Genomic DNA, 228,849 nt, shown 5'->3' on the forward strand with positions numbered 1-228,849 from the left:
ACCGGTCTACGCGAGCCTCGTGCAGGGCGATAACGGCGAGCACAAGCTCATCTGGTCGCGCTGACCACCTCCCGGCGCCTCGCCCAACGCGGGGCGCCGGTCTCTCACCACCCCGATATTATGCGGAGCAGAAACCAGTCCAAACCCGCAGAAAACCACCATCCCGGATCACCCGCTCCGCATAATCCCGGACTCCACATAATCAACCTTATGCGGTGCACCGCATAACGTGGAACTCGGTGCGGCCTGGACCCGCCGCTCCAGCGAAGGGCGCACCTATCTGAGCCTGAAGCTGGATGATCCTTCCTTCGCCGCCCCGATCTTCGCCAACCTGTTCACCGACGAGGACGGCGAGGGCTACTCCCTGATCTGGACCCGGCCCCGCAGCCGGAACGGGGAGTAAGCGCCCCACCACCAACCCCGCCCGGTCTCCCCGGGCGGGGCCTTCCGGGTCTTTTTTCCACGTGCTCGTCCGGGTACTGGCGATCGTGCTGGTCGCCCCACGTGGAAGGCAGGAGGAACATGAGGCTTTCCCTCAGCCTTCCCATTGTACCATGCGCGAGGGCGAACCGCGTCAAGGACGCGTGGTCCCCCCAATTTTGCCCGACGCACCCGTGCCGGGCGCGCCAGACAAAATCGGCTCCCCCACGCGCCGGCGAGCCGGTCGCCTGCGGCGATCCCTGACCCGGTCCGCCCCGGCATGAGCCGTCCGTCCTGTCTTCGAGAAACGAAAGGAGCAGGACGATGACCACGCTACACGACCACATCCAGATGCTGCGCGCCGAACTGACCAGCTTTCACCTCAGCCGTCGCGAGCGCCGGCAGATCGAGCGAGAATTGAAAGAAGCGCTTGCCCGACGCGATGCCGAGCCCCCCGCCTGACGGGGGGCTTTTTTCTGGTCAGCCCGACGGTCTTCTCCGACAGGACTGGAGCCGCCTGAATGGTGCGTGGACGCCGATTCCTTTTTCCCATCGTCCGGAAAGAACGACATTGAATATTCACAATGCGACTATTATAGTCGTATTTCTGGTGTGCAGGCCTTGCGTGTCGGATGTGATCGCGGATGATCACTGGCCGACAGGTAAGGGCGGCACGGGCACTTCTGAACTGGACACAGGAAAGGCTCGCTGAAAAGGCCCTCGTAGCATTGACCGCGCTCAAGCGCCTTGAATCCGAACGCGGTCTGGGCGTTCATGAGGGCACGATCGATCAGGTCCGTCGTGCGCTGGAAGCGGCAGGCATTCTGTTCATCGAGTCCGGACAGGGACGCGGCGTCATGCTTCTTAACGAGACTTCCGATATCCTGGTGCGGCAGGGTAGAGGGCGTGGCCGGGTGGAATCCTCCTGATCCGCTCCGGTCATGTCATTCCTTCCCCCTTGGGCGTGCTGATTTCTGGCGGGGTCATGCGAACCGGGCCGGTCAGCAATCCCGATCTTTGTTATCGAAGCGATCTGGTCGCGGTATCATGAGGAACCGTCATGACGGAGCCGTCTTTCCTCGATCATCCCCCTCTCACCCAACGGGTGAACGCCTACGACGAAGCGCATCTCGGGCTCTATCTGCGCCTTCTGGTCGCGGACGAGGAAGGGGCGGACTGGCGCGAAGTCGTTGCCGTGCTGTTCGAAATTGATCCGGTTCGTGAACCGGTGCGCGCGAAGGCTGTTCATGACAGGCATCTGGCACGGGCGCGCTGGATGACCGCAGCCGGTTTCCAGCATCTGCTGCAACCGCGCCTGCAATAGCCGGGCTTCGCCCCGGCTCGCGCATCCGCCCTGCGCTTCTCTCCCTGATAAGAAATCAGGGTCTATGCACTCCCGTTCCCGATCTGGCTGATGGAAGCTCCCCCTTTTGCCGCATGGGGGACAGACAGGGAGGCCCGTATGCCCACATCCTTCTGGCGTTCACCGGAACTGCGCGACCATATCAGCCGTCTGGACCGCTCCGGTTTTGCCGTCGAATTTCTCCGCCGTAACACCACCTATCGCTGCGATTATGCCCGTCTGCAACGGCGGATCGGCCGTCGGGGCGTGGATTCCGCCGCCGAGTGCGCGGCGTTCGCCCGGCGCTGGGGGCTCTGCTTTTGTCCATGCGCCCGATGAACCCGCCCGTCAGGGGCGCATGGTCTGGCGGCCCGAGGTTTCACCGGCCACGCTGATTCTGACACCCGCGCCATCGGATTTCGCCATCGTGACCCCGATCAATCCGGCGGTGCTCGGAACCATTCTGGCCCGCCATGATGCGGAAGACGACACGTGGCTGGTGATCGGCGATGTGGCGGGCGATCTTTACCTTCGGCTTCTGAGCCCGCTGGCCATCGGTAGACCCGCCGTGCTCCTGCCGATGGATGACGCCGCCGAACTGCGTCTCGACGTGGCGCTGCGTTTCTTTCGCAGGCAGCGCGGCCAGCGCGTCGGCCTGCTTCCTCGCGCCCTCCAACTCACGCCGCTGCAGCGCACGCGGCAAATGCTGCTCCTGCTCGCCTTCGATATTCACGAAGCGGGCGGTACCACCCGCGATATCGCCATTGCGGTCAATCGTTCATGGCAGGCGGCTTTGCCGGCGGTGGAATGGCGCAACACGGCGGCGCGTCGCCATGCGGAGCGTCTGCTTCTTGACGCCCGGAACCGGGTCAGCGGCGGCTACCTGGATTTTTTACGCGGGCGATAACACAACCGATTTTCGCTCCTTCGCGCTGCGTTTTCTCATGTGTTCAACGCTGCCCTATGCCCGGCTGCACCCGGCATACGCTCCGACGCGTGGGGGTGGACACTGACCTCGAAAAATCTTCGTCCACCCCCAACGCCCGCTTTCTCCGCCACCGTCATCCCGATCCGCCGCACCATCCCCGCGGTGCTTCAAGACCAGATGGAGGCGTACCATGTTCGATAGACACGCGCCGTCACCGGCGCGCTACCTGCGCACACATCAAGCCGCGCAGATTCTTGGCCTTTCTCCCCGCACGCTGGAAAAATACCGCTGTCATGGCAGTGGTCCGACCTTCCGCAAGCTTGGTGGTCGTGTCGTCTACCTGATCGACGACCTCGACGCCTGGGCCACCGCCAGCGCCTGCCGGTCCACCTCTGATCCGAATTATGACGAGGCCCGTTCTGCCGGCCTTGATCGCCGGTGAGGGGAGGATGGACATGCAGGTCCGCCATACCCTCACGGCCAGCGAGCGCAGCAGGCTCCTGCCGTTCGTTGTCGCCAGCGGCGAGATCAGCCCGCGCGACCAGCGCGATCTGATGGAGCGACCGTTTTTCTCCCTGTCCAAGACGAAGCGCACGACGCCAATCCTCTACGCGGCAGGGGACACGCGCGTCGAAGTGTTCGGGATGCCCGAGCACGGCATGGCGACGATCTGGGACGCTGACGTGCTGATCTGGGCTGCCAGCCAGATTGTCGAGGCGGAAAATCTCGGTCTGACCACCTCGCGCTTTCTGCGCTTCACCCCTTACCAGTTGCTCACCGGTATCGGCCGACAGACCGGGGCGCGGGATTATGGGCTGCTCAGGGCGGCACTCGCCCGGCTCCAGTCCACCGTGGTCGCCACCACGATCCGCAACGGCCAGAACTGGCGACGGCAGCAGTTTTCCTGGATTACCGAGTGGGAAATCTGCGCCAGCCGGAACGGTCGCGCCGCTGGTGTCGAGATAGTCATTCCGGAATGGCTCTATCGTGGCGTGATCGACCGTTCGCTGGTGCTGGCCATCGACCCGGCCTATTTCCGGCTGACGGGCGGCATCGAGCGCTGGCTTTACCGCGTGGCCCGCAAACACGCGGGTCGCCAACCTACCGGCTGGACTTTCGAGATCGGGCATCTGCACCAGAAATCCGGCAGCCTGATGCGTCCCTCGGACTTTGCCATCCAGATCCGGCGTGCCGCCGTCAGCCAGCCCTTGCCAGGCTATCGCCTGAACATTGAACGTGCTGGCGCGCGCGAGTTACTGCGCATCCTGCCAACTGATTTATCCACACATCCTGTGGATAACTATGTGAATGGTATCGGGACTTCACACGCATCCACTATCGGGACATCACACGCAGGACTATCGGGACTTCACACGCACAAACCCCAGCTAAGTCTTTGGCCTGAAACGGCGATTCCGGCCCTTAACTTATCTAACTTAGAATCTAACTCTTATGTTGATGGGAAGCGCCGTTCTGCGGATAACCCCTCTTGCCCGTCCATTGCGCCCTTCAAGGGACCGGGAGACGGGCCATGACCCGGCACTCTCCCATCTCCCATCGGCATCCGGCGGCACTGACACATGTCGAACTGACCTGGATCGATAGGCGCATCGAACACTGGCTGCGCTTCGGGCATTGCAGTGACGAGCAGATACTCGATGACCGCCGCCGCATTTCCAGCTTTGCGCCAGGAAGTGTTTTCGCCTTCGTGCGCTGGGCGTCCAATGACCTCGGTATCACCGTCTCCCGGCTGGATATCGTGCGCGCGGTCAGGGCTGGCGAAGTGTTCCAGACTTTGCCGTTCGTGCGTCCTGGCGGCGAAATCCTCCTGCGTGTGGATAGCTGGCCAAGGGTCGAACATGTGCTTCGGGCGGTCGATGCCATTGAGGCGCTGGGTCTCGATCCGGCGGACGCGGCGCCCGAATACTGGCGGCATCTCCACCATCGCATCACGGCCGGACATGAGCCCCGTGCCTATACGCGCGCGCAGCATTCAGCATGGCTCAAGCGGCGGCAGGTGACGTCATGACCCGGCGTGGCTGGTTCTTTGCGACCTATTTCGCCGTGCTCGGTGTGGGCGCGTCAATGGTCGTTCATCCTGCGCCACGCCTGATCTGGAACGAGACGGCGAGCGTGCCCGTCGGGTTGTACCGATTGCACCCGGTTCCCGCGCCGCATGTCGGTGATCTGGTCGCTGTCCGTCTGCCCGAGCGCGAGGCGATGCTGCTGGCAACGCGCGGCTATCTCCCTCCCGGTGTGCCCCTGCTCAAACCTGTAGCGGCTATCGCAGGGCAGTCCGTGTGCCGTACCGGGCAGCGCGTAACCATCGACGGGCAATTCGCCGGCGACGCGCAATCTCTCGATCACCGGGGCCGTCCATTGCCCGTCTGGCAGGGTTGCCGTCACCTCGCTGCAGGCCAGGTCTTCGTCATGAACCCGGTCGAGCCACGTAGTCTCGACAGTCGGTATTTCGGTGCGCTGCCCCTCTCCACCGTCATCGGACGTGCAACCCCGGTCTGGCTTCCATCGTGGGGCGGACAGGCCATCGCGTCGTCCTCCCATCCATCCTCGAAAGGGCAATGAGATGCCACAGATCGGTCTTTTTACGCGCACGAAAACCGGTTTTGCCGGGCGCATCCGCACGCTGACCATCACGCAGGACATCGTTCTCGTCTCGGCCGATTTTTCTAATACCGACCATGCACCGGATTACCGTGTTCACCTGATTGACGACGATGGTCCTGAGGTCGGAGCCGGATGGAAACGCACCGGGGAGAAAGCGGGCGACTACGTGGCGGTGGCACTTGATGACCCCATCTTTGCGCAGCCGATCCGGGCCAATCTGTTCCGTGCCGGTGGGGAGCGTGCGGTTTGGGTGCTGAACTGGACGCGTCCGTCACGGCGTCTCGAACGCGGGGAATGAGACGATGCGACGCACGTTCCTTCTCGCTTTCGGTGTCATTGCGATCGGCGTATCGGATACCACCGATCAGTCATGGGCAGCGTCGGTTCCAGCGCCTGCGGACACCGAACCTTATGCCGCCGTGATCGCTGAAGCCGTGCAGCGCTTCGACATTCCCGCCACATGGATACGGGCCGTCATGAGCGCTGAGAGCGGTGGTGATACTGGCGCGATTTCATCGAAAGGCGCGCGCGGACTCATGCAGATCATGCCCGCGACATGGGCCGGCCTTCGTGCCCGTTACGGGCTGGGAAACGACCCGTTCGATGTGCATGACAACATCCTGGCGGGTGCCGCGTTCCTGCGCGAGATGCACGATCATTACGGCTCGCCGGGCTTTCTGGCGGCCTATAACGCCGGGCCGGGGCGCTATGAGGATTACCGCGATCGGCAACGTCCGCTGCCACCTGAAACGCGCGCCTATGTCGCCGGGTTGCTGCCCCTGATTGGTCAGGGCGGTGCTGAATCGTTGCTGTCGGATTCGCATCCCGACCCGCTGTTCTGGACCTGCGCGCCGATTTTTGCCGTGCAGTCGGACGATCCGGGGCAGGGCGTTCCGGTTGCGATGAAGCTGCCGTCGAAGGGTGTTCGAAGTGACATCATCGCGCATGGTCTCGCGCCTGTCAGGCCGCTTTCCGGTGGGTTGTTCGTCGTCTCTTCCGCATCACGAGCGATGCCATGAATGCGCGTCCAGGCATCATTTCCTCTACCGGTATGCGGTGGTTCGCGCAGGGCAATCGGGGCAGGGACCAGCATCGCGGATTGGGTGCTGGCAGGGTGGAACAGGCACTTTGGGGTGGGGTTAAGGAGAGGCGAGATAAAAGGGCGCACATTGCGCCTCGGTTGGGGTGTCGGTTTTCCTGCGTTTTTTCGTTCTTTCAGCAATGTTTCCTCTTCTTTGGCAATGTTTGCCGACCCCGTATTTCGTTGTTGCTCCTGGCTTTTTCGCACATTGGAGGCAGTGATGGCGCGCGAGAATGACTTCCGGCCCCGTCTGGGTCGCATCCGCTCGCCGCGCGCCCAGCGGCTCAAGCCCTTCGTCGCCCAGGCCCTTGCTTCGGCCCAGCGTGCCGGTGGCGGCGGGTTCCGCTCGGGCCGCAACGGCAGTGGTTCCCGTTCGTCCTTCGGGCGTGGCCGCATCGCGGCAGCCAGGGCCAATCGCCTGCTGACCAGCCGAGCCCGCCGCGTGACCGTCAAGGCCCGTGTCGTACGCCATAGCGGGCGCAAGGCGCCGCTCGCCGCCCATCTGCGTTACCTGCGCCGGGAAGGGGTCACGAAGGACGGTGAGAAGGCACGGCTCTTTGGTCCCGGCATCGACGATGCCGACCCGAAGGCGTTCGCCGAACGCTGCGAGGACGACCGTCACCATTTCCGTTTCATCGTCTCGCCCGAGGACGCGCCCGACATGGCCGACCTCAAGGGCTATGCCCGCGAACTGGTCGGGCAGATGGAAAAAGACTTCGGCACGAAACTGGACTGGGTGGGGGTGGATCACTGGAACACGCAGCACCCCCACGTCCATATCCTCGTGCGCGGTGTAGCCGAGGATGGCAGCGACCTTGTCATCTCGCGGGATTATATCAAAGACGGGTTGCGCGCCCGTGCCCAGGATCTGGTGACGCAGGAACTCGGGCAGCGCAATGACATCGAAATTCACCGCGCCCTCGAACGTCAGGTCGATGCCGAATACTGGACCCAGCTTGACCGGCAGCTTCAGCGCGATGCGGGGCGCGATGGCGTCATCGACACGGCGCCTTCGCCTGGTGAGCAGCCCGACCCGTTCGGGGCATTGAAGGTCGGACGCCTGCGTCGGCTGGAAGGGCTTGGTCTCGCCCATCAGGTTGGAGAGGGGCAATGGTTGCTGGATGAGACGGCCGAGGCGACGCTGCGTGAACTGGGCGAACGCGGCGACATCATCAAGCGCATTCACCGTTCCCTGGCCGAGCGCGGGATCGAGCGGAGCACGTCGAGTTATGTGCTGGCGGGCGAAAGCCTGGATGTTCCCGTCATCGGCAGGCTGGTTGATCGTGGTCTGGACGATGAACTGAAAGGCACGGCCTATGCGGTCATCGACGGCGTGGACGGGCGTACGCATCATATCCGCTTTCCCGATCTCGATGCGACCGGGGACAGTGTAATGGGTTCGGTGGTGGAACTGCGCGCCTTCGATGACCGGAAGGGGCAACGGCGTGTGGCGCTGGCTGTGCGGTCTGATCTGTCGATCGAGGATCAGGTGATGGCGCGAGGGGCCACCTGGCTCGACCGGCAGGCAGTGGCGCGCGACCCTGTTGCATTGGGGCAGGCGGGCTTTGGCGCCGAGGTCCGTGAGGCGATGGAGCGCCGGGCGGAGCAACTGATTGAGCAGGGTCTTGCCGAACGTCACACGCAGCGGGTGGTTCTGGCGCGCAACTTGATCGGGACGCTCAGGGACCGGGAGGTCCGGGAAGTTGGAGAGCGGCTGGCCGTCGAGACGGGACGGACATTCAGCCAGTCGGGTTCGGGGGAGTATGTCACCGGCACCTATCGTCAGCGCATGGTGCTGGCCTCGGGTCGCTATGCGATGATTGATGACGGGCTTCAGTTCCAGCTTGTGCCCTGGACGCCATCGCTGGAGAAGCAGCAGGGCAGGCACGTCTCCGGTGTCGCGCGCGACAATGGCGGGATTGACTGGAGCTTCACCCGGAACAGGGGGCTGGGTTTGTGAACCAGCGCTCCTGTCAGTCCGGCTGGGGTTCCCACGGGTTGAGCAGGGGGACACCGCATGGCAGGAAATCCGCGACGTTGCGGGTCACGACCGTCTTGCCATGAACCAGCGCGGTCGCGGCGATGAGGGCATCACGTTCCGAACGGGGATCGGGGACATGGAGCCGGGCGCAGCGCAGGGCTACGGATGTATCGACGGGAAAAATACGCCCTTCGAACGCAGGAAGGACATGCTGTTCCAGCCAGGTCCGCAGGATCGTGCCAGTGGCTCCGTCGCGGCGCTCCACGCGCAGGATGCCGTTTTCCAGTTCCATGACGGTGATGGCGGAGAGATACAGATCTTCTGCCTCCACGCTATCCGCCCATGCCGCGACATTCGGGTCGGCTTTCCCGGCACGGATTTTTCTCAGTTCTGAAACGACGTTCGTGTCCAGCAGGAACATCAGGAAAAATCGGCCGGGCGGAGTGTGATATTGGCGCGAGGCGGATCGAATGCGATGTCCGCAGCTTCCGGCATCGCCAGAGCGTCCGCGATCTTGCGCGGATGGTGTGTCAGACGGCGGTATTCCTCAATACTGAGCAGGACATGGGCCGTGCGTCCCCTGTCGGTGATGAACACCGGTCCCTCGGCCGCCGCCTTCTTGGCCCGGCTGGTGTCCTGGTTGAACTCGCGGCTTGAAAGTGTGGTGATGCTCATGTCCGGCCTCCAGACTGCAATGTAGGAACATTACTACATAATGAGAGGGAGTGCCAGAAAATCCATGTCTGGTCGGGGTTCGCATCATCGTTGGCCGCAGCACCCGTCCAGCCACAAGACCCGGTTATCATTCGACTCCCGCGACCTTCGCTCAATGTGATGACGGTCTGGGCCGCACCGGACAAGTATTTTTTCCCTGCCATGCGCCGGGATGCGACGACGCGGGAAAAGCCCTTGCGGAACGGAAAATGGCCGCCCGACCTGTTCCTGCGCAAGGAGGAATCGAAAATGCCGGGAACCAAAATTCAATGGGGACAGGTCGCGGTGGTCCTGTCCATTGTCGTCCTGTCCTGGTGGGCCGCGACCCAATGGACGGCCTGGGAACTGGGCTTCCAGCCTGAACTCGGTCGGCCCTGGTTCGTGCTGTTCCATCACTGGTCGGTCTACGCGCCGCCGCTGTTTTTCTGGTGGTGGTTCGAATTCGACGCCTATGCCCCGAACGTCTTTGCGCGCGGGGCGTGGATGGCCGGATCGGGTGGGGTGCTGGCTTTCGCCGCCGCCGTGACGCTGTCGGTCCATCGCGCCCGTGAAGCCAGGAAAATCGAAACCTACGGGTCGGCACGCTGGGCGGACCCGGACGAGATCGCGAAAGCCGGGCTGCTTGACCCGGATGGGGTGGTGCTTGGCCGGTATGGCAAGGCCTATCTGCGCCATGACGGACCGGAGCACGTCCTGACCTTTGCACCAACGCGCAGTGGCAAGGGTGTCGGTATGGTCATCCCGACGCTTCTGACCTGGCCTGGCTCAGCTATTGTCCACGACATTAAGGGCGAGAACTGGGAGTTGACGGCGGGATTTCGCGCCCGTTTCGGTCGCGTCGTGCTGTTTGACCCGACCAATGCGATCTCGTCCGCCTATAACCCGTTACTGGAAATCCGGCGTGGAGAGTGGGAAGTCCGCGATGCCCAGAATGTCGCCGATATCCTCGTGGACCCGGAAGGCAGTCTGGAGAAGCGCAATCACTGGGAGAAAACCTCACACTCCCTGCTTGTCGGCGCCATCCTGCATGTCCTCTATGCCGAGCCAGACAAAACCCTCGCCGGTGTCGCCAATTTCCTGTCGGACCCGAAGCGCCCGATCGCCACCACGCTGTCGGTCATGATGCGGACAAACCATCTGGGTGAGAAGTGGCCACATCCTGTTGTTGCATCGGCCGCGCGCGAGCTGCTGAACAAATCGCCCAATGAACGCTCGGGCGTGCTCTCCACTGCCATGTCCTTCCTTGGCCTGTACCGTGATCCGGTGGTGGCGGAAGTCACCCGGCGCTGCGAATGGCGCATTGCCGACATCGTTGGAGGGGACCGCCCAGTGACGCTTTACCTGACCGTGCCCCCCTCGGATATCAGCCGCACCAAGCCATTGATCAGGCTGGTGCTGAACCAGATTGGCCGTAGGCTGACGGAAGACTTGGAGGCTGCGGCACAGCGACGGCGCCTGCTACTGATGCTCGACGAATTTCCGGCCCTCGGGCGTCTGGATTTCTTTGAATCGGCGCTGGCTTTCATGGCGGGCTACCGGATCAAAAGCTTCCTGATCGCCCAGTCCCTCAACCAGATCGAACGGGCTTATGGGCCGAACAATTCGATCCTCGACAACTGCCATGTCCGGGTGAGCTTCGCCACCAACGATGAGCGGACGGCGAAACGTGTGTCTGACGCGCTTGGGACTGCCACCGAGATGAAGGCGATGAAGAACTACGCGGGGCACCGGCTTTCGCCCTGGCTGGGCCATCTGATGGTTTCGCGCTCGGAGACGGCACGCCCGCTGCTGACGGCGGGAGAAGTCATGCAGCTCCCGCCAGCGGACGAGATCGTCATGGTCTCCGGTCTCTATCCGATCCGCGCGAAGAAGGCCCGCTATTTCGAGGATGACCGCTTCCGCGAGCGCGTTCTTCCTCCGCCTGATCTTCCGCGCCCGAAAGATGGCCGTCCCGACGACTGGAGCACGCGACCGTTGCCGCCACGCCCACCGGCGCCGGATGCCGGGGCGGAGCCGACGGAGGACGAGGGGGATGAAGACCCGAAACAGTCTGCCCGCCGCCGTCAGCCAGAACTGGGTGAGGGAACGGTCGAGAAGAAGGAGCCGATGGAAAATGAATTCGCACCCGACCCGACTGACGAATTCGACGACATCGCGCCCCGTAACAACCGGATGAACGATCTCATGCGCGGTGTGGCCCGGCAGGCATCGCTCGACTGTGGCGACGAGCTGGAACTGTGAGGAAAGTATGGTGATGGCAAAAAAGAAAGCCCAGATCTCCGTCTATCTCGACCCTGATGTGATGAAGACCCTCTCCGCCTATGCCGCGCGACGTGCGCAGCCGATGTCCCTGATCGTGGAGGCTGCCGTCGCTTCCTTTCTGTCGCCCGACGGGGAGGAGCGCCGCGAGGCTGCAACATCGAAGCGCCTCGACCGGCAGGACCGGCGTCTTGCGCGGCTGGAGCGCGATATCGGCATCACGGTGGAGACCCTGGCGCTGTTCATCCGCTTCTGGCTCACCACGACCCCGCCCTTGCCTGAACCGGCTGCCAGGGCAGCACGGGCGCAGGCCGGGGCGCGTTACGATAATTTTGTCTCGGCCCTCGGTCGCAGGCTGGCCCAGGGACCGAGACTCCAGCAGGAAATTCCAGACGATGTTTCCGATCCTGCCTTACAGGATGAACCGGATTCGTAATTTCCGCACCCTGCAAGTATTTTTGCCCTACGTTTCCCCACCGCCCTACGACGCATGAATTCCTGTTGAACCGCGTGGTTTCCTGCCTTTCTTAATTGCCCCGTTGCTGTCCGCGCATCGTGTTCGGCTCATAGCGGGGAAAATCATGTCAGTTTCCAGCATCCATGAAAGGGCCACGGTACGCGGCATGTCCATGCTGCGCACGGCGATGGGACCGGCGATTGCCCGGCACCTCGCTGATCCTGCCATTGTCGAGGTGATGCTCAATCCCGATGGCAGGCTGTGGATCGACCGCCTGTCCGAGGGGCTGGGCGATACCGGCGACAGGGTTACGCCGGCCGATGCCGAGCGCATCGTACGCCTGGTCGCGCACCATGTCGGGGCGGAGGTGCATGAGGCAGCACCGCGCGTATCGGCGGAACTGCCAACCGGTGAGCGGTTCGAGGGATTGCTCCCGCCCGTCGTGACCGCCCCGAGTTTCGCCATCCGCAAGCCCGCCGTGGCCGTGTTCACCCTCGACGATTATGTCGCCGCCGGAATCATGACGGTGGGGCAGGCGGTATTTCTGCGCCGCGCGGTCGCGGAACGGAAAAACATCCTGGTCGCCGGCGGGACATCGACCGGCAAGACCACGCTGGTCAATGCGCTGCTGGCCGAGGTCGCGAAAACCGGTGATCGCGTCGTGCTGATCGAAGATACGCGGGAACTGCAATGCACAGCCCCCAATCTGATCGCCATGCGTACAAGGGATGGTGTCGTAACCCTGTCCGAACTGGTGCGGTCCGCCCTGCGCCTGCGGCCCGACCGTATCCCGATTGGTGAGGTGCGCGGCCCCGAGGCGCTGGACCTGCTGAAAGCATGGGGCACCGGCCATCCCGGCGGTATCGGTACACTACATGCCGGATCAGTGCTCGCGGCCCTGTATCGGCTGGAACAACTGATCCAGGAGGCGGTGGTCACAGTGCCACGCGCCATGATCGCGGAAACCATCGACGTCATCGCGGTCCTGTCCGGACGCGGCACGGCCCGCCACCTGTCCGAACTGGCAGAAATCGATGGCCTAGATCCCGTGACGGGTGCCTATCGCATCCGTCCGGTCAGCTTCTCGTCTCCCGAAACATCCTGCTCTGCCAATGGAGAGTCATTATGAGGCCGCCTTCACGTCTGCGCGCCGTCGTGTGCGCTGTCGCACGTCCTGACTGGCATGTGCGGGATCTCCGTGTATTCGGAACGTCCCTGTTGCTGTCGTTTGCTTTCGCGTCGTCGGCATGGGCGTCAGGATCCAGCATGCCGTGGGAAACCCCGCTCAACGAGATTCTGGAATCCGTGCAGGGACCGGTCGCCAAAATCATCTCGGTGATCATCATTACCGTGACCGGCCTGACGCTGGCCTTCGGGGAAACATCCGGCGGGTTCCGCCGCCTGATCCAGATTGTCTTTGGTCTATCCATTGCTTTTGCCGCGTCCAGCTTCTTCCTGTCGTTCTTTTCGTTCTCCGGTGGGGCGCTGATCTGATGGCCGTGGGATATGACGATGATGCCGTGCCGGGCTTCCATGTCCCGGTGCATCGCTCGCTGACCGATCCCATCCTGCTCGGTGGTGCGCCCCGCGCCGTTGCCATCGCCAACGGCACGCTGGCGGCAGCGATCGCCCTTGGTCTGCGGCTGTGGCTGATCGGGGCCGCATTCTGGATCGTCGGCCATGGGCTCGCGGTCTGGGGTGCGAAACGCGATCCGGTCTTCATCGAGGTGGGACGACGGCATCTCCGTTATCCCGCCTGGCTTCGTGCGTAGAGGGAGGACAGGGCCATGATGTCCCTTGGCGAATATCGCAACCGAAACTCCCTGCTGTCTGATTTCCTGCCCTGGGCCGCGCTGGTCGAAAAGGGCGTCGTCCTGAACAAGGACGGCAGTTTTCAGCGCACCGCAAAAATACGTGGTCCCGATCTGGACAGCGCTACGCCCGCCGAACTGGTCGGTGTGACCGGAAGATTGAACAATGCGCTCCGTCGCCTTGGCTCAGGCTGGGCGGTGTTCGTGGAAGCGCAGCGCGTCCCGGCGACACTCTATCCTGACGGTGACTTTCCCGACGCAGCCAGCCAGATGGTCGACCTGGAGCGCCGGGAGCAGTTCGAGGATGAGGGCGCGCATTTCGAGAGTCGGTATTTTCTGACCCTGGTCTGGCTGCCACCGGCGGAATCATCAGGTCGCGCCGAGCGTTTTCTCTATGAAGGCAGGGAACGCGATGGTCCCGATCCGCATGGCATGCTCCATACGTTCGTGGACCGCACGGATCGGATGCTGGCCTTGCTGGATGGCTTCATGCCCGAGGCGGCATGGCTGGATGACGGTGAGATGCTGACTTATCTGCACAGTACCATCTCCACCCGGAACCAGCGGGTCCGGGTGCCGGAAATTCCGATGCATCTGGATGCCCTGCTGGTGGACCAGCCGCTTTCGGGTGGTCTGGAGCCAAAGCTGGGCGATGCCTTCCTGAAAACCCTGACCATTACGGGTTTCCCGTCGCGGACTTTCCCCGGAATCCTGGACGACCTGAACCGGCTGGCCATGCCCTATCGCTGGTCCACCCGCGCCATCCTGCTGGACAAGACCGACGCCACCAAGGTGCTGACGAAAATCAGGCGCCAGTGGTTCGCAAAGCGCAAGAGTATCGCAGCCATTGTCCGCGAAGTGATGACCAATGAGGCGTCAGTTCTCGTGGATAACGATGCCGCCAACAAGGCAGCCGATGCCGATCTGGCGTTGCAGTCGCTGGGCGCGGATGATGTCGGGCAGGCTTACATCACGGCCACGGTGACGGTGTGGGATGGCAGCGCCAGCATAGCGGCGGAAAAACTTCGCCTCGTGGAAAAGATCATTCAGGGCCGTGACTTCACCTGCATGGCGGAAAGCCTGAACGCGGTGGAGGCGTGGCTGGGATCTCTGCCGGGGCATGTCTACGCCAATGTGCGGCAGCCCCCGGTCTCGACCCTGAATCTGGCGCACATGATTCCGCTTTCCGCCGTGTGGGCAGGGCCGGAGATGGATGGGCATTTCAAGGCCGCACCGCTGTTTTATGGCAAAACGGCAGGGGCCACGCCGTTCCGGTTTTCCCTGCATGTCGGCGATGTGGGTCATACGCTAATCGCGGGACCGACCGGGGCAGGTAAATCCGTGCTGCTGGCGCTCATGGCGCTCCAGTTCCGTCGCTATGCGGGATCGCAGATTTTTGCCTTCGATTTTGGCGGGTCGATGCGCGCGGCAACGCTGGCGATGGGAGGCGATTGGCGCGATCTCGGGGGTGGACTGACAGATGCCGATCTGTCTGGAGAAGAGGGCAGCGGCGTATTACTTCAGCCGCTGGCGCGGATCGATGATCCGGATGAGCGCAAATGGGCCAGTGAATGGCTCGGTCAGATCCTTGTCGGCGAGGGGGTGGCGCTGACCCCGGAGGTGAAGTCTCACCTCTGGTCGGCTCTGAATTCGCTGGCATCGTCGCCTGCCCGTGAGCGGACCCTGTCCGGCCTGGTCGCGCTTCTCCAGTCCAACGCCCTGAAGCAGGCGTTGGCGCCCTACTGCCTCGGTGGTCCCTACGGCCGCCTCCTGGATGCGGATGCCGAGCGTATCGGGGATGCCGATGTGGTGGTGTTCGAAACCGAAGGTCTGATCGGCTCGGGCGCGGCCTCCTCCGTTCTGTCGTACCTGTTCCACCGCATCGAAGGCCGTCTGGACGGCCGGCCGACCCTGCTGGTCATCGATGAGGGCTGGCTGGTTCTCGATGACGGGGATTTCTCCGGCCAGTTGCGAGAGTGGCTGAAAACCCTGCGCAAAAAGAACGCCAGCGTCATCTTCGCCACCCAGTCCCTGTCGGATATTGCCAATTCCCGCATTGCTCCGGCGGTGGTGGAAAGCTGCCCGACACGGATATTCCTGCCTAACGAGCGGGCGATCGAGCCGCAGATCATGGCGCTCTATCGGGATTTTGGCCTGAACGACCGACAGATCGCCATCATCGCGCGGGCCGCGTCGAAGCGGGACTATTACTGCCAGACGCAACGCGGCAATCGCCTGTTCGAACTGGGGCTCGGGCCTGTCGCACTCGCCTTATGCGCAGCATCAGGGAAGGACGATCACAAGCTGATCGATGCAGTGCTGGCGGAACACGGCCGGGACGGTTTTCTCCTCGCGTGGTTTGACGCGCGGGGCGTGTCATGGGCGGCGGATCTGTTGCGCGACGATCGCGGGGCGGAGGACGTGCCATGACGGAAAGACATTGCCAGCTTCGGACCGATTTTTTTGCGCGTGTGAGAGAAAAACATTTCCATCGCACTGCTCTTGTCGCCTCTGTTACGCTGGCATTCGGTGCAACGTTCGACCTTTCACGACCGGCCCGTGCCCAATGGGCGGTCTATGATGGGGCGAACCACGTCCAGAACGTGCTGATCGCGGCCCGCACGCTTCAGCAGATCGACAACCAGATCACATCTCTTGCCAATCAGGCGCAGATGCTGGTCAACCAGGGCCGTAATCTGGCGAGCCTGCCACTGTCGACATTGTCGACGCTGCAATCAACGATTTCCCAGACAACAGCCTTGCTCGCGCAGGCACAGAACATCGCTTATTCGGTGACCTCGGTCGAGCAGCAATACCAGCAGGCGTACACCTCAATCTCGTCCGGCATGTCAGACAGTGCCCTGTTCAGCCAGGCACAGACACGGTGGCAGAATTCCGTGGGCGGGTTCGAAGATGCCCTGAAGCTTCAGGCTCGGGTGGTAGGAAACATCCCCAGCGACAGTTCGGCCATGACCCAGCTTGTCTCTTCCAGCCAGACCTCCACGGGCGCGTTGCAGGCGGCGCAGGCAGGAAACCAGCTTCTGGCGCTACAGTCCCGTCAGTTATCCGACATTCAGGCCGAACTTGCTGCCAATGGCCGCGCCACAGCCCTGCAACAGGCGCGCGATGCTGCGACGGAAGCGGAAAGTGAAGCCCAGTATCAGCATTTTTCACAGCATGACGCCTATGTGCCCGGCACGGTGTCCATTTTCGGCAGCAGCGGGAACTGACCGCCATGGCGATGGGCAATGTGGGCGTTATCGACACTTTCCTGAATACCTTCACCACCACCATCGACAGCGGCTTCGGTCTGGTGAAGGGGAATGTGATCTCACTAGCAGGAACACTGTCCGTGCTGGATATGGCGCTGGCTGGCCTGTTCTGGGCCTGGGCTGCTGATGAGGACATCATCCAGCGTCTGGTGAAGAAGACGCTCTATATCGGATTCTTTTCCTTTCTGATCAGCAATTTCTCCAGTCTGTCGAAGACCGTCTTTGACAGTTTTGCGGCCCTTGGCCTGAGAGCCGGTGGCGGCAATCTGGCACTCGGAGACTTCCTGCGGCCCGGCCGACTGGCATCCACGGGTTTCGATGCAGCCCAGCCGCTTCTGGATTCAGTCCATAATCTCCTTGGTCCTGTCGCCTTCTTTACGAACTTCATTCAGATCTTTGTGCTCTGTCTGTCGTGGCTGATCGTGCTCGCGGCGTTCTTCATTCTGGCCGTGCAGCTTTTTGTTGCCCTGATCGAATTCAAGCTGACCACGCTGGCGGGTTTCATCCTGATCCCCTTCGCCCTGTTCAGCCGCACCGCCTTTCTGGCGGAAAAGGTGCTGGGCAATGTCGTCTCGTCGGGTGTGAAGATCATGGTGCTGGCGGTCATTTCCGCTATCGCGTCGGTTCTGTTCGCCCAGTTCTCAACCTCCTACGGCAGCGACGTTCCCACGATCGGGCAGTCCGTCTCGGTGGTGCTGGCCTCCCTTGCAATTGTCGGCCTGTCCATTTTTGGCGGCAGCATCGCCAATGGGCTGATTTCCGGCGCACCGCAGCTTGGCGCGGGAGCGGCAGTCGGTACCGGCATGGCGGTTGGCGCCATGGGTGCTGCTGCGGCGGCCGGTGTCGGGGCTGTTGCTTCCGGTGGTGCCGCAGCCCTCGGCGCCACGGCTGCCGCCGCGCGGGGAGGGGCCGCGATTGCCGGGGCTGCTACCTCCGCCTATTCGGCCGGAGCCGCAGGCGCGTCTGGCGGCGCGGGCAGCATGGCCGCCGGGATCGGAGGCATGGGCCGGGCCGTCGGTGGAAATGTCGCGAATGCCGTCAAAGGGGCGGCTTCGCGTGCCGGTTCATCCCTCAAGGAAAGCTATGCCGCCGGTGGACGCTGGGCCGCGCGCGGGATGGGGGAGGGAGGCGAAGGCGGAGCCGGGGATAACGGACCGGCACCTTCTGGAGGCGGTGGTCCTGCCGGAGAAGGGGATGGCCCCACGGGTGGCGGCCCTACCGGTGAGGGTCCGTCTGGTGGAGATGGTGGCGGTTCCGGCGAACCGCCCCGCTGGGCTCAGAAGATGAAGCGCCGCAATGCCGCCGCTCATGCTGCTGAGGCCGCCCATGTTATCCGCTCCGCCGATGGCGGGGGCGGATCTTCCTCCATCGATCTGTCGGAAAAGGAATGAGGACGATGTTCCGTCGCTCCACCACCCGCTACGGGACCACGCCCGAGCCTGTCACGCCCTATCAGAAAGCCGCGCAAGTCTGGGACGAGCGCATCGGCTCCGCCCGTGTACAGGCCCGTAACTGGCGGCTGATGGCGTTCGGCTCTCTGCTTCTGTCCGCAGGCCTTGGCGTAGGGCTGGTCTGGCAGTCCGCGCGCGGTACCATCACGCCGTGGGTCGTGCAGGTCGATCGGCTGGGGCAGGCGCAGGTCGTGGCCCCCGCGATAGCGGGCTATATGCCCGCCGATCCGCAGATCGCTTGGTATCTGGCGCAGTTCGTTCATGACGTGCGCGCTCTGTCGTCGGACCCTGTGGTGGTGCGGCAGAACTGGCTACGCGCCTATGATTTCACCACCACGTCGGGCGCTCAGGCGCTTAACGATTATGCCCGCCTCAATGATCCGTTCTCGCGCATCGGGCATGAGCAGGTCGAGGTGGACATCGCCTCGGTGATCCGGGCGTCTCCCGGCAGCTTCCGTGTCGCCTGGAGCGAGCGCCATTACCGCGACGGCGCGTTCACCGGCACCGAACGCTGGACCGCCATCGTGTCGGTCGTTCTGCACACGCCACGCGATGCCGACCATCTCAGGAAAAATCCGCTCGGAATCTACGTCTCCGCCATCAACTGGTCGAAGGAGCTTGGTCAATGACGCGCTTCATTTTCGCAGCCCTTCCTGTGGCGCTGCTCTCGCTTGCCGGTTGCGCGGGCAGTTACCATCCGCCCGTCATCCGGTACGATGACGCCGCGCGCGCGACGAGAATTCCCGATCCACCGAAGCCCGTGCAGGTGGTGGAGGTGCCACAGCCACTTCCTCTGCCGGGCCAGTTCAAGCCACTGCCGTCACGACGCACGGCCCATCCGGTCCCCGAGGTTACTGATCCGACCACGCGCGTGACCCAGGCTAATCTGGCGGCGCGCATCCAGCCGACGCGGGCCGGTTTCATCAATGCGGTGCAGGTCTATCCCTATTCTCCGGGTGCCCTCTATCAGGTCTATACCTCGCCAGGCGAGATCACGGACATCATGCTCCAGCAGGGTGAAAAACTGGTGGGCACCGGCCCAGTTGCTGCTGGGGATACGGTGCGCTGGGTCATCGGTGACACCGAAAGCGGAGAAGGGGCGACCAAACGCATCCATATCCTGGTGAAGCCGACCCGGCCGGATCTGACCACTAATCTGATCATCAATACTGACCGACGGACTTATCTGGCGGAATTGAGGTCAACACCCCCCACATACATGGCGTCGGTCTCGTGGAACTATCCCGAGGACGATCTGATTGCCCTGCACCGGCAGGACGACGCGGCCGATGACTCTGCCCCAGTGGACGCGGGGCTGAATCTCGATACCCTGAATTTCCGCTATGCCATCCAGCCGGTGAAAGGCGGCACGCCGCCCTGGTTACCCGGCCGGGCCTTTGATGACGGTCACAAGGTCTATATCGCTTTTCCATCCGGGATCGGGCAGGGGGAACTGCCGCCGCTCTTCGTGCTGGGGGCGGATGGCGGCCCGGAACTGGTCAATTACCGGGTGCGGCAGAACTGGATGATCGTGGATCGGCTGTTCGCCGCCGCTGAACTGCGGCTGGGCGATAAGCATTCCGAGCAGCGGGTGCGCATTGTCCGCATTGACGGCAGGAAGTCATGACCGGGCAGGCTCACACAGTGGGAGAAAATTCTGCGGCTCCGGCCACAGGGGGAAATTCCGCAGCATCACCGCCGCCACCTGATCTGCGTCTGCGGACGGAACGACCGCGTGTCGTGCGGCTTTCCCGCACCGTGGTCTGGTCGCTGGGCGGGGTTGGCATGATCGCGGTGGCCTTCGCGCTGGGCTATGCCCTTCAGGCAAGCCATCGGGTGTCATCCACGCCTGCCGCGCAGGACGCGGATGTGCGTCCCTCTGCCGACGGGCTGGCGGGACTGCCGTCCGACTATGTCGGCAAGGATGTGCCGAAGCTGGGACCAGCGCTGCCCGGTGATCTGGGGCATACCATCCTCCACGCACAGGAGCAGGGAAAGGCAGCCTCGGGTGGCGACGACCGCCGTGCCGCGCAGGAGGTCGAGGCCGCAATCGCCAGCAAATTGTTCGTGCAGACGGGAGAACGCGACCGGGGTACCGACCAGGCAACTCCGCCCACATCGGGTGCATCTGCGTCCCAGGCAAATCCATCTTCTTCGACCGACGCCCAATCAGGCAACCGTGCCTTTCTGGCAGGCCAGCCTGACCGCGCGACGACCAGCCCGGATCGCATCATGCCGTCAGCTTCGCCTTATATCCTTCAGGCGGGCACTGTCATCGCGGGGGCGCTGAACACGAAAATCAGCTCTGACCTTCCGGGTCAGATTACTGGCCATGTCACGCAGAACGTCTATGACAGCCCGACCGGTCGTTTCCTGCTGATCCCGCAGGGAAGCCTGCTGTTCGGGGCCTATAACAGCGGCATTTCTTTCGGGCAGCAGCGTACCCAGATCATCTGGACCCGGCTGATTTACCCGAACGGCGAGAGCCTGGTGCTGGAAAAACTGCCCGGTGGCGACGCCATCGGCCAGTCCGGCCTGTCCGATGAAGTGAACAACCACTGGGGCCAGCTTTTCAGGGCTGCCATCGTGACCACGCTCCTGAGCGTCGGATCAGAGGCCGGAACCAGTCAGAGCGAGAACAATCTGGCGCAGGCCATCCGTTCTGGGGCCAGCAATGGGTTTTCCATGGTTGGTAACCGGTTGGTTGATCGCAGCCTCAACATCCAGCCGACCCTAACCGACCGGCCGGGGCTGCCTTTCACCTTGATCCTTAACCGCGACCTTGTCCTGCAACCTCGCCACGCAAAGGAAACAGCACCATGACAACGCTGCGCATCACTGAAATTCCGGATGAAAAGCCGGTCCGCATGCCCGTGGACTTACCGGCGGACCTCCATCGTGATCTGGTGACTTACGCAGCACTGGTCAGCCAGAATGGTCAGCCCGTCGATCCAACCCGTCTCGTGCCGCACATGATCCGTGGATTCATTGCATCTGATCGAGCTTTCGCGAAGCTTAAGCGTGCGCGAGCTAAGCAGATAGTAAGCAGAGAAACTTAGTCTATTCGAGATTCTGCTTTCCCAAGAAAACAAGTATTTTATGTGCGACGGTCGACAAATTTCTATCGCGCCATCCAATGCCGTAATCAAGATGTGAAAAACCGTCGCCGTCGCGCACTTCTAGCACAGTTACCTGCTCAAGGATCGTACCTGGAAAAAATGCGAGCCAGCCAGCCGGCATGAGCGTAATACCATGTCCGTTAATGACGAGAGCGATCGTCCGCAGACTTATGATTTCTTCCCTACACACTGTTGGTAGAAAGCCAGCAATGCTTGCTTTGCGTTTTAACAGTGTAGACATGTCCTCTCCTGTATCATCGTTACCGAAGACAAAAGTTTCTTCCCGTAAATCGCTCCAACATGTCGTGACAGACGAAGCAAGAGGATGGTTTGTCGGTGTCACAGCGACAATTCGATCGCTCCACAGTGGTAAGGTAGCTGCGCAAGATTCGTTCAGCGGAAGGGCTATAATTACTAAATCAACGATACCGTCGAAAAGAGCCGAAATTACATCTCTCTTGGATACGTCACGATATATAAACGAAATACCGGGATAAAGAATTCTATACGGTTCGATGAAGGCCGACACCCGTCCTGGCGGTACATTACTTTGTATTCCTATTGATACGATACCGCTTTCACCCAAGGCGCATCTCCGAGTATATTCATAAAGAGCATTTGTGTCGTGCAACAGAGCCTCAGCTTGTCGGAGGAATGCTTCGCCGACTGGCGTAGGCGTTGTGCCAGATGATGTCCTGCGGAAAAGCTGAATTCCGACGCGCTCCTCAAGTAGCCGAAGTGAACGACTGACTGCGGACTGTTTGGAATTTAGAGCGCGTGCCGCGCCATGGATGCTTCCTTGAAGAGCAATTGCGCATACGCATTGCAGTTCCCGTAGATCAAGAGGAGGGTGTCTTACCATTCCATTTCTTTCCTCTCATACAAATTAAAATTCGACAGTTTGTAGTGTGAGTGTTGTAACTCACAATAATATAATTTATGTATACATGAAAAATATAATGTAATATTTATATATGTCTTATATACCACAATTAATACCTAGATATATTTATTCGCATCTATAGATATGCGCGCATGACTCTAGTTTGTAGGCAGAGATAAGATTGTCGGGTCCATTCTCCCAGCAACGGCAACAATTGCAATAACAGCAATAGAAAGTGCAATTTCGGCTATTGTTCCGCGTTGAAGATATTTAAGGCTAACCGTAATGTTTCTTTTCTGGCGTAGATTTTTCACGTATACATAGCGGTTGACGCAGGCGATACAGACCATACCGCTCGTTAATCCCAGCTTGAGAATGAGTAGTGTAGAATAGACAGTGACATGCTTCGGCCATCCCCCCAGGATATTCAGGCCGAGTCCAGAGCCGGTAAGCAGGACCAGAAGCACCGCGATATGCCCCGCAGCCGAGTACCGTGCTAACGCCACTTGCATGGAGCAATCCCACTTCTTTTTTCGTGTATCACTGACAAGCATGGCAACGGGGATGAGGCCCCCGCACCAGAAACTACCTGCAAGCAAATGCACGGCCTGGAAGAACATCGCGCCCACACCGATCATGCGCACGTGACCTGTCAAGGCTGTCGCCGTCAGAAGCACGCATGCGGGTATGACCGACAGGACCGCGCCGCATTTACGCCAAGTTAGAAGTAGAAGACAGACGCCAGCTACGGCCTGAATGATCCATGCCTGTCCAATGGTGGTGTCAACAAGCACGGCTTTGCTTAAAGTCGGCGAGAAGGCATCCTGCCATCCATCTCCGACCTCGGAGACTTCGGCTGGCAGTGTTGCAACGACGATTACCGTCGTAAAAACGCTCCCCCATGCCCAAAACTTTCCCAGGCGGGCAGAGAGTGCGTTTCCGAGTTTGCGCGGAGCCAGCCACCCTGCAAAAAGCAGGCTACCTGTAAGAAAGAGCGCCAGGCTGTCTCGTGCGGCGCGACATAGGATCAGGAAAGCATCCGGTGTCATCGGTTAGTAACTGTGAACCCGTAGACGCCATGAGTCTTGTGTCCATCGACGGCAAGGGCGTGCCAGGTTACGGAATATCGTCCAGGCACGAGGTCAATTTTGAGCGGGATCGTCAGAGTCTTGCCGTCATCCGACAGGGAAACGTTTCCTGTTTCTATAACATTACCCTTGGGGCCAGTGACAACGACGCCGGTGAGCTTGACAACTACTGCTTCAGTAAAGCCTAGCGTCAGGCTCTGCGGCGCCGTTCCCGTGCTATCCGCAGCGGGTATTTCGGCGTTCAGGTGGGCATGTGCATAGGCAGGGTCCGCCATCTGCAGAACGAAGTTCCCTGCGAGACACATAGAGGCAACGATTTTACGGATAGAAGTCATGTTTACTTTCCTTGCTTGGTGTGAATTACAGCAGAAAGACAAATATTTTCAGAGAAAAAAGTCTCTTATTGACCAACGAAAAGGATACCTTCGACGCAGCTATGCTGTTGAAAACAGAATAGTATTGAAAGCTTTCGTCATGCGTTGCTCAAGCTCATCAATGTCTTTTTTAGAAATAATGAGAGGTGGTGCTAAAATTATGCTATCGTGTGAGATTCTTATCAGGACGCCGTGTTCCATACATGCTTTCACAACTGACCGTTTGATGTCTCTCTTCTCATCATTTCGGAAATCAAGCTCCCTGTAGCTACGGAATCCGACTTCAATCGCGCTTAATAATCCGATTGTCCGTGTGGATCGGACCAGTTCGTGTGCCGCAAGTTTCGAAATCATCTTTATCCAATGTTCTGAAATATCCCGCACATGATCTACTATTCTTTCATCCTCATAGATTTTTAGCGTTTCAAGGGCGACGGCAGCGGCAACAGGATGTGCGTGATATGTGCCGCCATGATGAAACCCATGGTGCATAATCGAGCAGTCCACCAATGCGGAGTGAAAATCATCATTCATGACGACCGCCGAAATCGGTTGATAGGCCGCTGAAAGCCCCTTCGATGCGACGAGGCAGTCGGGCGTCTGGTTGACGGTCTGGCTTCCCCACATCTTTCCGGTTCGACCGAAGCCCGTCACGATTTCATCGAAATAAAGAGGAATATCGCGCATCGACAAGACGTTGCGTATTGCTTCAAAATATCCTTCCGGCGCTGGGTACATGCCGCCAGCAATCGAGACTGGCTCGCAGAGGAAGGCCGCGATATTTTCGGCACCCGTGTGATCTATCAGTTCTGCCAGTTCCAGCGCCAGGCGATGTGCATAATCTTCTTCTGTTTCTCCAGCCAACGCGTCACGTGGCCAGCGGGGTTGCGCAGCATACAGAATATCGTCACCCGTCAGATCGAATGAATTGATAATGCTTTCGATCCCGCCAAGTCTCGTGGCAAATATCGTCGATCCATGGTAGCTCCCCCGACGCGTGATTATTTTATGCCGTTTTGGATTTCGTTGTTTATTGATATACCAAGTCGTTTTAATGAGAGTTTCGATAGCTTCCGATCCGGTTGTGGCGAAAAGAACGTGAGCGTCCGGTATCGGCGCTGCCGCGCTGAGCGCGTCCGCAAGCGCGTGGACGACAGGGACCGTCCGGTTTAGCGCGGTGGGATAGACTGGCAGCTCTCGCATCTGGCGTGTGGCGGCTTCGATCAGGCGTTCATTATGAAAGCCGAGCGTAGCGCAAAACAGTGCCGACACCGCGTCGATATAGTCTTTACCCGAAGAATCGAAGACGAAGACACCAGATCCAGATACCATATCGACGCCTGATGACATGGCGGAGTTGCTAAGATGCGATAAGCCGTACACCAGTCGCGAAGTCATCATTGTGCGCCTTTACCAGAGGGAGAGGCTGAGGGCAGAGCCAAAGGGCAGGTCTTTCCCGGATCTGAGAACGCCGGGTTGGTGAGGAAGCTCTGATCCGTCAGGGAGTTCAGGAAGGCGATCACGTCCGCGATCTCCGCCTCGCTGATATCGAACGGCTCTATGAACTGGTCGCGCAACGGGTTCTCTCCGTGTGGCCCTGTCGCCGACCGACCTCCCTTCGAGTAATGTGCTGCCAGCACGTCGTGCAGCGTGGCGATGGAGCCATCATGCATATAGGGACCCGTCAGAGCGACGTTGCGCAGGCTTTCCGTGCGGAATTTCCCCTCGTCCTCGGCATTGCCTGTCACTGTCCGCAGCCCGTGATCACTGGCAGGATAGGCCCCCTTGCCGTCCTCGTTATACAAGCCGGTATTGTGAAAGCCTGTTTCTGGAAAGGGCATGTTAGCCGCGCGGATATTGTCGGTCAGATTCAGGCCATTATGGCAATGCGAACATTCGAGCTTCTCGCCGAAGAAGAGCGCCTCGCCTCGTTGCGCGGCCGGGGACAGCGCCGTCTTGTCGCCATGCAGCGAGTGGTCGTAGGGACTGTCGAAGGACAGCAGCGTGCGCTCGAAGGATGCAATCGCCTTCGTGACCGTGGAGAGTGTGATCGCGCCCTTCGCCTCGGGGAAGGCGACACGGAACAGGCGCGCATAGCAGGGATCATCCGAGAGCCGGGCGAACAGCGCCTTTTCCTGGCCGCCCATGCCCAGCTCGACCGGTTGGTCGCTGAACATCGGGATCAGCATCTGCTTTTCCAGAGTGGTGAGCTGTGGATTGGCCCAGGTGTAGCTCGGCAGATAGGCTACGTTCGCCAGTGGCATCGGCGTGCGTAGTCCCGGCTCGCCATGCGCGCCTACATGCGTCGGGACACCAGAGGCAAAGCCCAGTTTCTGGAGATGGCACGACGCGCAGGCGAGCGTCCCATTCTCCGATAGCCGTTTGTCATAAAACAGCCGCCGCCCCAGTGCGACCTTCTCTGCCCTCATCGGATTGTCGGACGGGACGACTGGCGCAGGCGCCCAGGAGGGGATGTCCCAATGCCACGTCGTGGGCCGGGTTGCGGCCGATAGAAGCAGCGCCCCCCCACCCAGAAGGGCCATCTGGAGAACTTTGCGAAATAACGTGCGCATCTTATCGACCCCGAAATACCGACTGAGCCGGCGGAGAGGTCTCTGATCCGAATGGCAGGCCGAACTCACGGAACACACCTGCGCAATCCTTGTCGTCCGGTCCAGACATGCAACCTGGCGCACTATTAATCTGGTTGGTGCTGACATTACTCAGAGCGAGCAGTCGACTTATGTCGAGCTTCACGGTCTGATGCGCCGGATCGAACTCCGGCAGCGTGACCGTGACGAGGTTCGGGGCCGTGCACGCGCCCTTCGGCGCCTCGACCGCGCTGGCGGACTCACAGCCGGTGCTCCCGATATGGACAGGGAAGCCGTGCGGTCGCGCTTTGTCGCCAGGCTTCGGAATCATCGTGATGTCGAGCGTGAAAAAACGATATCCTGACTGCCAGGTCCAGAACATGCTCGTCATGTTCAGTGGTGGCTGTGCAATCGTAGGATCGCCGTGATTGGCGGCCATAGGCAGCCCAACGGTGAAGCGCAGGCCGGTGAAATGGCCTTGCGGCCAAACAAAACTGATAGCCGAGTTCGGCGACGGAGTCGTATCGCTGCATGGAATATTGCGATCGATCAGGTCGATCAGCGCTATCCCGTCACGCTGCCAGAGGCCGGACGGCCCTGGCTTGACCAGCACCGCACGGCCGTCCTTCGTGAGCAGCGCCACATCGTGGATGTAGAAGCGTAGATCGTTGATGCGGACCGTATTGTCGCTTGTCCCCACCGGGCTTATGGTTCTAGCACAACTTACCGGCTGGTTTCCGAATGCCGCCTGGAAAGTAAGGCGCCCGAGCTTTGGTGCTGCGTGGGCTTCGTTTGAAGAAAAGGCCGGGAAAATAAATAGACCCATCCCAATGAATAACAAAAAAAAATTTATTCTATACACTGACGGCGCATAGGTCAAATTGCTCACAGTATGCGGCTCCATCCAGGGAATACAGAAATTTTGTTATCAAAAATAAGGAAATACGACGGAATATCATCTTCCGGGCTTAAATCCGCACCAATTTCAATTTCTTGAATTTCTCGTTGCAGATCTACCGCACGGCACTTCCAGCCGACAGTCCAGTTTTGTTTGATACCGCGGTAAATGGCGATGCCTAGTGCTTCTGTGCGATCAGATATGGCCCACCGAGCAGCTGCAGCTCCCGCCAATTCCGATAGAATGATTTCGGAATTAGAACTATTCAGCATCTCATTTTCTTGCAACCAAATGATAACCCAGAGGTGTAATGGCCAACCAAAACAAATTTTTCGCTCAGAACCCCACCTCATAAAGGGCCGAAAAATATTGAATCCGTCTTGATCACCAGAAAAATCCAGTAGGGATGGACATGGATCATAAAGAGCATGCCAATAACCGCGCCACGCAATATCTAATCGCACCAACGCGCGCCTGTTGTCAGAAAACAAAGAAAACTGATCTGGGCGCGACATAAAGTCTATGACATCGATATCACGCAAATATTTTCTATGATTGTTCATTGTATACACTCTGGTTTTTCGATTTCAAGCGAAGGCTGTTTAAATCTTCCACTATAAGGTCGTAATCAAAATTTCCGTCTCGTTCGTAAGTAATTGTAGTATTTTCACGAAAAAACAGATCAGCATAACGATCTATGAAGATCTCCGTTTCTGATGAAATCTGCTCCGAATGTGAATCAATTAAAATATTATTATCGCTTGGTGCTGGAGTGTATCCTGCAACATGATAGTGTAGCGTTTTCGATATTACATTCTTCCAGTCGTCTATGTCTGCGCCCGTATTCCTAGAGGCACAAACAGCATTGGATATATCAAACAACACATTACATTCAGTTTTCTTTGATATATGCTCGAAGAAAGTTGGAGCTTCATAAGAACCGTCGAGCAGTGAAGGATAATTCTCTAAATATAGAGTATGACCAAGCATATCCTGCCATCGCCGAATTTTATCAAAATATATTGACCCTATTGCATAATTTATTTCGGCGAGTTGATAAAAATTAGTTCCGTTATGCTCGAAAAGTGCGATATGATCGGAAATATAAAGTGGCTGAAACGCCTCAGACATTTGCGTTATTCTGCTTGATATATACTTTAATTCTTCCTCACCTCGCTCCAAAAAACGGGATTGCATAATATGGAATGCGACAGGGCAAGGAAATTTCTTTGCAATTTCTGTTGGATTGAGATGTAAAAAATTGTCGATCAGGAGTTCGACGTAATCTATATGTCCCTCGTCAATAAGGGACATAATAGATGAGTAAGATTGGCCGCCAGTGAAATTTATGCCAATAGAACCGTTACACATCGTATACCTCCTAGGGCGAGACTGGCGCGGAAAGGCGCCAGTCTCTGTATTGTTTTAAGCGTTATAACCGCAGACACCCGAACCACACTGCAGTCCGGCCCGGACAGGTACAGAAATTTGTTTGGTTTTAAGTATAGTTATAGTAATAGTCATTTCATACCTCCAGTAACCACAATAGACATTCTATGTGGCGTCTAATTATACATAAAAACAGGAAATAAATCAATGGAATTACGTGTAATAATTTGATTTATTTCAGAATAACCTCCTGGCGATTGTCAAAATCTATATGATAGATCAAAGCGAAAGCTGCGACCTACTTCAGGAAAATCAACGTTTGTGGAAGCCATTTTATACATACTGTATTCCTTGTCGAATAAGTTGGTAACAGCAAAATTAATTCGCCAAGGCTTGCGAGGAGGTGCCCAGGTTGCGAGTATGTCGTGCACCATATAGCCGGGACGCCGACGAATAATAGTTGCATCGTAGTTCTGAGCGTCTACGGCCATGAGGCTGTACATTAAAGTCAGTCCGATGTTCGGAAAACGGTAACGCATATCAGCGGCAACTTTATCTGGAGGCGAGTACAACCCAGCACCGGTCCGAGCGTTTGTGACTCTTATGTGGCTGAAGCTCAGATCAAACCCCCAGTTTCCTATGTCGTAATTACTATGTAGCTCAATACCGTAACGTGTGGCGTGTCCAACGTTCTGATATTGATAAATGGGTCTGTTTTTCCCATATTTTCCATTAAAACGCCCGATAGCAACTTCTTGAATGAGATTGGTTACGTCTTCGTAAAAACCTGTAGCGCGGACGCTCGCACGATCGTGCTCGCTAAACAGTGCGCTCTTTGTATAAGTAAATCCGCCTTCGTATGTTTTGGCAGATTCGGGTTTTAGATTTTTGTTAGAAACAAAATTTGCGAACCATTGATTGCCTGTCAAATCCATGTCGCTTTGCGCTGGGGTGGGAGCATTATAAGCTTTCCCCCAACTGAGATATATCATCCATTCGCGTGTTGGTTGCCACGATAATGTTATTTTTGGAAGAATAGCACCGTTTGAGCTATTTGAGAGACCTTTCCCGTGTTCAGGAAAGGTATTGTATCTATCGTAACGCAAGCTAGGGGAAAGAGTGACATGGTGGCGAAATTTTATTTCATCTTGCCCGTAAACCCCATATACCTGCTGTTGTGCGTTGGGTGTATTTGAACCAGATGTGGTGTACGTATAAAAATCGCGGTAGTAATTTACGCCTCCAGTAAATTTATGTCTTCCAAACAATCCGAAATTACGAAAGTATGATTTTTGTAAGTCGAAACCATAGGTCTCAAGGACAGTGGACCCGCCATTAGAGTCCATGCTGTTCGGCACCTGCTTTGAGGCCATTTTCGTTCTGTAAAGGGTCAGCCTTCCATCTTCCTCGCCTTGCTCGTTACGTGTTGTGAGGTGCAATGTTGACTCGTCCTGTCGGACATTTTGCTCTTGGCAGGTAGAACAGTGGTAAGTGGAAGGACCTTTTTGTGGCACTGAAGATCTATAGTTTTCATCAAGATAAAATTGCTGACCAAAATCTATTCTAATTCGGTCATTGATGTCATATCCAAGTTTAAGTAGTGCGCTGTGGCTTTGCCCGTCATTGGGTGAAAGTCTCTCGCCGCCCCCTAATCGTATCGAGTTGAAGGTTTGCCCAGAATAAGCAAGAAGCGCATCGAACTTGCCCCATTTTCCGTATATTTTTGCTGATCCCTTCCCATTTCCGTTGGCGCTTTGATAGCCGCCATCAATTTCTCCGCCCAAGCCTTGACCCGGTTTCAGAAGGGACTTTGCGTCAATAGTCTTAATTGACATAACTCCGCCGAGACCACCTGTTCCATAAAGAGTGGACGCTGATCCGGCGACAACTTCTACACTCTGGATAAAGGCGGGATCGATATAAAGCGGCGCTTCAATCCCTTGGGAATCCCAATTACGCCGTGCGCCATCGACCATCAAAATGATCTCGCGTCCCGCAAACCCACGGATTTGGGGAACCTGACCTTCCATACGCGCCGTGCCGACCATATCGACATCAGGCAAGCGATTGAGGGCATCTGAAATCGTGGAAGATTGCCTCATTTGGATGTCCTGACGTGTTATCAGGCTGACCGAGGCGGGAACGTCCTGGATCTGCTGTGGCGTTCGCGTGGCTGTGACAACGAGCCGCTCAGCTGCGTTGCTGGATATAGGGACGGCTGCTCCTGTTTTTACGTGAGCGCCGAGTTGTTTTGACGTGTTTCGTGATGACTGTTCCGGAGTTTTTTTAATCGCCGCCTGCCTGGTTGATGCGGCACTCTCACGCTCTTTTCCGGGCAGTTCATTGGCATGCGCCGCGAAGGACGGGATAAGAAAAATTGCGGCGGCAGAAAGTAAGTGCGCGCGGTGGAACGTGTGTGCGCAAACATGTGTCGAAGACATGGAAGCTGATCCTGAGCTGAGAATATCGTTCAGCCAGCAGGACGGTCATTGTCTTTTTCGTCATTAGTTTATGACGTCAGCGACGCACTATGCGTTAAGTGAACGCGTACGGTCGATGAATGACAGCTTAAACGGCCTGCGGGCGCTAGAAGACCGCAGACACAGGGGGGCCACAGGAGAAAGGAACACCAAGTGTGATGACAGGTGGAGCACGGGGGTTAACGATGTTGACGTGGCGTTGCCAACGAATAAACGCCAGTGCCAGCAAGATCACGAGAGCTGTGAACAGGAATACTGGCAGGTGCAGGAGGGGGCATAACGGACAGCTTCCATCGTGATGAGAAGGATGCCCGGACATGTGGTCGTGGTCGCCCTCATTGTCGGCTGACACAGCCTGCGTCACATTGTCCATTGTCATGCCAGGCATATCCGCACAGACGGAGTGCTTATGTGGCGTGTGATAAAGATGTGGAGCGATATCAATGCCTGTCAGGCGCAGGATGGTAGCACGAGGCATTTCTCCCGGCATTGCCTGACTCTGGATCAGGAGTTGCCCCAGAAAGCCCATGAGCGTGAACGCGACCAGAAACCAGCGGCTCAATGAAGAGCGGGGCGCAGGATGTATGGCATGGGCCATCTTTTGAAAACATATGCTCCTGTCACGGTAGACTTTTTATAAAATCCATTATGGTTGCGAGCCTGTCAACCCGATATTGCACACACATGGCAGGCATTCCTACCAGGATGCTTGAAGAGCCCATTTTGGCTTGGCGGCGGCTTTGTTTCGCAAATACGTGGAAGATCGCCGAAGTTCACATCCACGTTGCTACTTTTAACCGCTTCACAACGCTCGGAACCTCAATCACTTAGGCGGTCGTATAACAAAAAACATAAGAGCGTTCAGCACGACCAATCAGTGAATTGTGCAACAAAGCCGAATATATTTTTAGGTATTTTTAAAAATAGTTCTGTGAGGCAGGGCATAATTGACGTGTTCAGATGTTGCTCTCGCTGCCTCCTGAAACAAGTGCCGTAAAAATTTTCAAATCGATCCCTTTGACTGCACGCTGGATTGGTTCTTTCTTGAGGTGAGCATAACGTGCGGTCGATTTGAGATCGCGATGACCCAGCAGTTTCCCGATCATGACCAGATCCTCGCCGAGTTCCAGCGCATCGGATGCAAAGGAATGGCGGAGATCGTGAATGCGGACATCATGCAGCCCGGCTTCCTTTCGGATGCGCCGCCACGGCTTCTCCAGATCGGTCAGGTGACCACCGTCTTTCCGTCCCGTGATGACATAGGGATTGCCCTCAACCCGCGTGATGTCTCCAAGCAAGCCGATCGCACTCTCGCCCAACTGAACCGTGCGGGCACCATTTTTGCTGTCAGGTAATCTGATTATCCCTTCGTCCAGAAAAACATATTCCCATTTCAGACGTTGGATTTCCCGCAGGCGGCAACCGGTTAAAAGCAGGAGTTGGAACGCGTTGACGGCTTCCGGCATTGCGGAACGGCCGTCGTCGAGTGCTTTGCCAAGACGCTGATGTTCTTCTGTTGTGAGGTAGCGCTCGCGCTTCTGCTCCTTATAGCGTTTCACGCCCCTGCATGGATTGACGTTGTCTGTCCGCACACCCCAGAGGATTGCCAGAGAGAACATTTTCGACAGCACACCCAGAGTCCGGTTCGCCTGATACGGGATATGGCGATAGGCGTGGTGGAATGCGACCACATCCGAGTGGGTCAGGGTGGCCACCATCCGGCTGCCAATTTTTTTTATAATGAACAGGTCAATCGCGCGTTGATATTCGGCTTGTGTGGTTGATTTCAGATGCGTCTTTACATGCCGTTCAATGAAAGTCTTGCAGAACTGACTGATTGTGGGGGAGGTCCGCTCTTCGCCGCGTTCGGTGTTTGGGTCGTTGCCGTCTTTCACACGAGCGAGGATTTTAATCGCTTCATCGCGTGCTTTGTCTGCCGTCCAGGGACCATGATGGCCGATCGTATAACGTCGGAACCGGCCATTGGCTCGATAATGAACCACGTAGCTCATCCGACCCGAAGGCCAGACCCGCAGGGCGAAGCCGGCGACCTGATCGTCCCAGACGATGTAGTCCTTCTCAGCAGGCTGGAGGGTGGCGATTATGCGCTTTGATATCCGGGGCATGGCTGCCTCCACAGGATGCGTATAGGATGCAAATGGGATTGAAACGTCAGCGTGAGTAAGCGTAGACAGAAGAGCCAAAATGAACGACTTATTCAATTAAAATAATAGGATAGTAGTGGTTCTTCGGGATGCGTCGGGGAATTTCGTGGCAGGGCGTAGCTCTTGCCTACAAACTCATAACCTGAAGGCCGCAGGTTCAAATCCTGCCCCCGCAACCAAGCTTAATACACTGAATATGATACAAAAATGCCGCCCCCAGAGGCGGCTTTTTTGTGTTCAGGACAGGGTCTGGCCAACAGATGAAAAGGCGGTGCCATGCACCGCCTGATCCGGTCAGATCAACCCGTAACGGTCCAGAAGATCGTCGATTTCCGTCCCAACGGTCAGATGATGAACAAGGCCTGACCCGGGAATCTTCTTGCCATCCTGCAGTTCTGCTGCGGCCTGCAACAGCATCCGGATATCATAAACACTGCCAAATACTTCCGGCACGGCACGGTCAATGTCGAGCAGGGTATAGACGGCTTCCATTGCAGTGCGGACAGAGTATTCCGTTGTAAACACAGTATCGCGCGGTGTTTCGGCAAACTGACCGAGAAAGGCCAGGTTGACGCTGCCATCGGGAACCACCTTCGGACGATCGCCTGCCGAACGCGGCATGAACTGTGCTGTGATGAATGGCATCATGCATGGATGGGTAATGGCGCCCGTGGCCGCCATGTCATCGATCTGGTCTTCGGGCACGCCCATGTGGAATAGCCATTCGCGGGTTATTTCCTCGCCCGTGCAGTCCTGCATCGGCTTTTTCACGTAATTACCCGGTACATCACTGAACAGGCCGTACAGCCACGCCACCATCTGCCCTTCCGGCTGGTTTTTGAAATGGGGCTGGCGACTGACAACCCAGCTCATCAACCATGCGGAGTCCTGAATGGTGATGGGACCACCCGTTACGGTGCGGCCCGAAAACGGGTCACGTCCCGTAACCTTATGCACAAGCTCGGGAATTCGCGCATCCAGCGTCGTGACGGTGGCGGATTCCCATCGCGATTTCGTCGTGTCGCCACAGAATACATCCGGTCGCCCGAAGGCAGAATCCTGCGCTGCGATATTACGCCACAGCTGCCAGATATTCCCTTCGGAAATGGTGGTGTCCACCGGGGCAGGTGCATGGTGATTGCCCCAGCGGGAATTTTCAACCATGGACCCATTTGTGACAAAGACCAGGTCATTCGCAGGGATGTTGATGCCGCCCGGCTGTTCGTTTTCCAGCCAGTCGATATGGCTTGCGACTTTCTTCCCGCCGGTTGTATCCACCCGCACATTGGTCACCTGTATGCCATGGCGGAACATGACGCCCTGTTCAGCCAGCCATGTCGCCAGTGGCCTGCTTAACGATTCCTGCTGGTTGAATCGGGTGAACTTCAGGGTGTGCAGATCTTTCAGGCCAAGGATCTGATGCACGAAGCGGGCAAGATAGCGCTTCATCTCGATTGCGCTATGCCATGTTTCAAAGGCGAACATTGACCGCCAGAACAGCCAGAAATTTGATTTCATGAAATCGGCGGACAGCACGTCACGGATTGTCTTTCCGTCGAGTTTTTTTTCATCTGTCAGAATAAGGGAAATGATTTCCCGCCGTGCCTTGCCGGTCAGCTTCAGGCTGTCACGATCCGGCAGGGGCTGGCCACGTCCGCACATTGCCCGGACCGGGCTGCTGGACGGATCAATCCGGTTGAGGCGATAGAATTCATCCAGTACCGAAACATCCTGCACTTCCAGCGACGGAATGGAACGGTACAGGTCCCACAGGCATTGAAACTGTTCCTCCATTTCCCGTCCGCCCCGGATCAGCCAGCCGGTTTCGGCATTTCCTGCTCCATCCAGCGCGCCACCATCGGCACCGGATGCATCAAGGATCGTGATGTGGGACGGCGTCATGTGTGCATCGCGGATCAGGAAGGCTGCGGCTGCCATGCCGCCCAGACCGCTGCCAATAATCCAGGTGGAACGGCCCTCGATCCCGGGCGGCTTTTCAGGGCGCACGAAGGCTTCGAAGTTGCTGTGGGCATATCTCATGGATTTTCTTCTTTTTTGGGGGGCCGTGCATGGGCCCGCCCGGTTATGCCAGATTAAAAAGTCCGCTGAAGATAGCGGGCTTATTTGGCAGTACCGTCGTTGATATGTGTCAATTTCATGAGATCGACAGGGCAGGGATGCACAGAATGCCACATGCCCTTCGGTCAGGCATGAAGCCTGTTTCGGGCAATGGAATCTGGTCTGTCAGGACCGTCGCAGGTTCCGGTTATGGGGCCCGGCTCCGGGCACGACACGACCACCCGGCAGGAACCGTTTTATGCAAGGTCGAAGGCAGCCCGGTCCATCCGCGACTGTAGCACACGGTCTGGCTGCATGGCGGTACGATTGTTCCTGACGGTAGCGATCAGGTCGTAATCCTGACGATATATCTGCCGGATGCGTGCAATCTGGTCTGCACTGGGTGTTTCGTCATTCTGCCCTTCGCCTGCATTGGCATGACCAATGGGGGTCGGGGTATAATGGCGGATGAAATCCTGTATGCGGGCCATGTCGTCAAGCATGAACAGGCGATCAACCCCGATGTGCCCATGCGTATCGGTCAGATACCATGTCTGTGGCCGAAAAATATGGTCTATGCTGTAAGGCGAACGGGCATGGGTGATGTGGTCCAATGCGTCGTCAATGCCGCCAAATGCCATATATGTTGCGCGAAATCCATGCGCGACATGGCGTGAGGAACTTCCCCCTGCACGCGCATAACGATAGGCGGACATGAACCGCTGAACCGGGTCGCGCAGGATGGCAAAGGACGGGAAGTCCGTCAGGTCATGCATGCGGCGCTGGAAATACCGGATGGTTTCGTGGCCGACATTCATGCCGTACAGGGCATGCGTGATGGATGTTCCGGCATTCTTGGGAATATGGATGAACAGAACCCCACGTTCACGCACCCTATCGGCGCGTTTAAGGCGCTTGGGTCCGGGCGGATAGGGAATGTGGAGCGATGCCAGGCGTTCATGCACGTCACTGGACATTTTGACCCGCAATATCGGTTGCAACAGCGTTTGCATGGACGTGTCCGTTCCACATTTGGGTGACTGCGACCCTGCGGGCCCAAGTCGATCATTATTGCGACTGGATACGTACGGTGTATTAATAAACGAAACGAAATGAAACAGGACAGACATGCCGCCTGTATCCGCAGTGCGTGGGGTAGCCTGTATGTTCATGACAGGGCGCGTCAGAAACTGCCTGCACGGCCTGTATGGAAAACATCAGGAAATCATAAGACGTTTTTCAAAAAGCCTTAGGAAACACCGACTTTTTTGAAACAAGGTAGCGCCAGTAAACAGTCATTCTTTTTTCGTCACCTATGGTTCCAGATGGCTGGAATATCTGGAAACGCCCCGGTTTGGGGAGCATCGGTATCTGCATGCGCGCCGTATGGATGAATTTTACGTCTTTTCTGAGACATGAATACAAATAGTATAATAAACAATATAGATTATTTTCAAATGATATTCTGTATTTTATATTTCCTCTATTTCTGTCTGGATAATGTTATGAAAAAGGGCGCCGTGTCATTCTTCTGATCCGTTTCATCTGGCTTGTGTGCGGTGCGGATAGATGTCGAAATGAAGTTAAGAGAAAATATAAATATGATGCATAAAATTATTTAATTATTAAGGCATAAATCCCGTTTATTGTTTCGTGTCTTGAAGTAATTAAGCACGTATATACAGTCGTATTGTATTATTTATCAGCATCCGCGCAATAATCATGCCCGATGGCGGTCGGTGCATCATGTAGTCCTGCACAGCGACCCGTCCGCGATGGCGAATATCGAGGAAGTTCTGGTGTATGGCACGCAGGGGGAAGGTGCTCCCTGTAACCGTTCCTTGTTCCCGCCCTGAGCGGGTGACCTGTGTGCATGCACGGCACTGGGCGATGTCATGCATGTTACCTGCGTCAGGCGTGGGGATGCAGGGTCTGTTCCGGTTTCGCCACCACGGCGTGGGTGGCGCTGGTCAGTGGGTGCGGTACGACTTCACGGGGTTTTTTCGTCTGTCGGCGGACATAATATTCCGCCAGCCCCACCAGCGCGAAACCGATAAAGGCGAAGCACGATGACAGGACCGGCAGTCCGCCATAGGACCAGTGGGTATCCACGATATGACTGCCCGCCCACGCGCCGATTGCATTGCCGAAATTGAAGGAACTCTGGTTCATGACGGCAGCGATGTTGGGTGCCGACCCCGCACAGGCGACCACATAGGTCTGCAGCGGGGCCATGGGCGCATAGATGAATACCCCCCACAGGAACAGTAGCACCAGGCAGGCCCACGGATGCAGGCTGCCGGGCACAAGAAGGACCTGCACCATCGCCACGGCGGCCATAAGCCCGGCGCACGATGGCAGCATCTTCCAGTCCGCCAGTCGCCCGCCCAGCAGGTTGCCCAGGCATAGCCCTCCCCCGATCATGAGCAGGATGCCGTCAATCGCATGCGTACTGAACCCCGAACGGGTCTGCAGGAAAGGGGTGATATAGGTAAACAGGGTAAACATGCTGGAAGACGTGCACATCGACACCAGCATCATGGTCACGACCAGTGGGTGCAGCATGGCTTTGAACTGTGCCGATAGCGGAATGACGGGCCCACTGGCCCGGTCCTGCGGAATCCACAGCCACATGGTGGTCCATGCCAGCACGCCAACCGCACAGATCAGCCAGAACGCCATGCGCCAGGATGTCATCTGCGCCACGACAGTGCCCATCGGCACGCCAAGGATCATGGCCAGTGTCAGCCCGATATAGACAAGGGACAGCGCTTCCGCCCGCTTGGCGGGGGGCACGACCTGTGCCGCCATGATCGACGCCGCGCCATAGAACGTCCCGTGTGAAAACGATGTCAGCACACGTGCCAGCATGAGGCTGACGTAACCCGGCGCCATGGCGCTGCATGCATTGCCCGCGATGAAGATCGCCATTGTCAGCAGCAGCGTTGCGCGGCGTGACAGGCTGTTGGTCAGGATCGCCACAAGCGGGGAGGCAATGGTCACACCGATGGCATAGCCCGATACCAGCAGCCCCGCCTGTGCGATGGTGACATGCAGGCCGCTGGACAACTGTGGCAGCAGCCCCATGACAATGGTTTCCGTCGTGCCGAGGCCAAACGCCCCGATAGCAAGGGCAAGCAACGCAACAGGCAAGATACGCGTCCTCAGTTTACGGTAGCGGCCCATGCCGCCACGCCGGAAGAAGGGGCGGACGCGTTGTGAAATGAATGCGTCCCTTCCCATCCGTCACCGCACGTCATGGCGGCCTGTCTGCCCGGAGGGGAAAGGGCGGCTGTACCAGATTTCACCGGCCTTGACCGCAGGGAAATGCAGGTGATTTTGAAATATATTTTATGCAGGGACCTGATGTGTATGCAGAAATGCAAACTTAATACATATCTCTTATTTGGCGTTTTCTGTCCGTATCGCCGGATCCATATCGGGCGGGGTCAGGCATGTTGTCCCGCCGCAGGCTGACAAGGGGCGCCATCGGTTGTGGTGCCGGACAGCTTCGCCCGTCCCATGAACGGATCAGGACGCGTACGATCCGGCGCAGCGCGTCACGGTCGGCTATCAGGCGTCGGGCCTCGCTGTGTCGCACGGGGTCGTTCTGCCCGAACAAGGCGGTTTCATATCCCATCTGCCGCCCCATCTCGACATCGGGTAACGAGGACAGGGGGGCGTAGGATACGGACAGGCTGACCTGCTGGCTGGTCGTGCGGGCGGCAGTGGTTTCAAGGCCCATGGTCGGGGCGGTTGTCAGCGCACCGACCGTAAACTGGCCGCTACGGGTAAAACTGCCGGCAAGCTGCAGCGTCACATCGCCCGTTATGGTGCCCATTACGGGGTCTGCCGCCTGTTGTGCGCATTGCGCGGCCCGTACCGCCTGGTCAAGATGGCCGCCTTGCTGCGCGTTCCAGTCGGCGGCGTGTGAAACCGATACCACACCCGCCTGCGCCAGTGTGGACTGTATGCCTGCCATGGCGGCGGGGATGGTGGTCTGTCCGGCACGGCCATGCGCGCAGGCGGACAGGCATGCGGCGGCAGCCAGCATGGATGGAAGGGGTCGCATGGTTGTCCTGTCATCGGGAAAATAAAAGTTTCCGGGTGTCGCCTTTTTCAAAAAGCCGACGTTCAGGACGTGCCCGCCAGGTAGGCTTCGTTACTGGCGATAAGGGCGTCCCAGTCCTGTCCCGTTGGGGCCTGTATTCCGCCGGGTAGCAACTGCCGCCATGCCAGGCCATGCGCTTCCATTATGCGTGAGCGCAGCCACCGCCATGTCGCCTTCTGCATGCTGCCCCATGTCAGCAGCGTGACAAGGTCGGCATCCGCCGTGCCGGCATAATCCCACAACAGCAGACAGTGGCCACCCGCGCTGCCCGGTGTGGGGTCACCGTGGCTGGCGGGGGTGATGGTGTCCCATACGGGGGCAAGGCTGCCGTTGCCATCTTCCCACATATCCGACATGGCAAGCCGTACTCCGAGATAGGCAGCGGACAGTCCAGCCGTGATGTTGCGGATCCCGTTCAGATCTCCGCTTTCCACGCTTCCCCATAACGGGAACAGCGTCTGATCGGTCAGGCCGTAGCCGGACCGCAGGGCGGTGGTAAGGACATCGACTTCGGCGCCACCCTGATCCGTCAGGGGATTGCCCGGGATGTATCCGGTGGATGATGCGTAAAAGCGTACCGCATCGCCCGTCGTGACGGTAATCTGGTAGTCCCCCAGTGCTGCCGTGGCACGGATATGGTTGCCGATTCCCGCTGCCGTACAGTTGCCCAGCACGTCGTTGCCCAGCATGCGGGGCGCGGGATCAATCCGCGCACGGTTCAGACGGGGCGGGGCCCTGCGGGCCATGAAGGCACGCATGCCCGACAGTACTGGCTGTGGTCCCTGCAGTCGGGCAGGATGGCAGCCGAGTTTGCGCAGCGTCATTGCATGTATCCGAATCTGACTGGATGAGTTATCATGGGGGTTTCTTGAATGTAATTAATGGAAATATTTATATTATTTTGCACTTTAACTTAAAAAAAACAAATAAATGTTTCTGGGTGTGAAAATTATTATTTCGAACGTGCGCAGGTTGTTTCCTGTGTGTCGATGGGTTTTTATTATCAAATCCTGTGACGAATATATGTGCTGCGCATGCAGGCAGCAAAAGAAAACACGCCGCCCATCTGAACGGCTGGCAGGACTGCATGCAGGTCGTTAGGGGTGGGGGCGTGACCGCCTGTAAATAATTGTAAGGACAGGACGGGCGGGCAGGCCGTGCCTCTGGGTGGAAAAAGGGGAACAAAACCATGCAGATACGGCTGGAAATTAGGTTTCCTGCGCAGGGATATGCCCAACATTTCTGCTAAAAAAGAGGAAAATCCGCCAACTTGCCTGATTGACAGGAAAGCATGTTATTTTTAAGGCAATCTTATCGTTTTATGCCCAATACCTGAATTGTATTGCGTCGTATTTCAGAAAAAGGTTTTCTGGACCATGTCACTTGAGAGCATTGCCCTGCCCCGTACGGGCCCGCAGCCTGATGGCCACCGCACCAGTGAAGTGGCAGGGCATCACCGTACGCCGGTCCGTGGCATTCTGTTCGGCCTTCTGTTCAGCGTGCCATTATGGGCGCTGATCTTCTGCCTGTTCCGCTGACGTGGCTGTCCATACGGATACGGAAGTGCTCTGACCTCCGGTCATTCATTGGAACCGGCTGGAAAACCTGCACACCTCAAAAAAAATTTCTGGTGAAGCTTTTTTCAGAACGTTTTCGGACAACGTTGCCTTTTCAAAAAAAAGGCAACGCGTTGAAATATTTACATTTCAATCAATGGGATGCATCCGGCAGCCTGTAAGGGAAACCGGGCGGTAGGGTAAGCCTGCGCCGGAGCAGGAAACGGGATTTCCGTCATTATGTTTGTTTCGTATGTGCGAAACAGGCATGATGAAGGCCACGACATCTGCGTCAGATCCCACTTTAGACCTATGCCGTCCCCACTTCTGGAGCAACATACCCGCATGACAGTTGAGAACCACCGCAGCAACCGTCCTTTTCATTCCCTTCTGTCGCGTGTTGGAGGGGTCTGTATTGTTCTGTTGCCTGTCAGTGGTCTTGCGGGATGCGGTTATACGGATTCTCGCACCGCGCACCGCGCGCAGCTGGCCATGATCGGCATGAACAGCACGGATGTGCAGTCCTGCGTGGGGATTCCCGACAAGATCAAGAAAATAGACGACCATGTGCAGATTTTTGAATATTCGCGAACGCTGAATATTCCATCAACGAATGATTCAACATTCGTACCGCTGCAGACACTGGTCAACCTGACGGAAACAACCGTAGGCGGCGCGGGCAAGACCTGTATCGCGGATATCCGTATCGAGGACGACAAGGTCGTGGACCTGCATTATAGCGGCGATGATGATGAGATCATCGGGTCCGACGGGGTCTGTTCAATCGTGACACGCGGGTGTGTGCGTAAACCGGTCGAATCAATGCGCAAGGTCAAACGTGGTCCGCTGGGACCCATTTCCGCGTTCCATCCACCCAGAACGCCCGCCGTACCCGAAGCGCCCGGGTCGACCGCAATGCCTGTGACAACCGCCACGGTCAAAACGGTCTCGGCGGAGGGGAAATAACCTGTACCCCATCCCGCCACATGGTCATGGGGCAGGATGGGTCAGGCAGAAGGCTGTTTAGAAAACAATAAAAGTTTCCGGGTGTCGGCTTTTTTCAAAAAGACGCCGTATCAGGAAACATTCTGAAAAAAGCTTCACCAAAAACGTTTTACGATCGTGCGATGTTGTCCAGATGGTCTTCAGGACGTTTATTCGGCCGACTTGCGACCAAAGACGTAGCTGACCACGGATGCTGCCGCCAGAATCAGGAATCCGAACACCTTGCAGTAGGTCGGGATCCTGTTTTCATGCAGACGCACTTCACCCTTCAGGCCAGACAGGTGGTCCGAAATCTGCTTGTGCAGTTCGGATTTGTGCTGGTGCAGGGATTTTTCAAAATGCTTCGTGATTTCCTGAATGTCTTCAGGGCTGAGCTTACGAAGGTTTTCAGCGGTACTCATGGTCCGGTTTCTCCTGTTCGCATTCAGTGCAGGCTGCCCGTGCAATGGATCGGGCTCTTGTCCTGAATGTCGGTACAGGGCTGCGGGTTTTCAAGGGTTGATGATATATCCTGCCTATTCACAGAACGGGGCCAACCATGGCCAGTACGTTGTTCCATAATATGCGGTATCTGGGCCAGTTCATGACCATATCCAGCGTGATGGGGGTGGCGGTATTGATATAGGTCTGCTGGCGTGCGTGGATGTCCGCGGTGAAAGCGGGGTCTACGAACAGGATGTTGTTTTCGAAATTGAGGTCAAAGCTGCGCCGGTCCAGGTTGGCTGACCCTATCATGGTCATCTTTCCATCAACCGTCAGCGCCTTGGTATGCAGCAGGCCGTGCGGGTATTCATACAGCTTCACGCCCGCTTCCAGCAGTTCACGGTAATAGCTGCGGCTGGCACCTGCGACGATCCATGAATCATTGCGTGTCGGCACCGTCAGCGTCGTGTTAACGCCGCGCCGGGCTGCGGCGCACAGGGCGGCCTGTATGGGTTCATCCGGCACGTAATAGGGCGTTGTCACCGTCAGCTCCCGCGCCGCCGCGTTCATCAGCGATACGAACACCTCCGGCATCGCGGCATAGCGTACGGCCGCACTTGTCCCGATTACCTGCGCCACGAAGCCCCTGCCCGCCGGAATGTCCGCCGTGGTCAGCAGGCTGGTCAGATCCTCGCCGGTGTGACCGAACCAGTCGGTTGCGAACAGGTGCTGGTTCTGCAGCACCACGGGACCTTCAAAGCGTGTGACAAGATCGACCCATGGCGCAAAGCGCGGCTTGACCCGGAATGCCGCGTCGGCGCAGTTCTGGCTGCCGCAATAGGTCACGCGGCTGTCTATGACGATAATCTTGCGGTGGTTGCGCATGTCAAACCGCCCGCGAAAGGGGCGTTGCAGCAGGTTGCCGATGGGCAGGGCGCGTACAAGCCGCACGCCCGCTTCGTGCATGTCCCGCCAGTGGCGGCTGTGGATTAGGCGCCGCGATCCCAGGTCGTCCGCCATGACGCGGCATGTAACACCGCGTGCCGCCGCGCGTTTCAGGGCCTCGACCACTTTCATGCCGTTATTGTCGGACAGCCAGATATAGAAGCTGATATGCACGTGTTCCCGCGCGGCGTTGATATCAGCCACCATTGCGGTAATTGCCGCATCAGAATCCGGCATGAGTGCCGCGCTGTTGCCCCCCATGGGGGGATAGCCGCTGATCGACTGCCCGACGCGGAACAGCGGGGCAAGGCGCGGGTGCAGCCCGAAGTCACGTTCGGCATCAATCAGCGCATTGCCGGTCTTGCCGGGAACGGGCAGCCGTTTGATGGCCTCCCGGATACGCTCGAGGATACGCCCGTTCAGATGGGTTTCGCCCAGCAGCAGATAGGCAATCATGCCAAGGATGGGCAGGGAACCGATAATGGCCACCCATGCCACGCGTGACGCGGGCTGCCGGTGTGGCCGGAGCAGGACGCGGATGATGAACAGGATCTGGAACGTAATGGTGGTTGCCGCACTGACCCAACCCCATTGCATGACCTGTTCCCATCCTGTTTGGAAATGACGCGCGACAGCGGGTATCGTATCGCCTTGGTACGGTATGGACAACCGATGGCGGCCATGACTGGTGGTTGTATCTTCGTGCCGCAGGCGGGGCGGGATATGCGGAAGACTGTGTCGCGTGTCAGTTGCCGGAATGTCCTGAAAACCGGAAGGCTGCCTGAAAAGTCGGCTTATGAAACATCCTGTAAATCTACTGAAAGTCTTTGGTGAAGCTTTTTGAAGAAAGCTTCAGGGGCCACCGTCCGCCATGATCTTTTGTGCCGCCGCGATGGCGGTATGCAACTGCGCATGGATGTTGGCCGCCCCGATGACCGGGGTAATGCGATGGCGGTCCATGTCGGCGCGCAGGTAGGAACTGACACGACCGAATACCACAGTGACATGCCGTGCCCGCAGGGCCGTGAACAGGTCACGCAGGTCGCTTGCGGCGGAAAAGTCGATATCCGTGATGGGGCTGGCGTCAATCACCAGGCAGCGGACGGGGGTGGGCGCACTGTCAACCAGCACCTGCACGTCGTGCGCGAACCGGGTGGCGTTGGCATAGAACAGGTCGGCGCAGAAGCGATAGACAATCAGCCCCGGTGCAGTCTGCTGGCCTGCCTTCACGTCATAGGGTTCCAGCAGGCCCGACTGACCGTCACGGCGTAGGATCATGGTATGCGGTTCGTAGCTGTGGCGTACGTGGCGGAACAGCGACAGGGCGATGGCCAGGAATATGCCCTGTTCCACCCCGATCCCCACGACGGCGGCGGCCGTAACCAGCGCCAGCCCGAACTCGCCGGGGCTTTCACGCCGGATCGCCTGCATCGCCCGTGCATCGATCATGCCCAGTGCCACGGTAAAGACGATGGACGCCAGAACGCAGCGCGGCAGGTACTGCAGCGGCGCGGTCAGGAACACCAGCACCAGCATCGTAACGGTGGCGAATGTCAGCTGCGCAAGCTGGCTGCGCGCGCCCGCGCGTACCGCCATTGCCGTCTGGGTCGGGCTGCCATTGACGGTGAATGTCCCGCTCAGCCCCGCAACCGCGTTGGCGGCGCACAGGCCCAGAATGTCCGCATTGTCATCCACCGGGTCATGGAAGCGCAGGGCAAAGGCGCGTGATGTCGCCGCACTCTGCGCAATGATGACAAAAACGCACGATGTCGTGGCAGGCAGCAGCGCCAGCATGTCATTCCATGACACGTCGGGTATGGACAGGCGGGGCAGGCCACCCGCGATCGGGCCAATGGTCTCGATCCCGAACCGTGACAGGCCGATGCCCATGCTGGCCACGATCGTGCCCACCACGATCACCAGCGCCAGTGGTGCGCGCGGGGCCAGCCTGTCCCCGATCATGATCGCCGCCACGATGCAGGCGGACAGCAGCAGGGTGGGAACATTTACATGCGAAAGCCGTGTTATGGTCTGGAACAGCTGCAGCATCGGGTTATGCGCTGTGGTGGCAATGCCCAGCATGTCGCGCGTCATGGCCAGCGCGACCTGCACGCCCACCCCGGCCAGAAAGCCCACCAGCACGGTGCGGGACAGGAAATCCGCCAGGAACCCGAGGCGGAACAGGCGCGCGACCAGCAGGAAACCCGCGCTGAGCAGGGCGACCATGCTGACCAGCGCCATGTAATGCGGGCTGCCCGGCGCCGCCATGCGGCCCACCGCGCTGGAGAAAATGGCGGCGGTGGCGGAATCGGCTGCAACAACCAGATGTTTCGAGGCCCCGAAACAGGCGAACGCCACCAGTGGCAGCAGCACCGTGTACAGCCCCGTAACCGCCGGCATGGACGCAATGCGGGTATAGCCCAGCACCTGCGGAATATTCATGGATGCAAGCGACAGCCCGGCCATGACATCGCGCAGCCGGGCACGCCACCCGCTGCACGCATGTGACCCGCTGGCCGTTTTGCCTGATTCCGATCCGCCTGTTCCGGTCCGCATGACCCATACCGTCCATTACCCACACGGCCGGACTGGCATTGGGCCAGTCTTCATGACGGCATGTGGTCAGTAATGCTGGTCATATCCGGAAAGATTGCAGACCTTGCAAGGTCCATCGCCCTGTGACCTGCCATGCCGCCCTTTCTCTGGCCGGGGCATGTGTTACTGCAGATGTTCGGTTTCGGCATCCATATCGTGGACCAGTGCCTGCGCCAGCGCCTGATGGGTTTCGATCAGCCTGACATTATCCTTATCAAGCTGTGGCGTGTCCTTTGTCTTTCTGGGGGGCGCCTGAATCATGGTATTCGTCATTTCAAAGGCGGTCAGGCTCATGACGAAATCCTCTGCTGACATGCCATGCTGCTGCAGGATCGGCTGAAGCTGCGGCATGGCCTGCGTACGCCGGATGGTGGTGGTCAATGTCATGTTGGCGGTCTGGGTGGGGGGGATGATGCCAGCGCGCCTGATCTGCCGGACCAGGGGCAGCATGCGGGCGAAGAAGTCCTTGGGCAGTTTGTACTGCGCCACCTTGTGGATGTCCTGCTGGATCGCTTCATGCACGGCACGCTGGATTTCCGCGCGCTGTTCATCGGTGGGACCATGGTGTTCTTCCGCCTGCTGCGCATGGGCCGGGCGCAGGGGGCAGGCCAGGTCGATAAAACCAAGCGCACAGGCACTGGCCACAAGCATGCCCCGCAGGGGAAAGGGTGTCATCGGTCGCTCCATTTGCCCCGTCCGGGTCGGGAATCGCAGGAATCAGCATGGCTGACGGTACATTCATGCCGATTTTGCGGGACGGGCCCATTCAGTCAATATGGATGAAGAAGCGCGAAGGGAACCGTTCAGCCGGGCAATGGCGATTTTATGCCGCCGGCATGTCGTCTCTCCTGATCCATGAAAAGGCTTGTGCCGGGTAACGTCACCGAACCTGCCCCGCCGTGATAATGGAGCGTCGTGGATGGGCCAGCGTATCGAAAAGCGAAAGCGTATGGTTCCCTGGTGTCAGGGCACCTCGGGAACGTCCCGGCGCCATGCTCCGTGCGCCATACGGTGTTCAGTGAATCACCTGTTCCATAAAAAGGGAATCCTGCATGTCGATCAATGCGGGTGGTCCTGTTTCATACCCTGTCCGTGGCCTGTATGGATGCTGACAGGCAGCATGGTTTAAAGCCCCCTGAAAAGCCGGTTCCCGTTTCGCGACCGGAAGTAAGGGTCGGGGCGGCTTAACAACGAACCCCAGGCTGTGGCACGGTGGGCTACGAGGCGGTTGGCACGCCGTCATAACCGGTTTCACGAACACGGAGAGTATTCATGACCCAGGCGTCTGTTACGGAAACCACCACGATCCGGGGGCTGAAACACCCTGTCTCGCGCATTGCACTTGGCACATGGGCCATTGGCGGATGGATGTGGGGTGGCCCGGATGACCGCAACGCCATTGCCACCATACAGGAAGCCGTCGAACTGGGCATAACGCTGGTTGATACGGCCCCCGTCTATGGTTTTGGCCATTCGGAGGAAATCGTGGGACAGGCCCTTGCCGGGCGGCGGGACAAGGTGGCGATCGCGACCAAGGTCGGGCTGGACTGGACGGGCGACCACAAGCCGTTCCGCAATACCTCGCCTGCGCGTATCCGCAAGGAAATCGAGGATTCCCTGCGCCGCCTGCGCACGGATTACATCGACCTGTATCAGGTCCACTGGCCTGATTCCGCCGTGCCGATGGAGGAGACCGCCCGCACGCTGGAAGATCTGGTGAAGGAAGGCAAGGTACTGGCGCTTGGTGTCAGTAACTTCACCATTGCGGAAATGGATGCCTTCCGTGCGGTCGCTCCGCTGGCTGCGGTGCAGCCACCGTACAACCTGTTCGAGCGTGGGATGGAGCATGACATCCTGCCCTATGCGCGCCAGCATGACCTGACCATCCTTGCTTATGGTCCGCTCTGCCGTGGCCTGCTGTCGGGCAAGATGACGGCGCAGACCGAATTCGGTCCCGATGACCTGCGTAGCGCCGACCCGAAGTTCCAGTCTCCCCGCTTTGCCCAGTATCTGGAAGCCGTGCGCCAGTTGCAGGAATTCGCGCGTGAGAAACATGGCAAGTCGCTTCTGGCGCTGGCCATCCGCTGGGTGCTGGATCAGGGGCCAACCATTGCCCTGTGGGGCGCGCGTCGCCCGGACCAGATCGCAGCGGTCGCTGATGCAGTCGGCTGGCACCTGAGTGCTGATGACCTGCGAGAGATTGATACGATCCTCAGCACCTGCATCAAGGACCCGGTCGGGCCGGAATTCATGGCGCCTCCGGGCCGCTGACGGTTGGGCGGCCCCGTTCCATGGTCGGTCTGCATACGCTCCCTGCGGAGGTGAGTACGCCGGCACGCCGACCGGAACGGGTGGACCGCATCACCTGCCGGACCGCCTGTCATTCAGGGGTGGGTTTTTTCGCAAGGCTACACCCAGGCGGCAGGCCAACTGTCCAGATGGTGCGGGATGCGTCTGCATGTGTCCGCAATGATCTGCCCCATCGCGGATTCAGTTATAGGGCCAGAAGGCGGGCATGCTGGCCCGAACCGGGGTAAAGAACAGAAATTTTAGGGGATAATGGCGGACTCGAAAGGATTCGAACCTTCGACCTTCGCCTTCGGAGGGCGACGCTCTATCCAGCTGAGCTACGAGTCCACGTCCGTCTGCATACATCGGGATCAGGTCAAACGCCACCCCTGAAATCAGGAAAAATCATTGCGGCGCGATCCAGTCCATCCATCCGGGCAGGATGGGCAGGGGCCCCGCGCGTCCTTTCTGATCCGCCATCCATGCTGCCGCTGCCATATCCCCGCCCGAAGGCAGGAAACTGTCCGGAGTGATGATCCAGCTGGTCATGTCCGCCGTAACCCGGTTGGCATCCCGGCTGCGCAGCAGCAGGTGATAGCCACCGGGAATATAGTCATGCCGTGTGGCCTGTGGCATGCGCCGCCATGCCCGTGCCATGGCCGGGGCGGGAATGACCTGGTCATGGCCGCCAGAGATCACCAGCACGCGTCCGTGCATGTGCGCATCCGCCTGTGCCGCGCGGTGCATGAGGTCGGTCAGGCCGGACAGGGCCACCGTGCTGGTGTCACGCAGGGTCAGCGGGTCGTAATACAGGCGGGCCAGCGCCAGCATGTCATCGGCCGCCGTGACATGGACGGGCAGTTCATGGCCGCTCAGCCGCCATCGGGGAGCCAGCGCGGCAATCAGGTGGCTGGTCATGCGCGTGCCGGCATCAAGATCCCATACCGCCGGTGCCAGCAGGATATAGCCCGCCACGGGTGGCGTGTCGGTCTGTGACGCCAGCACGATGGCCAGCGCGCCGCCCATGCTTTCCCCCACGATATACAGCGGAACACCGGGATGTTCGCGCCCGATGGAGGTGGCAAGCGTGGACACGGTCCGCAGCAGGGCATCCGTTCCCACCCATCCACCACGCTGCGCTGTCTGCCCGAAACCGGGCAGGTCTGGCGCGATGACGGTCATGCCCGCCGCATTCAGCGCGGGGGCGGGGCGTTCCCATGCATCGCGGCTGTCATTGAATCCATGCAGCGCAAGGATGACGGCATGTTCCGCCCCCCGTGCGGGCCAGATGCGCAGCGGCACCGCGCCGACGCCCGCAATCGTGACCGTGCGGTCCGCCGGGATCAGGCGTGCAAGGTCCGGGTGTCGTGCGGGGATGGCGGGCGGTGCGGCTTCATGCGTGCTGCAGGCTGCCAGCATCACAAAAAGCGCTGGATAAAGCAGGCGTGACAGGTGAGTGTTTGAAAGCACGGCAATCCTGCGTATCATCATGGACAAGGTGCATGGTCCGTCCGTGGATGGACATGCAGACCAAAGCCGGACAACAACCCGAGGCCCGTCAAAATGCAAGCCCTGTCCCACGATCCCGTTCCGCACCCCCGTCTGGGTACGATTGAAACCATTGTCGTCGATTCGCGTACCCTGTCCTGTGACGGGGGCCTGGGCGCGCTGGGGCACCCGCGGGTTTTCCTGCGCATTGCCGACCACCAGACATTCTGCCCCTACTGTTCGCGGCTGTTCGTGCTCAGCCCCGACGCCCCGGCGGTCACCGGTCACTGACTGCATCCTGATACATGTCCAGCGACAAGCAGGTTCACCTGATCCTGGTGGATGGTTCGGGCTTCATTTTCCGCGCCTTCCACGCACTGCCTCCCATGACCAGCCCCGACGGCACGCCCGTCAATGCAGTCTATGGTTTTTCGAACATGCTGTCGCGCCTGCTGCGCGAACATGCGGGTACCCATCTGGCGGTCATATTCGATGCGGGACGCCATACCTTCCGCAATGACCTGTATGACGAATACAAGGCCCACCGCCCCGAACCGCCGGAGGACCTGCGCCCGCAGTTCAGCCTTGTGCGTGACGCGACAGCCGCCTTCGGCGTGCCGGCGCTGGAGGAAGCGGGCTGGGAAGCTGATGACCTGATCGCGGCCTATGCCCGCAAGGTGACCGATGCGGGTGGGCAGTGCACCATCTATTCATCCGACAAGGACCTCATGCAGCTCATCCGCCCCGGCGTGATGATGATGGACCCGATCAAGAACCGGCCCATCGGGGCAAAGGAGGTCGAGGCCAAGTTTGGCGTTACCCCGGACAAGGTGGCGCAGGTGCAGGCCCTGATTGGCGATCCGGTGGACAATGTGCCCGGCGTGCCCGGCATCGGTCCCAAGACCGCATCGGCGCTGATGGCGGAATACGGGTCGCTGGACGCCATACTGGCAGGTGCGGAGGGCATGAAGGCGTCCAAGCGGCGTGATAACCTGCTGGCCCATGCCGACATGGCCCGCCTGTCGCTGCAACTGGTGACATTGCGTGAAGACGCGCCGTGCCCCGAACCCCTGTCCGATCTTGCCTGCTGTGACGTGGACATGGCCCGTCTGGGTGCGTGGCTGTCGGATATGGGGTTTTCATCCCTGCTGCAGCGCATGGGGCTCAAGGCGAAGCCGCGCCCGCGCATCTCGGCGCATGATACGCCTGCCGCCCGGCCGGCAGGCGAACTGCCCCCGATCCCGCCCGAACCCTATGGCCCGTATGAAACGGTGACCGATCCCGAAGTGCTGCGGAAATGGGTGGAGCAGGCGCGCACCGGTGGCGTCTGCGCGGTGGATACGGAAACCGACGGCCTTGACCCGCTTACGGCGCCGCTGGTTGGCATATCACTCGCCCCGCAATGTGGCAGGGCGTGCTATATTCCGCTCAGCCACCAGGTTGACCTGATGGACAGCCTTGGCACGCCACAGATGCCCGTGAAAACGGCGCTGGACATCCTTGACCCGCTGTTTGCCGATCCGTCGGTGCTCAAGGTGTTCCAGAACGCCAAGTTCGACCTGCTGGTGCTGACACAGGCAGGCTGCGTCCAGCCCGCCCCGATTGATGACACCATGCTGATTTCCTACGCCCAGTCGGCGGGAAAGCATGGGCAGGGAATGGATGAACTCTCGCGTCTGACCCTTGACCATACGCCCATCCCCTATGACGAGGTGACGGGCACGGGGCGCAACCGGGTGGTGTTTTCCAAGGTGGATATCGCCCGCGCAACGCCCTATGCGGCGGAAGATGCGGATGTGACCCTGCGGCTGTGGCAGGTGCTCCGCCCGCAGCTGCGCACCAACCATGCACTGGCGCTATATGAGGAAATGGAACGCCCGCTGGTGCCGATCCTGGCGGATATGGAACGGGCGGGCATTGCGGTCGATGCGGATGACCTGCGCGCCATGTCCACCGAGTTCGCGCAGCGCATGGGCGTGATCGAGGCCGAGATCCACACGCTCGCCGGACGCGATTTCAATGTCGGCTCCCCCAAGCAGCTTGGCGAGATCCTGTTCGATGAAATGGGCCTGCCAGGTGGCAAGCGGACCAAGGCGGGCGCATGGGGTACGGATTCGTCGGTGCTGCAGGATCTGGCGGATCAGGGGCATGACCTGCCCGCGCGGATTCTGGCATGGCGGCAACTGGCCAAGCTGAAAAGCACCTATGCCGATGCACTGCTCAACCAGATCAATCCTGCGACGGGGCGGGTGCATACATCGTTCCAGATGGCGGTGACGACAACGGGCCGCCTGTCATCGAATGATCCCAACCTGCAGAACATCCCCATCCGCACGGAAGAAGGCGGCCGGATCCGCCGGGCCTTTGTTGCGGCACCGGGACATGTGCTGGTCTCGGCCGACTATTCCCAGATCGAACTGCGGCTTCTGGCGGACGTGGCGGACATCCCCGCATTGCGCGAGGCGTTTGAACTGGGGCAGGACATCCATGCCCGCACGGCGTCCGAAGTGTTCGGCATCCCGCTGGAAGGCATGGACCCGCTGACACGCAGGCGGGCCAAGGCCATCAATTTTGGCATCATCTACGGCATCAGCGCCTTCGGGCTGGGCCGTCAGCTTGGCATTCCGCCCGGTGAGGCACGGGGCTATATCGACGCCTATTTCGCCCGTTATCCCGGCATTCGTGATTACATGGAACGGGTGAAGGCCGAAGCGCGGGCGAAGGGGTATGTCACCACGCCATTCGGCCGTCGCTGCTGGGTGCCGGGCATTGCCGACAAAAGCGCCGTGCGCCGCAACTATGCCGAACGCCAGGCCATCAACGCTCCGTTGCAGGGGGGGGCGGCCGACATCATCAAACGCGCCATGGTGCGAATTCCTGCCGCCCTGTCGGATGCGGGGCTTGACGGACGCATGCTCCTTCAGGTCCATGACGAACTTGTGTTCGAGGTGCGCAAGGATGATGCCGATCGTCTGGCAGCCCTCGTCAGGCAGGTCATGGAATCCGCAGCCACCCTTTCGGTGCCGCTGGTCGTGGAAACCGGGACCGGAACGAATTGGGCGGATGCACACTGATGATGCGAAATGAACGGGACCGGTTCTTTGTTATTGTAGGGCTGGTTATACTCGCGGTTTCCTCGGTGGCCGGATATTTCGGCTACCGTTATTCCAGCAACGCCCCCGTGCCGCTGACCACGTACGGCAACCCCGTTGGCGGCTCGTTCCGTCTGATCAACGGGGCGGACGGATCGGTGATGGATACCGATTTCCGCGGACGGTGGATGATGATCTATTTTGGCGACACCCACTGCCCCGATACGGTCTGTGGCGCCACCGTCAAGGCGATGGCCGATGGGGTGGAGGCGCTGGGCCGTGACCGTGCGCATCTGGTGGTGCCCATTTTCATTTCCCTTGATCCCATGCGCGATACGACGGAAGTACTGCGCACCTATGCCCTGCGGTTCGGGACGCATGTCACGGTCATGACGGGATCGCCCAAGATGCTGGAAGCCGTGGCGAAGGAATACCACGCTCCCTACGTCCGCCATGATGGGGAAAATGGCGAATACAGCATGGAACCCGCCACCCAGATCGTGATCATGTCGCCCACCGGGCGGTATGCCGGCAGCCTGCCATCCACCGCCACGGCGGCGGAGGTGACGGCACGCATGACGGAACTCATGAACGCACCGGGCAAGCACTGAAACAGCAGGACCGCGCATGAAGGCACCATGGCAGGCATCCGGCGCGGCCCTGTTCCTTCTGCTGGGGGCGGGAGTGCATGGCCTGCCTGCCCGCGCGGCTGACGGTACACAAGGCAGTCCCCACCGGGGGGGCACATTGCGGCTGACGGCGGTCACGTCCGCCGGTACGCTGGACCCGCAGGTCAATTACACCAGCCAGTACATGCAGCTTGTGGCTGTCATGTATGACGGCCTGCTGACCTATCCCAAGCTGGAAGGCCCGGCCGGGGCACAGGTGGTGCCCGATCTGGCGCAGTCCATGCCCGAACGGCTGGATGATGGGCGCACATGGGTGTTTACCCTGCGCGACGGCATCCGTTTTTCCGATGGAACCCCACTCACCGTGGCGGATGTCGCGGCGTCGTTTCGGCGGCTGTTCCGCGTGGGTTCCCCAACGGCGGGGTCGTTTTACGGGGGCATCCGTGGGGCGGATGACTGCCTGCGCGATCCGGCGCACTGCACGCTGGATGGTGGCGTGGAGACGGACGTGGCCACGCGGCGCATCACCATTCACCTGATCGCGCCGGATTCCGAATTCCCACAAAAAATCGCGTTCGGGCATGCGGTGATCCTGCCCGCCAGTACGCCCGCGCATGACCTTGGCAACGTGGCGGCCCCCGGGACCGGGCCATACCGCATCGTGTCCTCCATCCCCGACCGGGGCATGCGGCTGGAACGCAATCCCTACTTTCATGAATGGAGCGACGCCGCCCAGCCCGACGGGTATGTCGATGCCATACAGTATGACTATGGCCTGTCGGAGGAGGATGCCGTCACGGCTGTGGAGCGGGGACAGTACGACTGGATGGCGGGACTGAAGCCACTGGACCGGCTGGGGGAAATTGGCGGGCGGTATACGGCGCAGGTCCATGTCTATCCGTTGTATGGGCTTATGTTCCTGCCCATGAACGTCAATATCCCGCCCTTTAGCGACATCCGCGCAAGAAAGGCGGTCAATTACGCGCTCGATCGCCGCGCCATGACCATCCTGTATGGCGGATCGGGTATTGCAGCCCCACTGTGCCGCATGGTGCCGCCCGGCCTGTTGCCCGGTGACGGGCAATGCGCATGGACCGAAGGGGCCGATCCCGACCATCCGGCCCCGCGCTGGACCCGTCCCGACATGACGCGTGCCCGCCAGCTTGTGCATGACAGCGGGACAGCGGGGCAGGACGTGACCCTGATCGTGCCAGCCACCGCCATGGGAACCAGTATGGGCACCTATCTGCGCGACATGTTGCAGGATATTGGCTACCACGCGCGGCTGCATCCACTTTCGGCAGCCATGGAAATGTCCTATGCGCAGAACAGCGCCAACCATGTCCAGATCAGCCTTATGGGGTGGTATGCGGATTATGTGTCGCCATCCAATTTTGTCGATACGCTGTTCGACTGCGACAATTTCCATCCCGGATCCGACAGTTCGATCAATGTGTCGGGCCTGTGTGATCCGGGTATGCAGGAACTGGTGGCGCGCATTCGCAACGAACACGACCCACAGGTGATGCAGGATCTGTGGCGCAGGGTGGATGACCGGATTACCCGCCTGGCCCCCGCGGCCCCCATGATCAGCATAAGCTATGTTGATCTGGTGTCGCCCCGTTTGGGGAATTATTTTTCCACACGGCTGTACCACATGACGTTTTCACGGGTGTGGGTGCAGTAAGGGCGTGTTGATAATGAACTGATAAAGGTTTTTGGGTATCGCCTTTTTTCAAAAAGGCGATGTTTCCTGAAACTACTACATGACGGCCCGATGTGTCCCTGGCGCAGGCGTTTCAGGCATCCCCCGGCAATGGCAGCAGGCATTAAAAAACCCCGCCGGAAGACCCGGCGGGGCGGATACGGGGAGGGGGCCCGGATCAGAGCATGGACTTCGCGCGGGCTTCAACCTTCGCGCAGGCCTGCTTGCGGATGTCGGCCGATGCGTCTTCCAGCGAGATCGGCGCCTTGCCGCCCACCTTCAGCAGACCGGTGGAACCGTCAGCATAGGACATGTTGCCCTTCTGGTTGGACGGCACGTCGTTGGTCTTCTTGTTCAGCGCCGCCAGGACCGGCCATGCTTCGGACGAGTTCAGGTAGTTGGACTGGATGCAGTAATTCAGGATACCGCCCAGATCGGCAGGCTTGGCTGAAGCCACGGCCGAATACACCGTGTCGGCCGACAGGGAACCGGGCTTGATCGCCTCGACCTGGTTTGCAACGCCGGCCCCGGTCGGCGGCGAGATTTCGGCGGCATGGGCCGCAAGCGGCGCGACTGCCAGAATTGTGGCAAATGCACCGGCAGACAGAACGCGACTGAACGACACCATATTGATTTTCCTTACATTGTTTGTCGGGCGGAACAGGGCTGACCGTCCCGCCATTTGTAAATCTGTGTGTCAGACATAACACGATGCGGCAGTCCGGTACCCGTGTGGCTGATATGTCTGGCATTCGGCTTTTCGATATATGGTCCCCTTGTCTGTTCAGGCCCGCGTTCCATAACCCCCTGTTGTCCGGTGGTATTTCGCTTTTCTGCGTGGCGGGTGCGGCGCGGGGTCGTGACGGATGCCGGTCGTCAAGAAGTCGTGATGATTCTTAAGACTGTTCCCCATTGCCCCCCAGACCCCCATCCATGCGCAATGGACATTGAGTCCGCCCCGACTTCGTGGGAATGCTTGGCTGACAGTCTTGGCCCTAACCCTGTGCACGGGATCAACATGCAGCATTTGCGCCTTCTTCTGAAAGATGTCTGGTATCTTACCCGCCCCTATTTCACGTCCGAGGACAGGAAATGGGCATGGGGCCTGCTGGTGGCGGTACTGGTGCTGACCTTTTCCATCGTGGGGCTGGACCTGCTGCAGTCATTTTCGCGCAATGCCTATTACACGGCGCTGCAGCAGCATGATGCCAGGACCTTCCTGCGCGGCCTGTTCTGGTATGTGCATAATGACCAGGGCCTTGTGCTGGGGTTCTTCATCGTAACCATTCCCATGGTGCTGTGCAGTATCTATGCCACCTACCTGCAGCAGATGCTGGGCCTGCGCTGGCGGCGGTGGCTGACCCAGCGCATGACGCGGCAGTGGATGGAAAACCAGACCTATTTCCGCATCGCCATCACCACGTCCGGGTTGGAGGCCGGGGCCGACAATCCCGATCAGCGCATACAGGAAGACCTGAACAGCTTTGTCACCGATACGCTGACGCAGTTCATCAACCTGCTGTCCAATATCGTGACGCTGCTCAGTTATGTCGGCCTGCTGTGGGCGCTGTCCGGCCCGCTGGAGGTACTGGGCATTTCCATACCCGGTTACTTCTTCTGGGCCGCGCTGATCTATTCCGTGCTGGCGACGTGGGTCACGCACCTTGCGGGGCGCAGGCTGGCGGGGCTGCAGTTTTTCCAGCAGCGCGCCGAAGCCGACTTCCGCTACAGTCTTGTCCATGTCCGCAACAATGCCGAAGGGATTGCCCTGTACCGGGGCGAGGGAGAAGAACAGGCCGGGCTGAACCGGTCGTTTTCGCAGGTATACGGCAATTTCCTTACCATCATGCGCCGGACCAAATGGCTGGGGCTGCTGACGACGGGGCTGGAGGTCGTGTCGGGCAACTTCGCGATGCTGATCGGTTCGATCCGCTATTTCGCGGGCAAGATGACGTTCGGCACGCTCATGCAGCTTGTCATGGCGTTTTCGCGCGTGCAGGGCGCGCTGGGGTGGCTGTCCACATCCTATGCCTCGCTGACGACATGGCATGCGGAGGTCGCGCGTCTGGCCACTTTCCAGCGTGTGATGGACCGCGCGCAGGCCATGCGTGACGAGGTCACGGTGGTGTCCGCCCCGTCCACCGCGAACCTGCAGGTCAGTGGACTGGATGTCTTCCGGCCCGACGGCGCGCCACTGCTGCGCAATGTCGATTTCACGCTGGAACATGGGCAGATGACGGTGGTGACCGGGCCGTCAGGCACCGGCAAATCCACGCTGTTCCGCGTGCTGGCGGGGATATGGCCGTTCGCCACCGGCACCATTACGCAGCCGGACGTGGCGATGATGTTCGTGCCCCAGCGGCCCTACGTGCCCACCGGCACGCTGCACCGGGCCGTGACCTATCCTGCCGGGGTGGAGGCCTACGCGGAAGCGGATGTGATCCATGCCCTGCAGCAGGTCGGACTGGGCGCCCTTGCGCCACGGATCGAAAGCGAGGAGGCATGGGGCCAGATCCTGTCCCCCGGTGAACTCCAGCGTCTGGCTTTCGCGCGTATCCTGCTGGCGCGGCCGGGCTGGGTGTTCCTTGATGAATCAACATCCAACCTTGATGCGGAATCGGAAGCGGCGCTGTACGCGCTGCTTCGTCAGGCGTGTCCGGACATGACGGTTGTCTCCATCACGCATCGGGAAACGGTGGTGGCGATGCACGTCAACCGCGTGGACCTGTCCCCCTTTGCTGTGCCGGCAGCACCCGCGGGCAGCGGCGGAACCGTCAGCGCGCTTTCTGCATCGCCGCAACCATAAGATCGGTATTGTGCCGCATCATGGTGATGTAGTCGGGTGCGGGACCACCGGGGGGGGACAGTGCTTCGGCATACAGTTCCCCGCCGGGACGCGCATCCGTCGCGCGTGCCACCTGCTGGACCATGCGGGGATCGGTTGCGTTTTCCAGGAAGTAGGTGGTCACACCCGTCTGGCGGATCTGCTGGATCAGGCTGGCGACATCCCCGGCCGAGGCTTCCGTCTCGGTTGACAGACCCTGCGGGGCCATGAACGTCAGGCCATAGGCGCGCCCGAAATAGCCAAAGGCGTCATGGCTGGTCAGAATACGCCGATGATCGGCCGGAATGGTGGCGATGCGTTCGCGGATGTCATGGTCCAGCGTACGCAGCTGCGTGACATAGGTGGCGGCGGACGCGCGGAAGCTGTCGGCATCCGCCGGGTCGATGGCGATCAGCGCATCACGGATGTTGTTGGTCCAGATGATGACGTTGGACACGCTGTTCCACACATGCGGGTCCGCTTCGGCCTGGTGCCTGCCCGGCGGGGTATAGAGGCTGATCCCGTTGGATACGATAACGGGCGTGCCATGGTACCCCGCCGCATGCGCAAGGCGGCTGAACCATGTTTCCAGTCCTTCGCCACTCATGAACACGATATCGGCCTGCCGCAGTTGACGGGCGTCGTCGGGGGACGGTTCGAATTCATGCGGGTCGCCATCGGGCGGCACCAGTGACGTGACATGCACATGCGTGCCGCCGACATGGGCCACGACATCGGCCAGAACGGTAAAACTGGCGACCGCCTGAACCGTATGGGACGCAGGCGCCGCATGGGCAGGCATGATGGACAGGACTCCGCAGAGGCCCAGCAGGCAGGACAGGCGGCGCATGGGCACGAACTCCATATAACTGTTAAAAAACAAAATGTTCCGGATGCCGTCTTTTTCAGAAAGGCGGCGTACATGACATGCGGGTGCTCGTATGACCGGCTGGCCATCCTGTGGATCGGCCACTGAACCTGTCCGCAGACAATCAGGAATGGGTCGCGCGCAGGCCTGCGGGCGACATGACAAGCGAGAGGACATACAGCACGCTGCACGTCAGGATGATCGATGGTCCCGCCGCCAGGCGGAAATGATAGGACACCAGCAGTCCGATCAGCCCCGCCACCATACCCGTCAGGGCGGACAGCGCCATCATGGGCAGTAGCCGGCGCGTCCACAGGCGTGCGGTCGCGGCGGGCACCATCATCATGCCTACCGACATAAGCGTGCCCAGCGCCTCGAACCCCGCCACAAGGTTGATGACGACCAGAAACAGGAACGCCATGTGGTACAGCCCGCCCTGTCCGCCGGTCATGCGCATGAAACCGGGATCGACACATTCCATGACCAGCGGCCGCCAGATAATGGACAGCAGGGCAATGGTGAGCGTCGTGATGCCGCCCATCAGGTACAGCGCCGGTGCGTCAATGCCCAGTATGGTACCGAACAGCACATGCAGCAGGTCGATATTCGACCCGCGCGCGGAGACGATCAGTACGCCCAGCGCCAGAGAAGTCAGGTAGAAACTGGCGAAACTGGCATCTTCGGCAAGCTGGGTGCGTCTGCTGACCAGACCGGCCAGCAGGGCCACGCCCAACCCCGCCACGATACCGCCCAGCCCCATGGCAGTCAGCGACAGGCCACCCGCCAGCAGGAACCCGATGGCGGCCCCCGGCAGGATCGCGTGGCTCATCGCGTCGCCAATCAGGCTCATCCGCCGCAACTGCAGCATGACGCCAACCGGCCCCGCCCCCATGCCAAGGGTCACGGACGCCACCAGCGCGCGGCGCATGAAGCCGAACGACGCAAAGGGGTCCCATAACGTGGACAGGATGCTCATGCCTGCATTCCCGTTTCCGGCCACGGATCCCGTGCCCCGCCATAGGCGCGCTGCAGGGTGACCGGTGTCAGGATGTCGGGCGTCCGGCCCCATGTCGCTCGCCCGGCGTGAAGCAGCACGACATCGGGAAAGCAGGTGCGGATCTGGTGAATGTCATGCAGCACGGCAATGATGGTGCGGCCCTGCGCATGCCATTCACAGACCAGCGCCAGCAGGTCCTGCGTCGTGGGCGTATCCAGCGCGGTAAAGGGTTCGTCCAGCACGATGACCTGCGCATCGGTCATGAGCAGCCGGGCAAAAAGCAGGCGTTGGAACTGGCCTGCGGACAGGGCCGAGATCATGCGCTCCGCCTGGCCTTCAAGGTTGACGCGCCGCAGGGCCGCCGCCGCGCGCAGGCGTACCGTCCGGTCCGCCCGGCCAAAGGCTCCGGTCTGTCGCCATGCCCCGCCCAGGACCATGTCGGTCACGCTTATGGGAAAGTTCCGGTCGATGATACGGGCCTGCGGCAGGTAGCCAAAGTCACGCGGGCCAAGGCCACCGCGCGTGATCGTTCCCTGCGCCAGTGGCAGTTCGCCCATTATGACACGCAGCAGCGTGGACTTGCCGGTACCGTTGGCGCCGGCAATGGCTGTCATGCTGCCGGGACTGAAGCTGCCGCTGACATGCTGCCAGACCGGCTGGCCGCCCATCGTGGCGGCGGCATCTTCCAGCCGGATCGCACCATGGGTCATGGCGCCGCCACGGCCCATGCGATCAGTGCCCACAATACCGCGCATGGCAGGGTCATGCACGCCAGGCGCTGCCACCATGCGCGCGCCATCCATGTCAGTGGCAGCGGGGAAGGGGGAACAGCGGGGGCGGGATGCTGCATGGCTGTCCGTCTGCCTTGGTCCGGGTGCAATGTGGAAACAGGGGGGGAAAGCGGCATGGGGACGACCAGAGTGTTATAATATAACATATTCTTATAGCATGGACTTGCCGACCGTCAAGGGAAGGCGGCATGGTGCCACCCCGACATCATGAACAGGCTGGTCCGGACAGGTGACGTTTCATACATGGCTGCTGTTTGCGGCCACCGCCTTTGTATTATCTGCAATGCCGGGACCGAACATGATGCACGTCATGTCCACCAGCATCCGGTATGGGGTGCCGCGCAGTGTCGGGGTCATGGCGGGGTGCATGCTGGCGATCGTGCTGGTGGTCAGTGCATCGCTGGCAGGCATGGCGGGGGTGCTGGCGGCCTCGCCACGTCTGTTTGCGGTATTGCGGGTGATCGGGGCCGCGTATCTGGTGTTCCTGGGCGTGCGGGTATGGCGCGCGCGGGACGGGGCGGGCGATGACGGGGTGGATATGGCCACGTTGCCGCCTGTCGCCATGCGGGACCTGTTCCGTGACGGGTTCCTGACCGGGATCAGCAATCCCAAGCTGCTGCTGTTCGCCGCGGCCTTCCTGCCGCAGTTTGTCAATCCTGCCGCCGCGCGCATGCCGCAATATATCATTCTGGTTGTGACCTTCGCGGCGGTGGAGGTGTTCTGGTACGGGATTTATGCCGGTGGTGGGCGCGTCCTGTCCGCATGGCTGCGCACGCCGGTGGTGCGGCGGGTTTTTTCCATCGTGACCGGGCTTGTGTTCATGGGGTTCGGGGCCATGCTGCTGCTGACGCGCATGTAGGAGGGGCAGTGGCCAGCAGGTAGCCCTCGCTACCCCGCGCACCCGCTTGTGATGCCGGGCGGGGGCGCGAAAGCCCGGCGGTGTGCCCATATTCCCTTCAACCATAAAGGGAAGGAACGCCAGCATGACCGAACCCACGATCAGGGACTGTCCCATCGGCCTTGATGCCACCGGCACACGGCGCGAGAAGGATTCGATGGGGGAAATCGATGTTCCCGCAAACCATTACTGGGGCGCGCAGACACAGCGCAGCCTTGTGCATTTTTCGATCGGGCGGGACCATATGCCCATCGAGGTCTGCCACGCCTACGGCATCGTCAAGAAAGCGGCGGCGCAGGTCAATGCGGCCGACGGGCGCATGCCGCAATGGAAGGCTGACGTCATAAGCCGCGTTGCGGATGAGGTGATCGCGGGCAGGCTGGATTCCGAATTCCCGCTTTTTGTCTGGCAGACCGGATCGGGCACCCAGACGAACATGAACGTGAACGAGGTCATCGCCAACCGCGCCATCCAGCTTCTGGGCGGGACCGTCGGGTCCAAGACCCCCGTACACCCCAATGATGATGTCAACATGGGGCAGTCGAGCAACGATTCCTTTCCCACCGCCATGCATGTCGCAACCCTGCTGGAAATCGACAGCCGCCTGCTGCCGCGCGTGCGTGAATTGATCGAAAGCCTGCGCACGAAGGCCGAGGAATGGATGCAGGTGGTCAAGATTGGCCGTACCCACCTGCAGGACGCTGTGCCACTGACGGTGGGGCAGGAATGGTCCGGCTGGGCGCAGCAGCTTGAAGATGCGCTGGAAGCGGTCGAGGCCGCGCGCCCCGGCCTGCTGCAGCTTGCGGCGGGCGGGACGGCGGTGGGCACCGGCCTGAACGCCCCGCCGGGCTTCAGCCGTGCCATTGCCGGACGCATTGCCGCGCTGACCGACAGGCCGTTTGTCACCGCGCCCAATAAATTCGCGGCCCTTGGCGGGCTGGACGCCATGGTACGGGCATCCGCCGGCCTGCGCGGGGTGGCGGTCACGCTGCTTAAGATCGCCAATGACATGCGCCTCCTCGGGTCCGGGCCGCGCTGTGGTCTGGGCGAACTGCGCCTGCCGGAAAATGAACCGGGGTCTTCCATCATGCCGGGCAAGGTCAATCCGACCCAGTGTGAGGCCATGGTCATGATCTGCACGCAGGTGCTGGGTAATGATGCCACCGTGGCCTTCGCAGGCAGCCAGGGGCAGCTTGACCTGAACGTGATGCGCCCGGTCATTGTGGCCAATGTGCTGCATGCCATCCGGATCCTTGCCGATGGCTGTCATAATTTCCGGGTCTTTTCGGTCGAGGGCACGAAGCTGAACCGCAAGCGCATTGATGCTTATGTAGCGGGTTCGGTCATGCTGGTCACAGCACTCAGCCCCGAAATCGGGTATGACCGGGCGTCCGCCATCGCCCATCAGGCCATGGAGCATGACATCAGCCTGCGGGAGGCCGCCCTTGCCTCGGGCTTTGTGGATGAAGTGACGTTTGACCGTCTTGTCCGCCCGCTGGACATGGTGGGCAAGGGCGTGGGTGGAGCCTGATGCCTGAAAGCAGATAAAAGTATTTAACGAAGCTTTTTTTCAAAAAGCTTCGTTAAACGCCGCCTTTTTAAAAAAAGGCGGCACCCGGAAACTTGAGATCTAAGAGGGCGCGGCCCCCTGCGTGTTCACCTGCAGGGTAAACAGCGCATCGCCCGCGCACATGAACAGCACATCCCGCTTTGGGCCGCCGAATGTCAGATTCGATACCCCGCGCGGCAGGCGCAGTCGCCCGATCATGTGGCCGTGGGGGTTGTACACCACAACACCACATAGCCCCAGCGGCCCGTTGGCCCCGCACCACAGGTTGCCGAAAATATCGGTGCGCATGCCGTCGGGAATCATCTGGTGGCCATTGAGCATCATGTCGGCGAAGGGGCGCAGGTTGCGCACGTCGCCGCCCACCACGTCACCTGCATGGATATGCTGGTCACCGCCATGACCGTCCTGTCCCGGTCCGGGGCCATCGGAAATGACATAGACGATCTTTCCATCAGGTGAGAACGCAATTCCGTTCGGGTCCGGCAACTGCTGCTGTGTCAGGACGGCGCGGACATCGCCGGTGGCCGGGTCCACGCGGAAGACATGGTCTTCCTGCCGCCTGTGTCCGCCAAACTGGGTCACGACTTCCCCATCCAGCGTCCAGCGTTCGATCCCGTTGCGGTTGGCGGGTGCACCGGGGGCGTCGGGGTGGCCTTCCACGATCGTGTCGCCATAACCGGGATCGGTAAACCAGACACTGCCATCGGGGTGGACCGCCACGTCATTGGGGGAGTTCAGAGGTGCGCCGCCGTAACTGTCGGCCAGTACGCGGCATGACCCGTCATGTTCCCACCGGACCACGCGGCGCATGCCGTGTTCGCAACTGACCAGACGGCCCTCATTATCAAAGGCATTGCCGTTGCTGTTGTAGGAATAGTCGCGGAAGACCGAAACCGCACCATTTTCCCACAGGTAGCGGTACTGCTGGGCACGGATCGTATCACTCAGCAGCAGGAAGCGTCCTTCGCTGTTCCATGCCGGGCCTTCCAGCCATCCGCCGCCACGCCATGCCAGTTTCAGGCCGGCATTGGCGTAGGCCAGATTACCGAAGCCGGGATCAAGTACCAGTATGTCCGGGTCCGGCAACGGCGTGACCGGTGCATCCGCCCCCCATTGCCGGGGCGGGGTGGAGATCACGCTTGCCGGTTGCGGCAGGTTGTCCGCAGCCATCGCGCGGGTGGACAGGCCACCTGCCCATAACCCGCCCGTAACCAGCCCCCCGGCCAGCAGGGCGCGCCGGGTGGGTGGGAACGGACGGGTGACTGGTGGCATGGAACGCGCCTTTCTGCTGTGGGACCAATCCTCCCGTTCAGGCCGGGGGGCAGGGCAGTCAGTTCAGTTTTCGATATTCTGCAGCACTTCAAACCCCTCGAACACCGGGGGGCCGGCCATGAGCGGCTTGCGGTTGCCCGCATGGGCGTGGGCGGCGCGGAACTGTTCCGACTGCGTCCAGCCGACAAAGGCTTCATACGATTCCCATACGGTGTGCGAGGCATAGAGGATGTAATCCTCATGCGTGGGGCCCTTGAGGAACTGAAAACTGACAAAGCCGGGCACGGTACGCAGGTGGACTTCACGCCCCAGCCAGCGTTCACGGAATTCCTGCTCGTTTTCTGGCGGGATACGGAAACGGTTCATGGCAATGTACATGGTGTGCTTCTCCTGTTCTGTCGTCCGGTGGCCCCTAGCGACCGCCGGATACCGTCATCACGCTGCCTGTCATATACGATGATGCGGGAGAAAGGAGAAAGGCCACCGCCTGCGCGATTTCGTCCACATGCCCCACCCGTCCCATGGGGACGACAGTTTCCGCCAGTTTCGCGGTTTCGGGCGGCACCATGTCGGTTGCGGTCAGGCCGGGGGCGACAGCGTTGACGCGTATGCCTTCCCGCGCGACTTCATTGGCCAGGCCACGGGTAAAGGTCTCGACCGCTGCCTTGCTTGCGGCATAGGGAACCAGCCCCGGCAGCCCACCCAGACGCGCCGCGACGGAGGACAGGTTCACGATTACGCCGCCCTTTCCGCCATGGCGGGTGGACATGCGCCGCACGGCCTCGCCCGATGCCAGCATGGTGGCGCGGATATTGATGTTGAACAGGGTATCCAGTGTTTCGGCGGTCTGTTCATCAACCCGCACCTTCGTGCCGGTAATGCCTGCATTGTTGACCAGCCCCGTCAGCGGCCCGAGATCGGCTGCCTGTTCAAACAGGGTGCGGATTTCTTCAGGCTTCGATATGTCGGCCCGGATCGCCAGTGCCCGCCCGCCGTGGGCCGTGATGGTGCGGGCCAGTTCTTCCGCCGGGGCGGCGTTGGCGGCGTAATTGATGGCGACGGCATGGCCTTCACGTGCCAGCAGGCTGCTTATGGCATGGCCGATGCCCCGGCTGCCCCCTGTTACGATCACGACGCCGGGTGATGGCGCGGGGGTGGAATTGACGCTGTTCATGAACCCGTCCTGCCTGCTGTGCTGATATCAGATGAGACGATCATAGGCCCGCGGGCGGGCATGCAAACAGGAAAACATGCCGACCCGCAGGCCATGGGCGTATATCAGCCATCCAGCCGCGACAGGTGCGGCAGCAGGTCGGACAGGCCCTTGATGGTGGCGTTGTGGGACAGTCCCGTCTCGGCAGAGAAGCGGTCGATGACCGGGGCGGGAATCAGCCGGGTCACCACATCTTCCCCAACCGGGATATTGGTCGGATGGTTTTCCCATTGCGTGACCTGCGCCTCCAGCCCCGCCCTGCGGGCGCGGTCATGCAGGTCGCGCCGTCCGGGGCTACCGGCATCACCCATATAGGCGATGACCGCGCTCATCAGGCCGGATGTATCGGTGCGCGCGCCTGTCAGCACATCCGCAACCTTGTCTGCTGTCTGTCCGATCTGGTCCGTTGCTGCTTTGGCCATGGGTTGGCTCCTTCAATAATCAGTGGGCAGGGATATGAAGCCAACGTAGGCAGGGGCGGATGTGTCCCATCACGGATTTATGAAGAAAAGGCGTGAATTCCCGCGGGAACTTTTTGCAGCCTGCATCTGCATCGTTCCATGATGGCAGCACTGCATGGATGTGTCTTGACTCAGGCGGCAAACTGCAATGCGCTGGATGATATAACAAAAATTGCCATGTCATTATCTGAAGGGAGACAGCCAGATGCAATGCATTCCCGCCGTGTGGCGTTATGGGGCGCACGGCCTGATCTGGACATTCCATTTTACCATGGCCGTCGTACTGGTCAGTGCCAGCGCGCATGCCGCAGGACGTGAGGACCAGGCCAGCGCCTGCAAGGGCGATGTCTTCCGGCTGTGCTTTCTTGACATTCCGAACGAAAAACTGATGACGGAATGCCTGGAAAGCAAGCTTGATCAGCTTTCCCCCAAATGCCGCGCCATGTTCGAAGATGACGAGGCACAGGACGCCGAACACAGGCAGGAAGATGCGGCAGTTGCCCGGGAAGTCGCGCCCACGCACTGACCACGCATTTGACGGGTCGGGTGATTGTGTCCACACAGGACCGTAATGATGACGCTCCCAGCCCACCGGAAAACCGTGACCCTTCCCGATCGTGCCCCGACCATCATGTGGTTTCGTGATGACCTGCGCCTTATGGATAATCCCGCCCTGTGTGATGCCGCCGCACGCGGGCCGGTCATATGCCTGTATATCCACGACCCGGCCTTTCCGCTGGGCGGTGCGGAAAAATGGTGGCTGCACGGGGCGCTGACGGCGCTGGACCATGACCTGGGCGCATGTGGTGGCCGGCTTTGGATCATGGCCGGGGACTCGCGGGAAAACCTGTCCTGGTTGGTTGGCCAGACCGGGGCGGAGGCTGTGGTGTGGAACCGGCGTTATGGCCCTCATGCCCGGCAGGTGGATGCGGACATAAAGGCGGCATTGAAGGCGCGCGGAATCGACGCATGCAGCCATCCCGGCAACATGCTGCATGAACCGTGGCAGGTCCGCACGAAGCAGGGCACACCTTTTCGCGTCTTCACGCCCTGGTGGCGTGCCGTGCAGGCCATGGGGGCGCCCCTGCCCCCGCTGCCTGCGCCCGTCCGGACCACCTTCGCGCCAGTCCCGCCCGCGGTTGCGGACCGGCTTGTGGCGGTTCCGGACCTTGCCCTTCTGCCTGTGCGGACTGACTGGGCAGGAGGATTGCGCGGGCAATGGCAACCGGGGGAGGCGGCGGCCCATGCCCGTCTGGATTCCTTTGTTGCGGAACAGGTTCATGGCTATGCCACGCGGCGTGAACTGCCCGCGCAACCTGCCACATCGGGACTGTCGCCCTATCTGCGCTTTGGTCATGTATCCGCCCGGCAGATCTGGCACGCGGTGGATGCGACAGGACAGGGAGATCAGGATACCGCCTGTTTCCTGAGTGAAGTGGGATGGCGGGATTTCGCGCAGTCCACCCTGTTTGACTTTCCCGATCTGGGCACGACCAATCTGCGCAGTGAATTCAACAGCATGCCATGGCGGCATGATCCGGCGGCGCTGCGGGCGTGGCAGGCAGGGAAAACCGGCTATCCCATTATTGACGCGGGCATGCGTGAGCTATGGCATACGGGCTGGATGCATAATCGCGTGCGGATGATTGTTGCGTCATTCCTGACCAAGCATCTGCTGACTGACTGGCGCGCAGGTGCTGCGTGGTTTGCCGATACGCTGGTGGATGCGGATGCCGCCAGCAATCCCTTCAACTGGCAATGGGTGGCCGGGTGCGGGCTGGATGCCGCCCCCTATTTTCGCATATTCAACCCGGTATCGCAGGGGGAGAAATTCGATCCCGCTGGGGAGTATGTACGGAAATGGGTGCCTGAAATCGCCCGTCTGCCCGATAAATACATCCATGCGCCATGGAAGGCCGGGTCTGTTGCCCCTGCCGGATATCCCCCGCCCATCGTGGATCTGGCAGGTGGGCGTGCGCGTGCCCTTGCGGCTTGGAAATCACTATAAGACTTTGAAATAAGTCGTATTTTCAGAAAAGTGGACAGATTTTACGTTGGGTGTTAAGAAGCTTGCCTAAAATGGGAAGTAAATTCTATTATTGTAAACATTATTTAAAATATAAATAAAGGAATTCAAACGCATTCTGGATGTTTTTTTCGGTCATTGGAATGCGGAATAAAGAATTTGTTTCTGTAAAAAAACGTAATTTCAGGTGCTTTTTTTAATCATGTTCCTCAGATGGAACATGTATATGTAACAGGGGACGACACTACATGGGCAGGCGGTCCGGTTCTGCAACAGCCATTTCGTACAGTGGAGGACGTCTCGCCTGTAGCGGCGGGCACTTCGATATGGATATGATCCGCCGCGCCGTTGCCCGCTCCCGCAGTGGCTGCAGGCATATATCCGTGATTTCCCTGCAGTCGATCCTGGCCTGTTCCGGTGCGTGGATCAGCCTGTGCCTGCATGAACTGCATGACTGGAACCAGGGAATTTTTGGTATTGATGGCGGGACGATCGCCATCACCCCGTCCCGGTCGGATGGTGCCACCATCCTGCCGGTTGAGGTACGACGGGGCGGTGGCAGCCTGATATTCAGTGCAGCGGAAAAAACGGATGGCCTGCTGCTGGTGCACCTGACACGCATGCATGACGTCCATGCCTGCGTGCAATTGGTGTTTCAGGGCTGTGCGCGCCAGTTTGCCTGTTACGATCCCATGACCGATATGACCCTTGTTGGCCTTATGCCAAAGCAGGAAAAGCCCGATGGCTGGGTGGCGGTGCGTCTGGAGGGGAATCCGTGGCATATCGATCATTCCGCCGCGACGGGGGAACCACGTCCGCCTGTCCCAATGCGGGAATGGCAGGCTGCCGGACAGGATGCGATTATCCTGCGCCTGCCTGCATAAGGACGAATTACGAACAAATCACGAAAAAGGGAAGACTCTGTATTTCAAAGGCTGGAGTCCGAAAAAGCCAACAGACTTATCCACAGGTTTTCAAGGCCAATTCAGGCTTGCGACTCTGGGTTCGTGTTGCGGGAAAGAGACAATAAATGGCTATTTTCCGCCATAAGAGCGATTCAGCCGCTTTCTTTTCTGGTGACTTTGTGCTGGTGCCTATCGGACTCGAGGCGAGTCTGGCAAAAAAAATCCACACCTGACCGGTCCGTTCATACGCCTGTGCATCAGGCGTCCATATCATGCTCCCCATGGGGTGGGGTCAGGGATATGCCGGGGCCGTGAGTGTCAAACTGGTCAAGGATTTCCACAGGGAATTTTTCGCTGCAGACCATGTCGAATCGGTTATGCAGCGATCTCCGGATCCAGACCTCGAACGGCGTGGAACAACGGCGTTCATATGGCTGTCCGGGTTCATGTGATTCTGACATGGAGTGTCTCCCTGCCTGCCCAAGGTGTCATGCGGGGGGAAACGGTCATGGTGCCATGACAGTTGCCATGCATTTCCTTCCCCCCACATGTTCATGCATGAACGGTCAGCCCGCCATGTGATCCAGCAGCGGGATGCCGGTGGCCTGTGACATATGCTGGCAATACGCCCGGACCGGCGCGGGCCAGTCGAGTCCCGCCACCAGCGTCAGGCTGCGCAGGTGGGCAAACAGGTGAATGTCATCGGTGGACAGGGTGCCGTTTACTGCCTGGGGGGATTTGATCAGACTGGCAAGCTGGTCAAGGGCCGTGTTCGTGCTGGTCCGTAATGTGTCACTTTCGGCCAGGCAGGTGCCGAACGGGCCGATCATCGCCTCCTTGTTCTCGATAAAATACAGGCGCGCGCCCGTCGTCGCGAATTCCGCAAATGGGGCGGCGGCGAAACGCGGCAGGATCAGGCGGATATAGGCCTGTTGTCCATCGCGCATCCACTGGCCTATTCCCGGTCGCGTCGGACCGGTCAGCACGGGGTGGCCATCCATGGCGTCGACATGGGCGATGATGTCCATGCTTTCGCCCATGAAGCGGCCGTCATGTTCCAGTATAGGCACCATTTTCTGCCCGATCATCCGCATTGGTGTCTGCACGTCGTCGTTGAGCAGCACTACCTCGGTAACGGGCAGGTTTTTGAGCCCGAAGATCATGCGTGCCTTCACGCAGAAAGGACAGTGATCGTAGATGTAAAGCTTCATGAACGTCGCAGGGCCGCAAGCTTGCGATCGGTCGAGTACTGGCTGAGCGCATAGACCGACCAGATCGCGGCCGGAATCCATCCGATGACGGTCACCTGCAGGATCAGGCAGATGATGCCGGCAAAGGGACGTCCAATCGTAAAGAACTGCAGCCACGGCAGCAGCAGGGCAAGGACAAGCCGCATGATATCTCTCCATGTTCAGGCCCGAAGGGGCACACAGGTAAACCTAGCGTGGATCATCGTCCGGCACAGCCTGGATATGTGTGTGAAGCACTACGACATACGCCGTAGGCGGGGACGGGTTGCCCTGGCAGCACCTCTGGATCAATCCGTTGATCAGGGAAGAATAAAGGGTTCTGGATATCGTCTTGTTTAACAAAGGTTTCGTTTTCTGAAGCTTTTTGGGAAAAACTTTCTTCTGAAATTATGGACGGATTTCTGTGACACGGGTCATGCGTGGCTGACTGTTTACATGGTCGGGTAATAGCGTACGGCTGCGGCGTATCGTCCTTTTTTCCTGCAGGGAATGGCAGGCCGCAATGATGCTGTATGCCCTTTCTTTTGATACGGGTGCACGATAGAAACAGCACGATGGAAAATGCGTCGGATACACAATCGGCACCCGGTGGGCGCCGGAATTTCCTGGGGCTTGTTACCACCGCCACGGCCGCCGCCGGTGCGGGCGCATGCCTGTGGCCCTTCCTGCAGAGTCTGGCCCCGCGTGACAGTGCGGCAGCGCATTTGCCGGTTGACGTGGATATATCCGCCCTGCCGCCGGGACAGCAGATTGTCGTGACATGGCAGGGCAAACCAGTTTTCATTACCCATCGCACGCCCGAAGCCCTTGCCGCCCTGCAGGACGCTGCCCTGACCGGACGACTGCGCGATGGGCAGTCCAATGACCAGCAGCAGCCGCCCTATGCCCGCAACTGGCATCGTTCGCTGGACCCGCGTTATGGCGTGGTGGTGGGGATCTGTACCCATCTGGGCTGTGTTCCCGCCTATCGCCCCCTGCCCGAAGGACAGGGCAATACCTGGCCCGGCGGGTATGCCTGTCCCTGCCATGGGTCGAAATTCGATCTGGCGGGACGTGTGTTCCGTGGGGCGCCGGCACCGTATAACCTGCCGGTGCCCCCTTACAGCATGCCGTCACCAACCGTGATCCGGCTGGGTGAAAACCCTGCGGGGCAGGATTTTGATTTTGGTGGCATCCTGCAATTATAAGAAGTTTCTGGTGAAGTACTTTTAAAAAGCTTCAGGGAACGCTGCTTTTTTTGACAAAAATGGCAGCGCCCGGAAAATTCTATCTGTTTTCCGTCAAGCTGGTATTTTCAAATACGTCCTACCTTACGGGTTTCAGATGCAGGTCCATGGTATAGATCGCCACCGGCAGATGCAGGCGTGAAACCCCGTCGGGCTGGAATGTCGCGGTCCGGTTGAGCTGCACGGCGGGTATCCACAGGACACCATGGCTGTCGATCCACATGGCGTCGGCCCAGACCAGCCGCCTGTCATGGATCAGCGTGCTCGCCTTTCCCTGTGGCGTAATGCGCAGGATACCTAGCCTATCCACATCCGACACATACAGGTTGCCATTGCCGTCAATGGCTGTCCCGCCTGTCGTGGGCGTGTCGTAAAACAGGGTAACGGCATGGGACAGGTCGGATGCCGACAGGGCCGGGTTTTCCAGTGCTGCCGTGGGGGCGACCCACATGGGACCGGAACTGGGCTGGAAATAGAGTTTCTGCCCATCGGGGGAAACCTCCAGCTGGTCGGCATGGATCCGCACCTGCTGGCCATGGGCCATCAGCATGTGGCCTTCGGCATACATCGGGCGGTCATCTGTCGTGGATCGGTCATGCGCCAGTACCCGGCGCTGCGTCCCGTTGGACAGGTTGACCACCACCAGTGCGGGATCGCCCGCATCGGTTACGAAAATTGTATCCTTATGGAAACGGATGTCGTCCATGTAGCTGTGTGGCGTGCTGGCGGCGCGGAGCGGGATGGCATGCACCACGCTGCCGGTGTCCATATCAAACGCCAGCAGGCGAGCCGGGGCCCCCTTGGCGGGATTGGGCGGACCGCCCACGTTCGCATCCCCTGAATCCACAACCCATAACAGCCCGTCCGGGCCAATGCGCAGGGCGTTGACACGCACGAAGGGCTGCAGGTCCCCCTTTGTACCGTCGGGGTGGTTCCAGCGTGCATCGGGGAAGGCATGGGGCTGGCCGCTGGCATCGATTTCGGCAACGGTGGGACCGCTGCCACCCCCGCCCCAATAGGGGAAGGAAACGAAGGTGCGCCCGTTATCAGCCACTGCCACGGCATTCAGGACGCGGTCGGATGTCCATTGTACATGCAGTTGTTCATGCGCCCGTGCCGGACCGTGCCAAGTGGCGGCCGGGATGGCTAGAAGAACTGTCAGGAACACGCCCCGCAGGCGCTGCCGTATGGTCTGCATGGCGCCAGCATATCATTACGCGGGGTGATCGGTCATCACGGCTATGTGTCGGGGTCCCACATGCCATGGGTGGCATGCGGGACAGGCAGTCACGCTGCCGGTGCGGGGGCGGCCATCTGGCCCAGGGCGGCGCGCAGCTTGTTTTCGTTTTCCGGGGAAAGCGAGGTCTGCAGCACGCGGGCATGGCCCTTGAATTCACGCAGGTCGGCCAGCACCTTTTCGGGCTGGGACTTGCGCACCAGAATGAACAGCGCGGAGGTGTTGGCGGGAATGGTGGCACCTAGCGACTTGATGAAATTGTCATCAATGCCGTAGTCGGACATCTTGCCCGCGATCGCGCCTGCACCCGCGCCCACGATACTGCCCGCGACAAAGCCCGCCAGCGGGTTCAGGCACAGCAGCCCCACCAGTGCGCCCCAGAAACCACCGGAGAACAGGCCATACGACGCACCGACCTTTTCCAGGTTGACGCTTTGCTGCAGGTGCAGCTTGCCATCGGCGGTGCGGACGACAACAACTGCATCCTCCAGATCCAGCAGGTATTCCTTTTCCAGTTTCTTGCATTCGGTCAGGGCAGCCGTGGCTTCATCCTGACTGTCAAAACCGATAACGATCAGATCGGACATGGGGTACTCCGTTTCATGTATCCGCCACCGGCCCGTGGTGGTGGATGGTCGCCTTGATATTACATGGATATGGCCTTCATGCCGTGGCGGTTTTTAGGCATGGATGCCCCCGGTGGGGTGCAGGTCTGCCCCGGTTGCGCTGGCTGCCCGCGCTACCCATTTCCATCATGCGTGTCATTCGGGCGCGGTGGTGAACCGTCCCCCTGTCAATGTGTTGTCTGACCTGCAGGGTGTCACGCACCCGGTTATTGCAAGGAGAGGGAAGCCGATGCCCCGTTTCATGAATGATGACGACCGCCCCGATAATGCAGGCGAAGGCAAGCACGGCACCGCGCGCAGGCTGGCGGAAGCGGGATTGCGGGCAGAACGCGCGGGGGATCAGGCGCGCGCTGATGAACTGTTTGACGAAGCCGAACGGACAGACCCGGAAGCGTTGGAAAACGTGCTGATGGAAAATCCAGTCCCCCGCCGCCGCATATCAGGACGCGGGTTTGGCGATGACGCGGCGGTCGCACGTATGAGCCGCACGGTGGAACCGGATGCTGATGCCCCGTCACGTGCCGGGATCACGGATGAAGGCAGCGGTGCAGACTCCGAACGCCGGTAAATTCTGGAATACATGTCAGGAAATGAAGGTTTCCGGATGCCGCCTTTTTTCAGGAAGACGGTATTGCCCGAAGCGTCTTGCAAAAAGCTTCACCAGAAACGTTCCTGTCACGTCGTATGGCGTCGTCCTACAGTGACGGCCCCCACATGCCCACGACGAATATGATGGCGCCCAGCGCCAGCATGGCGATGTGGAACATGACCTGTCCCGGCATGGAATCGGGGCTTATGTGCAGGCCATGAAAGAACTGGACCACCACCAGCGTCAGCCCGACAACGCACAGGCCGATGCGGACAGGGCTGACCGATGTGGGCCATATCGGGTTTCTACGGTTCATTGTTACGTGTCTCCGGGCTTTGACGCCAGCATGCCATAAAACCCGGCGGCGCAGAAGCAGCACCTGCTTCGCGCAGGATTTGCCAGTCCCTGCGCCCATGCTATGCGCATGATAGGGCCGTGGAATGCGGCCAACAGGTGAACTGACAGGAAACAGATGCATCTTGACCGTTGTGCCGTGGCTGGTGGCCTTGCCGCCTCTGTCATGATGACCCTGCTGACGACGGTATCGGTGGATGCCCGCGCGCATCCCCACCATCACGGCACAGGTGCCGTGCACCATCATGCAACGCAGGCGGAAGCCCCTGCCGGGCCGCCCCTGCCGGACGGGCAGGTTTTCCTCCCGCCTCCTCCCGGCCCGGATACGGCGCAGCGCGCGGCCGATGCCAGTATTTTCGCCGCGACCCGCGTAATGGAAGGTACGCCGCGCTGGAAACTGGCGCAGGCGGATAATCGTGATACGCCCGCCCATATGGTCGCGGCCTTTTCATGTGCGGCGGGGTTTACCCTGCCGCCAGACCGCCTGCCTGAACTGGTTGGTCTTGTGACACGGATCGAACAGCGCCTGACACCGGCCGTCCATGCGCAGAAAATGCTGTGGAACCGCCCGCGCCCCTTTACCGAGGCGGAACTGCCGACCTGTATTCCGCCTCGCGCCAACCTGAAACAGGATCCGTCCTATCCGTCGCTTCATGCCACGCTGGGCTGGGTTACGGGGCTGATCCTATCCGATATCCTGCCTGACCGGACGGCATGGATCATGCAGCGCGCCAGGGTGTTTGGCGAAAGCCGGGTGGTGTGTGGCGTGCAGTGGCAGAGTGATGTGATGGCGGCGTGGTTGAATGGCGGCGTGCTGTATTCCGCCATGGAACAGGATGAAGGCTTCCGTCAGGAAATGGACGCGGCGCGTGCGGAAGTCACGGCGCTGCACCCGACCATGGCGGCACCGCCCGCAGCCGAATGCGCGGTTGAGGCGGATGCTGCCGCCCATCCGCCACAATAAAGGATTACCTGAGAAGAGTTTCTGGGTGCCGCCTTTTTTTAAAGGCGGCGTTTTCCGAAGCTTTTTGCAACAAGCTTCACCAGAAGCACCTTTCGGTTTTCCTGCCCCACATCCAATGGGTCAGGACAGGAAACCGATGCGCCGGGTTCCGTCCCGTCCCGCCGTTTCCGCCTTCAGGCGTTCCAGCAGGTCATCTGGCGTCGGGTCTTCATCCAGCAGGCGCGCGCGACGCAGCACCAGTGCAAAGTCCGATGGTACCAGCGTGCGGACATGGCGCAGGCCTGCTGGCGCGTCCTTTTCGAAAAAACGCCGGAAGGCATGGGCCGCCTGCGTTTCCGTCAGGTAGTCAAAGCGGGCGCGGAACAGGAACCGCCGCATGCTGGCCGGGTCCAGCTTTTCCACAAGGTTGGTGGTGCAGGCGAAGGGCAGGGGATGGTGTTCCATCCATGTCAGCATTTCATTGACCTGGCTGATTTCCCACGAGCGTTCCGCCGACCGGCGGTCGCCCAGCAGGCTATCTGCTTCGTCAATGATCAGGAAGGCCCCGCTGTCGCATGCTTCGGCGAAGGCGGCCGCGATCTGCTGTTCGCTCTGCCCGACATACTTGTCCAGCAGGTCGGATGCGCGTTTCTGCAGTACCGGCATGTCCATCCGTTCCGCCAGATGCCGGGCATATGCACTCTTGCCCGAACCCGGCGGTCCCGACAGCAGCAGCGAGACCGCACGCGGCGCGCCGGGACGGGCCAGCCGCGTGGTCAGGGCCTGCAGGTCACAGTCCGCGTTGATCAGGGTTGAATCGTAATCCGTGACATCCGGCTGTGACGGCATGGGCATCTGCCCGCCCGCTGCCGCACGGGCAATGCCGGTTGCGATCATGCTGGCCATGGCGGAATCGCCGCCCGCCAGATGGGTGGACCGCAGCGCATTGCGGAAAATCGCCGGGGCCGCCGGAATGGCGCGGGCCAGGTCGGCTGCGTCCGTGGGTGCCAGGGCGACCTTTTCCTCGCGCGCCATGTCCTGCCACAGCCGCGTGCGCACGCCGATTCCGGGCTGTCGGACCTCAATGCACAGCGCCATGCGCCGCGCGATCGCGGGGCCAAGGGTATCAAGGTCATTGGCCGTCCAGATGACGGGGGTGCCGCCCTGTTCCAGTAGCCGGTGGAAGAAGACGCGACTGTAGGATTGCGGCGGGTCGAACAGGCTGGCGGTGAACAGGTCTTCCGCCTCGTCAAACAGCAGGATGGAGTCTGTATTGCGCAGCAGCCGCGTGCTGCACCGCAGGTCGGCCAGCCGTTCGTGGCGCGATGGCTCATCGCCCGCGCTGTCAGCCTCGCCTACGGGGTACAGGGTGGCATTGATGTGCCGCGCAAGGGTTGCCGCGAATTCGGTCTTGCCCGTGCCCGGCGGCCCGTACAACAGGATATTGATGCCCGTTGCATGCTGTTCGACCGCGGCCTTCAGCAGCTTCGCCGCGATGTCCGCCTGCTGGCCCAGATGAGCGAAGGCATCCCACGGCAGGGTCGCCTCACGCGGTTGGCCCAGCAGCAGGGAGCGGATATCGCCCACCACGCTGGCGCGGCGGTTCATAAGCGCCATGAGACGGGGCAGCAGGGTAATGTCGCCGTCCTCGTCCACGGTCATGAGGCCACTCATGCGCAACTGCCCCTCGGGGGCCAGCGCGGTGGCAATCGCATCTTCCTCCTGCCCCAGAAGAAGGTGCAGAAGGGGAATGTCCTCGCACAGGAACGGCCCGCGTGACCGGTTTTCACACAGGTCGTCCCATAGCTGTTCGAAATGCCCGTTCAGGCGATAGCACATCGCAAGGCCAAGCACCTCGCTGGCCACGCGGCCCAGCCCGGTGGCCTGGCTCAGTTCCTCCAGCCAGGTATCCACGTATCCCCGGTCGCCCGCGTGCTGGGCGCGTGCTTCCTCCAGCGCGTGGCCAAGGCGTTTCCATTCGGTGGTGGTGGGCGGGTTTTCCCCATCATGGCGGGGGGCAGCAGGCAGTTCCTTGTCATGCAGGCCAAGGTCGGGCTGGGCCTGCACCACGCAGCGGACCAGCGCGCCGGCGTCACGCGATCCACGATGGATCGAACCATGCAGCACGCACAGCATCTCCAGCAGGCGGCGTGTCTCGCCCCGCACGCGCGATGAGCGCGGCTGTACCGTCCTGCGGCGTGTTGCCGGTCGTCTGCTCTTGGCTAGCGCCATATATCGGGTCTCCTGCTGCTCCTGTCTGAATATAGGTAGTGCAGGGACGGATGTCGTGGGGGAAGGACGATGTTTTCTCTCCCCCCACGTCCATCAGCTGCCATCTGACAGGGCAAAGCCGGTTTCAACCTGATCCAGCAGGGCTTCAAGTTCCGCGTGGCGCAGGGGATCGGTGCCAGTGGTGATATGGCCGCGTGCGCGTTTTTTCAGGCTGCCCGCGATTCGGGGGCTGACGGTGCGGTCGGTCCCGTGGCGCAGCATGTCGGCAATGCTGATCCCGCGTTCATGTGCCGTCCGTACCACGGAAAACGCCATGTGGTTGACGATGTTCTCGAACTCGAAACGGCCAAAGCGCGAATGGCAGCGGCTCAGCTGGTCAAGGGCGGTGGCATAGCGTTCCACCGGGTTGGCCTGCGTGGCCGTACGGAAATGCTGGGTGTAATGGCGCGAGGCCTGGATGTGTTCTTCCCGCGCAAGATCCCATTCGCCAATAGCGGTGCATTCCGTCTCGATCAGGCAGTGCAGGGCGCGGGCATTCAGGCAGGATGCGACAAAATCCGTATGGGTGATGTCGTTCCATTCCAGCTTCTGGCCCGCACGCTGCATGGCGAAACGGAAGCCACGATGTCCATCAATGCCGTACACGATGGTGGTGTTGCCCCGGCACAGCGGGTCGGTCCCGGTTACCATGATATGCCCGCTATCGGCGCGGTGCATGTAATGCTGCCATGTCATGACATCCAGCAGCGTGTCGTCATCCACGAAGCGGTCGGTATGACGGCGCACGTATTTCATGAAACTGGTGGCCTGCAGGCCGGTCACCGCATGGGGCGAGAAATCGACCTGCCACCATACGCAGGCCCGCAGCAGGTGAAACGCAAGCGAATCGCGCAGGTCCGCCAGTGCCGCATGTTCGGTGGCCAGGCTGTCCACCTGCGCATCGCACAGGGCCTTTACGGTCCGGAAGCGGTTGGCAAGCATGTCCAGCTGCCGCGCCACGGGCTGCCATGGATCAAAGTAGCTGACCAGGCTTTCGGGACGGGAATGCTGCAGATGCCAGGCAGCCGGGGCGGTACGTGGTTCACGCATCGGACGGTCCTTGAAGTATCTGGGGCTGGAAGGATCGGTGGTTAACGGGCTGATCATGCCGGAGTTGCCGACATGACCCGGATCCATGCGCCACAGGATGATGGGGGCGGGTCGCACGGGGTACGGCATCGGCCCGGTTATCGGGACGGGGCGTTGGGAAGGTTATCGTTACATGCCGTATTCATGCATATTATAGGCATGTTATTTGATAATGGTAATTAATATCACATTAAATCCATGACAGATTTCCTGATCCAGTCATGAATATGTCTTTTTCAGTTTTGTTAATAACGCAGCATGCGGCGGGTCAGTTTTCGCGCCATGCGGTGAATATCCACGCCTGCGCGCCCGATGACCGACCGGCTGGTCTGCTTGGCGTCCACCAGTGTCACGGGTCCCGCGGCGGACAGGGTATGCAGCCCGTCGGTCGCAGGCCGCCATGCGGGTGGCGCGGTCAGGGGGGGCAGGGGGTGGGCTGCGAATTTACGTATCGTCAGGGTGGTGATGGCCAGCGGGGTGATCGCCCCGCCATAGGTCCGCGCGCAGTCCTGCGTTGGCAGGATGATCGTGCCGTCATCCATCACGACCGGTGTTCCGCCGGGCCGGGCGCTGTGTATGTCGCGCCGGACCGGATTGGCGGGGTGCGGGTGCCACGGCCCCGTCAGGCTGTCGGCCCATGCCACATGCAGGGTATCGACGCGGGGGCGTTCTTCTTCATGCCATGGGGTATGGAACAGCCACCACCGGCCGTCATAGAACAGGGGGGAGGCGTCGATCATCGGGCCGGGAAAGGTGCAGCCCTCCACTTCCTTCCAGCGATAGGGAAAATCGGTCGCGCGGTACAGGCGCTGCACGCCGCTTTTTCCTGATTCGGGCATCATGAGGAATGACCCGTCCCGGTCGCGCAGGATGACGGGATAGGACAGGTGCCATGGTTCCACCAGCACCGGTGAATGCGCGATGATGCGAAAGGTGCGGTCAAGGATGAAGACGTCAATGCGCCCGACCTTCACCCGGTAATCATAGGCTTCGGCAAACAGGTACAGCCTGTCCTCGTGCCAGATGCCAAAGGGGTCGGCAATGAAACGGAAGGGACCGGGATCGGGCAGCCATGTAACCGGCATGTCAGCCAGCGTGCCCGTGCGCAGCACGTCGGGCATGGACCGGTGAATAAGCCCCGTCTGCCATATATCGGTCCGGCCAAGTCCCATTTGCGCAGCCCCTGCCTGTATCGGATGGCGGATTTGCAAACACCGATGTGCTGCAATATGCCAGATGACATCGTACCAGATGAACAGGGCAGGGGAATAGCAAGCATGGGCAATGGGGAACAGCCCCGGCGCCGGACCATTCGTGATGTCCGGAAGGGAGACGTGCCGGGCGTATGGCTGACAGCCTATACCGCGCCCATGGCCAGCAGGCTTGACCCGCATGTGGATGTGATGCTGGTGGGGGATTCGCTGGGCATGGTGGTGTATGGCATGCCGGATACGCTTGGCGTCAGCATGGACATGATGATCGCCCACGGGGCAGCCGTCGTCCGTGCATCCCGCCGTGCGCTGGTGGTGGTGGACATGCCGTTCGGGTCGTACCAGCAGTCACCCGCGCAGGCGTTCGGCAATGCCGCGCGCATCATGGCGGAAACCGGCTGTGGCGCGGTCAAGTTGGAAGGCGGGACGGAAATGGCCGAGACCGTGCGGTTCCTGTCGCAGCGCGGCATTCCGGTCTGCGGGCATGTGGGGCTTATGCCACAGGCGGTCAATACGGCGGGTGGTTTCCGCACGCAGGGGCGTGACGCGCAGCAGGCGCGCAAGGTCCATGCGGATGCACGGGCCATTGCCGATGCCGGTGCCTTCGCCATCGTGCTGGAAGGGACCGTGGAACCCGTATCGCGCGACATCACGGCGGACGTGCCCGTTCCTGTCATCGGGATCGGGGCCTCGCCCGCATGTGACGGGCAGGTTCTGGTGGTTGACGACATGCTGGGGTTGTTCGGTGCGTTCACGCCACGTTTCGTTCGCCGCTATGCCGATGTGGGCAGCGTGATTGACGACGCTGCCGCACGCTATGCGGAAGATGTGCGCACCCGCCGCTTTCCGGGGCCGGAAGAATGCTTTGGCGTGCGCAGCAAGGTCCTGCCGGGATGAAAGCCCCCCGCGCGGCTGCCCCCTCCGTCTCCCGTATCGGACTGGCGGAGGTCATGGCATTTGGCGCGGGGGACATGGGGTTCAACATCATCTGGGGGCTGATGCTCAGCTACCTGGCGTATTTCTATACCGAAATCTCGCTGCTGCCGGTGCAGATGGTGGGATTCATGCTTATGGCCGCACGTGCGGCCAGCCTTGTGACCGACCCGGTGGTGGGGCTGTGGATCGACCGCAGGCCGGTGGGGCGGCAGGCCATACCCGTGCTGCGCGCAGGGATCGCGCCATTCATGGTGCTGGTGGCGCTGACCTTCATGCCGCTGCCGCATATGTGGCCGGTGGGCATGCGTGGCCTGTGCGCGGCCATGGGCTACATGGCGCTGTGCGTGGCGTATGGCGTGGTCAATACCGCCTATGGCGCCATGACCAGCCTGATTTCGCGGGACCATGACATGCGCCTGCGCCTTGCCACCAGCCGCATGGTGGGAGCGACACTGGGCAGCCTGCTGGTCAGCATCACGACCCTGCCCATGGTGGACTGGCTGGGTCATGGTAACCGGCAGGCGGGATTCGCCCTGTACATGGTCGTGGTGGCGTGCGTGGTGGGCGGACTGCTGTGGCTGCCGTCGCGGTTCTGCCATGAACGGGTTGCGACTGATGGGGGGAACCTGACGGTACGTGCGCGTGTTGCCGGGCTGCTGGTCAACCGGGGCTGGCGGCGGCTGACGGGGGCGATGCTGCTGACCATGCTGGGCAGCACCTTCCTGTTCGGCGCGCTGGTCTATGATGTGCGCTATGTCCTGCATGATAGTGACCATATGGCCGGCTGGCTGCTGGGTCTTGTCAGCCTGATGGTGCTGGCGGGGTGTGGCCTGTCACTGCCGCTGGCCGGGCGGTGGGGCACGGCCCCGGTCATGCGCGGTGGCACGCTGGCGGCGGGGGGCGTGCTGCTGGTGGCGTATATGCTGCCCGCGCGGGTGGAGGTGCTGGGCATCTCGCTTGCGCTGTTCGGGCTGTGCGTGGGGATCTGCAATCCGGTCTGCTTTACCCTGCTGGCGCACTGCATGGACGGCGGCGATGGGTTTTCGGGCACGCACACCGTGGGACTGGCATGGGCGCTGAATTCCACCGCATCGAAAATGGCGTTTGATGTTGGTGGCAGTCTGCTGGCGGGCGTACTTGCGGCGTCGGGACTGGTCAGTGGCGTGGGCGTGCAGTCAGTCCATGCGCAGGCAGGCATCCATGCCGGTTTCCTGCTGCTGCCCGCGTTGCTGTACCTGCTGGCGGGTGGGGTGGTGCTACGGTATTTCGCCCCTCAGAACCCTGTGGAGGCGGTAAACAGCACCGCAAGTCCGCCGCCTACGTAATATTGCGGGCCATCCACTTTGGTCAGGGTGGGGGTCGCGACACCGGACAGGTAATGCTGGTTGGTGATATTGTTGAAATTCATCCTGAATTCGGGATGGGAGAAGACGGCATGGTCATCCATGCGGTATCCGATGGCCAGATTACCGGTCGTATGGTCGGGCATACGTTCATCATTCATGAAGGTTGAGTACTGCCGTCCCGTGTAATGGATGGAGGCCATGCCGAATATGTGCCCGTCATCATAACTCAGCCCGGCAGAGGCCTGTAGTGTAGGGCTTTCCACCGCCGTTCTGCCACGTGTTGCCAGCATGCCGCCGGCGGAGGGGATGTCACTGTCGATGGTGGCATGCAGGTATTCCCCCGACAGGTAGGGCGCGAAATGGTGCCATGGTTTCAGCCCGATTTCCACGTCCACCCCGCGTGATGTCTGGCCGCCACCATTTATGGTGGAGTCCACCTGTCCGATCTGGGTCTGGATTTCGCGGTTGGTGAAATCATAGTTGAACAGCGTCAGGCTGCCGACAATCAGGTTGCCGCTGTAGCGATAGCCCAGTTCTTCAGACACGGAATATTCGTTCTTCAGCTGTGTGGCGACGCCCGTATCGGTCACGCCACCGAACAGGGCGGTTTCATCTGGCGTGCGGAAATTGGTCGTGGTGTTGAAAAAGACCATGTGGCGCGGACTGATGCGGTAGCGGATCGCAATGCGCGGCAGCGGGGTGGCGGAATTGCTGCCCGCCGTCGTCTGCACCCCGTCCGACGTGGTCGTGCCATGGCGGTCCAGCATGACTTCCCTGAAGCCCACATCCACCATCAGGCGGTGGCCCAGGAAATGCATCCGGTCGCCGGCATACAGCGCGTTGGTCTGGGAAATCATGTGGTAGCTGCCCGCATCCACCTGCTGACCATCGGGCTGCAGCAGGGTACGGCTGATCCGGTCCACCCATATGTCGGCGGCATATCCCTGCGCGTTGACTGCAGTGAAGGGCTGGTGCTCGCTGTCATCGGAATAGTCGTACCAGTATCCCACCACCAGGTCATGGTTGCCCAGCTGCCAGTCCAGTGCGGCATTAAAGCCGGAGCGGTAGCTGGTCTGGGTCCAGTTCGCGCGCACCACGGCATTTTCATCGCAGCCACCCGTGCCATCGCACAGGCCGCTCTCCCCCATGGTCGTGCCGCTGGGCGCGTTGCCGTAACTCCACTGTGCATAGGGCGTGACCTTCAGGTGCACGCTGTCCGCCAGCGTGAAGCGCGCGGGGGCTGCGATATAGGCGATGCGTTCGGGCTGTCGGTACAGCTGCCAGTAATCCGTGCCGCCTGCCGCATCATTGGGGTTATAGGTGGCGGCAAGGTTGTTGGCCGCCCCATGTGGTCCCTGTGCCTGCCAGTCCGCCTTGTCCACCGGCGGGTAATAGCTGGCGACCATCGTGTTCCATGTCCCGAGCACGGATACCCGGTTGCCCGCCCCCCATTCGCGCAGGAATTTGAAGTCGATGTGCTGGCGTTCATCATGTCCCGGCCCGCGCCAGTTATCGGTATACCCATGGGAATAGGACACGAAACCCCGGATGCCGGTATGCCCGATCTGCCCGGTATCCAGCCGCAGGAACTGCCGGTTCGTGTTGTATGACCCGTATGAGACATCGGCATATCCCCCCGCCCGCATGGAGGGATCGCGCAGGGACATGCTCATCAGTCCCCCCGCCGCGTTCAGGACGGGCGAATCCAGGTCGGCCGTCCCCTGGGCGAGTGACACGCTCTGGTAATTTTCCGTATCCGCGAACTGTCCGGGGTAACCGTTATAATAGGCGATGTCGTTCAGCGGCATCCCTTCGAGCACATAACCAAGCGAATCCCCGCCCAGCCCGCGCACGGTTATGTTGGTCTGGGGTGAAAACCCCAGCGCGTCGGAGGAGGAGACATTGGCCCCGGGCAGCAGGCTGACCATGTCGAAGGCCGTGGCACTTGGCGCCTGCTTGCGCATGAAATCGGTGCCGATGGTGCTGACGGATTTCGCCGCGTCCTCCGCCCGGATCAGGCCGCCGCCGGGCTGGGTGCCCACCACGTGCCGGCTGGTCACGGTCATGCGTTCCGTCGGGGCGGCAGGCGCGCGGGCAGCCGGGGCAGCCGTGCCGCGGGCGGCGGGCGTGGCGGATGGCGTATTGTCATTTCCCGCCGCCATGCCCGGCCCCATGCCCAGCATCGTGCCCAGCGCGATTGTCAGCATCCGCCGGTAGGAAACGGGGGCCGGATCGGATACAATGCGGGGACGGGGCACGCGTGGCATGGAGTGTTCCTGAAGAAATCTTTTTATTTCATTATTTTGTACCATTCTGGTGGGGTATGACATCGTCTTGAACAAGCCGGGACGGATATAATATATCTACGTGGCGTATCATAAGCCCTGATATCGGGCGCATCCCGTATAATTGTGCGGGCAGGGAGGAAGGGTCGCGGGTGGGACAGGAATCAGCACATATCGTCAGCAGTTACGAACAGGAACTGGAAGAACTGCGTTCCATGATGGCGCGGATGGGCGGGCTGGTTGAACAGCAGACATCGCAGGCGGTCGCCGCCATTGCCGATCGCGATGAAAACGCCGCCGGTGTCGCAGCCGACCTCGATCCCCAGGTTGATACGCTGGAACGTGATGTGGAGGCGATGGTCATCCGCATCCTCGCGCTGCGTTCCCCCGTGGCGGGGGACCTGCGTGAAGTGGTCTCGGCGCTCAAGATCACGGGGGACATGGAACGCATCGGTGACTGCGCCGCCTCCATCGCGCGACGCTCGCTGCGCACGGAACTGGTGTCCTCGCGCCTTTCGCTGAGTGGACTGCGCGGCATGGGACGCCTGGTGCAGGACAACCTGCGCCGCGCGATCGACGCCATGAGCCAGCGGAACGCCGACCTCGCCCGCGAAGTCTGGCAGTCCGATACTGCGGTGGACGAACTGTATAACGCCATGTTCCGTGAACTGGTCACCTATATGATGGAAGACCCGCGCAATATCGGCCCGTGCACGCACCTGCTGTTCATTGCCAAGAATCTTGAACGGATCGGTGACCACGCCACCAATATTGCCGAACGCGTCTATTATACCGCAACGGGTGAAATCCTGCCCGTCGTGCGTCCCCGTGGCGGGTTTTCAGGGCAGGGAGGCTAGCGTCCTTGCTTGAAGACCGCCCGCTGCGCATCCTTGTCGCAGAAGATGATGCCGCCCTGTCCGTCATGCTGTCCTACAACCTTGAAGCGGCGGGACATCTTGTCATGCCGGTGGATAACGGTCTGGACGCCCTGCGGGAAGTGACCGACTGGAAACCCGACCTTGTGCTGCTGGACTGGATGATGCCGGGGTTATCGGGGGTAGACCTGTGCCGCAGGCTGCGCATGGCCACGGCCACGCGTTACCTGCCGGTCATCATGCTGACCGCGCGGGGTGAGGAACAGGATTCCGTCCATGCGCTGGATACCGGGGCGGATGATTACCTGGTCAAGCCATGTGGCATGGATGTGCTGCATGCGCGCGTGCGGGCCGTCATGCGGCGCAGCGCGGGCCGTGCCGCGCTACCTGCCGCGCAGACGGACGATGTCCTGAGCTTTGCCGACATAGCGCTGGACCACGCCGGACGCAGGGTCAGCCGCGCGGGCACGCCCGTGGCGCTGGGGCCGACGGAATACCGTATCCTGCTGCATCTGCTGCGTAATCCGCGCCGGGTGTTTTCGCGTGCTGAAATACTGGCTGCCGCGTGGGATGACCGTATCCATGTGGAAGAGCGCACGGTGGATGTCCATATCCGCAGGCTGCGACTTGCGCTGAACGCCACGGGCGGGGCGGACCTGATCCGCACCGTGCGTTCCAGCGGTTACATGCTGGATGATGGCAAGGTGGGCTGATCGGCTGCCTCGATCAACCATTAATGACAGTTTCCGGGTGCCGCCTTTTTTCAAAAAAGGCGGCATTTCCTGAAGCTTTCTGAAAAAAGCTTCACCAGAAACTTTCTTCTTTTATATGCTGCCGCGTTCCAGTTTTGCATAACGCTTCAGTGCCCGTTCGCGCCGCAGGCGTGACAGGCGTTTCAGCCAAAAAACACCGTTGATCTGGTCGATTTCATGTTGCAGGCAGGTGGCCAGCAGGCCATCAGCGACATCTTCCGCTTTCGTGCCATCGGGCCGGTCGTAACGGACTTTCACACATGTGGGGCGGGTGACAGGCGCGTGGATGCCGGGCATGGACACGCTGCCTTCTTCCTGTGTCGAGGTTTCCGCTGACTGCCAGATGATGTCGGGATTGGCATAGACATGCGGGCCGTCCCCGCCTGGCAGGTCAATGACCACCAGCCGCTGCGCAATGCCCACATGGCATGCCGTGATGCCGATGCCCGGCGCAGCATGCATGGTTTCCAGCAGGTCGCGCGCCAGTTGCGCCGTTTCCGGCGCAGTCGCATCAACGTGGGCCGCCACCTGTTCCAGACAGGCATGGGGAAAGCGGACAATCGGCAGGATGGCCATTGCAATACGGTCAGTACAGGAAGGGACCGTTATCGTCGGCGTTCAGGTTGGTGTAATAGGGGATGTAGAAGTTCATGCCGAACGGGCTGTAGGTATGGTCCACGCCCGATACGGGACGCAGCGGCTTGACGTCATGGTCCGCCAGGCAGTCATACAGCGTCTCGCGCAGGTGTTCCGTTTCCTTGTCCGACTTCTGCGTGCCGTAGAACAGGTCATGCGCGTAGGGTTTGCAGGCCTGCGGCGTATGTTCGTAATATTCGGCGTACCGGTTCTGCCTGTTTTTTTCTATGTCCGCATCCGATATCCACTGGTGGCTGGCGGCACTCGTGCTCCAGATTTCCTTCCACCCCGTGCGCATGTGCGGCAGGCGGGCGACGGCGATACCGTCCTGACGGGTACCATCCTTGCGCACCAGGCTGCCATGGCAGGCCATGACCTGCATATGGTCGTTATAGACGGCGCTCTTGACCGTCCCGTCTTCAAACCGGACGGCGGGGGACGCGGCCGGCGTGCCCTGGTTGGCAATCCCCACGATCGTGGCAGCCACACCGGGCTGCTGGCAGTAGTTCACCATGGGGCGGGGGGTGTGCTGCGCGCAGGCGGCCATGGCAAGCGGGAGACATAAAGCAACAAGACGGCGCAACGGTTTTTTCCTTTTGCAATGCGGCACGGGACCCAGCCATGTGCCTGTCCATTCAGGCGTATAGAAGGGGCCCGTACCTCACAACAATGTAAATTTTCAATACCGCCCTGTGCTTTTGTCTTCTCTTGGCATCTGGCTGTCGGGATGGCGGGGGTTGCGAATGCAAACAGCAGTACGGGCGGGGAGTGAAGGGCGCGCCCTTCAGAATGTAATATTGCTGTGCAGTCCGAAAATCGCCTCATCGCCGGTACGACGGTAGGGATAGGACGGGTCGCTGCCGCCGCCTGCGGGATGCCAGACGTACTGGAGGTCCGGCTGCATCACCAGCCACGGCGTAACCTGCGCCTGATAGGTCAGTTCAAGGTGGTTTTCATTGCCCGGCACCAGGCTGTCGGTACCGGTCCGGGCCACGTTGCGGGTATACTGGCGCTCACCCGAACTGGCGCGGCCAATGCCCCAGCCCAGCCCGATCGTGTCGTTGTCACGTCCCCGGAACGGGGCCTTCAGGTTCAGGCCCGCGTCAATGGCGAAGCTGATCAGGTTACGGTCGCCGCCATTGCCCGTGGCGCGCACGAAAATACCCAGCGAACGCGTGGACTGGATGGAAGGCCGCCAGATCATCTGGTCAATGATGCCGTACACCATCCAGTTGTCCCGGTCCCAGCGCGGGATGCCGGTGGTGTCATTGGGGCCGCCAAGGGCCTGCCCCATGTTGTTGTAGCGGTAATCGGGAAATCTGGCGGTGTCGTAATATCCGCCCAGTTTATAGACGCCCGGCAGGCCGGGATTTTTTGTGACGTTGGACGTATCGGCGGGCTGCGGATTGAGTGCGTACTGCAGTTCGGTAATCAGCAGCGCGCCATTGCCCATGTTGAAGTTTGTGCCATTGGCGCCGTTATAGGTCTGGCTGGTGGGATCGCTGTTGCTGCCCAGTACTGCGCCCGTGGCCTGCTGGATGGGTAGCGAGTTATAGCGGTTGCCTGGCGGATTGTCGTCAGCAGCGGCGAACATGAAGGTGAACTTCTCGCCGGGTCGGTAACGGATCCGCACGGCGGGCGAGGAGAGTGGCCATGACGGGCCGCCGCCATACAGGTTGACTGACGGGGCCATGGGCCAGCCGAAATTGGCGTTCAGGTACAGCGATGCGTAATCGCTGATCAGGAATTCGGTATCAAGGGCCTGCTGGCCGATCTTGACGTCGAGTTTCCCCTTGAGGAACGACTGCTGGTACCACAGTTCGAACAGGCGGGTGGAACGGTCAGCCTCGAACCCGCTGATCGGGTTGAAATTGTTCAGGTGATCCTGCGAAATGGAACGTCCGCGCGTCTGCAGCGCGCTGACATTGAACAGGCCGCCCTTCAGCCCGAACAGTTTTTCGGTATCGATGGTCAGCGTGGGCATGGTCACGCCGTCATATGCAGGGCCGGTGCCCGATCCCTGTCCATCGCCATTGGTGCTTGGCGTGCCACCGGTACCGTTGCCCCAGACTTCATCGACTTCCTGAATGTCGAAGCTGATGCCGTGTTTGTACAGCCACGGGCGTGCACCCCACATGTTGCCCAGCAGGTTGCCGCTGGTATCCAGCGCGTTATCCGTGCCTGTGTCTGTCGTTACCGTCTGCTGCGCATCGGCCTGCGCGCGTTCTGAATCGCGCACCGTGGCCGGGTCGATCTGCTGGATCAGCGGGGTGGAATTACCTAGGCGGACGCGGTCCTGCGCAATCTGTGTCTGGACCTGTGCATGGGCATAGGAACCGAACGTGCCGATCAGGCCACAGGACAGAAGGCCGGATGAAAGGAAAAGGGTTCGCATCCGGCCATATTGTGCCGGGCCGGAAAAAAGGACTTTCATGAAAAGACATCCCGTCAGGATGGGTCCGGCCATATGGGGCCGGAAAAGGGCGACCCGCCGGGCAGGCCACTGCTGGTACGGGGGGACGGAATGCTAGCTGGTCGTGTTCATGTCTCATGCCCATCTCCGGTCAGCCCGCCCGACGATATCGTTAAAGGACAGCGGCAGGTCTCCTGGCTTACGGGTCGCTGCATTTCATCTCCCTTCCCGGCCGGAGCCAGTGGTTGCCGCAGGGCGGCAGCAGATGAAACACTCTCCGTTTACAGTTGCGGGTACAGCTGCCGACTCCACCCCCGGATATGATATCCCGCCGGGGTTTACAGCATTCCCTTTCCAACCCGTTTGCACGGGACCGCTGACTTATGGCCCGGACTATAGCGTTTACAGTCCATTAGGCAAGATCAGGCCGGAGGCTGTCGGTCCAGCAGGTCCGCCACCTCATCCATGGTGGGCGCGGCCTGCGCGGCACCCGGACGGGTCGTGGCCAGTGCACCGCATGCGGCGGCGAAGCGTACTGCTTCCCCAATGGCCGCCCCGCGGGCCAGTGCACTGGCAAGTCCCGCATTGAAACAGTCCCCCGCCGCCACCGTATCAATCGCCCTGACGCGGAAGGGGGACACGAACCCCTGCGCATCGGGCGCGGAATATACGACACCCCGGTGCCCCAGCTTGATGATGGCCGTGCGCGTGCCACGGGCATGCAGGATCTGTGCCGCCTGCAGGGCGGTCGTCTCATCCGTGGGTTCGATGCCTGTCAGGTCGCGGGTTTCGCGTTCGTTGGGGGTGATGATGTCCGCCAGTGGGTACAGTTCGGCGGGCAGGCCACGCGCGGGGACCGGGGCGGGGTCCAGCATGACGGGTATGCCCCGTTCCCGTGCCGTGCGGGCCATGGCCAGCACCAGCGCGTGACGCATTTCCATCTGCATCATCACCAGCGTTGCATGATCCAGGACGGGCGACAGAAGCGGGCAGGCCTCCGCCCCATGCGCCATGTTCGCTCCGCCATCCACAAGGATCTGGTTTTCCCCCGCATGGTTTATGGTGATGAAGGCCCGGCCGGTGTCGGCCGCGGGGTCTTCCATAAGGCAGTGCGTATCCACTCCGGCCTGTTGCAGCGTGGTGCGCGCCATGGTGGCCAGCATGTCCGTTCCGGTCCAGCCCGCCAGCGCCACGTCCTGTCCCAGCCGCGCTACCGCGATGGCCTGGTTGGCGCCCTTGCCCCCCAGCCCGGTGGTGGAGGCATGGACATGCAGCGTTTCGCCTGGCTGTGCGAAGCGTTCGACATGCGCGACAAAATCGATATTGGTGCTGCCGATGACGGCGATATGGGGGGACGATGCAGGCATGAAGGAAACCTTGGACGATGGGAAACACGGATAGGCCACCCTATCATCGCCCGTTACCGGCATACAGGCGGCCGGGACCGTTTTATTCGGGCACGACCCATTCCACTTCGGCCTGTGTTTCCCCATCACCCAGATAGCGGCACAGGGTGGTCAGGATGGCGCGCGCGGTCTGCTCGAACCGGAACGGCGGATTGGCGATCAGCAGTCCGCTGCCATTCAGCCGCGTCGGGTCCAGCGGTGGCCGCAGGGTCAGTTCAAGGGCGAGCAGGTTGCGCTGTCCCGCATCCTTCAGCGCGTTGTGGAAGGCATGTGTGGGCGCGCGATGCTTGATGGGATACCACGTGGCGATGATGCCATTACCAAATCGCTGGCGTGCTGTGATGATGGCTTTTGCAAGGGTATGGAACTCATCCGTCCGTTCAAAGGGCGGATCCATGAGTACAAGCCCCCGCTTTGCCTGCCGTGGGGGCAGCAGGGCGGTGACGGCCTCGTATCCGTTGCGACCATGTACGGAAACGGCGGGATTGTTGCGGAACAGGCGGCGCAGACTGCGCTGGTCCTCGGGGTGCAGTTCACAGCAGGTCAGTGTATCGCCCGGTCGCAGCATGTCCGCCACAATGGCGGGGGAGCCGGTATAGAACATCTGCCCGTCATGCGCCGCGATCGTGGCGCGCACGATATCCAGCCATTCCCCGATGCAGGCCGGTGCCTCAGGGTCGGACGGGACGTCCAGCAGGCGGCCGATCCCCCCATGCCATTCCCCCGTTGCCTGTGCCTCGCGGCCCGACAGGTCATACATGCCGATCCCGGCATGCGTGTCGAGGACCGAAAACGCGGACGGCTTGCGACGCAGCGCATCGATCAGGGCCACCAGCACGACATGTTTCATGACATCGGCAAAATTGCCGGCGTGATAGCTGTGTCTGTAATTCAAGGTCTGCCGCCCCACGGATTGCACGCCCCACGAACGGGGTCCGCAGGACTGTTACTGGATCGTGGCGGCTTTTTCCATGCCGGCATGCGCCCCGTCCCGTATGGACGACAGGGGCGGGGCGGCGAAAATTCTGGGTTATGGTACGTGTCAGGCGACCGGGACGGTTTCGGACCTGCGTTCCCTGATCCACGTGTCGAGGGACGCCGTCGTCATCGGACGCCCGAAATAATATCCCTGCACCACATCGCAATCGATATCCCGCAGCCCCGCGCATTGCGCGGCGTCTTCCACGCCTTCGGCAATGACGGTCATGCCCAGCGTGTGCCCGATGCGGATGATGGCGGTCACCACCTGCCGCACGTTGCCGGTGCTGCCAAAGCCGTTCATGAAGCTGCGGTCGATTTTCACCTCGCTTATGGGCAGGCTGGCCAGGTTGGACAGGCTGGAATACCCGGTGCCGAAATCATCCATCGACAGCCCGATGCCAAGGTTGCGGATGGCGGTCGCGGTGGTCACGGTCTGGTCGAAATTCTCGATCATGGCGGTTTCGGTCAGTTCCACGATCAGCCGTTCCGGCGGCACGCCGGTCTGGTGCAGGATGGTCGCCAGTTGCGATACCAGTTCGGGATCCTGGAACTGGATGGCGGACATGTTGACCGATACGGTGGGCACCGGGATGTCGCGTGCGATCCAGTCCGCCATCTGCTCACATGCGACCCGTAGCGACCACGCGCCAAGGGCACGGATCTGCCCCGTTTCCTCCGCCACGGGAATGAACCGTCCCGGTGACACCATGCCCAGTACCGGGTCATCCCAGCGTGACAGGGCTTCCACGCCATGCAGTTCGCCCGTGCGCAGGTTGACCTGTGGCTGGTACACCAGCGTCAGGCGGCTGTCAGCAATGGCTTCACGCAGTGCGGAGGCCAGGATGACATGGTCATCCGCCTGCCGGTTCATGGATGGGTGGAAGAAGCGGTAGCAGCATCGCCCCGCCTTCTTGGCCTGCGCCAGCGCGGTATAGGCCTGGCGCAGGCATTCCTCCGCATCCTGCCCCTCGTCGCTGAAGGTGCTTATGCCGATGCTGCCGGAAATGCTGACGGGAATGCCATCAACGGTGAACGGGTCCTCAAGGTTATGGATGATCCGTTCCGCCAGAAGGGTGACATCGGGTGCATTTTCTTCCGTCAGTACTACGAATTCATCGCCTTCCGTGCGCACCAGCACGTCGCGCCCCACCATTGCGTTGCGCAGGCGGGTGGCCAGTTCCAGCAGAAGCTGGTCGGCACGTCCCTGTCCCAGCGCCTGCACGATCTTGCGGAAGCGGTCGAGGTCGATGACCATGATGCTGAGCGGCGCTGCCGGTGGTCGGGCAGCCAGTTCCTGCAGGCGGCGGTTGAGCCACATGCGGTTGGGCAGGCAGGTCAGCCGGTCGGTATAGGACAGGCGGATGATTGAATCCCGGCTGCGCTGCTGTTCAATGGCCAGCATGGCCAGATGCACGCAGGCGCCGACAATGCGCCGGTGCCATGCCCCCGGCTGACCGGGTGCGCGGAAATACAGGGAAAAACTGCCTGCCACGTCCCCATTGCGCAGGATGACGGGAACCGCCCATTCCGCGGCAATCCCGTGCCGGGCCGCCACGGTGCGCAGGGCGGGCCAGCGGGTTTCCGTCGTGAAATCGGGCACCACCACTTCCTGCGCCGTGGCGATTGCGGTGCCACAGGCCCCGCCCGCCGTACTGGCTTCCAGCCCGTCGAACGCCTGCAGGACCGGCATGGGCAGGCCACCATGTCCGCCGGTGCGCAGCACGCCGCCCGTGCCCAGCATGACGACCGCCATGCAGTCAGGGGCGATCAGTTCGATGCGGCGGCACATGAAATCCAGCAGTTCGCGCAGGGACAGCTGATCGGTCAGCGCCTCCACCACGTCGCGCTGCAGTTCGCGTAACTGCCGGTCATGGGTAATGTCGTGCAGGATGACGATAATGTCCGCAAGCCGACCGTCATCCCCATAATGCGGTGTGACCGCGCAACGCAGCCACAGGTCCCGCCCCTGCTGCCCGCGGGTATGGATATCCAGTTCAAAGCCCGTGCGCCGCGCCAGATGCTGGCGGAACTGCCGCAGGGTCGTGATATCGCTGTCGCCCCCCGAAAGCAGGGTGCCAAAGGGCGCATCGTGCAGGGCCGCGGGCTCCATCCCCATAAGGTCGGTTATGGCGCGGTTGGCGTGCGTAATGCGGTATTGCGGGTCCAGCACCAGAATGCCCCGGTCCGTTGCCTGCACGATCAGGGCGCTGATTTCAGCATTCTCGCGCGCCTGTTCCTCTTCCGTCAGGTCAAGCAATGCAACCAGTTCATACAGGGCGCCGTCCCAGCTTATGCTGTCACGGTACAGGCGTACGGGCACGCCCAGCCCATCCCTGCGGCGCAGGGTGGTGGTGCCGTCATCTGCCGTGGTCCTGTCCTGCGATGGGGACGGGTCAAGCGGGGTCGTGACATCGACGGTCTGGTCGGGGAAAAGCCGGCCAAGCCGCGTTTCAGCCAGATCCGTGGGGGTGTAGCCGGTCAGGTCGCAGGCGCGCGGGTTACCATACACGACCCGACCCGATACATCCGCCATCATCACGGCCATGGGCAGTTTCTCCAGAAGGGGAGAGGAAATCTGTGTGATGTCCGGCATGATGGCGTCTTTCACAATATAAAGGGTAGTCGTCGCCCGACGGAACATAGTTGTCAGGGCATGTACGGTACCGCCTGTCAGGACGAATCTGTTAGTTTATCATTAATTATATTGCGGCAGCTTTGTGGCCTGTCCGGGTGTCATGACATGGAAATGCGACGTTTCGACTGTCAGGTCTGTTCTGCCTGGTCTCAGTATTCCGGTTTTTCGCCCTTGGCGGGAATGGAGGGCTGTGTGCCCGGTGTCAGGGCATAGGTCAGCAGCACGACGGTCTGTGTATCGCCGCTTTCCCCACGATGGATGTCATTGACGGATTCAGCGAACGCTTCGCCCTGATGAAAGGTTTCCGTCTTGCCGCTGTCCCGGTCGTGGATCGTCAGTTGTCCCTGCAGCACATAACCGGCATTGGGCACGGGGTGGGTATGCCATGGCAGGGCGGTGTGGGCGGGAATGGTCAGCCGGATCATCATCAGTTCCGGCTGGGTGGTGGGGTATTTTTCATATGCCATGCCATTCCATGAATGGGTGGCCTGCAGCAGAATGTCACGGTGCCCGGATGCGACCACCTGCGCATGGACGGAGGAGGCAGGGATGGAACCAAATGCAAGGCAGGCAGCCAGGACGGGGACAGATCTGTGCATTTTCTCTCTTTCCGGTCGGTCATCGTTATTACAGGCCATAGCGCCTGATGGACCGATGCGGTTCCATGCCGGGGACCATGGGGGACTGCCCTCACATGATCTTGAGACGGAAAGGGAATTCGTTTTTATAAAGTAACGGACCGTGCCGCCCTGCCTGCACCGGACCAGCCATGCGGATGACATGACAGACACGAATGGCACGCAGTGTCAGCCATCGTTGCCTTGGAGATGTGGGCCCCCAGGATTTTTGTCCCGACTAACATGCGGATTCTCCCCTTACCCGCTCCTTACGGATTTCATACCCGCTATTTGCTGGTGCTGCCTGACACAAACAGGGAACAATAGGGACAGGAAAAACACAAAAAACGCTGGAAAACCAGCGTTTTGACACAGCATGTGATTATTTGGGAAAGGTAGTTGGTGGAGGGAGTTGGATTCGAACCAACGTAGGCGTACACCAGCGGATTTACAGTCCGCCCCCTTTAGCCACTCGGGCATCCCTCCGGGTTGGCGGGTAATTACGGGGAATGACGGGGGGTGTCAATAGGCCGCATGAAAAACTTCGCCCATTTCCGGTTTGGGGGAATGACGCAGGACACGGTTGGGCTTAAAGAACGGACATGAACATGCGTACTCCCCGTCGTCGCGGCGCGTCAGCCGCCTCCCATTCGGCCCCGTCCACCCGTCCCGCATCCGACCGGGGCGGTCGGGGGGGACGTGGTGCTGCCTCGGCCCCGCGTGGCACATGCTGGCTGTACGGGCTGCACGCGGTGCAGGCCGCGCTGGAAAACCCGGCCCGCAAGCTGCGGCAGCTTCTGGTCACGGCCGAAGCGCAGGATACCCTTGCCGCCCGACTGGAAGGCGGGTTCCCCATTCAGGCGGTGCGCACCGAACGCGCACGGCTTGATACGCTGTGCGGGCCCGATGCGGTGCATCAGGGCATGGCGCTGCTGGCGGATGTGCTGACCCCGCCCGATCTGGATACCGTGTTGGAACGTCCGGGGCCGGTTCTGGTGCTTGATCAGGTAACGGACCCGCGCAATGTGGGGGCTATCCTGCGCTCGGCTGCGGCATTCGGCGCGGTGGCGGTCGTGATGCAGGATCGCAATGCCCCGGATGAGACGGGAACCCTGGCGCGTGCGGCATCCGGCGCGCTGGAAATCGTGCCACTGATCCGTGTGGTCAACCTGTCGCGCGTGCTGGATGCGCTCAAGACCCGTGGCCTGTGGGTGGTGGGGCTGGATGCAGGCGGCGGCATACTGGATGGCGCGTCCTTCAGCCAGCGTCGCGTGGCCCTGGTGCTGGGCGCGGAAGGGGCAGGCCTGCGCCGCCTGACGCGTGAGCATTGTGACGAGATCGCGGGCCTTGCCATGAGCAGCGATATGGAAAGCCTGAACGTGTCCAACGCGGCGGCCGTGGCATTATACGAAATGTACCGCCATCGCTGAGGGCTGTTTGAAAACAGCCTGTTAATCAATAAGTAAAAGTTTCTGGGTGCCGTCTTTATTCCAAAAGGGCGGTATTTGCCGAGGCTTTTTGAATGATTTCTAACGCGTTCTGCCAGCCGGACGGATCATGAAAAACTATTTATGTTATAACATGTAGATTTATCCCGTTATTCTTGTCATTCGGGGCAAATGACACGACCGCGTGATACAGATCGCCCGCGTGGCGACAGCCCGACGGCCCGCTGCCTGCGTGGTTAGCGTCATGGGCGGCTGGCTGCGCCGTTTCCGGTGGCTGTATGCCCCGCGGGCGGCGGATTTCGGGTTTGCGCTCCGCACCACCATCGCAGCCCTTCTGGCGCTTGTCATTGCCCTGTGGATGGAAATGGACGATCCGCAATGGGCGGCCATGACCACATGGATCGTGGCCCAGAATTCGCGCGGGCAGAGCATGTCCAAGGCGCGGTGGCGACTGCTGGGCACGGTCTGCGGCGCGGTGGCGGGCGTGACCCTGATTGCGGCCATGCCCCAGTCATCATGGCTGTTTTTTCCGGTGCTGGCGGTCTGGGTGGGAATATGCTGCGGGCTTGCGACCTTCCTGCGTAATTTCCATTCCTATGCGCTGGTGCTCATGGCGTTTACCAGCGGCCTGATTGCCCTGAACGCAGCTGATGATCCGCGCGATGTATTTGCCATCGCCATGTCCCGCTCCACCTACATCTTTCTGGGTATTCTGTGTGGAAGCGGGCTGGCGTCGGTTTTCGCGCCCAACCTGACCGATGTCGCGCATACGGAGATCACGCGCCGGGTCGCGGCAACCGTGGGGCAGGCGGCGCAGGCCCTGACGGGCATGATGGCGGGCCGTGACGCGGGGTTCCTGCGGTCGCGCACGCTGCTGGGGTCCGTGTTTTCCATTTCGGACCAGATCGAGTTCAGTGAAGTGGAAATGCAGCACCGCACCCATGCCGGTGACCATGCGCGCGCAGCCCTGGCGGCGGTGGCGGTGGTGATGTCGCGTGGATTGGGGCTGGCCGCGCGCATACGCGAGGCAGGCGCCGTGCCCCCCGCCTTTACCAATTCACTGGCCATGGCAAAGGCGCTGTTTGCCGACATGCAGGCACAGATGGACGGCCCCGACCCCGTCGCTGCCGTGCCCGGCCTGCGCGCGCGCATCCGCATGCTGGGCGCGGAATGCCGGCAGCAACTGGTCAATGACATCATTGCCGTCAGCGGGCCGGTGCCCATGGATGCCGCTGGGTCCCAGACGCATCTGGACGGGTATATCCTCAATGCCTCGCTTGGCGTGCTGCTGGTCCGGCTGGATGCGGCGCTGGCCCATCTGGCCGCGACACAGGTGGCCCCGGCGCATGACCATTTCCATTTTTCCACCCCGCCATGGCGGGACCGGACGGATGCCTGGCATAATGGTGTCCGCTCCGCAGGCGCCGTCCTTATGGGCGGGCTGGTGTGGGAAGTGACGGGCTGGCCCGATGGGGCGACCTTTGCCATGTTCGTCGTGGTGACATGCAGCCGGTTTGCCGCCAATGAAAACCCGGTGCAGGACAGCCTTGGCTTCCTGCGCGGGGCGGTCTGGGCGGTGGTGGTGGCGGCGTTCCTGACCTTTGTCGTGCTGCCGCGGCAGGCGGTGTGGGAAACGCTGGTTGCATCGCTGTTCGTGCCCATGATGGTGGGCGGCCTTGCGCTGCGTGACGCCCGCACGGTGGGGACGGCTGCGCCCTATAACAATTTCCTGCCGTTCATGGTCTATCCTGGAAACCAGTCGCGGCTGGATGAACTGACCTTTTTTAATACCAACAGCGCGGTCGTGCTGGGGATATGGTGCAGCGTGCTGGTGTTCCGGCTGGTGCTGCCATTTGATCAGGATGCGGAACGCTGGCGCATGCGCCGCCAGATGGTGGGCGACCTGCGGCGTATCGCGCGCGCCGCCACCATTCCTGATACCGGGGCATGGGTGAACACGCTGACCGCCCGGTTCGCGCGTCTGGTCCGGCATTCCACCACCATGTCCGATGCCCAGACCAATGCCTATCTGGATGGGGTGCTGGCGGCCATGACCGTTGGGCTGAACCTGATCCGGCTGCGGCGCATGCTGGACCGTGGCAGCCTGCCGCCTGATGCGCGGCAGGCCGTGGAACGGACGGTTGCGGGGTTCGCCGCATGGCGGGGCCAGCCGCCAGCCGCCCTGGCCCACAGGGCGGCAGACGCGCTGGCCTGCGTGCGGGCACGGGTGGCGGGGGAGGGGAACCTGTCGCGGCGCCTCGATCTGGGGTGGAGTGTCGCCTATCTGGAAATACTGGTGCGCGAGCTTGTGGCGCATGCCCGGTTTTTTGATATTACCCACCGTTTCCATGTCCCGCCCGATTCTCGATCCATCAGGCCGGGTATCCCTGCCGCAACCCCAAGGAACCAACCATGACCATCACACGCCTGCAACCTGAAGACCGGCTGACCGGTGCCGTCGTGCATGGAAATACGGTCTATCTGGCCGGACAGGTAGCCGATGACCCAGACCTTGATGCCGAAGGCCAGACGGCGGATATCCTGCGCCAGATCGATGCCCTGCTGGCGGAAGCGGGAACCAGCAGGGCACGCCTGCTGTCGGTGCAGATTTTCCTGAGCGACATGAACGACATGGCCGCGATGAACCGTGCGTGGGACGCCTGGCTGGACCCGGCCGCCAAACCCGCCCGCGCCACGGTTGAAGCCCGTCTGGCCGATCCGCGCTGGAAGGTCGAAATCACCGGAATCGCAGCCCTGCCCTGATCGACAGGCGGCCCCGAAGGCCGGTTTCCATGCAACCGTGAGGTGGGCGGGCTGTTCAGATTCGTGAATGCGGTCCCATGGAGCCGCCCATGACACGGAGCACCCCGCCATGCCAGATGACACCAGCCATTCATCATCCCGCCGCCAGATCCTAACAGGCGTTGCGGCAGCCGGTCTTGTTACCGCAGCCGCCGCTGGCCGGTCCCATGCCGCGGAAATGGCAGCCCCTACGCCTGCGTTGGTGGACCCGGAAGACGCCTATCCCCGGCCGCCATTTCCCCAGCAGTCCCAGCCATGGCCCGGCCTTGCGGGCAGGATGACGCCCCGGCCCGACCATGGGGAAACCAGCTATCGCGGGTCTGGCAGGCTGGCGGGGCGCAAGGCGCTGATTACGGGTGGGGATTCGGGCATTGGCCGGGCTGCCGCCATCGCCTATGCGCGTGAAGGGGCGGATGTGGCGATTGCCTACCTGCCACAGGAAGAACCGGATGCGCGTGAAGTCATTGCCCTGATCCGCGAAGCCGGACGCAAGGCCGTGGCCCTGCCCGGTGACCTGCGGGACCGCAAATACTGCGACAGCGTGGTGCAACGCGCGCATCAGGAACTGGGCGGACTGGATATCCTGGTCAGCAATGCCGGTCGCCAGCGCCACCAGGACAGTATCCTCGATATCAGCGACGAACAGTTTGATGAAACCTTCCGTACCAATATCTACGCGCTGTTTTATCTGAGCAAGGCGGCCATCCCGCTCATGCCACGCGGGGGCGCGATCATCGCCACGGCGTCGGTCAACGCGTTCAGCCCGTCCGAAATCCTGCTGGATTATTCCGCGACCAAGGGGGCGATCGTCGCCTTCGTCAAGTCACTGGCCAAGCAGATGGTCCACCGTGGCATCCGCGTCAATGCCGTTGCCCCCGGCCCGTTCTGGACTGCGCTGCAGGTCAGTGGTGGCCAGACGGAGGAAAACATCCACAATTTTGGTGGCGAGACCCCGATGGGCCGCGCGGGGCAGCCTGCGGAACTGGCACCCGTCTATGTCCTGCTGGCGTCGTCGGAGGCCAGTTACATTACCGGGCAGGTCTATGGTGCGGCCGGTGGAACGGGCGTGGGCTAGGATCGCGCAATGTCCTTGCGGTGCGGCTGTGGCAATGGCACATGGCATGGATGCGTATTGTCATGTCCTGCCTGCTGATGCTGCTGGGGGTCGCGGCGTGTTATTATGCCTTTGGCATGATTACGGATGCCGGGCGTTTCATATCCGATTCCCATCCCTGGTGACCACTGTCCTCCCGTCGCCTGACCGGAGCGTGCGGCTGGCCATTACGGAACATGGACCAGCCATGATTCGTGTGGCGTACCGTTATGGATCATGCACCCGATCGTGTATTTCCGACGTTGTACATGACTTCAACACTGACACATTTCCCGCAGGCCCGACCTGTGGTGGAGGTTGCCATGATCCGTTTTCCCGCCCTGACCGCCCTTGTCGCCGCCAGTATCGTGGTGGCCTCGCCCGCCCTTGCGGCCACCGTGCGGCTGGATGGTCACTTCACCCCTGAACATGGTACGACCAGTCAGCCCGATGGCACCGTTCAGGCCACGCTGAACACGCGTACGAATCTTGTGAAATATACCCTGACATGGACCGGGCTGAGCGGGCCGGTGGTGGCCGCCCATTTCCACGGCCCCGCGCCAGCAGGGGAGGAAGCGGGCGTACTGGTACCCATTCCCGGCCCCTACAAATCCGGCCAGCACGGGTCCGTCCTGCTGTCATCCGAACAGGCGGAGGCCCTTCAGAACGGTCAGGTCTATGTCAACCTGCACACCGCCGCCCAGCCCAATGGCGAGGCCCGCGCCCAGCTTGCGCCGGTCCGTCCCGGCGAAACGAAATAAACGGCAAGTCATTGGGATCGTGTCCATGATATAGTTTGCATGGCTGCTATTTGTGCTGCACAGTGCAGTGGATGACATGGAAATCATGTCGGTCATGTAAGGACGCGGGGTGACTGTGCCCGCCAGAAGTCATGGAGTCCGCTTTTGCGCCTAGTATCTCTGGCCGCTGTCGCGGCGGCTGTGTCCCTGTCCGGTATCGCCCCTGTCACCTGCGCCCATGCGGCGGATGCGCTGGGGCAGAATACGGCAACGATCGCCTTTACCCTGTCGGCGGCCGATCTGGGGGCGGGGATGTCGTGGGGGAAAGGTGTCCTGACGTTCGAGGGACATGACTACCCCTTCCGCATCCGCGGTGGTTCGGGGGCGGCCATCGGCTTTTCCAGAACCCGTGCCACTGGCACCGTCTATAACCTGTACCGCGTCGCGGATATCGAGGGGACATACTGGTCCGTTCAGGGCGAGGCGACGGTCGGCGCGGGCAAAGGGGGCGCCGTTATGGAAAATAACAACGGCATTCATATCAAGTTCTCGTCGCGCAGCACGGGCGCACGGCTGGCATTTTCGGTCGAACGCCTGACCATAAGCCTGACCCCGGAAGAAAAGGCCGGCCTTGCAACCGCGAGTGTCACCCCTGCTTCCCATGAATAGGCAGCCTGCCCCCTGATCGTGCATGGTAGGCTCCATTACCTGAACGGATGGAGCCACCAGCATGACAGAAGATACCCATACATTTGGTGATGGCCGACTTGCGGCCAGCGTGCGTGCCCATGGCGCGGAACTGTGCGCCCTGCGCGCGAACGGCCGCGACCTGTTATGGGCCGGGGGGGAGCCGTGGCGGCGCCAGTCCCCGGTGCTTTTTCCCATCGTGGGGCGTCTGGTGGATGACGCGGCATGGGTTGACGGGCAGGCCTACCGCATGACCCAGCACGGCTTTGCCCGTGACTGCACATTCCGCTGGCTGGAACGCGACGAGACCGGCTGCCGCCTTGAACTGTCCGATACGGAGGCGACGCGCAGGGTCTATCCTTTCGCTTTCAGCCTTGTCATTGACTACCGCATTGAACAGGGCAGGCTGCGGGTTGGCTACTGCGTGACCAATCCCGATGCGACGCGTGTCCTGCCCGCCTCACTGGGCGCGCATCCCGCCTTTGCCTGGCCGCTGTCGCCTGATGTGCCCAAGGACCGGCATATCATTGAATTCGACCAGCCCGAACCCGAAGACGTGCGCCGCCTGAAGGGCGGGCTGCTGCTGCCCGATTCCTTCCCCACACCGGTGCGCGGGCGCGTACTGCATCTGGATGAATCCCTGTTTGCGGCGGATGCGCTGATTCTGGACCGGCCGGCCAGCACGGGGCTGACCTATCGCATTCCGGACGGCCCGGGTCTGCGCCTGACATGGGAAGGTTTCCCGCAACTGGGAATCTGGATGAAGCCCGGTGGTGATTTCCTGTGTATTGAACCGTGGCATGGCATGGCCAGCCCGGTTGGATTCAAGGGCGATTTTTCCACGCGTCCGGGTGTATTCCACCTGCAGCCGGGGCAGGAATGGCGCGCTTCCTGGCAGGTGGGCTGCATCTGATCCATGTCCCTTCCGGCAGGTGTCTTTTCCATGCAACACCTGCCGGAATAAGCTTTGCGAAAAAAGCATGGATCGCCCCGGAAATCTGCGAAAATATCGTATTTCCAACCCCCCGGTTGCGTCGTAGCGTGCGCGCAGGAGCAGCATGCGGCAGTCTCGCCCGCTAGGCTCACGGGAAACGCCTTGATGCGTAGTTTTTCTCCTGTCCCCGCCGTGGGATTTTCCCCTTCTTCCAATCCCCTCCCGATCCGCACACTGCGCCAGCGCGTTGTGGGCTGGGTTGGTGCGGCCTACCGCAAACAGGGGATGATGCTGCTGGCGACGCTGCCCAGTATCGCCGTGCCGTCAGGCTGTCATGCGGGGATGGAGGGATCGCCCTCCCTGCTGGCGCTGCGGGGCTGGGACCGGTCCTGAACAGACCAGTCAGCCGCGGGCGGGCTGATCCTGTATCATGATGTATGGCGGCGCATTCCGGTGTGCCGCCATATTCATTGGACGCGACATAAGGGGGGCGTAAAATACATCTGACAGGCAGCCGGGAGAGCGGAAGGATATGGGTAGACAGATGCCACGACGCGCGGCATGGCTGGTGATTGCAGCGCTGGCGCAGATGGGAACAGCCCATGCAGCCACGACCGCGTTCAACAAGCTGCCTGATTACGAGAAATTCGGGATTACGATCACCAGCGCCTATCATGTGCGCCGGTGCGGGGTAACGGTTACGGTCGACCAGTCCCGTTTTGCCGACAGCGCCAGCGCGCTGGAAAATGAAGGCATACTTGATAACGTCACACCCGCCGTTATCAGCAGGCGCCCGGCCTACTATATTGGTCAGGCCATGCATGAAATCGTGCCGACCATCATCTACCACACCTTCCTGCGGTATACGGACGCGGTGAACTGTCACTTCGTATTTCATACGAAAGGGGGCGAGGACGAAGCACTGTATGGCGAGGTGGAGAATTCCTCCCCCGCTTTCCTGAGCTTTGTCGTGAACAGCCATACCCATACGCAGGTGGACTGGTACAAGGCCAGTTTTGATGAAATCCGGGAAGTCGCCTCGAAATTCGAGGAAGATCCGGCCTATGCCGCCCCCCTGACGTCGGAAGAGGGTGCGCCCGCGCAACCCTCGCCCGCAGATCCCGACGGTATCCAGGACGTGACAGACCGCCTGCAATGAACGAAAGAAGGGGCATGATGTCCGTGCCCGAATTCTCCCATGCCTTTCGGGAGCAGTTGCAAGACCTGTTCCGCTGGCGGCGTGACGTGCGCCATTTCAACCGTGATCCGGTGCCTGAACCCGTTCTGGACGATCTGCTGCGTACCGCGTGCCTTGCCCCATCGGTAGGGCTGAGCGAACCATGGCGTTTCGTGCGCGTGGACGACCCGGGGCGTCGGGCGGCGGTGCGGGAGGACTTTGCCCGCTGCAATGCCCGTGCGCTGGCTGACCATATGGGGGCGGATGCCCTGAATTATGCCCGGCTGAAGCTGGCGGGGCTGGATGACGCGCCGCATCATCTGGCGGTCCTGTCCCATCCCGACCCCACGCAGGGGCGTGGTCTGGGACGTGGGACGATGCCACAGACCACCACGTGGTCCACTGTCATGGCCATTCATACGTTCTGGCTGGCGGCCACGGCGGTGGGTGTCGGGGTGGGGTGGGTTTCCATTATCGATCCCGAACGGATCAAGACCGTGCTGGACGTGGATCCTGCGCTGGAACTGGTGGCCTATCTGTGCGTGGGATACCCGGCCCAGCCTGCCAGCACGCCGGAACTGGAACGTCGCGGCTGGGAACGTCGCGCGCCCGAACGGCGGGAGTGGATCCAGCGCTAGGACGCGGCATATGCATTGTGATGAAAATAGCAAAAGTTTTTGGTGAAGCTGTTCTCAGAAAGCTTCAGGAAACGTCGCCTTTTTGAAAAAAAGACCATCCAAAAACTTTTATTTTTATCAGTGACTTATTTTTGGAGGGTTCCTGTAACACTGTGCATTGTCATGCGGTGCCGCCCTGTACGGGTGTCGGTCATGACGCGGGATTGCGGTGCCGGACAGACGAATGCAGGGGGCCGATCCGGGGACATGACGGGACAGGAAAAAAAATGGGTGGCAGATATTCGCTAAAGCCGGTTTTGCTACTGCTCTGTTTCACCCATTGTGCCTGCCGGGTTTCGGGCCAGTCAGATTCAGGTGATGCGCTTTTGCCCGCATGCTGGCGTTCCGTGCCCGGCGGTCTGGTTCTGTCGGCGCCGGTGTGCGGCATGCAGGATTCATGCCCGTTACCTGGCGATGGAGGACTGAACGCTGCTGCATCATTTTGAATATCTGTTCCAGCATTACGGATATGGGGTGATTACCTTTATTGTGATGCTGGAAAGCATGGGGCTGCCGCTTCCGGCTGAAACACTGATTATTTCAGCATCCATCTACTGTGCCGCCACCCATAAGCTGGATATCCAGTGGGTGGCGCTTGCCGCGGTGACGGGGGCGGTCATCGGGGATAATATCGGCTACCTGATCGGGCGGAAAGTCGGCCTGCCGCTGTTGCAGAAATACGGATCACGCATCAAGCTGACGCCTGACAGGCTGCTGCTGGGGCGTTTCCTGTTCCGCCATCATGGCAGTGGTATCGTGTTTTTCGGGCGGTTCATCGCTCTTCTGCGCGTGTTCGTGGCCCTGCTGGCCGGTGCCAACCATATGCCATGGCCCCGCTTCATGCTGTTCAATGCGCTGGGCGGTCTGTGCTGGGCAGGTGGATATGCCACGGGTGCGTATTACCTGGGACGCAAGGTAACCCAGGTTTCCGGTCCCGCCAGTATCGCGATGGGGCTGGCGGTGGCGGTCGGGCTGGTGCTCAGTGCCGTTTTCCTGCGCCGCAATGAAGAACGCCTGACCCAGCAGGCCCTGCGTGAAGCCCGTGCGGATGCCGCGGCACAGGGGGCAGAAACGCCGTCCTGATCCCTTGGGTGCGCAACAGGGTACAGACAGGGTTTATTGCAAAGTGGGGCGGGTGGTGGTCTTGACTGGCGTCGGCAGTGGCATCCGGGGACCGGGCAGGCGTTCGCGCAGCATGGCATGTTCTTCTGGCGGCAGCAGGTCCGCCAGCGTCGTTGCGTCCAGCACACTCATGAACGCACCCAGCGCCGTGGACAGTACCCCGCGCAGGCGGCACATGTCTGACAGGATGCAGCAGCTGTTGTTTTCGGCATCGGTTGGTTCGCAATTGACAAGGCGCATGTCATCCTCGGTCTGACGTACGACATCACCGATCCGTATGTCCCCGGGCGCATGGGCCAGCAGCAGCCCACCACCCCGACCACGCCGTGCGTCAATCAGCCCGAGGCGCGACAGCCGGTGAATGACTTTGACCAGGTGATTTTCGGAAATGTCGTACGCGCTTGCGATTTCATGAATGGAGACACGTCTGTCCGCATGGATTCCCATGTATAGCAACGTGCGTAGGGCGTAATCAGTGTGCAGGGTCAGGCGCATGAGGCTATCTAACATGGGGGCAATCAGCAGAAACAGGCCCCTATAATTTGCATTTAACATGCAGTTTATCTATTGAAATACGCTCCAGCCCTTGTTTTGCGTCAGCAGAAGGCAAATAAAGGCGACGTAAACAGTCCTATAATATCACGCAAATGTGATTGTAATCGGGCGCAAGCGCCTTGCTCTCGCCCCAAAGTGCCGGGTGCGGGTCCGCTCAGGCGCCGGTTGTGCCTGCTGCGCCCCCAGGCGCCATGTCCGTGCCGTCTCAACGGCTGTGGGCAGTCCCGTTAGTGGGTGCCCGATTCTGTCATTGCGCCAGACGACGCGGCGGGTGGCTCCATCATCCGGTCCATCATGGCCAGCATCAGGCCCGACACGACAAACGCCAGATGGATGCCCACGCTCCATGCCAGTGTCCGGCTGGAAATCTCGTTCACCCGGATGAAATCCGCCAGGACATGGATCGCGGACATGGCCACGATCGAGGCCATGAGCTTGATCTTGATGTCCCCGAACGTGACATGGCCGATCCAGTCGGGAAAATCCCGGTGATTGCGCACATCAAGTTTGGAGACGAAGTTTTCATACCCCGCGAACATGACGATCAGCAGCAGGTTCGCCAGCAGCACCAGGTCGATCATGTCGAGGATGCCGACAAACACATCATCGAATTCCAGCGTGTAGCTATGCCTGACCAGCGTCCACACGGTCTGGAAGAACTTGACCAGTATCACCAGCAACCCGGCCGTCAGCCCGAGATATAATGGCGCGCACAACCACCTCGCCCGGAAAAACAGCCGCTCCAGACCGCTTTCCAGCCATGGTGTCCCCTCAGCCGGGACAGGAGACGACGCCTGCGGCGTGTGATCGTGCATGCGGCTTATATAATCTCATCCTACCCGAATGGGTAGGTCTATATTGCAGCGCTCATTTTTTTATCGGATTTTTTTCTTTCCCATTCCGTAATGATAACGATTATGTGTCTGCCCGTCCCGTTCCCCGGGGCGGGATTGCACAGTGTGACGGTATGGTCAGGTGGAATGCGCAGGCGACACATGGCGGGCGCCTTGGACGTGATGCGTGGCCGTCTTGCATGACCGGGGGACGCCGCGCTACTTCCCGCGTGTCTTCCACAGCTACAGGATGCTGATATTGGCCCATCCCAGCAAAAGTAATGCGAACCATCGGACGCGCGCCATTGTCGTGGCGCTGGCGCTGGGTGTTGTGGCGGGGCTGGTCCTGCATGCGGTGGGACCTGCGGCCAGCGAACCCGCCGCCCGGTTTGCCAGCCTGCTTACGGGCCTGTTCCTGCGGCTTGTGCGCATGATCATTGCCCCGCTTGTCTTTGCAACGCTGGTGTCAGGCATTGGCAGCCTGGGTGATGGGGCGCAGGTCCTGCGCATCGGGGGGCGCATCCTGCTGTGGTTTATCGTGGCGTCCTTCCTGTCGCTGGTGACGGGGCTGGTCGCGGCCAACCTGCTGCAGCCGGGGTCCGGGTTCACCACCCCGCTGTCGGTCGGGGATCTGGGGCTTGCGCATGGGCATTTCGACCCGGTCGAATTCGTGCTGCATGTAGTGCCCACCAGTATTTTTGACGCCATGGGCCGCAACGACATCCTGCAGATCGTGGTGTTTTCCATCCTGTTCGGTCTGGCCCTTCCGGCGGCGGGGAAAGGGGCGCAGCGCATGATCCTGCCCTGGACGGGGGAACTGGCGCGTATCATGCTGCGCATGACCGACATGGTCATGTACGCCGCCCCTGTTGCGGTATTCGGGTCCGTCATGGGCAGCGTGGCCCATAGCGGGGCAGGGATACTGGGCACGTTCGGTCTGTTCCTGTGCAAATTCTATGGCACGCTGGGTGTGCTGTGGGTCCTGCTGACGTCCATGACCTTCTGCGTGCTGGGACGGCGCGTATTCGCCCTTGCGCGGCTGCTGGTGCAGCCCATCCTGCTGGGCTTCGCCACGGCCAGCAGTGAATCGGTCTATCCGCTGCTTGTGGAACGGCTGGAGCAGTTTGGCGTGCCCGACCGTATCAGCGGGTTCGTGCTGCCGCTGGGCTACAGCTTCAACCTTGACGGGTCGGTGCTGTTCCAGTCCTTCGGTGCGCTGTTCATCGCGCAGGCCTATGGCATTCACATGCCAATGGGCCAGCAGATCGCCATGGTTCTGGTGATGATGCTGAGTAGCAAGGGCATTGCCGGCGTGCCCCGTGCAGCCCTGGTCACGCTGGCGGCCGTCATGCCGCAGTTCGGCCTGCCCGAAGCGGGGCTGGCGCTGATCCTGGGGATCGACCACTTCCTCGACATGGCGCGTACGGCAACCAACGTGCTGGGCAATGGTTATGCCGCCGCTGTCGCCGCACGGTGGGAAGGGGCACTGGAATCCCGCCCGCTGGCGGAAGGGGAATGAACAGGTAAAACTTTATGGGTGCCGCCTTTTTTGAAAAGGCGGCGTTTCCTGAAGCTTTCTGAAAAAAAGCTTCACCAAAAACTTCTCTGGTTTTCAGAATGTGGAACGGGACGGTCTTTCAGCCGTCCCGTCCGTGTTTTTACGCCTTGGCCAGTGCTGCGCCCAGCTTTTCATCCAGCACGTCCAGGAAGGGCTGGGTATCAAGCCATTTTGTGTCCTTGCCCACCAGCAGGGCGAGGTCCTTGGTCATCTGGCCGCCTTCGACGGTTTCAACGCACACGCGTTCCAGCGTCCGGGCAAAGTGGGTCACGTCGGGCGTGTCATCGAACTTGCCGCGATAGGCCAGGCCCCGCGTCCATGCAAAGATCGACGCGATGGGGTTGGTGCTGGTGGGCCGCCCCTTCTGGTGTTCGCGGAAGTGGCGGGTCACGGTGCCATGGGCGGCTTCGGCTTCCACCACGTCGCCCGTGGGGTTGAGCAGGACCGAGGTCATGAGGCCGAGGCTGCCGAAGCCCTGCGCCACGATGTCGCTTTCCACGTCGCCGTCGTAGTTCTTGCACGCCCAGACATACCCGCCTTTCCACTTCAGCGCGCAGGCCACCATGTCATCGATCAGGCGATGTTCGTAGGTCAGGCCCAGCTTTTCGAACTCGGCCCGGAATTCCCGTTCGTACACCTCCTGGAACACGTCCTTGAACATGCCGTCATAGGCCTTGAGAATGGTGTTCTTGGTGGACAGGTAGACCGGCAGCTTCCGGTCACGCCCGTAGGCCAGCGATGCGCGCGCGAAACCTTCGATCGAGGCCCGGGTGTTGTGCATGCCCAGCGCCACGCCGGGGCCCTTGAAGTCATGTACGTCGAGCACCTGCTCGGGGCCGCCATCGGCGGGGGTGTAGCGCAGGGTGACCTTGCCGGGGCCGGGAATACGGGTTTCGGCGGCACGGTAGATGTCGCCATAGGCATGGCGGCCGATCACGATGGGCTGCATCCAGTGCGGGACAAGGCGCGGCACGTTGGAGCAGATGATCGGTTCGCGGAAGATCGTGCCGTCAAGGATGTTGCGGATGGTGCCGTTGGGCGAACGCCACATCTTCTTCAGGCCAAATTCCTCTACCCGTGCCTCATCAGGGGTGATGGTGGCGCATTTTACGCCCACACCGTACCGGCGCACGGCCTCGGCGGCTTCCACCGTTACGCGGTCATCGGTCTCGTCACGGTGGCGGATGCCAAGGTCGTAATATTTCAGGTCGATATCCAGGTACGGCAGGATCAGCCGTTCGCGGATGAAATGCCAGATAATGCGGGTCATCTCGTCGCCGTCCATTTCGACAACGGGATTTTTGACCTTTATTTTTGCCATGGTACGTTTGTCTGCCTTTATGATTCAGTTTTTGTAATGACTGTTTTTTCTATGGTTTTTTCTGGCGCCCGTTCGCGCAGCGGGCCTCCCGGCGGTCGCATTATTAGGCGTGCCGACAGGGGATAAAAAGCATTGCCGCATGCGGGTTCATTCACAAACGTGCCATCTCCCTGCCGCATGGGCGTATGATGGGGCTACCCGCGCGCGGGGGCGTGTGACATGAAACGGTCATGATCGCCCGTCCTCCCCCGGATACGGCCTGCTGGCGCGCGCGCTGCCGGCGTCTCTGGCCCGATGTACTGTTTTGCCTTATGGCCGCCCTTGCGCTGCTGCCCGCCTGTACGGCGTTGCAGGGGGTGGTACGGTCGGTGGTGCTGTGGGCGGTGATCGCGCTGCTGGTCAACAGCAGGCGGGTACTGCTGGGGCTGCTGCTGCCTGTGGTCGTGCTGATGCCTGCCGCGCTGTATTACATCGGCATAGGTGGCGTGCCGCCCGGCTATCCGCTGTGGCTGATCCTGTTTTACTGCTCGTTTCCCGTTATGGTGGGGTACGTATGGCCTGTCCTGCCCTATCTGGTGGCATGGGCGCTGCTGTGGGTGGGGCTGACCGGGGTTTACCTGTCGCGGCCACGTGGCGCGGTGGTGAGCTGGCGGGTCCGTACGCGCCTGGCCTGCGTGGTAATGTTGCTGGGTTGGATCATTGTTCCCACCGTGCAGTTATGGCGGCACCTGCCCGCCACGCGGGGCGGGACCGAAAATCCGCTGGTGCCCATCCATTCCCGTTTTGACCGGGCATGGCCGTGGAGCATGGCGACCGGCTACGTCGCCGCCCGGCGTGAAACCCGGCGCGTGACCGATATGGCGCGACGGATCAGCCATGAACCGATCCATTTCGATCCCCCGCCGCCCGCTACGCCACAGGTGGTCGTGCTGGTGATCGGGGAAAGCGCGCGGCGCGACCATCACCATATCTATGGCTACGGCCCGTCCACCACGCCGGAAATGGAACAGGTGCCGGGGCTTGTGCGCTTTGATGACATGGTGACCCCCTTTGATTACACGGTTGGCGCGGTGCCGGTCATCCTGTCAGGATATGACCGGCTGCGACCCGGTGCGGCGCCAGGGCATGATCTGGTGTCGGTGTTCAATGCGGCGGGATTTGATACGTGGTGGATCAGCAACCATCCCCGCCTTGGCCCATATGACAGCGTGATTGGTGCCTATTCGGAACAGGCCCATCATATCGCTTACACCACTGTGCATGACGGGATCATGAGCAGTCCGGTGCTGGATGAACGCATGCTGCCGGTCGTGGATCATGCAATTGCGGATGCGCACGGACCCGTCTTTATCGTGTTGCACCTGTTTGGCAGCCATGAAAACGCGGCCGATCGGTATCCCCGCGGTTTTGCCAGTCTTGGCACGCCCTATGACAACAGCATTGCCTATACCGACCACATGCTGGCCCATGTGCGCGCTGCGTTGGAAGCCCATGGGGGGGAATCCGCCCTGTTTTATGTATCCGACCATGGGGTGCGGGTTACGGAATGCACGGGCGGGATTCCCGCACATGGGGATGTGCGCGCCGCGTATGAAATACCGTTCTATCTATGGACATCCGCCGCATGGCAGGCGGCCCATCCGCAGGCGGCACAGGCCGCGCGGGATAACGTGCATGTCCCGCTGACGCTTGCGGCCCTGCCGCCAAGCGTACTGGACGCGGCGGGGCTGTATTACGGTGCGGCGGATGCGGGTCTGTCGGTGCTGTCAGCCCATCCCGTCCGTGTGCCGCGCATCGTGCACGGGGACAGCGGCACCAACCAGAACGTCGATTATGACCACAGCCATGATGATGGCAGGTGCCATATCGCACGGGATTGAAGACACGCGTTCCGGGTGGCGCCGTTTTCAGAATGCTTCAGGGGAACGCCGCCTTTTCGGAAAAAAGGCGGCGCCCGAAAACTGTCATTCCTTTTTGGTAAGCATTCCGGGCTGGAAAAGCCCTTATTGCCCGTTGGGGTGCTTCTTCAGCCATGCGTCATAACGACGCTTGTCCAGACAGTAGGCAAGGTTTTTGTACAGCTGGATATGGCGGATATGCGTCACGTCCTCCTGGCAGGCGATCTTGTCGCTGTCCTGATATTCGTCCCACGCGGGCTGCAGGACCAGCGCGCGTTCCTTTTCCTGTGTGACGCAGGCATTGGTGACTTCATCGCCAAATTCCGTCGTGCAGTCATCGACGATCGGATAATTGGGGAATGCCAGCGCCGGGGCGGGCAGCTTCACTTCGGGCCGGATGTAAAGCGAGTTCAGTTCCCCTTCCGGCACTTCGGCCCGCGCCGTGGAAATGCCGCCTGCTGCCAATACGCCCAGCAGGGCACAGGTAATGAGCTTTTTCATGTCTGTATGCCTTTGTTCAAAACAGGATATGGCGGGCATGTGGCGAATGTGACCCTGCCGTCGTGCCATGCCAGGGAAAACGGATAAACCGGCGTGCGGGTTTAGGGTAGCGGTCCCATCCACTTTCGCCATGCAGGCCAGCCATGGATGATCCTGGCCAGTGCAGCATAACCGCCGCCTGCGGGGTGGGCGCCATCGCCACGGGCGATTTCGGCACACCATGACGGATGCGCCAGCAGCGGGTTCCAGACCGACAGGAAGGGAACGTCCAGCTGCGCGCATAATCCGGCCATGGCATGTGACAGGGCCCGCGTGCGGTCATCGGGGCTGGCGCGGCCGACCGGGGTGGGGCCGATAACCAGAACCGGCCATGTCTGCCGGGCCTGTTGCAGGATCTGCTGCGCCGTCGCGATGCTTTCATCGTGCGGCACGCGTGGCGGGCCATGCGCCGTGGCGGTGCAGTCATTGACGCCAAAGGACAGCACGATGCCGCCATCATGGCGTCCCGCAAGGCGGGGCAGGGTTTCGGCATGCCATCGGACGGCAATGTCACGGCTGGTCTGTCCCCGCACGCCCAGATTGTAGGGCGTGACGTCGTATCCTGCCTGCCGTTCCATGGCGCAGAGACGTCCTACCCATCCCTGACAGGTTTCATCGCCCGTTCCCGTTACGTAGCTGTCGCCGATAAAACAGATTCGCATTCCCCCATGATAGGCGCGTTGGCGAGGGAAAACCATGGCGGAACGGATTGGCGCTTCTGCACTTTCTTATTTTGTTCTCATGCTTTAGGGTTTGTGAACACGTTGCGAACATGGGGTGGGAACACAGGAATGCGGGCAGGGATCGTGCCATGGCTGGGATGCGGGCTGCTGCTGGCCCCGCCGCCTGCCATGGCGGGGCAGGCAGGTTATGGCGTGCCCGCCGCAACCGTGGGCTGCATGCAGGCGGCGACGTTGGAACGGGTGGACGGGCTGGCTGTCACTGCCGCGCATGAGCGCGTGCTGGCCCAACTGCATTGCAGGCGTGTGGACGGGACAGGAAGCTGGCAAATGCTGGGCCATCATGGCGATGCGGTGCTGCTGCGCCACCTGCCTGCCCGCAAAGGGGATGTGCCGCTTTATTTCCCTGCTGCTGCCGTGCGCCCTGCATCGGGTATGGCGGCGGTGCTGCCACCTGGCCTGTTGCGCCTTGTCCTTGCGGGGGTGGGGGCGGTGCTGGCGTGGCCGCTGCTGCGGTATGGCTGGCGGTTTTTCCGTCGGCACCGGGCATGGCGCGTATGCAGGGGGCTGGTGAACCGGCATGCCGATGCCCTGCGCATCCGGCGCAGGCAACTGGTGCAGGTCAACAGCTATGGCGTGGAACGTACGACCCGATGGCGGCGCGAACAGGCGGAATTCATCAAAACGGTCGTGCAACCCACGTTACGGGCACGCCGCCTGCAATGGGCATGGCCGGTCATTGCGGACCGCGTGCAGGCCCGGATCGAACATGTGGCCAGCCAGAAACTGTCGCGTGGGGAGGCCGTGCAGGCCGGCAGCGGTTACGCGCCGGACATGGACCCCATTGCATATGAACGTTATTGCGCCGAACGCCTGCGGGCCTGTGGCTGGGACGCGCATGCGACGCCGCCCGGCGGGGACCAGGGCGCGGATGTCATTGCCACGCGCGGCAGGACGCGTCTGGTCGTGCAGTGCAAGCTGTATCGTAATGCGGTGGGGAATGAGGCGGTGCAGCAGATTTCGGCAGCCCGGCTGCATTATCAGGCGGACGTGGCGGCCGTGGTGTCCAACGCGGATTACACGACATCCGCCCGGCAGTTGGCACAGTCGAACCACGTGGCCCTGCTGCATCATGATGAACTGCCTGCCTTTGCCGCCCAACTGGCGCGGGCACGAAAAAAGGCATGAGTCTTCATCATGTCATAACATGACAGAATGTGTCTGATGGATGCGCGCCGGGTGTCCCCGGCGCGACATGGTCAATCGCGTGATGCTGCGGGAACAGGTGCGGAAGGACGATTGCGCGTACTCAACCGGACCGTGATCAGCAGATGGGCGATCATGCGTGCAGAGTTGCTCATGTATCATACCTCCTATCTTTCCTATACATGAATCGTTTCACGAAAGCGAAGGTTTCCTGCAAAGTTGAAACAAATTCCGTGTGCCGTTGCGCTTTATGGCCGCCATCCCCATCTCTACGGTCAGATATGACAGGATGAGGGAAAAGTTTGAGACGACATCGTGTAATGCTGGACGGGCGTGAACTGTATGCGGGCGCGCAATGGACCCATGTCCAGCGGTTTGCGGATGCCCTGCGTGCCCGTGGGCATGACGCCGTGGCGATTCGTGACGAGACGCCGCTTCCCCCCCGTGCGCCACGCCCCCGTCTGAGGGGCCTGCCGCCATGCGGGCCGGGCCACGGACGCCGCCCGTAGGGCATGGAGTACATCTATCTGCTGGTTGCGATCGTGGCGGAAGTCACTGCTACGTTCTGCCTGACATTGTCCAACGGCTTTACACGTGTGGTGCCGTCCTGCGTCACGGTGGCGGGGTACGCCGTGGCGTTCTATTCGCTGTCGCTGGCGTTGCGCACCATCCCAACCGGCATGGCGTATGCCATCTGGTCCGGCATTGGCACGGTGCTGATTGCGCTGGTCTGCCGCGTGGTGCTGGGACAGAAGCTGGATCTGGCGGCCATTGCCGGCATGACGCTTATCATATGCGGCGTGCTGGTCATGAACCTGCTGTCCGGCGCGGGCCGGCATGGATAAAAAAGGCCGGTCCCACAAGGGAACCAGCCCGTTTCATTACCGTCGGCCGCCGGGACCGCCGCCCCCGTGGCCGCCACCGCCATGACCACCACCACCGCCGGGACCGCGTCCGCCCCCACCGGGGCCACCGCCACCTGGTCCACCGCCATGGCCCCCGCCACCCGGTCCGCCACCATGGAAGCCCCCACCGGGTCCACCACCGCCCGGCCTGCCGCCACGGAAACCGCCACCGGGTCCGCCGCGGCCACCACCCCATCCGCCGTCGCGTCCCATATAGATGGGCGCACCGCCGTAATAGTCGCCATATCCGCTGTAATAGCCGCCGGAGGGGCCGTAGCCGTACCCACCATAGCCGCCATAATAGCCGGGACCGTCGACACAGGCGACAAGCGGGCTGGCCAATGCCAGTACCGTCAATGACCGGGTCAGTCGTTTCATGGGAAAGAGCGTCCTTTTTCCATATACAGCTTCACGTCCTGATCCAGTCAGGTTTCCCACTGTATAAAGAAAAAAGGCACAAAGACGACCATTGATGGCCGTCGCCACGCCGGCCGGGGGGCGTAATGCTGCACGCCACCCGTTACCGGCGGGTTTCAGGAATTATTTCAGGCCGTCGGCCTTGGCCAGTTCCTTGACGCGGCGCAGCAGGGAAACGGCATAATCCTCGGCTTCCATGGCGGAACTGAAGCCGCTCAGCGTGCCGGTCAGGCCACCGATGTTTACTTCGAGGCTGTACTTGCCCTGTGCGTCGGGACCACTGGTTGCCACTTTGCTCATGATAGCATCCTAATTCTTGTTCTGTAGGGGACACACGGCGTGTCCGTTCCCAATCACATGGGGTCGAACGGCGTCGTGATCCATGGCCGTCGCCGCATGGCAGCCTGTCATGTCGCTCTCTTGACATGGGGCAGGCCCATACGGGGGCGTGGGTCCGCCTTGCCTATTTCTGGCGGGCGAGTTCGGCTTCCAGCTTCCTGGCGCGTTCTTCAAGCGCGCGGGCGTGTTCGGGCCGGTCCTTCAGCGCAATGGCGTAATCCCGGCGGACCTGTTCAAGTTCACGCTGCAGATCCGTGGCGGAGGGAAGGTGGTGTCCTGCTGGCATAAAGAATTCCTGTGTTTCGTAATGGATTGTTCCTTCATGTCGGAACATATTTTCCCGCTGCAACCTGTCCTTTATGCGGATGTGGTATGACATGGCCGGACAGCGGCTTGCGATGTCGGCCATCATTGGCATGATTGGCGGATCGTGGACCACGGTGGCCCATGGGCGCAGGGCCACCGGAACAGCTGGCAGGGGAGAACCGGGCGTGGATTTCAAGGCGGGTGATATTGTGGTGGTCAAGGATGATGCGGCCGTCAGACCGGAACTGCGCGGCATGAAGGGCACGATTGTCGAGATTATCGAAAACGGACAGATTCGCGTGCGCAGCGACAGCACGGGAAATGACGAATGGTTTTCCGCATCCGACCTGCGGCATGAATGAACGGGGGCGGGGATCAGTCCCCATCCCACAGGCGCAGGAACGCGTAAGGATAGGCCCTGCAGGTCTGGACAAGGTGCCGCATCCGTACGGACCAGTCGCGTGACAGGATGGAGGGCGCGCGGGGTGCCTGCATGACCATGCTCCTTGCCTGTCTCGGGACCGGCCATGTGGCAGGGCACCGGCCCGGATGGTTCGTGAATTCCGTAACGTCATACAGGCACGGAAGATGCACTGGCGGGATTCACATCCGCATGAAATATCCCTGATGTGCGATACATGCATTGCGGCTGCGCATGCCGTGTTTGGACGCCTGTCCCTTCCGGGTGTTAGAAGGAACGGGGCCGGGCCTGCCGGTAACCCGATCGACAGACAGCGAAGAGATTTATGAACCGCGGCAAGATTATAAAATGGGCCACCATCATGTCCCTGCTCCTGATGATTGGCAGCGTGGGGGTGCTGGTGCGCGGTATGACCGCTGACGGGATTGGCCCGGTCTCATGGATGGTGGCCGAAGGACTGGCGGGCCTTGGCCTGCTTGGCCTTGGGGTGATCAATATATGTGGCGGACGCGACTGACCGCGACGCGCCCGCTTTTTTCCGCCTTCAGTTACCCATGCCCGGGCCGCCAGAGCCGCCGGGACCGTCACTGGGCGCATCCTGTCCTGGCGATCCGGTCATGCCGCCTACGCCGCCGCTTTCGCTCGGGTCGGTGGGGGGATGGCCGGACTGGCATGCTGTCAGCCCCGCCAGCAGTAGCAGAACGGCAATTTTTTTCATCTGGGTCTTACGTCCTTCAATCACGCTATGGTGAGGTATGTAAGGATATTCCCCCCGGAATCAACGGTGTTTCCCTACGGCCATCAAGGATGGTGGGGCGGCACGGGTTGCACGCCCAGACGATAAAGGGTGGTTTCGTTGTATGTCTGTCCCGGTTTCAGTTCGATACCGGGGAAAGCCGGGTGGTTCGGGCTGTCGGGGTAATGCTGGGTTTCCAGCGCCACGGCATCCGTCTGGCGATAGCTGTGCCCCGAGGGGCCGGCATAACGTCCGTCAAGTGAATTGGATGTATAGACCTGCAACCCCGGCTGCGTGGTCAGCACGTCCAGCACCCGCCCCGAGGCCGGATCCCACAGGTGGGCGGCTGGCACCGGGGTGCGTGAAAGCTGGCTGTTGACGATCCAGTTCTGGTCATAACCGTGCGGATACATCATTTGCGGGTCCGTATTGCGCAGGCGCTCGCCAATGCGGTGGGGTGTCCGGAAATCAAGCGCCGTGCCCGCGACCGGCGCGACCGTGCCCAGCGGCACCGATTTTGCGTCGATCGGGGTGAAGCTGTCGGCATTGACCTGCAGCATCTCGTTTTCAATGGAACCACTGCCCTCGCCATTCAGGTTGAAATAGCTGTGGTTGGTCAGGTTGACCACGGTGGGCCGGTCCGTTGTCGCGACGTAGTGCAGCGACAGTTCATTGCTGTCATTCAGGCTGAAGGTGACATGGGTGGTCAGCGTGCCGGGAAATCCTTCGTCTCCGTTCGGGCTGACCAGCTTCAGGGTCACGCTGGCGCCATCAGCGGTGGTGCCCGCGTTTTCCACTGTCCATACATGTTTGTCGAACCCCCTGCGACCGCCATGCAGGGCGTTGGTCCCCTCGGTCCGGGGGATGTGGTAGGTCTGTCCATCCAGCACGAAGGTGCCATTGGCAATGCGGTTGGCTACGCGCCCCACAGTCGCCCCGAAAAACAGGCCGCCACGGGCGCTGTCACGGGTATATCCCACCAGCGTCGGGAACCCCAGCACGACATCCGCCACATGGCCGCGTGCGTCCGGTGCATCGATGGCGGTTATGGTCGCACCATAGGTCATGACCTGCACGCGCATGCCGTGCCGGTTGGCCATGGTAAAGCGTTCGACCACCTGGCCATCCGCCATGGTGCCAAATGGGGCGCGGTCCAGCGTTACGGGCGGGGTGGTATCAGCGTGCGCCGCTGTCGCCATTGCTGCCGCCAGCAGCAGCCCCGCAAGGGAAAAACGGTATTCCGAGCGCGAAAAAGAAGCGTGCATGGAGCATTCCTGTCATCATCCGGCTGGTCGGAAATCCTGTTATCTGCTGTTTATCTTGCCGCCATTGGCACGATCCTGCAAAACAGGGCAATGAAACCGGTTCTGGTGTGTACGCGTGCGGTTCGTGCGCATGAAAGGGAGAAAATGCGATACAGGGTTGTGGTGGCGCTGATGGCTGCGGGCATTGCCTGCGGTGGAACGGTAGACGGCGCATGGGCGGAACAGGTACAGGACCTGCCCGCATCCCCGGCCCCGCATGGCGAGACGGACCTGCAGAAGCTGCCGCCGTACCAGAACAAGGTGAATGAATATATCGACCTTGCATCGGTTCAGGTGCATGGCACGCATTCATCCGCCACGTTCATCCAGGATTTTGACGAGGACATGATCCGTCACGGGCTGCCGTTTGCCTCGGTCAGGTTTTCCGTCATGTACAACTGTGCTGCGGATACATACCGCACGCTGTCCTATGCCACATGGTCGGGCCATATGGGCACGGGCCACCGGATAGCGGATGGCCCGGTGCCACGGGGAGAAATGACCGTCGATCCCTCCCTGCGTGATGGCAGGCGCATCGCATGCGCCCATGTGGGGCATAATCATGCCGGTGGGCAATAATCCCCGTTTGGGGATAACCCGGGAAGTGATGTGGATAACAGCGTGGATGGGTCGGCGCATCATGCGCTGAATGGCTGGGGGAACTGCTAAAAATGAACGATAAGGCTTCTGTGGATAGTCATGTAATCGATGCCGTGGCGGCATCGCTGCCCACCACTACGGCCTCCATCCCGCCACAGGAGCAGGCGCGCGTTTTCCTGCAGCATCTGGCGCAGCGGGGGCTGACGGTCGCCCCGGTCGAAGGGACGGATGGCGCATCGGCCCTGCACCAGATTTCACAGGGGCTGATCGACCTGTTCTCCAGCGAGGACCGCAAGCTGAAATACAGCGCCCTGCTGGTGCTGTTCCTTGTGCTGGTGGTGCTGTACATCCAGCCGCTGGTCATCCTGTTCGGCCTGCTGCTCAGCGGTGTGATCTTTTTCATATTCGCGCTGACGCGCCGCAGCCAGACCGCTGACTGACCCGGAAGCTGTCTGGAAAGCACCCTGTAAACATAAGGAAGTTTTTGGTGAAGCTTTTTTCGGAAAGCTTCTGGAGACGTCGCCTTTCTGGAAAAAGGCGACACCCGAAACCTTTTATTTTTCTTTATCGATGCGCGGGTTTTAAACGACTTCTCAGGGGGAACCGGCGGTGGCGGCTGGTGCCCCACCCTGCTGTGCCGGGTTCTTGGTAGGCATGATGTCGTCGCTGCCGCTGGAGCCGGAGACAAGCTGCCACTGCCGCCGGTCATCCTGATAGCGCGACAGGCACATCAGCAGTGCCTGATATTTTTCCAGCCGCCCCGGATCACTGACCAGTGACAGGCAGGCGGCGCGCAGGTCACTGTCATACCCGGTCCAGTGCGCTGTCAGGGCTGCCTGGCTTTTCTGTTCGGCGGACACGCATTCGCCATCCGTATCCTGCATTTCGATATGGGCGCGGTCGCAGTTGGCCGCGATGTCATATTGCGGCAGCGTCAACCTGCGCCCGTGCTGGGTGTCGTAGGGGTGGTGGGCCAGCTTTTCTATATCCACCACCGGGGTCGTCGCATGGGGCGCAGGGGCGGGTTGCAGCGGTGGTGGCAGGCTTTCGCCGTGCTGGGTTGCATACCGGGCCAGGTCATCAAGTGCTGCCAGCGCTCCCTTGACCGAAAACGGTACCGGTTCATGTTCGAAGGGGATCAGCGCGCCCGTAGCCGCGGCCTTCAGCGCATTGACCAGATCCGGCACGGTGTCCGGGTTCAGGTCGCCGCCAGCGGTGTCCCATTTCTGGTTGGTGCTGAAGATCTGCAGCGCAATGGTGAACTTGCCGATCATGACCATGGCCGTTTCCACCCCCTTGGGGTTGCGGTAACGACCGTGGCGCTGGTGGATGGCAATGCCCACGGTACCGCTGGTTGCACGGTAGAACATGATATCCAGCGTACCCTGATGGGACATGACCATGGGTTGGCCGGCTGGTCCGCTATTGGCGAATATCCAGTCCGGGTCGGCGGCATGCGCGTGTGATGTGGCGCAGAGTGTCCCGATTGCCAGGATGGCAGCAGGTAGCAGGCGCATCCCGGCCCTTTCCTTCCAGTATCCATGAAATCCCGTTAGTGGCCCCATGATAACGGTGTGATACCGGCAGGCCAATGCCATGTGCACAGGTCGCCCCTGTGGCGGCGGGAAAATGAAAATCTTCTTTACTATTATTTTCGCCACCGACATGGCACGCACCACGTTGAAGGGCTGGACATGCTTTGTCGCAGATTGGCCACGATCCCGTGAGATGGTGGCCCCGTTTCCAGATCGTGGGAACAGACATGCGGGGATTGTCCTTCCATGCCCTGAATTATGACAATATATGTCAGCGTCACGTTAAGGTGATGCTGGAATGATCCATCATCCCGATTCGTCGGTCTTTGTTGCAATGGGATTGTCGCAAAGTGAGCAGGAAACAGATTTTTCTTCTGGGCTGTATGGCATTGATCTCCCTGCCGGGGATCGCGCTGGCGCAGTCCTATGATGACCGGCCCCGCGCCGTGCCCGTGGCCATGCAGCCGGAAGACGAGAACAGCAGCCCCAGCCCGTCGCAGATGCTGGTGGATGAACGCGCGGGTGGATGGGTTGCCATCCACCACACACCCGATGCGGGCGCGCATACTGACCTGTGCATTGCCGGATCGGAAAGCGAGATCCTGATGTTCCGCGCCGATGCCGAATCGCTACAGGTGCGCAGTGCCGATGATCACTGGACGCTGGCCAGTGGTGAAAAAGGCGACATGACGGTTACGGTAGGGACTTACACCCGCGTGTTCCACATGCAGGCCAATGACGCCACGACCCTTGCGGCCGATATCCATGCCGATGACCTTACCCACCTGCTGGATGCCATGGCGAAGTCGCATGTGGCATTGGTGAAATTTGGCGACCGCACGACGCTGAGCGTCAATCTGGCGGGCAGCATTCCCGTGCTGGACCGTTTCCGGGGCTGCACCGAAACACAGCATTTTGCCGATCTGGGTCAGGGCGCGGGACAGAAGGCATCGCCTTTCTAGATAAATGGAAACAGAAGTATCCGGGTGCCGTCTCTGTCGAAAAAGGCCTTACCAGAAACGCCTTTATAATCTGCGGGATGTCCCACAGGCAGGCTCAGCGCTCTGCAGGATGGAGCGCCACACCGGCCTGCTGGCGGGTGCAGCGGTGCCAGCGGTCAGGTAGCGCGTGGCCGTAATAGAACCCGCGCTTGAGGATGTTTTGCACCAGCCGCAGGCCCGGATTGGCGGCAAAATACAATGCGCGTTCCAGACCGGTGGTGGTGGGTGCGCTGACAAAGCGGGCATTGCCGATATAGGACGGGAATTCCCCGTTTTCCCGCGCCAGTCCGGGCCAGACGCTCAGCGCGCCAAGCCCGGTTTTCCACGGCTGTCCCATTAATGTGTCGATCGGGGTGGCGGTGTAATGCAGGCAGCGCAGGATCTTGCGTGCGCCGGACGGGCTGACCAGATAGGCATGTGCCCCGCCGGGCGTGGTGGAAATACGCGTCAGCCAGTAGTTCCGGCCCAGGGGCACAAGTTTGCGCTGCAGGCGGGTGGCGTGCTTGGCGTCGCCGAAAAAACGCACGAACTCCCATTCATCCCGTCGCTGCATCAGGGCACGCACCACATACGGCCAGTCGGGGGAGAGCAGGACATCGTCCTCCAGAACGATCCATGGCCTGTCTTTCGCCGCGATCTGCTGCAGGGCTTTCTTGTGTGACAGCAGGCAGGCGATCTCGCCGGGATACAGGTCCTTGCCCATGAAAATCCGCCGCCTGCACCGATTGTATATCCCGTAATCACGTTCGGTCAGGCTGGTGGCGTCAACCGCATTCATAAATTCAAAATCAAGACCGAAACCTGCCAGTTGTCGGGTTAATAATTCCCGGCGCTGTATGGCATGTGGCAGGCTGATAATGAGAATATGGGGAAATCTATATTCCTGATCATGTGGTCGTGGATGCATTTTTATTTTCAGATCATTGATTCTATATCAGTAATATCTTGATATGACCACATAACAGGAACGGATCGCGGCACACTAGCGATGCTGCCTCCTGAAGGATAGAGATATATTCGTGGGTTCCATTGCCGCACCTTCCCCTGCCGTGACCTGTTTTCCTGCAGATGGCAGGGCATGTGGCGTGCTGCATGTGCCCGGATATGACCTGGGTTGCGGCCAGCGGGACAGTCCCCGGTTGCGCATGCATGGCAGCCCGCACGCTGGGCTGTGGTGACAACGGGCGTGTGTATGGCAAACATTCTTCCTTTCCGGATTGTCAGCGCTGGCTGACCTGCAGAAAAGGAAGACAGGACGTGAGGGGACGTTTTCATCTTGGCGCGCTGGCTGGCGGGCTGGCCATCATCGCGGCGGGAACAGTCTTGGCACCCGCCATGGCGCGGGAGACAAAGGCACGCCATGATGCTGCCCCCGCACCGGTCGCGACGCTGGATGTGGCGGCGTTCCAGACGCAGGCGGCGCAGTATGTTGGCAAGCCGGTGCGGATTGAGGGGTGTTACATTACCTCGGCCAATTCAGGCGGGGCGGATTGCGCGGCCTTCCGTATTGCTGATCTGCCGGGACAGGTGGACTGGAACGGTGCGGTGCCGCTTGATGGCCCGACAATGGAGGAATCCTCCTTTCGCAAGGCCCAGCAGATCTGCGGTGACACGGGCAAGCATGAACAGTGCCAGGCCGAGGTCAGTGGCGTGGTGTACGACCCGTTCGGGGATATGGGAGTGCAGGGGCAGCGTAATTTTGAACTGCGCAACGCCCGGATTCACTGGCTGGCGGAACCGGCGCCACATAAGGCGGATCATCGCCATGTGGGTAATGAACGCTCCGCGTCCCGCTAACGGGCAGATTGCAAGCTGGCATGGGGATACCGTTTAGATGGGGTGGCCCAGCCGCTCAACTGTCATGAACGCCTGCAGGTTGCCTGAAAAAGACCATGGATAAAAGCAGGAGTCCCTTGGTGTCGCCTTTTTTCAAAAAGGCGGCGGTTTCTGGTTAGCCGGTCTTTTTTATCCCTTCACGCCTGCGGTTGGTCGACCAGACGCAGCATGTAGCCCAGTTCCGTCTTGGCCATCCGTTTTGCCTGCGCCAGCAGGGCATCGCGATCGATAAACCCCATACGGAACGCGACTTCGGTAGGCGACCCGACCAGCATGCCCTGACGGGACTGGATGGTCTGCACGAAATTGCCAGCCTGCATCAGGCTGTCGGGCATGCCGGCATCCAGCCAGGCGCAGCCGCGTCCCAGCTGGTCAACATCCAGCGTGCCTTCTTCCAGATAAATCCTGTTGAGGTCCGTGATTTCCAGTTCACCGCGCGCGCTGGGCCGGACCCGGCGTGCGAATTCCGTCACGCGGTGATCGTAAAAATACAGTCCGGTCACAGCCCAATTGGAATCGGGCTTTTCAGGTTTCTCGACAATATTCAGCGCGCGACCGTTCCTGTCGAACGAGACGACGCCATAGCGTTCAGGATCACGCACCTGATAGGCGAAAACGGTCGCCCCGTTCGCCTGCTGCGCCCGTTGCGCCGCTGCCTGCAGCAGACTGCTCAGATGATCGGCAAAAATCAGGTTGTCGCCCAGCGCCAGTGCACACGGCGCGCCATCAATCCAGTCTTCCCCGATGATGAATGCCTGCGCCAGCCCATCGGGCGCGGGCTGGACACGGTAGGTAAAACGGACCCCGAACTGCGATCCATCGCGCAGCAGTCGCTGGAACTGCGGCATGTCCTGCGGGGTGGCGATGATCAGGATATCCCGAATCCCAGCCAGCATCAGGGTGGTCAGGGGATAATAGATCATCGGCTTGTCATAGACGGGCAGCAACTGCTTGGATGTGGCAATCGTCATCGGGTGCAGGCGTGTCCCGGACCCACCCGCCAGCAGGATTCCCTTCATCGGCCGGGTGCGTGTGGCGGATATGGCTGTCATGCCCGGGTTCCCAGTCTGTGGCCTGTGTAGTGCTGCGCACGGATGTTTTCCCACCACGCACGGTTGTCCAGATACCACTGGACCGTGTGGCGGATGCCGGTTTCGAAATCATGCCGTGCGGTCCACCCCAGCGCGTGTTCGGCGTGGGTGGGATCAATTTCATAACGGAAATCATGGCCCGGACGGTCGGCGACAAAGCGGATCAGACGGTCACGCGGGCCATCGGGGTCCGGCACCAGTTCGTCCAGCACGCTACAAATGGTCCTGACGACCTGCAGGTTCGTGCGGGGCTGGCGTGCGCCAATGGCGTAGGTTTCCCCCGGTTTCCCGTGTTCGATGGCCCGGACAAGGGCTTCGGCATGGTCTTCGACAAACAGCCAGTCGCGGATGTTTTCGCCCCGGCCGTAAACCGGCAGGTCCTTTCCTTCGATGGCATTGATGGTAACAAGCGGGATCAGCTTTTCGGGGAAATGCCAGATCCCGTAGTTATTCGTCGTATTGGTGACAAAAGTGGGCAGGCCATAGGTATGGTGCCATGCCCGCACGATATGGTCGGACGCTGCCTTGGACGCGGAATAGGGGCTGCGTGGATCATAGGGTGTGGTTTCGGTAAAGGGTGGATCACCCGCATCCAGATGCCCGAAAACCTCATCGGTCGAGATATGATGGAAACGGAATGCCTTCCGGCGGGCGGTATCCAGCCCCTGCCAGTACGCATGCGCTGCGTCCAGCAATGTATAGGTGCCCATTACATTGGTCTGCATGAACACGCCCGGCCCGTCGATGGAGCGGTCCACATGGCTTTCCGCCGCAAGGTGCATGACGGCATCAGGCTGGTGGGTATCAAACAGGCGCTTCATGGCCGCAGCGTCAAGAATGCTGGTGCGAACGTGGTGGTAACGGTTGCTGGACGCAACCTGTGCCACCGTTTCGGGTGATGCGGCATAGGTCATGCAGTCGACATTGATGACACTGTGCGCTGTCCTGTGGATCAGATGCCGCACCACGGCAGAACCGATAAAACCGCAGCCTCCGGTCAATAATATTTTTAATGTATTCATATAGATGTTCGATTCAAATTCGGTATTGACCTGACCGTTGCGGCCAGAGTGTGCCCATAAGGATCCGTCAGCCGGTGGCGCGGGCCATCCGGTTACGCGACGCAGTATCGGCGATGATGGTTAACCATTCCCTATGGGGAGCATCGATCTGCGGGGCGAAGGGACGACAGCGCGATGTGACGGGCGTGCGCATGGGGACGCGCGGCCCCGAAGTGGCGGCGTCCAGACGCGGGCGATAGGCTTATGTGGATTGAGGAGCAGACTGTCCCGGTCCGTTCAGGCAGGGCGGGGCATATGGCCGACCTGTCAGGGCAGGTGCATCAAAACGGCATGATGGCCCGGCGTGCAGGCGACAGCCGCCCGTAAGGTCTGGCAGGACCGTGCCAGGACGGGAAACATGGATGATGTCAGGTGCGGGTCAGCAGGCCCGTGCGGGGGATGTGCAGATGGTGATGGGACTACACATCACGTAACGCCCATGTTCACCGGGCAGGGCAACCAATACGGCATGAGGCGCAGGACGCTGTGCCGGCTTTCTGTCATGACCGCCTGTCCGCAACGCGTGGTCCTGCGGCCGGGGATATTATTCCTTATCCGGCGTGCCCAAGCAGGTGCGACAGCAGGGTAAAGATCCCGCCGCACAGGACACTGCCCATGACGACCATGGGCACGATCCACATCTCGCGCATAATGCTTTTCGCATGGTCCACGGCACGGCGTGTCTGGACGCTGCGTGCGGAGGGCATTGGCGTATTGATCATGGTTGTCATGGCGTGACGTCCCGGGGTGCTGAGGCCCCAAAAAAGCGACTGCGGTTCGTGACCGGTGGCGCGTAATGCAGACAGGATCGAACCCTGTCAAGCAGGAAAATTCATCCCATCCGGAGAGGGCACGGTCATCACGTGAAAAAGGCCAGTTGGCCGCCGTTTTTTCCACAGGATATGCTTTTCATGCGTAGCGGCGTTGCGGGCCGTGTCGGGATGCCCGATAAGATCCGTTTGGCCATGCGAAACTGGCCGTCCTTACGACGGGATTCCCTGCATGACTCCGTTCGCGCTGATTCTGACCGGCATCGGTTCCATTGCCGTTCTGCTTCTGCTGATTTTGCGGATGCGGCTGCATCCTTTCGTTGCCCTGCTGGTTGTGGCGGTGGGGGTGGCGCTGCTGACCGGCATGCCGGTGGCAAAGCTGGCCGACGCGGTTCAGGGCAGCATGGGCCGCACCATGGGGCATATCGCCATTATCGTGGCGCTTGGGGCCATGATCGGGCGGATGATCGACCTTTCGGGCGGGGCCGCCGTGGTGGCGCGCGGACTGGTGCGCCGCGTAGGGGCCGCGCATGTGCCACTGGCGCTGGTCATTTCCGCCTTCGGTGTGGGTATTCCGGTCTTTTTTGAAGTGGGCGTCATCATGCTCATGCCGCTGGTCTATGGCATGGCGCGGCAGACGGGGCGGCCGCCTGCGGTGTTCGGCATTCCCATGGCGGTGACTATGCTGACGGTGCATGCGCTGCTGCCCCCCCATCCGGGCGCGGTTGCGGTTGCGGCGGCGCTGGATGTAGGGGCGGGGCACATGCTGCTGCTTGGCCTGCCGCTGGCGGCGGTGGTTACCGTGCTGACCTATGTGCTGACGCGCCCGATCATGGCACAGCCCTTTGGCTGCTCACCCGACATCCGTGCCGTGGTGGATGAGGCGCGTGATGCGGTACGGAACCATGACGCGGCGGATGGACCCGCACGCCTGTTCATGCAGGCAGGCCAGCACCGGCCGGTCGGCATGGGGGAAGTCATTACGGTCATTGCCGTGCCGGTGGTGCTGATGGTGGCGGGTACGCTGGCGGGGGAACTCATGCAGCCGGGCCGCCTGCGTTCGGTACTGGTCTTTGCGGGGATTCCCTTTGTTGCCCTTGGGCTGGATGTCATGCTGTGCGCGTGGCTGCTGGGGCTGCGGCGGGGGCTGGCGCTGGCCACGGTGTCCGACGTGGTGGCCGCAGCCCTGCCGGGGACGGCCATCATCATCCTGATTACCGGCGCGGGCGGCGCTTTCGCACAGGTGCTGGTGGGCAGCGGTGTGGGTGATGCGCTGGGTGGGCTGCTGGCGGCCAGCGGGCTGCCGCTGCTGGTGCTGGCCTTTGTCCTGACCATGATCCTGCGTGTGGCGCAGGGGCCGACCACGGTGGCGCTGATGACCACGGCGGGCATTCTTGGCCCCATGATCGGGCGGCTGCACCTGGACCAGACGCATCTGGCCCTTGTGGCGCTGGCCATGGGGGCGGGCGGCATGGCGCTGTCGCATGTCAATGACGCGGGGTTCTGGATCGTGACCCGTATGTGCGGCGTCAGCGTGCGCGAAGGCCTGCAGAGCTGGAGCGTCATGACGCTGGTCGCCGCCCTGCTGGTCTTCGCTGGTGTCGCCACGATGTGGGCGGTGCTGCCTGCCTGACCGGCATAGGTAATAAAAATTTTGGGTGCCGCCTTTTTTTAAACGGCGGCGTTCTTCGCAGCTTTTTGAAAAAAGCTTCACCCGAAACTTCTGGTGGTTTTCAGCCCGTCAGCGGCAGCAGGAACGGCGCGGTGCGGCTGTCTGGTGCGCGGGCGACATCATGCGGCGTGCCTGCGGCGACAATCCGGCCGCCGGCATCCCCCGCGCCTGGTCCCATGTCGATGATCCAGTCCCCGCGCGCTGCCACCCGCATGTCATGTTCGGCCACCACCACGGTATGGCCGCCATCGACCAGCGATTGCAGATGGGTCTGCAGCCGGTCCACATCCGCCGGATGCAGGCCGGTTGTCGGTTCATCAAGGATATACAGCGTATGGCCCCGGCGTTGCTTCTGCAGTTCGGTCGCAAGCTTGATGCGCTGCGCCTCGCCCCCCGACAGCTCGGTTGCGGGCTGTCCCAGTCGCAGGTAGCCAAGACCGCCCTGCTGCAGCGTACCCAGTGCGTTGGCCAGTGATGGCGTATCGGCAAAGAACGTGGCCGCGTCATCCACCGTCATGTTCAGAACGTCAGCAATGGATTTCCCGCGTATCGTGACCTCCAGCACATCCGGCTGGTAACGCGTGCCGTGGCAGGTGGGGCAGGGGGAATAGACACTGGGCAGGAACAGAAGTTCCACCATGACCGAACCCGCGCCCTCGCAGGTGGGACAGCGGCCCTTCGGCAGGTTGAAGGAAAAGCGGCCTGCATCGTAACCGCGTGATTTCGCAAGGTCGGTTGCGGCATACATCTGCCGGATGGTGTCGAACAGGCCGGTATAGGTCGCAAGGTTGGAACGCGGGGTGCGGCCGATCGGCTTCTGGTCGATCATGACCAGCCGTTTGATCTGGCTGACGCCTGCGGCAACATGTCCCTGCGGTGTGCCGATGGGCATGTCCCCGATGTCCTCGCCGTCGGTGTCCTGCACCAGTTTCTGCCCCAGCGCGCGGGCGATGATGGCGGGCAGCGCCTGACTGACCAGACTGGATTTGCCCGACCCGGACAGGCCGGTTACGGTCACGAACGTGCCCAGCGGGATCTCGACGCTCAGGTCACGGAGGTTGTTCCACGTGATCCCGCCCAGTTTCAGCCACCCCTTCGGCGTGCGTGGCGTGCCCGCAATCGGCGCATCACTGGCGAACAGGTAGGGCGCGGTGCGTGACAGCTTCACGTTGCGCAGGCCGTCGGGCGGCCCGCTGTACAGCACCTTTCCCCCGCGCGTGCCCGCATCGGGACCGACATCGACAATCCAGTCCGCGCGGCGGATCAGGTAGAGGTTGTGTTCCACGATGAACAGCGAATTCCCGGCTGCCTTCAGACCCTCCAGCGCATCCAGCAGGTTATGCGCATCCGCCGGGTGCAGCCCGCTGGAGGGTTCGTCCAGCACATACACCACGCCAAACAGGTTGGAACGGATCTGTGTTCCCAGCCGCAGCCGCTGGTATTCCCCCGGTGACAGGGTGGTGACGGACCGGTCGGCCTGCAGGTATCCCAGTCCCAGATGTTCCAGCACGCCGATGCGGCCGATCAGGTCGGCGGCCATGCGGCGGGCGGCAATGGCTGTGGCATCACCCGCCTGCGGTGTTTCCGCCAGCACCTGCGTGCCGTCAGCCAGCGGGGCAAGCGTGTGCGCGATGGTGGACAGGGTCTGCTGCGTCATCTGCGCAATGTTCAGCCCCGCCAGCGTCACGCGCAGGGCATCGGGGTTAAGGCGCTGTCCATGGCAGGTTGGGCATGGGGTGGCGGTCAGGAAACGTTCGGCCCGCCTGCGCATGTTGGCACTCTGTGACGTGGCGAAGGTATGCAGCACGTACCGCCGCGCGCCGGTGAACGTGCCATTATAAGACGGCGGCACATGGTCACGTATCGCGCGCTGCACGGCAGCGTGGTCCAACCCGGGATAGACGGGATAGGTTGGCGTTTCCTCGGTATAAAGGATCCAGTCGCGCGTTTTCTGCGGCAGGTCGCGCCATGGGCAGTCTACGTCCACGCCCTTGGTGATCAGGATGTCACGCAGGTTCTGTCCCTGCCATGCGGTGGGCCAGGCAGCCACGGCGCGCTCGCGGATGGACAGGCTGTCATCAGGAACCAGAAGGGCTGTGGTGGTGTCCATGATCCGCCCCTGCCCATGGCATTGCGGGCATGCCCCCATGGGAGTGTTGACGGAAAAGGATTCCGCTTCCAGCCGTTTCATCCCGGCGGGATAATGCCCCGCGCGGGAATACAGCATGCGCAGCAGGTTCGACAGCGTAGTGATGCTGCCGACCGAAGACCGCCCGGTGCCTGTGCCGCGCTGCTGCTGCAGGGCGATGGCGGGGGGCAGCCCTTCGATTGCGGTCACGTCGGGCACCGGCATCTGCCGGAACAGCCGCCGCGCGTAGGGCGATACGGATTCTAGGTACCGTCGCTGCGCTTCTGCATACAGCGTCCCGAAGGCGAGGGATGACTTCCCCGATCCTGAAACCCCGGTGAACACCACCAGCCGGTCACGCGGCATGTCCACGTTCACGTCTTTCAGGTTGTGTTCGCGCGCGCCGCGCACATGTACGAAATCCGCCCGGTCAGATGAATCGGGGGCGGGATCGGAAAGGGGGCGCTGCGACATGGACGAAGCCTTCATGCAATGTGCCGGTTACGGCGGTGCGTCTGTGCCCCCGTTATAACGCGGGAGTGAGATTTTGTCTGGCCCGGTTTATTATATTATCGCACGTCTAATAATTAGATATGGAAAGGTCGTGGGCCACCCGCTTGACCGATGGGACAGGGCAGCGCATCAGGAAGATTGATACAGAACGAACGATCAGGGCAGGCGGAAGCATGAAAAGGTTCATCATACTGGGCGCATCGATATGCCTGTTTTCCGGGGTGGCCCACGCGGCGGGTGCCGCCCGCCATGGGGAGACGGCGCCCGTCATTGCTGAGGCCGAGCGTCACGTCGCGGCCACGCTGCCTGATCCGCACGGGGTGACATTCCGCAACGTTGCGGTGCACCCCATGGATGCGACATCGGTGGTGTGCGGCGAAATGGCCCCGCACAATCCGCCCGCCGGCGGGGTGTTCATGAAGTTCGGCTATGTGCAGGGACAGGATGACCCGGTGATCTTCAGTGGCCGCGAAGTGCCGCAGAAAGTCGAGTTCAATGAAGTCAATTCATGGCTGAATGACAGCATCAAGCTTGAGGACCTGGAGGAAATGGGTTGCGTGCCCCGTGGCACCTACCATAGCTATAACGAACGTCTGAACAGGGTTATGTCCCAGCGCAAGCAGTTTGGCGTGAACTGAGGGCAGGGCAACTAGTGCCCCCGGCGTGTGTTATGCGGGGCATGCATCCGGACGCCACGTCTGTGGCGACATCAATCGCAGCCTGTCTGCCGGCCAGTGGTGTCAGGGCGGCCCCGTGACCGGATGATCCTGTAATGATGGCGGGGTTCAGGCCGACAGGGTAGCGCGGTGTTTCATGCCGCGCAGGGAAGGGAAATTCATGACAGATGTAACGCAGTCCATGCTGGGCCAGGATGTGTTCGCGACAGGTTCGGGCCGTATGGGCACGCTGACAGCCGTCAACACCAATGCTACCATCCAGATCACGGTTGACGGTCCGGCGGAAAGTACCTTCACCATTCCCGTATCATGGGTGCAGTCCATCGATGGCGGCAAGATCCTGCTCAGCCATACGCTGGAAGATGTACAGTCCTATACTCCACCCGCCTGAATGATGGTACGCTGACTACCTGATGTGATGGGAAGTGCCGCGCATGCCGCATGAAACGCAACGGCAGGCTGTCCCGGTTGCAGATGCGCGGCCGGACGGGGATACGTTCCGCGTACCACTGCAGCATGCACCCGAGGTACTGCTGGCCCAGGCGCGGGCCGTGCGCATGCCGGTCTTCGCGCCATCACGCAGGGTGTCCGATCTGGTTGACATCACACAGGTTGATCCGGCCATCGCGCTGGATATCCGGTATGCCACGGCGCGGAATTTTCTGGGGTTTCCCATCTACCCCGCTGCGCGCGCCTTCCTGCAGCGTCCGGCAGCCCTTGCCCTGTCCCATGCGCGCGGGCTTGCGGCACGGCATGGTTATGGATTGCTGGTTTATGACGCCTATCGCCCCTGGCATGTCAGTTACCTGTTCCGGCAGGCGGTGCCGGAAGCCCTGTATGAATTCGTTGGTGATCCAGCTGTCGGTTCACGCCACAACCGTGGATGCGCCGTGGACCTGACCCTTTGGGATCTGGCCACGCGCCAGGTCGTGTCCATGCCGTCGGGATTTGATGAAATGACGCCGCGTGCCCATGTCACCTATGCGGGCGGTGATGCCGGGCCGCGTGCCCGGCGTGACCTGCTGGCCCGTATCATGGCGGCAAGCGGCTTCCTGCCGCTGGCCGAGGAATGGTGGCATTTCGATTATGTTGACTGGCAGGATTATCCGGTCATGGACCTGCCTTTTGATACGGTCGGGAACACCCCCATACGCTGACCGGATCCGGCATCAGTCGTTGTGGATGGTGCGGTCGATCGAACGTCCGGCCTTTTCCGCCGGTCCCTTTGGCGGGTCAAAGGTATCCTGCATCTTGTCACCGAAATGATCTATTTTCTCGCCCGTGGTTTCGTGGTGGCGCTTGCACGCGCTCAACCCCGTGCCCGCCAGCACCAGTGCCAGACCAAGCGCGGTCAGTGAACGCACACGGCGGCGGGACGGGAGTGTGGGATGGTCATGATGCAGGGACAGGCGGAACTGGATACGGGTCAATGCGGGGGTTGTGCCCGATGGTGTCGTGGACGAAGACGTATGCGTATCCATGTGCGGGTTCCTGCCGTGGTATGATGAATCCTCAACTATGAAAACGCTACCCGGGTTCCGGTTGCACATAAATGTGAGCCGCTTAGCTGAACATGGCCCGACAGTCCGGGCACAGGCGCAGGAAACGGCCATCAGCGACAAAGGCGGTATCGCAGTTCAGGCAGGTGCGGCGTACCTGGTCCGGCCGGTCCATGGGCAGGGCATTGCGGATGCGGTGGCGGCGCAGGTGGGCCTCCAGTGTCTTGATGTTCAGGCCCAGCCTGCGCGCGGTTTCACGATTGGAGCAGCCCTGCCTGCGTAACTGCGCAATGGCCGGGGCAATGGCCGCCCAGTCCAGTCGTGGGCGACAGGGTGTGGGGGATGTCTGTACGCTCTGCGCGTGTTTGTGTGCATATTCCATACGACATTTGTGTTAAAAAAATACACATGCAGCAAGAAAATAGTGCGGATAGAAAAAATATAATCATGCCTGCCAGATGTTTGTGTATTTTTTTCATACACACAAGGACACATCATGCACGATCCCCATCTGCCCGCAGGCTGTACCCAGACTGACATCGACGCCCGATTCGAACCGGAAGAACCCGCATGGGTCGCGTCCTATGTCACGCAGCTCCGGCATCGCCTTGACCGTCTGGAGACGATCCGGATGGAACTGGCGGCCGATTGCTTTGATGGCGCATATGACGGGGCGGATATCCTTGGCTATCTGGATGACGAAATGGAAACGGTCCGCATGGAGATCGAACCCCCACAGCTCACGGGCGGAGACTGATCCCATTCAGTGGGGCGGGGCCTGAATATTTCCATTTGAAAATGAAATCGGGAACCGGCAGAAGCAAGGGGAAAACCCTTTTTGCATGGATATGGAATGACCGAACCGACCTGCCTGCCCGATCTGGATCATGAACATTTCCTGCGGCAGTCCTTTGCCGTGGCGGAGCGCGCGCGTCAGGGCGGCGACCATCCTTTCGGCTGCGTGCTGGTGGATGCCCAGGGCAACGTGGTGATGGAACAGGGGAATGGTTACACGGCGGAAGGTGGCGACATGACTGCCCATGCCGAACGCCTGCTTGCCACACGGGCATCGAAAACCTATGCGCCGGACATGCTGGCGTCATGCACCATGTACACTTCCGCCGAACCCTGTGCGATGTGTGCGGGTGCGGTGTACTGGAGCGGGATCGGCCGCGTGGTCTATGGACAGAGCGAGGCCAGCCTGAAGGAAATAACGGGCAACCATCCCGAAAACCCGACGCTGGACCTGCCCTGTCGCACGGTGTTCGCGGCGGGCCAGCGGCCGGTGGCCGTCATCGGTCCCCTGCTGGAAGATGAAGCTGCTGAATTGCAGCGTACCTTCTGGCGGGAAAAGAACACGTCGGCTGTCTGATCATCCATTGATGGGGAAATGGAAATTTTGGTGTGCCGCCTATTGGGGAAATAGGCGGCATTTTTCCGAAGCTTTCTGAAAAAAGCTTCACCAGAAACTGCTTATGATTTTCAGGTCCATGCCGTCAGAACCCATTGGTTGTGGTCTGTCCGTTGGCCATGGAATAGGAACAGGCCCGCTCGCCATCGGTTACCACCAGCCATATGATATTGCGCAGCCCGGTATAGAACTGCCCTGCATCTTTCAGTGAGGTATAGCCGTGATGGCGGAACCATGAAGCGACGATGGTCGTGGGCTGGGTACCGAAAGATTTCTTGATCGTTTCCAGTAGTTTGTCACATTGCCCACGCGTGAAGCTGTCGTGGTCCTGATACCATATGCCGACCAGTATGCTGTTGCGCCGGGGGTCGAAATCGGCCACCGGCATCATGTCGCTGTCATAGCTGTCGGGCAGGCTGTCGATTTCATGCTGCATGGCGCGCTCGGCCCGGATCAGGCCAAGGTCCATCATGGTCAGCTTGTCGGCAAATAATGTACTGATCACCTGTGACGGAGATGTCTGGGCGGCAGCGGTGCCGCAATATCCGGACATAAGGGCAAGAAACAGGAACAGATAACGCAAGATATCCCCCATGACAGGAACTGGTTCGGGCCATCCTTGTCACGGATGGGGCCGGTACGGACGGTCCTGTATTTCATGTCATGACATGGATTAAATAAAAATAACCTTTTAGACCACCGCGCGTATCTTGAAAGTTATGCGAATAAGTCCTATCTGCCATGAGAATAATAGCTGACATGGCGGTGAATGGGAGTGCACGCGATATGACACGGATAAAGCTTGCCCTGCGTGGCTGGGTACAGGTGGTCTGGGGTCAGATCGTGCGCGAAATCGGATATGCCATCAGCCATGACCGCCTGCAGCGTCGTGGTATCCTGATTGAAAAGCTGGGGCATGGTCTGTTGTACCGTGCCCACCGCATGGGGCCGGCGCCTGGTCCCGATGTGGGCAAGGCTGATCCCTATTCCCCGCCGCCACGCGCCTGAGGGCAGTGCGACGCCTGCCATGACCGCGCGGGCAGGCGGACAGGGTGACATATCAGAAAAAATTCATACGACTCTTAACGAGTCGTGGAAAACGCCCACCTTATCCCCGGTTCCCAACGGTTCTATCCACAGGGTTGCCCGGATATTCGTCCCCTGAATCTGTGGATAAGGTAAGGGTGGGAGCAGAAAGACGTTTTTGGTAAAGCTTTTTGCAAACAGTTTCAGGGAATGCCGCCTTCTTGAAAAAAGGCGACACCCAAAAAACTTTTATTCTTCTTGAACAGTCTTTTAACGATGTCCGGCAAGGTGCTGCATGTCATCGCCGACATGCCGCAATGCATCACGCACCGACATATGGCGGCGGTTGCCGGCTTCCGATACCACGGTCACGGTTGCCGTCATGCCCGCGGCCAGTACAAGGTCGGGTGGAATGTTGTCGATTTTTACGCGCACCGGAATGCGCTGCGCCAGCCGGACCCATGTATAGACCGGGTCCACCGCAGGCAGGCCCTGTATGGATGTCGCGGCATTGTTGCTGGCGATACCGCGCGTGATGCTTTCCACATGGCCGAACAGGGGTTCATGAAAGCCCATAAGGTCCAGCCGCACCGGCTCGCCCACCTTGATGGAATGGATTTTCGTTTCCTCGAAATACCCGTCCACCCAGTAGGAATCCGCATCGATGATCTGGATGTTTACCTGTCCCGCATTGGCGTAATCGCCCGCGCGCATGGTCAGGTTTGTAACGTATCCGTTGATCGAACTGCGGACTTCGGTGCGTTCCAGGTTGATTCGCGCCTGTTTCAGGTCTGCAAGGGCGGCTGCGTACTGAGCTTCGGCCTGCTGGGCCACGGCCTCGAACTGCTGCTTTTCCTCACCCGATACGGCAACGCCTGAAATCTTCTGGCGGCGTTCGTACTGCGATGTCTTGAACTCCAGATCCGCGCGGCGTTCATTGACGGCGGCATCGGCAATATCCAGCTTCACCCGGAAATCGAACGGGTCGATGACATACAGCACGTCGCCCTTGTGCACGAACTGGTTGTCATGCACGCGTACTTCATTGATCTGGCCGGAAATGCGCGGTGCGATATTGGCAACCTGCGCACGGACCTGGCCGTTCCGTGTCCAGGGTGAGGCCGTGTAGTAATCCCACAGCACGATGGCCACGATGGCCGCGACCAGCAGGATGACAGCGGTAATGGCCACACGCACAAGGCGGTTTGCATATGCGAACACGTCAGGATTCTTTCACAGGATCAGGGTATACAGGCCAACAAGGCAGATCAGCAGGCCGAACTGCGCCAGCGGCGGGTTCCAGACAAACCGCCACAGATTGAACCATGACAGCACGATGCGCAGCACCAGCAGCGTGCACAGCGCCAGCCCGAGGTTCATGACAAAGGCCGAGATCAGCACGCCTTCCAGATCGACAACCTGCCGCATCAGCCAGCCTTTTCCATTTTGATGATGCCGTAATGCCGCAACCGGGGCGCTGCCGCCTGCCACGCCCGCAGGACGGCGTTCAGTCCGGCCAGCAGGTTGACGGCCGCGACCTGCGCCTGAGGTGGCAGCTGTGCCTGCGGGGCGGGTATCGCCGCGATGGCGTCGCGCATGCGCTGTTCCACGTCCCACGGCGCGTGGAGCGACAGTTCGCGTTGCGCCAGTTCGGCTGCGGGACGCAGCAGGGCAATCGCCTGTGCCTGCCTGGCATAGGTTCGTGCCCGCGCCAGCGCACCATCCAGTTCGGCAAAGGTCATGAAACTTTCCATCTGTCGTGCGCTGCTGGAATTGCCGGGCAGGCGGTCGGTCCAGAACTGCATCTGGGCCAGCCGGTCATAGGTGCGCGTCAGGCGGGTCGGGCCATCGGCTTCGCCATGGCCGGTCATCTGGCGTTCCAGCGCGCGGACGACGGTGGATGCCATCCAGAACCGCTGCCGCCGCGGTGATGGCGGAAACAGCAGCACAAGAATAATGAATGCCAGCAGGGCCGCCAGCAGGTAGAAAATATTGCGGTTGAGGAATTCCGTGGGGTTGTAGCTCTGGTGATTGTCCAGACCCAGTATGGCGAAGAAGAACACGCCGTAATTGAACCCGATGGCCGCCGTTGACGAGCGCATAAGCAGAAGGCAGGCCAGGAATGTCTGCGGCAGCAGCGTCAGCGCCAGAAAGGGCATGTCCGCCCCATGCAGCAGCACGAAGAAGTTCAGCAGGGCCGCCGCCAGCACGCTGCATGGCAGGCCGATGATCGCCCCCATGCCAAAACGCGCCGTATCCACATTGGTCGCAGCCAGGGTCAGGGTCAGGGCGGTCTGGGCCAGTGCGACGGTCGCGCCCGGCAGGCCGGTAACCACGCAGATCCCGGCCGCGAACGAAAAACCGACCAGAACCCGCAGCGCCCCGATCAGGGCCAGCAGATAATTGGGCTGGACCGCGATATTGACCGTCCTGCTGTGGATGGCGCTGCCGGTGCCTTCGGTCAGTACTTCCTGCCCGGCATGCATGCGGGTGCGCGCGGTCAGCATGCGGGCGGCGCGTTCAATGGCGAAGGCTTCGTCTGCATTGGGCACATGGTCGGGCAGGGTCGCGCGCACGGCATCCAGTATATGCGTGGTGAAACCGGCCTGATCGGTGCGCAGGTCGGTCTGTCGTGCGACGCGGGCAATGGATTCTTCTACTGCCGGGTCGATATTGCCATGACCGGTATGGCGGCCCAGCCCGCGCGCGCAGTCCAGAATGGTCAGCATGGACACCATGGCCAGACGCGCCCCGTTGGCGCGTGCGCCGCCCCGTTCCAGTTCCGTGCGGGCATAGGAGAGCGGCGTGGTCAGTGCCAGTATGCGCGCGCCCAGCCGGATGTCAGTCTGTGCGCCACGGTCGTACATGTGCTGCAGGGCAGCACGCGCGGTTTTGCTAAGCGGACGGATCAGCTGTTTCAGCCCATTGGCCAGCCCCCGCCATGCCTCGGGCGAGCCGGACAGGATATTGATCACCGCCACGGCAAAGACCCCGAGCGTGATGGCCGAAGCGCGGGACACCGCGATGTTGAAGACGTTCTGTGGCGTATCAATGCAGTTTACGGCCACAAGGGCGACCGTATAGCCCGACAGCAGGGCGGCATAGGACCGGAAATCGCGTTCCAGCGACCCCACGAAGGCACAGGCCGCAAGCCAGAGTGCCACCCCCCCCAGAAAGGGACCGCGCTGCTGGTTCCATATTGCCACCAGCACAATGGACACGCCCATGCCCACCATGGTGCCCAGCAACCGGTAAAATGCCTTGGACAGCGCCTGCCCGCGCAGGGGCTGCGCCAGGATCATGACCGTCACACCCACCAGCAGGGGATTGTCCAGTTGCAGCCAGAACGCCGTGGTCAGGCCGAGTACCAGCGAACACCATGTACGCAGGCTGAACCCCACCCAGCCCGCAGGCAGTCGGTCAGTCCAGGGCTGGAAAATGCGAATGATGCCGTGAATACGCCGCGCACCTGTTGCCTGTAGGTCTGGCATGGCCTCCCTGACCGTTCAGTGGCCTCATGGCGCTTGATACAATGGAAATAGCCGGGAATTCATAACAAAGGATGTACAGGCACAAGGTGCATGGCTGATATTCACGCAGGGGATATCACCCGGTGCCGGACCACTTCGCCCACAATGATCAGCGCGGGGCTGCCCACGCCGGCCTCTGCCGCCTGGTGCGCAAGTCCGCCCAGCGTGCCGGTCAGCACGCGCTGGTCCGCGCGCGTGCCGCGTTCGACAATGGCGGCGGGCCAGTCAGTGGGCAGACCGTGGTCCATAAGCTGCGTGCACAGGGCGGGCAGGGCGGATACCCCCATATAGATCACCACCGTCTGTCCCGGTCGCGCCATGCTGTCCCATGGCAGGTGCAGCGTGCCATCCGCGCGGGCATGGCCGGTCACGAACATGCAGGCCTGTGCGCAGTCACGGTGGGTCAGGGGTATGCCGGCATAGGCAGCGCAGCCATTGGCTGCCGTGATGCCTGGCACGACCTGAAATGGAATGGCGGAGTCCAGCAGGGCTTCGATTTCCTCGCCCCCGCGCCCGAACACGAACGGGTCGCCCCCCTTCAGCCGCAGCACGCGCTGTCCCGCCTGTGCGCGGCGGACCAGTTCGGCGTTTATGTCTTCCTGCGGCATGGTGTGTTTGTTGCGGCGCTTGCCCACGAATACCAGTTCCGCATCGCGCCGCACCCGGTCCAGCAGGGCAGGGGACAGCAACTGGTCATACAGTACACAGTCGGCATTCTGCATGAGGTGCAGCGCACGCAGTGTCAGCAGGTCCGGGTCACCCGGTCCCGCGCCGACCAGCCACACTTCGCCCCGCGTGCTGGTGGAGGCAATGATGTCGTCCAGTATGGCGCGCGCACGTTCGTTTTCGCCCCGCCGGGCCGCCTGCGCACCAGCCCCGTCAAGGAAGGTTTCCCATACCTGCCTGCGTCGCGATATGTCGGGACAGGCCGCCCCCACATGCTCGCGCTGTTGCTGCATGAAAACGGCAAGCTCCCCCGTGCCATCGGGTATGGTGCTTTCCACCTGTTCGCGCAGGCGGCGCGCCAGAACGGGGGCAGCCCCCCCGGTGGAGATGGCGATGCGCACCAGTCCGCGATGGATCTGGGCCGGGGTGATGAAGGTGGACGGCTGCGGATCATCGACCGCGCAGACGGGAATGTTCATTTCCTGTGCCAGGGCCGCGACTGCACGGTTGACCGTACGATCGTCGGTCGCGGCATAGACCAGACGGCAGCCGGGCATGGCGGCGCGCAGGGTGGCGGTATCAGCCGTGCTGGCCACGTGGATGATCGTGCCGTCTTCCTCCCATCGCTGCATTTCCGGATCAAGACGGGCGGCAATGACCTCGACCTTCGCGCGGTGGGCCAGCAGCAGGCGGACCTTGTTGGCCGCGATCATGCCGCCGCCAATCACCAGTACCCGGACATCGTCCAGCCGCAGTGCAATGGGAAACCATGCGGGTTCGGAAATATGGGTCATGCAGTCAAACAGCCGGTCATGCCGGCATCCTGTGGCTGGGGAAGGGCAGGTCTGGACGGAAACGCGTCTGGCGGTGGGGTGGTGGCGTCAGTGGGAAGTGACGTTTTTCACCCCTTCGGCATAACCCCAGCGTGTCCATGTCGAACGGTCCTTGACCGATCCCGGCGTGTTGGTGGCGCATGCGGCCAGTGACAGCACGATGGCACAGATACCAAGAACGGGAAGAAAACGGGCCAAAAAAACCTCCTGCACGACGCAATGGCCGACATAGCAGAAAAGCCATGCCTTCACCACGACCATATATGAATTGGCGCGTGCCCTCACGCCCCATCGCGCATGTCATGGAAATGATGATATGCACTCTGCCCGAAACCGGCCGCTGGTATCATGCCGGATACAGACAGGGAGGTAGGGGGAGACAGGATGGAAACGATCAGCACCGTAGCCGGATTGCGCGCACGTGTCAGGCAGTGGAAGCAGGCTGGCGCGCGTGTTGGCGTGGTGCCGACCATGGGGGCACTGCATGACGGGCACCTGTCGCTGGTCCATGCCGCGCGGGCACGGGCGGACCGGGTGATTACGACGGTGTTTGTCAACCCGATCCAGTTTGACAATGCCGATGATCTGGCGACCTATCCCCGCACGCTGGATGATGATGCGCGCCTGCTGGCGGATGCAGGTGTGGACATGCTGTATGCCCCCACCGTGTCGCAGATGTACCCGCCCGGTTTCGCCACCCGCATCAGCGTATCCGGCGTATCGGAAGGGCTGTGCGGTGGCACCCGCCCGGGCCATTTCGATGGCGTGGCGACGGTGGTGTGCAAGCTGCTGTTGCAGACGCTGGCGGACTGCGCCTTTTTCGGCGAGAAGGATTTCCAGCAGGTGCAGGTGGTCCGCCGCATGGTGACCGACCTTGACCTGCCGGTTGAGATCATCGCCTGCCCGACGCGGCGGGAAGCGGACGGTCTGGCCCTGTCATCGCGCAACCGGCGTCTTACGCCTTCTCAGCGGGAGACTGCCGTTGCCCTGCCACGTATCCTGCAGGCCTGTGCTGCCGATATTGCGGTGGGTGCGGATGTTCCGGCTGCATTGGCGCGGGCGGTCCGACAACTGGCGGACGCGGGTTTCGATCCGGTGGAATATGTGGAATTGCGGTCGGAACTGGACCTGCAGCCGCTGGCCGTCCTGACCGGCGGTATGCCTGCCCGGCTGCTGGCGGCGGCATGGCTGGGTGATGTGCGGCTGATTGACGGGATGGCCGTGCCATTGCCGGAATAAAAGAAGTTTTTGGTGAAGCTTTTTTCAAAAAGCTTCGAAGAACGCCGCCTTTTTGAAAAAGGGCGGCACCCAGAAACTTTTATTTTCCAAGCTATCTTCAGGCATCCAGCTTGCGCGCTTCGTCGGGCAGCATGATGGGGATGCCGTCACGCACCGGGAAAGCCAGCCCCGCGCGCTTGCTGATCAGTTCACCGGCCTCACGGTCATAGACCAGCGGCCCCTTGGTCACCGGGCAGACAAGGATGGACAGCAGCCGGGGGTCCAGCGGTGGGGCAGGCGGCTTTTCGGTCATGGCGGCAGATCCCATGCAGGTTGCAGTTATTCAGGCGACATTGGTCAGGATGGGGATGCACCCTCATCGGGTTCATGTCCAGCCCCGTCCAGCAGATTGCGCAGGATCTGGGCGCGGGCGGCGGGCGTTGGCGCTTCCAGCATCATCTGGCGCGGTGCCGTGCCAAATGGGCAGATCATGGGCAGCGTGACCAGCAGGGCGGCGTCATCCATCTGGCGGAGCGCGTCCCATTGTGTGCTGACGCCCTGGGCCTCGCAGAAATCATGCAGGGCGTTGAGCAGGCCTTCACGGTCGAAGGGAATGTCATCCCCGCCATCCGTCAGGTCGGAAACGAAGGATGATGCGTCGATCCGTGCAACGCGGTAGCCACGGCGCATTTCCGTCTCACGCAGCAGGCGGAAGCGGGCAATGCCCGTCAGCGTGATGGCATAGGTGCCGTCCGTGCGTTCGGTCATGGCGGTGATGCGACCGATGCATCCTATATTATAGAGGGGTGGGGTGGTGCTGTAGCCGTCATCCATGTCGGCATCGGCCGCATCATCCAGCGGGCTGCCGTCCATGCCATCCAGCGGGCGGGGCTGGATCATGCCGATCAGGCGGTTGCCGGCCAGCGCATCCTCCACCAGTGCGATATAGCGTGGTTCGAACACATTGAGCGGCAGCCGCCCCTGTGGCAGCAGCAGGGCTTCGTCAAGCGGGAACAGCCCCAGTTCCGCCGGGAAGTCCGCCAGCGTCATTTCCCCGATCTGCGGGATGCGGCGGGGGATGTCATCATGGATGATGATGGTCCCCCGTGGGTCATGCCGCGTCACGAAAACAGCAGCGACGACATGCGCCGCCGGGCGGCGACCGTGTCGGGATCGGTCTGGCCCCAGGCTTCGAACAGGCGGATCAGCTGCTTGCGCGCGCCGTCGTCATTCCATTGACGGTCTTCCTTCATGATGGTCAGCAGTTCGTCGGCGGCTTCCGCGCGCCTGCCTGCGGCATTCAGGGCCGCAGCCAGTTCGAAGCGGGCGGCGTAGTCTTTCGGGTTGGCGGTGATGCGGGCGCGGATTTCCTCGGCTTCCTCAGCAGCCTTCCGGCCTTCGCGCTTGAGTTCCAGCGCCGCCTTCGCCCCCGTGATCTCGGCATGGTTGGCAATGGATTCAGGTGCGTCGTTCAGGGCGGTTTCGGCACCTTCCTCATCCCCCATTTCAATCAGGGCGCGGGCAAGTCCGCCCCATGCGGCGGGATTTTCAGGTTCGATTTCCAGCACCTGCGAAAACAGGCTCGCTGCCGCTTCGGCGCGGCCTTCCTCCATTTCCTTGCGGGCGGCGTCCACCAGGTCGGCGGCAGGCAGGGCGCCCCCAGCTGACTTCAGCACGTTTTCCACGAACCGGCGGACTTCGCTTTCAGACTTGGCACCCTGGAACAGGTCGAGGATCTGCCCCTGCCAGAAGGCGGCGACCAGCGGGATGGATTGCAGCGGCAGGCCGATCTGGGTCAACTGCTGCGCCAGCGCGCGGTTGGCGTCGACATCCACCTTGACCAGCCGGACCCGGCCGCCTGCGGCGCGGACCACCTTTTCCAGAACCGGGGTCAGCTGCATGCACGGCTTGCACCATGTCGCCCAGAAATCGACCAGGACCGGCATGTCGCGACTGGCATCCACCACATCGTGCATGAAGGTGTTCTGCGTGCCCTCCATCACAGGGTCGGGCCTGCCGCCCGCAATTGGCGGGCTACCCGCCGGGGCGGAACCGGCAGGGCGGGGTGTCTGGCCGATAATGTAGTCCATGATGGTCGTGTTCCTGTTGGTCTGGCGGCCAGCATGGGGACGGGGACAGTGCGTGCCCCTATGCCCATGCCGACCGGTTCACATGTTATGGTGATAGATTGGCATTCCCGGCCATCCCCGCAACCGCATTCTTCGGTGATGAAAAAAAACTTCGACAAAAGCATTTTAACCCCTTGCACGCCCACCGGGTTTGCCGTAAACACCGCTTCACCGACACGGAGCGCGGGCGTAGCTCAGGGGTAGAGCACAACCTTGCCAAGGTTGGGGTCGTGGGTTCGAATCCCATCGCCCGCTCCAGATTAAAGCAGTCGGTTTGCAAACGACCCTTCGGGGTCGTTTTTGTTTTCTGGCAGATTGTCAGGAAACTGTTCCCGGTCTGGGTCGCCGAAATCAGAAAATCAGGAATCATTGCAGGATTTCAGCCTGCCGGTCCGCTTCATGTGGAACGTTTCCTGCGCTGGTGCGCTTTGATCCCGCACTACATATTCATGCCGTTTTTCCATGTGAATATGACGGCCAGATAATGGGTGCTGGTGCGCCCATGGAGAGGGTGGCAGGCGTGATCGTATCGAAACGGTTTCCTGTCTTTTGCATGCGGGTTGCCGGGGCTATGTATTGATGGCTGACAGGGTATGTAGGCAGGCAGAAAACAGGTGTTTAATGCGTGCTTTTCCGGGGCTTCCAGCTTTGTGGGACAATCAGGTTCTTACTGTATGGTCAGTCAAAGTGTGATCTGATAAAAGGCCCCTACGTTGCTCTTCATCTTTCCTGCCGAATGAATGTATGTAGGCGCGCCTGTCTGGCCTGAATTATATTCTCGATCATCACTTTTAGCTGCGGTGCCACATTGACCATTTCCTGTCTCCCGAAAAATTTGGGTTCAGTCCTACGGCATATTCGGAAGGGTCGGCATGTTGCTGTGGCTGGTGGAATGGTTCTGTTGCTTGCCGGGTGCAACACCCTTCCCGATAGTGGTCCTACGGAATATAAGATCAACCACGCCCAGAGTGATCCCAAGAGGAACAGCGTAGGCTACAACATTGTGAAGGTCAGCCCGGAACTGATCGGCCTGCTGGAAAGTCAGGAACCACCTCTGTTCAGCAGCCTTGATGCGGATAATGCCCCGACGAGCGTGCCCAGGAATGATACGATCGGGCCAGGCGATGTCCTGCAGGTTTCGATATACGAAGTGGGTAGCGCCCTGTTCAGCCCCAATAACGGGGGTATGTCCGCAGGGGGCAACATGTCCATGGCATCCAACCTGCCGCCACTGAGTGTGGATGGAAGCGGGAATGTTGAAATTCCTTTTGGTGGTCAGATGCATGTGACCGGCATGACCACCAACCAGCTGGCGGATGCCATTACGGCGCGACTGAAGCAGAAATCGCAGTCACCGCAGGTTCTGGTGCGTATCCTGTCCGATATAACCAATTCTGTCATTGTATATGGCGGGGTGCGGCGGCCCAGTCGTATTCCCCTGACACCAAACCGTGAGCACATCCTGGATGTCATTGCGCTGGCGGGGGGGGAAGACCGGACGGTCCAGTCGGATGAGGATTATATCGTTCGCCTGACCCGTAAGGACAAGATTGCCGAACTGCCGCTCAAGACCATAGAAAATGATCCGGCGCAGAATATCGTGATGCAGCCCGGCGACCGGGTACAGGTCGTATATGAACCGCGTACCTTCTCCGTATTCGGGGCAACCGAACGGGTTACCCAGACGCAGTTCACGACCCCGACGCTGACCCTGGCCGAGGCCATTTCGCGCAGTGGTGGCCCGCTTGATTCCCGTGCCGATCCGAATGCCGTCTACCTGTTCCGCTTCGAGAATGCTGATGTCCTGAAACGCCTGGGCCTGTCGGTTGATAATGGGGCGACAACCGGACCTGTAATTTATCAGTTGGATATGATGAACCCGAGCAATTACTTTCTGGCGGAGCGTTTTATGATGCGCGATCAGGATATTATTTATGTCGCGAATGCCACCAGCAACAAGTTCTACAAGTTCTTCGGGTTGATCAGTACACTTATCGCACCGGGGATCACTGCGGCATGGATGGCAAAATAATGAAAGAATTTATGCGACAGAAATGCTGCGGATGCGTGTCCGGGCCGGCTTTCAGGTCTGTTGTGGGTTTCATTGGTGAATATGGTTCGGTGCATGTCACGGTTGGTACTCCAGGACGGAATTGCATATCATGAATGTTGATGTGTACCAGGAAGACAGAAATCAGTATCAGGGAAACGATCCCTCTTTCCTGACGCGGGTGGGGAACTGGTTCCGTAATCTAATACAGAACCATCTGCCCTTCATGATCTTTGTTGTACTGCCGACCGGTCTGGTGTTTCTTTACCTGACCCTGATCGCAACGCCCCAATATATATCAGAAGCGCATTTTGTCGTGCGCGGGCGGTCCGGTCAGTCTGGCATTTCGCTGAGTAACATCCTGCAGTCAAGCGGGGGGAGTGGCGCAACTTCCGAAAATACATACGTGGTGCAGGATTACATGCAGTCACGTGATGCGGCTGAACTGCTGATCAAGCAGAACAGCCTGCTTGACGTCTATCGGCGGCCGGAAGCGGATTTTGTCGCGCGTTATCCGATGTTCGGGCTTCCGCAGGATTTTGAGCATTTTTACAAATATTATAAAAGACATGTGCTGGTAGAACAGGATTCGGAAACAAATATTTCCATCCTGACGGTCCGTACTTTCAGGGCTGATGATTCCCAGAAAATTGCCCGTGCCCTGCTGGATGCCGGTGAAAACCTGGTCAATGATATCAACCGCAGGCAGCGGGATAACCTGATTCACGCGACCTTGCTGGAAGTTCAGGCTTCTGAAGCCAAACTGCGGGACATTAACCAGAAGCTGGCTGAATACCGGAATGTGATCGCCCTGATTGATCCGATGCGGCAGTCCGTGCCGATGATCAGCTTTGTGACCACACTGCAGAATATGCTGACGACTACCAACATGCAGTTGGGCCAGTTACGGAAATCGGCCCCGAATAGCCCGCTGATCGCGGCGTATCAGCGTCAGGCGGATATCCTGACCGAACAGATTAAAAAGTCCGGTGGGGAGATTACCGGATCCAATGATTCCCTTGTCCCGAAGATTACCGGGTACGAGGACCTTATGGTGCAGCGTGAGATCCAGCAGCGGATACTGGTCAGCAACGTGACGTCCCTGGAAGCAGCCAAGCAGCAGGCCAACCAGCAGATGGTCTATGTTGATGAAGTTGCGCAGCCCAACGCGGCGGACTGGCCGGAATATCCACGTAACCTTCTGGTTCTTATTATTACATTCTTCTCCACATTGGGTCTGTACATAATGGGCAGGCTGCTGGTTGCGGGGGCGCAGGAACGTAATATCCGATAATTGAAGGTGTGTTTCCGACGGATGTCACGGATCATATGGTCCTGAGTAATCTGGGGGTTGCCATGTACGACAGAACAAAGAGTCCATAATGTTACGCTGCATTGATATTGTTAAAGATTATCATGTTGATAACGGGCATCGTCGTATTCTTGACGGTATTAACCTGCAGGTTGAAAAGGGCGAAAAGCTTGGCATCCTGGGGCGGAATGGCGCCGGCAAATCGACACTTATCAAGATTATCGGTGGTGTTGAACTGCCAACGTCTGGTCGTATAGAGCATACGATGTCGATTTCATGGCCGCTTGCCTTTGGTGGCGCTTTCCAGGGAAGTCTGAGCGGGCTGGATAATCTGAGGTTTATCTGCAGGATCTATAATCTCGATTACACCAAAACGCGTAAATATGTTGACGACTTTGCTGAACTGGGCAAGCAGCTTATGGATCCGGTGAAAACATATTCATCTGGTATGCGTGCGCGTCTTGCCTTTGCCCTGTCTGTGGTTATCGAATTTGACTGTTACCTGATCGATGAAGTGATCATGGTGGGCGATGCCCGTTTTTATGAACGTTGCCGGGAAGAACTGTTTGTAAAGCGTGCCGACCGCGCACTGATAATTGTTTCCCATGATATGCATTTCGTAAAAGAAATATGCGACAGAAGCGTCGTTATACATGATCGAAAAATGGTTGAATGTTCGTCTGTGCAGGAGGGAATCGATCTCTATCATTCATTGTAGGGATATGAATGATCATTACGGTCGCCTGTATGGAATATTTGATGAATACGGATTGTTGTCTTGTGTCAGCAAGACGATGCATCGGAATGGTGGGAGATTTTATAGGGACGAACGGGTTTGTTTTCTTATCCCTGATATTTTAAAATGACGCGGAATGATGGAAAAAGCAGCTAGGCAGGCCGACAGAATGGAAAACCGGTATTCCACGTATATATATGTTCAGGCATAACTGCCATTGGCTGGGATGCAGTCCGCTCAGGACATTGAAAAACAACGAAGAAGATCACGTCACGGCAGAATGAAGCCCTGATTTGTTCATAAAGCATATCATTGCCATATGCTTGCCCCTATGTTCCCGTATATATCTACCCTCTTGTACGCTCACATGAAGATAGGCGATCTACACCGGTGCTTTCGGCTGCTTCCCAAGGAATTGGTATGCATGTCAAGCTCGAACAGACTGATATGTAATGCTGAATATCTTACAGAACAATGCTGTGTCATCTTCCCGCCGCTTCCTGCTGCTTCAGGGGTTGATGGGGCCTTTTTTCCATGAGATCGGGAAAGCGTTCCGCAAGGCAGGATACGAAGTTTACAAGATAAATTTCAATGGCGGAGATCAATTGTTCTGGCGCCTGCCGCATGGAATCAATTTCACGGGCAGTATGGATGAATGGCCCGGTTTCCTGACCGATGTCATTACGAAGCATGGCATTACCGATGTCATGCTGTTTGGGGACTGCCGCCCCCTGCACCGCAAGGCTGCGTCCGTGTGCATCGAACGTGGCCTGCGTGTCTATGTGTTTGAAGAAGGCTACATCCGTCCGGACTGGGTTACGCTGGAACTTGATGGGGTGAATGGCCATTCATCCCTGCCACGGGATCCGGCGTGGTATCGTGAACAGGCCGCCCATCTTCCGCCCCTGCCGCCACATGTCCAGGTTCCGTCCTCCTTCCGTCGGCGGGCGCTGGAAGCTGTGGCCTATAATGCGGCTGATCTGCTGACGCGCTGGTATTTCAAGAACTGGCATGACTACCGTCCATGGCATCCATGGACGGAAGGGGTTGGCTGGCTCAAGCGCCTGTGGCGCCGTGATGCAGCGCGCGAGCGTACGGAAAAAATCATGGCGGAAGTGGCTGACCACAACCTGCCTTATATGCTGTTTCCGCTGCAGCTTGATGCAGATGCGCAGATCCGGCTGCATTCCGATTTTGATGGCATAGCCGGAGCGATCCGGTTCGTGCTGGAATCTTTTGCAAAACATGCTCCCAGGGACCTCTACCTGCTGGTCAAGGAACATCCCCTTGATAACGGAGTTAAGGACTGGAGCGCCCTGACGCGGAAGATTGCGCGCAAGCTGGGCGTTGCCGATCGTGTCCGTTATCTGGAAAGTGGCGATATCGCCCAGATGGTCCGTGCGGCGAAGGGCGTGGTGACCATCAACAGTACCACAGGTACGCTTGCCCTGATCTGCAATGTCCCTGTCATTACGCTGGGACAGGCGATTTACGATCTGCCGGATATTACGGATCAGGGAACGCTTGATCATTTCTGGGGCGCGCCCACGCCGCCGGATCCCGTGACATTCGAGGATTTCCGACGTGTTCTGATCGACCGCTGTCTGATTGAAGGGGGCTTCTTTTCCCCTGAAGGGCTGAAGCTGCTGGTGCAGGGTACGCTCAGACGGATCAATCGTACGACGCCTTCCGAGGACGGTAAGGTGTTTACCATATCGCACCTCCAGACAAGTTCTTCTTCCCGGCAGTAACTGATGATGATAACGGACGCGCCACATATTTTTATGGATATATCCCGGTTGCTTTCCCGGGCGCGAAATCCGATCCCGACCGGCATCGACCGTGTCGAATATGAATATGTTTCTTACCTGCTGAAGAATGAGGCGCATCGCCTGACATTTGTCGCGTTCCATCCAGTTGGCTGCATAGGAACGTTGTCAACCCGGGCCGTATGTCACTTCGTGGATGCGATGGGCCAAGTATGGGATGGTGACAGGCCATTGCGGGATCGTCTACCCCGTATGGCGCAGCGCCTGACTCAGTCCGTACTCCTGTCATGCTGGACGATGTCCCGGCATCAGGGTGACAGCATCTATCTTCTTGTGTCTCACCATCATCTGACGCGCCCCGGACCGATCGAGAAATTCCTGTCCCATCATGGCAGCCTGTTCGTACCGATGGTGCATGACCTCATTCCGCTGGAATTCCCCGAATATGCCCGGCCGGGTGAACCGCAGCGTCATGCACGGCGCATGGCGACGGTTGCCCGTCTGGCTGCCAGCGTGATCGTGCCGGCCAGGGCGGTCGCGCATTCTCTGGCACCCTATATGAAGAACCGCCCGGCCGACAATCATGTGCATGTCGTGCCCCATGGACTGCATCTGCAGCTTTCCAGCCTGTCCGATGCACCTGTATCGCGCCTGCCGGATGATGGCAGGCCCTATTTTGTGTATCTGGGAACCATTGAGCCACGGAAGAACCATCTGTTATTACTGAATTTGTGGCGTGCCATGGTGGAAGAAAAGGGCGGGGCGGCACCTCGCCTGATTCTGGTGGGACGGCGTGGCTGGGAAAATGAAAACATTCTCGACATGCTGGAACGCTGCCCGGCCCTGCAGGGAAACGTACTGGAATATAATGACCTGTCGGACCCTGAAGTGGTCAGCCTGTTACAGGGATCCCAGGGACTGTTATTCCCCTCCTTTTCCGAAGGGTTCGGGCTTCCCCTTGTTGAGGCCATGGTGCTGGGAACCCCCGTGGTCTGCAGTGATATTCCGGTATTTCATGAAGTTGCGGGAGAGAACGCGATATATCTTGACCCGACCGACGGCCCTGCATGGCGCAGGGCGATTGATGCCCTGTTGGAGAAGATGCCGCAAGGCAGGACAGCCGTGGAAGCTGCGGGTATGAACCTGTTCAACTGGCCCCGTCAGGTTGCGGCAGGTATCGCTGTCGCTGATGAAACAGCAGCCTTTTTCCGGTCGAACGGACCTCGCGCGTCCTGATCCGTGGCGCTGCATAGCTATATGCGGCATGGACCCTTCATTATCCTGCAATAGGTAGCCACATCCTTCATGACAGTACGTGCACATGCTGAAAATGATGACCGCCAGCCTCTTTCAGACCTGACGATATGGCTGGATAGCAGGAATATAGGCAGGTCAGGTGGAACGGGAGTGGCCACCTATGTACAGGGAGTGCAGACCTGCCTGACCCATATGGGGTTTCATGTCCAGTATCTTTGGGGTCATCATCCTGATGATGGCAGCACGCAGCCCAACAGCAGCTGGCAGCGGATTGTCAGGTTTTTGAAGGCCTGTCTGCCCGCCCGGTTGATCAACCGTCGGCAGGGGGACTCCACTGGCGGATCATACCCGTATATTTCAGATATTTACCGCATCGCCCATATTCATTTCCAGATATGGAAGCGCCTGTTGTGGTTACATGGTCAGCAACCGCCAGATATTATGTTCTGGACGTATCCGTTACCGATTCTTGTGAAAAACACGATCAATATTGTGACGGTTCATGACCTGATTCCCATAACCCATCCGCATCTGACGGGAATCAACCCCCGGCGTTTGCAGCGCCTGCTGAGCCAACTGGTTACGCAGGCGGATATCTTGGTGACGGTGTCGGAAACGGTCAGGCAGCAGATCATTGAAATATTTGGTATTCCTGCCAGCAGGGTCGTCAATCTTTATCAGCTTGCGGGGGTCACGGCCACTGAACGTCAGCAATTGACAACTGCTCCGGTCGTGGCGCCTGAGGGCTGTTTCATCTGTGTTGGTCGGGTGGAAAGGCGCAAGAACATTGAACGATTGGTGGAGGCGCATGCACGAAGCGGCACGGAACGGCCGCTCGTGCTGTTGGGACCGGATGGCGATGATATGCCTGATCTCAGTCCCCGTGCGCCCCATCAGCACGTTATCCGTGTGCCGTGGTGCAGTCGGGAATCCTTGCTGCGCAGTCTGGTGAATGCCCATGCCCTTGTTTTTCCGTCTCTGGCGGAAGGATTTGGTCTGCCTATTGTCGAGGCCATGGCCCTGGGTGTGCCCGTCATGACATCCCGTGGGGGCGCGACCGAGGAAATTGCAGGTGGTGCGGCGCTGCTGGTAGATCCCTATGATGTACAGGATATTGCCGATGTCATCGGTCGTCTGGATCGTATGCAGCCTGATACGCCACAATGGGAGGCCCTGCGGCAGGGCGGGATGAAGCGGGCGGAAGTTTTTACGGAAGCCGCGCAGATCGGGCGTTTGCGTGCCTTCCATACGCATTTGCGTGAACTCTTTCCCAACCGTTTGTAACCGCCGCCATGAGATCTCGAAATATGATGTGATGGGCGCAGATCATCGCTTTTTCCAGGAGAAAAGAGATACCGGAAAACGGGCGTCAGGGCTGATTGTGATATGTGAGTGACAGTTCACACCTGCCGCGTCAGTTTTCACTATTTGGCAGAAGAGATTATAAAATAGACATATTCTTCACATACCTATCTCTCGAAGGATATGATATATATTAAATAAGAATATTTTCATATAATTCATAATATTTTAATAAGATGTATTAAGTCCACAGCACCTAGGCTATGGATATGATTGCTTTCTGTGTCCGCAGTGTTGCAGGATGATATCGAAGTATAAGTTAACTAATTGATATATAATATATAATTTATGCCCTCCTGGAGGGCGCAGTCGATCGTTCATGGAATGCAACTTCCTCGGAAGAGGACTGTTACTTTGGCATGGGATCGTTTTCATGCGCATTTAAAGAGAGGGTATGGGAAATTCTTCCTAATTCGTTGTGTTGCAATAGGTTCGTGAAATGGACACAAACCAGATGTAACCCATATATGAAAGTATGGAGAGAAAGATCACATATCCCGAAGAGATCGCTGCAGGCTAACAAAACAGGCACTATCTGCCGTAGGGTAGCAGGGCTGCATCCCTAAAATAAGTTGTCTATAATTGCTTGTTGGGGCAGGGATACGGGTTCATGCCAGACGGGAATGTTCGAGGGTCACCATGATGCAGCAGAAGCGTAGGATGAAGGAAGAGACTCCCCTTCGCCTGTTCAAAAATCCTGTGATGGAATCCCTGACGCTGCTGTCCTTCGGTGTGTTCGCTGTGGTGTGGGCCATAATCATTCTGGCTGCCATGACCTTTGCGTGGCGGATGTCCGGTTCCGTGAAGATGATGGGCCTGTACTGGCTGGCTGGATTTGTGGCATGGTTTCCGTTTGAATATCTGATGCACCGTTTCCTGTTCCACTTTCAGGGAAAATCGGCATTTACCCAGTCAATGGTTTTCCTGATGCATGGCAACCATCATGAACAGCCCAATCATCCGCTACGCAATCTGATGCCGTTGAGCGTTTCCCTGCCGCTGGCGCTGCTGATCTGGGGCGGTTGCATCTGGTCCATGGGGAATGGTGTCGGGGGGGCGGTCGCCGCCGGTTTCCTGTGTGGGTATGTGGCATACGACACGGTGCATTACTCGTGTCATCAGTTTCCCATGCGCCTGCCCCTGCTGCGCAAGATCAAGATCCATCATATCAATCATCACTATCGCCAGACCGATGCCAATTATGCGATTACGGCGGTGTTTCTGGACAAGGTCTGTCATACCCGGTGTGATCGTTCCTGATATCGGACTGTCGCGTTCAGGGCTGGACGGACATCCGGATAATCAGGTGATTGAGCTGCGCTGGCGTCAGGGGTGCAGGGTTCTGACGTGCTGCTCTGTCGTCCAGAGGGAACGAAATGGCGACATAGGGTACGTCGCGTATGCCCGAAGGCATGACGATGCCCGGGATCGATGGACGATGATCACCAAAAAAGACCAGTAATGCCCTGGAGTTCCTTGCTGACATGTCTTCAATCAGGTCCAGCAGCATCCGGTCGCTATTGTGCACATGTCGCAGGTAGTGGTGCAGGGGGGACTGCCCATCCGGGCCGCCTGGCCATGGACCATGGTTTTCCATGGTGACGGCATAGAATAACGAGGGCGCGGTAGCTGCCTGCATCATGCCCGCTATTGTCTGCCCCAGGGCCACATCGCCAAAATAGGGCATGTCCGGTGTTGATGCATGTGGGCCGGGATTGACCATATGGGAAAAGCCCATGGTCGGCATGAGCGTGGCGCGATTATAGAAACGCAGGTCATGTGGATGAATGAATGTGCTTTTGTACCCTATTGCTCCCAACCGGTTGCCAATTGCGTGATCGCGTTCACGTCCTGCGGTCAGAAAGGGGTCATAGCGCCGGAAGCCCAGATCGGTTTCTTCCTGTCCAAAAATGACGCCGTATTCCGACCGCATGGTATAGGCGCCAAAGCCGCTGACGCATAAAGGCCCCCACTGGGATGCAATGTCATATGCCCGCTTCAGGCCGGGCATGGCCGGCAGGGGTATGTCGGGCGGCAGACCCAGTCGCGCGGGATCGGCAAAAGATTCACATTGCACGATCACGACCATATCATAAGCGGGTTTGCCCTGAAGTGCGGCGGGAGGAGGGAGATCGACACTTCTTCGCCATTGCCGCCAGTACATGATGATACTGCCGGGCAATCCCAGTGTGCCTGCATCACGCGTGATATCAGGGGTGGGCGCCAGTTTTTGCGCCGGATACAGCCAGATGGACAGGCCACCCAGCAGCAGCACGCCCACCCCGATCAGGTGGGGCAGGACTGCAGCGCAAGAATAGGCCCACAGCAGGAATGGCGCGGCGATGGCCAGAACAAGCAGGGCGATACGACCAGCCAGCGGAATGGAAAAAAGATAGAATTTGGGATGCTGCAGAAAACTGCGGGCAACCACGACATCACTGAACAGCAGGGGTTCGCCCAGCACACGGAATTTGATGTTCGAGGCGACAACCGTAACGGCCATCAGCGCACATGTCATGAGAAGTGCGATCGGGATGCTGCCTGTTGCGGCCAGCCACCCTCCATACGCGACCATGCTGCATAGTATATCCAGCGTCCAGCGGAAGGGTAATGCCTGACGTCCCGCCCGAGGCATCACGACAGCATATTCAATGGCGGGCGTCAGAAAAACGATAACAACAAAAGACACCAGAACCTGAAATGCTGACATGAAAATTCCGTTGTGCACCCGGCATGGCATCCGCTGCATCAGAGGTTGTTATCGATAACAAGCTCTTGTACAAGGTATCTTCACTGGAATAAACACCGGGAACGTGATTGGAAATCGCGAACCTATGAATGACTTGCATAAAAGTCTTTCAGACAGACAATGACAGGCCAGAGGCACCAATCATGACATTGGCATCGCGTTCCTGTCTGTTACGGATGCCTCCTTTCCAGCGCGACCTGCCCGTGCTCGCCATACCAGCCACTGGGAAAACCGCTACGGTGGCAATCGAGGAGGACGTCAGCAGACGGATTGTCCGGGACAGGACGGGTGGAAGCTTCTGGGCCCCGGCACCTGCCCATGTCAGGCCCGTTCTGGTGTGTGGGGGATACGGAGTTGATGGCAACCGGATGCGCAGTCTGGCGCGGCTGCTGGCGCGCCTGGCAACTGTCCATTCGCCAAAGGACCTGCTGCTGGTTGCCCCGGGTGCATATGGCCCGGCTGCGCGGATCGCACGTCAATATGGCGTCATTCACCTTCATGAACCTGTAGACCCACATGCCCTGCTGGATCATGCCCGGGAAGTTCATGAACTCGGGCAGGGGGATATCGGAGATCTTGCAGCCCTGCGCGGCCAGAAGGTCACGCGGTATGCCAGCCCCGACCACGGTCGTCCCGTTGATGGCATGTCGGTTGCGCGGCGACTGATACAGGACTGGTGTTATTATGACCCCTATACGGGGGACGTGACGACAATCCTGAAGGTGCTGGAATTCCAGGCCCTGTGGCGGCGCGTCATCGATGCAAATCGCGACATCGGGGCCTGTGTCGGCATGTCCCTGTGGAAACGCCGGCGTATTGCCGCATTTTTTACGGTTCCCCCCACGCATCCGCCCTTTTTCCGGCAGGCGCGTTCCGCAGTAAAACGGTGCGCCAGTCAGGGCAGGGCGGTCGTAACATGGGCAACGCGCATACCGGCTGGACTGATACGGCAGGCGCAGGCGGAAAATGTGCCTGTATGGCGTGTCGAGGACGGGTTTGTCCGTTCGGTCGGCCTGGGAAGCGGATTGCAGGTCCCGGCCTCCATTTTTGTGGACCGACGCGGCATTTATTATGATCCGTCCGAACCCAGTGACCTTGAGCATATTCTGGCGACGACACCGTTCGATACGCATCTGCGGGAACGGGCAGGTTCCCTGATTGCGCATCTGGTGCAGAAGGGAATATCCAAATACGGGCGTTCCGATCGGGGACAGATGCAGGAATGGGACGCCAGGGGACGGCGTGTATTGCTGGTGCCCGGCCAGGTCAGCGATGATCTGTCTGTCATCAGGGGGGGCGGTGCCGTGCAGGGCAACCTGGCCCTGCTGCAGACCGTACGCCAGCATAATCCCGACGCGTTTATCATCTACCGCCCACATCCCGATGTTGTTGCCGGCCACCGGAATGGAAAGCTGGGCAATGATGTTGTCATGGCCTATGCCGACCATATCAGTATTGAGGGTAGTATTGTGGACCTCATATGGCAGGTGCAGGAAGTCCATACCCTGACCTCGCTTGCTGGATTTGAAGCACTGCTGAGGCAGCGCAAGGTCGTGACCTATGGCTGTCCTTTTTACGCGGGATGGGGGCTTACTACGGATATGGGGCGGATTCCCGCCGGTCGACGTCAGCGGCCCCTGTCACTGGCAGAGCTGGTGGCTGGCGCCCTTATTCTTTATCCGCGCTATATTGATCCCCTGACACAGATACCGTGTGAAGTGGAAACGGTCGTTGCACGTTTTGATGACATGCGGATCTGGCACCCTACGGTATTGATGCGCATCAAGAATTTACAGGGTCATATGAAACATATGATGGGACGTTGACCGGTCGTTGTATGACAGTAGGGATACGGATCGTATATTATCATATTTAAAAGGAAAGGAATTATTGTGAGTAAAGACGCTTTTCCAGAAAATATCATAGAATGTATTAATGAAGTTGTCCGGTTTCTGGCCGTGGATGATTTTTCATCTGTACAGAATGACATGACGCCGGATCTGGTCATTCTGGCCGGAAATGATTTCCTGCCGGGTGCGGAAGGGGCATTCCGTCTGGCAAAACGTAAGAATGTGCCCTTGTTGATTTCTGGTGGCGTTGGGCATGCGACCGACTTCCTGCGGCAGGCTGTCGCCAGAAATACACGTTATCATACGCTGGACACCGCCGGGTTGTCAGAAGCTGAGATCCTTCATTCGATTGCCACGACCTTCTGGGGACTTCCTTCTTCACAGATCCTGCTGGAAACCAGGGCGACAAATGGAGGGGAAAATGGGCAGTTCACCCGAAAACTGCTGGAGGAGCAGCATATTACCCCCAAAACGGTCGTTCTGGTTCAGGATCCCGCCATGCAGCGTCGGGCGGCAGCAACGTTTCAGCAGACATGGCAAGGAATGATACCCGCCTGTCGTATTTTCAGCTGGCCGGTGGTTGTGCCGCAACTGATGCTTGAAAACGGGAAAGTCGTTTTTTCAGGCCCGGAAGAAGATCATCCCGCTTCGCTTGAGCGGTTTATATCACTGGTAATGGGGGAGATTCCCCGTTTGCGGGATGATGAAAACGGGTATGGCCCCAAGGGGAAAGGGTTTATCCCACATATTGAAATGCCGCAAGTGATAGAAAATCATTTTGAAAAAATATACAAATACTTCAACAATAAAAAAGAATACGACAATAGGAAAGTTTAAATAAAAACTGTATTTTTAAATAATTTTGTCGTGACTGTGTGCGAACGTGTATAAAAAGTTGCGTGGAATTCTGTTGAGGGGAAGGAGAGAGTCAGGCTTTATTGCCACACGATCCTGATGCCATTCCAATGCGGCATGGAGCATTGGAATGAACAGATAATCGTACGACCGGCGTCTTTATGGGCTCCAGCATAAGGATGAGAACCCTTTCGGAAAACGCAAGGACTGGTATCGTATCACAACGTGTGATGATCGCTGTGTTCATACGTTCTTCTCAGCCATTTTTTTGCATCGACGGTTATTTTCCGGATGTTATAGAGAGTCCTGTCTCCAGACAGGGTAAGATATTGTAGCAGGGGTGATCGTGTATGGTTGCCTTACTGAAGATAGAGAGATGATGCAGCATAGCTGTAACCGTTTCTGGTTCCGGCGGTCTCGACATAGGCTAAGCCGCTTTTGTTGTGTATGTCAGCCTTCAGGGTATTGTACAGAATGGCAGAGGACTGACCCTGTAGGTGAATACCAAAGCCACCATTGCCTGTGATGGTCACAGCATTTCCCTCGACCTTTCCAAACGATGTTACATAGATGCCGTCATGCCTGTTCTCCCTGAAGGCGCAACTGTCTACATTGGCGTAGCCACCAAGCTGGATCCACGCGCCGATGGCGTAGCCTGTATAGGTAGAATTGCCCGCAGAGATTGTACCATTTTCACGTACATCCAGGCCATTTCCTCCGGTCACTCAGACTACCTCTGCCAACTGCCTTTTCTACAGACACAGCAAATGTGTGCTGAGTCCATCCAGTAGTTGCTAAACTTCCGCTACTGGATATTCCTGTTCAGTGATTTGCACCACCGTACCACGCTTGAATTCAGCACTAAAATTGGGCTTTCTCATCTAGCGCTTCCTATCCCCCTTTTAGGAGTTTGGGCATCTGGAAATCTTGGCGCTATTCAAAAATCCCCCATTCTCTTGCCTCAGGATGCAATCTCGACTACTTTTTCTAAAATTCTCCCTAAGCGGAATGTTTTTGCATCAATTTAAGATAGAGGTACGCAAAAATGGCAGGCAATAAAAATCTTGTATCAATTGTTACTCCAAGCTTTGAAAAACACGTATCTCAGTATGAAATGATGCTGAAAAGTATAATTAACACATGTGAGGATTTAGAAAATTTATTTCCAATAGTTATAATCGAAAAGAAGAATAAATATATTTTTAATTCAATATTTAAATCCCTCTCCCTTAAAAATTACAAAATTATATTTACAGAAGATGTGCTTGCGTCTTTTGGGATTTATGAAACCCCTAGCCAGTTCCTGAAGCGCGTCGGCAAATTTACGTTTCAGACAATAAAGAAATTTGGCGGCTTGCGAGCGGCTGAAACAGAATGGTCTCTAGTGCTGGATAGCGAAGGGATCTTTATGAAAAAATTTAAGATTCAAGAGCTAGTTAATGATTATGCTAGCCAGAAATACGTTTTTTATACTAACACAGCTCCCCGAGGGGAATTGTGGACACATTCGGTAGGTTATCAGATTAACAAGAATGTTGGTGAAACGCTTTATGTTGATGCTAGCAAACGTTGGTACATGGAAAGCTTTCATTGGTTTTACGAAACAGACAAAATCAAAGATCTAATCGAAAATCATCTCGGCTCACTTTTCCTTAATACTATTCGTACCCCAGATAGTCTTGACAAGGACGCTGAGCGTCTGGTCAGCCAGGAAGTGGAGTTCTTTGAGAATATATTATACTACAACTACCTTGAGAAGTATTACCCACACGAATATAACTTTATTGATTTTGAAGAAACCTTAAAAGACCTCGTTCCTGACGAGATTAGTGGTCGTTTTATTCTGAAACAACTTCCCTTTTCCCTGTTTGGAAATGATTATCTTCTTAATATCGTTGCACCAAACGAAGTGCATACATTATCTAAATTCTTTGAAAAATATAAACTTCCATTTATTCGCCTAGAGCCGCCGTTTTTCGATCATACATATTTTGAAGAATTGAAAAAGCTGCCTTATTTCGTTGCGACTATATCCTCGCATCATCATATCTGGCTGAATAAGAAAATTGCTGTGTGTGTAAGCGGTGAATTTCGTCATATCGTGCATCGTACGCCCGAGCAGCAGGTTCGTAATCTGAAGTCCTTTGTGTCAGGTGTGGATTGCGATTTTTACATTCATGGATGGCGTAATTCTTCTGAGGCGCTTATCATTCATGAACTGCAGCCTAAGGCTTATCTATTTGAAGAACAAAAATCTTTCTATAATCTTGAAAAACAAATTCAATTCCGTGAGCCGCGTTTAAAGCCTAACCGAGATCTGGGTAGTCTTTCCATGTTCTACGGCATACAGAAATGCTATGAACTTGTTGAGCCCAATCTGGATGACTACGATTATATTGTTCGCATTCGTCCTGACATGTTTGGAGATCGTTCACTAAAAGAAATACTGGTTAGTATTAGTGACCAGGGGGATTTTTCTCCAAACGCTATTTATTTCCCAAAGAATTATCATTCCAAGGGTATCAACGATCAGTTCGCCATAGGCTCTCCCAACCAGATGCGTGTCTACTCGCGCACATATGATTACATTGTAAAAAATATTAGTAATCTGTTTTTTAACCCTGAATCTATTCTTTTAAAAAATATTCTAGAAAATAACATTCCCATTTTCCTAGTGAACTTTCCATATGCACTTATGCGAGAAGTGCCTATGTATATCAACGATGTACATAGAATCATTCATCAGCAAGAACATGTCTGGTGGTCCAAAACGGATCATATACCAGCATACACGGATGTAACTGAGTTCTTCCGGGATAAGCTTTCAGCAATGGAAACATTGATGAAGCAGAAATTGCCCAAGGCGTTTTTCGTGCCGGTAGAACCGTATAAAGAAAAATATAAAAATAAAGAATGCGTTCTTGAATTGCTGAACGTGGATAATAATCCATCTCGTGTAGCATCGCTCTTCATAAGAGGAGCAAAGGTTACGGTTGCCTCACACTTTTTAATAGAAAGTGGAAAAGCTAAAATTATGCCGTATACTGACCGATATTTTTTCTGCTTTCAGAATAAAGACGAATTTATTGTATCCCAATGGTCTTATGAAAAGGGGAAATTTAAAAATGAACGCCTTGTCTACCCATGGAAAAGCATAAAATCTTTTCCTAGGCTTTCTTCTGCCGAGACAGCTTCCGGTTGGAAAATCCACGATAGAATACAGAATCTGGTACATGTTCGGGGTGTAGATCGTGTTTATGAGGCGCTTCAGGAAAGCAATTTGTATGCCACGACTTGGAAAATGAAGCTTGTCCTGTTTATCATGCAATGTGTGATGAATAAAAGGAAAGCAAAAAAATTGCGCGAAAATCCTGATGCATTTTTTGCCGATGCTCGCGGCCTGCTTTCTCAGATAATTGGACGGAATTATCTAAAAAATTCACGGAAATAGTGGAAAATATATTCGAAATATTTTTTACAATTTCTATGTGAGTTTTGAGCTAACTGCGTGTTTTGAATAATACAAACTGGGAGGCATGCGTCCGAAGAGAGTCCATCTCTTCGGATAATTTCAAGGGAGAGTTATATCCTATTGATATCATGCCTTCACTTTAGCGACATCGCAGTCTACCGCTGCAGCTTTCGGCGAAGCCGGTTTACTGGGATTTGTCATGGACAATAGAAAGTCATTCGGACTATATGTTATTGGTCAATTTCAGTGTTACACGGAATGTAGACCCCATCGCCGCAGACAAGCATGAAAGCTTGCCTAAGCCCTACCGCTAAGGCTGTCAGTTCGTGAGCCAGATGTCACGCCGAGAAACATTCACAAGCCCGCAGACTCGTTCTTCGCTCAGGGTCAGAACCACACAAAGATGCCGGATCGCATGCTGTCTTGCTTCAGAAACCTCCAGTCCCTTATGGCGAGTTTTCTATTTACAGAATATTGTATCACTGATCTCATGTTTACGGCAAACATCCGAGTTTTTCAGCCGTGATTCCTGTTCCTCCACGATGCTGTTGATTTGCTCTTCCGTAAATCGACTGCTCATATATGCGCTGGAGCGGTCAGCAAACTCCTCTGATTTTTATTCCCTCGCTTAAGCCGAGCTTTGGGACTATAGACTGTCATGCCACCAATCATGATATGCAATGAGAACATTAATGACCATAAGTGAACAGCTTCGGGAATTAAGAACAGATTTCAAGGTACAGGCTCAGGTCATTTATGCCCTGATAATGCGAGAAATCCATACCCGTTATGGACGGGAAAATCTTGGATTCCTATGGGTGTTGGGGGAGCCTATTCTGTTCTGTGCTGGTGTTGCCATATTATGGACGGCCATACGTCCCTCTCATGAACATGGGCTGCCAATGACGGCTATTGTTGTGACAGGTTATGTTCCGCTTACAATGTGGCGTCATTGTATGGGGCACGCCATCAAAGCGTTTGAGTCAAATGGCAGTCTTCTCTTTCACAGACAGGTTACGCCAACCTCAATTATATTGGCTCGAGCTTCCTTGGAAATAATTGGCACCATAATGGCAGGCATTTTGGTTACCTGCGGCGCAATTTTCACCGGATTCATGAAGCCACCACAATATTATAGCATGCTATATTTGGGTCTTGGATTTCATATATTTTTCTGCATCTCATTTGCCATGATTTTTGCATCTCTGAGTGAGATGTCTGACCTGATTGAGAAAGCCGTAACCGTCTTCGGTTATCTCGCTCTTCCCTTTACGGGAGCATTCTCAATGGTGGATTGGTTGCCGCCTAAATATCGCTGGTACATGATGCTATCTCCAAGTGTAGAGAATATAGAAATGATCCGCGAAGGGCAGTTCGGTCTGAATGCTCATGCGCATTATGATATATTTTATAATTTCTGGATTACGCTTTTACTTTTGATTATAGGTTTTTATCTAACAAAGCGCGTGCGACCATTCATTCTTGTTCAGTAAGTCAATTAGGGGGTGTTGTTAGGTTTACGACTCATTCTTTAAGATAAAAAATGAAGGTTGTAAGGCGGCTTTGATTTCCGGTTCTTTTTGGGTGGAATGCAGGCGGTAATATTTTGTTTGGCTAGAGACCGCCTGATCCGGTTGAAAAATCAAGACGGTTCCAGCGGACGAATCGGTTATGTAAGGTCTTATGCAGACCTTACGCTTCCGGCACATCTTTCCTCTGCAGGCCGTTACGAATTACATACATGATTCCATTGAGCACCCGGCGGTCATCCAGGCGCGGCACGCCGAGAGCCAGAGGAAAATACGGTGCAATCCTCTCCTATCTGGCTCCTAAACAGCAAAAACATGTGATGCACAGGCTCATCCCTCACGAGGACCTGTGAACCACGGAACACCGCTCAATTCAATAAATTAATAGATCCTGAACCTAAGAGGTCTTGACGTCTGCTCAGGGATAAGAAACGGTCTAATTATTACCGTAGTTTTCGCAAAAGAAAATATTATATTTATATTTTAACTGTCTCGATACCAGCGGAGAAAAGAATTGAAGGTGTTGCGTCCCCGTCTGAAGAGTGCTGTCCGACGATCATATCCCCAAAACATCCTATGATCTGAACGTTTTTTCTGTTGGGTGTATATTGTATCAATTAAAGATTCTGGAGATTTGATAATTGAATCCAAAATGTTTTGACTAATGCACTCAACCCTTGTGTGTTTGCTTATTTTCTTCACAACATGCTGATATTTATTTATGTAGGCCTGAATTTCTGTAAGGTTGGCGACAGTAAAGTTGTCAGCCATCATATATAATGATTCATTTACACTCCGTGTGTCATTATGACGATCCAGTTTAAGAAAAGGAAATTTTTTCTTAAAATACGGAAAATGTATAAATTGTTCTACGGCCAGTCGTATGAGAAATCTTTTTTCTAATACGTTTGTATCCTTCAGAAAGGGATGGTTTTCATAATAAATTGCATCGCAGAAGCTGACGTCCTCGACGTCTTCCCAAAGATTTCTAATGTCTTCAGTGAGTCCAAAATGGAACCAGTCACTATAATGGAAAGGCATCCTGTACAAAGTTAATGGATTTATTGTAAATATCTCAGGGATTAATATTCTCTGTGTGAAAGAAGCATAATGGCGGCGTACGTCGTGAGCATGTCTTTTGTAAACATCAATAAATTTTTTGCTCATCAGGCATAGGTCATTCCTTATGCGGAGCGCATATTTCCTTGATGCGTATTTTAGGCCTGCTTTTGCCGATTGTATCTGCAGGTTTATGTTATTTAAGCTCTGTGTATCATTTTTTATAGGGGGCAGCGGAAGCGCATCGGGCGCCTTGATAACGATGTCTGCGGTATCGAATAAAACCTTTAAGGCTTCTTTTCGTATCGTATCAATTTTGAAGGCAGCATATGCTACTTCAGGCAGAACATTCTCCCCGGTATTTATTGAAAAGTCTATAAAATCAGAGGATGAAATGGAAACAATGATTTCTGCTTCAGGAAACATCTGGCGCCAATGGCGACATATCAGGGCAGATTCCTGTATGTTCTTTTGCAGCCATGGACCCTGTATGACAATAGAAAGCGGTTCGCCATTTTGATGGATATTATTCAGGTCATTGACGTCAAAATGGTAAACCACTTGCGATTGTCCTATGGGGTCTAAATATTATTTGTTCAAATATAAGAATTTTTCTTCAAATTCCTTACCGCCATCTTTGGTCAGGGCTTCATATTCGGCTGGCACCCCACAAAAAATGACATTTTCTTTTGGAATGACCGTATAGCGAATGTCTTTTCCGATCTTGATCAGGTGATTGTAAATCGGGGCGACATATAGCTCATTTTTGCTCGGGTTTTTCCGCTCTTCATCCAGTGCCCAGCGGAAGTCGCTGATTGTGGCGAACTGATACAGGCCCGTGCAGCAGAAGTGCGAGATCGGTTCTTTTTCCGTCGTGCGGATGACCCGGTTCTGGTCGCTTCCGTCGCTTTCGACAAATGACCAGTTATCCCCTTCACCGACAAAGGTTTCCAGATACCCATCTCCCTGTGCGGCTTTTGGCGGGAATGTAAAGCCAGGGCGGAAGGTATCGATATTGAAAATGGTCATGCCTGTGGGACCGGCCTCTGTAACGCCATCCAGTCCCCGTTCAACCGTTTCCGCCTGCCCTGCTGTCATCTCGTCCAGAATGACGAGACGCGCGTTGGTGACGCCAAGAGCTGCCAGACGCTGACGGACAAAGTCAGGCGTATCGAACTCCTTGCGCATGATGAAAGTAAAGGTGTCCTGCCGACCTGCCTTCAGGAAGCCCATGACTGAATAGTCAAAGCAGGTGTAGTCGCCAAGCGGCAGCATATATTTGGGCCTGTCATAACCGGCTTCACGGAAACGGCGGCTCATCCCAACCATTGGAAATATAATCATGAACAGGACTCCATCATATTCTTCAGCCGGAATGTGTTGGCAAGTATCGCCTTCTGCCGCCGCTTGTCTGTTGTGTGCAGGGGAAGCATGCTCAAAAATAGCAGGGCCGTCATGGCAATGGCGGAACGATCCATGCAGGCATAGTTGCCTGCCTTCCGGCTTTTATAGATATCCAGAAGGCGTTGACGTGTGGGGCCTATATCAAACGAGAGATCCAGATCGTAATCCGCAGATGTGAGATCAAACCTGTCCGCGATCAGGAAATCATAAAGCCCAAAGACCGAATGCCCCAGCTTGGAGATATCATACCGGGCATCGCCAAACATGGTGATGCGTCCATTTGACAGCATACCGCGCGGATCGACAACGCTGACGCGCTTGGAGCGGAAATTATAGAAGATGTTCCCAAAATGGAAATCGCCATGCCACATGGTGATATCATCAAGTGAGGTCGGCACGATGGCCGAGATCAGTTCTTCCCCCAGCGTCCGTAACGATGGTGCCGGTTTCCCGCCGTAACGCCATTCCTTTGTCAGCGAAATATCATTATCCCGCGCAAAGGTTTCCAGACGATGCGCCGTCTTGCCCTTGATCATGTCATTGAAAAACAGGGAAGGATAGTCATCCCCGATTTCATAGTTCCGGGGGCGGATGCCCTGCATTTTTTCAAGGAAATCCAGGCAGCTATCCATCATGATTTCCCACATATGCCCCGGCAGGTTGCCAAAGCAGTACAGTTCGGACATCAGAGGAAAGAACAGGTATTCCAGTTCATAGGAATATGTTTCTTTTTCGCCGGCATCAATGAAATGCGGGGTATAAGGCCGTAATTGCGGTGGAAGATGCTGAAACCATTCGGCTTCCGCAAAGATCTTGCGCTGGGGCAGACCTGTCTTGACAACAGAACGGCCGTCACTGGTTATGCTGTTGAACGACCGTGCCAGCAGTTCCTGACATCGGGACTGGTGATAGGTGTACAGATGACCGAAATCCAGCCAGGTAATGTCATATACCGGTTCCATGGTATATGACGCTGAATATGCATTCAGGGCCTCTATGAAGCCCTGGCCGTTTTCCAGGGTCGTATTGACGATTTCCTTGAAGTGCCCGGCTTCGTGGAAATTGAACAGGCCTGCCACGATATCGGTGGTCCGTTCCGCATCCCGCTGATATTCATGGAATACGTATCGTCCATCAATGACTTCGCATTCACTCCATCGTGCCAGGTGATGGGTGCTGCCGACTGCAAAACCGTTGGCTGGCCAGGTTGATTGCGTATCAATCAATGTATCGCCAAACAGGATATATACGTTGTCGCCAGCTTTTATGGAATTGAGGCCCTGCGCAATACTCTGCAGCACGGATGCCGTGGCTGGCACGCGCTCAATCAGGATATTCGCAGCCTTGATACGCTCGACATCATAATGTGGCAGTACATAGCTTTCGGGCAGCACCATGATGGGTTGCGCATCCATCGCCGCGGCCATCTTCAGTTGGTCTTCGTACAGACGACGACCCCCATTGGGCAGGAAAGCAGGCGGTAGATTCCCGAATTCGGCAATCAGTTCCGGGCAGATGTAGGCGCCGCTTAGAATAATGAAATAAGCGCCTGACATTATACCTGCTCGCGTTCAAGAAGACTGACGATCTGATCGTAGCTCAACGTACGGAATTCAGATGGACGGATGGCCTTGTCATCAATGTAGAAGCCATCATGACCACACCACGGTTTGCCGACGATAATCGAATCATATGGAACATCGTGCCGATCCAGCCATTCGGTAATGACCGGCAGCGTATGTTTCACAATGGCGGAAATGTCACCCTTGTACGTACGCATGTTGCGGCTGGTATGAATGGTAATATGAAATCCGTTCTTTTTATATTCGCGGATTTTCTCAATGATTTCCATGACAGGCGTTGCGTTGCTGTATTTTTTCACGGGATCACTGGATTGATCTTCGTTTTCATATGGCCTGCAGATCGTATGATCCAGGTCGATTACAAGATTCTTCATTTTGCCTCCATGTTTACTATGAGAACGATCCTGTCTGGGGCTGGTTGATAATGTTATCCCCATCATTGTATTCATGGAGAATAAATTGATTATGAATCAATTTTTCCATTATATTTCGCCAGAGAGATATCTTTATGGAATGTCTATCTGGCAAGGCCCCCCATGGATGTTCCCGGGGACAGAATGGTCGTAATCAGACCAAAGAATTTATAAAACTTATTACTTGCCGAGTTGGCAATGTAGATAAGATCCTGGTCCCGCATCATGAATTTATCCGCCAGGAAGTAACTGGCGGGGTTCATCATGTCCAGCTGATAGACCACCGGCGCCGTCGTGGCCTTATCATCGATCGGCATGCCAAGGCGGCGGACGATATCTGCATTTTCAAAACGGAACAGGTAAACGGCGTTGGGATCGGCGCGTGAATCCTGCGGGCCGCCATTACGCGCGATGGCTTCTGCCATGGTCAGGGTCGGCATGGTGAACTGAGTCTGGCTGACATGGCCACTGGCCCCGAAAACCGTATAGCTGCGGGGCTTGAAGGTCAGTTGTACCCGGTCCCCCGGTTGCATCAGGATGTTCTGCGCAGGCGTATTTTCGATGGTCTTGAGCGGCAGTTCAGCAATCTTGCCATTGCGCGTCAGACGGACCAGATAATCCTCATCTGGCTGGTGGGACTGGCTTGCGCCACCGGCAAGGGCGATGACATCCAGAATGCGTTCCCTGTTGGGGGTCAGGGCCACGCGGCTTGGCCGGCGTACACCGCCATAGACCATGACCGAATTGGCGATATCGGCCGCGATGCGTACCAGTACCTGCGGCGAGAGGGACTGCTGCTTCAGCCGGGCCTTGATGGCTTCAGCCACCTCTATGGTGGTCATGCCGGCAACATGGATTTCCCCGGCATAAGGCACCCGGATATTGCCGCTGGCATCAACGCTGAGCGGGGGCAGGTTCGATCCCGTAGACGTGCTGGGCATTGTGCTGGCGCCACCGGATGATGTCGTCGAGGCCATCATGCTTGCGCCGCTCAGGCTGAACAGTGCGCTGCCGACTTCATATATCGAAACCTGCAGGATGTCGCCCGGGCCAACCCTGTCGTTATGGGTGTAACTGACTGGCGTATTATCTGCATCCAGGCTGCTGAACAGCGGTGGATCCTCACTGGCGAGCAGGGTAATGAGGTCCGGGCTGACCTGCACGATCGCATAGCCTACCGTATTGCGCTTGGGGTCACGCTGGGCATGGTTGACCTGTGCTTCCGTCGGGCCGCTATACGGTAACGAATCGCAGCCTGTCAGTAGCAGAAGGGCTCCACCAACCGCCGCAAAATGCCGACCTTTTCGAACTCGCCGTAGAACTGAATCCAGATTTTTCGGAAGACAGGAAATGGTCAAGGCAACACCGCGACTGGAGGTTGAGTGAAGGCGGAGAACAGGGCTGAAGGTAACTACCATGCATTGTGCATGTCTGACGTGTTCGGTCGGCAAATATCTATGGAAAGGCTTTTTATCACGTCATATTTTAACTGGCTACGCTAATTAGTTGAGGTGGTTGCCGCCCTGTAGATAGCAGAAAACCGCGCGAACAGACAGTCTGCCACCCATGTCTGGCAACAGGATGGCAATTCCGGAATCTGTTATGGGAATTGAAGAAATTCTGTCCCGGGCCATAGGGATTACGGCTGGACCGGCTTTGTGCATGGCGGTCTGCAACAGCAATGTAGATAATATTTTAAGTGGGTAACAGGTATGCAGGAAGCGTAATGTCAGCAGGGCAGGACGCGTGGCGTACAGGATCAGGACATCCCTTCTGCCGGAACCGGCCTGTTCTGCTAACCATCATATCCGTGGGGGTGCCTTTTGCGCCAGTTCAGGGCCGTTCCGACGATGGAATCAATATGCCGGTATCTGGGCTGCCACCCCGTATCCATGCGGATCCGCGATGAATCGGCCACCAGAATGGCCGGGTCTCCCGGGCGGGGCAGGGCCCATTCCCATGGTATCCTGCATCCGCTTACACGTTCCACGCTCTCGATGACTTCAAGGTTGGTCAATCCCCGCCCATTGCCCAGATTGTAGGCGACCGATCTCGTGTCCAACTGGTCGATCACGCGGATATGCGCATCCGCCAGATCGGTCACATGGACATAGTCCCGGATGCACGTGCCATCCCGTGTACTGTAATTGCTGCCAAATATTTGCAGGGAGGACTGCAACCCCAGCGCCGTATCGATGGCAAGGGGAATGAGGTGGGTTTCCGGGCGATGATCTTCTCCCAGCCGTCCCTTCGGGTCGGCGCCGGCAGCGTTGAAATACCGCAGGCAGGCAGTGCGCATTCCATAAACACGGTCAGCCCACAGCAGGGCGCGTTCGATGAAGAACTTGCTGTCACCATAGGGGGATGCCGGGTTAACCGGCGCATCATCCATAATCCGCGACAGATCACGTTCATTACTGAACAGCGCCGCCGTGGAAGAAAAGACAAAGCGTTTTACCTGATGGGATGTACATGCCTCGATCAGGTTCAGGGAACTCATGATATTGTGCCGCAAATAGTGGAACGGCTCCGTAATGGAGCGCCCGACCGATGACAGGGCGGCAAAGTGGAACACCACGTCCCAGCTATCCTGCGTTACGGCGTCATGTGTCGCCTGCGCATTGCTCAGGTCGACATGCCGGAACCGGACCCCATCGGGGATGGCAGCACGATGACCCGTGCTGAGGTCATCCAGCACGACAACGTCATGCCCCGCATCCAGCAGGCTTATGACCACATGGCTCCCGACATACCCCGCCCCACCTGTAACAAGACATTTCATGGTCGGGGTCGGTTTCCCTGTCAGGCCGGAATGTAGGGAGGGTAGAAAGAGCCGTAAAACCTACAGGATATGGCCATTGGCAGCAATGTGCGGCCCTATGCCGGTCCTGCGTGATAATGACGGACTGGCACAAACGGGGCCCAGTCCCGCGCATGGTTTGCGCGACGGACTCCGTATCCGTATCTGCCAGCCGGGGTATCAGGTCCGCGACGGTCCGATGCGGGCCGGAAACAGGTGGAGCCTACAGCAGCTTCATGATTTTCAGCAGCAGCCACGTGATCATCATGAACACGAAGCAGATGCCACCCGCCTCGACTGTTCCCAGTGAGCCGGCAGCAAGGAACATGCCACCCGTGTTCATGCCGAAAAAACCGGTCACGAATGTTGCGGGCAGCATGAGGGTGGTCACGATGGACACGGTGTACAGGCGGCGGTTGGTTTCTTCCGCCTGCCCGGACGCCAGTTCGTCCTGCAGCGATCGCGCACGGTCCTGCAGGGCCAGAAGGTCATCAAGGGCTGCATGGATCTGGCGCTGCGAACGGTCGCGGATGTCATCTTCCGCCCATTCGGGCAGTTCCAGGTCCTCGTTATGAAAAATGCGGTCCACGGGCGAGATCACGCGCCGCAATTCGGTCGAACGACGCCGGACACGTCCGATCAGCCCGCTTATGCGGCCGAAATCGGTATGCTGGTCCAGCGTCAGCAACAGGTCCTCGGCGCGGTCAAGCTGGTCATCCAGCATGGCGATGTTGCGCCGGACGGTGTCGGCAAATTCCAGCAGGGTATGGTCGACCACTTCGGCAGGGGAGTCGAAGGCCGCCCGCTGCATGGTCCGGTAAATGACCCCCAGGGCCGGAACCGGCTGGCGGCGCGTGGTGATCAGCAGGGTGGGCAGGACCGCGAACCGCCATGCGGACAGGTTCTTGTCGTCTTCCGACATGGCATCGTCAAAGCCGGGCAGGGCGCCATAGACGATATCGCCTTCCGCCTCGACATTGGTGCCCCGGTCCGTGCTGCCCAGGGCCAGGCGCACTTCTTCGGGCAGGCAGGGAATGGCCTGGATGTGCGCGCGGCTGGCGGTATGGACAATGTCATAATGCAGCCAGACCCAGGAATCCGGCGTGCCGGGCGGCAGGCCATCCAGCGCGCGGACGATCTGTTCATCCGTCAGGCGCTCGGGCTTCTGGCCAGGCTGGCAGGCAATGGCCCAGACCAGCCCGTTGGAGACAGATGACGCAGAGTCGACAGGCAACCCGGTGGCGTTGTCCATCATGGGGAAATCGGGGACGTTTTCCATCGCGTATCCCTCCGTCATTCTGCCGGTCCGGCCGGTTCTGGTGATCCTGTCTGGCCGATACGAAACGGGCGGCCGGTGGCCGTTGGCCACACGCCCGCCCGTCCGTTACGCCAGCTGCGTCTTATTTCATCAGGTCAGGGGAGACCTTGCCGCCATTTGCCGCCAGCTTCTGCATGACCTGCTTGATCAGCCACACATTCATGGACGCGGAATCGTTCATGTCACCGGTATAGTGCAGTTCCGTCGCCAGTTCCTTACGCGCGGCAAGCGAGCTGTCGAGGCCCAGCAGCTTCAGCAGATCCACGATGGAGGTCTGCCAGTTCAGCTTTTCAGGGTTCTTGGCCGCCAGCGCGCTCAGCACGGCGTCCACGTCCACAGGCTGTGCCGGGGCGGCGGGCGCTGCAGCCGGAGCCGCTGCGGCAGGGGCTGCTGCGGGCGTGGCTGCCGGCGCAGCTGCCGGGGTCGCGGCTGCTGCGGTGTGGCTGCCGAAGATCTTGGACAGGATTGAACCGAAGATGCTCATGGTATCTTTCTCCATCACATGATGTGGCCCGGCGGATGCCGGACCAGTCACGCGTATGTTAACGATGTTCGAAGCGCTCAGTAACGATACAGGTCATTCTTGAACGGACCGTTGACCGGCACGTCAATGTAATCCGCCTGCTTCTGGCTCATCTTGGACAGATGCGCGCCAACCTTGGCCAGGTGCAGGAAGGCCACCTTCTCATCCAGCTTCTTGGGCAGGGTGTAGACCTTGTTTTCGTACTTGCCTTCCGGCGCTTCCCACAGTTCGATCTGCGCCAGCGTCTGGTTGGTGAACGACGCGGACATGACGAAGGACGGATGGCCCGTCGCGTTGCCCAGGTTGACCAGACGGCCTTCGGACAGGACGATCAGGCGCTTGCCATCAGGGAAGACGACCTCATCCACCTGCGGCTTGATGTTGTCCCACTTGAAGTTGCGCAGGGCGCCGATCTGGATTTCGGAATCGAAATGCCCGATGTTGCACACGATTGCGCGGTGCTTCATCTCGCGCATGTGGTCCAGCGTGATGATGTCCACATTGCCCGTGGCGGTGACGAAGATATCGCCGCGCGGCGCGGCCTCTTCCATCGTCACGACCTCATAGCCTTCCATCGCGGCCTGCAGCGCGCAGATGGGATCAACCTCGGTCACCAGCACCCGGCAGCCGGCGTTGCGCAGGGACGCGGCAGACCCCTTGCCCACGTCACCGTAACCGGCAACCACGGCAACCTTGCCGGCCATCATCACGTCCGTGCCACGGCGGATGGCGTCCACCAGGCTTTCGCGACAGCCATACAGGTTGTCGAACTTGGACTTGGTCACGCTGTCATTGACGTTGATGGCCGGAACCTTCAGCGTGCCCTTCTTTTCCATTTCCCACAGGCGGTGGACACCCGTCGTGGTTTCTTCCGACAGCCCGCGCACGTTTTTCAGCAGTTCGGGATACTTGTCGTGCATGAGGATGGTCAGGTCGCCACCGTCATCAAGGATCATGTTGGGGGTCCAGCCGTCCGGCCCCTTCACGGTCTGCTCGATGCACCAGTTGAACTCGTCTTCCGTCAGGCCCTTCCACGCGAACACGGGCACGCCGGTCGCGGCGATGGCGGCGGCAGCCTGGTCCTGGGTCGAGAAGATGTTGCATGAGGACCAGCGGACCGTAGCCCCCAGCGCCGTCAGGGTCTCGATCAGTACGGCGGTCTGGATCGTCATGTGCAGGCAGCCCGCGATGCGCGCGCCCTTCAGCGGCTGGGATGCGCCGTATTCTTCACGGAGGGCCATAAGCCCTGGCATTTCGCCTTCCGCGATCGAGATTTCCTTGCGGCCCCACTCGGCAAGCGAGATGTCCTTGACCTTGTAATCGGTGCTGGTGGTCATTTCTTATCCTGTATTCGTCAATGCGGCACAGGATATACCCCGTTGGGCGCGCGTGATCCAGAGTGCGCGGGATTCCACGTTCACGCGATCGTGCGGGCGACCTCTTCCGCCTGTTTCAGGATCCGCAGGAAATTTTCCCCCCACAGGGCCGCGATCTGGCTGCGGTCATAGCCGCGGCGCAGCAGTTCTGCCGTCAGGTTGGGCGATTCCGATGCATCGGCCCAGCCGCGTATGCCGCCGCCGCCATCAAAATCGGACGAGATGCCGACATGCTTGATCCCGATTCGCTGCACCGCGTAATCGATATGATCGACAAAGTCCGCCACCGTGACCGGGTGCATGTCACGCACGTCGCGCGGTCGCAGGAAGGCATCCATGGCGGTAATGTGGATCACGCCACCACAGGCCTTCAGCGCGTCAAGCTGCGTGTCATCAAGGTTGCGCGGATGATCGCACAGGGCACGGACACACGAATGGCTGGCAAAGACCGGCGCGCGGGACAGGCCAACGGCCTGCAGCATGGTGTCGCGTGACGTGTGCGAGACATCGACCAGCATGCCCACGCGGTTCATTTCGGCCACCGCATCACGGCCAAGGCCGGACAGTCCGCCATGCAGCGTTTCGGGATCATCCAGGTGATGCATGGGCCGTGCCGAGTCGGCCAGCTGGTTGTGCCCATTATGGGTCAGCGTCATGTAGCGTGCGCCCAAAGCCCGGAACCGGGCGATCAGCGACAGGTCCTCGCCAATCGTATAGCCGTTTTCCACGGCGGGGATGATGGCGACATCCCCAGCGGCATGGGCCGCGCGTACCGCTGCCGCCGTGTCGCACACCTGCACGCCATCGATCCCGCCCGTCTCCCCGATCACGTGCAGCATCGCTTCCGCCCGGGTGGAGGCCGCCTCGTGCCCCGCCACGTCACGCGCGCCCTGTCCCACATAGGCCACAAGGCATGCGGCACTCAGACTGCCCGCGCGCATGCGCGGCAGGTCCACCCGTCGCGACGGCGCGCCCGTGGCGAAGTCGTCGCGGTCCGGCCACGGAATGTCCACATGGGTATCAATGCTCAGCAGCGAGCGATGCAGTTCGACTGCTTCCGTTGCGGATATGTCGGTTGGTGTATCGGTCATGGGGCCTCCAGCAATGGTGATAATGAACCACATGCAGGCCAGTCCTGAAAACTGGGCATAAACCAAAAGTGGTGACCTGTCGTTAGGGTAGGGACCGGCGACACACGTCCAGCCCCCGGCCCGGTCGCCACCCTGCCGCCTGCGCGCCGGGGCACCATAGCCGCCGGGAGCGCCTGACGAAGGAACGACCATGACAACCTCCATCCCCCTGCTAGAACTGAATGATGGCCACAGGATTCCCGCCATGGGGTTCGGTACCTATCCACTGGATAACCCGCAGGCCGAAAAGGCGGTGCGGGAGGCGCTGGATGCGGGGTATCGCCTGTTTGATACCGCGTCGCGCTACGGGAATGAAAGCGGGGTCGGCACGGGGCTGGTCAGTTCCGATGTGGGGCGCGAGGATATTTTTGTCACCACCAAGCTGCGTGGTGCCGATCAGGGATATGACAGTACGCTGCGCGCGTTCGAGCAGAGTCTTGGACTGCTGAAGATGAGCTATGTTGACCTGTATCTCATCCACTGGCCGCTGCCCGCCAAGGACCAGTATGTTGATAGCTGGAAGGCGATGATCCGCCTGCAGAAGGAAGGCCGCGTGCGCTCGATTGGCGTCTCCAACTTCCTGCCTGAACACCTGCAGCGCCTGATTGATGAAACCGGGGTCACGCCTGCCGTCAACCAGATCGAGATGCATGCCGATTTCGCGCAGTCCGAACTGGTCGCCCTGCACAGGAAGCTGGGCATCCAGACGGAAGCCTGGAGCCCGCTTGGGCGGGGCAAGCTGCTGGATAATCCCGTCGTCAAGCGGGTTGCGGACCGGCATGGCAAATCCACGGCACAGGTGCTGCTGCGCTGGGTGATCGATTACGGCGCGATCCCCATCCCCAAAAGTGCGCATCCCGAGCGCATGCGCGCCAACCTGCATACGTTCGATTTCCAGCTGACGGCGGATGACATGAGCGACCTTGCGACACTCGACAGCCCCCACAACCGCACAGGTGGTGATCCCGCCACCTATGTCGAGGAATAAAAGGCCGGTCTGAAGGAATGGAAGTTTCCGGGTGCCGCCTTTTTTCAAAAGGCGGCATTCTTCGAAGCATCCTGAAAGAAGCATCCTGAAAGAAGCATCCTGAAAAAAGCGTCACCGAAAACTTTTTCATGACCTGCAGGTGCGCATGAACCTGACCTGCCCGATTACGTCATGGACATGTCGGCGGGTCAGGATTGCACAAGCCGAAGCCACGCTGTTATGGTGCGGCGCCCGTCCCGCCGGGCGGGCCATGTTGGCGCGTCCGCCATGGGATCGGGCATGATCGGGATCATACCACCAGCATGGCACCAGCGCAGGCAGTAGCGGCATCTGACGGACATGGCGGCACGACCGCGCAGGCTTCCCCCACACGCCGGTCGCTGCGATGGCTGGCGCTGGGGTTTGCGGGCATGCTGGCCGCCTGTGCCCATAATGGCTCCCACGAGATGAGTGAGGAGCAGATGATTCAGGAAGCCGATTCCTATCGCGCCCGCGCCCACACCACCTATACCCCGCCGGGACCACCGGAAGATCCGTGGGGGCCTTATATCACCGAGGCCTCCCAGCGTTTCGATGTGCCAAATGTATGGATCCGCGAAGTCATGCAGCGCGAGTCGGGCGGACAGCTGTACCATAATGGCCAGTTCGTGACCTCCATGCCCGGCGCCATGGGGCTGATGCAGCTCATGCCGCCCACCTATGACGAAATGCGTGCGCGCTACAATCTTGGTCCCGATGCCTTTGAACCACATGACAATATCATAGCGGGCACGGCCTATATCCGTGAAATGTACGACATTTACGGCTCGCCCGGTTTCCTTGCCGCCTATAACAGCGGGCCGGGGCGGCTCGATGATTTCCTTGACCGTTACCACACCCTGCCCAAGGAAACGCGCGATTATGTCGCGTCCATCGGGCCGCGGATCGTCAGCAGCAAACCGGTCAACCGGTCACAGGCCGACCTGCTGGTTGAAGCCCGCGCCCTTGCCCGCGCGCAGGCGGCGCAGAATGCGCGGGGCGGCCACAGCCGGGGGCGTCAGCTTCTGGCGTCCGTGCCGAAGGGGACGGCTACCGACACGCCATCGCCCGAAGCCGCCGCCGTGCGCGCGGCATGGAGTGCACGTGAACAGAGCGGCGTGGCCCCCATGGCGTCGGCCGGAACCCGGCCGGGGGTCATCAGCATGGCCGACCGCCATGACTGGGTGGTGCAGGTGGGTGCTTATGGATCGGTCGGGCAGGCGCAACATGCGGCGGGACAGGCCCGGGCCAAGATTGCGTTCAGCGGGGTGCATACGCAGGTCGCAACCGTTGCATCGGCGCATGGTCATGTCTATCGTGCAAGGCTGACCGGCCTGTCGCACGAAGCTGCCCAGCAGGTCTGTCAGCGACTGGGCGGGTCAGGATGCCAGATCCTGCCGCCAACCACATGACGGCATTGATCCTGCCCCGCAGGGTGTGAGGACACATTGAGGTATTTCTACAGGCGTTCGCGCTGGTCCCTGCCGGGGCTGTGCCTGCCGCTGGCCGGTGTCATGGCCTTTGCCGGCTTTGTCTGTTTTTCGCCCGCGCGCGCGGCCCTGCCGGTGGGCAGTCAGGCCCCGATGTTCGATGCGCAGGCCACCAGCAATGGCAGCGAGTTTGATTTCCGCCTGGCCGATGCCCTGCGTCAGGGGCCGGTCGTGCTGTATTTCTACCCCGCCGCCTTCACCCGTGGCTGCACCATGGAGGCGCATGATTTCGCCAACGCCATGGATCAGTACAAGGCGCTGGGGGCTACGGTCATTGGCGTGTCCACAGATGATATGCATACCCTCGACCGTTTTTCCGTCAGCGAAGGTCATGGCCGCTTTCCCGTCGCCACTGACCCGAAGGGCCAGATCGCACGGATGTACGACAGTCACCTGCCGCTGGTGAACCGCGCCAGCCGTACGTCCTATGTCATCGCCCCGGATGGCAAGGTGATCTATGCCTACAGCGCCCTGTCACCCAAGGGGCATGTCAGCGGCACGCTCGATGCCCTGAAGCAGTGGCGTGCGGCACAGGGCAATGCCAGCAAGGTCACGTTGCCCGCCAAGCCCCAGTAAGACCCATTTCAAAATAACCATCTGATAAATATGAAAGTTTTTTGGTGCTGCCTTTTGCCAAAAAGGTGTCGTTCCTTGAAGCTTTTTGAAAACGGCTTTACCAAAAACTTCCTATGATTTCAGAGCATCTGATGGACGGATTTCTGAAACAGTCTCTGCGGCCGCAACGTTGACTTGCGCGCCCCGCGCGGTATTGACTGGCATTTCCGTATCCGTAGGGAGAAGCCGGTGGGATTCCGGCACGGTCGCGCCACTGTACACCGCAGCCCCTGCGGAAGTCAGACCTCCCGGCGGATAAAGCTTCATTCCGTTCCGGGACGCGCTTTCCCGACAGGAGATCTGACCCCATGTCCTTCATTTCTTTCCCCCGGCCACATCGGGATATGCCCTGATGGCTGGACGCCTTCTGCTGCGTGGTATGCTGGCGGGCATCATTGCAGCCGCCCTTGCGTTCATGTTCGCCCGCGTCTTCGGTGAACCGCAGGTCAATCTTGCCATTGCGTTCGAAGCCGCCATGGATGCGGCATCAGGTGAGTCGCCGGAACCCGAACTGGTCAGCCGTGGCGTGCAGTCGTCGCTCGGGCTGCTGACCGCCGCCGTCATGTATGGCGCGGCCTATGGCGGGCTGTTTTCGCTGGTGTTCTCGCTGGCTTATGGGCGGATCGGCCGCTTTTCGCCGCGTATGCTGTCCATGCTGCTGGCGGGGGCCGGATTCCTGTCCGTGGTGCTGGTGCCGGATCTGAAATACCCGGCCAATCCCCCGGCCGTGGGGCAGCCGGAAACCATTGGCCTGCGCACGACCGCCTATTTTGAAATGATCATCTTTTCGCTGTGCGCGCTGACGCTGGCGGTCCTGTCGGGCCGTGTGCTGGCGGTGCGTCTTGGCAACTGGGGTGCCACGCTATGCGGTGGGGCGGTTTTCGTGGTGCTGGTGGCGCTGCTGCAATGGGCGCTGCCCGATATCAGCGAAGTACCGGACAACTTCCCCGCCGTCGTGCTGTGGCGCTTCCGTGAAGCTGCCATTGGCATGCAGCTTGTGCTGTGGGGCAGCCTTGGTCTGGTGTTCGGCATAATGGCCGAACGCCTGCTGGGGCACGAGCAGCGTGCGGCCCGCCGTTACGGCTGAGCCGTTTCCCCCCCATTGTCGCCACCGCCGGGCTGATCCGGTGTGGCGGCATCTTTCATGACCTTGTCCCATATCGTGTGCAGCTTGGTGTCCATGGCGTCATCCAGCACGGGGAAGGGGTGGCTGGCTGCGATATAGGCGGGCTGCTGGTCCCAGTGCAGGGCGGCTTTCATATCCGCGTCCAGCGGTGCGCTTGTGCTGGCGGGCATGCCCCAGAAGCATGATGACGTCGCCAGCCGGGCCTGCGCGGCGGGGGTGCGCAAATACTGCGCGAACGCCAGCGCCAGCGCCTTGCGCTGCGATGCCTCGATGATCGAGATGCCATGCTGCCACCGGATGCCGCCCTGTCGCGGCAGGGTGAATGTCAGTTCCGGGCGCTGCGTGGCCGTATCGGAGTGCGCGGTAGGCGTGCTGACCGTGCCACCTTCGCCCACGCCCGCCGTCGTCCATGCGCCGCCGCCCACGACAATATCAACCACGCCGTCGGCCAGCGCCTGCTGCACGCTGGCGGTATCGCCCACCAGTGTCGCATTGGCGCGCAGGGCCGCCAGTTTGTCCTGCAGCGCAGGCAGGTCGGCATCCGTCAGGTGTGCCGGATCCAGCCCCAGCGCCAGGGCGATGTAGGACATGATGGGCAGGTAGCTGTCATAGATCGCGATATGCCCGTGATAACGCGGCTGCCATATCGCGTTGATGTCCTGCATGTCCTGTGTGCTGACATGGGCCTGGTTGAAGGCCACGGCGTGGAAGCCGTATTTTTCCGGCACGGAATACAGCCGTCCCTGGTAGGATCCGCTGGCTGGACTGGCAATGGCGGCGGGAACGGAGTCCGACGGGAAATCCGCCGGGTCCAGCGGCATCAGCAGTCCTGCCGCCGCCAGCTGCGGGGCGGCCGTTTCTTCCATGATCACCACGTCCCAGTCGCCTGCCTGTGACTGGTGCAGGATGGTGCGCACGGCTGAGGTGCTGTCGATATCCTTGAAATGGACGCGCACCCTGTTGGCCTGTTCAAAGGGGCCCAGCAGTTCGGGATCCTCGTGGTCACACCATGTCAGCACATTCAGCACGTCATCGGCCGCCCGGACCGGGGCGGGCTGGATGGCGGCAAGGATGATGAAGGCGGTCGTGGCGGCAAGGGCGCCGCGACGGCTGCATGCGGACATAAGGGACAACTCCTGCAAGGATGGGAGGGCAACATGGACGGGTATGCGACGTGGGTCCAGTCAGGAAGGGCGATGGGTGAGGCGGACGGGCTGCATGGCATGCATGTTTTATCAATGCACCCATAATATGACCGTATGATGAAAGGGTGGATGCGGGTCTGTCCGTTGCGTGCAGGACACGCCCCCTGTTCCGCACGCCTGCCCCATATTGTCCCCCGGCCAGAGGTGGGGCTATGGATAGCCCATGATCGCCGATTTCATCCGCCGCTTCACCCGGCGTCGCTCCCCATCGCCTGCAGTCCCCCCGTCCACGTCGCGCGCCGCCCGTCCGGTGATCGCGCCCCAGCCCGGTTCGGTCGCGGAGCGGCTTATCGCCGCGACAACGGTCCTGCCGTCAGGGCGGATGCGCGCCTATGCCCGCACCGCACGCGGGGTGGGGCGTCTGGCTGCCATTACCGTGTGGGTGCCGCTATCGGTCGGGTTCGAGGCGGTGCTGCTGCTGGTGCCCGGCACGGCCAAGATCCGGTGGACGCGCATGGTCTGGGGCGGGCTGTGCCTGCTGCTGTCGCTGCGCATCCGTGTGGTGGGGCGCAGGGCTGGTGGCGTGGGCGGCAGGCGCGCGCGGCAGAATGGCGAACGCCCGGTGATCTATGTGTCCAACCATTCCTCATGGCTGGACGTGCCGGTGCTGGGCACGGTCCTGCCGTCCAATTTCGTAGCCAAGGGCGATATCGAGGGCTGGCCCATCATGGGGCTTGTCTCGCGCATTGGCCGGACCATATTCGTCAGCCGCCAGCGCAGTACGACGGGCCGTGAACGTGACGAAATGCTGCACCGCTTGATGGTGGAAGGCGACAACCTGATCCTGTTCCCCGAGGGCACGTCATCCGACGGGTCGCGGGTGCTGCCGTTCCTGTCGGCCTTTTTCGCCATTGCCAAACCCCCGCGCCTGCCCCCGGGCAGGGGACCGGTGGAACCGGAAAGCGAGGCGGAAGCCATCGCCGCACGTCCGGGCATGACGCCGCTGATCCAGCCGGTATCGGTTGTGTATGACCAGCTGGAAGGCCTGCCGGTCAACCATGCGCGGCGGCCGGTATTTGCCTGGTATGGCGACATGGAACTGGGGCCGCATGTGTGGCAGCTGGTCAAATGGCGGTCGATGCGCGCGACCGTACTACTGCACCCACCGCTGGACCCCAATGATTTCCCCAGCCGCAAGGCGCTGGCGCAGGCGGCGTGGCGGGCCGTGGCGGCAGGCGCTGCCGAACTGCGCCAGAACCAGCCCCAGCCGGAGGGCGAAAGTGCGTATGCCTGCCGCCCGCTGGCGGGCATGCTGCCGCAGGATCTTGAACGTAGCCGGAACTGAGGGCTTTGTGTCAAGATTGAGGCATGTCATGTTTCCCCGGTCCCGTAATCCGTAGGGTATCCCCCCAATCGACGGTCCCGGTGGTTGTCCGCCGCCGGATAGGGTCGGTCTGCCCGGCATGGTTAACGTGAGCCTGCCCGCGCGATCAGGAAATGTGATCTCACATGGCGCGGCGTATCGTGCCAACGTTCTGGAGTTTACGGTGGATCAGCCGAAGATAAGCGCCGATGTCCTGTTGTCCGCCATGGAGCAGGCCATCGATCCCATGGTCGTGATTGATGAGCATAACTGTATCATCTTCTTCAACGCCGCAGCCGAGAGGATATGGGGCCTATCGCGCGCGCAGGTCATGGGGCAGAATGTCAGCTGCCTTGTGCCACAGGCGGACCGTGCACAGCATGACAGCTATATCAACCGTAATCGCGAGACAGGCATAGGCCGCATTGTCGGGACGTCGCGTGAGGTCGAATTCCGCCGCGCCAATGGCGAATATGTCTGCGGTGAACTGTCGATTTCGCGTGTGCAGCTCGATGAAACGGGCGGGATCTACTATATCGCCGTCATGAAGGACGTGACGGAGCAGAGCCGTCAGCGCAAGATCCTGATCCTGCAGAATGACGTGCTCCAGGCGCTGGCATCCGACCTGAGCGTACAGGAAGTGGGCGACCAGCTGTGCCGCCGGGTGGACGGTTTCGTGCCAGGCGGGGTCGCGGCGCTCATGACGTTCGATGAGGCGCGCAAGGTCGTTGTCACGTCTTCCCCCGGTATGCCCGCCCGGTACCGCTCGGCACTGGACAGCATGCAGGTGACGCCGGAGCAGATCGAGGCGATGCGCCACGATCCCGGCTGCAGCAATACGGTGGTGTGGGATGGTTATTCCTCGCTTGCCCGTTCGCTGGGGCTGGTGGGGTGCCGCTCCTCGGCCATCATTTCGCGTTCCGGGCAGGTCGTGGGGATATTCGCCCTGTACCTGCGTGATGATGAACCGTCGCAGGGATGGCCCGAGCGCGTGGTATCGACCTGCATGCCCTTCTGCGCACTGGCGATCGAACAGAACGAGACACGCCAGCATATTGCCCAGCTGTCCAATTTCGACAGCCTGACCGGGCTTCTGAACCGGACATCGCTGCATAATATCATCGAACGCCTGATCATGCGTGGTGGCGACAGTCAGTTCTCGCTGTTCATGGTGGATATCGACCGTTTCCGCGACATCAATGACGCGCTGGGCCATGTCAACGCCGACCGTTTCCTGATCGAGATCGGGCGCCGTATCCGCGCGCTGGTCAATGATGAATATATCGTCAGCCGTTCGGGCGGGGATGAGTTCATTATTGTCGTGCCCGACTGCTCGCATCAGCGTGCGGAGCAGTTTGCCGAAAAACTGATCAATTCCATCGCCAAGCCCCTGCAGGTGGGCGAAAACACGCTGAGCATTTCGTGCTGTGTCGGGATCAGTACGTTCCCTGAAAACGGACCGGACAGCGAATCCCTGCTCAGCCTGGCCGATGCCGCCGCCCGTCAGGCGAAGGAGGACGGGCGTGGCCTGTACCGCTTCGCCGGACACGAAAAAAACCAGGTGGCGCAGGAACGGCTGATGCTCGGCTCCGCGTTGCGGGACTCGCTGGCCAAGGGCATGCTGAACCTGCATTACCAGCCGCAGGTGGAAACCATGACGGGGGGCCTGTACGGGGTGGAGGCCCTGTCGCGGTGGCACCATCCGACGCTGGGCAACATCTATCCCTCCCGCTTTATCGCGGTGGCGGAGGATACGGGACAGATCGAGGCCATTGGTCGGTGGTCGCTGCAGGAAGCCTGTGGCCAGATGGTGAAATGGGACCGCGACGGGGTGCATGTGCCAACCGTGGCCGTGAACCTGTCGGCGGTGCATTTCCGCAACCGCGCGCTGCCGGAATATATCGCCAACCTGCTCAAGCACCATAACCTGACGCCGGACCGCCTGACGGTGGAAATCACCGAAAGCGTGATGATGGACAACAGCACCGATACCGAAGACGTGCTGCACGCCATCCGCAGGCTGGATGTCGGGTTGTCGATGGATGATTTCGGCACGGGCTATTCATCACTGTCGCGGCTGACGCGCCTGCCGCTGACGGAAATCAAGATCGACCGCAGCTTCATCAATGATTTCGAGCAGGATACCAATGCGCAGGCCGTAACCATGGCCGTGATCGGCATCGGTTCGCGCCTGGGCATGACGGTTGTGACCGAAGGTGTGGAAACCGAACAGCAGTGGCGTCTGCTGGAAGAGCTGCATTGTGATGTGATGCAGGGCTATCTGTTTGCGAAGCCCCTGCCACCGGCCGAACTGGAAAAATGGTTCCGTGAGCGGCAGGAACAGGGGTCGTTCCTTATTCCCACGAAGGTGTAATATGATGTGCCATATGGTCTGGCGCGGCCGCATGGGTGTATCATGCGACGGGTCTGTCCCGTTGCCGGACTGATTCCATGACACATTCTGTTCAGTTTTTTATTTTAGGTTCCAGGCAGGAATATGGCATTGCAACACGATGATCGGCTGCGGGCACTGACACACCAGGATGCGGATTTCTGGGCCGACCTCGTTGATAGTGTCCTGATCGTCGCCATTACCGATAACAAGGGCGTCATCACCTATGTGAATGACCTTTTCTGTGAAATCAGTCAGTACTCGCGTGAGGAACTGATCGGTTCCACGCATCGTATCGTCAATTCAGGGTATCATGACGCGGATTTTTTCCGTGACCTGTATCGCACGATCCAGGCGGGGGAACTGTGGCAGGGCAATATCTGCAACCGCGCCAAGGACGGGTCGCTGTACTGGGTGGCGACCACCATCATCCCCAAGAAGGACAGGCAGGGCCAGATCCAGGGCTATGTCGCAAGCCGGTTCGAGATTACCGAGCTTATGAACACCCGCGACCGGCTGTGTGAACTGGCGGAAACCGATACGCTGACCGGGCTGCTCAACCGTGGCGGCTTCAACACTGCCCTGGCCGATGAAATCGCACGCTGTCGCGAACCCGGCAGCACGACGCACCCCGCACTGGTCATGTTTGATCTCGATGGGTTCAAGCAGATCAACGATGTCCATGGCCATCATGCCGGTGATATCGTGCTGCGCGCCATTGCGTCACGCCTGATTGAACTGACCCACCCCGATGACCCCGTCAGCCGTCTGGGGGGGGATGAATTCGCGGTGATCCTGCATCGCACGCTGGAAGACGTGTCGCTGGAGCGGTACATGGACCGCCTGCAGGGCGTGCTGGAACGCCCCATCGACATCGAGACTGTGACCGTCAGCGTTGCGGGCAGTATTGGTGCGGTGCTGCTGGATGGCACCGATACGATGGAAGACGTGCAGAAAAACGCCGACATGGCAATGTACGCCGCCAAGCGCGCGGGGGGCAAGCAGTCGCAGATGTTCACCCGCAGCCTGCGCGAACGCGCGCAGGCCCGTGTATCCATCCTGAGCGAGGCGCGGTGCGGGGTCGAGCGCAACCAGTTCGAGGTATATTACCAGCCGATCCTGAATTGCCGCACGCTTGAAGTGGACCAGATCGAAGCGCTGCTGCGCTGGCAGCATCCTGAACGCGGGCTGCTGGCGGCGGAAGACTTTTCCGACGTGTTTACCGATGCCGGTCTGGCGCAGGCCATGGGCCCGCGCATGATCGAGGCCTTCCGTCGTGACGTGTGCATGTGGAACGAGCAGGGCCAGCCCCCGCGCCAGCTGGCCATCAACCTGTCGCGCATGGACCTGATCCGCGATGATTACCAGCGTGAACTGGAAGAATCGCTCAAGCGTTTCAACATGTCCCCCGACAGCTTCGTGCTGGAAGTGACTGAGGCGATGCTGCATGGCCGCCGGGCGGATCAGGGGATCCGCAACCTGCGCGAACTGGCGCGGTCCGGCTTCCGCATTGCGCTGGATAATTTCGGCAAGGGCATTACCGTGCTGAACCACCTGCGTGAACTGCCGTTCTCGCAGGTCAAGATCGACCAGACCATGGTCGCCAACATCGTGGGCAATCCCGATGCCTGCATGGTCCTGTCCAGCCTGATCGAGATGGGGCAGGGGTTCCAGATGGAGGTCACGGTTGAAGGGGTTGAAAACCGCGAACAGTTCGATCTGGTCATGCAGATGAAGCCGGAGCGGATACAGGGGTTCTATATCTCCTCTGCCCTGTCGTCGCAGGATATCCTCAAGCTGCCGACGCATTTCGAAGGGGTGATCCGCGCATGACCGACGCACCCCGCATCATTGCCGCGCGGATCGGGGATGATCTGCCACGCATCGACGTGATCGAACTGGCCAATACGCGGCGCATCATGCACGCCGAACGCCATAATGACGGATCGCGCATGCCCATGTTCATTCCCACCGCGGCATGGGCGAGACTGCTGGAACTGCATTGTACCGGTGACGGCACGCCAGACCGCCCGCGCCTTGCCCCTTCACGCATGATGGATGGGCTGGAACGTGCTTTGGGGCGTATCATGACGGAGGTGGCGCGCCATGACGCCACGGATGATGAACCGCTGCGCCCGGCCTATGTCGTGACATCCGACCTGTTTGGCGCTGAAGGCCCTGTCGATATCCGCATGGTGGTGGACCGGACGACCGGCGTTGCCTGCATGCTGGCAGGACCACCCGCGGATATCGCCGCCCTCGGTCTGGATGATGTGCCGCAGGGCTGACGGTCCCGCGACTGAAAACGGCCTGTAGAAAAAGTTTTTGGTGAAGCTTTTTTCAAAAAGCTTCGAAGAACGCCGCCTTTCTGAAAAAAGGCGGCACCCGAAAACGTTTATTGTTGTTTGGCAATCGTCGTCTGTGGTGCGCGATAGTACTGCCGGTACCACTCCACAAATGCATCCACACCTGCCTGCACCGGTGTTGCGGGACGGAAACCCGTCAGCGCCTGCAGGGCGGAACAGTCGGCCCATGTACGTGGCACGTCCCCGGGTTGCATGGGCATGTAATTGCGGATGCAGGGCTGGCCCAGCGCCTTCTCAATCGCCTCGATGAACGCCATCAGGCTGACGGGGTGGCTGTTGCCGATATTGATGACCCGGTAGGGGGCAACCGGGCTGGCGCCGGGATCACTTTCGCCTGGCCCGCGGGGCGGTTTTTGCGACAGCAGGCAGATCGCTTCCACCAGATCGTCGATATAGGTGAAATCGCGTTCCATATTGCCATTGTTGTAAACGTCGATTGGCCTACCCGCCAATGTATTGGCCGTAAACTTGAATAGCGCCATGTCCGGCCGGCCCCATGGCCCATAGACGGTAAAGAAGCGGAAGGCGGTTACCGGCAGCTTCCAGATATGTGAATAGGAATGCGCCAGTTCTTCCGTGGCTTTCTTGGTCGCGGCATACAGGCTGAGCGGGTGGTCGCAGCGCTGGGATTCCGAAAAGGGCACGTCCTTGCTTGCGCCATAGACGGATGAGGTCGAGGCGATCATCAGGTGCGCGGGCTGGCACTGCCGCGCCTGTTCCAGCACGTTATAGGTGCCGATCAGGTTGGCGCTGATATAGGTGCCGGGATTTTCGATGCTGTACCGCACGCCAGCCTGTGCCGCCAGATGCACCACCAGTTCGGGATTGCACCGGGTGAAGGCGTTTTCCATGGCCTGCGCATCTTCCAGCATGAATTCGTTGCAGGTGAAGCGTTCGAATTCCCGCAGCATGGCATGGCGCTTCTGCTTCAGCGTGACATCGTAATAGCTGGTCATGCCATCAATGCCGGTCACGTCATGCCCGTCGCGCAGCAGGCGGCGGGCAAGATGAAAACCGATGAACCCGGCCGTGCCGGTAACAAGGATACGCATTCCGTACTCCCCCAAAATCGGGCAGTCCGTTACAGCCTGCCCGGTTCACATTCCTATGTCATGCGCCGTGGTCTGCCTTCCCGTGATCGGCCTGCAGGCGATGCACCGGGAAAAGTGCATGATCTTCAGGCGGATAATGGGAACACGGACAACGATACGACTAACGGTAAAAATGGATGGCAGCCCATTCAGGCAGATTTCGGGCCGGTGTGGCCCCGTCCTACGCCGGTATAGGAAAACCCGGCTTTTTCCACATCAGCGGGATTGTAGACATTATGCAGGTCCACCAGCACCGGTATGTGCATGAGGCCGCGCATGCGCGGCAGGTCCAGCGCGCGAAAGGCGTCCCATTCGGTCACGACCGCTACGGCATCCGCCCCCGTGACCGTTTCGTACGCATCGGTGCAGAAGGTAATGCCATCCAGCACCTGCCGCGCCTGATCCATGCCAACCGGGTCGAAGGCGCGTATGGTTGCGCCCGCATCCTGCAGGGCGCGGGTAATGGCGATGGAGGGCGCATCGCGCATGTCATCGGTATTGGGCTTGAAGGTCAGGCCGAGCAGGGCAATCGTCCGGCCCCGCACGTCACCGCCCGCGGCCTGGATGATCTTGCGGCCCATGGCGCGCTTGCGCTGTTCGTTCACGTGGGCCACGGCTTCGATAATCCTGCCCGGCACGCCGTAATCCTGCCCGGTCTTGATCAGGGCGCTGACATCCTTGGGGAAGCATGACCCGCCAAAACCGGGGCCCGCGTGCAGGAATTTCGAGCCGATGCGGTTATCCAGCCCCATGCCGCGCGCGACATCCTGCACATTGGCACCCGCGCGTTCGCACAGGTCTGCCATTTCGTTGATGAAGGTGATCTTGGTGGCGAGGAAGGCATTCGCCGCGTATTTCGTCAGTTCCGACGTGCGGCGGTCGGTAAACAGGATGGGGGCCTGATTGAGGAATAACGGGCGGTAGATTTCCGCCATCATTTCCCGCGCGCGCGGGTCGGTCGTGCCGATCACGATGCGGTCTGGGCGCTTGAAATCCCCGATGGCGGCCCCTTCGCGCAGGAATTCGGGGTTTGACGCCACGGCAAAATCGGCATCGGGCCGTGCTTCGCGGATCAGGCGCTCGACCTCGTCGCCCGTGCCTACGGGCACGGTGGACTTGGTGACAACCACGGTATAGCCCCGCAACTCGGCCGCGATGGCGCGGGCGGCAGCGTACACGTAGCGCAGGTCGGCATGTCCATCCCCCCGGCGCGATGGGGTGCCGACGGCAATGAAGACGGCATCCGCATCCTGCACGCCCCATGCCAGATCCATATCGAAATACAGGCGACCCGCCGCCGCGTTGGTGGTGATCAGGTCCGCAAGGCCCGGTTCGTAAATGGGTACCCTGCCCTGGCGCAGGGCCTCCACCTTGCGTGGGTCGGTGTCGATGCAGCGGACCTCGTGCCCGAAATCGGCAAAACAGGCACCGGTGACTAGTCCGACATAGCCTGCCCCGATAACAGCAATTTTCATTCCAGTTCCTCCTTATCGGGAAACCCGTGCGCCCTCAGGCGCAACGGGCGCGCCAGCGCGGCAGATGATCCGGCCCGGTTGATGTCATGGCGTGGAGTGCGAGAGGTTTTCCGCCGCATCCCTGTGTCCCTGCCCTTCCGTCAGGGCACAGACCGCCCCGTAAATATGGTAAAATGAACTGGCGGGCATATGGTCCATAGGGGTTGTCCCGTCCGCATTCAGGCGGTCGATCCACCCCCCGTTCAGGTGGGATGGAATGTAATGGGTGGCGAAATTCGCCAGTATTCCCGTAATTATGTCAGATGACACCGGTGCAGACCGGTTCGCGCCAAGGGAGCGGATCAGTTCCGTCTGGGGCCAGATGCGCGTGCCTCCATCCACAATCCGTCCGTCCTGTGTGACGGCATTACGGATGACGGGGGGCATGGTGCCTGTCGTATGGGCCAGCGCGGTCAGGTGCAGCCTGCCGGCAGCCTGCCTGATGACTGCCGCGTCCCCGGGTGCGCACAGGCGCAGGTATTCATGCAGCAGCCATGACCATTCCAGCAGGTGGCCAGGTTCCGCCCGATTCTGGCCCGCGGGATAAAGAGGCTGCCAGTCGGCGCTGAAATCCTCCAGCAGCAGTCCGCTGTCCGGATCGATGAAACGCGTGGTGGCCAGCGTGATCAGCCGTGCCGCGCGGGTATGGTATATTTCCTCCCCCGTGGCGTCATACAGGGCCAGCCATGCTTCCAGCAGGTGCATGTGCGGGTTCTGCCGCCGGGTGGCGTCACGGGGCGGCACGGCATCCATGAACCCCGGTCCGGGGGTGTGGAAGATCGTTTCCAGTTCGGTCGCGGTCTCCGCCGCGCGTCGCCTTAATCCCGGATCCCCCGACAGCCGGTATGCCCAGGCATAGGCAAACAGGATGAAGGCATGCGCATACAGGTCCCGTCGCCGGTCGGCCGGTCGCCCGGCGGGGGCGAGGGAGAAAACCCAGCCCGCCGCACCATCGGCACGGTGGTAACGGCGTTCGACTTCCGCGAGGCAGCGCAGGGCCATGTCACCGGCACCGCAGTCGCCACGCAGGGCGGCGCGGCAATAGGTCGCGATCTGGCGCGCCTGCACCATCAGGCGCAGGGCAGGCAGGGGCAGGGGACGCCCGTTGAAATCAAGCCGTTCATGAAACAGGGCGCGCTGCCTGTCGAAACCATTTTCAGACCATAGCGGCAGGGCCTGCCGCACGGCCCATGACTGGAACCGGGCGGGCGTCACGCTGGGATATCAGTCTCGGCTCCGGGCTGGCCGCCCGCCTGCTTCACAAGCGAGGTGGTTGACCTGCCGGGCATGATGTCAACCAGTACGACGCGACCGCCATTGGCTTTTACAATGTCGCCCCCCACCACCTCATCCTCGCGGTAATCCGCGCCCTTTACGATGACGTCGGGCAGGATCATGCGGATGGCCTCTTCGGGTGTGTCCTGGTCAAACAGCACGACCAGATCGACACTGCGCAGCGCGCCGATCACGGTGGCCCGGGCGCGTTCGTCCTGTATGGGGCGGCTGTCTCCCTTCAGGCGGCGGACGGAGCGATCGGTATTCAGTGCGACGATCAGTTTGTCCCCCTGTGTCGCCGCCCCCTGTATGAGCGAGATATGACCGGGATGCAGCAGGTCGAAGCACCCGTTGGTAAAGACAACCCGTGCACCGTGGTGCCGCCAGTCCCGCGCCATGGCGGCAGCCTGTTCCAGGGAGACGAGTTTGCCGGAATCCGGCATGTCGCGCATCAGCGCGTGGCTGAGTTCGGAACGCGATACGGTGGTCGTCCCCAGCTTGCCCACCGCCACGGCGGCGGCCGTGTTGGCAATGGTTACCGCCGTTTCCATGGACTGTCCCGCTGACAGGATGGCCGCCACGGTTGCCACCACGCAGTCCCCGGCGCCGGAGACATCGAATACCTCGGCCGCCCGGCTGCGCACATGGCTGACCGTCCCGTCATCCTGCCACAGGGTCATGCCTTCTTCCGAGCGGGTGACCAGTATGCTGCCGCAGGACTGCGCGCCCGCCGCGCTGGCGGCCGCCGTGATCTGATCGTCCGTGCTTACCGGCAGGCCGGTTGCCCGCGCCAGTTCCTGTCGGTTGGGCGTGACCAGCGTCGCCCCGCGATAGGCGGCAAAGGACGTACGCTTGGGGTCAACGATGATGGGAATGTTCCGTGTGCGCGCGCGGGCGATGATGTGTTCCAGCACGCTGTCATCCAGCACGCCCTTGCCATAATCCGAACAGATCAGGATATCCGCCCCGTCAATGGCCAGATACGCCTGCTTCACCAGTTCGGCCTGTATGGCAGGTTCGGGGGGATGGATGTCCTCGTTATCAATCCGGACGATCTGCTGGCGTCCGCTCATGACCCGTGTTTTGGTGGTGGTCTGGCGATGGGCGTCGCGCACCAGTCCACGCGTATCGATCTGGTCCCAGCGTGCAAGTGTATGGGACAGCCGGGTGGCGTGTTCATCCACCCCCACCAGACCGACAAGACGGACGTGGGCCCCCAGCGCCGCCGCATTCGCCGCGACATTTGCCGCCCCGCCTGCCACGATATCAAGGTGTTCATGCACCAGAACCGGCACGGGCGCCTCGGGCGAGATCCGGTCGATCCGACCGGAAATGTAACGGTCCAGTATCACATCGCCCACAATGGCAATGGTGCCGAAATGCATGTTCTCAATCATGAGGAGCCTACCGTTCCCGTAACCGCATGCGCTGCTTTAATATGGGAGCCGCGGAATTCACAAGAAGAAGCGGCTCCACCCGCCCCTGTACGGGTCGGGTCAGGCAGTCGTGACAGCATATTCAGGCCGACGCACCGGGTCGAGGGGCAGCGGGCGTCTTCATGCGCCGCGTGGCAGGTATCCCGCAGGAAACGGGCCGACATATGCCTGCATCTGCTGCTGGCGGCTGACAGTCACGAGCGCTCTGCTCCGGACCTGCAGGAACCGAGGCGGGCAGACATACTGATGGGAATGTAAGGGAAAATCATGGTGCTGCTGGACAGGATTGAACTGTCGACCTCTCCCTTACCAAGGGAGTGCTCTACCACTGAGCTACAGCAGCACTGTATGCGCGCTTCCTAACTTTTCCTGCACCGGCTGGCAACCCCCTTTTGTCGTGTTTCGGCAAATTGGGATCATCCAGCCGGGGGACAGGTGGGATCAGTCGTCGCGGTGGATGCGTTCCATACGTTCGTGACGTTCCTGCGCCTCGATCGAAAGGGTCGCGATGGGGCGGGCTTCCAGCCGTTTCAGCCCAATGGGCTCGCCCGTTTCTTCACAGAAACCATAGGTCCCGGCCTCGATACGCAGCAGGGCCTGATTGATCTTGGAAATCAGCTTGCGCGCCCGGTCGCGTGTGCGCAGTTCCAGCGCGCGATCGGTCTCGACACTGGCGCGGTCGGTAATGTCCGCTTCGTGAATGCCGCCTTCAGACAGGCTGGCAAGTGTTTCGTCCGCTTCCTTGAGGAGGTCCGCACGCCATTTCAGCAGTTTGAGGCGGAAATATTCCACCTGCTGCGGATTCATGAATTCCTCATCATCCGAAGGGCGGTAATCGGGGGGCAATGTAATCATGATGACAGGTCCCTGCGCCGTGGTTCCGTATGGCGGCGTATGCCCATCCAGTCGGGAACGGGGCGGCTTATACTAGCATGGCGCGTGCGCGCCAAGCCTTTAACGCCGGATTCAGGCGGGTTGGTGCGATGTGGCGGGAGCAGGGGTGGCAGCAGGCGTGCCAGCCGTAGTGGACGGCTGCGCGCCCTTTGCCTGCTTCGTGCGCGGTGTGGGTTCGGGGTACGTGGTTTCCCAGCCACCGCCCAGTGCATTGTAAAGACGGACAAGATTGCCCGATATGGTGGCCGTACTGGTGGTCAGATCGGATTGCGCGCCCAGGTACTGACGCTGGCTGTCCAGCACGTTCAGGTAGGTGACCATGCCGTGGCGGTACTGGTCCTGCGCCAGTTGCAGGGCATGGTGGCTGGCCTCCATGCGCTGGGTCAGGTTGTCGTGACGAAGCTGTTCATCGGTATAGGCGGTCAGCGCGTTGTCAATGTCGTGCCATGCGCCCAGCACGGTCTGCTGGTAGGTGATGGCGGCTTCCTTCTGGGCGGCCTTGCGCAGTTCCAGCTGTCCGCGCAGGCGTCCGCCCTGGAATATGGGCAGGGTGATGGACGGCCCGACATTCCATGCCTTGGCATTCCAGAACCCAAGGTCGCGGAAAGACAGGGATTCAAACCCGAACCCGGCATTGATCGTCACGCGCGGATAGAATTCGGCCACCGCCTCGCCCACCTGCGCGGTTGCCGCGTGCAGGTTGGCTTCGGCCCGACGGATATCTGGGCGCCGGCGGGCCAGCTCGGACGGCACGCCCACCGGCACGCGCGGCGGCACGGGGGGAATGGCGGAAGCGGTCAGCAGTTCATCGGACAGGGCGCGTGGCGGCTCGCCCATCAGCAGGCTGAGCGCATTGACCTGCGCCACCAGCTGCTGCTCAAGCTGTGGCAGCTGCGCCAGCGTGTTTTCATACTGTACGCGGGCCTGCTCCACCTCCATGTCGCTGGCCAGTCCCTTGGCGTAGCGCTGCTGGTTCAGGTCCAGCATGGATTTGGCCACGTCGCGGTTTTCCATGACGATGCGCAGCTGTTCCTGCGTGTTGCGCAGGTCCATGTAATCACGCGCGACTTCGGCCTGTCGTGAAATCAGCATGCCGCGCCGGGCTTCGTTGGTGGCCTGTGTCTGGGCGGCGGCGGCTTCGTACTGGCGGCGCACGCGGCCCCACAGGTCAATTTCCCATGTGGCATCAATGCTGTCGCGCCACTGGTTGAACAGCGGAATCTTGGCCTGTCCGGGCTGCACTTCGGCCAGTCCGGGGGCTTCCTGCATGACGCCGGGATTACTCTGCACATCGGTCACGATCCGCTGCAGCATCTTGGTGCTGTACTGCTGGCGGGCATACGACCCGGTGGCGGACATGGCGGGGTAGCGTTCGGCCCCTGCAATGCGCAGTTCCGCGCGGCTTTGCGCCATGCGGTAGGCATAGCGGCGGACATCGAGGTTATCGGTGGCGACGCGCTGTTCCAGCTTTGTCAGTTCAGGATCGTGGAAAATGGTCCACCACGCGGTATCGGGATCATCTGGCGTGGTCTGGCTTGCGACCTGCGCAGGTGTGCCATTCGTGCCGGTCGTGGCGATACGCTTCGGGCCGCCGTACTCCTTGGGCGTCCAGGGGGTTGGCTTGTGGAAGTTCGGGCCGACCGCACACCCGGCGGTCATGACCGACAACCCAACCACCGCCGTGCGCCATGAAATTCCCCTACCCACCAACGCGGCCCCCTGTTGTCCCTGAAACAGTTAATATAAATCTGTATGACCTTGGCAGGGTTTTGCTACCATGCCATGAATTGACCGATCAGTTCGGTCAGTCCCCTAGCCTATCGGCTTTCCTCACGGGGTCAATCGAAAGTACGCACCGAATAACGGGAGCAGGATGATTTCCATGGGTACCACGCCAGATCAGCCCGGTCAGATTCAGGCTGAAAGCTGCCCGCTTTCCGGTACGTCGGAGGCCAAGCGCCAGCAGATCCTGGCGGGTGCCGCGCGTGTCTTCGCCCGACAGGGATATGAAGGGGCCAGCATGTCGGGCATCGCGCGCGATGCCGGTGTGTCCAAGGGAACGCTGTATAACTATTTCGAAAGCAAGGCCACGCTGTTCTCCGCCTTCGTGGAACAGTGCGCGTGCGAGAAGATGCCCCTGCTGTTCAGCCGGATTGACGAAGGGGCGAACCTGACGGAATCGCTGGAACACCTGGCCGTGGCCATGATCCGGCTGCTGACATCGCCGCTGTCGCTCATGCTCAACCGCATCATCATCTCAGAAGCCGGGAATTTTCCCGATCTTGCCGAAACCTTCTGGAAGCATGGGCCGCAGAAGGCCATTGGCATCCTGTCAGCATGGCTCATGCAGCATAATGATGCGGGCGTGCTGAACATTCCCGACCCGATTTTCGCGGCGGAGCAGTTCTATGGCCTGTGCCAGACCCGGATCGTGGCGCGGGCGCGGCTGCAACTGCCGGTCGACACGGATCAGGCGCATATTGAATTCATTGCCCGTTCTGCCGTGCGGACGTTCCTTAATGCCTATCTACGGGACGCCCCGCGTCTGCCACCGGTGCTGATGGAACGTCCGGCATCCGGCAGCGGTCAGAAGTCATAAAAGTTTTTGGGTGCTGCCTTTTTTAAAAAGGCGGTGTCCTTTCGAAGCTTTTTGAAAAAAGCTTCACTCAAAAAATCCTTCGGTTTTTCAGGCTGTTTCACAGGAAAGCGCTTTCGGCTGTCCTGCATCAACGCGCTGACGGAATGGCCCGTGGCTCTGGTTGCCCTGTTCATGGAGCAGGGCGGCCATGTGCATGTTGCATAAAAACAACATTTTTCCAGCTCCGCGCAAGTGTCTGCTTTTAGGGGTTGTTATGTTATATTGTACCAATATACGGCTGGGTCATCCGAAATCTCCTGACTGGATGCGAGCCCACCCTGACATGACGCGTTTATGGTTTTCCCGTCACCCGCTATCTCCCGCCATGCTGGCGGCCATGACCGTGCTGACGCCGGTCTTCCCCCTCGTGGCGCAGACCACGACGGGCACAGGCGTGCTCACGACCGACACGACCACCACGCAGGTGGCGGATACGGATGCCACGCGCCGGTCCTCCGCGCCGGATGCCATGACGGTCACCGCCCGGCTGGACCGTGCGCGCATCCAGCTACAGCCTTCCACCGGGGCCACGGTGCATGCCTTCAGCCGCAAGGCGCTGGAAACCATTCCCGGTGGTGACAATGCCGGGCTGAACAGCGTGCTGCTGCAGGCCCCCGGTGTGGCGCAGGACAGTTACGGGCAGATCCATGTCCGAGGTGACCATAACGAAGTGCAGTTCCGTCTTGATGGTGTGCAGCTACCCGAAGGGCTGAACGTGTTCGGCCAGACGCTGATGACCCGCTTTGCCGACAATCTGTCACTGTCCACCGGTGCGCTGCCGGTTCAGTACGGCTTCCTGCAGGCGGCCGTGGTGGACATCACGACCAAGAACGGGGCCACCAACAAGGGCGGCAACGTGTCCATTTATGGCGGTGCGCGTGACTACTTCTTCCCCTCCGCACAGTATGGGGGACAACATGGCAGGTGGGATTACTTTTTCACCGCCGATTACGTGCATGATCGCGTAGGCATCGAAAACACCACGCCTTCGTTCAATGCGCCGCATGACCTGAGCAATCAGTACCATTTCCTTGGCCACCTGCGGTACACGGTGGATGAGAACACGCGGATCAGCCTGATTGCCGGTGTGTCCAATGCCGAGTACCAGTTGCCCAATATCGGCGGCCAGCCCATGTTTGGCGATGATTACAGCAGCCTGCTGCCCCAGGCGCCAGGCAGCGACAACCTGAATGAACGCCAGAAGGAAATCACCGATTTCGGCATCCTGTCGCTGCAGAAGGAAATCGGGGCGTTCAGCCTGCAGACGTCGGTTTTCTCACGCTACAGCAGCCTTGGCTACAGTCCCGACCCCAATATGGGCGACCTTGCGTATATGGGCATAAGCCAGCATGCCGAACGGTCTGTCATGTCTACCGGCACCCAGAGCGACGTGACATGGCGCGTGCGACCTGACCACACCATCCGTTTCGGCTTTCAGGTCTTTGCCGAACGCAACATCACCAAGGCGGATGCCACGGTGTTCAATGATGCGGACCAGCAGGTCAACATCCATACGGGCAATGGCCGCACGGGCGACATCTACGGGCTGTATGTGCAGGATGAATGGCGACCGCTTCATAACGTGACGGTCAATTACGGCCTGCGTTTTGATGGCGTGGGGGAATATACCAACGAACATCAGCTCAGCCCGCGTATCAATGTGGTGTGGCGCGCGTGGAAGGGGGCGTCGCTGCATGCCGGGTATTCGCGCTACTTCACCCCGCCGCCGTTCGAGGTGGTGGGTGGGTCCGACCTGCAGCAGTTTGCCAATACCTCCGCTGCGACCGATGTCAGCCGTAGCGATACGGTCAAGGCCGAGCGTGACCATTACTTTGATGCCGGGATCGAGCAGATCATCCTGCCCGGCTGGCGCGTGTCGTTCGATGCCTATTACAAGCTGGCCCATAACCTGATTGATGAAGGGCAGTTCGGTGCGCCCATCATCCTGTCAGGCTTCAATTACCGGCGCGGGCAGGTCAACGGCTATGAATTTTCCACGTCCTATGACCGCGGACCGCTGTCACTGTATGGCAATTTCGCGTGGTCGCGGGCGATAGGTAAGGATATTACCAGCGCGCAGTTCAACTTTGACGGTGATGACCTGAAATATATCAGCCAGCACTGGATCCATCTGGATCATGACCAGCGCTGGACAGCTTCGGCAGGTGGCTCTTACACCTTCTTCTATCGCAGCGGACATCCCACCCGCATCTCTGCCACCATGGTATATGGCAGTGGCCTGCGGCAGGATTCGGACGTGCCCAATGGCGGCGTCATTCCACAATACGCAACGTTCAACATGTCACTTGTGCAGTCCTTCCGCGACCTGTTCCATTCCCGCTTCCTGCGCACCACGCAGTTGCGGCTGGATGTCACAAACCTGTTCGACCATCCTTACATGCTGCGCAGCGGCACGGGTGTTGGTGTCGGGGCGCCGCAATATGGGCTGCGCCGGACCATCCTCACCGGTATTTCGCAGTCGTTCTGACCGGGTGTGTTAGGGTCATCGCGGTACACAGCCGGGATGACCGCATGCCATTTTCCATCCGACTGGCGGGCGAAGGTGATGCCCGCCTGCTTCCCGCCATCGAACATTCGGCAGGGCAGGCATTCCGCGCGGTGCCGGAACTGGCATGGGTGGCGGATGATACGGGTATGACCGTTGATGCGCACCGTGCCTGTATCGAGACGTGCACCTGCTGGGTTGCTGTTGATGAACAGGAACGGATTGCCGGATTCCTCAGCGCGCAGCCCCATGGGCATGACCTGCATATCCTTGAAATGTCGGTGGCCCGTGACCGGCAGGGCAGGGGGCTGGGCCGGCGGCTGCTGGCGGCGGCGTATGACGGGGCGCGTGCGCGTGGGCTGTCCGGTCTGACGCTGACAACCTTCCGCACCATCCCTTGGAATGCTCCGTTTTATGAAAAGGCGGGTTTTGACCAGTTACTTCCCGCTGCACTGGATGCGCGCCTTGCCGCCCTGTTGCGGGAGGAGGAACAGGCAGGGTTTCCCGCCGGGTCACGCTGCGCAATGCGGCGGGATGTGATGCGGACGCAGGGGGCGTAAAGCGCTTTCTGTCTGCTTCAGGGATGGATGAATGAAAGTTTTCAGGTGTCGCCTGTTTTCAGAAAGGCAGCGTTGCTTCGAAGCTTTTTGAAAAAAGCTTCACCAAAAACTTCTTCATGATAGGCATATTTTTTAATTGGCTGTTCCGCATGAAAAAAGGGCGACCCGTCAGGGCCGCCCTTTGTGCTGGTAGTCAGGAATGGCGAAGGGGATCAGGAATTGATCCGTTCGCCATGCAGGCTCATGTCCAGCCCTTCCATTTCCTCGTCGCGCGTGACGCGCAGGCCGATGGTCAGGTCAATCAGCTTGAGCAGGATATAGGTTAGCACCGCGCACCAGGCGATCGTGATGCCAACGGATTCCGCCTGCGCCACGAACTGCGAGAACGACCCGCTGACCCCTTCGGGGCTGGCATCGGTTGCCGAAAGCGGGCCATAGGCGAACACCCCCGTCAGCAGCGCGCCCACGATGCCGCCAATGCCATGCACGCCAAAGGCGTCGAGGCTGTCATCATACCCCATCATGTGCTTGAGGCCCGTCGCCCCCCAGAAGCAGATTACGCCAGCGGCCAGCCCGATCATGAGCGCGCCACCCGGCAGCACGAAGCCTGCCGCAGGCGTAATGGCCACAAGCCCGCCCACGGCACCGGAGATGATGCCCAGCACCGTCGGCTTGCCGGTCTTGATCCATTCCGCGCACATCCACGACACGCCAGCGGCGGCGGCGGCGATCTGGGTGGTGGCCATGGCCATGCCCGCACGCCCGTTCGCGCCCACGGCGGAGCCTGCATTGAACCCGAACCAGCCCACCCACAGCAGGGATGCGCCAATGACGGCATAGGTCAGGTTGTAGGGCGACAGGTCATCTTCCCCATAACCCTTGCGCCGCCCGATCACGAGGGCCGCGACGAGGCCCGCGATCCCGGCATTGATATGCACGACGGTGCCGCCGGCGAAGTCGATCGCGCCGATCTTGCTGGCAACCCATCCATCCGGCCCCCAGACCCAGTGGGCAACCGGCACGTACACGATCAGCGACCACAGGATGGTAAAGACACACAGCGCACTGAACTTCATGCGTTCGGCAAATGCGCCCGTAATCAGCGCCGGCGTGATGATGGCGAACGTCATCTGGAACGTCATCCACACGCTTTCGGGAATGGTCATGGTCGTCGCGGCGGGGGTGCCCGCGGCCATGGTGAAGGCCACGTCGGACCCCTTGCTGATTCCCGCGCCAAGGCCATTGAGCATCACGCGCGACAGGCCGCCGATGAACGCGTTGCCCGACGTGAATGTCAGGCTGTAGCCCAGTACCATCCATACCACCGTCATGATGCAGCAGATGCTGAACGACTGCATGAGGGTGGCCAGCACGTTCTTCTTGCGCACCATGCCCGCATAGAACAGGGCAAGGCCGGGAACGGTCATCATCAGCACAAGGCCCGTGCTGATCAGCATCCATGCCGTATCACCCGTGTCGATCGCGGCGGGGGGCGCGTCGGCCGCCATGGCGGGCAGGCTGCCCATGCACAGCGCAACCGCCGCCGCAGCAGGCCCGAACTGGCGGGCGCTCTTGCCAATCTTTGTGATCACAGCGCGTTTTCTCCGGTTTCCTGTGTCCTGATGCGCATTGCCTGTTCAAGGTCGAGGACAAAAATTTTGCCGTCACCAATCTTGCCGGTGCACGAAGCGCTCTGGATCACCTCCACAACCTTCTCGCACTGTGCGTCCGCCACGGCGATCTCAAGCTTGATCTTGGGCAGGAACTGGATGTTGTATTCAGCGCCGCGATAGATTTCGGTCTGGCCCTTCTGGCGGCCATATCCCTTGACCTCGGTTGCGGTCAGGGCATCCACCCCGATGGAATGCAACCCCTCGCGCACCTCATCGAGCTTGAACGGCTTGATGACGGCAATGACGAATTTCATTTCGTTCCCTTCCTGCCTGGCCCCTGAAACATCGTTTCGCTGTCTCTGTTCCGTACAGGTAACCATATCCCGAAGCAATATGAACTTGCTAGCGCCTTTAGGCACGGTTGTGCAGTGGTCGCGTGTTGCCATTATCTGCGCGTCGTGTTCCCGGTTTTCTGTTTGCGCTGCGGATAAATGTCCGTATTGGAAAGGTTTCGTAACGAAAGGCGCTTTTCCACTTCATGTCTGATCTTCCCGTCCGCGCGGTACCGCGGCCTGTCCGGTCCAGGGGGCAGTGGTCCTTTTCCGCCCTGGCCCTGCCGGTATCCGGTGTCCTGGCATGGGGCGCGCAGGACCATGCGGCCCGTGCGTCGGTCCCGCAGCCGGGACAGGGGACGGCGGAAAACATCCATGTGCATGCCGCCCCCGTGCCCCCGGTCGAGTATCTGCCGCAGGCCAACCCCGTGGGGCAGCCCATCCGCATGCCGGCCACGGTGCACCACCCGTCGGGCCACCAGTACGACTGGGGCGTGTTCAACCGTGACAATGGGGAAGCGGCCGGGTTCGGCCCGGTCGGCCGCTATGGCGTGGCGCGCTGGGCCGAGGACTGGAGCACCCTGCGCAACCGGGCGAAGCGTGACGACCCTTTCGATGTGCTGAAATACATTCCCCTGACCCGCAGCGGGAGCGTGTGGATCAGCTTTTCGGGTGAGACACGCGCCCGTAACTGGTTCGAGAACCGCCCCGTACTGGGGGCTGCGCATGTGGCCGATTCCGGGCGCTTTACCGTGCGCAACCTGTATGGGGCCGACCTGCATCTGGGCACGCATGTGCGGCTGTATGGCGAACTGATCAATGCCGATGCGGGTGGCTGGCGTCCGTACGGGTATGGCAGCACCTATCGCAAGCAGCTTGATGCGCAGCAGGCCTTTATCGAGGTGAAGGGCCATGTGGCGGGGGCAAAGGCGGGGTTCATGTTCGGCCGTCAGGCCTTTCTCGATATGCCGGCCTATGTGCTGTACTACCGCATGTCCTCCTCCGTGCCGCTGGCGTGGAACGGGTTCCGGGCCTATGCCGCGTGGTCGCGGGTGCGGGTCGATGCGTGGGATTTCGTGGGGACCGACATTTCGCCACACGGCATGTTCCACGATACGGAGGATTACAGCACCCGCCTGTATGGCGTGGAGACCACATGGGCGCCGCCTGACTTCACCTTCCTGGGGCAGGCGGGGTACTCGTTCCTCGATCTGTTCTATTTCGGCACCAAGGCGGGCGGGGGGATCAGTGGCGTGTCCGCGCCGTCGTTCGCGGTGCAGCAGGGCATGGCCACGCGCAACAATTTCGGTGGCCGGTGGCATGGCATCGCGGGACCGGTCGAATTCTCGGTGGGGGGCATATGGCAGGGCGGTGCCTTTCGCGCCACGGGACCGGACAGCCCGTCGCGTCCGATCAATGCCTGGTCGTTCAGCAGCAATGCGGGCTACCGGCTCCCGCATGACCGTTTCCATACCTTTGTCGGCATGCAGGCGGATGTGTTTTCGGGCGGGGATGCGCGGCGCAATACGGTGGGGACATACAGTCAGCCCTTCAACCCGCAGCTGACCTATGTCGATGCATCCCTGACCGTATCCGAATCGAACATGGTCGATATCGGGCCGGAGGTACGCATGACGTTCTTCAGATCGCTCAGTGTCATGGCGCGTTACCCGTTGTACTGGCGCTACAGCACGCAGGCCCCGGTCTCGCGGCCGGGCGCGTTGCAATATGCTTACCATTACAACGGGTCATTCATCGGCATGGCCCCGCAGGCCACGCTGACATGGCAGATCGGGCCCCATCTTTCATGGGGGCAGACCCTGTCGCGTTTCATGACCTCTGCCGCGCTTAACCATGCGGGGGGAAGCAGTGGCACCTATTACATGTCCAATCTGTCCTTCCGCTTCTGAAACCTGTCTTGCGTCCGGACCCTGATCCGGCATACCCCATGCAATCATGACCGCACCCGTTTCCTCCCCCGTTCCGCCTGCCGCTTCCACGCCCTGGCCGGTCATGGCCATGGCGGTCATCTGCACGGGTATCCTGTCCGGGATCGGGGGGACGGTGCTGTCGCTGCTTCTGCATGCGATCCAGCATGTCGCCTATGGCTACGGGCAGGCGGGGGGGCCGCATAATTTCCTGCTCGGTGTCAGCGCGGCACCGTACTGGCGGCGTATTGCGGCACTGTCGGTTGCCGGTGTAGTGGCTGGCGTGGGCTGGTGGGCGCTGGGCCGTTTTGGCAGGCCGCTGGTCAGCATTGCCGCGGCCGTGGGCAAGACGGGGCCGGGCAAGCCCATGCCGCCGCTGTCCACCGTGGTCCACCTGCTGCTGCAGATCGTGACCGTGGCCCTTGGTTCCCCGCTGGGGCGTGAGGTGGCGCCGCGTGAACTGGGGGCGGTACTGGCCACCGGCACGGGCCGCCTGCTGGGACTGGCGGCAGAGGACAGGCGCATCATCATCGCCTGTGGCGCGGGGGCCGGCCTGTCAGCGGTGTATAACGTGCCGCTGGGTGGGGCGCTGTTCATACTGGAGGTACTGCTGGGCAGCGTGGGGCAGCGCACCGTGCTGTGCGCGGTGGCGGCGTCAGCTATCGGGGCATTCGTGCCGTGGGCGGTGCTGGGTAATGTGCACCAGTATGAAATCGGGCCGATGGCGGTGACCGCCCCCGTGGTGCTGTGGGCGATCTGTGCCGGTCCAGTTATTGGCGTTGGCGCGCATATGGCCAAGCGGCTGATGGGCATCGTGCAGAACCGGGCGGCAAAGGGGCCGTCGCGCATTGGCTGGTGTCTGGTGGTGTTTCCCGTGCTGGGGGTACTGACATGCTTTTACCCGCAACTGCCGGGCAACGGGCGCGGGCCGATGCAGCTGGCGCTGTCGGCGCGGCTGGGTATGGAACTGGCCGCCATTGTGCTGGTGCTCAAGGTCGTGGTGATCATGGGCGCGTTGCGCGCGGGGGCGGCGGGTGGCCTGCTGACACCCAGCCTGACCATGGGGGCGTTGCTGTCCACCGTTGTGGCAGGGGCCTGGAACATGGTCCTGCCGGAAGTGGATGAGGGAAGTGTCGCGTTGCTGGGGGGGATCGCCTTCCTTGGAACGTTCATGTCCATGCCGCTGACGGCTGTGGCACTGGGGATCGAGTTCACGCATCTGGGCCATGACATGTGGATCCCGGTTTTCCTGACATCCGCCGGGGCGCTGGTGGCCTTCCGGGTATGTGGGCGGGTGGTCGGGCGTCCGGTTGCCCAGACACAGCCCAGCGCGCCGGGCAGCATGTCGGCCCGTTCCTGATCCCCGGAAGTAACCGGTTGATAAAACAGAATAAAAGTTTCTGGGTGTCACTACGAAGCGTCACCAGAAACTTTCTCATGTCTGTCCGATATTTTCCGCGCCGTTCCTGAACGAAAGAAAGGCGACACCGTTCCTGATGCCGCCTTTCCCTGAGGACAGTTGCCGTTTTCGGTTATGACAGACCGTCAGCGCCATTCATTCCACGCGACCCTGTCCCGATACAATGGGGGGCACACTCACGTTTCAATGACATCACGGCATCGTAACCCCAGGGTTTATTTTTCCGCGAACGGGTCGAAATCGCCGTCGTTTTCACGCACGCTCCACCACCCTTTGTTCCACTGTTCATAGGCGGGCAGGGTTTCGTCAAAGGGCTTTTCGATCAGCGGTTCGCCCCTGGTGGCGGCGGCCTTGCCCTGTTCAAAGGCATCGGGCGGGGTCTGGTCGGTCATCGGTGGTTTTCCTGACTTGTCTCTGTCTGGTGATGCGTGACGCTTACACCATGTCTTAAGCGCGGGCAGCCCCACGCGGCGGAAGGGGGTAATGCGTCAGGCGCAGGTGTTCGGTCAGGCCGTCGTGCCATATGTCATCCCGCGGTCACGCAGCCACCGGCGGTAGGCGACCGACATGCGGTCCGCCATGGTGGGGATTTCCGCCCCCGCTGAAAGGGGCAGCCTGCGGGGGCGCTGGTTTTCCAGTATGATGCGGTCCTGCAGGAAGATAGTCTGCTGGAATTCGACCAGGTCAGCCTGCGGCGCGTCATCATCAAGCAGGAACATGACCGGGTGCGCGCGCGAACATTCCTGCGTCATGGGCTGCACGAACAGGGCAATGACGTCAAAGCGTTCGGGCTGCGCGGGACAGGTCTTGTACAGCAGCGTCACGAATGGCCCCGCCACCCGGTACAGGTATTCGGTATTGATCCCGTCGGTGGCGGACAGGGCGGCCTGTGGCTGGAAGAAATGGCAGTCCGTGGCCCAGACCTCGTTGCCGCCTTCACGCAGTTCAATGGTGTAGCGCGCGACTTCGGTATGTGGCTCGGCACCCAGGATGTTGGTGTGGACGAAGGGAAAATGCGCCATGTCGAGAAAGTTCTCGACAATGCGCGGGGCCGATGTCCGCACCGTGAACACCCCGCAATCCACCAGCCTGCGGTCGGGTTCCAGTGCTTCGTCAATGGCGGGAATGTCGCCTGCGGGCGTGCCGGGACAGGTCCACAGGCAGCCGTGGCGGGCGCGTACGGGCAGGGTACGCCTGTCCGCCACGTCGCAGGCGAAGGGATTGCCCTGCGCATCCTGACCGAAGGTGATGTGGCGATCGAGCAGCATGGTATCGGTCGGGGTGGTGCGCAGCTGTGACAGGGGACTGATCACATACCAGTCGGACAGGATGGTTTCATCGACGGCGGTGATCTGTGTCATTGCCCGGTTCCTGTTTGCAGTATGCCATCGCATGGGGTGCGATTGCCGTGACGGTGGCGTAATGTTAGCGCTCAGCATAATGGTGCGCCATAGTGGCGTGCAAAGGAAGATACGCTGTCAGCCCATGCGGTGACAGTGTGCGGTCATCCGGACGGGCTGGAAAGGGAGCGGGGAACGTATGGAAAGATGGCAGCCGGTCAGTGTCCTGTCCAACATACGCCGTGGCGAGGTCGCGGGCGTGCGGATAGGGGGTCATGAAGTCGTGCTGTGGCGCGAGGACGCGCAGGCCGCAACCCTGCATGCGTGGGAGGACCGCTGCCCCCATCGCGGCATGCGGCTGAGCTTTGGCTTCGTGCGTGATGACGCACTGGGCTGCCTGTACCATGGCTGGCAGTTCGGCGGTGCCGCGCGGTGCAGGCTGATCCCCGCCCACCCACGGGTGCGCGTGCCCGCCTCGATCCATGTGCGGACCTATACCGTGCGCGAACATGCGGGTCTGGCATGGGTCAGTATGGAAGGGGCGGAGGATTTTCCCCACCGGCAGGCGGACTGGCCGGAACACGCGCAGCCGGTGCGCACCGTGCATGTGCATGCGCCGGTGGGGCAGGTGCGCCATGCGGTTGGCCTTGCGCCCGACGGGGGTATGGCGTGGCATGGGCCGGTCGGTCTTGCGGTGCATGAACCGGTCGCGGGACAGGCTATGCTGCATGTGGTGCGGGCGGCGGACGGGCCGTCTGCCCTGACGCTGTCGCACTGGGCCGAACGGCTGCGTGATGCGGTGGAAGGCGGGGTGCAGACGGCCCCCGTCATGGCGGAACTGGCGGCGGGAGCGACGGCATGACCACTGGACTGACCCTGTATGACTGGACGCCGGATGTGCGCTGTTACGCCGTGCGTCTTGGCCTGTCGCTCATGGGTGTTGCGTATGATACGCAGGCGGCGGATATGGATCTGCCCACGTTCCAGCGCCCCGCGGGGCTGCGGCCGGGCGAACGGCCGCCAGTTCTGGTGGCGGGTGATGTGCGTATGACCCGTCCGGGCACCATCATGCAGTTTGCCGCCCGCCAGCCTGCGGTTGCGCGGGCATGGCTGGACCCGGCGCATGAATGGGCGATCCTGGACTGGGTCGATTTCGGGACGATGGCGCTTGATGCACTGGCGGCGGCGCGGGATCTGGCCTTTGGCACCACGCTGCCGGTCCTGCCGCCCATGGGGGCGCTGGTGGCCGCCCTGCGCCGGATGGAGGACCACATGAGTGCGCGGGCAATGGCGGGCCATGAGTGGTTCGCCGCCCCCGCCGCCAGCATTGCCGATGTGCTGCCATTCGTGGTGTTTGCGCTGTCGGCAGACCTCGAAGTGGAACGCGATACCTGTCCCGCGCTGCGGCGCTGGGCGCATCGCATGCGCGGGCTGCCGGGTTTTGTGGTCATGCCCGGGGTGCCGGACTATGCCTGACGCCGTACATCTTTGGATACATGACTGCATTTCCACGTTATGGAATACGGGACGCCGGTCCGGGCGCAGGCCTGCCGGCAGGGATTCACACCCGATAAGAAACTGAGGAAAGAACAACACATATGAACGTGAAGCTGTTTGCACCCCGTCGCATTGCGGCGGCACTGGCCATTACCATTACGGCAGGTGCCACCAGCCTGTGTGGGGTGTCACATTCCGCCATGGCGCAGGCTGCCCCGGTTATCGTGGGCAACCAGACGGCGACTGCAACCGTCGAAAGCGTGGACCACGAAGCGGGCATGGTGCTGCTGCGTGACAAGGCGGGCAATCTGGATACCGTGCGCGTGGATCCCGACCTGCGCGCCAAGCTGCCGACCCTGCATGCCGGCGACAAGATCGGCCTGCGTATCGTGCGCACCATCGACGCCGTCATCGCCCCGCCGGGCGCGCCGATGCCCGAATCAACCGAAAGTGCGGCAGGCACCCGCACCGGCCCGCACCCGCATGGCATGATGGTGTCCTTCAAGCGTGAACGCGTGAAGGTGACGGGCGTCGATACGTCCCGCAATCAGGTCGTGTTTGTCGATCCCGATGACATTACCCGCGTCGTGCTGGTGCGCCAGAAGCCGATGCAGGAATTCCTGAAGACCCTGAAGCCGGGTGACGAAGTGGACACGACGGTCATGGACGCGGTGTCGTTCTCGGTGCTCAGCCGGCTTCCGTCCTGACGGCCGCAAGCGGCGGACGGTGGGCGGCAGGATAATCCTCCGCCCATTGCAGTGGGCCGCGCTGGTCAAGGAAGCCGGGAATATCCTGGATGATCCGCGCCGCCTGCTCCAGACACGCCATGGCCTCGACCTGTGCCGGGGGGCGGAGGGTGATCGCGTCGGGCGGGCATAGCGCATCAGCCGCCCGCCGCAGTCCCGCCGCCGTCAGCAGCGGGTTGTGCGCCAGTTCGGAAAACGTATCCAGCGCATCGTAAATGGCCACCTGCTGCGCCCCGGTTATGTCGGGGCTTGTGGCCAGCATGCGGATACGCTCCACCAGCCGGCCCAGCGACAGGGTGGCAAGGGCTGCATCTATATATTCATGGATCATGGCGGGCCGGGCGAAGAAGGACAGCCGCATCGCCAGGCGCAGTACTTTCTGCAGTTGCAGGTTTTCCCACACCAGCCATTCCTTGCCCTGCCTGCGGCCCGACAGCGCCAGCCTGCGCAGGCTGCGTGTCAGCGATGTGACAAGGCGTGCGGCGTCCAGCCGATGGTTGGGCGGCAGGATGACCCGAAACGACAGCACCAGCATGATGCAGCCCATAAGCAGCGCCATCCACCCGTTCAGCAGGCTGACGTCATTATAGTAATGGATCGGGTTGTTGACCTGCAGCATCACGGTCGAGAACACGCCATAACCAAACCCGCCAACCCCGAATTTCGGGTGGAACTGCAACCAGATCCCCGGCAGCAGCATGATGCACAGCGACAGCCACAGCAGCGGGTAGCCGTCGATCTGCGGCAGCAGGTAGGTATGGCATAACAGCCCCGCCGGAACCCCCAGTGCCGTGCCCGTAGCCATAAGCCCCGCGGCACGCGATGCGGAGGGAAGGGTGGACAGCAGGCTGGCCGCCGCCACCACGTACAGCATCATGGTCGGCGCCGCCGTCCAGTGCAGGACATACCAGATCAGGCACGCAGACATGGTGATCAGCATGCCGCGCGCGCCGTTGCGCAGCGCCGTCGGCCATTCCAGATAGGGTTGCAGCCGCAGCCTGCGCCCGGCGCTGCCCCGGCGCGAAAGATCCTGCAACGCGGTTTCGATCTGGCCCAGCAGGTCCTGTATGTCATCAAGGAACAGCAGCGATTGCGGGGAATGCGTCTCACGCGCCTGCGCGATCATGAGGTCGCGGGTGTGGCGGATGCGCGCGCACCCTTCCATCCAGCTGGCTTCCAGTGTCCTGTCCGCCGTCCGGTCCATTAGGAACTGCAGCATGGATACGATTTCACCATGCACCGTGCGGTCCTGTTCAGTATCGGATGCGGTGATGGTGTGGGGATGGTAGGACGCCACGATGCCCGACAGGCGCGCCAGTCCCGCGCGGATTTCACGTTCGCGCACACTGATGTCGTAATTGTCGGTGGCCGCGTATTCCACCGCGTCGGACAGGCGCCCGATCCGTGCCAGCATGGCCGCCCGGCTGTCGTGAAAATTGGTGGGCAGGGAACGGAACGTGCTGCCCGGCCCGGCGTCCGGGTTCTGTGCCGGCACGTTGGTGTAACCCTGATGGAACGCCAGGATATAGCTGACCGTATCACGGAACAGGGCATGGATCTGCACGAACAGCGTGTCCGACCGGCGCGGCGATGTGACCATGAACACGGCCGCCGTCGTCACGATTCCCACCACCACGGCGGATAATCGCGACATGGCGCTGAGGAAGATGCCATCAGGGTCCCCGAATGCAGGGGCCGAGATGATGACAATGGTATAGCCCGTCAGCACGGCGGCATAGGCACGGAACAGCCGCAGGAAGGTGGCCGCCATGCACGCCAGCCCCACCGTGACCGAAAGCCCCATGAAGTACAGGACCGGGGACTGCACGAACACCGCCATCAGCCCCACGCTGATGGAAGCGCCGATAATGGTCCCGATCACACGCCATACGCTTTTGGAAACCAGCGCGCCCACCGTCGGGTTGGCCACGATCATGACGGTCGTGACCGAACTCATGGGGGACTGGAGCTGGAAGCTGAATGCCAGAAACAGCGCGATGGCAACCGACAGCAGTGCGCGCGCGCTGAACGCCGCCGTAGTGCGGAGCGTAGCCCACTGGGCATCGTCGGAAAAATGGCGCGTAAGGCTGGACAACATGATTGGGTGCCGACTCCCGGCTGCGGCGTGTGGGGCATCCTGATACCGCATGCCGCAGGAAGATAAAGGGCAGGGAACCCGATTTATTGTATGACAATTAATGCCATGTCAATTATATCTGTGCTGCATATCGGTGCCGCCGGGCAGCCATCGCATAAATGGGTCATGATCCGCCCATGCGGGCATGCTATCGGGCAGGCAGAAGACTTCGGCGGGGTCTGACACCAGCAGGGGATGCGCATGGCTGACCGTTCACCATTACCTGATATAGAGGGCGCGGGCTTTCAGGACATGCGGATGACGTTCCTGACCATGCGGCTGGCCAATACGTGGCGGCTGGGTCTGGACCGTGCACTGCGGCCCGAAGGCATGAGCATGGCGATGATGCGCCCGCTGGCGTACCTCATGATGCTGCCCGACCGTGTCAGCCAGCGCACGCTGGCCCATGCCATGAATACCGACAGTTCGGCGCTGGTGCGCGTGCTGGACCTGCTGGAGGAAGAAGGGCTGGTTGAGCGCCACCCCGATCAGGAAGACCGGCGCGCCAAGAGCCTTGTGCTGACCCCGCGCGGCAGGCGCAAATGCGCGACCCTGCACCGGATCTGCGCGGCCATGGAGGCACGGGTGCTGCAGGACGTTCCCGCCGACAGGGCCCGCGACATGATGGACGTCCTGTCGCACGTGCTGCGACAGGCGGAAGGCGTGATGATGGAACCTGTCGGCACGCCGTGCCGTGAGAGTGGCCCCTGACAGCAGCCTTGTCCCAGACCAGAAATCATAAGGAAATTTCCGGTGCGGCTTGTTTTCAGGGAAAAAGCGGCGATTCGAAATTTTTATGATTTTATATCAAATACTTATTATAATAGAGTCCCTGACTGACCTGTATCAGGTCGTCCTGTCCGGTCCTGCTGTAATAAACATCATGTCCGTCGTGGCTGGCTGATGCCACGATAGGCCACGTGCCGGGACATGGAATTGGGGGATAGGCATCAATGTCGGTCGGAATGGCCCTGTTACTGGCTGTTGTGGCCATATGGGTTGTCGTTTTCCTGATTGAACGGGTCAAGCTCAACCCGTTTCTTGCGCTGCTGATCGCGTCCATGCTGCTGGGCTTTGCCGCGGGTATGCCGGCGGCGCGGGTCGTGGCCTCGTTTGAAAGCGGTTCGGGGCAGGTGCTGGGGCAGATTGCCTCGGTCATCGCGCTAGGGACCATGCTGGGCAAGATGCTGGAAGTGTCGGGCGGAGCGGACCGGATCGCCATGACGGTGGTGGCGCTGGCGGGACCGCGACGGCTGGACTGGGCCATGATGGTGATCGGCCTGCTGGTGGGGCTGTCGGTTTTCTTTACCGTGGGCTTCGTCATTCTGGTCCCGCTGGCATTTTCCATCGCGCGGCAGACCGGGCGGCCCATCCTGCATGTGGCGCTGCCGGTTACCGCCGCCCTGTCCGTGGTGCAGGGATATATGCCGCCCCATCCGGGCACCATGTTCGCGCTGGCGGCCTATCATGCCGATATTGGTCGCCTGATCTGGATGGGTGCTGTGGTCAGCGTGCCCGTCGCGATCGTGTCCGGTCCTGTCTATACCCGCTTCATCGTACCCCGCCTGCGAGCCGATGCGGGAGCAGATGCGGCACATGCCCACGGGCAGGATGCCCCCCGCGCGCAGGCGGATCTGCCGGGATTTGGCATTACACTGTTCACCATTCTGGCGCCCATGGTGCTGATGCTGGCGGGATCGGCCACGCGGTTCATGGGACCATCCACAGGTAGCTGGGCCGTGGTCCTGCGGTTTGTGGGGGATCCCAATGTGGGGCTGGCGCTGGCGGCGCTGCTGTCGTTCTGGACGCTGGGGCTGCGGCGGGGACTGACGCGTGAAAAAATCCTGGCCTATTCCAATGAATGTCTTGGCCCGCTGGCCAGCCTGCTGCTGATGATTGGTGCGGGCGGTGGCTTTGGCGCGGAACTGATGGACAGCGGCATTTCCGATGCGATTGCAGGCGCTGCGGTGGACATGCATGTGCCGTTGCTGATCCTGGCATGGGGACTGGCGGCAGGCATGCGCGTGGCGGTGGGGTCCGCCACCGTCGCCATGAGTACGACCGCCGGAATTGTCGCCCCGATCATGGCGCATGGTCAGGGTGTGTCCCCCGAACTGCTGGTGCTGGCGACGGGGGCGGGGGCCGTCATGTTCGGCCCGATGAATGATTCGGGTTTCTGGCAGGTGCGCGATGCGCTGGGCCTTACGGTTCCGCAGACATTGCGCACATGGTCCGTGATCGAGACCCTGATTGGTGTGGTGGGACTGGTGATGTGCATGATTCTGGGGTGGTGCGGGCTGTAGGTTACGCGCGGGACGCGGTGTCCCTTTTGCTTGGGGGCTGTTTAACAACAACTCATTGATAAAAATGGGATAAAAGTTTCTGGGTGTCGCCTTTTTTCAAAAAGGCGACGTTTTCCGAAGCTTTTTGGAAAAAGCTTCACCAAAAAATTTTGGTAGATTCACAGGGTATTTCATAAGGTGACTGTTTCAAGCAGTTTCTTATTCTTTATTGTTCTGCAGGTATAAAAATAAAATAATAATAAAATTTATAAGGCGGTAGATATAAAATACCTATCTAATACAGATTCCCGGTCAATTGATCGGGTGGTTATTTGCACAGATTGTTTTATCTATATTTCAATCATGTTGCATAAATAGCTTAATATCAAGGCCTATGCCTTTTTTTGATATTGTAACCTTTGGATATAAATTGACATCTGTTGTTATATAATCATCGAAATCAATCACATAACATTCATCGGCAATGTAAAACACAAAGCCATTATTCGTGTTTGGTATAGTTCTTTCTTCCTGTTCATATAAAAAATCATGTAAAATATCTGATGTATCCGGGATAACTTGCCCATATTTGCTTATGGATATCTCATCAATGGATATATTTTCTATATAGAACGTATCTTTGTAATTCCCGAAGAAGGAATTGAAGGCGTTTATTATCTCCATAACAGGTGGTCCTCCATATGTTGCAATTAGAATACAACAAACCCTCATCTTGTTATTACAATTATTTTTAAATAAGATATATTATGTAAGTATGTATAATACCAATGGTCGATCCGACTGATATCCGGCATAAACAAGGGTTTATGGGCGACCAGGACGGGCATGATCGGGGAAGGGTGCCGAATGGGCATGGTGGTCCCGTCCATGCCGATGCGCACAGCCAGACGGGTCAGGCGGAAACGACTGGGGATTCGAATATCATCGAATCCGTTTCCGATCGCGATTTGAGGAACCCATGAAATGGGTAGCCTTACCTGTTCGTTGCCCTATGGTTTCAGGGAAACGGTTTACGAATCTGGGTAAGTTTCAAAATTTTGGAAAATAATGGGGTAAGGTGGTGCCGACACTCGGAATTGAACCGAGGGCCTACTGATTACGAATCAGTTGCTCTACCCCTGAGCTATGTCGGCAAACCTGTGGGGTCTGATAAACGATGGGCTGGCATGATGCAATATATCAAATGCGGCATTCCCCATTTTAATTTGGTCTATATGCTGTGCGCAGCATGAACACGTCTTCTTCTTCCCTGCATCTGCGTTGTGATGATGTGGAACCCGGTCCCATCCGTCATGTGCGCGTCATTGGCGGATTGTCGGAATGTCCCGGCTGCGGGCTGTATCAGCGCCTGCCGGATCTGGACCCGGGGGAACAGGCGTCGTGCGTGCGGTGCGGGCAGAAGCTGGCGCGCAGGCGGCGCACCGCGCCACTGGCAACGCCGCTGGCGTTCTGCATAAGTTCGGCCGCGTTCTATCTGGCGGCACTCGCGTCATCGCTCATGACGCTGGATGTATATGGCAGGCAGCGCACTGTGGACCTGCTGACCGGGCCGATGGAACTCATGCATGAAGGGTGGGGGGAGGCCGGTGTCCTTGTGGGCGCGGTCACGATCCTGGCCCCGGCGGTGGCGATCGGGTTCATGTTCGCCATTCTGGTTGCCGCGTCATCGCGGCAGCTGCCGGACTGGGCGCCACGAATCCTCGTCTGGTATGACAAGCTGCGGCCATGGTCGATGGTCGAGGTCTATATCCTTGGTATCTTCGTTGCCTATACCAAGCTGACCGACATGGCCCATGTCGATGTCGGGCCTGCCGTGTACCTGATCGGCGCGCTAATGCTGACCATGGCGGCCACGGATTCGACGCTGGATACCGAAATGATCTGGCGGCACCGCCGGATTGATTCCCTGACCCGCACCGAAGGCGACCAGACGGTCGAGGTCGATTACGTGCATGTGGACGATATCGGCATGCCGCCGGAGGACCATCTGGTAGCATGCACGTCATGCGGGCTGGTAGGGGAACTGGCGCATCCGGTCTCGAACCTGAGCTGTGTCGGGATCTGCCCGCGATGCGAACACAGGGTCTGGCGCCGCCTGCCACAGTCGTTGACGCGCACCACCGCGTTCCTGATTGCAGCCATCGTTTTCTATATCCCCGCCAACCTTTACCCGGTCATGACCTTCATGCGCATGGGCGGCGGCGGCGGGCATACCATTGTCGAAGGCGCGATCGAGTTGTGGGTGGATGGCATGATTCCGCTGTCGCTGCTGGTGTTCTTTGCCTCCATCACCGTCCCGATGCTCAAGATCGCTAGCCTTGGCTGGATGGTCTGGCAGACATGGCATGGCGCGCGGGGGCATCTGGTGGCCCGGACCCGGCTGTTCCGCGTGGTGGACATGGTGGGCCGGTGGTCCATGATTGACGTGTTCATGATTTCAATTCTGGTCGCGGTCGTGCGCTTCAACGCCATGGCCAGCGTAACTGCCAATGCAGGCATGGTGGCCTTTGCCGCCGTCGTGGTGCTGACCCTCCTGGCGGCATGGAGCTTTGATCCCCGTATCATGTGGGATGCGGCAGGGCGCAATGGCCGGGTGGTTGACGGGCTGCCCCCGTCCGTCCTGCAGGCACAGGCGACACGCAGGCCCGGACCGGCGGCCCCTTCTTCACCTTCCCTTTCCCCGGTCGGTACCGGACCGGTCAGCATGGAGCCAGATCAGGCGTGAATGACGATTTCCTTTCCAATGACCCGCAGGGGAACGTGCCGCAGGCCCGTGCGCGGCGGTACCGTTTTTCCGTGGTCTGGCTGGTGCCGATTGTCGCCATCCTGATTGCGGGGTACCTGGGCTGGCGTGGCCTGACCGACCGGGGGCCGCTGATTGTCATAAGCTTCGATACGGCTGATGGCCTGACCAGTGGCCAGACCGAGGTCAAGAACAAGGCGGTGTCGCTGGGCACGGTTGATTCGATCCGGTTGAGCGATGACATGCACCATGTCGAGGTCGGTGTGCGCATGACGTCGTCCGCACGCCGTATGCTGACCGATCACGCCCGTTTCTGGGTCGTACGGCCACGTATCAACGGGGCCAGCGTGACCGGTCTGGAAACCGTCATGTCCGGCGCCTACATCGCCATGGATGCCGGGGAACCGGGCGGGCGTTACACCACGCATTTCAAAGGGCTGGAATCACCGCCGGGCGTGCGCTCGGACCAGCCGGGGCATACCTATACCCTGATTACGCAGTCGCTTGGCTCGCTCGGGCAGGGTGCGCCGATCTTTTTCCGTGACGTGGTGGTGGGCGAAGTGCTGGGCTACACCATGCCACCCGAAGGGCGCGGGCCGATCCGGGTGCAGATTTTCGTGCAGGCCCCGTATGACAGCTACCTGCGGACCACCACGCGCTTCTGGAACGTGTCCGGCGTGCAGGTGGGTCTTGGTCCGGGTGGGCTGAAGGTCAAGCTGCAGTCGCTGCAGGCGCTGCTGTCCGGTGGTGTCGCATTTGACCCGCCTGATGCGCGGAACGAGAAAAATACTCTGCCCAGCACCGCCGGGGCAGATACCACCTTCCTGCTGTATGACAGCGCGGAGGAAGCCAACAGCGCGGGCTATCGTGAGCGTATTCCCCTTGTCACCTACCTGACCAGTTCGGTGTCCGGCCTGACCAAGGGTGGTCGCCTGACCATGTTCGGCATTCAGGTCGGCATGATCGATGACGTGAAGCTGGAAGTGAATCCCGCCACGGGTAAGGCGCATGTGCGTGTGGCCATGGAACTGCAGCCCGAACGCGTGCTTGATAACCAGCAGGTCCCGCCCGAAGCCATGGCCGGACTGCTGCGTACGCAGGTGGCGGCCGGACTGCGCGCATCCATACAGAGCACCAGCATGCTGACTGGCGAATCCGAAATCGCGCTGACATTCGTCAAGAACGCGAAGCCGGAACAGATCACGATGGAAGGGGACGCCATGGTCCTGCCGGGACAGGCGGGCGGAATGGCGGGCATCATGGATTCGCTGTCCATCATTGGCGACAAGATCGCCGCGATGCCGCTGACCCAGATGGGCGACAACCTGACCAGCCTGCTGGCCCATGCCGATGCACGGATCAACAGCCCCGATACGAAACAGGCGCTGACCGCGCTACGTGGGTCGCTACAGAACCTGCAGGTCATATCGCGCGATGCCCGGACCGAAATGCCGCAACTGCTGACCGGCATGGACAAGACACTGAAAAACGCGAATTCGGTCCTGTCCAGCTATGGCGGCGATACCGACTTCCAGCGCAACCTGCAGCAGATGATGCAGCAGCTGAACGACGCCGCGCGGTCGCTGCGCTTCCTGTCGGACTTCCTGACCCACCATCCCTCGGCACTGATTACGGGACGATAAGACCATGCAACGCCCCTTCTGGCATTTCACACATTCCGCACGGCGGACCATGGCGGCAACTGTTGCGATGGCGGGAGTACTCACTCTGGGTGGGTGCGGGTCCTCCGATCCTACGCTGTATTCGTTGGCTCCCGTGGCCAGCACGCAGTCCATGGGGGTGGGGACGCAGGTTCCCGCCGTGATCGAGGTCCGTACGCCTGGCGTCCCGTCCTCGCTGGACCGGCAGACCATCGTGGGCGTGCAGGATGATTACAGTGTCACGCCACTGGCTGGTGCGGCATGGAGCGAGCCACTGGCCCCCATGCTGGGTCATGTGCTGTCCACTGACCTGCAGCAGCGTCTGCCGGGCCGCACCGTCTTTGCCCAGAATGATGCGACCACCATACCGGCGCAGGGCGTGGTCGAGGTCGAGATCACCCGCTTCGCACGCGATTCGGCGGGGCTGGTGCACCTTGCAGGCAACCTGTCGGTGCACAGGGTGGGGGATGCGGATCACGGACTGTCCGTACCGCTGGATCTGAGTGCGACACCAACCGGCACCGGCACGCGCGCCATGGTGGCGGCGCTGAGCCAGCTGACGGGACAGGTGGCCGACATGGCGGCCGAACGGCTGCAGGCATTGCCAGTAGCCCCGGTGCCCCATCATTCCTGAATGAAGGCGCACGGTTTCCGGGCGCCGCCTTTTTTCACAAGGGCGGCGTCTCCGAAGCTTTTTGAAAAAAGCTTCACCGGAAACTTTTGATGACCTGCAATCACTACAGGCAATAAAAAAGGCGCCCGGAGGCGCCTTTGTCGTAAGCGGGGAAGGTCAGACCTTTTCCACCTGATTGTATTCCAGATCTACCGGCGTGGACCGGCCGAAGATGGAGACGCTGACCTTCAGGCGACCGCGTTCCTCATCCACTTCCTCGATCGTGCCGTTGAAGGAGGTGAAGGGACCATCGGCCACGCGGATCTGCTCACCGATTTCGAACGTGACGGAAGGACGGACGCGTTCCACGCCTTCCTGCGCCTGCTTCATGATCCGCTCGGCCTCGACCTTGGGAATGGGCGACGGACGGGTCTTGCTGCCCAGGAAGCCGGTGACCTTGGGCGTGTCCTTGACTAGGTGCCACGCCTCATCGGTCAGTTCCATGTTCACCAGCACGTAACCGGGGAAGAACTTGCGTTCCGAATTGACCTTCTGGCCACGACGCACTTCCGTCACTTCTTCCGATGGAACAAGGATTTCACCGAAATGGTCGGCCAGACCCTTCTGGGCGGCCTGTTCCGTGATGTGCTGGGCTATTTTTTTCTCGAAGCCCGAATAGACGTGGATCACATACCACCGCTTGGCCATGGCTGAACTCAGCCTCCCAGTCCGAAGAGTTTCCGTACGGCAAGGCCGATCACCTCGTCGACGAGGAAAAAGAAAACCGACGCAAGACCGGCCATGGCCAGAACCGCACCCGTTGTCATCAGGGTGGCGCGTCGTGTTGGCCATGTGACCTTGCGGGCCTCGGCACGGACGTCTTCAACAAATTTCGCGGGACTGACCGACACGAAATACCCTTCCTGCAACGCCACGGCGCACCAACCGGACTGCTCCAGCCAGTGCGGGGCCTAATAACCGGTGCGGGCCATTGTGGCCCGACCCATCGGGTGCCAGGCCGGAAGGGTAATGCCCGACCGGAAAATGGCAGGGGTGGAGGGTCTCGAACCCGCAACCTCCGGTTTTGGAGACCGGCGCTCTAGCCAATTGAGCTACACCCCTGCAAAGCCGCCTGCATAAACCCGAAACACCATGACGCGGCAGGCGCCGCGCCGTTTCGGGTCATCCATGCGAACCCGGCACAGGAAGCGGAAAAAAGTATGACTCGCGTCGAAAGTCAAGGGGGCAGGACATAAAAATGAAAGTTTTACGTGTTTGTTCCCGCCTGCTGGTTTATGGGCTTGCCACGCGGCAGGCGGAAACTGTATATGTTTCGCCAACCTTATGGGCGGGCGTAGCATAGTGGTAATGCAGTAGCCTTCCAAGCTTCTGAGGAGGGTTCGATTCCCTTCGCCCGCTCCATTTCCTCCCTGAAATAGCCGCATATATTTTCAGACCAGTCGGCTGGAACCGTGCCCGTGCGTGCGGATTACGCTGTCGGCAAAGGGGAGGGGTAGCCTGATTATGACATTGACCGGTTCTTCCACCATTCATCCACGCATCGTGCTGGCCACGTGCTGTCTCAGCCTGCTTCTGGTCATGATGGACGTGACGGTCGTCAACGTCGTGCTGCCATCGATCCGGGCCGATATGCATGGCGGTTTTTCCACCCTGCAGTGGGTGGTGGATGCCTATACCCTCATGGTCGCCAGTCTCATGCTGCTGGTGGGCTCGCTGGCGGACCGGTTCGGGCGGCGGCGGATGTTCCTGATGGGGATCGGGCTGTTCTGCAGCGGGTCCGCCCTGTGTGCCATGGCCCGCAGCGTGGACATCCTGATCATGGCGCGCGCGGTGCAGGGCATTGGTGGCTCCATGCTCAACCCCGTGGCGCTGTCGATCCTGACCAATGTGTATGTGGAACCGCGAAGCCGGGCGCAGGCCATCGGCATATGGGGCGCGACATCGGGTGTGGCCCTTGCGCTGGGGCCGGTCGTGGGTGGCATTCTGGTGCACTGGGTGGGATGGCAGGCGGTGTTCTGGGTCAATGTGCCCATCGGCCTGATCGCGATCCTTCTGACGCTGCGTTTCATACCCGAATCCCGTGGCGGCCGGGCGCGCGGTATTGATGCGCCGGGGCAGCTGCTGGCCATCGTGGCGCTGGTCATGATTACGTCCGGGCTGATCGAGGCCCATAATTACGGCTGGACGTCTCCCACAATTTCCGGATTCCTCGGTTTCGGCCTGCTGGCGGTCATGGGGTTCGTGATGGTGGAGCAACGCGCGGCTACCCCGCTGATCGACCTGCGGTTTTTCCGTGCATGGCCCTTTTCCGGCGCGATCGTGACGGCGGTGCTGGCCTTTGCCATTTTCAGTGCGTTCCTGTTTCTCAATACCCTCTACCTGCAGGACGTGCGTGGCCTGCCCGCGCTGCAGGCCGGCCTGTGCACGCTGCCCTTCGCCTGTGGCAGCATGGTGTGCGCGCCGCTGTCTGGACGGCTGACGGGCCGGTATGGCGCGCGCCTGCCGTTGCTGATGTCTGCTGCCGGATTCGGGCTGAGCGCGCTGCTGCTGACGGGGCTGGCGGCGCATACGCCGCTGTGGTGGCTGCTGCTGTCCTATGGGCTGTGCGGGTGCGGGTTCGGGCTGTGTAACGCACCCATTACCAATTCCGCCGTTTCGGGCATGCCGCGTTCGCAGGCGGGGGTGGCTGCGGCCATTGCCTCCAGCAGTCGCCAGGTGGGGGCGTTGCTGGGCATTGCGCTGGGTGGGGCGCTGAGTGCGGGCAGCGTGCGCGCCGGTGGGGTGCAGTGGAGCGAGTTTCCTCAGGCCACGCATGTCGTCTGGTGGTGCATGGCTGTCGCGGCCGCCGGAATCGCCGGGCTGGGACTGGTTTCAACCGGTGTCCGGGCCAGGCGGAGCGCGCGGCAGGTGGCGGCGCTGCTGGATTCATAGAGGACGCATCTGTGGTATGCGTTTATTGCATATCAATGTCTGAATGATCCCGTCACCCGGACTGTGCCGGCCCGCAACAAAAACGCGCGTTTGCTGTTTCCGAAACGGTGTCGCGCATGTATGATCCCGCCAACCTGTAGCGGGGCGTGCGCATGCGCGGGAAAGCGGGCGGTGTTGGTGGTATCGGACGATGCCGGCAGGCTGCCTGATCTGTTGCGTGTGCCTGCGCTGCGTGCTAGAGCCGCGCCAGCAGCGCACGGGGCCAAGGTTTCCGGGCAGGCGGCTTGTGTTTGAATCAAGATTCTGGATTGGAAAAGCGGACAGTGGATTCGGGTGGAACGACCTCAATACCGATCGCCTCCATTGCCAATGGCCTTCCCGGTCGTTATGCGACGGCGCTCTATGAGCTTGCGGCTGACCGCAAGCAGCTTGACCCTGTTCTGGAGCAGGCATCCAGCCTTGCCGGACTGATCGACGGCAATGCCGACCTGCGCACCGCGCTGACGGATCGCACGCTCGATATCCGCGACAGCCGCAAGGCGGTCGATGCCGTGCTGGAGGCTGAAGGCTTCAGCCCCCTTATGCGTGATTTTGTTGGCGTGGTGGCGAATAACCGCCGCTTCCCGCGCCTGCGTGAAATTCTTGCCGCGCTGGCGGCTATCGCTGCGGCCCGGCGCGGGGAAGTGGTGGCGGATGTCGTGTCCGCCCATCCCCTGACCGATCTGCAGCGAGTCCAGCTTCGCAGCCGCCTTGCCGAGGCCGGCTATTCCAAAGTCAATATCCAGGAGCGTGTTGACGCGGCCCTGCTGGGCGGTCTGGTCGTGCGCATTGGCGCCCGCCTGTATGATACCAGCCTCAGATCCCGCCTTACCCGCCTGCACCATGCCATGAAGGGAGCCGCGTGATGGAAATCCGCCCCTCCGAGATTTCGGATATCCTCAAGCAGCAGATCGCTACGTTCGACAAGGCCGTTGACGTTGCCGAGACAGGTACCATCCTGTCGGTGGGTGACGGCATTGCCCGTGTCTACGGCCTGCAGAATGTCGAAGCCGGCGAAATGCTGGACTTCCCCGCCAGCGGCCAGAAGGGCATGGCCCTGAACCTTGAAAATGACAACGTCGGTGTCGTCATTTTCGGGGATGATACCGCAATGCGCGAAGGCGACACCGTCGCCCGTACCGGCAAGGTGGTTGAAGTTCCGACCGGCAAGGCACTGCTGGGCCGTGTGGTCGACGGTCTGGGTAACCCGATCGACGGTAAAGGTCCGCTGGTTGGTGAGGTGATCAACAAGCGCGCGGAAATCAAGGCACCCGGCATCATGCCGCGCCAGTCCGTCAGCGAGCCGATGCAGACCGGCATCAAGGCGATCGACGCGCTCGTGCCCATCGGGCGTGGCCAGCGTGAACTGATCATTGGTGACCGTCAGACCGGCAAGACCGCCATCCTGATCGACACCATCGTCAACCAGAAGAGCGTCAACGCCCTGGGTGACGACAAGAAGTCGCTGTACTGCATCTATGTCGCCATCGGGCAGAAGCGTTCGACGGTTGCGCAGCTGGTGCGCACGTTGGAGGAAACCGGTGCGATGGAATACTCCATCGTCGTGGCGGCCACCGCGTCCGACCCGGCCCCGATGCAGTATCTTGCACCGTATGCCGCCTGCTCCATGGGTGAATACTTCCGCGACAACGGCATGCATGCCCTGATCGTGTATGATGACCTGTCCAAGCAGGCCGTGGCATACCGTCAGATGTCCCTGCTGCTGCGTCGTCCGCCGGGACGTGAAGCCTATCCGGGCGACGTGTTCTACCTGCATTCCCGCCTGCTGGAACGCGCAGCGAAGATGTCCGACAAGTTCGGCGCCGGTTCGCTGACCGCCCTGCCGGTGATCGAAACGCAGGCCGGTGATGTGTCCGCCTACATCCCGACCAACGTGATCTCCATCACCGACGGTCAGGTCTTCCTTGAAACCGACCTGTTCTACCGTGGCATCCGCCCGGCGGTGAACGTTGGTGGTTCCGTGTCGCGTGTTGGTTCCGCAGCACAGATCAAGGCGATGAAGCAGGTTGCCGGCAAGATCAAGCTGGAACTGGCGCAGTATCGTGAAATGGCGGCGTTCTCGCAGTTCGCGTCCGATCTGGACCCGGCCACGCAGAAGCAGCTTGCCCGTGGTGCACGTCTGGTCGAGCTGCTCAAGCAGCCCGAAACCTCGCCCCTGTCGGTCGAGGAGCAGGTGGTGGTCCTGTTCGCTGGCACCCGTGGCTATATCGATGCCGTGCCGGTCGATCAGGTGACAACCTATGAAAAGCGCCTGCTGGATGACGTCCGCACGTCGGGCAAGGACATTCTGGAATCGATCCGCACCCAGCGTCAGCTGACCAAGGATATCGAAAGCCGTCTGAATGATTTCCTGACGACGTTCGGCCGTCAGTTCGCCAACTGAGGAAGATCGGGCAACCATGGCTTCCCTGAAGGAACTGCGCGCACGGATCGGCAGCGTCAAATCGACGCGAAAGATCACCAGCGCGATGAAAATGGTGGCGGCGGCAAAGCTGCGTCGGGCGGAAACCCGCGCGGCGGCCGCTCGGCCCTATGCTGATGCAATGCGCCGTATGCTGGCCGAAGTGGCCCGCAGCGTGGCGGGCGAAGGCGGCCAGCCTGCGCTGCTGACCGGAACGGGTCAGGACAAGGTGCATCTTCTGATCCCGATGTCCAGCGACCGTGGTCTGGCCGGTGCATTCAACTCCAACATCAACCGTACGACCCGCAATCTGGTGCTCAAGCTCCAGGCGGAAGGCAAGACCGTCAAGATCCTGCCGGTCGGGCGCAAGACGTACGAATTCCTGTCGCGTGACTTTGCCGATCTGATCATCGGCCACCGTCACCTGTCCGCCAGCAAGGAAATCCCCTTTTCCTCAGCTACGGAACTGGGTGAACAGATCACGTCGCTGCTGGAAAAGGGTGAGTTTGACGTCTGCACGTTGGTGTACAACCGATTCCAGAATGTCATGACCCAGACGCCGACAGAAATGCAGATCGTGCCGCTGGCGCTGCCGGAAAACGACAATACGGAAAACGCCGACGTCGCAAGCTACGAGTTCGAGCCGGACGAGGCCACGATGCTGTCCAGCCTTCTGCCGCGGAACCTGCAGGTCCAGCTGTATGCGACCATGCTGGAAACGGCGGCGGGTGAAAACGGCGCGCGGATGACCGCGATGGATAACGCGACCCGGAACGCTGGCAAGGCCATCGACCGTCTGACCCTGACCTACAACCGTACGCGTCAGACCAATATTACCAATGAACTGATCGAGATCATTTCGGGCGCCCAGGCTGTCTGAGGATCGATCTTCACGCTCACAGGAGCTGTCCCATGTCGGAAACCACAACTCAAGAGGCTCCTGTCTCCACGCAGGCGCAGAAAAGCAATGTCGTTGGTCGTGTGACGCAGGTCCGCGGCGCCGTCGTTGACGTTCAGTTCGAGGGTACGCTGCCGCATATCCTCGAGGCACTGCACGTTCAGCTGAACGGCCAGACCTTGGTGCTGGAAGTGGCGCAGGAAATCGGCGAACACGAAGTCCGCTGCATTGCCATGGATACCACTGATGGCCTAACCCGCGGTGCGGAAGTCGCCGCCACCGGCAGCCAGATCACCGTGCCGGTCGGCCCGGGTACGCTTGGTCGTATCCTGAACGTGATCGGCGATCCGATCGATGACCGTGGTCCGGTGAAGTCCGAAGGCCGCGCGCCGATCCACCGCGCCGCCCCTGCGTTTGACGAGCAGGCCGCCGCAACCGAAATCCTGCCCACGGGCATCAAGGTTGTCGACCTGCTGTGCCCGTACCTGAAGGGTGGCAAGGTTGGCCTGTTCGGCGGTGCCGGCGTGGGCAAGACCGTCATCATCCAGGAACTGATCAACAACATCGCCAAGGCGCATGGCGGCGTGTCGGTCTTTGCCGGTGTCGGTGAACGTACCCGTGAAGGTAACGACCTGTATTACGAAATGCAGGATGCGGGTGTCATCAAGCTTGATGGCGATTCGACCGAAGGTTCCAAGGTGGCGCTGGTCTATGGCCAGATGAACGAGCCGCCGGGTGCGCGTGCCCGTGTCGCCCTGTCCGGTGTGACGGTTGCGGAATACTTCCGTGACGTCGAAGGTCAGGACGTGCTGTTCTTCGTCGATAACATCTTCCGTTTCACGCAGGCTGGCGCTGAAGTGTCCGCTCTGCTGGGTCGTATCCCCTCCGCCGTGGGGTACCAGCCCACGCTGGCGACCGAAATGGGCGCGCTGCAGGAACGCATCACCTCGACCAAGAAGGGGTCGATCACCTCAGTGCAGGCCGTTTATGTTCCCGCCGATGACCTGACCGATCCGGCACCTGCCGCGACCTTTGCCCATCTTGACGCGACCACGGTGCTGAACCGTTCCATCGCGGAAATGGGTATCTACCCGGCTGTTGATCCGCTGGATTCCACGTCCCGTTCGCTTGATCCAAAGATTGTCGGTGACGAGCATTACCAGGTGGCGCGTGACGTGCAGCGTATCCTGCAGACCTACAAGTCCCTGCAGGACATCATTGCCATTCTGGGCATGGACGAACTGTCGGAAGACGACAAGCTGATCGTGGCGCGTGCGCGTCGTATCCAGCGCTTCCTGTCCCAGCCGTTCCACGTTGCCGAAGTGTTCACGGGTGCGCCGGGCAAGCTGGTTTCGCTGGAAGATACGGTGCGTTCGTTCAAGGCGATCGTGGCTGGCGAATATGACCACCTGCCCGAAGGTGCCTTCTACATGGTTGGTGCGATCGAGGAAGCGGTGGCCAAGGCCGAGAAAATGAAGGAATCGGCCTGAACCCCGACCCCCTGACGCAAGGAAGATAGACCATGTCCATTAAGGTCAAGATTGTCAGTCCGGAGAAGGTGCTGTTCGCGCATGACGCCGATATGGTTGTCATGCCGGGGTCCGAAGGTGACATCGCGGCAATGCCGGAACATGCGCCGCTTATGCTGACACTGCGCGGTGGCGTGGTTGATGTATATGAAGGTGATGTGGTGATGCACCGCTTCTTCGTGGCGGGTGGGTTTGCCGATATTGCGCCAACCCACTGCACCATCCTTGCCGACCGGGCGTTGAAGGTGGAAGACGTATCCGTTGACGATGCGGAAGCGCGTCTTGCCGCCCTGGAAAAATCCTATGAGGAAGCGGACAAGATGAACGTGCCCGCACTTGATATCCTCATGGACAAGATCCAGTCGGCCCGTGCCGAGATCGAGGCCGGACAGTCCGCCATCCCGGCCATGTCCATCTAACGGGTTTTCCTGCCCGGTAGTCGGGGCGGGATCACAATGGACCTGCGAAAAAGCGCCCCTGCACGGGGCGCTTTTTTTATGCCTGTCCTTCAAGGGGGATGAAAACACCCCCGGAAGCTGCAGGCTTTTCAGCCGCGGCCGCGATAGCCGGGCACGTCCTGCGCGGGGATCCACACGCCTTCGGGCGGGGCACCGGTCTGCCAGAAAACGTCAATCGGCATGCCGCCACGCGGATACCAGTACGCCCCGATCCGCAGCCAGACCGGTTTCAGCACGTCAACCAGTGTGGTTGCGATCTGCATGGAACACTGTTCATGGAAGGCACCATGGTTGCGGAAGCTGGTCAGGAACAGCTTGAGCGACTTGCTTTCTACAATCCATTCATCGGGAATGTAGTCGATGACGATATGCGCGAAATCCGGCTGTCCGGTGACAGGGCAGAGCGAAGTGAATTCCGGTGCGGTAAAGCGTACGACGTAATTGCGTCCGCGCTGGGGTGCGGGTACGCGTTCCAGCCGGGCATCTTCCGGGCTGTTGGGCTGGCGGCTGTTCTGGCCCAGCTGGGTCAGGAACTGGCTGCCGTCATCGGGTGTGGGGTGGGTGTTCATGGGTCGTCCGTCAATAACAGGAAAAGATGAGTGGCTGATGCCGGAAGGGGTGGCCCGCCGTCAACGGAAATACAGGGGGGCGGCATGCGGTTTTGCCCGCTTTTGCAATTGGGCGCAGGCATGATAACTGCACGGAATGGCACGTGTATCCCGACCCGAATTTCCCGCCCCTGTGCTGGTGACCACCACAGCGGAGCTTGAGGCTGTAACCGCGAGACTGCGGCATGAGCCATTTGTGACGATCGACACCGAATTCGTGCGCGAACGCACTTACTGGCCCGAGCTGTGTCTGGTGCAGCTGGCCGGGGAGAAGGACGTGGTCGTGATCGACACGACCGCCCCAGGTATCGATCTGACATCTCTTGGCGCGCTGCTGGATGATGCCAGCGTGGTCAAGGTCTTCCATGCCGCGCGGCAGGATCTGGAAATCTTCCTGCACCTGTTCGATCACCTGCCTGCCGCCCTGTTCGATACGCAGGTCGCGGCCATGGTGGCGGGGTATGGTGATCAGGTCGGCTACGATAACCTCGTTTCCTCCCTGCTGGGTGTGCAGATAGACAAGTCACACCGTTTTTCCGACTGGGCGGCGCGTCCGCTGTCTCCGGCCCAGATCGGGTATGCGGCGGCAGACGTTACGTATCTGCGGCTGGTTTATGAAAAGCTGCTGGTCCAGCTGGAACGTGAAGGGCGTCTGGACTGGGTCGCGGCGGAACTGGATATCCTGAATAACCCGACCACGTTCCGTCCTGACCCACTGACATTGTGGGAAAAGATGCGTCCGCGCACCAACAACCGACGGATGCTGGGCATTCTGCGCGCGGTTGCCGCGTGGCGCGAGGGGGAGGCCCAGCGTGTCAACGTCCCGCGCCAGCGGCTGCTGAAGGACGAAAGCCTGATGGAAATCGCGGCAACAGCCCCTGCCACGATTGATGCGCTGGCCCGCGTGCGCGGTGTTTCGCGCGGTTTTGCCGAAGGACGCAGTGGCCAGGCCCTGCTGGAAACCGTGGCGCAGGCGGTTGAGGAACCCGAAGCGGCCCTGCCGCGCTTACCAAAGGGACGGGCGAAGGATGCGCAGCGTCCGTCACCTGCGCTGATCGCCCTGCTGAAGGTGCTGCTGGCCAGTTGCTGCGAAACGCATCGTGTTGCCCCCAGGCTGGTGGCGTCGTCCGAGGATCTGGATCGGTTCGCACTGGATGATGCGGCGGATATTCCCGCCTTTCATGGCTGGCGGAACGAGGTGTTTGGCAAGCTGGCGCGTGAACTCAAGGCAGGGCACCTGACCATGGGGGTCGCGGGTGGGAAGGTCAGGCTGATCCACGACTGACCGGGTTTGCGGCCCTGTTACGGTTTTACCGGGGTTGCAAACAGGTTATGCGCAGAACCGTCCACAAGATTCTGTGCCCTGACAGTTGAGTCGGGCACGGTATGAGCCTAATTTCCCACCATTCCGCGTAAGGAGTGCAGAACGATGGCGATGGAATGGACCGAGGAGACGATCGCGCGCCTGCGTGATCTGTGGCAGCAGGGCTTGTCGACCGCAGAAATCGGGCGTCAGCTCTCCGTGACCAAGAACGCGGTGGTTGGCAAGGCGCACCGTCTGGGCCTGAAACCACGTCCATCGCCCATCCGGCGTGCGGCGAAGGCGGCCTCCGCGCCGGCCGCGACCACAGCAGAAGCCCCGGCGCCGACACCTGCCGTTGAAAATACGCCCGCGACACCTGCGGCTGAGGCTGCTGCGGCACCTGCCGTAACGCCTGCCGCGCCCCAGGCGCCGCAAAAGGCACCCGCAAAAGCGCAGGCCACCCCGACGCCTGCGCCACAGCCCAAGCCCGCGGCCGCGGCGGAAACGGCCCCCGCGCCGCGCGCCACCCGCGCGACCAAGGCCGCCCTGCGTCCGGTCAGTGAACCCAGGCGTCGCAGCAGCCAGTCCTGCTGCTGGCCATTGGGTGACCCGGGCACGCCGGGCTTCCATTTCTGTGGTGCCACTCCGCTGCCGGGCAAGCCGTACTGTGCGGAACATGCGCAGCTTGCCTATGTTAAGCTGCGGGACCGTCGCGATAACGTGGCCTGATCATTTTCCCACAGGGATTGCATTAAAAAACGCCAGGACATTACTGCCACTGGCGTTTTTTGTATCCGCCCGGGGTGCGGGCGGATCGGAATGCTTATTCCGCAGCCGGACGAGGCGGGGTGGCCGGGGCTGCTGCCGGTGCCGCCGGTGCGGTGATCATTTCCAGCTGGCCGGTGACCTGACCGCCATCTTCCACCTTCAGGCGACGGCACTTGGCCTTGCCCAGCAGCCGACCGGTCGAACGGATCGTCAGGCTGCCGCGTACCGTCAGCGTGCCATCGATCGTGCCAGCCAGTTCGGCGTCCTCAACCTCGACTTCGCCCTTGAACACGCCGCCCTGTGCGATCTGGAGCTCGGATGCGTTGATCAGGGAAGATTCAACCGTGCCTTCCACAACCAGCCGCTCGGCGTCCTGAATCGTACCCTGCACGCTGATGCCACGACCCACCACCAGGGTGCGGCGGTCATTTTCCTTCTTGGCGACGGCGGCACCCGGCGCGCCGGGACGTGCCCCGCCAGGCGCGGGAGGGGCGTTGGGCGTAGGCGGGAAGGGGGGGCGGGCCATAGATGTATTTTCCTTGCTTGCAGGTGTGGTTGAGGGGGAGGAGCCACCGCCTGTGGCTGGACGGCCCGGCTGTTGCGCGGGGGGCGTGGTCGGGGCGGGTGGCTGGGTTTCTGCTGGCTTGCGTCGTCTAAACAATATTACCCCGCTTGGTTATGCTGTATCGGGACGGGTTGCGCCCCGGAACCGGAAGATACGCTTTCGGCGGGCTGGTTGCAGGCTGCAGCCCCCTCTTGCAACGGTTATACGCCCCCCCATCATGCCGACAAGAGGCGTTAAGGGGAACAGCGGTGCATAAAAAACATCATGCGTTGCGCTGCTTACCCACCAATGATAGCGATGGGCCGGACCATGCGGGAAAAAATGGGTTATTTCATGGCGTCCGGACGCTATTTCCGCACATGTGACTGAATTGATGACGGGTAGTGGAACAGAAGATGGAAAATACGGGACAGGCGGCGGAATGCCGGTTTGATCTGCTGGGTATCGGCAATGCGATTGTCGATGTCCTGGCACCGGTGGACGCGGCCTTCCCGCAGGATAACGGCATGACACCCGGCAGCATGACGCTGATCGACGCTGACCGTGCCAAGGCGCTGTATGCCCAGATCAAACGTGAAAAGGAAATGGGTGGCGGGTCCGCCGCCAATACCTGTGTGGTGGCGTCCAACATGGGTGCGCGCGTGGCCTATCTGGGCAAGGTGGCGGCGGATGCCCCGGGACAGGCCTTTGCTGCCGACATGCAGGCGGCGGGCGTGTATTTTCCGTCTTCCCCGCTGCAGGGCGACGCAGGGGAAAACCATCCCACCGCACGCTGCATCATCCTGGTCACGCCCGATGGCCAGCGCACCATGAATACCTATCTGGGCGCATGTGTCACCTTCAGCCCCGAAGACGTGCTGGTTGATGTCGTGCGTGCATCGAAAGTCATCTACATGGAAGGCTACCTGTTCGATCCGCCGGACGCGCAGGAAGCCTTCCGCACCGCTGCCCGCATTGCGCATGACGCCGGGCGCAAGGTAGCCCTGTCGCTGTCTGACCGGTTCTGCGTGGACCGTCACCGCCATGCCTTCCACGAACTCGTGCGTGGGCATATCGACATCCTGTTCGCCAACGAGGACGAGATCTGCGCCCTGTACCAGACCGATGATTTTGACGAGGCCGCACGCCTTGTCTCGGCCGAGACGCATTTCGCCGTCCTGACCCGGTCCGAGCGGGGCAGCATCATCATTCAGGACCAGCAGCGCATTGTGATCGACAGCGTCCGCACGCAGGTGATCGATACCACGGGGGCGGGCGACGCCTACGCCGCGGGGTTCCTGGCGGGCTGGACATCGGACCGGACGCTGGCGGAATGCGGGCGTCTGGGCAGTGTCGCGGCATCGGAAGTCATCTCGCATTACGGTGCGCGGCCGCTCATGAACATGCGT

224 protein-coding genes, 7 tRNA genes, 3 pseudogenes and 1 riboswitch (1 of these 235 only partly in view) are annotated in these 228,849 nt (G+C 60.0%); of the genes and pseudogenes, 121 read left to right on the forward strand and 113 right to left on the reverse strand.

The window, feature by feature from the left end; genetic code table 11:
* Positions 1-229: 229 nt before the first annotated feature.
* From HNO79_RS03620 to HNO79_RS03680, 13 genes and pseudogenes are all read left to right on the forward strand, one after another.
* Positions 230-403, forward strand: a pseudogene (locus tag HNO79_RS03620) (DUF736 domain-containing protein); the annotation flags it as partial.
* 341 nt (positions 404-744) lie between these two features.
* Positions 745-882 carry a hypothetical protein gene (locus HNO79_RS03625; RefSeq protein WP_167335761.1) on the forward strand — a complete coding sequence of 46 codons (138 nt, stop codon included), beginning with the start codon at positions 745-747 and terminating at the stop codon, positions 880-882.
* A gap of 182 nt (positions 883-1,064) precedes the next feature.
* Positions 1,065-1,349 (forward strand): helix-turn-helix domain-containing protein, encoded by a 285-nt coding sequence (locus HNO79_RS03630; RefSeq protein WP_095350276.1) that lies wholly within the window; start codon positions 1,065-1,067, stop codon positions 1,347-1,349.
* A gap of 131 nt (positions 1,350-1,480) precedes the next feature.
* Positions 1,481-1,744 carry a DUF2285 domain-containing protein gene (locus tag HNO79_RS03635; RefSeq protein WP_095350275.1) on the forward strand — a complete coding sequence of 88 codons (264 nt, stop codon included), beginning with the start codon at positions 1,481-1,483 and terminating at the stop codon, positions 1,742-1,744.
* Positions 1,745-1,882: 138 nt separating this feature from the next.
* Positions 1,883-2,101: a transcriptional regulator domain-containing protein gene (locus tag HNO79_RS03640; protein WP_095350281.1), complete on the forward strand. Its 219-nt coding sequence runs from the start codon at positions 1,883-1,885 to the stop codon at positions 2,099-2,101.
* Between the two features lie 19 nt (positions 2,102-2,120).
* Positions 2,121-2,669 (forward strand): DUF2285 domain-containing protein, encoded by a 549-nt coding sequence (locus HNO79_RS03645; RefSeq protein ID WP_244987412.1) that lies wholly within the window; start codon positions 2,121-2,123, stop codon positions 2,667-2,669.
* Positions 2,670-2,880: 211 nt separating this feature from the next.
* Entirely contained in the window at positions 2,881-3,132 is a 252-nt protein-coding gene (locus HNO79_RS03650; protein WP_007397904.1) for a helix-turn-helix transcriptional regulator, read from the forward strand.
* A 7-nt stretch (positions 3,133-3,139) separates the two neighbouring features.
* On the forward strand, positions 3,140-4,225 hold the full coding sequence (locus tag HNO79_RS03655) for a replication initiator protein A (RefSeq protein WP_214164498.1): 1,086 nt from the start codon (positions 3,140-3,142) through the stop codon (positions 4,223-4,225).
* Positions 4,222-4,719, forward strand: a complete 498-nt coding sequence (locus HNO79_RS03660) for a DUF2840 domain-containing protein (protein ID WP_214164497.1) — start codon at positions 4,222-4,224, stop codon at positions 4,717-4,719. Before HNO79_RS03655 ends, HNO79_RS03660 begins: the two co-directional genes overlap by 4 nt.
* On the forward strand, positions 4,716-5,273 hold the full coding sequence (locus tag HNO79_RS03665; RefSeq protein WP_214164496.1) for a S26 family signal peptidase: 558 nt from the start codon (positions 4,716-4,718) through the stop codon (positions 5,271-5,273). The genes HNO79_RS03660 and HNO79_RS03665 overlap by 4 nt, the downstream gene beginning before the upstream one ends.
* 1 nt (position 5,274) lies before the next feature.
* Complete coding sequence (locus tag HNO79_RS03670) at positions 5,275-5,613, forward strand: DUF736 domain-containing protein (protein WP_214164495.1); 339 nt, start codon at positions 5,275-5,277, stop codon at positions 5,611-5,613.
* Between the two features lie 4 nt (positions 5,614-5,617).
* On the forward strand, positions 5,618-6,334 hold the full coding sequence (locus HNO79_RS03675) for a lytic transglycosylase domain-containing protein (protein ID WP_214164494.1): 717 nt from the start codon (positions 5,618-5,620) through the stop codon (positions 6,332-6,334).
* 282 nt (positions 6,335-6,616) lie between these two features.
* Positions 6,617-8,356 (forward strand): relaxase/mobilization nuclease domain-containing protein, encoded by a 1,740-nt coding sequence (locus tag HNO79_RS03680; protein ID WP_039733993.1) that lies wholly within the window; start codon positions 6,617-6,619, stop codon positions 8,354-8,356.
* Positions 8,357-8,369: 13 nt separating this feature from the next.
* Here the strand turns inward: HNO79_RS03680 and HNO79_RS03685 are convergent, their stop codons facing one another.
* Positions 8,370-8,798, reverse strand: coding sequence for a type II toxin-antitoxin system VapC family toxin (locus HNO79_RS03685; protein ID WP_007397912.1), 429 nt, complete (start codon positions 8,796-8,798; stop codon positions 8,370-8,372).
* Complete coding sequence (locus HNO79_RS03690; RefSeq protein ID WP_010517990.1) at positions 8,798-9,052, reverse strand: type II toxin-antitoxin system Phd/YefM family antitoxin; 255 nt, start codon at positions 9,050-9,052, stop codon at positions 8,798-8,800. The genes HNO79_RS03685 and HNO79_RS03690 overlap by 1 nt, the downstream gene beginning before the upstream one ends.
* 288 nt (positions 9,053-9,340) lie before the next feature.
* Between HNO79_RS03690 and HNO79_RS03695 the strand changes: the two genes are divergently transcribed.
* The 12 genes from HNO79_RS03695 (at position 9,341) to HNO79_RS03750 (ending at position 21,400) form a co-directional block, all read left to right on the forward strand.
* Positions 9,341-11,332, forward strand: coding sequence for a conjugal transfer protein TraG (locus tag HNO79_RS03695; protein WP_010517992.1), 1,992 nt, complete (start codon positions 9,341-9,343; stop codon positions 11,330-11,332).
* Positions 11,333-11,339: 7 nt separating this feature from the next.
* Entirely contained in the window at positions 11,340-11,786 is a 447-nt protein-coding gene (locus HNO79_RS03700; RefSeq protein WP_010517994.1) for a hypothetical protein, read from the forward strand.
* Between the two features lie 145 nt (positions 11,787-11,931).
* The gene (gene trbB, locus HNO79_RS03705; protein ID WP_214164493.1) at positions 11,932-12,936 is read left to right on the forward strand and encodes a P-type conjugative transfer ATPase TrbB; all 1,005 of its coding nucleotides are present in this window, start codon (positions 11,932-11,934) and stop codon (positions 12,934-12,936) included.
* The gene (locus tag HNO79_RS03710) at positions 12,933-13,301 is read left to right on the forward strand and encodes a TrbC/VirB2 family protein (protein ID WP_034933525.1); all 369 of its coding nucleotides are present in this window, start codon (positions 12,933-12,935) and stop codon (positions 13,299-13,301) included. The genes trbB and HNO79_RS03710 overlap by 4 nt, the downstream gene beginning before the upstream one ends.
* Entirely contained in the window at positions 13,301-13,579 is a 279-nt protein-coding gene (locus HNO79_RS03715; RefSeq protein ID WP_007397919.1) for a VirB3 family type IV secretion system protein, read from the forward strand. Before HNO79_RS03710 ends, HNO79_RS03715 begins: the two co-directional genes overlap by 1 nt.
* A 15-nt stretch (positions 13,580-13,594) precedes the next feature.
* Positions 13,595-16,048 carry a conjugal transfer protein TrbE gene (trbE, locus tag HNO79_RS03720; RefSeq protein WP_007397920.1) on the forward strand — a complete coding sequence of 818 codons (2,454 nt, stop codon included), beginning with the start codon at positions 13,595-13,597 and terminating at the stop codon, positions 16,046-16,048.
* Positions 16,045-16,848, forward strand: coding sequence for a P-type conjugative transfer protein TrbJ (gene trbJ / locus HNO79_RS03725; protein ID WP_034933520.1), 804 nt, complete (start codon positions 16,045-16,047; stop codon positions 16,846-16,848). The genes trbE and trbJ overlap by 4 nt, the downstream gene beginning before the upstream one ends.
* A gap of 5 nt (positions 16,849-16,853) precedes the next feature.
* The gene (gene trbL, locus HNO79_RS03730) at positions 16,854-18,281 is read left to right on the forward strand and encodes a P-type conjugative transfer protein TrbL (protein WP_034933517.1); all 1,428 of its coding nucleotides are present in this window, start codon (positions 16,854-16,856) and stop codon (positions 18,279-18,281) included.
* 5 nt (positions 18,282-18,286) lie between these two features.
* Positions 18,287-18,970, forward strand: coding sequence for a conjugal transfer protein TrbF (gene trbF / locus HNO79_RS03735; protein ID WP_007397923.1), 684 nt, complete (start codon positions 18,287-18,289; stop codon positions 18,968-18,970).
* On the forward strand, positions 18,967-19,968 hold the full coding sequence (trbG, locus tag HNO79_RS03740) for a P-type conjugative transfer protein TrbG (RefSeq protein WP_007397924.1): 1,002 nt from the start codon (positions 18,967-18,969) through the stop codon (positions 19,966-19,968). The genes trbF and trbG overlap by 4 nt, the downstream gene beginning before the upstream one ends.
* Positions 19,965-21,164, forward strand: coding sequence for a TrbI/VirB10 family protein (locus tag HNO79_RS03745; protein ID WP_029329795.1), 1,200 nt, complete (start codon positions 19,965-19,967; stop codon positions 21,162-21,164). Before trbG ends, HNO79_RS03745 begins: the two co-directional genes overlap by 4 nt.
* A complete protein-coding gene (locus tag HNO79_RS03750; RefSeq protein WP_007397926.1) occupies positions 21,161-21,400 on the forward strand; it encodes a DUF2274 domain-containing protein in 240 nt (79 codons plus the stop codon). Before HNO79_RS03745 ends, HNO79_RS03750 begins: the two co-directional genes overlap by 4 nt.
* Position 21,401: 1 nt before the next feature.
* On the opposite strand, the gene HNO79_RS03755 is transcribed toward HNO79_RS03750, so the two are convergent.
* The 18 genes and pseudogenes from HNO79_RS03755 to HNO79_RS03835 form a co-directional block, all read right to left on the reverse strand.
* Positions 21,402-22,046 carry a LysR family substrate-binding domain-containing protein gene (locus HNO79_RS03755; protein WP_228120804.1) on the reverse strand — a complete coding sequence of 215 codons (645 nt, stop codon included), beginning with the start codon at positions 22,044-22,046 and terminating at the stop codon, positions 21,402-21,404.
* A gap of 84 nt (positions 22,047-22,130) precedes the next feature.
* Positions 22,131-22,322, reverse strand: a pseudogene (locus HNO79_RS17470) (LysR family transcriptional regulator); the annotation flags it as partial.
* Positions 22,323-22,501: 179 nt separating this feature from the next.
* Positions 22,502-23,392: a CopD family protein gene (locus tag HNO79_RS03760; RefSeq protein ID WP_034931184.1), complete on the reverse strand. Its 891-nt coding sequence runs from the start codon at positions 23,390-23,392 to the stop codon at positions 22,502-22,504.
* Positions 23,389-23,766, reverse strand: a complete 378-nt coding sequence (copC, locus tag HNO79_RS03765) for a copper homeostasis periplasmic binding protein CopC (RefSeq protein ID WP_010517558.1) — start codon at positions 23,764-23,766, stop codon at positions 23,389-23,391. Before copC ends, HNO79_RS03760 begins: the two co-directional genes overlap by 4 nt.
* Positions 23,767-23,865: 99 nt before the next feature.
* Complete coding sequence (locus HNO79_RS03770; protein ID WP_157132979.1) at positions 23,866-25,155, reverse strand: aminotransferase class III-fold pyridoxal phosphate-dependent enzyme; 1,290 nt, start codon at positions 25,153-25,155, stop codon at positions 23,866-23,868.
* A 47-nt stretch (positions 25,156-25,202) separates the two neighbouring features.
* On the reverse strand, positions 25,203-26,348 hold the full coding sequence (locus HNO79_RS03775; RefSeq protein ID WP_050800618.1) for a methanobactin export MATE transporter MbnM: 1,146 nt from the start codon (positions 26,346-26,348) through the stop codon (positions 25,203-25,205).
* Positions 26,349-26,379: 31 nt separating this feature from the next.
* Positions 26,380-27,285 (reverse strand): MbnP family copper-binding protein, encoded by a 906-nt coding sequence (locus tag HNO79_RS03780; protein WP_157132976.1) that lies wholly within the window; start codon positions 27,283-27,285, stop codon positions 26,380-26,382.
* Positions 27,282-27,857, reverse strand: coding sequence for a methanobactin biosynthesis protein MbnC (gene mbnC / locus HNO79_RS03785; RefSeq protein WP_010517452.1), 576 nt, complete (start codon positions 27,855-27,857; stop codon positions 27,282-27,284). Before mbnC ends, HNO79_RS03780 begins: the two co-directional genes overlap by 4 nt.
* Positions 27,844-28,665, reverse strand: a complete 822-nt coding sequence (mbnB, locus tag HNO79_RS03790) for a methanobactin biosynthesis protein MbnB (protein ID WP_010517450.1) — start codon at positions 28,663-28,665, stop codon at positions 27,844-27,846. The genes mbnC and mbnB overlap by 14 nt, the downstream gene beginning before the upstream one ends.
* A gap of 54 nt (positions 28,666-28,719) precedes the next feature.
* Positions 28,720-28,818, reverse strand: a complete 99-nt coding sequence (gene mbnA, locus HNO79_RS17445; protein ID WP_082770916.1) for a methanobactin — start codon at positions 28,816-28,818, stop codon at positions 28,720-28,722.
* 125 nt (positions 28,819-28,943) lie between these two features.
* Positions 28,944-31,124: a TonB-dependent receptor domain-containing protein gene (locus HNO79_RS03800; protein WP_082770917.1), complete on the reverse strand. Its 2,181-nt coding sequence runs from the start codon at positions 31,122-31,124 to the stop codon at positions 28,944-28,946.
* Positions 31,125-31,269: 145 nt separating this feature from the next.
* Positions 31,270-31,761 carry a DUF2946 family protein gene (locus HNO79_RS17450; RefSeq protein WP_029329788.1) on the reverse strand — a complete coding sequence of 164 codons (492 nt, stop codon included), beginning with the start codon at positions 31,759-31,761 and terminating at the stop codon, positions 31,270-31,272.
* Between the two features lie 358 nt (positions 31,762-32,119).
* The gene (locus HNO79_RS03810; protein WP_034931190.1) at positions 32,120-33,289 is read right to left on the reverse strand and encodes a site-specific integrase; all 1,170 of its coding nucleotides are present in this window, start codon (positions 33,287-33,289) and stop codon (positions 32,120-32,122) included.
* Positions 33,290-33,622: 333 nt separating this feature from the next.
* Positions 33,623-35,368 carry an oleate hydratase gene (locus HNO79_RS03815; RefSeq protein WP_214164492.1) on the reverse strand — a complete coding sequence of 582 codons (1,746 nt, stop codon included), beginning with the start codon at positions 35,366-35,368 and terminating at the stop codon, positions 33,623-33,625.
* Positions 35,369-35,643: 275 nt separating this feature from the next.
* Positions 35,644-36,399 (reverse strand): sulfotransferase family 2 domain-containing protein, encoded by a 756-nt coding sequence (locus HNO79_RS03820; RefSeq protein ID WP_214164491.1) that lies wholly within the window; start codon positions 36,397-36,399, stop codon positions 35,644-35,646.
* An 898-nt stretch (positions 36,400-37,297) separates the two neighbouring features.
* Entirely contained in the window at positions 37,298-38,539 is a 1,242-nt protein-coding gene (locus HNO79_RS03825; RefSeq protein ID WP_244987413.1) for an MFS transporter, read from the reverse strand.
* 235 nt (positions 38,540-38,774) lie between these two features.
* A complete protein-coding gene (locus tag HNO79_RS03830; RefSeq protein ID WP_214164490.1) occupies positions 38,775-39,458 on the reverse strand; it encodes a hypothetical protein in 684 nt (227 codons plus the stop codon).
* A gap of 62 nt (positions 39,459-39,520) precedes the next feature.
* Entirely contained in the window at positions 39,521-40,321 is an 801-nt protein-coding gene (locus tag HNO79_RS03835) for a hypothetical protein (RefSeq protein ID WP_214164489.1), read from the reverse strand.
* A gap of 552 nt (positions 40,322-40,873) precedes the next feature.
* On the opposite strand from HNO79_RS03835, the gene HNO79_RS03840 reads away from it, so the two are divergent.
* Together HNO79_RS03840 and HNO79_RS03845 are read left to right on the forward strand one after the other, a co-directional pair.
* Positions 40,874-41,035, forward strand: coding sequence for a hypothetical protein (locus HNO79_RS03840; protein ID WP_187294170.1), 162 nt, complete (start codon positions 40,874-40,876; stop codon positions 41,033-41,035).
* 363 nt (positions 41,036-41,398) lie between these two features.
* On the forward strand, positions 41,399-42,019 hold the full coding sequence (locus tag HNO79_RS03845) for a hypothetical protein (protein WP_244987414.1): 621 nt from the start codon (positions 41,399-41,401) through the stop codon (positions 42,017-42,019).
* Between the two features lie 188 nt (positions 42,020-42,207).
* Here HNO79_RS03845 and HNO79_RS03850 read toward each other — a convergent pair whose 3' ends face one another.
* The 4 genes from HNO79_RS03850 to HNO79_RS03865 all read right to left on the reverse strand — a co-directional run bounded on the left by HNO79_RS03850 (position 42,208) and on the right by HNO79_RS03865 (position 46,696).
* A complete protein-coding gene (locus HNO79_RS03850; protein ID WP_010515849.1) occupies positions 42,208-42,459 on the reverse strand; it encodes a hypothetical protein in 252 nt (83 codons plus the stop codon).
* Positions 42,460-42,577: 118 nt separating this feature from the next.
* The gene (gene cls / locus HNO79_RS03855) at positions 42,578-44,023 is read right to left on the reverse strand and encodes a cardiolipin synthase (protein ID WP_214164487.1); all 1,446 of its coding nucleotides are present in this window, start codon (positions 44,021-44,023) and stop codon (positions 42,578-42,580) included.
* Positions 44,024-44,278: 255 nt separating this feature from the next.
* The gene (locus tag HNO79_RS03860) at positions 44,279-45,982 is read right to left on the reverse strand and encodes a SulP family inorganic anion transporter (protein WP_214164486.1); all 1,704 of its coding nucleotides are present in this window, start codon (positions 45,980-45,982) and stop codon (positions 44,279-44,281) included.
* Positions 45,983-46,144: 162 nt separating this feature from the next.
* Positions 46,145-46,696, reverse strand: coding sequence for a hypothetical protein (locus HNO79_RS03865; protein ID WP_010515852.1), 552 nt, complete (start codon positions 46,694-46,696; stop codon positions 46,145-46,147).
* 47 nt (positions 46,697-46,743) lie between these two features.
* On the opposite strand from HNO79_RS03865, the gene HNO79_RS03870 reads away from it, so the two are divergent.
* The gene (locus tag HNO79_RS03870) at positions 46,744-46,899 is read left to right on the forward strand and encodes a hypothetical protein (RefSeq protein WP_181418223.1); all 156 of its coding nucleotides are present in this window, start codon (positions 46,744-46,746) and stop codon (positions 46,897-46,899) included.
* Positions 46,900-47,293: 394 nt separating this feature from the next.
* Positions 47,294-48,292 carry an aldo/keto reductase gene (locus tag HNO79_RS03875; protein WP_214164485.1) on the forward strand — a complete coding sequence of 333 codons (999 nt, stop codon included), beginning with the start codon at positions 47,294-47,296 and terminating at the stop codon, positions 48,290-48,292.
* Positions 48,293-48,581: 289 nt separating this feature from the next.
* On the opposite strand, the gene HNO79_RS03880 is transcribed toward HNO79_RS03875, so the two are convergent.
* Both HNO79_RS03880 and HNO79_RS03885 read right to left on the reverse strand, forming a co-directional pair.
* A tRNA-Arg gene (locus tag HNO79_RS03880) sits at positions 48,582-48,658 on the reverse strand.
* 57 nt (positions 48,659-48,715) lie between these two features.
* Positions 48,716-49,801: an alpha/beta fold hydrolase gene (locus HNO79_RS03885; RefSeq protein ID WP_214164484.1), complete on the reverse strand. Its 1,086-nt coding sequence runs from the start codon at positions 49,799-49,801 to the stop codon at positions 48,716-48,718.
* Between the two features lie 72 nt (positions 49,802-49,873).
* On the opposite strand from HNO79_RS03885, the gene HNO79_RS03890 reads away from it, so the two are divergent.
* From HNO79_RS03890 to HNO79_RS03905, 4 genes are read left to right on the forward strand one after another with little or no spacing between them, the layout of a single operon-like run.
* Positions 49,874-50,089, forward strand: coding sequence for a zinc-finger domain-containing protein (locus HNO79_RS03890; protein ID WP_214164483.1), 216 nt, complete (start codon positions 49,874-49,876; stop codon positions 50,087-50,089).
* A 14-nt stretch (positions 50,090-50,103) separates the two neighbouring features.
* Positions 50,104-52,872 carry a DNA polymerase I gene (polA, locus tag HNO79_RS03895; RefSeq protein WP_214164482.1) on the forward strand — a complete coding sequence of 923 codons (2,769 nt, stop codon included), beginning with the start codon at positions 50,104-50,106 and terminating at the stop codon, positions 52,870-52,872.
* Complete coding sequence (locus HNO79_RS03900) at positions 52,872-53,501, forward strand: SCO family protein (RefSeq protein ID WP_010515813.1); 630 nt, start codon at positions 52,872-52,874, stop codon at positions 53,499-53,501. The genes polA and HNO79_RS03900 overlap by 1 nt, the downstream gene beginning before the upstream one ends.
* 16 nt (positions 53,502-53,517) lie before the next feature.
* The gene (locus HNO79_RS03905) at positions 53,518-55,206 is read left to right on the forward strand and encodes an ABC transporter substrate-binding protein (protein ID WP_214164481.1); all 1,689 of its coding nucleotides are present in this window, start codon (positions 53,518-53,520) and stop codon (positions 55,204-55,206) included.
* A gap of 196 nt (positions 55,207-55,402) precedes the next feature.
* On the opposite strand, the gene HNO79_RS03910 is transcribed toward HNO79_RS03905, so the two are convergent.
* Positions 55,403-55,852 carry a DUF2501 domain-containing protein gene (locus HNO79_RS03910; protein WP_010515811.1) on the reverse strand — a complete coding sequence of 150 codons (450 nt, stop codon included), beginning with the start codon at positions 55,850-55,852 and terminating at the stop codon, positions 55,403-55,405.
* A 390-nt stretch (positions 55,853-56,242) separates the two neighbouring features.
* On the opposite strand from HNO79_RS03910, the gene HNO79_RS03915 reads away from it, so the two are divergent.
* On the forward strand, positions 56,243-58,030 hold the full coding sequence (locus HNO79_RS03915) for an ABC transporter ATP-binding protein/permease (RefSeq protein WP_214164480.1): 1,788 nt from the start codon (positions 56,243-56,245) through the stop codon (positions 58,028-58,030).
* On the opposite strand, the gene HNO79_RS03920 is transcribed toward HNO79_RS03915, so the two are convergent.
* From HNO79_RS03920 to HNO79_RS03930, 3 genes are all read right to left on the reverse strand, one after another.
* On the reverse strand, positions 57,999-58,898 hold the full coding sequence (locus HNO79_RS03920; protein WP_029329669.1) for a metal ABC transporter solute-binding protein, Zn/Mn family: 900 nt from the start codon (positions 58,896-58,898) through the stop codon (positions 57,999-58,001). The genes HNO79_RS03915 and HNO79_RS03920 overlap by 32 nt on opposite strands.
* Before the next feature lie 142 nt (positions 58,899-59,040).
* Positions 59,041-59,892 (reverse strand): metal ABC transporter permease, encoded by an 852-nt coding sequence (locus tag HNO79_RS03925; protein WP_048856015.1) that lies wholly within the window; start codon positions 59,890-59,892, stop codon positions 59,041-59,043.
* The gene (locus tag HNO79_RS03930; RefSeq protein WP_048856016.1) at positions 59,889-60,701 is read right to left on the reverse strand and encodes a metal ABC transporter ATP-binding protein; all 813 of its coding nucleotides are present in this window, start codon (positions 60,699-60,701) and stop codon (positions 59,889-59,891) included. The genes HNO79_RS03925 and HNO79_RS03930 overlap by 4 nt, the downstream gene beginning before the upstream one ends.
* 232 nt (positions 60,702-60,933) lie before the next feature.
* On the opposite strand from HNO79_RS03930, the gene HNO79_RS03935 reads away from it, so the two are divergent.
* Entirely contained in the window at positions 60,934-61,563 is a 630-nt protein-coding gene (locus HNO79_RS03935) for a LysE family translocator (RefSeq protein ID WP_214164479.1), read from the forward strand.
* Positions 61,564-61,687: 124 nt separating this feature from the next.
* Positions 61,688-63,133, forward strand: a complete 1,446-nt coding sequence (gene fumC, locus HNO79_RS03940; RefSeq protein ID WP_214164478.1) for a class II fumarate hydratase — start codon at positions 61,688-61,690, stop codon at positions 63,131-63,133.
* Between the two features lie 99 nt (positions 63,134-63,232).
* Here the strand turns inward: fumC and HNO79_RS03945 are convergent, their stop codons facing one another.
* The 4 genes from HNO79_RS03945 to HNO79_RS03960 all read right to left on the reverse strand — a co-directional run bounded on the left by HNO79_RS03945 (position 63,233) and on the right by HNO79_RS03960 (position 66,079).
* Positions 63,233-64,444 (reverse strand): SMP-30/gluconolactonase/LRE family protein, encoded by a 1,212-nt coding sequence (locus HNO79_RS03945; protein ID WP_048856019.1) that lies wholly within the window; start codon positions 64,442-64,444, stop codon positions 63,233-63,235.
* Positions 64,445-64,507: 63 nt separating this feature from the next.
* Positions 64,508-64,822 (reverse strand): antibiotic biosynthesis monooxygenase family protein, encoded by a 315-nt coding sequence (locus tag HNO79_RS03950; RefSeq protein WP_010515802.1) that lies wholly within the window; start codon positions 64,820-64,822, stop codon positions 64,508-64,510.
* 34 nt (positions 64,823-64,856) lie between these two features.
* Positions 64,857-65,618 (reverse strand): SDR family NAD(P)-dependent oxidoreductase, encoded by a 762-nt coding sequence (locus HNO79_RS03955; protein WP_010515801.1) that lies wholly within the window; start codon positions 65,616-65,618, stop codon positions 64,857-64,859.
* 104 nt (positions 65,619-65,722) lie between these two features.
* Positions 65,723-66,079 carry a YidB family protein gene (locus tag HNO79_RS03960; RefSeq protein ID WP_214164477.1) on the reverse strand — a complete coding sequence of 119 codons (357 nt, stop codon included), beginning with the start codon at positions 66,077-66,079 and terminating at the stop codon, positions 65,723-65,725.
* Positions 66,080-66,323: 244 nt separating this feature from the next.
* On the opposite strand from HNO79_RS03960, the gene HNO79_RS03965 reads away from it, so the two are divergent.
* From HNO79_RS03965 to HNO79_RS03975, 3 genes are all read left to right on the forward strand, one after another.
* On the forward strand, positions 66,324-66,644 hold the full coding sequence (locus HNO79_RS03965; RefSeq protein WP_048856021.1) for a hypothetical protein: 321 nt from the start codon (positions 66,324-66,326) through the stop codon (positions 66,642-66,644).
* Between the two features lie 45 nt (positions 66,645-66,689).
* Positions 66,690-68,126 carry a cryptochrome/photolyase family protein gene (locus tag HNO79_RS03970; RefSeq protein ID WP_214164476.1) on the forward strand — a complete coding sequence of 479 codons (1,437 nt, stop codon included), beginning with the start codon at positions 66,690-66,692 and terminating at the stop codon, positions 68,124-68,126.
* Positions 68,127-68,527: 401 nt separating this feature from the next.
* Positions 68,528-69,028 (forward strand): hypothetical protein, encoded by a 501-nt coding sequence (locus HNO79_RS03975; RefSeq protein ID WP_244987416.1) that lies wholly within the window; start codon positions 68,528-68,530, stop codon positions 69,026-69,028.
* A 587-nt stretch (positions 69,029-69,615) separates the two neighbouring features.
* Here HNO79_RS03975 and grxB read toward each other — a convergent pair.
* Both grxB and HNO79_RS03985 read right to left on the reverse strand, forming a co-directional pair.
* Entirely contained in the window at positions 69,616-70,260 is a 645-nt protein-coding gene (gene grxB / locus HNO79_RS03980) for a glutaredoxin 2 (RefSeq protein ID WP_214164474.1), read from the reverse strand.
* Entirely contained in the window at positions 70,257-70,445 is a 189-nt protein-coding gene (locus HNO79_RS03985; protein ID WP_010516260.1) for a YqaE/Pmp3 family membrane protein, read from the reverse strand. The genes grxB and HNO79_RS03985 overlap by 4 nt, the downstream gene beginning before the upstream one ends.
* Positions 70,446-70,853: 408 nt before the next feature.
* Here HNO79_RS03985 and petA point away from each other — a divergent pair, with 408 nt between their 5' ends.
* Entirely contained in the window at positions 70,854-71,486 is a 633-nt protein-coding gene (gene petA / locus HNO79_RS03990; protein ID WP_048856025.1) for a ubiquinol-cytochrome c reductase iron-sulfur subunit, read from the forward strand.
* A 118-nt stretch (positions 71,487-71,604) separates the two neighbouring features.
* On the opposite strand, the gene HNO79_RS03995 is transcribed toward petA, so the two are convergent.
* Entirely contained in the window at positions 71,605-72,723 is a 1,119-nt protein-coding gene (locus tag HNO79_RS03995; RefSeq protein ID WP_214164473.1) for an L-dopachrome tautomerase-related protein, read from the reverse strand.
* Between the two features lie 89 nt (positions 72,724-72,812).
* Positions 72,813-73,349, reverse strand: coding sequence for a DUF1269 domain-containing protein (locus HNO79_RS04000; protein ID WP_048856026.1), 537 nt, complete (start codon positions 73,347-73,349; stop codon positions 72,813-72,815).
* A gap of 268 nt (positions 73,350-73,617) precedes the next feature.
* On the opposite strand from HNO79_RS04000, the gene HNO79_RS04005 reads away from it, so the two are divergent.
* Positions 73,618-73,956 carry a hypothetical protein gene (locus HNO79_RS04005; RefSeq protein ID WP_200410095.1) on the forward strand — a complete coding sequence of 113 codons (339 nt, stop codon included), beginning with the start codon at positions 73,618-73,620 and terminating at the stop codon, positions 73,954-73,956.
* A gap of 127 nt (positions 73,957-74,083) precedes the next feature.
* Here HNO79_RS04005 and HNO79_RS04010 read toward each other — a convergent pair whose 3' ends face one another.
* Complete coding sequence (locus HNO79_RS04010; RefSeq protein WP_010516268.1) at positions 74,084-74,293, reverse strand: hypothetical protein; 210 nt, start codon at positions 74,291-74,293, stop codon at positions 74,084-74,086.
* Positions 74,294-74,449: 156 nt separating this feature from the next.
* Here HNO79_RS04010 and HNO79_RS04015 point away from each other — a divergent pair, with 156 nt between their 5' ends.
* Positions 74,450-75,295 carry an acid phosphatase gene (locus HNO79_RS04015; protein WP_214164472.1) on the forward strand — a complete coding sequence of 282 codons (846 nt, stop codon included), beginning with the start codon at positions 74,450-74,452 and terminating at the stop codon, positions 75,293-75,295.
* A gap of 120 nt (positions 75,296-75,415) precedes the next feature.
* Here HNO79_RS04015 and HNO79_RS04020 read toward each other — a convergent pair whose 3' ends face one another.
* From HNO79_RS04020 to HNO79_RS04030, 3 genes are all read right to left on the reverse strand, one after another.
* Entirely contained in the window at positions 75,416-77,440 is a 2,025-nt protein-coding gene (locus tag HNO79_RS04020; protein ID WP_010516273.1) for an AAA family ATPase, read from the reverse strand.
* Between the two features lie 159 nt (positions 77,441-77,599).
* Positions 77,600-78,595, reverse strand: a complete 996-nt coding sequence (locus HNO79_RS04025; RefSeq protein WP_029329720.1) for a hypothetical protein — start codon at positions 78,593-78,595, stop codon at positions 77,600-77,602.
* A gap of 284 nt (positions 78,596-78,879) precedes the next feature.
* Positions 78,880-79,806, reverse strand: coding sequence for a glucosamine inositolphosphorylceramide transferase family protein (locus HNO79_RS04030; RefSeq protein WP_214164471.1), 927 nt, complete (start codon positions 79,804-79,806; stop codon positions 78,880-78,882).
* Positions 79,807-79,911: 105 nt separating this feature from the next.
* Between HNO79_RS04030 and panB the strand changes: the two genes are divergently transcribed.
* A complete protein-coding gene (panB, locus tag HNO79_RS04035; RefSeq protein WP_214164507.1) occupies positions 79,912-80,742 on the forward strand; it encodes a 3-methyl-2-oxobutanoate hydroxymethyltransferase in 831 nt (276 codons plus the stop codon).
* On the forward strand, positions 80,739-82,106 hold the full coding sequence (locus tag HNO79_RS04040) for an MFS transporter (RefSeq protein ID WP_244987417.1): 1,368 nt from the start codon (positions 80,739-80,741) through the stop codon (positions 82,104-82,106). The genes panB and HNO79_RS04040 overlap by 4 nt, the downstream gene beginning before the upstream one ends.
* On the opposite strand, the gene HNO79_RS04045 is transcribed toward HNO79_RS04040, so the two are convergent.
* Positions 82,055-84,394 carry a TonB-dependent receptor gene (locus HNO79_RS04045; RefSeq protein ID WP_214164469.1) on the reverse strand — a complete coding sequence of 780 codons (2,340 nt, stop codon included), beginning with the start codon at positions 84,392-84,394 and terminating at the stop codon, positions 82,055-82,057. The two genes, HNO79_RS04040 and HNO79_RS04045, sit on opposite strands and share 52 nt — an antisense overlap.
* Positions 84,395-84,564: 170 nt before the next feature.
* On the opposite strand from HNO79_RS04045, the gene phoU reads away from it, so the two are divergent.
* Entirely contained in the window at positions 84,565-85,269 is a 705-nt protein-coding gene (gene phoU / locus HNO79_RS04050; protein ID WP_010516282.1) for a phosphate signaling complex protein PhoU, read from the forward strand.
* A gap of 5 nt (positions 85,270-85,274) precedes the next feature.
* Positions 85,275-86,000 carry a response regulator gene (locus HNO79_RS04055; RefSeq protein ID WP_214164468.1) on the forward strand — a complete coding sequence of 242 codons (726 nt, stop codon included), beginning with the start codon at positions 85,275-85,277 and terminating at the stop codon, positions 85,998-86,000.
* A 111-nt stretch (positions 86,001-86,111) separates the two neighbouring features.
* On the opposite strand, the gene HNO79_RS04060 is transcribed toward HNO79_RS04055, so the two are convergent.
* The 8 genes from HNO79_RS04060 to HNO79_RS04095 form a co-directional block, all read right to left on the reverse strand.
* Positions 86,112-86,615: a peptide deformylase gene (locus tag HNO79_RS04060; RefSeq protein WP_200410087.1), complete on the reverse strand. Its 504-nt coding sequence runs from the start codon at positions 86,613-86,615 to the stop codon at positions 86,112-86,114.
* A 10-nt stretch (positions 86,616-86,625) separates the two neighbouring features.
* Positions 86,626-87,258, reverse strand: coding sequence for a hypothetical protein (locus HNO79_RS04065; protein ID WP_244987418.1), 633 nt, complete (start codon positions 87,256-87,258; stop codon positions 86,626-86,628).
* A 201-nt stretch (positions 87,259-87,459) separates the two neighbouring features.
* Entirely contained in the window at positions 87,460-89,070 is a 1,611-nt protein-coding gene (locus HNO79_RS04070) for a carbohydrate porin (RefSeq protein WP_244987419.1), read from the reverse strand.
* 185 nt (positions 89,071-89,255) lie between these two features.
* Positions 89,256-89,481, reverse strand: a riboswitch (cobalamin riboswitch).
* A gap of 29 nt (positions 89,482-89,510) precedes the next feature.
* Positions 89,511-90,455: a ribokinase gene (locus tag HNO79_RS04075; protein WP_048857159.1), complete on the reverse strand. Its 945-nt coding sequence runs from the start codon at positions 90,453-90,455 to the stop codon at positions 89,511-89,513.
* Positions 90,456-90,537: 82 nt separating this feature from the next.
* Complete coding sequence (locus HNO79_RS04080) at positions 90,538-91,389, reverse strand: 23S rRNA (adenine(2030)-N(6))-methyltransferase RlmJ (RefSeq protein ID WP_214164466.1); 852 nt, start codon at positions 91,387-91,389, stop codon at positions 90,538-90,540.
* A 147-nt stretch (positions 91,390-91,536) separates the two neighbouring features.
* On the reverse strand, positions 91,537-94,068 hold the full coding sequence (locus HNO79_RS04085; RefSeq protein ID WP_214164465.1) for an EAL domain-containing protein: 2,532 nt from the start codon (positions 94,066-94,068) through the stop codon (positions 91,537-91,539).
* A gap of 191 nt (positions 94,069-94,259) precedes the next feature.
* Positions 94,260-94,709 carry a cupin domain-containing protein gene (locus HNO79_RS04090; RefSeq protein WP_200410080.1) on the reverse strand — a complete coding sequence of 150 codons (450 nt, stop codon included), beginning with the start codon at positions 94,707-94,709 and terminating at the stop codon, positions 94,260-94,262.
* Between the two features lie 418 nt (positions 94,710-95,127).
* A tRNA-Tyr gene (locus HNO79_RS04095) sits at positions 95,128-95,213 on the reverse strand.
* 116 nt (positions 95,214-95,329) lie between these two features.
* Between HNO79_RS04095 and rlmB the strand changes: the two genes are divergently transcribed.
* From rlmB to HNO79_RS04150, 12 genes are all read left to right on the forward strand, one after another.
* Entirely contained in the window at positions 95,330-96,157 is an 828-nt protein-coding gene (gene rlmB, locus HNO79_RS04100) for a 23S rRNA (guanosine(2251)-2'-O)-methyltransferase RlmB (protein ID WP_048857155.1), read from the forward strand.
* 202 nt (positions 96,158-96,359) lie between these two features.
* Entirely contained in the window at positions 96,360-98,591 is a 2,232-nt protein-coding gene (locus HNO79_RS04105) for an FUSC family protein (RefSeq protein WP_244987420.1), read from the forward strand.
* Positions 98,588-98,938, forward strand: coding sequence for a RidA family protein (locus HNO79_RS04110; protein WP_214164464.1), 351 nt, complete (start codon positions 98,588-98,590; stop codon positions 98,936-98,938). The genes HNO79_RS04105 and HNO79_RS04110 overlap by 4 nt, the downstream gene beginning before the upstream one ends.
* Positions 98,939-99,047: 109 nt before the next feature.
* The gene (locus HNO79_RS04115) at positions 99,048-100,052 is read left to right on the forward strand and encodes an SDR family oxidoreductase (RefSeq protein WP_275954564.1); all 1,005 of its coding nucleotides are present in this window, start codon (positions 99,048-99,050) and stop codon (positions 100,050-100,052) included.
* Between the two features lie 41 nt (positions 100,053-100,093).
* Positions 100,094-100,216 (forward strand): hypothetical protein, encoded by a 123-nt coding sequence (locus tag HNO79_RS17380; RefSeq protein ID WP_010515237.1) that lies wholly within the window; start codon positions 100,094-100,096, stop codon positions 100,214-100,216.
* A 177-nt stretch (positions 100,217-100,393) separates the two neighbouring features.
* On the forward strand, positions 100,394-100,831 hold the full coding sequence (locus HNO79_RS04120) for a CHRD domain-containing protein (protein ID WP_010515238.1): 438 nt from the start codon (positions 100,394-100,396) through the stop codon (positions 100,829-100,831).
* Positions 100,832-100,975: 144 nt separating this feature from the next.
* A complete protein-coding gene (locus HNO79_RS04125; RefSeq protein ID WP_244987421.1) occupies positions 100,976-101,479 on the forward strand; it encodes a hypothetical protein in 504 nt (167 codons plus the stop codon).
* A 61-nt stretch (positions 101,480-101,540) separates the two neighbouring features.
* Complete coding sequence (locus HNO79_RS04130; RefSeq protein ID WP_214164463.1) at positions 101,541-102,410, forward strand: aldose 1-epimerase family protein; 870 nt, start codon at positions 101,541-101,543, stop codon at positions 102,408-102,410.
* A 186-nt stretch (positions 102,411-102,596) separates the two neighbouring features.
* Entirely contained in the window at positions 102,597-102,824 is a 228-nt protein-coding gene (locus HNO79_RS04135) for a hypothetical protein (protein ID WP_010515241.1), read from the forward strand.
* Between the two features lie 151 nt (positions 102,825-102,975).
* Positions 102,976-103,590: a hypothetical protein gene (locus HNO79_RS04140; RefSeq protein WP_214164462.1), complete on the forward strand. Its 615-nt coding sequence runs from the start codon at positions 102,976-102,978 to the stop codon at positions 103,588-103,590.
* 14 nt (positions 103,591-103,604) lie between these two features.
* Complete coding sequence (gene bluB, locus HNO79_RS04145) at positions 103,605-104,246, forward strand: 5,6-dimethylbenzimidazole synthase (RefSeq protein WP_187294228.1); 642 nt, start codon at positions 103,605-103,607, stop codon at positions 104,244-104,246.
* A gap of 531 nt (positions 104,247-104,777) precedes the next feature.
* Positions 104,778-105,368 (forward strand): DedA family protein, encoded by a 591-nt coding sequence (locus HNO79_RS04150; RefSeq protein WP_242405360.1) that lies wholly within the window; start codon positions 104,778-104,780, stop codon positions 105,366-105,368.
* Positions 105,369-105,401: 33 nt separating this feature from the next.
* Here the strand turns inward: HNO79_RS04150 and HNO79_RS04155 are convergent, their stop codons facing one another.
* Positions 105,402-105,902, reverse strand: a complete 501-nt coding sequence (locus HNO79_RS04155; RefSeq protein WP_214164503.1) for an RrF2 family transcriptional regulator — start codon at positions 105,900-105,902, stop codon at positions 105,402-105,404.
* Between the two features lie 287 nt (positions 105,903-106,189).
* Positions 106,190-106,777 carry a TIGR00645 family protein gene (locus HNO79_RS04160; RefSeq protein ID WP_029329588.1) on the reverse strand — a complete coding sequence of 196 codons (588 nt, stop codon included), beginning with the start codon at positions 106,775-106,777 and terminating at the stop codon, positions 106,190-106,192.
* A gap of 268 nt (positions 106,778-107,045) precedes the next feature.
* On the opposite strand from HNO79_RS04160, the gene HNO79_RS04165 reads away from it, so the two are divergent.
* The gene (locus tag HNO79_RS04165; RefSeq protein WP_181418192.1) at positions 107,046-108,314 is read left to right on the forward strand and encodes a dicarboxylate/amino acid:cation symporter; all 1,269 of its coding nucleotides are present in this window, start codon (positions 107,046-107,048) and stop codon (positions 108,312-108,314) included.
* Positions 108,315-108,453: 139 nt separating this feature from the next.
* On the opposite strand, the gene HNO79_RS04170 is transcribed toward HNO79_RS04165, so the two are convergent.
* Positions 108,454-109,674 (reverse strand): NADP-dependent isocitrate dehydrogenase, encoded by a 1,221-nt coding sequence (locus HNO79_RS04170; RefSeq protein WP_214164461.1) that lies wholly within the window; start codon positions 109,672-109,674, stop codon positions 108,454-108,456.
* A gap of 230 nt (positions 109,675-109,904) precedes the next feature.
* Here HNO79_RS04170 and HNO79_RS04175 point away from each other — a divergent pair, with 230 nt between their 5' ends.
* Positions 109,905-111,554: a phosphoethanolamine transferase gene (locus tag HNO79_RS04175; RefSeq protein ID WP_214164460.1), complete on the forward strand. Its 1,650-nt coding sequence runs from the start codon at positions 109,905-109,907 to the stop codon at positions 111,552-111,554.
* A gap of 123 nt (positions 111,555-111,677) precedes the next feature.
* On the opposite strand, the gene HNO79_RS04180 is transcribed toward HNO79_RS04175, so the two are convergent.
* Both HNO79_RS04180 and HNO79_RS04185 read right to left on the reverse strand, forming a co-directional pair.
* The gene (locus HNO79_RS04180; RefSeq protein WP_048855879.1) at positions 111,678-112,073 is read right to left on the reverse strand and encodes a hypothetical protein; all 396 of its coding nucleotides are present in this window, start codon (positions 112,071-112,073) and stop codon (positions 111,678-111,680) included.
* Between the two features lie 101 nt (positions 112,074-112,174).
* A complete protein-coding gene (locus HNO79_RS04185) occupies positions 112,175-112,774 on the reverse strand; it encodes a GDSL-type esterase/lipase family protein (protein WP_214164459.1) in 600 nt (199 codons plus the stop codon).
* Positions 112,775-112,903: 129 nt separating this feature from the next.
* Here HNO79_RS04185 and HNO79_RS04190 point away from each other — a divergent pair, with 129 nt between their 5' ends.
* The 3 genes from HNO79_RS04190 (at position 112,904) to HNO79_RS04200 (ending at position 114,843) form a co-directional block, all read left to right on the forward strand.
* On the forward strand, positions 112,904-113,980 hold the full coding sequence (locus HNO79_RS04190; RefSeq protein ID WP_214164458.1) for a restriction endonuclease: 1,077 nt from the start codon (positions 112,904-112,906) through the stop codon (positions 113,978-113,980).
* Positions 113,981-114,300: 320 nt separating this feature from the next.
* Complete coding sequence (locus HNO79_RS04195; protein ID WP_232275782.1) at positions 114,301-114,507, forward strand: hypothetical protein; 207 nt, start codon at positions 114,301-114,303, stop codon at positions 114,505-114,507.
* A gap of 3 nt (positions 114,508-114,510) precedes the next feature.
* Positions 114,511-114,843, forward strand: coding sequence for a DMT family transporter (locus HNO79_RS04200; RefSeq protein WP_214164457.1), 333 nt, complete (start codon positions 114,511-114,513; stop codon positions 114,841-114,843).
* 36 nt (positions 114,844-114,879) lie between these two features.
* On the opposite strand, the gene HNO79_RS04205 is transcribed toward HNO79_RS04200, so the two are convergent.
* The 3 genes from HNO79_RS04205 to HNO79_RS04215 form a co-directional block, all read right to left on the reverse strand.
* Positions 114,880-115,281: a hypothetical protein gene (locus tag HNO79_RS04205; protein WP_214164456.1), complete on the reverse strand. Its 402-nt coding sequence runs from the start codon at positions 115,279-115,281 to the stop codon at positions 114,880-114,882.
* Positions 115,282-115,443: 162 nt separating this feature from the next.
* Entirely contained in the window at positions 115,444-115,620 is a 177-nt protein-coding gene (locus HNO79_RS04210) for a hypothetical protein (RefSeq protein ID WP_010515260.1), read from the reverse strand.
* A gap of 163 nt (positions 115,621-115,783) precedes the next feature.
* Complete coding sequence (locus HNO79_RS04215; RefSeq protein WP_187294156.1) at positions 115,784-115,945, reverse strand: hypothetical protein; 162 nt, start codon at positions 115,943-115,945, stop codon at positions 115,784-115,786.
* Positions 115,946-116,036: 91 nt separating this feature from the next.
* Here HNO79_RS04215 and HNO79_RS04220 point away from each other — a divergent pair, with 91 nt between their 5' ends.
* Complete coding sequence (locus tag HNO79_RS04220) at positions 116,037-116,327, forward strand: hypothetical protein (RefSeq protein ID WP_200410085.1); 291 nt, start codon at positions 116,037-116,039, stop codon at positions 116,325-116,327.
* 420 nt (positions 116,328-116,747) lie between these two features.
* A complete protein-coding gene (locus HNO79_RS04225) occupies positions 116,748-116,903 on the forward strand; it encodes a hypothetical protein (protein ID WP_232275784.1) in 156 nt (51 codons plus the stop codon).
* Positions 116,904-116,930: 27 nt separating this feature from the next.
* Here the strand turns inward: HNO79_RS04225 and HNO79_RS04230 are convergent, their stop codons facing one another.
* A complete protein-coding gene (locus HNO79_RS04230) occupies positions 116,931-117,104 on the reverse strand; it encodes a hypothetical protein (protein ID WP_010515265.1) in 174 nt (57 codons plus the stop codon).
* Between the two features lie 83 nt (positions 117,105-117,187).
* Entirely contained in the window at positions 117,188-118,387 is a 1,200-nt protein-coding gene (locus tag HNO79_RS04235; RefSeq protein WP_214164455.1) for an aldose epimerase family protein, read from the reverse strand.
* Between the two features lie 144 nt (positions 118,388-118,531).
* Between HNO79_RS04235 and HNO79_RS04240 the strand changes: the two genes are divergently transcribed.
* Positions 118,532-119,005, forward strand: coding sequence for a surface-adhesin E family protein (locus HNO79_RS04240; RefSeq protein ID WP_232275787.1), 474 nt, complete (start codon positions 118,532-118,534; stop codon positions 119,003-119,005).
* A gap of 92 nt (positions 119,006-119,097) precedes the next feature.
* Positions 119,098-119,466, forward strand: coding sequence for a hypothetical protein (locus HNO79_RS04245; RefSeq protein ID WP_214164454.1), 369 nt, complete (start codon positions 119,098-119,100; stop codon positions 119,464-119,466).
* A gap of 153 nt (positions 119,467-119,619) precedes the next feature.
* Here HNO79_RS04245 and HNO79_RS04250 read toward each other — a convergent pair whose 3' ends face one another.
* Positions 119,620-120,543 carry a hypothetical protein gene (locus HNO79_RS04250; RefSeq protein WP_214164453.1) on the reverse strand — a complete coding sequence of 308 codons (924 nt, stop codon included), beginning with the start codon at positions 120,541-120,543 and terminating at the stop codon, positions 119,620-119,622.
* A 368-nt stretch (positions 120,544-120,911) separates the two neighbouring features.
* Between HNO79_RS04250 and HNO79_RS04255 the strand changes: the two genes are divergently transcribed.
* On the forward strand, positions 120,912-121,523 hold the full coding sequence (locus HNO79_RS04255; RefSeq protein ID WP_232275789.1) for a hypothetical protein: 612 nt from the start codon (positions 120,912-120,914) through the stop codon (positions 121,521-121,523).
* A gap of 94 nt (positions 121,524-121,617) precedes the next feature.
* Here HNO79_RS04255 and HNO79_RS04260 read toward each other — a convergent pair whose 3' ends face one another.
* Entirely contained in the window at positions 121,618-122,469 is an 852-nt protein-coding gene (locus tag HNO79_RS04260) for a glycosyltransferase family 25 protein (protein ID WP_214164452.1), read from the reverse strand.
* A gap of 350 nt (positions 122,470-122,819) precedes the next feature.
* On the opposite strand from HNO79_RS04260, the gene HNO79_RS04265 reads away from it, so the two are divergent.
* A complete protein-coding gene (locus tag HNO79_RS04265) occupies positions 122,820-123,359 on the forward strand; it encodes a hypothetical protein (protein ID WP_029329593.1) in 540 nt (179 codons plus the stop codon).
* Positions 123,360-123,535: 176 nt separating this feature from the next.
* Here the strand turns inward: HNO79_RS04265 and rfbA are convergent, their stop codons facing one another.
* The 3 genes from rfbA to HNO79_RS04280 all read right to left on the reverse strand — a co-directional run bounded on the left by rfbA (position 123,536) and on the right by HNO79_RS04280 (position 126,281).
* Positions 123,536-124,417: a glucose-1-phosphate thymidylyltransferase RfbA gene (gene rfbA / locus HNO79_RS04270; protein WP_048855859.1), complete on the reverse strand. Its 882-nt coding sequence runs from the start codon at positions 124,415-124,417 to the stop codon at positions 123,536-123,538.
* Between the two features lie 29 nt (positions 124,418-124,446).
* Positions 124,447-125,511, reverse strand: coding sequence for a dTDP-glucose 4,6-dehydratase (rfbB, locus tag HNO79_RS04275; protein ID WP_214164451.1), 1,065 nt, complete (start codon positions 125,509-125,511; stop codon positions 124,447-124,449).
* A 590-nt stretch (positions 125,512-126,101) separates the two neighbouring features.
* Positions 126,102-126,281, reverse strand: coding sequence for a hypothetical protein (locus HNO79_RS04280; RefSeq protein WP_010515276.1), 180 nt, complete (start codon positions 126,279-126,281; stop codon positions 126,102-126,104).
* Positions 126,282-126,552: 271 nt separating this feature from the next.
* On the opposite strand from HNO79_RS04280, the gene HNO79_RS04285 reads away from it, so the two are divergent.
* Positions 126,553-127,953 carry a GntP family permease gene (locus HNO79_RS04285; RefSeq protein WP_048855856.1) on the forward strand — a complete coding sequence of 467 codons (1,401 nt, stop codon included), beginning with the start codon at positions 126,553-126,555 and terminating at the stop codon, positions 127,951-127,953.
* A gap of 100 nt (positions 127,954-128,053) precedes the next feature.
* Here the strand turns inward: HNO79_RS04285 and HNO79_RS04290 are convergent, their stop codons facing one another.
* Complete coding sequence (locus HNO79_RS04290) at positions 128,054-130,594, reverse strand: excinuclease ABC subunit UvrA (RefSeq protein ID WP_214164450.1); 2,541 nt, start codon at positions 130,592-130,594, stop codon at positions 128,054-128,056.
* 212 nt (positions 130,595-130,806) lie between these two features.
* Between HNO79_RS04290 and HNO79_RS04295 the strand changes: the two genes are divergently transcribed.
* From HNO79_RS04295 to HNO79_RS04305, 3 genes are all read left to right on the forward strand, one after another.
* On the forward strand, positions 130,807-131,271 hold the full coding sequence (locus tag HNO79_RS04295; protein WP_244987422.1) for a hypothetical protein: 465 nt from the start codon (positions 130,807-130,809) through the stop codon (positions 131,269-131,271).
* A 199-nt stretch (positions 131,272-131,470) separates the two neighbouring features.
* Complete coding sequence (locus HNO79_RS04300; RefSeq protein WP_214164448.1) at positions 131,471-131,701, forward strand: DUF2171 domain-containing protein; 231 nt, start codon at positions 131,471-131,473, stop codon at positions 131,699-131,701.
* A 43-nt stretch (positions 131,702-131,744) separates the two neighbouring features.
* Positions 131,745-132,467 carry a M15 family metallopeptidase gene (locus tag HNO79_RS04305; RefSeq protein ID WP_214164447.1) on the forward strand — a complete coding sequence of 241 codons (723 nt, stop codon included), beginning with the start codon at positions 131,745-131,747 and terminating at the stop codon, positions 132,465-132,467.
* 12 nt (positions 132,468-132,479) lie between these two features.
* Here the strand turns inward: HNO79_RS04305 and HNO79_RS04310 are convergent, their stop codons facing one another.
* Both HNO79_RS04310 and HNO79_RS04315 read right to left on the reverse strand, forming a co-directional pair.
* Positions 132,480-132,791, reverse strand: coding sequence for a hypothetical protein (locus HNO79_RS04310; RefSeq protein WP_010515281.1), 312 nt, complete (start codon positions 132,789-132,791; stop codon positions 132,480-132,482).
* Positions 132,792-132,873: 82 nt separating this feature from the next.
* Complete coding sequence (locus tag HNO79_RS04315) at positions 132,874-133,191, reverse strand: helix-turn-helix domain-containing protein (protein WP_010515282.1); 318 nt, start codon at positions 133,189-133,191, stop codon at positions 132,874-132,876.
* A 114-nt stretch (positions 133,192-133,305) separates the two neighbouring features.
* Between HNO79_RS04315 and HNO79_RS04320 the strand changes: the two genes are divergently transcribed.
* Together HNO79_RS04320 and HNO79_RS04325 are read left to right on the forward strand one after the other, a co-directional pair.
* On the forward strand, positions 133,306-133,566 hold the full coding sequence (locus tag HNO79_RS04320) for a hypothetical protein (protein WP_214164446.1): 261 nt from the start codon (positions 133,306-133,308) through the stop codon (positions 133,564-133,566).
* A 96-nt stretch (positions 133,567-133,662) separates the two neighbouring features.
* Positions 133,663-134,181 (forward strand): nucleoside deaminase, encoded by a 519-nt coding sequence (locus HNO79_RS04325; RefSeq protein ID WP_048855851.1) that lies wholly within the window; start codon positions 133,663-133,665, stop codon positions 134,179-134,181.
* Between the two features lie 124 nt (positions 134,182-134,305).
* Here HNO79_RS04325 and HNO79_RS04330 read toward each other — a convergent pair whose 3' ends face one another.
* On the reverse strand, positions 134,306-134,803 hold the full coding sequence (locus HNO79_RS04330; RefSeq protein ID WP_232275794.1) for a hypothetical protein: 498 nt from the start codon (positions 134,801-134,803) through the stop codon (positions 134,306-134,308).
* A 203-nt stretch (positions 134,804-135,006) separates the two neighbouring features.
* Here HNO79_RS04330 and HNO79_RS04335 point away from each other — a divergent pair, with 203 nt between their 5' ends.
* The gene (locus HNO79_RS04335) at positions 135,007-135,228 is read left to right on the forward strand and encodes a hypothetical protein (RefSeq protein ID WP_200410058.1); all 222 of its coding nucleotides are present in this window, start codon (positions 135,007-135,009) and stop codon (positions 135,226-135,228) included.
* 288 nt (positions 135,229-135,516) lie between these two features.
* Here HNO79_RS04335 and HNO79_RS04340 read toward each other — a convergent pair whose 3' ends face one another.
* From HNO79_RS04340 to HNO79_RS04360, 5 genes are all read right to left on the reverse strand, one after another.
* Positions 135,517-136,467 carry an efflux RND transporter periplasmic adaptor subunit gene (locus HNO79_RS04340; protein WP_010516363.1) on the reverse strand — a complete coding sequence of 317 codons (951 nt, stop codon included), beginning with the start codon at positions 136,465-136,467 and terminating at the stop codon, positions 135,517-135,519.
* Positions 136,468-136,479: 12 nt separating this feature from the next.
* Entirely contained in the window at positions 136,480-136,674 is a 195-nt protein-coding gene (locus tag HNO79_RS04345) for a DUF1656 domain-containing protein (protein ID WP_010508642.1), read from the reverse strand.
* Positions 136,674-138,737, reverse strand: coding sequence for an FUSC family protein (locus HNO79_RS04350; RefSeq protein ID WP_214164445.1), 2,064 nt, complete (start codon positions 138,735-138,737; stop codon positions 136,674-136,676). The genes HNO79_RS04345 and HNO79_RS04350 overlap by 1 nt, the downstream gene beginning before the upstream one ends.
* 101 nt (positions 138,738-138,838) lie before the next feature.
* On the reverse strand, positions 138,839-140,236 hold the full coding sequence (gene cysG, locus HNO79_RS04355) for a siroheme synthase CysG (protein ID WP_214164444.1): 1,398 nt from the start codon (positions 140,234-140,236) through the stop codon (positions 138,839-138,841).
* An 87-nt stretch (positions 140,237-140,323) separates the two neighbouring features.
* Positions 140,324-140,473, reverse strand: a complete 150-nt coding sequence (locus tag HNO79_RS04360) for a hypothetical protein (RefSeq protein ID WP_167513882.1) — start codon at positions 140,471-140,473, stop codon at positions 140,324-140,326.
* A gap of 186 nt (positions 140,474-140,659) precedes the next feature.
* Between HNO79_RS04360 and panC the strand changes: the two genes are divergently transcribed.
* Complete coding sequence (panC, locus tag HNO79_RS04365) at positions 140,660-141,514, forward strand: pantoate--beta-alanine ligase (RefSeq protein WP_048855847.1); 855 nt, start codon at positions 140,660-140,662, stop codon at positions 141,512-141,514.
* A gap of 97 nt (positions 141,515-141,611) precedes the next feature.
* On the opposite strand, the gene HNO79_RS04370 is transcribed toward panC, so the two are convergent.
* The 3 genes from HNO79_RS04370 to HNO79_RS04380 are packed head-to-tail and all read right to left on the reverse strand — an operon-like array spanning position 141,612 to position 143,583.
* Positions 141,612-141,806: a Trm112 family protein gene (locus HNO79_RS04370; RefSeq protein WP_010516368.1), complete on the reverse strand. Its 195-nt coding sequence runs from the start codon at positions 141,804-141,806 to the stop codon at positions 141,612-141,614.
* A gap of 44 nt (positions 141,807-141,850) precedes the next feature.
* Entirely contained in the window at positions 141,851-142,618 is a 768-nt protein-coding gene (locus HNO79_RS04375; RefSeq protein WP_010516369.1) for an LON peptidase substrate-binding domain-containing protein, read from the reverse strand.
* Positions 142,615-143,583, reverse strand: a complete 969-nt coding sequence (locus tag HNO79_RS04380; protein ID WP_048855846.1) for a tetratricopeptide repeat protein — start codon at positions 143,581-143,583, stop codon at positions 142,615-142,617. Before HNO79_RS04380 ends, HNO79_RS04375 begins: the two co-directional genes overlap by 4 nt.
* Before the next feature lie 222 nt (positions 143,584-143,805).
* Between HNO79_RS04380 and HNO79_RS04385 the strand changes: the two genes are divergently transcribed.
* From HNO79_RS04385 to HNO79_RS04425, 9 genes are all read left to right on the forward strand, one after another.
* Positions 143,806-143,880 (forward strand) — tRNA-Gly (locus HNO79_RS04385).
* On the forward strand, positions 143,853-144,107 hold the full coding sequence (locus HNO79_RS04390) for a hypothetical protein (protein ID WP_214164443.1): 255 nt from the start codon (positions 143,853-143,855) through the stop codon (positions 144,105-144,107). Before HNO79_RS04385 ends, HNO79_RS04390 begins: the two co-directional genes overlap by 28 nt.
* Before the next feature lie 407 nt (positions 144,108-144,514).
* Positions 144,515-145,654: a polysaccharide biosynthesis/export family protein gene (locus HNO79_RS04395; RefSeq protein ID WP_181418228.1), complete on the forward strand. Its 1,140-nt coding sequence runs from the start codon at positions 144,515-144,517 to the stop codon at positions 145,652-145,654.
* Between the two features lie 244 nt (positions 145,655-145,898).
* Positions 145,899-146,966: a capsule biosynthesis protein gene (locus HNO79_RS04400; RefSeq protein ID WP_234448325.1), complete on the forward strand. Its 1,068-nt coding sequence runs from the start codon at positions 145,899-145,901 to the stop codon at positions 146,964-146,966.
* An 88-nt stretch (positions 146,967-147,054) separates the two neighbouring features.
* The gene (locus HNO79_RS04405) at positions 147,055-147,702 is read left to right on the forward strand and encodes an ABC transporter ATP-binding protein (RefSeq protein WP_200410053.1); all 648 of its coding nucleotides are present in this window, start codon (positions 147,055-147,057) and stop codon (positions 147,700-147,702) included.
* 470 nt (positions 147,703-148,172) lie between these two features.
* Complete coding sequence (locus HNO79_RS04410; RefSeq protein WP_214164441.1) at positions 148,173-149,471, forward strand: capsule biosynthesis protein; 1,299 nt, start codon at positions 148,173-148,175, stop codon at positions 149,469-149,471.
* Between the two features lie 270 nt (positions 149,472-149,741).
* Positions 149,742-150,725 carry a glycosyltransferase family 4 protein gene (locus HNO79_RS04415; RefSeq protein WP_244987423.1) on the forward strand — a complete coding sequence of 328 codons (984 nt, stop codon included), beginning with the start codon at positions 149,742-149,744 and terminating at the stop codon, positions 150,723-150,725.
* A gap of 171 nt (positions 150,726-150,896) precedes the next feature.
* On the forward strand, positions 150,897-152,030 hold the full coding sequence (locus HNO79_RS04420; protein ID WP_214164440.1) for a glycosyltransferase family 4 protein: 1,134 nt from the start codon (positions 150,897-150,899) through the stop codon (positions 152,028-152,030).
* Positions 152,031-152,747: 717 nt separating this feature from the next.
* Complete coding sequence (locus tag HNO79_RS04425) at positions 152,748-153,368, forward strand: sterol desaturase family protein (protein ID WP_048855840.1); 621 nt, start codon at positions 152,748-152,750, stop codon at positions 153,366-153,368.
* 16 nt (positions 153,369-153,384) lie between these two features.
* Here HNO79_RS04425 and HNO79_RS04430 read toward each other — a convergent pair whose 3' ends face one another.
* Positions 153,385-154,683, reverse strand: coding sequence for an LTA synthase family protein (locus HNO79_RS04430; protein ID WP_244987424.1), 1,299 nt, complete (start codon positions 154,681-154,683; stop codon positions 153,385-153,387).
* 413 nt (positions 154,684-155,096) lie between these two features.
* On the opposite strand from HNO79_RS04430, the gene HNO79_RS04435 reads away from it, so the two are divergent.
* On the forward strand, positions 155,097-156,683 hold the full coding sequence (locus tag HNO79_RS04435) for a capsular polysaccharide export protein, LipB/KpsS family (RefSeq protein WP_214164501.1): 1,587 nt from the start codon (positions 155,097-155,099) through the stop codon (positions 156,681-156,683).
* Between the two features lie 66 nt (positions 156,684-156,749).
* Complete coding sequence (locus tag HNO79_RS04440; RefSeq protein ID WP_214164438.1) at positions 156,750-157,544, forward strand: YdcF family protein; 795 nt, start codon at positions 156,750-156,752, stop codon at positions 157,542-157,544.
* A gap of 377 nt (positions 157,545-157,921) precedes the next feature.
* On the opposite strand, the gene HNO79_RS04445 is transcribed toward HNO79_RS04440, so the two are convergent.
* Complete coding sequence (locus HNO79_RS04445) at positions 157,922-158,287, reverse strand: right-handed parallel beta-helix repeat-containing protein (protein ID WP_214164437.1); 366 nt, start codon at positions 158,285-158,287, stop codon at positions 157,922-157,924.
* A 320-nt stretch (positions 158,288-158,607) separates the two neighbouring features.
* Here HNO79_RS04445 and HNO79_RS04450 point away from each other — a divergent pair, with 320 nt between their 5' ends.
* Complete coding sequence (locus HNO79_RS04450) at positions 158,608-161,013, forward strand: hypothetical protein (RefSeq protein WP_214164436.1); 2,406 nt, start codon at positions 158,608-158,610, stop codon at positions 161,011-161,013.
* 481 nt (positions 161,014-161,494) lie between these two features.
* Here the strand turns inward: HNO79_RS04450 and HNO79_RS17475 are convergent, their stop codons facing one another.
* A complete protein-coding gene (locus HNO79_RS17475) occupies positions 161,495-161,614 on the reverse strand; it encodes a transposase (protein ID WP_214164435.1) in 120 nt (39 codons plus the stop codon).
* 112 nt (positions 161,615-161,726) lie between these two features.
* On the opposite strand from HNO79_RS17475, the gene HNO79_RS04460 reads away from it, so the two are divergent.
* Positions 161,727-162,527, forward strand: a complete 801-nt coding sequence (locus HNO79_RS04460) for an ABC transporter permease (RefSeq protein ID WP_214164434.1) — start codon at positions 161,727-161,729, stop codon at positions 162,525-162,527.
* A 202-nt stretch (positions 162,528-162,729) separates the two neighbouring features.
* Here HNO79_RS04460 and HNO79_RS17205 read toward each other — a convergent pair.
* From HNO79_RS17205 to HNO79_RS04510, 11 genes and pseudogenes are all read right to left on the reverse strand, one after another.
* Positions 162,730-162,846 (reverse strand): annotated as a pseudogene (locus tag HNO79_RS17205) (IS5/IS1182 family transposase); the annotation flags it as partial.
* A 200-nt stretch (positions 162,847-163,046) separates the two neighbouring features.
* A complete protein-coding gene (locus tag HNO79_RS04465) occupies positions 163,047-164,183 on the reverse strand; it encodes a WavE lipopolysaccharide synthesis family protein (RefSeq protein ID WP_214164433.1) in 1,137 nt (378 codons plus the stop codon).
* Between the two features lie 27 nt (positions 164,184-164,210).
* Positions 164,211-164,966, reverse strand: coding sequence for a glycosyltransferase family protein (locus HNO79_RS04470; protein WP_048855971.1), 756 nt, complete (start codon positions 164,964-164,966; stop codon positions 164,211-164,213).
* A complete protein-coding gene (locus HNO79_RS04475; protein ID WP_200410043.1) occupies positions 164,963-166,582 on the reverse strand; it encodes a capsular biosynthesis protein in 1,620 nt (539 codons plus the stop codon). The genes HNO79_RS04470 and HNO79_RS04475 overlap by 4 nt, the downstream gene beginning before the upstream one ends.
* The gene (locus HNO79_RS04480; RefSeq protein ID WP_010515217.1) at positions 166,582-166,983 is read right to left on the reverse strand and encodes an HAD-IIIC family phosphatase; all 402 of its coding nucleotides are present in this window, start codon (positions 166,981-166,983) and stop codon (positions 166,582-166,584) included. The genes HNO79_RS04475 and HNO79_RS04480 overlap by 1 nt, the downstream gene beginning before the upstream one ends.
* Positions 166,984-167,126: 143 nt before the next feature.
* Positions 167,127-168,185 carry a polysaccharide biosynthesis/export family protein gene (locus tag HNO79_RS04485; protein ID WP_010515216.1) on the reverse strand — a complete coding sequence of 353 codons (1,059 nt, stop codon included), beginning with the start codon at positions 168,183-168,185 and terminating at the stop codon, positions 167,127-167,129.
* A gap of 632 nt (positions 168,186-168,817) precedes the next feature.
* Positions 168,818-169,804: a UDP-glucose 4-epimerase GalE gene (gene galE, locus HNO79_RS04490; protein ID WP_214164432.1), complete on the reverse strand. Its 987-nt coding sequence runs from the start codon at positions 169,802-169,804 to the stop codon at positions 168,818-168,820.
* Between the two features lie 241 nt (positions 169,805-170,045).
* Positions 170,046-171,119 (reverse strand): transporter, encoded by a 1,074-nt coding sequence (locus HNO79_RS04495; RefSeq protein ID WP_372380124.1) that lies wholly within the window; start codon positions 171,117-171,119, stop codon positions 170,046-170,048.
* Between the two features lie 103 nt (positions 171,120-171,222).
* Entirely contained in the window at positions 171,223-171,624 is a 402-nt protein-coding gene (locus HNO79_RS04500; RefSeq protein WP_048855766.1) for a DUF3597 domain-containing protein, read from the reverse strand.
* A 77-nt stretch (positions 171,625-171,701) separates the two neighbouring features.
* On the reverse strand, positions 171,702-173,000 hold the full coding sequence (ahcY, locus tag HNO79_RS04505; protein ID WP_010515212.1) for an adenosylhomocysteinase: 1,299 nt from the start codon (positions 172,998-173,000) through the stop codon (positions 171,702-171,704).
* Positions 173,001-173,080: 80 nt separating this feature from the next.
* Entirely contained in the window at positions 173,081-174,163 is a 1,083-nt protein-coding gene (locus HNO79_RS04510) for a dipeptidase (RefSeq protein ID WP_214164431.1), read from the reverse strand.
* A 157-nt stretch (positions 174,164-174,320) separates the two neighbouring features.
* Here HNO79_RS04510 and HNO79_RS04515 point away from each other — a divergent pair, with 157 nt between their 5' ends.
* From HNO79_RS04515 to HNO79_RS04530, 4 genes are all read left to right on the forward strand, one after another.
* Positions 174,321-175,157 (forward strand): aldo/keto reductase, encoded by an 837-nt coding sequence (locus HNO79_RS04515; protein ID WP_214164430.1) that lies wholly within the window; start codon positions 174,321-174,323, stop codon positions 175,155-175,157.
* Positions 175,158-175,459: 302 nt separating this feature from the next.
* The gene (locus tag HNO79_RS04520) at positions 175,460-176,587 is read left to right on the forward strand and encodes a lytic transglycosylase domain-containing protein (RefSeq protein ID WP_010515209.1); all 1,128 of its coding nucleotides are present in this window, start codon (positions 175,460-175,462) and stop codon (positions 176,585-176,587) included.
* Between the two features lie 36 nt (positions 176,588-176,623).
* Positions 176,624-177,241: a peroxiredoxin gene (locus HNO79_RS04525; protein ID WP_010515208.1), complete on the forward strand. Its 618-nt coding sequence runs from the start codon at positions 176,624-176,626 to the stop codon at positions 177,239-177,241.
* 391 nt (positions 177,242-177,632) lie between these two features.
* A complete protein-coding gene (locus tag HNO79_RS04530; RefSeq protein WP_214164429.1) occupies positions 177,633-178,367 on the forward strand; it encodes a CbtA family protein in 735 nt (244 codons plus the stop codon).
* On the opposite strand, the gene HNO79_RS04535 is transcribed toward HNO79_RS04530, so the two are convergent.
* A complete protein-coding gene (locus HNO79_RS04535; RefSeq protein ID WP_110507284.1) occupies positions 178,358-179,530 on the reverse strand; it encodes an extracellular solute-binding protein in 1,173 nt (390 codons plus the stop codon). The genes HNO79_RS04530 and HNO79_RS04535 overlap by 10 nt on opposite strands.
* A gap of 244 nt (positions 179,531-179,774) precedes the next feature.
* Between HNO79_RS04535 and HNO79_RS04540 the strand changes: the two genes are divergently transcribed.
* From HNO79_RS04540 to HNO79_RS04555, 4 genes are all read left to right on the forward strand, one after another.
* Entirely contained in the window at positions 179,775-180,896 is a 1,122-nt protein-coding gene (locus tag HNO79_RS04540; protein ID WP_214164428.1) for a lysophospholipid acyltransferase family protein, read from the forward strand.
* 118 nt (positions 180,897-181,014) lie between these two features.
* On the forward strand, positions 181,015-183,288 hold the full coding sequence (locus HNO79_RS04545) for an EAL domain-containing protein (RefSeq protein WP_244987425.1): 2,274 nt from the start codon (positions 181,015-181,017) through the stop codon (positions 183,286-183,288).
* A 123-nt stretch (positions 183,289-183,411) separates the two neighbouring features.
* Positions 183,412-185,139, forward strand: a complete 1,728-nt coding sequence (locus HNO79_RS04550) for a putative bifunctional diguanylate cyclase/phosphodiesterase (protein ID WP_010515202.1) — start codon at positions 183,412-183,414, stop codon at positions 185,137-185,139.
* Positions 185,136-185,594: a hypothetical protein gene (locus tag HNO79_RS04555; RefSeq protein WP_214164426.1), complete on the forward strand. Its 459-nt coding sequence runs from the start codon at positions 185,136-185,138 to the stop codon at positions 185,592-185,594. Before HNO79_RS04550 ends, HNO79_RS04555 begins: the two co-directional genes overlap by 4 nt.
* Positions 185,595-185,701: 107 nt before the next feature.
* Here HNO79_RS04555 and HNO79_RS04560 read toward each other — a convergent pair whose 3' ends face one another.
* The 7 genes from HNO79_RS04560 to HNO79_RS04590 all read right to left on the reverse strand — a co-directional run bounded on the left by HNO79_RS04560 (position 185,702) and on the right by HNO79_RS04590 (position 193,541).
* Complete coding sequence (locus HNO79_RS04560; protein WP_214164425.1) at positions 185,702-186,724, reverse strand: NAD-dependent epimerase; 1,023 nt, start codon at positions 186,722-186,724, stop codon at positions 185,702-185,704.
* A gap of 188 nt (positions 186,725-186,912) precedes the next feature.
* The gene (locus tag HNO79_RS04565) at positions 186,913-188,238 is read right to left on the reverse strand and encodes a UDP-glucose dehydrogenase family protein (protein ID WP_214164424.1); all 1,326 of its coding nucleotides are present in this window, start codon (positions 188,236-188,238) and stop codon (positions 186,913-186,915) included.
* Positions 188,239-188,322: 84 nt separating this feature from the next.
* The gene (locus tag HNO79_RS04570; protein ID WP_214164423.1) at positions 188,323-189,492 is read right to left on the reverse strand and encodes an AGE family epimerase/isomerase; all 1,170 of its coding nucleotides are present in this window, start codon (positions 189,490-189,492) and stop codon (positions 188,323-188,325) included.
* Positions 189,489-190,949, reverse strand: coding sequence for a D-glycero-beta-D-manno-heptose-7-phosphate kinase (gene rfaE1, locus HNO79_RS04575; RefSeq protein ID WP_214164422.1), 1,461 nt, complete (start codon positions 190,947-190,949; stop codon positions 189,489-189,491). The genes HNO79_RS04570 and rfaE1 overlap by 4 nt, the downstream gene beginning before the upstream one ends.
* A 307-nt stretch (positions 190,950-191,256) precedes the next feature.
* Positions 191,257-191,331: transfer RNA gene (locus HNO79_RS04580), tRNA-Thr, on the reverse strand.
* 98 nt (positions 191,332-191,429) lie between these two features.
* Complete coding sequence (gene dksA, locus HNO79_RS04585; RefSeq protein WP_010515196.1) at positions 191,430-191,843, reverse strand: RNA polymerase-binding protein DksA; 414 nt, start codon at positions 191,841-191,843, stop codon at positions 191,430-191,432.
* A gap of 111 nt (positions 191,844-191,954) precedes the next feature.
* A complete protein-coding gene (locus HNO79_RS04590) occupies positions 191,955-193,541 on the reverse strand; it encodes an efflux transporter outer membrane subunit (RefSeq protein ID WP_244987426.1) in 1,587 nt (528 codons plus the stop codon).
* A gap of 223 nt (positions 193,542-193,764) precedes the next feature.
* On the opposite strand from HNO79_RS04590, the gene HNO79_RS04595 reads away from it, so the two are divergent.
* Positions 193,765-194,481, forward strand: a complete 717-nt coding sequence (locus HNO79_RS04595) for a TetR/AcrR family transcriptional regulator (RefSeq protein WP_048855808.1) — start codon at positions 193,765-193,767, stop codon at positions 194,479-194,481.
* Here HNO79_RS04595 and HNO79_RS04600 read toward each other — a convergent pair.
* The gene (locus tag HNO79_RS04600) at positions 194,469-194,654 is read right to left on the reverse strand and encodes a hypothetical protein (RefSeq protein ID WP_200409946.1); all 186 of its coding nucleotides are present in this window, start codon (positions 194,652-194,654) and stop codon (positions 194,469-194,471) included. The genes HNO79_RS04595 and HNO79_RS04600 overlap by 13 nt on opposite strands.
* Before the next feature lie 149 nt (positions 194,655-194,803).
* Between HNO79_RS04600 and HNO79_RS04605 the strand changes: the two genes are divergently transcribed.
* Positions 194,804-197,008, forward strand: coding sequence for a TonB-dependent receptor (locus tag HNO79_RS04605; RefSeq protein ID WP_010515192.1), 2,205 nt, complete (start codon positions 194,804-194,806; stop codon positions 197,006-197,008).
* A gap of 44 nt (positions 197,009-197,052) precedes the next feature.
* Entirely contained in the window at positions 197,053-197,586 is a 534-nt protein-coding gene (locus tag HNO79_RS04610; RefSeq protein WP_214164421.1) for a GNAT family N-acetyltransferase, read from the forward strand.
* 212 nt (positions 197,587-197,798) lie between these two features.
* Here HNO79_RS04610 and HNO79_RS04615 read toward each other — a convergent pair whose 3' ends face one another.
* The gene (locus tag HNO79_RS04615; RefSeq protein ID WP_048855811.1) at positions 197,799-199,178 is read right to left on the reverse strand and encodes an ammonium transporter; all 1,380 of its coding nucleotides are present in this window, start codon (positions 199,176-199,178) and stop codon (positions 197,799-197,801) included.
* Positions 199,175-199,513 (reverse strand): P-II family nitrogen regulator, encoded by a 339-nt coding sequence (locus HNO79_RS04620; RefSeq protein ID WP_010515189.1) that lies wholly within the window; start codon positions 199,511-199,513, stop codon positions 199,175-199,177. Before HNO79_RS04620 ends, HNO79_RS04615 begins: the two co-directional genes overlap by 4 nt.
* A gap of 224 nt (positions 199,514-199,737) precedes the next feature.
* Between HNO79_RS04620 and HNO79_RS04625 the strand changes: the two genes are divergently transcribed.
* Both HNO79_RS04625 and HNO79_RS04630 read left to right on the forward strand, forming a co-directional pair.
* Positions 199,738-201,441, forward strand: coding sequence for an alginate export family protein (locus HNO79_RS04625; RefSeq protein WP_048855813.1), 1,704 nt, complete (start codon positions 199,738-199,740; stop codon positions 201,439-201,441).
* A gap of 103 nt (positions 201,442-201,544) precedes the next feature.
* A complete protein-coding gene (locus tag HNO79_RS04630; protein WP_214164500.1) occupies positions 201,545-202,819 on the forward strand; it encodes a chloride channel protein in 1,275 nt (424 codons plus the stop codon).
* A 275-nt stretch (positions 202,820-203,094) separates the two neighbouring features.
* On the opposite strand, the gene HNO79_RS04635 is transcribed toward HNO79_RS04630, so the two are convergent.
* Both HNO79_RS04635 and HNO79_RS04640 read right to left on the reverse strand, forming a co-directional pair.
* Positions 203,095-203,271, reverse strand: coding sequence for a hypothetical protein (locus HNO79_RS04635; protein ID WP_214164420.1), 177 nt, complete (start codon positions 203,269-203,271; stop codon positions 203,095-203,097).
* Positions 203,272-203,385: 114 nt separating this feature from the next.
* Positions 203,386-204,240 (reverse strand): aromatic ring-hydroxylating oxygenase subunit alpha, encoded by an 855-nt coding sequence (locus HNO79_RS04640; RefSeq protein ID WP_010515185.1) that lies wholly within the window; start codon positions 204,238-204,240, stop codon positions 203,386-203,388.
* Positions 204,241-204,418: 178 nt separating this feature from the next.
* Here HNO79_RS04640 and HNO79_RS04645 point away from each other — a divergent pair, with 178 nt between their 5' ends.
* The 3 genes from HNO79_RS04645 (at position 204,419) to HNO79_RS04655 (ending at position 206,423) form a co-directional block, all read left to right on the forward strand.
* Positions 204,419-205,081, forward strand: a complete 663-nt coding sequence (locus HNO79_RS04645; RefSeq protein ID WP_214164419.1) for a Rieske 2Fe-2S domain-containing protein — start codon at positions 204,419-204,421, stop codon at positions 205,079-205,081.
* On the forward strand, positions 205,078-205,695 hold the full coding sequence (locus tag HNO79_RS04650) for a glutathione S-transferase family protein (RefSeq protein WP_214164418.1): 618 nt from the start codon (positions 205,078-205,080) through the stop codon (positions 205,693-205,695). Before HNO79_RS04645 ends, HNO79_RS04650 begins: the two co-directional genes overlap by 4 nt.
* A gap of 122 nt (positions 205,696-205,817) precedes the next feature.
* Positions 205,818-206,423, forward strand: coding sequence for a hypothetical protein (locus tag HNO79_RS04655; protein WP_010515182.1), 606 nt, complete (start codon positions 205,818-205,820; stop codon positions 206,421-206,423).
* Here HNO79_RS04655 and HNO79_RS04660 read toward each other — a convergent pair.
* The gene (locus HNO79_RS04660) at positions 206,404-208,560 is read right to left on the reverse strand and encodes an FUSC family protein (protein ID WP_214164417.1); all 2,157 of its coding nucleotides are present in this window, start codon (positions 208,558-208,560) and stop codon (positions 206,404-206,406) included. The two genes, HNO79_RS04655 and HNO79_RS04660, sit on opposite strands and share 20 nt — an antisense overlap.
* A gap of 240 nt (positions 208,561-208,800) precedes the next feature.
* Here HNO79_RS04660 and HNO79_RS04665 point away from each other — a divergent pair, with 240 nt between their 5' ends.
* Entirely contained in the window at positions 208,801-209,310 is a 510-nt protein-coding gene (locus HNO79_RS04665; protein WP_244987428.1) for a MarR family winged helix-turn-helix transcriptional regulator, read from the forward strand.
* Positions 209,311-209,552: 242 nt separating this feature from the next.
* The gene (locus HNO79_RS04670) at positions 209,553-210,902 is read left to right on the forward strand and encodes a GntT/GntP/DsdX family permease (RefSeq protein WP_214164416.1); all 1,350 of its coding nucleotides are present in this window, start codon (positions 209,553-209,555) and stop codon (positions 210,900-210,902) included.
* A gap of 336 nt (positions 210,903-211,238) precedes the next feature.
* On the opposite strand, the gene HNO79_RS04675 is transcribed toward HNO79_RS04670, so the two are convergent.
* Both HNO79_RS04675 and HNO79_RS04680 read right to left on the reverse strand, forming a co-directional pair.
* On the reverse strand, positions 211,239-211,565 hold the full coding sequence (locus HNO79_RS04675) for a hypothetical protein (protein ID WP_214164415.1): 327 nt from the start codon (positions 211,563-211,565) through the stop codon (positions 211,239-211,241).
* Positions 211,566-211,960: 395 nt separating this feature from the next.
* Positions 211,961-212,035: transfer RNA gene (locus HNO79_RS04680), tRNA-Thr, on the reverse strand.
* 95 nt (positions 212,036-212,130) lie between these two features.
* On the opposite strand from HNO79_RS04680, the gene HNO79_RS04685 reads away from it, so the two are divergent.
* From HNO79_RS04685 to HNO79_RS04695, 3 genes are read left to right on the forward strand one after another with little or no spacing between them, the layout of a single operon-like run.
* Positions 212,131-213,627: a paraquat-inducible protein A gene (locus HNO79_RS04685; RefSeq protein WP_214164414.1), complete on the forward strand. Its 1,497-nt coding sequence runs from the start codon at positions 212,131-212,133 to the stop codon at positions 213,625-213,627.
* Entirely contained in the window at positions 213,624-215,288 is a 1,665-nt protein-coding gene (locus HNO79_RS04690; protein ID WP_048855819.1) for a PqiB family protein, read from the forward strand. Before HNO79_RS04685 ends, HNO79_RS04690 begins: the two co-directional genes overlap by 4 nt.
* A gap of 4 nt (positions 215,289-215,292) precedes the next feature.
* Positions 215,293-215,940: a PqiC family protein gene (locus HNO79_RS04695; protein ID WP_214164413.1), complete on the forward strand. Its 648-nt coding sequence runs from the start codon at positions 215,293-215,295 to the stop codon at positions 215,938-215,940.
* A 156-nt stretch (positions 215,941-216,096) separates the two neighbouring features.
* Here the strand turns inward: HNO79_RS04695 and nusG are convergent, their stop codons facing one another.
* The 3 genes from nusG to HNO79_RS04710 all read right to left on the reverse strand — a co-directional run bounded on the left by nusG (position 216,097) and on the right by HNO79_RS04710 (position 217,041).
* On the reverse strand, positions 216,097-216,627 hold the full coding sequence (gene nusG / locus HNO79_RS04700) for a transcription termination/antitermination protein NusG (protein ID WP_010508943.1): 531 nt from the start codon (positions 216,625-216,627) through the stop codon (positions 216,097-216,099).
* Between the two features lie 8 nt (positions 216,628-216,635).
* Positions 216,636-216,830, reverse strand: coding sequence for a preprotein translocase subunit SecE (secE, locus tag HNO79_RS04705; RefSeq protein ID WP_007397644.1), 195 nt, complete (start codon positions 216,828-216,830; stop codon positions 216,636-216,638).
* Between the two features lie 134 nt (positions 216,831-216,964).
* Positions 216,965-217,041 (reverse strand) — tRNA-Trp (locus HNO79_RS04710).
* A 226-nt stretch (positions 217,042-217,267) separates the two neighbouring features.
* On the opposite strand from HNO79_RS04710, the gene HNO79_RS04715 reads away from it, so the two are divergent.
* From HNO79_RS04715 to atpC, 7 genes are all read left to right on the forward strand, one after another.
* Positions 217,268-217,341, forward strand: a tRNA-Gly gene (locus HNO79_RS04715).
* A 102-nt stretch (positions 217,342-217,443) separates the two neighbouring features.
* Positions 217,444-218,871: an MFS transporter gene (locus tag HNO79_RS04720; RefSeq protein WP_214164412.1), complete on the forward strand. Its 1,428-nt coding sequence runs from the start codon at positions 217,444-217,446 to the stop codon at positions 218,869-218,871.
* Between the two features lie 308 nt (positions 218,872-219,179).
* Positions 219,180-219,776, forward strand: coding sequence for an ATP synthase F1 subunit delta (atpH, locus tag HNO79_RS04725; RefSeq protein WP_029329624.1), 597 nt, complete (start codon positions 219,180-219,182; stop codon positions 219,774-219,776).
* On the forward strand, positions 219,776-221,314 hold the full coding sequence (atpA, locus tag HNO79_RS04730; RefSeq protein ID WP_010515510.1) for a F0F1 ATP synthase subunit alpha: 1,539 nt from the start codon (positions 219,776-219,778) through the stop codon (positions 221,312-221,314). The genes atpH and atpA overlap by 1 nt, the downstream gene beginning before the upstream one ends.
* A gap of 16 nt (positions 221,315-221,330) precedes the next feature.
* On the forward strand, positions 221,331-222,212 hold the full coding sequence (locus HNO79_RS04735) for a F0F1 ATP synthase subunit gamma (protein ID WP_010515508.1): 882 nt from the start codon (positions 221,331-221,333) through the stop codon (positions 222,210-222,212).
* 32 nt (positions 222,213-222,244) lie between these two features.
* Entirely contained in the window at positions 222,245-223,720 is a 1,476-nt protein-coding gene (atpD, locus tag HNO79_RS04740; RefSeq protein ID WP_029329623.1) for a F0F1 ATP synthase subunit beta, read from the forward strand.
* Positions 223,721-223,752: 32 nt separating this feature from the next.
* Positions 223,753-224,178 (forward strand): ATP synthase F1 subunit epsilon, encoded by a 426-nt coding sequence (gene atpC / locus HNO79_RS04745; RefSeq protein ID WP_010508957.1) that lies wholly within the window; start codon positions 223,753-223,755, stop codon positions 224,176-224,178.
* Between the two features lie 128 nt (positions 224,179-224,306).
* Here the strand turns inward: atpC and queF are convergent, their stop codons facing one another.
* The gene (gene queF / locus HNO79_RS04750; protein ID WP_214164411.1) at positions 224,307-224,786 is read right to left on the reverse strand and encodes a preQ(1) synthase; all 480 of its coding nucleotides are present in this window, start codon (positions 224,784-224,786) and stop codon (positions 224,307-224,309) included.
* Positions 224,787-224,922: 136 nt separating this feature from the next.
* Between queF and rnd the strand changes: the two genes are divergently transcribed.
* Both rnd and HNO79_RS04760 read left to right on the forward strand, forming a co-directional pair.
* A complete protein-coding gene (gene rnd, locus HNO79_RS04755) occupies positions 224,923-226,110 on the forward strand; it encodes a ribonuclease D (protein ID WP_048855822.1) in 1,188 nt (395 codons plus the stop codon).
* Between the two features lie 144 nt (positions 226,111-226,254).
* Positions 226,255-226,857 carry a GcrA family cell cycle regulator gene (locus tag HNO79_RS04760; RefSeq protein ID WP_048855823.1) on the forward strand — a complete coding sequence of 201 codons (603 nt, stop codon included), beginning with the start codon at positions 226,255-226,257 and terminating at the stop codon, positions 226,855-226,857.
* Between the two features lie 94 nt (positions 226,858-226,951).
* Here HNO79_RS04760 and HNO79_RS04765 read toward each other — a convergent pair whose 3' ends face one another.
* Entirely contained in the window at positions 226,952-227,422 is a 471-nt protein-coding gene (locus HNO79_RS04765) for a bactofilin family protein (RefSeq protein WP_010515501.1), read from the reverse strand.
* Positions 227,423-227,856: 434 nt separating this feature from the next.
* Here HNO79_RS04765 and HNO79_RS04770 point away from each other — a divergent pair, with 434 nt between their 5' ends.
* Positions 227,857-228,849, forward strand: the 5' portion of a protein-coding gene (locus HNO79_RS04770; RefSeq protein WP_048855834.1) for an adenosine kinase. The gene runs 18 nt beyond the window's last position; only the first 993 of its 1,011 coding nucleotides appear in the window; its start codon is at positions 227,857-227,859; its stop codon lies beyond the right edge, outside the window.

It is taken from the genome of Komagataeibacter oboediens (assembly GCF_018491655.1).
Lineage (GTDB): Bacteria > Pseudomonadota > Alphaproteobacteria > Acetobacterales > Acetobacteraceae > Komagataeibacter > Komagataeibacter oboediens.

Bases quoted from the DNA above. Each gene is read 5' to 3' on its own strand.
- HNO79_RS03625 (WP_167335761.1), top strand. From the start codon at position 745: ATGACCACGCTACACGACCACATCCAGATGCTGCGCGCCGAACTGACC.
- HNO79_RS03630 (WP_095350276.1), top strand. From the start codon at position 1,065: ATGATCACTGGCCGACAGGTAAGGGCGGCACGGGCACTTCTGAACTGG.
- HNO79_RS03635 (WP_095350275.1), top strand. From the start codon at position 1,481: ATGACGGAGCCGTCTTTCCTCGATCATCCCCCTCTCACCCAACGGGTG.
- HNO79_RS03640 (WP_095350281.1), top strand. From the start codon at position 1,883: ATGCCCACATCCTTCTGGCGTTCACCGGAACTGCGCGACCATATCAGC.
- HNO79_RS03645 (WP_244987412.1), top strand. From the start codon at position 2,121: ATGGTCTGGCGGCCCGAGGTTTCACCGGCCACGCTGATTCTGACACCC.
- HNO79_RS03650 (WP_007397904.1), top strand. From the start codon at position 2,881: ATGTTCGATAGACACGCGCCGTCACCGGCGCGCTACCTGCGCACACAT.
- HNO79_RS03655 (WP_214164498.1), top strand. From the start codon at position 3,140: ATGGACATGCAGGTCCGCCATACCCTCACGGCCAGCGAGCGCAGCAGG.
- HNO79_RS03660 (WP_214164497.1), top strand. From the start codon at position 4,222: ATGACCCGGCACTCTCCCATCTCCCATCGGCATCCGGCGGCACTGACA.
- HNO79_RS03665 (WP_214164496.1), top strand. From the start codon at position 4,716: ATGACCCGGCGTGGCTGGTTCTTTGCGACCTATTTCGCCGTGCTCGGT.
- HNO79_RS03670 (WP_214164495.1), top strand. From the start codon at position 5,275: ATGCCACAGATCGGTCTTTTTACGCGCACGAAAACCGGTTTTGCCGGG.
- HNO79_RS03675 (WP_214164494.1), top strand. From the start codon at position 5,618: ATGCGACGCACGTTCCTTCTCGCTTTCGGTGTCATTGCGATCGGCGTA.
- HNO79_RS03680 (WP_039733993.1), top strand. From the start codon at position 6,617: ATGGCGCGCGAGAATGACTTCCGGCCCCGTCTGGGTCGCATCCGCTCG.
- HNO79_RS03685 (WP_007397912.1), bottom strand. From the start codon at position 8,798: ATGTTCCTGCTGGACACGAACGTCGTTTCAGAACTGAGAAAAATCCGT.
- HNO79_RS03690 (WP_010517990.1), bottom strand. From the start codon at position 9,052: ATGAGCATCACCACACTTTCAAGCCGCGAGTTCAACCAGGACACCAGC.
- HNO79_RS03695 (WP_010517992.1), top strand. From the start codon at position 9,341: ATGCCGGGAACCAAAATTCAATGGGGACAGGTCGCGGTGGTCCTGTCC.
- HNO79_RS03700 (WP_010517994.1), top strand. From the start codon at position 11,340: ATGGTGATGGCAAAAAAGAAAGCCCAGATCTCCGTCTATCTCGACCCT.
- trbB (WP_214164493.1), top strand. From the start codon at position 11,932: ATGTCAGTTTCCAGCATCCATGAAAGGGCCACGGTACGCGGCATGTCC.
- HNO79_RS03710 (WP_034933525.1), top strand. From the start codon at position 12,933: ATGAGGCCGCCTTCACGTCTGCGCGCCGTCGTGTGCGCTGTCGCACGT.
- HNO79_RS03715 (WP_007397919.1), top strand. From the start codon at position 13,301: ATGGCCGTGGGATATGACGATGATGCCGTGCCGGGCTTCCATGTCCCG.
- trbE (WP_007397920.1), top strand. From the start codon at position 13,595: ATGATGTCCCTTGGCGAATATCGCAACCGAAACTCCCTGCTGTCTGAT.
- trbJ (WP_034933520.1), top strand. From the start codon at position 16,045: ATGACGGAAAGACATTGCCAGCTTCGGACCGATTTTTTTGCGCGTGTG.
- trbL (WP_034933517.1), top strand. From the start codon at position 16,854: ATGGCGATGGGCAATGTGGGCGTTATCGACACTTTCCTGAATACCTTC.
- trbF (WP_007397923.1), top strand. From the start codon at position 18,287: ATGTTCCGTCGCTCCACCACCCGCTACGGGACCACGCCCGAGCCTGTC.
- trbG (WP_007397924.1), top strand. From the start codon at position 18,967: ATGACGCGCTTCATTTTCGCAGCCCTTCCTGTGGCGCTGCTCTCGCTT.
- HNO79_RS03745 (WP_029329795.1), top strand. From the start codon at position 19,965: ATGACCGGGCAGGCTCACACAGTGGGAGAAAATTCTGCGGCTCCGGCC.
- HNO79_RS03750 (WP_007397926.1), top strand. From the start codon at position 21,161: ATGACAACGCTGCGCATCACTGAAATTCCGGATGAAAAGCCGGTCCGC.
- HNO79_RS03760 (WP_034931184.1), bottom strand. From the start codon at position 23,392: ATGACACCGGATGCTTTCCTGATCCTATGTCGCGCCGCACGAGACAGC.
- copC (WP_010517558.1), bottom strand. From the start codon at position 23,766: ATGACTTCTATCCGTAAAATCGTTGCCTCTATGTGTCTCGCAGGGAAC.
- HNO79_RS03770 (WP_157132979.1), bottom strand. From the start codon at position 25,155: ATGTCATCAGGCGTCGATATGGTATCTGGATCTGGTGTCTTCGTCTTC.
- HNO79_RS03775 (WP_050800618.1), bottom strand. From the start codon at position 26,348: ATGGCCCTTCTGGGTGGGGGGGCGCTGCTTCTATCGGCCGCAACCCGG.
- mbnC (WP_010517452.1), bottom strand. From the start codon at position 27,857: ATGAACAATCATAGAAAATATTTGCGTGATATCGATGTCATAGACTTT.
- mbnB (WP_010517450.1), bottom strand. From the start codon at position 28,665: ATGTGTAACGGTTCTATTGGCATAAATTTCACTGGCGGCCAATCTTAC.
- mbnA (WP_082770916.1), bottom strand. From the start codon at position 28,818: ATGACTATTACTATAACTATACTTAAAACCAAACAAATTTCTGTACCT.
- HNO79_RS03800 (WP_082770917.1), bottom strand. From the start codon at position 31,124: ATGTCTTCGACACATGTTTGCGCACACACGTTCCACCGCGCGCACTTA.
- HNO79_RS17450 (WP_029329788.1), bottom strand. From the start codon at position 31,761: ATGGCCCATGCCATACATCCTGCGCCCCGCTCTTCATTGAGCCGCTGG.
- HNO79_RS03810 (WP_034931190.1), bottom strand. From the start codon at position 33,289: ATGCCCCGGATATCAAAGCGCATAATCGCCACCCTCCAGCCTGCTGAG.
- HNO79_RS03815 (WP_214164492.1), bottom strand. From the start codon at position 35,368: ATGAGATATGCCCACAGCAACTTCGAAGCCTTCGTGCGCCCTGAAAAG.
- HNO79_RS03820 (WP_214164491.1), bottom strand. From the start codon at position 36,399: ATGCAAACGCTGTTGCAACCGATATTGCGGGTCAAAATGTCCAGTGAC.
- HNO79_RS03830 (WP_214164490.1), bottom strand. From the start codon at position 39,458: ATGCGACCCCTTCCATCCATGCTGGCTGCCGCCGCATGCCTGTCCGCC.
- HNO79_RS03835 (WP_214164489.1), bottom strand. From the start codon at position 40,321: ATGACGCTGCGCAAACTCGGCTGCCATCCTGCCCGACTGCAGGGACCA.
- HNO79_RS03840 (WP_187294170.1), top strand. From the start codon at position 40,874: ATGTCACTTGAGAGCATTGCCCTGCCCCGTACGGGCCCGCAGCCTGAT.
- HNO79_RS03845 (WP_244987414.1), top strand. From the start codon at position 41,399: ATGACAGTTGAGAACCACCGCAGCAACCGTCCTTTTCATTCCCTTCTG.
- HNO79_RS03850 (WP_010515849.1), bottom strand. From the start codon at position 42,459: ATGAGTACCGCTGAAAACCTTCGTAAGCTCAGCCCTGAAGACATTCAG.
- cls (WP_214164487.1), bottom strand. From the start codon at position 44,023: ATGCAATGGGGTTGGGTCAGTGCGGCAACCACCATTACGTTCCAGATC.
- HNO79_RS03860 (WP_214164486.1), bottom strand. From the start codon at position 45,982: ATGCGGACCGGAACAGGCGGATCGGAATCAGGCAAAACGGCCAGCGGG.
- HNO79_RS03865 (WP_010515852.1), bottom strand. From the start codon at position 46,696: ATGACACCCTTTCCCCTGCGGGGCATGCTTGTGGCCAGTGCCTGTGCG.
- HNO79_RS03870 (WP_181418223.1), top strand. From the start codon at position 46,744: ATGGCTGACGGTACATTCATGCCGATTTTGCGGGACGGGCCCATTCAG.
- HNO79_RS03875 (WP_214164485.1), top strand. From the start codon at position 47,294: ATGACCCAGGCGTCTGTTACGGAAACCACCACGATCCGGGGGCTGAAA.
- HNO79_RS03885 (WP_214164484.1), bottom strand. From the start codon at position 49,801: ATGATGATACGCAGGATTGCCGTGCTTTCAAACACTCACCTGTCACGC.
- HNO79_RS03890 (WP_214164483.1), top strand. From the start codon at position 49,874: ATGCAAGCCCTGTCCCACGATCCCGTTCCGCACCCCCGTCTGGGTACG.
- polA (WP_214164482.1), top strand. From the start codon at position 50,104: ATGTCCAGCGACAAGCAGGTTCACCTGATCCTGGTGGATGGTTCGGGC.
- HNO79_RS03900 (WP_010515813.1), top strand. From the start codon at position 52,872: ATGATGCGAAATGAACGGGACCGGTTCTTTGTTATTGTAGGGCTGGTT.
- HNO79_RS03905 (WP_214164481.1), top strand. From the start codon at position 53,518: ATGAAGGCACCATGGCAGGCATCCGGCGCGGCCCTGTTCCTTCTGCTG.
- HNO79_RS03910 (WP_010515811.1), bottom strand. From the start codon at position 55,852: ATGGTGTCGTTCAGTCGCGTTCTGTCTGCCGGTGCATTTGCCACAATT.
- HNO79_RS03915 (WP_214164480.1), top strand. From the start codon at position 56,243: ATGCAGCATTTGCGCCTTCTTCTGAAAGATGTCTGGTATCTTACCCGC.
- HNO79_RS03920 (WP_029329669.1), bottom strand. From the start codon at position 58,898: ATGCGCCGCCTGTCCTGCCTGCTGGGCCTCTGCGGAGTCCTGTCCATC.
- HNO79_RS03925 (WP_048856015.1), bottom strand. From the start codon at position 59,892: ATGAGCATCCTGTCCACGTTATGGGACCCCTTTGCGTCGTTCGGCTTC.
- HNO79_RS03930 (WP_048856016.1), bottom strand. From the start codon at position 60,701: ATGGTGGCAGCGCCTGGCGTGCATGACCCTGCCATGCGCGGTATTGTG.
- fumC (WP_214164478.1), top strand. From the start codon at position 61,688: ATGACCGAACCCACGATCAGGGACTGTCCCATCGGCCTTGATGCCACC.
- HNO79_RS03945 (WP_048856019.1), bottom strand. From the start codon at position 64,444: ATGCCACCAGTCACCCGTCCGTTCCCACCCACCCGGCGCGCCCTGCTG.
- HNO79_RS03950 (WP_010515802.1), bottom strand. From the start codon at position 64,822: ATGTACATTGCCATGAACCGTTTCCGTATCCCGCCAGAAAACGAGCAG.
- HNO79_RS03955 (WP_010515801.1), bottom strand. From the start codon at position 65,618: ATGAACAGCGTCAATTCCACCCCCGCGCCATCACCCGGCGTCGTGATC.
- HNO79_RS03960 (WP_214164477.1), bottom strand. From the start codon at position 66,079: ATGGCCAAAGCAGCAACGGACCAGATCGGACAGACAGCAGACAAGGTT.
- HNO79_RS03965 (WP_048856021.1), top strand. From the start codon at position 66,324: ATGCAATGCATTCCCGCCGTGTGGCGTTATGGGGCGCACGGCCTGATC.
- HNO79_RS03970 (WP_214164476.1), top strand. From the start codon at position 66,690: ATGATGACGCTCCCAGCCCACCGGAAAACCGTGACCCTTCCCGATCGT.
- grxB (WP_214164474.1), bottom strand. From the start codon at position 70,260: ATGAAGCTTTACATCTACGATCACTGTCCTTTCTGCGTGAAGGCACGC.
- HNO79_RS03985 (WP_010516260.1), bottom strand. From the start codon at position 70,445: ATGCGGCTTGTCCTTGCCCTGCTGCTGCCGTGGCTGCAGTTCTTTACG.
- petA (WP_048856025.1), top strand. From the start codon at position 70,854: ATGGAAAATGCGTCGGATACACAATCGGCACCCGGTGGGCGCCGGAAT.
- HNO79_RS03995 (WP_214164473.1), bottom strand. From the start codon at position 72,723: ATGCAGACCATACGGCAGCGCCTGCGGGGCGTGTTCCTGACAGTTCTT.
- HNO79_RS04000 (WP_048856026.1), bottom strand. From the start codon at position 73,349: ATGTCCGATCTGATCGTTATCGGTTTTGACAGTCAGGATGAAGCCACG.
- HNO79_RS04005 (WP_200410095.1), top strand. From the start codon at position 73,618: ATGCCCCGTTTCATGAATGATGACGACCGCCCCGATAATGCAGGCGAA.
- HNO79_RS04010 (WP_010516268.1), bottom strand. From the start codon at position 74,293: ATGAACCGTAGAAACCCGATATGGCCCACATCGGTCAGCCCTGTCCGC.
- HNO79_RS04015 (WP_214164472.1), top strand. From the start codon at position 74,450: ATGCATCTTGACCGTTGTGCCGTGGCTGGTGGCCTTGCCGCCTCTGTC.
- HNO79_RS04025 (WP_029329720.1), bottom strand. From the start codon at position 78,595: ATGCGTGAACCACGTACCGCCCCGGCTGCCTGGCATCTGCAGCATTCC.
- HNO79_RS04030 (WP_214164471.1), bottom strand. From the start codon at position 79,806: ATGGGACTTGGCCGGACCGATATATGGCAGACGGGGCTTATTCACCGG.
- panB (WP_214164507.1), top strand. From the start codon at position 79,912: ATGGGCAATGGGGAACAGCCCCGGCGCCGGACCATTCGTGATGTCCGG.
- HNO79_RS04040 (WP_244987417.1), top strand. From the start codon at position 80,739: ATGAAAGCCCCCCGCGCGGCTGCCCCCTCCGTCTCCCGTATCGGACTG.
- HNO79_RS04045 (WP_214164469.1), bottom strand. From the start codon at position 84,394: ATGCCACGCGTGCCCCGTCCCCGCATTGTATCCGATCCGGCCCCCGTT.
- HNO79_RS04060 (WP_200410087.1), bottom strand. From the start codon at position 86,615: ATGGCCATCCTGCCGATTGTCCGCTTTCCCCATGCCTGTCTGGAACAG.
- HNO79_RS04070 (WP_244987419.1), bottom strand. From the start codon at position 89,070: ATGCGAACCCTTTTCCTTTCATCCGGCCTTCTGTCCTGTGGCCTGATC.
- HNO79_RS04075 (WP_048857159.1), bottom strand. From the start codon at position 90,455: ATGCCTGCATCGTCCCCCCATATCGCCGTCATCGGCAGCACCAATATC.
- HNO79_RS04085 (WP_214164465.1), bottom strand. From the start codon at position 94,068: ATGCCGGACATCACACAGATTTCCTCTCCCCTTCTGGAGAAACTGCCC.
- HNO79_RS04090 (WP_200410080.1), bottom strand. From the start codon at position 94,709: ATGCACAGATCTGTCCCCGTCCTGGCTGCCTGCCTTGCATTTGGTTCC.
- rlmB (WP_048857155.1), top strand. From the start codon at position 95,330: ATGAACATGCGTACTCCCCGTCGTCGCGGCGCGTCAGCCGCCTCCCAT.
- HNO79_RS04110 (WP_214164464.1), top strand. From the start codon at position 98,588: ATGACCATCACACGCCTGCAACCTGAAGACCGGCTGACCGGTGCCGTC.
- HNO79_RS04115 (WP_275954564.1), top strand. From the start codon at position 99,048: ATGCCAGATGACACCAGCCATTCATCATCCCGCCGCCAGATCCTAACA.
- HNO79_RS17380 (WP_010515237.1), top strand. From the start codon at position 100,094: ATGGCATGGATGCGTATTGTCATGTCCTGCCTGCTGATGCTGCTGGGG.
- HNO79_RS04120 (WP_010515238.1), top strand. From the start codon at position 100,394: ATGATCCGTTTTCCCGCCCTGACCGCCCTTGTCGCCGCCAGTATCGTG.
- HNO79_RS04130 (WP_214164463.1), top strand. From the start codon at position 101,541: ATGACAGAAGATACCCATACATTTGGTGATGGCCGACTTGCGGCCAGC.
- HNO79_RS04135 (WP_010515241.1), top strand. From the start codon at position 102,597: ATGCGTAGTTTTTCTCCTGTCCCCGCCGTGGGATTTTCCCCTTCTTCC.
- HNO79_RS04140 (WP_214164462.1), top strand. From the start codon at position 102,976: ATGCCACGACGCGCGGCATGGCTGGTGATTGCAGCGCTGGCGCAGATG.
- bluB (WP_187294228.1), top strand. From the start codon at position 103,605: ATGATGTCCGTGCCCGAATTCTCCCATGCCTTTCGGGAGCAGTTGCAA.
- HNO79_RS04150 (WP_242405360.1), top strand. From the start codon at position 104,778: ATGCTGGAAAGCATGGGGCTGCCGCTTCCGGCTGAAACACTGATTATT.
- HNO79_RS04155 (WP_214164503.1), bottom strand. From the start codon at position 105,902: ATGCGCCTGACCCTGCACACTGATTACGCCCTACGCACGTTGCTATAC.
- HNO79_RS04160 (WP_029329588.1), bottom strand. From the start codon at position 106,777: ATGCACGATCACACGCCGCAGGCGTCGTCTCCTGTCCCGGCTGAGGGG.
- HNO79_RS04165 (WP_181418192.1), top strand. From the start codon at position 107,046: ATGCTGATATTGGCCCATCCCAGCAAAAGTAATGCGAACCATCGGACG.
- HNO79_RS04170 (WP_214164461.1), bottom strand. From the start codon at position 109,674: ATGGCAAAAATAAAGGTCAAAAATCCCGTTGTCGAAATGGACGGCGAC.
- HNO79_RS04175 (WP_214164460.1), top strand. From the start codon at position 109,905: ATGATCGCCCGTCCTCCCCCGGATACGGCCTGCTGGCGCGCGCGCTGC.
- HNO79_RS04180 (WP_048855879.1), bottom strand. From the start codon at position 112,073: ATGAAAAAGCTCATTACCTGTGCCCTGCTGGGCGTATTGGCAGCAGGC.
- HNO79_RS04185 (WP_214164459.1), bottom strand. From the start codon at position 112,774: ATGCGAATCTGTTTTATCGGCGACAGCTACGTAACGGGAACGGGCGAT.
- HNO79_RS04190 (WP_214164458.1), top strand. From the start codon at position 112,904: ATGCGGGCAGGGATCGTGCCATGGCTGGGATGCGGGCTGCTGCTGGCC.
- HNO79_RS04200 (WP_214164457.1), top strand. From the start codon at position 114,511: ATGGAGTACATCTATCTGCTGGTTGCGATCGTGGCGGAAGTCACTGCT.
- HNO79_RS04205 (WP_214164456.1), bottom strand. From the start codon at position 115,281: ATGAAACGACTGACCCGGTCATTGACGGTACTGGCATTGGCCAGCCCG.
- HNO79_RS04210 (WP_010515260.1), bottom strand. From the start codon at position 115,620: ATGAGCAAAGTGGCAACCAGTGGTCCCGACGCACAGGGCAAGTACAGC.
- HNO79_RS04215 (WP_187294156.1), bottom strand. From the start codon at position 115,945: ATGCCAGCAGGACACCACCTTCCCTCCGCCACGGATCTGCAGCGTGAA.
- HNO79_RS04220 (WP_200410085.1), top strand. From the start codon at position 116,037: ATGGCCGGACAGCGGCTTGCGATGTCGGCCATCATTGGCATGATTGGC.
- HNO79_RS04225 (WP_232275784.1), top strand. From the start codon at position 116,748: ATGTCCCTGCTCCTGATGATTGGCAGCGTGGGGGTGCTGGTGCGCGGT.
- HNO79_RS04230 (WP_010515265.1), bottom strand. From the start codon at position 117,104: ATGAAAAAAATTGCCGTTCTGCTACTGCTGGCGGGGCTGACAGCATGC.
- HNO79_RS04235 (WP_214164455.1), bottom strand. From the start codon at position 118,387: ATGCACGCTTCTTTTTCGCGCTCGGAATACCGTTTTTCCCTTGCGGGG.
- HNO79_RS04240 (WP_232275787.1), top strand. From the start codon at position 118,532: ATGCGATACAGGGTTGTGGTGGCGCTGATGGCTGCGGGCATTGCCTGC.
- HNO79_RS04245 (WP_214164454.1), top strand. From the start codon at position 119,098: ATGAACGATAAGGCTTCTGTGGATAGTCATGTAATCGATGCCGTGGCG.
- HNO79_RS04250 (WP_214164453.1), bottom strand. From the start codon at position 120,543: ATGCGCCTGCTACCTGCTGCCATCCTGGCAATCGGGACACTCTGCGCC.
- HNO79_RS04260 (WP_214164452.1), bottom strand. From the start codon at position 122,469: ATGCATCCACGACCACATGATCAGGAATATAGATTTCCCCATATTCTC.
- rfbA (WP_048855859.1), bottom strand. From the start codon at position 124,417: ATGAAGGGAATCCTGCTGGCGGGTGGGTCCGGGACACGCCTGCACCCG.
- rfbB (WP_214164451.1), bottom strand. From the start codon at position 125,511: ATGAATACATTAAAAATATTATTGACCGGAGGCTGCGGTTTTATCGGT.
- HNO79_RS04280 (WP_010515276.1), bottom strand. From the start codon at position 126,281: ATGACAACCATGATCAATACGCCAATGCCCTCCGCACGCAGCGTCCAG.
- HNO79_RS04285 (WP_048855856.1), top strand. From the start codon at position 126,553: ATGACTCCGTTCGCGCTGATTCTGACCGGCATCGGTTCCATTGCCGTT.
- HNO79_RS04290 (WP_214164450.1), bottom strand. From the start codon at position 130,594: ATGTCGCAGCGCCCCCTTTCCGATCCCGCCCCCGATTCATCTGACCGG.
- HNO79_RS04295 (WP_244987422.1), top strand. From the start codon at position 130,807: ATGAAAAGGTTCATCATACTGGGCGCATCGATATGCCTGTTTTCCGGG.
- HNO79_RS04300 (WP_214164448.1), top strand. From the start codon at position 131,471: ATGACAGATGTAACGCAGTCCATGCTGGGCCAGGATGTGTTCGCGACA.
- HNO79_RS04305 (WP_214164447.1), top strand. From the start codon at position 131,745: ATGCCGCATGAAACGCAACGGCAGGCTGTCCCGGTTGCAGATGCGCGG.
- HNO79_RS04310 (WP_010515281.1), bottom strand. From the start codon at position 132,791: ATGGATACGCATACGTCTTCGTCCACGACACCATCGGGCACAACCCCC.
- HNO79_RS04315 (WP_010515282.1), bottom strand. From the start codon at position 133,191: ATGGAATATGCACACAAACACGCGCAGAGCGTACAGACATCCCCCACA.
- HNO79_RS04320 (WP_214164446.1), top strand. From the start codon at position 133,306: ATGCACGATCCCCATCTGCCCGCAGGCTGTACCCAGACTGACATCGAC.
- HNO79_RS04325 (WP_048855851.1), top strand. From the start codon at position 133,663: ATGACCGAACCGACCTGCCTGCCCGATCTGGATCATGAACATTTCCTG.
- HNO79_RS04335 (WP_200410058.1), top strand. From the start codon at position 135,007: ATGACACGGATAAAGCTTGCCCTGCGTGGCTGGGTACAGGTGGTCTGG.
- HNO79_RS04345 (WP_010508642.1), bottom strand. From the start codon at position 136,674: ATGCGGCAGGTTGTCGATCTGGAAGGCGTGCTGATCTCGGCCTTTGTC.
- HNO79_RS04350 (WP_214164445.1), bottom strand. From the start codon at position 138,737: ATGCCAGACCTACAGGCAACAGGTGCGCGGCGTATTCACGGCATCATT.
- cysG (WP_214164444.1), bottom strand. From the start codon at position 140,236: ATGACCCATATTTCCGAACCCGCATGGTTTCCCATTGCACTGCGGCTG.
- panC (WP_048855847.1), top strand. From the start codon at position 140,660: ATGGAAACGATCAGCACCGTAGCCGGATTGCGCGCACGTGTCAGGCAG.
- HNO79_RS04370 (WP_010516368.1), bottom strand. From the start codon at position 141,806: ATGACCGAAAAGCCGCCTGCCCCACCGCTGGACCCCCGGCTGCTGTCC.
- HNO79_RS04380 (WP_048855846.1), bottom strand. From the start codon at position 143,583: ATGGACTACATTATCGGCCAGACACCCCGCCCTGCCGGTTCCGCCCCG.
- HNO79_RS04395 (WP_181418228.1), top strand. From the start codon at position 144,515: ATGGTTCTGTTGCTTGCCGGGTGCAACACCCTTCCCGATAGTGGTCCT.
- HNO79_RS04400 (WP_234448325.1), top strand. From the start codon at position 145,899: ATGATCTTTGTTGTACTGCCGACCGGTCTGGTGTTTCTTTACCTGACC.
- HNO79_RS04405 (WP_200410053.1), top strand. From the start codon at position 147,055: ATGTTACGCTGCATTGATATTGTTAAAGATTATCATGTTGATAACGGG.
- HNO79_RS04410 (WP_214164441.1), top strand. From the start codon at position 148,173: ATGCTGAATATCTTACAGAACAATGCTGTGTCATCTTCCCGCCGCTTC.
- HNO79_RS04415 (WP_244987423.1), top strand. From the start codon at position 149,742: ATGGCGCAGCGCCTGACTCAGTCCGTACTCCTGTCATGCTGGACGATG.
- HNO79_RS04425 (WP_048855840.1), top strand. From the start codon at position 152,748: ATGATGCAGCAGAAGCGTAGGATGAAGGAAGAGACTCCCCTTCGCCTG.
- HNO79_RS04430 (WP_244987424.1), bottom strand. From the start codon at position 154,683: ATGGTCGCGTATGGAGGGTGGCTGGCCGCAACAGGCAGCATCCCGATC.
- HNO79_RS04450 (WP_214164436.1), top strand. From the start codon at position 158,608: ATGGCAGGCAATAAAAATCTTGTATCAATTGTTACTCCAAGCTTTGAA.
- HNO79_RS17475 (WP_214164435.1), bottom strand. From the start codon at position 161,614: ATGAGCAGTCGATTTACGGAAGAGCAAATCAACAGCATCGTGGAGGAA.
- HNO79_RS04460 (WP_214164434.1), top strand. From the start codon at position 161,727: ATGACCATAAGTGAACAGCTTCGGGAATTAAGAACAGATTTCAAGGTA.
- HNO79_RS04470 (WP_048855971.1), bottom strand. From the start codon at position 164,966: ATGATTATATTTCCAATGGTTGGGATGAGCCGCCGTTTCCGTGAAGCC.
- HNO79_RS04475 (WP_200410043.1), bottom strand. From the start codon at position 166,582: ATGTCAGGCGCTTATTTCATTATTCTAAGCGGCGCCTACATCTGCCCG.
- HNO79_RS04480 (WP_010515217.1), bottom strand. From the start codon at position 166,983: ATGAAGAATCTTGTAATCGACCTGGATCATACGATCTGCAGGCCATAT.
- galE (WP_214164432.1), bottom strand. From the start codon at position 169,804: ATGAAATGTCTTGTTACAGGTGGGGCGGGGTATGTCGGGAGCCATGTG.
- HNO79_RS04495 (WP_372380124.1), bottom strand. From the start codon at position 171,119: ATGACGGAGGGATACGCGATGGAAAACGTCCCCGATTTCCCCATGATG.
- HNO79_RS04500 (WP_048855766.1), bottom strand. From the start codon at position 171,624: ATGAGCATCTTCGGTTCAATCCTGTCCAAGATCTTCGGCAGCCACACC.
- ahcY (WP_010515212.1), bottom strand. From the start codon at position 173,000: ATGACCACCAGCACCGATTACAAGGTCAAGGACATCTCGCTTGCCGAG.
- HNO79_RS04510 (WP_214164431.1), bottom strand. From the start codon at position 174,163: ATGTGGTTCATTATCACCATTGCTGGAGGCCCCATGACCGATACACCA.
- HNO79_RS04515 (WP_214164430.1), top strand. From the start codon at position 174,321: ATGACAACCTCCATCCCCCTGCTAGAACTGAATGATGGCCACAGGATT.
- HNO79_RS04520 (WP_010515209.1), top strand. From the start codon at position 175,460: ATGGCACCAGCGCAGGCAGTAGCGGCATCTGACGGACATGGCGGCACG.
- HNO79_RS04530 (WP_214164429.1), top strand. From the start codon at position 177,633: ATGGCTGGACGCCTTCTGCTGCGTGGTATGCTGGCGGGCATCATTGCA.
- HNO79_RS04535 (WP_110507284.1), bottom strand. From the start codon at position 179,530: ATGTCCGCATGCAGCCGTCGCGGCGCCCTTGCCGCCACGACCGCCTTC.
- HNO79_RS04540 (WP_214164428.1), top strand. From the start codon at position 179,775: ATGATCGCCGATTTCATCCGCCGCTTCACCCGGCGTCGCTCCCCATCG.
- HNO79_RS04545 (WP_244987425.1), top strand. From the start codon at position 181,015: ATGGTTAACGTGAGCCTGCCCGCGCGATCAGGAAATGTGATCTCACAT.
- HNO79_RS04550 (WP_010515202.1), top strand. From the start codon at position 183,412: ATGGCATTGCAACACGATGATCGGCTGCGGGCACTGACACACCAGGAT.
- HNO79_RS04555 (WP_214164426.1), top strand. From the start codon at position 185,136: ATGACCGACGCACCCCGCATCATTGCCGCGCGGATCGGGGATGATCTG.
- HNO79_RS04560 (WP_214164425.1), bottom strand. From the start codon at position 186,724: ATGCGTATCCTTGTTACCGGCACGGCCGGGTTCATCGGTTTTCATCTT.
- HNO79_RS04565 (WP_214164424.1), bottom strand. From the start codon at position 188,238: ATGAAAATTGCTGTTATCGGGGCAGGCTATGTCGGACTAGTCACCGGT.
- rfaE1 (WP_214164422.1), bottom strand. From the start codon at position 190,949: ATGATTGAGAACATGCATTTCGGCACCATTGCCATTGTGGGCGATGTG.
- dksA (WP_010515196.1), bottom strand. From the start codon at position 191,843: ATGATTACATTGCCCCCCGATTACCGCCCTTCGGATGATGAGGAATTC.
- HNO79_RS04590 (WP_244987426.1), bottom strand. From the start codon at position 193,541: ATGACCGCCGGGTGTGCGGTCGGCCCGAACTTCCACAAGCCAACCCCC.
- HNO79_RS04595 (WP_048855808.1), top strand. From the start codon at position 193,765: ATGGGTACCACGCCAGATCAGCCCGGTCAGATTCAGGCTGAAAGCTGC.
- HNO79_RS04600 (WP_200409946.1), bottom strand. From the start codon at position 194,654: ATGAACAGGGCAACCAGAGCCACGGGCCATTCCGTCAGCGCGTTGATG.
- HNO79_RS04605 (WP_010515192.1), top strand. From the start codon at position 194,804: ATGACGCGTTTATGGTTTTCCCGTCACCCGCTATCTCCCGCCATGCTG.
- HNO79_RS04610 (WP_214164421.1), top strand. From the start codon at position 197,053: ATGCCATTTTCCATCCGACTGGCGGGCGAAGGTGATGCCCGCCTGCTT.
- HNO79_RS04620 (WP_010515189.1), bottom strand. From the start codon at position 199,513: ATGAAATTCGTCATTGCCGTCATCAAGCCGTTCAAGCTCGATGAGGTG.
- HNO79_RS04625 (WP_048855813.1), top strand. From the start codon at position 199,738: ATGTCTGATCTTCCCGTCCGCGCGGTACCGCGGCCTGTCCGGTCCAGG.
- HNO79_RS04630 (WP_214164500.1), top strand. From the start codon at position 201,545: ATGGCCATGGCGGTCATCTGCACGGGTATCCTGTCCGGGATCGGGGGG.
- HNO79_RS04635 (WP_214164420.1), bottom strand. From the start codon at position 203,271: ATGACCGACCAGACCCCGCCCGATGCCTTTGAACAGGGCAAGGCCGCC.
- HNO79_RS04640 (WP_010515185.1), bottom strand. From the start codon at position 204,240: ATGACACAGATCACCGCCGTCGATGAAACCATCCTGTCCGACTGGTAT.
- HNO79_RS04645 (WP_214164419.1), top strand. From the start codon at position 204,419: ATGGAAAGATGGCAGCCGGTCAGTGTCCTGTCCAACATACGCCGTGGC.
- HNO79_RS04650 (WP_214164418.1), top strand. From the start codon at position 205,078: ATGACCACTGGACTGACCCTGTATGACTGGACGCCGGATGTGCGCTGT.
- HNO79_RS04655 (WP_010515182.1), top strand. From the start codon at position 205,818: ATGAACGTGAAGCTGTTTGCACCCCGTCGCATTGCGGCGGCACTGGCC.
- HNO79_RS04660 (WP_214164417.1), bottom strand. From the start codon at position 208,560: ATGTTGTCCAGCCTTACGCGCCATTTTTCCGACGATGCCCAGTGGGCT.
- HNO79_RS04665 (WP_244987428.1), top strand. From the start codon at position 208,801: ATGGCTGACCGTTCACCATTACCTGATATAGAGGGCGCGGGCTTTCAG.
- HNO79_RS04670 (WP_214164416.1), top strand. From the start codon at position 209,553: ATGTCGGTCGGAATGGCCCTGTTACTGGCTGTTGTGGCCATATGGGTT.
- HNO79_RS04675 (WP_214164415.1), bottom strand. From the start codon at position 211,565: ATGGAGATAATAAACGCCTTCAATTCCTTCTTCGGGAATTACAAAGAT.
- HNO79_RS04685 (WP_214164414.1), top strand. From the start codon at position 212,131: ATGAACACGTCTTCTTCTTCCCTGCATCTGCGTTGTGATGATGTGGAA.
- HNO79_RS04695 (WP_214164413.1), top strand. From the start codon at position 215,293: ATGCAACGCCCCTTCTGGCATTTCACACATTCCGCACGGCGGACCATG.
- nusG (WP_010508943.1), bottom strand. From the start codon at position 216,627: ATGGCCAAGCGGTGGTATGTGATCCACGTCTATTCGGGCTTCGAGAAA.
- HNO79_RS04720 (WP_214164412.1), top strand. From the start codon at position 217,444: ATGACATTGACCGGTTCTTCCACCATTCATCCACGCATCGTGCTGGCC.
- atpA (WP_010515510.1), top strand. From the start codon at position 219,776: ATGGAAATCCGCCCCTCCGAGATTTCGGATATCCTCAAGCAGCAGATC.
- HNO79_RS04735 (WP_010515508.1), top strand. From the start codon at position 221,331: ATGGCTTCCCTGAAGGAACTGCGCGCACGGATCGGCAGCGTCAAATCG.
- atpD (WP_029329623.1), top strand. From the start codon at position 222,245: ATGTCGGAAACCACAACTCAAGAGGCTCCTGTCTCCACGCAGGCGCAG.
- atpC (WP_010508957.1), top strand. From the start codon at position 223,753: ATGTCCATTAAGGTCAAGATTGTCAGTCCGGAGAAGGTGCTGTTCGCG.
- queF (WP_214164411.1), bottom strand. From the start codon at position 224,786: ATGAACACCCACCCCACACCCGATGACGGCAGCCAGTTCCTGACCCAG.
- rnd (WP_048855822.1), top strand. From the start codon at position 224,923: ATGGCACGTGTATCCCGACCCGAATTTCCCGCCCCTGTGCTGGTGACC.
- HNO79_RS04760 (WP_048855823.1), top strand. From the start codon at position 226,255: ATGGCGATGGAATGGACCGAGGAGACGATCGCGCGCCTGCGTGATCTG.
- HNO79_RS04765 (WP_010515501.1), bottom strand. From the start codon at position 227,422: ATGGCCCGCCCCCCCTTCCCGCCTACGCCCAACGCCCCTCCCGCGCCT.